This is a genomic window from Brevibacterium luteolum (assembly GCF_013004595.1).
GTDB lineage: Bacteria > Actinomycetota > Actinomycetes > Actinomycetales > Brevibacteriaceae > Brevibacterium > Brevibacterium luteolum.
The window spans coordinates 1-229,048 of sequence record NZ_JABEMC010000001.1; the positions used below are offsets into that span (position 1 = coordinate 1).

Sequence of the window (229,048 nt, forward strand, 5' to 3'; positions counted from 1 at the left end):
TCCAGTGAAGCCGAGCGGGAAGCCGCCTACGAGACGTTCCTCCACGACTACAATCAGCATCGAGCCCACACCGCTATCGGAGGCCTCACCCCAGCCGACCGCGTTCACAACCTCACGGGGAACTACAGCTAGGCCGAACGCGGCGACCATGCCGAGGAGGATCGGCACCACGGCTCCGGCGCGAGCGGTGGCAGACGGGACGAAGAACGCGAGCACGATCGAGATGACGATCGCACCGATGAGGATGCTGCTGGTCTTCTCGCCGGAGAACCGCAGCACCCACAGCGCCAGTCGTTTGTGCAGGCCGGTCGCCTGCATCGCCGCAGCGAGCGCGAGCGCGGCTGCCACCAGCGCGACGGCCGGGGAGGCGAAGCCGGCCAGGCCGAGTTTCAGCGCCTCAGTCGAGCCCATCGGCTCGGGGCCGGCGCCTTCTTCCAACGCAGGGGCGAAGCCGAGCAGGATCGCGGTCAGGCCGATGATGATGACGGAGGAGACCGGATAGGTCACGGCCTCGGAGACCCACAGGATGACGGCGAAGGCGAGGATCGCCAGCGCCCGCTGACCGGCCACGCCGAGCTCGGGATCGCCAGGCAGCAGCAGGACGACGATGAGGGCGATCCAGGCGGCGGCGAACCAGATCGGCTTGAGCCCGAGGTGGGCGAAGAATCCGTCGTGATGCTTGGAGCTTGCAGTGCTCGAGCCGCCATCGTGCTCGGCGACGGCGCGCTGATCTGCACGCGCTTCGGCCTGCTGCTTCGAGCGCTTCTCCGCTCGGGAGCGCAGGGCTGACCGGCGCTCTGCGGTCTTGTCAGAAGTGGGGCGATCATTCATGGGAAATGCTGCTCCTCAGCTGCACGTCGGGGATGGGCGTCACCGCAGGCTCTGCCTCCAGAGTATCGGCATCTGATCCTCAGGCGCGAGGATCGCGCCCGGTCACCTGGCGTGGAACACATCACCCCCGGTGGCCTGCGCCGCCGGGGGTGATGCGTTGTGATGACGGGCTCAGCTGCGGCGGCGGGTCAGCATGATGCCAGCCGTGCCGATCGCCAGCAGCGCCAGACCGGCGCCGGCAGCGGTGAACTCGGAGCCCGTGCGCGGCAGGCGGCTGCGATCATCGCGCTTGTCGTCGCCGTTCTTGCCGTTGTCATCCTTGCCCTTGTCGTCACCGCCGGACCCGTCATCGTCCGAGCCGTCGCCAGCGGTGACAGTGAAGGCACCGGTGAGGTCATCTCCACCGGGGCAGGCGACGACGACGTCATAGGCACCGATGTAAGACTCGGCGGCTTCGGGGTTGTCGCCGAAGACGGTGAAAGGGACCGTGCCGTCGGCATCGGCGGTCGCGGTGTCGACGTGAGTGCCGATGTTCTCGCTCTCCGGCGTGACGGTCAGCTCTGCGTCCTTGCCGGGCTCGCATCCGGTGGCGACGATCGTGACGGCGTCCGCCTTGACGAAGTCGGCCGCCGCGATCTTCTCGGGATCGACGATCAGTTCACGCTCGGCCGGGGTCGACGGGTCATCGGTCGGGTCAACCGTGGGATCGTCCGTCGGGTCGACCGTTGGATCGTCCGTCGGGTCCTCAGTGGGATCCTCGGTCGGCTCCTCGACGATGCGCACGGTGTGCCGGGTGACCGGCAGCGTGTCCGGCAGCCGGTTGGAGCCCTTGACCGTCTCTGCACTGACGGTGATCTCATCGCCGACAGCCACCGAATCCGGCGCGGTGACGGTGAACTCCTCTGCCGGTCCTACGCTCTCCGGTGCGACGTCTGTGATCGGCTCATCACCGAGTGCCGCGGCAGGGGAGTAGCTGTAGCCCTCTGCCGGGCCCTCCTGGACCGAGAATGCCAGGCCAGCCTGCGCCTCGGCGACGGTCGCCGTCTCCGGCCCAGCGATGTGTCCGGCATCGTAGGTCACGACTGTCGTCTTCGAGGTGCTCTTGCTGGCGCTGCTCACCTGCACGACGACGGCCTCATTGGGCTGCAGTTCGCCGACCGTGGCATTGCGCTCCGGTTTGAACGAGGAGACGAACGCGTCATCAGCGGCGAGGGTGAACGAGTACTCACCCGACTCATCGGCTGCGCCGTTGAACCGGTCGACGTCTTCGATCGGCAGGGTGTAACCGCCGTTGAACATGGCGTTGACCGAGCGCACGTCGACCTCGGCGCCGGGATCAGTGGTGACGGTGACGGGGATGCCGTCGGCGAGCTCGGAGACCGGGATCGGGTAGGGCATGTCGACGGTGACGTCGGCCGCCTGGGCGGGAGCCGCCACGGCGACACCGGCACCGGCGGCGAGCAGGGCTGCCGCACCGGCGGCAAGACCGCGCAGCGACAGGGCAGAGAGCAGAGTCTTCACAGGACACCTCGCAGAAGCAGGATCGATACACACCCAGCCAAGCGGATCGAAGCATCCGGGCACTGGCGGCCAGATGAATCCAGCGAGAACTCTGCGCCCGCAGCTTCAGCCGCGGCGGCGGGTGAAGACGACCGAGGCGGTGCCGACGGCCAGCAGGATCGCGCCTGCGGCTGCGGCCAGCAGGTCGCTGCCGGTGCGCGGCAGCCGGGCGCCGCGGCTGTCCTGCCCGCCGGGCTTGCCCTCCGGTTCGGCGCTCGGGGTCGGTGCGGCATCGGTGGTGACGGTGAAGCTGCCGGTGCGCTGGTCATCGCCGGCGCACGCGACCGTGACGGCGTACTCGCCGGCATAGGTCTGGGCCATCATGTCGTGCTGGCCGTGGACGCTGAACGCGACGACCCCATCGGCGTCGACGGTGGCGGTCTCGGAGTAGTTGCCGACGTTCATGCCCTGCGGGATGACGGTCATCGTCGCATCGGCGTCCGGCTGGCAGCCGGTGGCGGAGATGATGACGGCGTCCTCGCGCACGAAATCCGAGGCGCTCAGCTTGCCCGGCTCGATCGTGAGGGTCTTCTCCGCAGTCGCCTCTTCCGTGCCCGAGGTGCCGGTCGCGGTCTCGGTGGTGGGCGCCGGTTCCGTTGCGGTCGTGTCCCCGGTGGCGGCAGGCTGCGGGGTCTCCGCCTCGGGCGTCGCCGGTGACTGAGTGAAGCCGCCGGATTCGTCGGCTGAGTGCTCCTGCGTGCTGTCCGGTGCGGTCGCCGAAGTGTCGGGCACCGTCTGCTCCGGAGCTGGGCTCCGATCCTCAGCAGTGCTGCTGCCCGGACGCGGGCCGGTGGCCTGCATGGCGTCATCGGCGGGCTGCGCGAGGGCTGGGGTGGCACCGGCGGACATGGTGAAGGCGATGAGGACTGCTGCGCAGGTGCGGGAGAGTCTCATGGCGTGCCTTTCAAGCCGGGCGACCAGATACTCAGGATATACCCAGGTTCAGCTGAGCGGAAGAGGCTCAGGCGACGGGCAGCGGCCACCCCTCCTGACGGATGAGGCGGGTCTGCTCCCGGGTCGGGGTGCGCACGATGAGACCATGGTGTTCGACCTGCATGGCCAGGTAGTCCGTCTCGCCGAGCGGGTCGCCGTCGATCTGCATGTCGATCTTCTCTTCGCATTCGATGACGACGGACTCGCCGCGCAGAATTTGCGTGTGCAGGCCCTTGCGCTTCTGGCGGGAGAACACCGAGGCGGCCACACCGATCCATTGGAAGGCGTTCTTCGGGGCTACGACGAGGAGGTCGAGGATGCCGTCGGCGATGTCGGCCTCGGGCATGAGGACGATGCCGCCCTGGATCTTGCCGCAGTTGCCGCCCACCACCGAGCGGACTTTGGCCCGCACCGCCTGCACGCCGTCGACGGTGATCGTCACGCGGGTCGGGGAGCCGACGAGCTTGCGGGCACCGGCCTCGAAGTAGGCCAGCCAGCCGACCTTCGACTTGAGGTCGGAGTCGGTGTCGGCCATGACGGCGGCGTCGAAGCCGAGCCCGGCCATGACGAGGAAGGCGGAGTCCTCACCATCGGGGGCAGTCTGCGCGTGACCGATGTCGATCGGCTTGTCCTGGCCCCACAGGGCGATGCGCATCGCCCATTCCTGCCGGTCGAGCGGCAGGCCGATGTTGCGGGCCAGCAGATTGCCGGTGCCCATCGGGATGATGCCCATCGGGGTGTCGGTGCCGGCCAGCACCTCGGCGGCGGCGCGCACGGTGCCGTCACCGCCGGCGGCGACGACGAGGTCGACTCCGGCGTCAAGCGCCTTGCGGGCCATCGCCTCACCGGGATCGTCCTCGGTGGTCTCGATGATGAGCGGCGGCTGCCAGCCCTCCTGGCGGCACACCGCCGAGGCGACTGCGGCGAAGTCACCGGTCACATCCTTGATCGGGTTCATGATGACGGCCGCGCGCGGCTTCGGCGGGATATCGGCGCTCTGGCCCGACTGGCTGTCTGCGCTCGTGAGATCCTCAACATCGAGCTGCTGATCCCTGCCCGCAGCAGACTGCTGCGCTGCCCGGCGATCCGCGGCACGTGAGCGGGAACCGAGCCAGTAGCCTATGAACAGACCGACACATAGGATGACGACGGCGAGGGCCAGGAGGAAGAGCATTCCGGTTGAAGTTTCCATGACACCAATCTACTCCGCGAACCGGTCCAGCTGACTCAGCCTGAGCGGGCGAAATTCCGGTGAACGGGTGCTGGGAGACGTCCTGTCCTCGCAGCGATAGGCTAGGTGTGTGATCGATCTACAGCAGCTCAGAGAAACCCCCGAGGCGTTCAAGGCCTCCCAGCAGGCCCGTGAGGCGGATCCGGGACTCGTCGATGAGATCCTCGCCGCTGACGAGGCCCGGCGCGCAGCGCTGACGTCCTTCGAGGAGGCCCGCGCTGAGCAGAAGTCGTTCAGCAAGCAGGTCGCCAAGGAGAAGGACAAGGACGCCAAAGCCAGGCTCGTCGCCGAGGCCAAAGGCAAAGCGGAGAAGGTCAAGGCACTGCAGGCCGATGCCGACGAAGCCGGCTTCGCCTTCGACAAACTCGTGCGCAAGCTGCCCAACCTCGTCATCGACGGCGTGCCCGCCGGCGGGGAGGACGACTCCGTTGAGCTGCGCCGTGAGGGCACCCCGCGCGATTTCGCAGCCGAGGGCTTCGAACCCCAGGATCACCTCGCGATCGGTGAGGGCCTCGGCGCGATCGACACCGCCCGCGGCGCGAAGGTCTCCGGTGCCCGCTTCTACTACCTCACCGGCTTCGGCGCCCGTCTCGAGCTGGCGCTGCTGACGATGGGCCTCGACACTGCTGAGAAGCACGGCTTCAGTCCTGTCATCACCCCCACGCTGGTCAAGCCTGAGGTGATGGGAGGCACCGGTTTCCTCGGTGAGCACGCCGATGAGGTCTACCGCCTCGAAGCCGACGACCTGTTCCTCGTCGGCACCTCTGAGGTGCCGCTGGCCGGCTACCACATGGACGAGATCCTCGACCTCGACGCCGGGCCCAAGCGCTACGGCGGCTGGTCGCCGTGCTACCGCCGTGAGGCCGGTTCCTACGGCAAGGACACCCGCGGCATCCTGCGCGTCCACCAGTTCCAGAAGGTCGAGATGTTCTCCTACGTCAAGCAGGAGGATGCGCTGGCAGAGCACGAGCGGATGCTGTCGATCCAGGAGGAGATGCTGGCCAAGTGCGAGCTGCCATACCGGGTCGTCGACATCGCCGCCGGTGACCTCGGCGACTCGGCTGCCAGGAAGTACGACTGCGAGGCCTGGGTGCCGACGCAGGAGACGTACCGTGAGCTGACCTCGACATCGAACTGCACCACCTTCCAGGCTCGCCGCCTGAAGATCCGCGAACGCACCGACAAGGGCACCCGGCCGGTCGCCACCCTCAACGGCACCGTGGCCAACACCCGCTGGATCGTCGCTCTGCTGGAGAACCACCAGCAGGCCGACGGCTCGGTGCGCATCCCCACTGCGCTGCGCCCCTATCTCGGCGGCATGTCGGGCTACGGGCCGGACGGCGCACGCTACGAAGACTGAGGAGAAGATTGAAGCCCCACATCATTGCCCTCGACGTCGACGGCACGATCGTCGACTACGACGACATGATGACCGATCGGGTGCGCTCCGCCATCCAGGCAGCTGAGGCTGCCGGCCACCATGTCGTCATTGCAACCGGCCGTTCAGTCGGCGGCGCGCTCGAGGTGGCCAACCGTCTCGGACAGCGCGACGGGTACCTCATCGCCTCCAACGGTTCGGTGATCGTGCGGATCACCCCGGAGGCTGAGAAGGGCTGGGAAGTCCACCACGTGGAGACCTTCGACCCGGCGCCGATGCTCGCGCGGATGCGCGAGCATCTGCCGATGGCACTGTTCATGGTCGAGGACGCCGAGCTCATGCGCTGGGCGTCTGGAGAGTTCCCGGTCGGTGAGCTGGCGTCGAATGAGCAGCTCAATCTCGTGAGCTTCGATGAGCTTATGGACAAGGAAGCCACTCGTATCGTCATGCGCGAGCTCAACGGCAGCAATGAGGAGTTCCTCGACGCCGTCGAGCGGATCGGGCTGCACGGTGTGACCTACTCCGTCGGCTGGTCGAACTGGCTCGATATCGCCCCTGACGGAGTGTCGAAGGCCAGCGGCGTCGAATACGTCTGCCAGCGGCTGGGCGTCGCACGATCGGAGACCGTGTGCGCCGGCGACGGCATGAACGACATGGAGATGATGCAGTGGGTCGCCCACGGCATCGCCATGGGCCAGGCGAAGGACGAACTCAAGGCACAGGCCGACGTCGTCACCGGAACGGTGGAGGAGGACGGCCTGGCGACCGCACTCGAAGACTACTTCGGCCTGGACAGCTGAGGTAACTCAGCCGCCCAGGCCGTGTGGCGCTGGAAGAGCGGAGGGCTGCTGGGGAAGTCCTACTTCTCTCGGATGAGTGTGCCGATCTCCTTGCCGTCCTTGTCCTTGACGGTCATCTCATCGGCGTTCTCATTCGAATCTGTGATCTCGGCAGTGCTGGCACCGCTGAGCCAGGCGTCGATATCGGTGCAGCCTTTGGCGGTTGTCACCCATGGTTCGAAGTGAATCGTCGATCCCTCGATCGTGTAGGTGCTGTTGATGCCGTTGCACCCGTCGGTGCCGATGACCGTCTCATCGGTGTTGAATTCGAGGAATGGATCGCCCTTCTGGTCGGCGCCCCATTTGCCTTCAAGAGTTTCGGGTGTCAGATCGCCGGACGGGTCACCCGGATCTGCGGTGCTGGTTTCCTCGGAGGTCGCACCGGAGGTGTCTGTGGCGTTGGGGGATTCACTCGGGGAGACAGTGCCGTTGCCCTCGCCAGCTCCGCACGCGGAAAGCAGCAGCATCGAGATGCCGGCTGCGGCAAACGAGCCAGTTTTCAATGTTCTCATGTGTTTCAGGATACTTCGAAGGCTGATGCCCAGACGCGCAGCGTCGCCGATTGTCAGGGCTTTGTGACCTCTTCGGCAGATCGGAACAGGGTTCCGATGGCGTCGTCATTCCGGTTGCGAACGGTCATGGTGTCACCGTGGATTTCAGCGAAGCGGGCCATGCGCAGCCAGTCGTTGACGCCCAGGCATGCGCGAGCGGTGGCGATCCACGGTTCGATCGTGATCGTCGACCCGTCGAGCGTGTAGGAGGTGTTGATGCCGTTGCAGCCGTCGGTTCCCCATGCAGCGCCTTCGTCGTTGAATGTCAGGTACGGCTGACCGGGTTCGTCTGATCGCCAGGTGCCGGCCACGTCGTGCATCGTAAGCGAGTTGCCGTCATTTTCGCGGGGGTCGGAGTTCATGTTGTCAGGCTAGCCGTTCTGCTGCTGCCGTGTGAATGCGATTCGGGCTGTGAACCGTTGTGGTTCACAGCCCGAATCAGCTCGCGTTCCTGCTGTTAGGCAGTCACGGTGTCAGCGGCCTCAGTTCTTCCGGCGGCGAGCGAGGACGTAGAGTCCTGCACCACCGGCGATGAGGGCAGCTGCAGCTCCGAGGGAGCGGAGTGCCTCAGAACCGGTGCGCGGAAGGTCCTTGTTGTCATCCTTCTTGTCGTCGCCGCCCTTGCCGTCATCGTCCTTGCCACCGGCTTCGGTGACAGTGAAGGTGCCGGTCAGGTCGTCGCCGCCGTCGCAGGAGACGGTGACGTCGTAGTCGCCGATGTAGGCGTTCGGCATATCGGCGTTCTCTCCGTAGACGGAGAATCCGACATTGCCGTCTTCATCGACCGTGGCGGTGTCCGTGTGGCCGGTGACGTTCGAGCCGCGCGGCTTGACTTCGAGGTTGGCCTCGGTGCCCGGCGTGCAGCCGGAAGCTGCGATCGTCACTGCGTCCTTCTTGACGAAGTCGGTCGCCTTGATATTCTCCGGGTCGATCGACAGAGCGCGCTCTGCCGGGTCATCCGACGGATCCTCGGTCGGCGTTGCGGTCGGCTCATCAGTCGTAGTCGGCGACGGAGTCGACGTCGGATCGTCAGTCGGAGTCGACGTCGGGTCATCAGTCGGGGTCGGCGACGGCGACGTGCCGCCCTCAACGGTCACCTTGATAGTAGTGGGCTCGGACACGTTGAACTTACCCTTGCGAGCGATGAACGTGTACTCGTATTCGCCAGCTGCATTGGGAGCAGTGAACGAGAACTTTCCCGGCCCAGCCTTGAAGCCCTCCGGCTTATCCTTGCTCTCCTTAGCAACTTCGGCAGTAGCATTGGCCTCCGTCGTGCCCGATACGGTGGCGCCGGGTGCGACCGTAACGTTCTTAACCTCCGGGGCGTCAACGTGCAGACGAACTTCGGTTCCTGCTGGCATCTGCTTCAGACCGTGGTTGATGTCGGTGACAAACGACCAGTCTTCTTCTGAACAGTTTGTAACGTTAGGTGCGCAACTCTCAGCGCCGACAACGTAACCAGAGGAGATGCCGATAGCTTCACCCTTGTCGTTGTACCAAGCTCCACCGGAGTCACCGGGACGAAGGGTATTCGATGCGACGAAGCCAGTGGCGTAACGCACCTTGCTCGAGTCCACCGTGTCGGTGAGAGCGTAGACCATGTGGCCTTTGACTGTACCCTCGGTGAGCCCTGTCGTGCGACCCGACTTCTTGATGGCGTCGCCCTCAGCCGCTTTGCCGACGGACGTGATGACCTGGGTGGAGGCTGACAGGTCGTCGCTGGACTTCGTAGTCCAGTCAGTGACCTCAGGCTTCATCTTCAGCTTGTCATTGGTCTTCTCAATGAGCGCGATATCGGTGACCGTCTTGAAATCCTCGGACGGTTCCTGGCCCTCTTCTGGCGGCTCGACGTAGGGATCTTCCTTGCCACCCCACTGAGAGAACGTAAACTCACCGAAATCGTCCATGTATGTAGAGGTGTATTTGTTCTCCGGCATCTTGTCTTTCTCGTCGCCGGTGAACTCGACATCGGTGCTTGGGAGCGAGCGGGAAACCTGGTCTCCGACCGAACCGCAGTGTCCTGCAGAGAGTGCAGCCTCGTCGCCCTCTGGGGTCCAGGCCGAGAAGGCGAAGGAGCAGAGGCTGGCTTCGTTGATCCGATAGCCAGAGCCGCCGACGACATCGGTCTGTGCGGCGGGCTGGATCGGTCCGTTGAGCTTCATGACCTCGACATTGCTGTGGTCCTCGGCCAGTGCGAGAACTTCCTCAGCGTCATCGGCCGTCACATCAACAGCCAGGAGAACGTCCTGACCGGCAGCGCCGACGCCAGCTGCGCCAGCAGTGAAGGCGTCGTTCTGGAACTTCTTGAATGCAGCGCCTGCCGTCGGCAGGGCTTCCGGGGCTGCGAAAGCCGGAGAAGCAGCGAGAGAGCCGCCTGCTCCGACGATGATCGCAGCGCTCAGGCCCAGGGCCCGCAGCGAATTGCGTTTCGTCATGTGTCAGTACTCCAAAGGTGTGTTCAGTGTCAATGCTGGCTGCGGGCTCGGCGGGAGGAAGTCGTTACCATTCCGCAACACACGAGTCTCAGAGTAGCCTGAGTGATCCTGAAGTGAAAGCTGGGGCAGGTGAGTTTATGGCGAATTCACCTTGCGAATGACTGTCTGCGCAGGTGAAATGACCCCAGGGGTACCGAAAGAATTAGTCGGAGATTCGGACAATCCCGCCAGAACCCCCATCGGTGCGACGCTGTGCTGCCGCTGCGAAGGCCCGGATTGCTTCAGTGATCCCCCCATCATGCACTGCAGGAGCTACGGCGCGGGCGGCGGCGAGAGTGGTTGGGTGGCCGTCGGCCATCGCATACCCCCAGCCGGCCCAGGTCAGCATCTCAATGTCATTGGGCATATCGCCGAACGCGGCGACATCGTCGGCGTCGATCCCCCGGCGCTGACAGTACTCAGCCAGCGTATGCGCCTTCGTCACCCCGGCAGCAGCGAGCTCGATGAGCCCAGTGGTCGGATTCGAATGCGTGGCGTGCAGCGCATCGCCAATAAGCTCGCTGACGGCAGCGAGCATCGCATCGGAATCAGTCGAGGGCCCGCGCACCATGATCTTGGCGACTTCTCGGATGTCCCTGCTCTCAGCCGGGTCGATGATGACGGCCTCCTGCGGCCAGCGGGTGACGAAACCCGGCTCGATGCAGAAGGCATCGAGCGTTTCGAAGGCGAGCTTCGCCTCGGGCATGTGCGCCCGCACCCGGCTGATGAGCTCGTGCTGGACCTCGGTGCTGATGAGGTGGGCATGGACGACCTCGTCGCGCTGCAGGTTGTACACGATCGAGCCGTTGGCGCAGATGACATGACGCACGATCGGCAGGTCCCGCTGCAGGGGTGCGAGCCAGCGGACCGGCCGGCCGGTCACCGGCACGAAGTCGACACCGGCGGCCACGAGCGCATTGACCGCTTCGACGGTGGCTTGGGGGATCGGCTGGAAGCGCTGCAGCAGCGTGCCGTCGACATCGCTGGCCACGAGTCGGATGTTCTCCGGATGCTCATGCGGTGCCTGCGGTGTGCTCGTCTCGCTCACTGCTGACCCCCGTCTCGCCGATACCTATTGAAAACGTATACCTATCCAATGCATGCACCCATTGAATTGGTGCTGTTGCCGGCACCCCACATGCGGGGCGGCCTACCTCTATATCTATCAGCTCGCCGCGTCGAGGCGGGTGCACTCGTCGATGAGTGCGGTGACATCGCCGACGAACCGTGTCGCCGCCGCGGTCGGGGCGGCCGGGTCCTGACCCGTGCGCACGGCGATCCGGGCCATCGCAGCCGCCTGGCCCGCCTCGGCGGCTTTGGTCGCTGCTTGGGACAACCTCTCCGGCAGCGGCCCGCAGGCACTGCGCACACCGGCCGGGACGACAAGACCCTCGACCGGCCAGCGCGCATGCAGCCGGCGGGTGAGCTCCGTGACCTGCCCAGCAGCCTCATTCAGCGGTGCGGTGAGAGCCGCGATCTGCTCGCCGGCATCCTGGGCGGCTTCGGTGGAGTCCCCGGTCTCGCGGCCGAGTGCGACAGCGGTCTCGTAGAAGCGGTCGACGGCGCGCATGAACCGGTCGTGGTGCTGACGCCACACCCCGGTGCCGAACTCCCGGTCGGCTTCACGCGCGGCGTGCTCGGCCGGGGAGAACAGTCCCGTCAGCCGAGACAGGATGCCCATGCCGGTCTCAGAGGTAGTTGCCGGGTCGCTGCTCGGCCTCAGAGTCGCTGTCCCCACCGCCGTCCTCCTGGCCCATCACGACCACCCCGCGCGGCAGTGCACCGGCCTCCTGACCGGCCTGCGACTGTGCGAGCGCCTGCTGGCTCATGAGCGCGGTCTGGATACCGTGGAAGAGACCTTCGAGCCAGCCGACGAGCTGGGCCTGCGCGATCCGCAGCTCACCGATCGACGGGGTCTCCGACTCCCCGAAGGGCAGATCGAGGCGCTTGAGCTCGTCGATGAGCTCATCGGACATGCCAGCCGAGAGCTCTTCGATCGTGCGCCGGTGGATCTCGGCCAGCCGCCCGCGGCCGGCCTCATCGAGATCGGTCTTGCGGACCTCTTCGAGCAGCTGCTGGGCCATCGTGCCCACGCGCACGATCTTGCCGGGCTCGGAGATCTTCGCCGAGCGCTCCTGCCCACCCTGCTGGCGCGCCGACTGCTCGCCCGCCTCGGCGCCGGGGGCTCGCTGGCCACCACTGTCCCGCCTCGAGGTGTCCTGCCCCGAGGTGTCCCGGCGCTGCGCCGCCTGCTCACCCTGCTGGGTGGTCTCGTCAGCGCCCGAGGCGGGGTCCGCCTCGGGGCCGGGGGTGCTGTGCCCGCCGTTGAGGCGGGCGGCTGCCTGCGCGAGAGTCTCCAGGTGCGGGGCCTGCGGGGTGGTCTCGTCGGTCATATCGTCCTCGTCTCCTTCGTGGGGCGGTCAGGCGGGCTGGGCGTCATCGCCGACGCGCAGCAGCACCTTGCCGATGCTATCGCCATCTTCGAGCATCGCGTGCCCGCGTCCGGCCTCGGCCAGCGGCAGCGTGTCGTGGATGATCGGGCGGATGGTGCCGTCGAGCACGAGCGGCCAGATGTGCTGGCGGACCGTGGCGACGATGAGCGCCTTCTGCGCAGCCGGGCGGGCGCGCAGGGTTGTGCCGAGTATGTGCTTGCGGCCGGTGAGCAGGCGGGCGAGGTTGATCTCGGTCTTGACCCCGCCCTGCATGCCGATGATGACGAGCCGGCCGTCGTTCGCCAGCGCTTTGATGTTGCGCTCGAGGTATTTCGCGCCGATGAGGTCGAGGATGACGTTCGCGCCCGGGGTGCACGAGTCGCCGGCCGGGTCGGTGGCGGGATCGGATGCGGTGATCTCGCGGATCCGGTCGACGAAGTCCTCCTCGCGGTAGTTGATGACGGCATCAGCGCCGAGTTCGCGGCAGAACGCGGCTTTGCGCTCCGAGCCGACGGTGACGGCTACGCGGGCGCCGAGCGCCCGGGCGAGCTGAATGGCGCAGGTGCCGATGCCCGAGCCGCCGCCGTGGACGAGCAGCCACTGGTCAGCGCGCAGCCCGGCCTCCATGACGACATTCGAGTACACGGTGGAGACGACCTCCGGCAGGGCGGCTGCCGCGGTGAGGTCGACGTGATCGGGGACGGGCAGCAGCTGACCGGCCGGCACGTCGACGTACTCGGCATAGCCGCCGCCGGAGAGCAGGGCGGCGACGCGGTCGCCGGTCTTCCAGCCGGTCACTTCGGCACCGACCTCGGCGATGGTGCCTGAGACCTCCAGGCCGGGGATCTCGGTGGCGCCCTCGGGTGGGTCGTAATGGCCCTGCCGCTGCAGGATATCCGCTCGGTTGATGCCGGCGGCATGGACCTTGACCAACACGGAGCCGGGTTCGATTGCGGGAGTCTCGACGTCGTCGGAGAGCACCAGGGCCTCTGGGCCGCCGGGCTGAGGAATCGTCATAGCTCGCATGAGGCAAGCCTATCGCCCAGGGCTGGGTGTGCGGTCAGTATCGCCACACGATCACGCGAGCACCGCCTCGGGCGCGGGGCTCAGACGAACATGCGGAACAGCGGCGAGTCGTGCGAGACCTTCTCGATCTCGAGCGGTGAGGCGTCCATCCGGGCGAGCAGACCCGGCAGGCTCTGCGCCTGGCCGAGGGTGATGCCGACGAACGCCGGGCCGGTCTCGCGGTCGGAGCGCTTCATGTACTCGAACAGCGAGATGTCGTCATCTGGGCCGAGCACCTCGGACAGGAAGCGGCGCAGCGCACCGGGCTCCTGCGGGAAGTTGACGATGAAGTAGTGCTTGAGGTTCTCGTACACGAGCGAGCGCTCGATGACCTCCGAGTAGCGGGAGATGTCATTGTTGCCGCCGGAGACGATGCACACGACCGTCGAACCCGGCGGGATCGTGATCGGGGCGCGCGAGTGCTTGCCGCCGATTGCCGCCGAGGCCAGCGCGCCGGCCGGTTCGGCGATGATGCCGTCGACCTGGTAGAGCTCGAGCATCTCCGAGGCCACCCGGCCCTCGGGCACCGGGTCGATGCGCAGACCGAGGTCGGCGATCATCCGGTAGGTCAGGTCGCCGGCCCGGCGCACGGCGGCGCCGTCGGCAAACGAGTCGATGTTCTCCAAGGCGACCGGGCGGCCGGCGGCCAGGGCTGCGATCATCGAGTCCGCCCCGGCGGGCTCGGCGCCGATGACCTGGGTGTCGGGCATGTGCTCGGCGGCGTAGGCGGCGATGCCGGCGAGCAGACCGCCGCCGCCGACGGGCACGATGATGAAGTCGGGATCCTCGGACAGCTGCTCGTGGATCTCCGCGGCGATGGTGCCCTGCCCGGCGACGGTGCGCGGGTGGTCGAAGGCCGAGACGAGCAGCGCGCCGTGGGTCTCGGCGTAGTTCGCCGCCAGATCCGAGGCGTCGTCGTAGGTCGAGCCGTCGATGACGACGGTGACCTCATCGCCGCCGAAGTAGCGGATCCGGTCGATCTTCTGCCGCGGCGTCGTCTTCGGCACGAAGATGCGGCCCTTGACGCCGAGCTCCTTGCACGCCTTCGCGAAGCCCTGCGCGTGGTTGCCGGCCGAGGCGCACACAACGCCGTGGGCGCGCTCGTCAGCGGTCAGCTGCAGGAGGAAGTTGAAGGCGCCGCGGATCTTGTACGAGCGCACGAGCTGGAGATCTTCGCGCTTGAGGTAGATCGTCGAGCCGATCGCATCGGACAGGCGCTCGGAGATGTGCAGCGGAGAGGTGATGATGGAATCCGAAATGAGCGCAGCAGCGGCCTCGACGTCGCTGGCGGTCGGCAGGTTCCAGATCTTCTGTTCATGAATGAGCACCTCCCCATTGTGTGCCCGCCGCTGTGGTCGTGTCACGTCATGAGTCAGTTCGTGCCATATGGTGAGCAGTTTCGTGTCAGTCGGTGACGAACGACGCTTCGGCGGGCCCCGCCTCGGGACCGGACGCCGGTGCGGCGGGCACCGCCTCGGCGCTGGTCAGGCCGGGTATGCCGGGCGTGCCCTCCCGGCCGCACTGCGCGGTTTCGGTAGAGTGTGCCCTAGCGCATGATGCGAGCCCGCGCCGACGCAACGCCAAGGGGGAACACGGTGGCCATCAGCAGTGAACTCGAAGGTCTGCTCTCTGCCTGGCTGCCCCGGCAGAGCTGGTTCCCCAAACTGGAGACCGAGCTCGGCGCCGACCCCGACATCACGCCGATGTCCGTCACCCGCCTGTTCGAATGGGACTCCGGCGAGGGCACCGTGCGCGGCACTCAGGCGATCATCTCCGTCGGCGACGGACGCACGCTGCGCCGCATCAACGTCCCCTTAAGCTTCCGCACGAGCGAGAATTTCGCCCTGCGCGCCCACCTCATCGGCACCATCGATGACATCACGCTCGGCCCCTGCTGGGTATACGACGGGTGTGCTGACCCGGTCTTCGTCATCAACTGCGCCCACGCCGCGGCCACCGCCCGCCGGTTCGAGGGCGGCCAGGTCGCAGCACACGCAGTGAGCAACGCGATGACGAAGTTCCACCGCGTGCAGACCGAGCACCAGATGCTCGACTACGCCGCCTCGGTGCGCCTGGAGCTGCTGGAGGCCCGCGCACACGAGTCGACCGTCGTCATCGAAGACCCCGAGAACCCCTGCGTGCTCACCTTCTTCCGCGTCGTCCAGCCGGGACTCAGCCAGGCGGTGCGGATTCCCGTCGCCCTGACCGAGGCGGAGTCGCGCGCCGTGCCCGAGGTGATGGGGTGGGTGTCCGGCCGCTGGTTCGACGCCGAGGAGCTGGAGACCCGGTCGGCGCCGCTGGCGATGCTGTCGGTCCAGTATCCTGACTCGCAGCCGGCCTGGCGTGAGGCTGTCGACATCGCCTGTGCGGTGGACTCGGGGTCGATCGGCAGCTACAACAAGAAGGCCTCGGCGCTCGGCGCGCGGATCGGCGAGCTGCACCTGGATCTCGCTGCTGAGTTCGGTGTGGTGCGCGGGGCCGGGGAGCCGACCGAGGACTGGGTCGCCAAATGGCAGGAGCGCATCGACTGGGCGCTCGCCCGCGCGCCGCTGGCGCTCGGCGATCTGCAGGCCAAGCTCAAGGAGCACCGCACGAACCTCGGCCGCCTTGAGACAGTCGGTGCACTGCAGCGGATCCACGGCGAGCTGACGCTCAACCAGGTGCTCACCAGCCCGGTCGTCGGCTTCACCGTCGTCAACTTCTCTGCCGCCACCCAGGAGTTCCCGAAGCCTGCGGCGATCGACCTCGTCGCGCTGCTGCGCAGCATCGACTACGCCGCCGGCTATGCCCGGCTGCGCCGGACCGGCGCGCTCAAGTCCGATGCGCAGCCGACGTTCATCGGGCTGTCCGGGCTGTCGGACGGGCACGAATCGCTGCGCGAGGTTGTCGACTCGCCCGAGTACCTGTGGTCCTCACAGGCGCAGAACTCGCTGCTCACCGGCTACTCGCACGCCGTCGGCGCCTCGGTCGGACTGCACGACCCGGTGCTGCGGGCCGTGCTCATCGACCGGCTGCTCGTCGAGGTCGTCACCGAACTGCGCAACCGCCCCACCTGGCTCATCGTGCCGCTGGCGACCCTGACCCTGCTGCTCGGCGGCCGGCTGGAGCACGACTCCCAGCGGGAGGACGATGCTGAGGGTGATGGGGCCGGCGGTGGTGCCAGTGCCCGCGGCGCCGGCGGCGCGGCTGATGCGGATGGCGCGCCTGGTGCGAGTGGCGCGGCCGGTGCGGCCACTGCGTGGAACGCCGAGGAGACCGTCAGCGCCGAGGAGTTCGCCCAGAGCGCGGTCGAGGAGATCGCCCAGCCGGCTGACCCTGTGCCCGATGCTTATGACGGCCTCGACACCGAGGTCGCCCGTGCCGAGAAGAACGGCGGGGCACCCGGAGCGGCGGATCAGACTGCGGCTGCAGAGGCACCGGCTCGACCGGCCACCCCGCCGGCAGCACCGGAACAGGCGCCCGACCCGGCACCTGCCCGGCCGGAATCCGCGGCCGACGAGCCCACCGCCTCGGGAACGGACCAGGGCAGCGAGACCGCCTCGGGAACGGGCGCGGCAAGGGAGGGCGCCACCTCGGGCACGGACGCGAACGCCGACCCCGATGACGCGGTCATCGACGAGGACGCCGACGCCGAGGCGGCCGCAGCCACCCAGTTCCCGCCGATTCCAGCCCGCCCGACGACCCTGCCGCGGTTCCCCAACCGCGACTGAAGTGGTTTAAACCCTCACCGGAAGTGGTCTATGCTGTGATGTGGACTTTGCGCGGTTGAGCCGCGGAAATCCAAGGTGAGTTGACTGAGCGGCCGAAAGTGACGGTCTTGAAAACCGTTGAAGGGCAACCCCCTTCCGTGGGTTCGAATCCCACACTCACCGCCGAATCACTCGGCTTTGCGTCACTGCGTGTCATGGTGGGCACCGCAGGCGAATCGAGCACCGTCTTTCAGCTTAGGCGCGCCTGCAGGATGCCGAGGAACTCATCGGCGCGCTCGACCTGCCGAGCCAGCTTCTCCCGTCGCGCCTGCGCGTCGTCGAGCAGCTCCAGCAGCTGGGCGCGTGCCGCTGAACGCTCATCGTTCGTCGCGTCGCTCTCGACGATGTCGAGCAGCCTGAGCAACTGAGCCATCTCTGCGGTCGAGTAGCTCAGCGCCTTCATCCGCCGGATCGTCATGAGCCGCCGGAAGTCCTCGTCGGTGTAGACGCGGAAACCGCCCTCAGTGCGGCCGGTCGCCGGGATGAGTCCGATCTCCTCGTAATGACGGAGGGTGCGTGAGGAGAGCCCTGACTTCTCCGCCATCTCGCCGATGTGCATGATCATCTCCCTCAGAGCAGGCCCGGCGTCCGGCGGCCACTGACGATCGGCCGCTTGCCCATACTTTAACGCAGCGTTAAGGTTGATGCCGAACTCTGACGTGCCGTGAAGGTTTGCGGCAAGGGCCCTTTCATCGCTTCGAGGAGACCGCTGTGTCTGCACCGTCGTCTGCATCGCCGCAGCCTGCTGCCGCGACTGCTGATAATCCCACTCCCGAGGAGCGCCAGAGCGTGCGTCGGACGCTGCGCCGCCCGGGTTGGCTGAAAACCGAGGTGCTCGGCGGTCTTGTCGTCGCACTCGCGCTCATCCCTGAGGCGATCGCGTTTTCGATCATCGCCGGTGTCGACCCGCGCGTCGGTCTCTTCGCCTCCTTCACGATGGCGGTGACGACCGCGATCCTCGGCGGACGCCCGGCTATGATCTCCGCTGCCACCGGTGCGGTTGCGCTCGTCGTCGCGCCCTTAGTCGGGTCGCATGGTCTCGACTACCTCATTGCCGCCGTCATCCTCGCGGGAGCCTTCCAAGTGGTGCTGGCCCTGCTTGGTGCAGCGCGCCTCATGCGCTTCATTCCGCGCCAGGTGATGGTCGGCTTCGTCAATGCGCTGGCGATCCTGATCTTCGTATCGCAGGTGCCCGAGCTCATCGGCGTGCCGTGGCTGGTCTACCCGCTGTGCCTGCTCGCTCTCGCCATCGTCTTCGCGCTGCCGCGGCTGACGGCCGCGGTGCCCGCACCCCTGGTCGCGATCGTCGTGCTCACGCTGCTCGTCGTCGTCTTCGGCTGGGACGTTCCCGCCGTCGGCGACAAGGGCGAACTGCCTGAGGCGCTGCCGGCCATCTTCATCCCCGAGGTGCCGCTGAGCCTGGAGACGCTTCAGGTCATCGCCCCGTACTCGTTGGCGATGGCCGTTGTCGGGCTGCTCGAATCCCTTATGACGGCGAAGCTCGTCGACGATGTCACCGACACCCGGTCGAACAAGACCCGCGAATCCTGGGCGCAGGGTGCGGCCAACATCGTCTCCGGACTCTTCGGCGGCATGGGCGGCTGCGCGATGATCGGGCAGACGATGATCAATGTCAAGGCCGCCGCTGCCCGCACCCGGATCTCGACGTTCTGCGCCGGAGTGTTCCTCCTCATCCTTATCGTCGCCCTCGGGGACGTCGTCGCTCAGATCCCGATGGCCGCACTCGTCGCCGTCATGATCTTCGTCTCCTGGGCGACCTTCGACTGGCATTCCATCCGCCCGCACACACTGGCGCGGATGCCGAAGTCGGAGACAACCGTCATGCTCGTCACCGTCGTGGCGACTGTCTGGACCCACAATCTGGCGATCGGAGTGGTGCTCGGGGTGCTCGTGGCGATGGTCGCCTTCGCCAACCGGGTGGCGCACTTCGTGCGCGTCGACCGTGAACTGCGTGACGACGCCGGACTTTCGACCGCCTACTACACAGTCGAAGGCGAACTGTTCTTCGCCTCATCGAATGATCTGTACACGATGTTCGACTATGCCGGGGACCCCGAGCACGTCGTCATCGACATGCACCGCTCCCACCTGTGGGATGCCTCCACAGTGGCAGCGCTCGATTCGGTGACCGACAAATACGCGACCTACGGCAAATCCGTCGACATCGTCGGACTCAACACCGCCAGCAGGCGCATGCGCGTGCGCTTGGCGGGAATGAAGCGCTCCAGCGGCTGAGCCGTGGGGTGCCGCGCTCAGCCGGGCAGCAGTTCGGCGATGAGGGCGCGCACCCGCTGCTTGATCTCATCGCGGATCGGGCGCACCGCGTCGACTCCCAGCCCGGCTGGGTCGGCAAGCTGCCAGTCCTCGTACCGCTTGCCCGGGAAGATCGGGCACGTGTCCCCGCAGCCCATCGTGACGACGACATCGGAAGCCTCCACCGCCTTGGCCGTGAGGATCCGCGGCGACGCTGCGGTGATGTCGACGCCGTCCTCGGCCATCGCCTCGACGGCGGCCGGATTCAGCTGCGCAGCAGGCTCCGAACCGGCCGAGCGCACCTCGATGCGCCCGTCGCTCAGCGTCGCGAGATATCCGGCGGCCATCTGTGAGCGCCCGGCATTGTGCACGCATACGAACAGCACACTCGGCCTCTCGGGAGCGGACGGACAGGTGTCCGCGCTGGGAGCCGGGTTCTGGTCTGAGATGCTCATGAGTCTGCTCCTGTCACGACGCGCCCGCTGTGCCGGTCCGGCTCGCTGCGGCAGCCGCGCCCGAGGTGCCGGTCTGACCGGGGACGGTAGGGTCGCCTGGGAACATGCGCCGGCCGGCCCACAGGGCGACGTAGACGAGTGCGACGAGCACCGGCACCTCGATGAGCGGGCCGACGACGCCGGCCAGCGCCTGTCCGGAGGTGATGCCGAAGGTGCCGATCGCCACTGCGATGGCGAGCTCGAAGTTGTTGCCGGCGGCGGTGAAGGCGACCGTCGTCGACTGTGCGTAATTCAGCCCCGCCGAACGCGAGGCGAACAGACCGATGCCGAACATGACGACGAAGTACGCCAGCAGCGGCACTGCGATCCGCAGGACGTCGAGCGGCTGGGCGATGATCGCTTCGCCCTGGAGGGCGAAGAGCAGCACGATGGTGAACAGCAGGCCGTACAGCGCCCACGGGCCGATGCGCGGCAGGAATCTCTGCTCGTACCACTCGCGGCCCTTCGCCCGCTCGCCGACGACCCGCGAGAGGAACCCGGCGAGCAGCGGGATGCCGAGGAACACGAGGACTGAGGTGACGATGGTCATGAGGGAGAAGTCGGCAGCTGTCGTCGGCAGGCCGAGCCAACCGGGCAGCACCTGCAGGTAGAACCAGCCGAGCGCACCGAAGGCGAGCACCTGGAAGACGGAGTTGATGGCGACGAGGACGGCAGCGGCCTCACGATCGCCGCAGGCGAGGTCGTTCCAGATGAAGACCATCGCGATGCAGCGGGCGAGACCGACGATGATGAGGCCGGTGCGGTACTCCGGCAGATCGGGCAATAGCAGCCAGGCCAGTGCGAACATGAGCGCTGGGCCGACGAGCCAGTTGAGGATGAGCGACAGCAGCAGGAGCCGCCGATTGGCGGTGACGCGGCGGGTCTCGTCATACCGGACCTTCGCGAGCACCGGGTACATCATGACGAGCAGGCCGATGGCGATCGGCACCGAAACCTGCCCGATCGTCACCGCGTCGAGCGCCTCGTTGAGCCCAGGGACCAGAGCGCCGAGCAGCAGGCCTGCCCCCATCGCGAGCAGGATCCATGCTGGCAGCCAGCGGTCGAGGAAAGACATTTCCTCTAACACCGCGCCCGAGGTGGTGGCTGGGGCCGGTGCCGAGGTGGGGGTGTGGGGCGTTGTTTCGGGCACGTTCCTCCTCGCAGGCGACGTCATGTCTCAAGGGGAGAGTACGACCTCATATCGATGAATGTCAATGTATGATGGCGTCATGGATGACCGTCGGAATGCCGGCCCTGCCCGTCAGGCCGCAGCCGAGTGCTGCCCGCTCGCCCTCGGCCCGCTGGCTGATGCGGACGCTGACCGGATGGCGCACCGGCTCAAGGCGCTGGCAGATCCGACGCGGCTCCGGATCGTGTCCCTCATCGCCGCGCGCGGCTGCGAATCCGTGTGCGCCTGCGAACTGCTCGACGCCCTCGACGTGACCCAGCCGACGGTCAGCCACCATCTGAAGAAGCTCGTCGAGGCTGGGCTGCTGCAGCGTGAGCAGCGCGGCAAATGGGCTCACTACACCGTCGAGCGCAGTGCCTTCGCCGAACTCCAGGCCTTTCTCGCACTCGGGTGAGCATCGACGGCAGGCAGCCCACGCCTCGGGGCGGCCGAGACAGTATGCACGCCCGCGCCCAGGGGCTTCCCAGGAATGCCCCGCGGGGACTCTCAGGCGCGTCGCGTCGAGGCGCGGATTCACGGCCACTGCGGCGACCGCGGCGGCTCGCCGTTCTCACCGAGAAGCGGGTCGCCGGCCGGCAGTGCCCGCCAGATGCCGAATGCCAGCAGAATGCCGAGGCAGTCGGCGATCCAGTCGCCGAACTCGCCGGACCGGCCGGGCACCGCGAACGCTTGGATGAACTCGCTGATGGCTGCGTAGGCCGACATCGCCAGCATCGTCGCCAGCGGCCGGAACCCGAGCAGCAACAGGGGAGACGTGAGTGCGGTGAAGCCCACGGCGTGCATGAGCTTGTCGAACCCGGCGAACGGCGAGGCCACACCGAAGCTGGGGGAGTAGAGGAGGAAGAGGTGCACAAAGAACACGGCCGCGAAAGTGAACCAGGTCCACTTCCGCGCCCGTGTCGAAAGGATCAGGTGCGCGACAAATCGCATCTGACTGAGAAGAGACGCTCTTACTTCTTGAACGCGTCCTTGACCTTCTCTCCGGCCTGCTTGAGGTTCGCACCGGACTGCTGAGACTTGCCTTCGGCTTCCATGCTCTTGTCGTCGGTGGCCCTGCCGATGCCGGACTTGGCCTTGCCGAGCATTTCGTCAGCCTTGTTTCCGAACTTGTCATCTGCGCTCATAGGAGCCTCCTCGGGTTGGGTATCGCCTCGGGTGGAGGCGACGCACTTCCATCTTAGTGACAAGCATCCTTCCTGGAAAGAGTGTTCTGCGGCGTTGTCGCAGATCAGTGGCGCGAGCGCGGCCCGTGCCTCAGGCCGTGCCCGAGGTGGTGCTTGGGGTGGGGCGCGCACCGTGTGTGTGCTGTGGTTGCCGTTCCCGAGGTGGGGGTGCGTTTGCGGGGGTGGGTTGTCCGTGGCTGCTGGCAGACTGAAACCAGAACCACGGCAGGCACATGTTTATGTGAGTTACATGTGAACACAGTCGAAACTGTTGTGACGGCATATCGAACACACATAGACTTGAAACCAGAACGATCGCGGTAGATCACAAGGAGGTGACCGCGGTGCTCGTCGAAGACCAGGTCATCACACCCCGCCGCAACGACACGGTGGCCGATACGTCGGATTTCGCTGACTGTCTCTACCGGCTGGAATCTGCCAACCGGGACATCGATGAGCGCCGTATGACTGGGCTGGGGTTCCTCTTCGATGCCTTCCTTGCCCGTACGAGCGCTGATTCGCCTGAGGATGTCTGCCTGCAGGTGGAAGCGGTGCGTGAACTGGCAGCCGATCCCCGTGCGCTGGGCCACCCGGACCGTGACGGCACGGATTACCGGAACGAAGCCCAGCAGCGCCGGGATGCGTATGCCTGGCTGATCGAACGGACAGCATCGACGTCACTGATGCACATGGCAGACGCCCTCGACACCACCGTCAAACAGGTCCGGTCACGTGTACAGGCTGCTGCGGCAGGGCTTGTCGGGTTGCCGGCCTTCACGTCACAAGCCCGGGCCGGGGTGGTCGGCTATGACAGGTATCTTCACGGCGCGACACGTGCCACGACCCTGGAGCCTGAGCATTTGGCGGACTTCGATGCCGGGCTGGCACGGATCCGGGTATCGGATATGACCGCGTTCAAGCGCGCTGTCAGCCAACTGATTTCCACTCTTGTCACGCGTGAACAACGAACCAGGCAGGTCCGGGATCGTCGCACCGTGGAGACCTACTACGAACCCCACGGACTCGGGATCCTCATCGCTCGCGGACCATCTCATCAGATCGCTCTCTTAGAAGCCCGCCTGACCGGCATGGCACGGTCGGTGATCAAAGGACTCGGGCAGCCGCTCGGAGTACCTGAGAATCATGAGATCGTCGACCAGCGTGGGATGGGTGAGCTGATGTTCGACTTCCTCACCGGCAGCCAACCCGCAGGCACACTGACCACCAAGCCTGTCGACGGTGACTCCACCCCAGGCCGGGTCGGTGACTCCACCCCAGGCTGGCTCGATGGATGCATTGTAGAAGCGGCGAACCCCGCAGGCATCGATATCGATGCCACCGCTGAGAAGATCGCCGATACGCTTGCCGAAACAGGTGTGCAGTGCCCCGTCGATGGCCAGTGGCTCAAACGCCAAGCCCGCATCACCATCACCGTCCCAGCACTCACCCTCCTCGATGAGAACACCGGCGAAGACGATGACGCTCGTGTGCCGGGGATGGTCAACGGCCACCCCATCGCACCTGAGACCGCCCGGCAGCTCACCGGCACGGGCCATTCGACGCTCTACCGGATCCTGACCGACCCGACCGACGGCACCGTCCTCGATCACGCAGCTGAGACGTACACGATCCCGGAGAAGATGCGGATCGCACTCGTGGAGAAATGGCAGTACTGCACACTGCCTGGCTGTGACCGGTCAGCTGTCAAAGCAGAACTGGACCATATTGAGCCGTTCAACCACGAAAACCCCGGACGAGGCGGACCCACCAGCATGGGGAATCTTCACCCGCTGTGCCGGGAACACCACCAGATGAAAACCGACAACAGACTCAGAGTCACCCGCCACCCAGAGACCGGGATGCTGACCTGGATGCTGCCCGGCGGCCACCAACTGACAGCCAGACCACCTTCGAATCCCATCGGGCAGGCGCACGCCGAACAGCTGCTCAACCTCACGACCTAGACCGCACCGCCACCGACGACCTAACCGAAACAGACGACCTGCCCGAAGCGACTTCTCGTCGTTTCTCTACCAGCGCTGCCTGCAGCACCACCGCAGTGACAGAACGATGTTTGATAACCACATAGTGCCCGGGCCCTGCTTGCCAGAACCTCGGCTGCAGAAAGGTCGTTCAGAACAGTCATTCTGCGGACGCACCTGCATCGGCATCACTGTGCCCGATAGGCTTCGAGAAGGAGATACACTCCGGACAGGCGAAGGAGGCTGAGGGCGCATGGATGGACCGATCGACGTCTCGCGCCTGCGCGAGTGGGTCGGCCGCAGCCAGACCCTCGACGACATCGCCACTGAAGCGAAGTCGCGCACCCTGGCCGCTGCACTCGACTACGACGCAGACCCCTGGGGTGGCCAGCTCTTCCCGCTTGCGCACTGGGCCCACTTCAACCCAACCGAACCGCAGCACGCCCTCGACATCGGCGGGCACCCGCACCTCGGCGGCTTCCTGCCACCGGTGCCCCTGCCGCGACGCATGTGGGCCGGATCAGAACTGACCTTCCACCGGCCGATCGCCGTCGGCCAGGAGCTGCAGGACGTCCAGACCGTCACCGACGTCAGCGTCCGCACCGGCCGAACAGGTCAGCTCGTCTTCGTCACGGTCACCCATGAGATCTCGGCAGACGGCAGCCACGCCATCACCGACCGGCACACCATCGTCTACCGCGAAGCCGCCGCACCGCAGCAGTCCACAGCACAAACGCCAGCCGAACGCGCGGCACGAAAGCCAGCCGACACCTCGGCGTGGGACTACGGCAGGATCACCCGGCCTGACGAGACGCTGCTCTTCCGGTACTCCGCGCTGACCTTCAACGCCCACCGCATCCACTACGATCGCGACTTCTGCATCAACGAAGAGGGCTACCCCGGCCTTGTCGTCCATGGTCCGCTGCTCGCCACGCTCATGCTCGACGCTTTCCTGCGCCACCGCCCAGGTGAGCAGATCGACTCCTTCTCCTTCACCGCCCGCCGACCTCTCTTCGACGCGACCCCCGTCGCTGCCGTGGGCCGCCAGATCACCGCCTCGGCCACGGAAGTCGCCATCCTCGACCCCGCAGGACACGCCTGTCTGACCGGAACCATCGACCACTGAATCACCGGCGGGCACCGTCGCCCGCTGCCGAAAGGAGCCCCACATGTCTGAGCTGACCTGGCTGTCCACCCGCGAACTCGCCGCCGAGATCGCCGCCGGACGGATCTCCGCCCGCGAGGCCCTTGCCGACCACCTCGCCCGGATCGACGAAGTCAACCCCGCCATCAACGCCATCGTCACCCTCGACACCGAGGCCGCCGAAGCCTCCGCAGCAGCAGCCGACGACGCACACGCCCGCGGGGAGAGCCTCGGCCTGCTCCACGGGGTGCCGATGACGCACAAGGACACCCACGACACCGCCGGCATGCGCTCGACGCACGGCAGCCCGCTGTGGGCCGACCGCGTGCCGGCAGCCGACTCCGTCATCATCGCCCGGCTCAAAGCCGCCGGCGTTATCACCACCGGCAAGTCCAACGTCCCGGAGTTCGCTGCCGGCTCTCACACCTTCAACCCGGTATTCGGCACCACCGTCAATCCCTACGACACGACGAAATCCGCTTCCGGCTCCTCCGGTGGCGTCGGTGCGGCACTGGCCGCCGGCATACAGGCCTCCGGCGACGGCTCCGACATGGGCGGATCCCTGCGCACGCCGGGATCCTTCAACAACGTCGTCGGCTTCCGACCCTCCCACGGCCGGATTCCCAAGCTCGCCCCGGACAACCCACACGCCTGGCTCAGCCAGTCCGGTTTCATGGCCCGCACCGTCAGCGACATCGCCCTGCTTATGCAGGCCGGCTGCGGGCCGGCCACCGGAGCCCCCTGGGAGATCGGCGAACCCGGCTCGGTCTTCGACCTGCCCGAATTCCGCCTCGGTACCGTCTACCAGCCGGAGCTCTCCGGCATCCGCGTGGGCTTCAGCCCCGACTTCGGCGGCCAGATCCCAGTCGAAGCAGAGGTGGCAGAGATCGTCGCAGCCGCCGCCGACGTGTTCGCCGGCCTGGGTGCCGAGGTCACCGAGGACGTGCCGAACCTCGAGGACGCCGACGAGGTGTTCCGCACCCAGCGGGCCTACGACTTCGCGATGGTGTTCGAGGAGATGGTCGAAGCCGGCGGCCGGGCGCAGATGAAGAAGTCCCTGGTCGACAACATCGACGCCGGGCTCGCGCTCACCGCCGCTGATGTGCGCTCCAAGGATGCCGCCCGCGTGCGGCTCGGCGCCGAGCTGTGGAAGTACTTCGAGACCTGCGACGTGTTCGTCACCACGACCTCACAGGTCCTGCCCTTCGACGCGGAACTCGAGTATCCGACGGAGATCAACGGCGAGCCGATGGCCGACTACCTGTCATGGATGCGTGCGGCCACGCTCATCTCGGCCACCGGGTGCCCGGCAGTCTCCGTGCCAGCCGGGTTCTCGGAGTCAGGCCTGCCGGTGGGCATCCAGATCGTGGCGGCCCCTGGCCGTGACGTCGAGCTCATGCGCATCGCCCACGCTTTCGAAGCCGTCACTGAACACCATCTGCGCCACCCGCAGCTCTGAACCGCTCAGCTGAAGTCGATGAGCCCGAGAATCACCTGAACAATCGGCTCGGGATCGACCGCCAGCGGTTCGTCATCAGGTACGACCTCATCGCCGGTGCATCCGCGGAAGCGCTCGGCGACGGCCTTGTTGCCGGCCGCCAGCGAGACCGCTGCGAGGATGTCGACGAATTGCGTCAGCGGCAGCGTCAGTCGACCGCCGGCGCGCTCGATCGCCACACCGATGACCGTGCTCATGTTCTCGAAGTGAGCGGCGATGAGTTCGTCATAGCGGTAGCGCAGCTCCGGGTTGCGCAGGGTGTAGAGCTCGATCTCGCGCCCAGCGAGGATCCATGCCGAAGTATTGTCGTGAAGCGCATGGAACTGCGTGACGATCGCGCGGATGAGGTCTTCCTGCTCGTCAAGTGACTTCGCCGCCGTGTGCTGCAGATCCGCGTCCCGGTTCTCCACCAGCTCGGTGACGCTGCGCTGCGCGGTGTCGATCTCACGCTCCATGATCGCGAGCACGATCTCATCCCGGGAGGCGAAGTTCGAATAGAAGGCGCCGCGGGTGAAACCGCTCGCCTCGCAGATCTCCTCGATTGACGACGCCGCGACCCCGCGTGCGGCGAAGACCCGGCGGGCCCCATCGATGAGTGCCTCCCGGGTCTGTTTCCGGCGCCTGCTGACTGCCTCGCTCACAGGTTGAACTCCTTCTCTCACGCGCCACGGGTCTGCCGACTTGTACGAGCGCAGACTATACCACTACGATACACTTCCGTATCCGATACACTTGTGTATCCTAGACAGGTCGCGGTGCGCACGGCGTAGCATGGGCGCAGGGCCACCGATTGACTCTCTGATCCGCTCATCTTTCATCTGTGAAGGGTTGCCTGTGTCGTCCTTTCTCTACGAGCTCGGCCGCACCGCGTTCCGCCGCCGCAAGACAGTGGTCGCCGTCTGGCTGGCGATCCTTGCCGTCCTCGGTGGTTTCGTCGCCGCATTCGGCGACTCCTTCAATGACGAGTTCCGTCTGCCCGGCAGTGAATCGCAGGACGCTCTCGATGCGCTTGAACTGACCTTCCCCGAGGTGGCTGGCGGCTCGGCGACGATGCTCGTCGTCAGCGCAGACGGCCAGCCGGTGGATGCCGATCCGTATCGGGCTCAGATCGAGGACGCGGTCGAGAAGATCGACGACCTGCCCCACGTCGACGGCGCGACCTCCCCCTTCGACGAGATGATCGACGGCGTCATCAACGACGATGGCGACGCCGCTATCGTCAACGTCCAGTACGACCAGGCCTCGGACCTGCTGCCGGACTCGGCGAAGGACGATCTGCAGGCGGTCGCAGACGAGCTCCAGGCCGAGCTGCCCGATGGCAGCATCGTCAGCCCCGGTGGTGACCTCTACACGGTCACGAGCGTGCACATCTCGATCATCGAGGCGATCGGCGTCGTCATCGCCTTCATCGTCCTCATCTTCACCCTCGGCACGGCATGGGCGGCCGGTATGCCGCTTGTCACCGCGATCATCGGCGTGGGCATCGGTATGCTGCTCATCCTCGGCAGCACTGCGTTCGCCACCGTCAACTCGACGACCCCGATGCTCGCCCTCATGCTCGGCCTGGCCGTCGGCATCGACTACGCACTGTTCATCGTCTCCCGTGCCCGGCAGACGATGTTCGACGGCTATGACCCGGAGGAATCCGCCGCCCGCGCCGTCGCGACCGCCGGCTCGGCCGTCGTCTTCGCCGGCGTCACCGTCATCATCGCGCTCATCGGCCTGTCGGTGGCCGGCATTCCGTTCCTCACGGTCATGGGCATCGCCGCCGCCGCCACCGTCGCGATCGCCGTGGCAGTCGCGCTCACCATGACGCCGGCACTGCTCGGATTCCTCGGTTACCGGCTCGTGCCCAAGAAGCACCGGCCCGGCGGCAGCCGCCACGCGTCCACCGCCTCGGGCGCGGAAGGCGAGGAGACCGAGAGCCGTCCGCGCAAGCCAGGGTTCGTCACCCGTTTCTACGACGCCTGGGTGGCGGCAGCGACGAAGGTACCGCTGCTGACCGTCATCATCGTCATCGCCGGTCTGGGCGCACTCGCCCTGCCGGCCAAGAACCTGCAGCTCGCCCTGCCCGACAACGGCGGAGCCGAAGAGGGCACCGCCCCGCGCATCTCGTACGACCTCATCTCCGAGCACTTCGGCGAGGGCTTCAACTCCCCGCTGGTCGTCACAGCGAACATCATCAGTTCGACCGACCCGCTCGGCGACGTGGACGACATGAAGGCCGACATCGAGAAGATCGACGGGGTGCACAAGGTCATCATGGCCGTGCCCAACCCCTCCGCCGACACCGGCCTCATTCAGATCATCCCCGAATACGGGCCCAGCGATGAGCGCACGACCGAAGTCGTGAAGAAGCTGCGCGACCTCAAGCCGCACTTCCAGGACGAATACGGTTTCGACACCTCGGTCACCGGCTCGAACGCCGTCGCCATCGACGTCTCCGACCAGCTCGGCGGGGCGCTGCTGCCCTTCGGCATCTTCGTCGTCGGACTCTCCCTCATCCTGCTCATGATGGTGTTCCGATCCATCGCCGTGCCCATCAAAGCGACTCTGGGCTTCCTGCTCTCGGTCGGGGCGGCGTTCGGACTCGTCACCCTCGTGTTCGTACAGGGCCACGGAGCCGACATCTTCGGAGTCGAGAAGGTCGGCCCGGTCATCAGCTTCCTGCCGATCATCCTCATGGGCATCCTCTTCGGCCTGGCCATGGACTACGAGGTGTTCCTCGTCTCCGGCATGCGCGAGGCCTTCGCCCACGGCGCCTCGGCGAAGGACGCGATCCACCGCGGATTCCAGTCCTCAGCCCGCGTCGTCGTCGCAGCAGCGATCATCATGTTCGCCGTCTTCGCAGCCTTCGTCCCTGCCGGTGACGCGATCATCAAATCGATCGCCTTCGGCTTGGCCGTCGGCATCTTCATCGACGCGTTCGTCGTGCGCATGACCTTCGTGCCGGCTGTCATGGCGCTGCTGGGCGACAAGGCCTGGTGGCTGCCGCGCTGGCTGGAGCGGGCGCTGCCGCACTTCGACGTCGAAGGCGAAGGGCTGTACCACCAGGTGCAGTACAAGGACTGGCCCGGCGACGGCAAGGACTACGCCGTCTACGGCGAAGGCCTGGGACTTGACGGATCCGGCCAGCCGGTCTTCGACAAGGTCGACCTGGCCGTGCAGCCCGGCGAGGTTCTCGCCGTGTCCGGACAGGGTGCCACCGCGCTGCTGCTGACGATCGCAGGACGTGCAACCCCCGACCGCGGCGAACTCAAGGTGCTGAACCGGGTGCTGCCCGAAGAAGCGCCGAAGGTGCGCAGCGCTATCCCGTACATGGTGCTCAACTCGGCTGAAGACGCCCTCATCACGAGTCCCGGCTACCTGCGCCGCACACGGAAGCAGATGCCGGACATCGTCCTCATCGACCGGGCCGACCAGGCCCGCGACCGCGACACCGCAGAGGCGGCCCAGGAGCTCATCTCCGCCGCCATCGCCGCCGGGTCGAGCGTGCTGCTCGGTCTCGGCAACCGGGACGCAGACTGGATGCTCCCGCCACAGACCCATTACCGACTGCTAGATCTCGATACCCACAATCGGGGGAAGGACACGGCTCATGACCTGGTTCGAACGAGCTGATACCGGACGTACGGCAAAGTGGTACTCCGTCCTCGGGCTCATCCTCGTGCCGATCGTCATCGCCGCCGGATTCGTCTTTGCGATCTGGAAGGCCACCGACCGGCTCGACAATGTCCAGGCCGCCATCGTCAACCTTGACGAGGGCGCAGAAATCGACGGTCAGACGGTACCGCTGGGCCGCCAGCTGGCGGCCGGGCTCGTCGACAGCGACGACGAGAACTTCGACTGGGTGCTCTCGGACGAAGAGGACTCGGATGACGGCTTGCGCAACGGCACGTACGCCGCTGTCATCACCATCCCCAAGGGCTTCTCCGAAGCGGTCACTTCGTCGAGCGACGATGACCCGATGATGGCCCGGCAGGCCACGATCAGCGTCAAGACCTCCCACGTCACCCCGCTGGCCGACTCCGCGATCGGACAGTCGATCGCCGAGGCCGCCCGGGCGAGCTTCAACTCCGAGTTCGCCAAGAAGTACCTCGACGGCATCTACCTCGGCTTCAACGACATCAGCAAGCAGTTCAAGACGGTGTCCGATGCTGCCAACGAGATCAACGACGGCGCCGGACAGCTCGCCGACGGCACCGGCGACGCAGCCGATGGCGCCGGCAAGCTCTCCGACGGGCTCGGCGAGCTGTCGGCCAACAGCGGCCAGCTGCGCAGCGGTGCCGGCGACCTCGCCAGCGGCGCGCGTGACCTGTCAACAGGCGCCGGCGACCTCTCTGATGGTGCCGGGGAACTGGCCGACGGACTCGGCACGATGCGCGAGCAGACGAAGGACCTGCCCGACCAGACTCGGAAGCTCGCCGACGGTGCCGGCGACCTCTCCGACGGCGTTGACGAGTACACCCGCGGTGTCGACGACATGATCATCGGCCTGAGCGATTTCGCCGACGGGCTCGGTGACGGCAAAGACCTCGACTTCGAGGACAAGCTCGACGGGCTCGGGGAGGGTGCTCAAGACCTCAACGACGGCATCAACCGCATCAACGACGGTGTCGGCGACTATCAGGACAAGCTCAAGCAGCAGTCCGATGACCTGAAGAAGCTGCAGCAGACGAAGTCACTGACGCTGCAGGATCTGGTCAAGGCCGGGCTCATGGACGACGGCGAGGCGGATCAGCTCAAGCAGGTGCTGTGCCCCGACGGTGACGATGACCAGTGCAAACGCACCCAGGACGCCTACGCACGCGGAGTGCTCAAGGCCGCTCAGTCCGCTTTGGACCAGGCTGCCGAGGGACTCGATCAGAAGGACGAGAACGGCCGCTCGATCACCGGTGGGCTCCAGGATCTCACCGACGGGGCCGATGAGCTCAACGACGGCATCCAGGACATGGTGAAGAACCTCGGTGATAAGCTGCCGAAGCTGCTCGACGACCTCAAAGGACTCGGAGGCAAAGCCGACGAGCTGCTCGACGCCTCGAAGGAGCTGCGCAACGGCGCTGGCCAGGTGGCCGACGGCACTGACAAGCTCGCTGACGGCATGGGACCCCTTGCCGACGGCGTCAAGCAGTCCGCCGACGGAGCCAACCAGCTCTCCGACGGAGCCAACCAGCTCTCCGACGGCGCCGGCACCCTGGCCGACGGCGCAGACGAGTACTCAGCCGGTGTGAACAAGTACACCGAGGGCGTCGACCAGTCGGCCACGGGAGCCAGCACGCTCTCCGACGGCCTCACCGACCTCGACGACGGGGCCGAACAGCTCGCCGACGGCACCGGAGAACTCGCCGAAGGCCTCGACGAGGGCAAGGACAAGATCCCGTCCTACACCGCACCCGAACGCGACAAGCTCTCCAACACGGTCGTCGCACCGGTGGCCGAGAGTGGCAGCCTGCTCAACGACATCCCGCAGGCATCATCGATCGCGCTGCTGCTCATGATGGCGCTGTGGGTCGGGGCACTCGTGACCTACACGGTCGTGCGGGCCGTCTCGGCAACCGCCCTGACATCGCGCCGGTCATCCTTCTCAGTCATGCTCAAGGGAATGCTGCCCGGCCTCGTCATCGCCGTGATCCAGGCCGTGGTGCTGGCGATCATCGCGAACATCGTGTTGGAGCTCAACCTGTTCGACTTCGCTTCCGTGCTGCTGCTCGTGCTCTTCGCGGGGCTCGTGTTCATGACGCTGAACTATGCGCTCGTCGCGTGGTTCGGCGGCACCGGCCGGTTCATCTCAGTGGTGCTCATCGTGCTGGCCGTCGCCGGCAGAGCGATCGGGGCGGTGCCGGAGTTCTTCCATACGATCACCCCGTTCCTGCCGATGACCCCGGCGATGGACGGCATCACCGCCGCAGCAACCGGCATGCCCGGACTGGGAGGGGCATGGGCCGCCCTGTTCGGCTGGCTGGTCATCGGGGTGGCCGGCAGCTTCGCCGCGGTCGTGCGCAAGCGCACACTCGGGGCCGGCCAGGTCGCCCGGCTCGCCCACATCTGAGCGGGCGAACCGGCGCCCTAGCCGCCGAGGATCTGCTCGGCGATACGGTGAGCGTCGCGCAGAGTGCGCGCCGACTTGTGCGGATTGGCCGCGATCGCCAGCCCGAACTGCACAGCCGAGAGCTGGATCGACAGGCAGTACCGGTGCGGGTGGTCATAGCCGCGTGCATCGCGGGTGCGCAGCGTGTCCGGATCGACATCGAGACCGGACAGCGGCTGCGCAACACCCTCGCTGAGCGTGAGCTCAGCGACGGCGAGCTGTCCGCGGTCGAGCATCCCGGCCACCATCTCGTCCGCGGCATGCCGCACCTGGTTGGCAGGCGAGGCGGCGTCGACGAGTGCGCCAGCCTCGACAGGGTCGGGCACGGCGGGGGAGGAGGCGCGGAAGCAGGAGCGCTCACCAGCACGCGAGGTGGTGATGCGCACCTCGGGCCCGACGAACTCGACGAGCCCCGCCTCAGCCAGGGCGATGAGTTCGGCGAAGCGCTGCGGCGGCGGGCCGTCGCAGATGCCGGAGACGAAGCCCTCGAACCAGCCGCGCACCTCGGTGTGGAAGCTGATGTCATTGACCCGACCGTCAGCGATGAGCTCCTTGAGAAATGCCCGCGCCGCCCACAGCACCGCAAACAACGCCTTCTCCGGCGCACGCTCAGGCCCGCGATAAGCGGCGTCGAGGTCACGGCGCAGGAAGTCGAGCATCCACGCATTCAGCTCCGCCCGCGAGGCGAAGGTCCGGTCCTCCAGCGGCCGCAGCAGCGTATGGAGGTCGAGGATCCGCTCCGGGTTGCCGATGACACTCGTCTCGACATCGGACCACGCGCTGGACTCCTGCGTCTGGCGGCCCGGGCGGCCAGCGACCTCGCGGGTCTCGGCAGCCGCGCGGCGCGAGACATGCCGGTCCACCGCCTCGGCGAGGGCTTCGGTGAGCGCTGCCGGGTCGCTGACGAACGCCTCGGGTTCGGAAGCGTAGAGCGCCGCATACCAGGCATGGCGCAGGTCGGCGAGGATGAGCGGCCACAGCTGATCGTTGAACCGCAGGTCACCGCCGTCGGCCTCGGTGGCCAGCCGCTCCAGGGTGGCGGGGGTGAAGTAGCGCAGCGGGTAGTCCGACAGCGGATGGGAGGCAGTGATCGGCTTGCACCGATACGGCACGCCGCGCCGTGACGACGGAGCGAGCACCGGCTCCTGCCCGCTGGGCCGGTAGGCGAGCACCGGCGCCCCGGCATCCGTCGTGCCGGTCTGCGTGAACGCGCCCCCGCGGCCAGTGCTCAGCAGCGCCTGATGGTCGAAGTAGTTGAGGCCGAAACCGCGGAACACCACCGTCTCACCGGCTTGCAGCACATCGACATCGGCCTCAGCGGGCAGTCCCGGAGGCAGGTAGGTCAGGTGCGCCCCGGCGGCGAAGCGCTGCCAGGCCACCCGCTCCTCATTCAGCCGCGCGGGGATGTGCCCGACGCACAGCACGACGTCGTCGACCTCCAGGGTCGGGCCATCAGCTAAGCGGATGAGCTGGGCGACCCGCTGCCCGGCCGGGCTGTCGGCGGCACCGCGCGGCTCGATGACGGCCGTGGCGACCGTCGGGTGGTGGCGGATCGACACGCCTGCCGGGGCCGTAGCGCAGATGTGGTCATAGGCATCCCGCAGATACTGGCCGTAGAGCGCACGGGGGGCGAAGGTCGAGAGCACCTCGGCATCACTTGCCGCGTGCTCACGCCGGTACCAGGTCGCCATGTCCGGGCCGGTGGAGTGCGGCCTGATGCCGCAGCTGAGATCGGGGAAGATCGTCTGCTCGCCGATCGTCGTGTTCATGAGCAGATCCGGGTGCTGGTCCGTACGCCACACGATCCCGGCCCCGGGTGGGAACGGATCGATGAGATGGGCCTCGATCGACGCGTCACCGGCGAGGGCGCACAGCCGCTCGAGAACACTGAGACCACGCGGGCCAGCCCCGATGATCCCCACCCGGCGCGGCACTGCGGTGCCCAGCGCACCACTGTCCGATCCGTCTCGGCGGCGGCTCAATTCTGCTCTCCGTCGCCCTCAGGTCCGGGGTAGCCGGGCCAGCCGGAGCCCGGCTCGTAGTCTTTCGGGTAGCACTTGCCCTCGGTGTCCTCGATCCCCTCGGCGGGGGCACCCGTCTCCTCCGGCGGCGGTTCCTCGGTCTCGGCCGTGTCGGTGCCGGTCGCCTCTTCCTGCTGGCTCTTGGCCTTCGGGTTGATCTGTTCGTCGACCCAGGTGCGCAGCGCCTCATAGTCGGGGTTGAATGTGCTGGTGACATCGTTGTTGATCTGCGCGGACTTCACCTCGGTTCCCTGCATGAGCGCGGCGAGCTCGACGAAGGCGTTGAGCTCGCGCTGCGGGATGTCAGTGGCGACGTTGCGCTCAGCCGAGCCGGCGAGCTTCGGGTAGGCCAGCGCGATCTCGCGCGGATTCACCTGGTCGAGGGTGGTCTTGAGCATCCGCTGCTGGCGGCACATGCGATCGTAGTTGTCGGCACCCTCACGGGAGCGGACATACCACAGCGCTTTCTTGCCCGTCAGCACCTGCTCACCAGGGTCGATCCAGCCGAACACCCGGTTCTTCACACCGGTGTTCATGTTCGTGCCCCCGCCCATCGGGATCGGCCGCTCGACGTCGATCTTCACGCCGCCGATCGCGTCGACGACATCTTCGAAGCCCTGCATGTCGACCGAGGCCCAGTTGTCCATCTTGAGCCCGAGTGATCCCTCGACCGCCTGCATGGTGGCGTACATGCCGAGCTCCATGTCGCCGGGATCGCCGACCGCCTCGGGCTCGGATTCGGCCCACGTCCACACGGCGTTGATGAGGCTCTCCTCGGAGCCGAAGGCGTTGAAGCCCTGCGGGAACCGCTCGGCGAGCTTCGAGCCTTCCGGGAACTGCGGGAACGCGAGGTTGCGGGGCACCGAGATGAGTGTCGTCTTGCCCGACCTCGTGTCGATTGAGGCGACGAGCATGGTGTCCGGGCGGGTGCCCTCGCGGCCGTCGCCGTTGTCGCGGCCGATGAGGAAGACGTTGATGCGCGGCTTGTCCTTCCACAGCTCAGCGGAGTCGAGGACGGGCCCGCCGCCCTCGCCGAAGACCTTGCGCACCGTCTCGCCCTGCACGCGGGAGTAGGCCGCGCCGACGCCCAGCGGCACACCGGTGAGCACGATGAGGCTCATGACGAGCACCGAGCCGAGCGCGCGCTGCGAGCGTCGCAGACGGGTGCCGCTGCGCAGCATGACATAGGAGCGGATGATGACGAACGCCCAGATGAGCGCGCCGATGATAAGGAGGATCGCGATGACGTTGAGGATCGTCGGGCTGGAGACGACGCGCGCGCCGGCCTTGACCGGGCCGCGGTAGAGGACCCAGATGCCGATCGCGGCCAGGCCTGCCAGGAAGCCGAGCGTGAGGAACCAGCCGAGCCGCGAATTGCGACTCTTGATCATGCCGAGACCGGGGATGAGCGTGCCGAGACTCGTCCAGCCGACGATGCGGGGAAAGACGTCGTTGCGGCGCGAGTGCCGGGTCGCCTCCGGGATATCGTCGGTCTCAGCGGTGGCTGTATTCGTGCCCGAGGTGGTGGCCACGGGCTGGCGGCGGAGCCGGCGTCGGCGGGAGCGCTCTTCGGCTGCGCGGGCTTCCTGACGGGTGAGTGGCGCGTCTTCCGGAGTCGGGTCCGGGGCGGGCTCAGTGGCGGGTGTGAAGGTGCGGGGCTGTTCGCGCCGCGGTTGCTCGCGGCGCCTGGCGGCTGCGGCACCGGCGACAGCGCCGGCCCCGGCGGCTACTGCACCGGAGGCGGCACGCAGCCCGGTGAACCGGGGGCCGGTGGAAGCCCGGGCCTGCCGGCTGGCATGACGCGGGGTCGAGTTCTCGAATCCCTCGGGGGCCGGGGCAAGTGTGCCTGGGCGGGACGATGCGGTCGAACCGGAGCGCGGTGCCTGAGCCTGGCTGCTGTCGCCGGGGGCTGCCGGGCGGGAGCTGCGCAGGCGGGGGCGGCTGGAGGCCTTGAACGAGGAGTCGTGCGGGGATGAGCCGTTCGGTCCACGGCGTGGTGTGGGGGCACCATTGTCATCGTGGGACACTGCTCACTCCTTGGAAAACGGCACGATCGAGGGACAGGTGATAATCACAAGCTCTTAGTGTACGAGTTCAACCTCCGAGATTCGTGAGCTACGCGTTGGTGCCAGCTTCGCAACGCGCATCTGCGCGCCGGATTCCGGCTCGCGGCTCGGCTTTGCTCGGGTGCTGGCAGTTCGTTATCATTGGTGAGGTTACGCGCGCCTGCACACCGGGAGACCAGCCCGCTGCGGCGCGCATCGCACCAGGAGTCGTGGCTGAGCGGCCGAAAGCACCACCCTGCTAAGGTGGAGTCCCTTGAATTGGGGACCGTGGGTTCAAATCCCACCGGCTCCGCGTTTTTCCTCGCAGCCCCGTCTGCCCGTCATCACCGGGCAGGCGGGGCTTCGGCATTGCCGGATTCACCAGCTGTTCACCTCGCCGTCTCCCGCCACGGCCCGGCATTCCGTACAGTCGCAGGCCATGACTCGCATACGGCTCTTCCACTTCGATATTCCCACCTGGGGCAACTACGGCGACAAGGCCCTGTTCCCGGTGGTACGCGATCTCTTCACCGGTTTCGCCGGCGGACAGGCATTCGAGTTCATCGGTGCCGCGCCGCTGCGCCGCGAAGTCAGCGTCGAGCTCATCGAGCGGATCAACGTCAGTGCCGATGCCGTCGTCGTCGGCGGTGGGGGACTGTTCCTGCAGGACACGAACCCGAACGCGAACTCCGGCTGGCAGTGGAACATCTCCCGCGCCGCACTCGACCGGCTGGAGGTGCCGATCATCGTCTTCGCCGTGGGTGACAACCGGTTCCCCGGACAGCCGGCCTTCTCCGACCTCTTCGTCGACCACGTCAGCGCGGTGGCGGACAAAAGCGTGTTCTTCGGACTGCGCAACCACGGATCGATGGAGTCGATGGCCGACACTCTGCCAGACTCTGCGGCAGCGAAGATCGAATTCCAGCCCTGCCCGACCGCCCTCGGCAGGCTCATCTATTCCGGCAGTGCGACGCCTTCTAACGAGCGGCGGCTGGCGGTGCAGATGCTCGTCCAGCACCGGCAGCGGGCGGCCGGTTATGACGCCGAGGCGATCCACCGGGAGGTCATCACCGCTGTCAGGCAGCTCGCGGCTGACGGCTGGCAGATCGTCAGCACTCCCTTCCATCCCGACGACCGGGTGTTCGCGCAGGCGCTGGCAGAAGCCGTTCCCGAGGTGGCCGAGCACCGCCTGCACGGACCCGACGTCGACTACCGCGCGGGCTACGAGCTCTTCGCCGGCACTCCGGTCGTCCTCGGCGGGCGCGGTCACGCCCAGCTCATTCCCTTCGGCGCCGGATCGATCCCGATCTCCCTCGACCTGCACAACAAGCTGCGCTACTTCGCCGCAGATGTCGGCCACCCTGAGTTCACGCTTGCAGCTGAGCCGGAGCGTCTGGGGGAGCGGATCGTCGAATCGGTCGCGGCGGCGTGGGAGCAGCGAGATCAGCTGCAGGGGGACCTGGCGGCCGTGCAGCAGGAGTGGATGGAGATCTCGCAGCAGAACTTGGCGGGGATCTACGAAGCGGTGGCGGGCCGGTCGGTGCCGCAGGAGCCCTTCGCGCCCATCAGTGAGCAGGCCGCGCAGCGGGAGAGCTTTCATATCGCAGCGGCAGCCGAACTGGAGGAGCCGCGAATTCTCAGCGACCGTGCGCACAAGCGAACCCGGGAGGAGCTGCAGGAGACGGCCGCGGAGCTCCAGGAGACGCGGGAGCGGCTGGAGGAAGCAGAGAAGAAGTTGAGTGAGAGGGAGGCGGAGGCGCAGCGGCTGGGCGGTGAGCTGACGGACCTCCGCGCGGAGCTGGAGGCGCTGCGCTCGAGGTCATTTGCCGACGAGGCCGGGGCAGTCGCGCGGCGCGGGATCCACGGTGTGAGGTGGCGGGTCAGGCGGCTGGTGCGCCGGGTCCGGCGCTGAGCGCCGCCTCAAGGTCGGCGGCGAAGTCCTCGCGCACGGAGAAGACAAGGTCCGTGCCCGAGGAAGTCGTCGCCTGCAGGTACGGCCCGCCGACGAGGAACGAGGTCGTCGAGCCAGCCCGCTTGTAGCCGAGACCCACGAGCGCTCTCTCGACGCGGGCGACCTCGGTGATATTGGCGATGTCGACCTCGACGAGGTAGAACCAGTAGCGCAGTGCCAGCACCCCGTCGCTGACGGTGATGCGCAGGGCAGACGCTGAGAGCACGTAGCTGAGAATCGCCAGCACAACGGCGCAGGTGAGGATGATCCAGCTGAACCCGGTGAGCATGAGCAGCACGAGGAAGATCGGCAGCGCCCACAGCAGCGCCACGACGTAGAGGCGCGGGTAGACCCGCCAGCTCAGCTCAGACATCGTTCCATCCTACGGTCGGGCGACCACCGCCTCGGGTCCGGTGTGCGGGCGTGAAGATGACGGGCGGATGAACGCAGGGCGACTTTGCGGTTACACTCAGCATGGGTCGCGAAGACCGCTCCTCAGATCTCCTCACCCTGTTAGGTAGCGCGTGGAACTCCTCATTCTCGTCGTGCTCGTCATCGCACTGGCACTGTTCTTCGACTTCACCAACGGGTTCCACGACACCGCGAACGCGATGGCCACCCCGATCGCCACCGGTGCGATCAAGCCGAAGACCGCCGTCGCACTGGCTGCCGTGCTCAACCTCATCGGTGCGTTCCTCTCCACGGAGGTCGCCAAGACGATCTCCGGCGGTCTCATCAACGAAGGCGACGGCGGCGTCCACATCACGCCCCAGCTGATCCTGGCGGGACTCATCGGCGCGATCGTGTGGAATATGATCACCTGGATCTACGGGTTGCCGTCCTCATCATCACATGCGCTGTTCGGCGGACTCATCGGCGCGGCCGTCGTCGGTGCGGGACTGCACGCGGTGAACTTCTCCGTCGTGCTCTCCAAAGTCATCATCCCCGCCATCGCCGCCCCGCTCATCGCCGGGACTAGCGCCTACGTGTGCACCCGGCTGGCCTATTCGATCACCCGCCGGTACGCGAATGCCAACCGGCGCGGGGCCTTCAAATACGGGCAGATCTTCTCCTCCTCGCTCGTCGCACTCGCCCATGGCACCAACGACGCGCAGAAGACGATGGGCGTCATCACTCTGCTGCTCATCTCCGCGCAGATGCAGGAGCCCGGCACCGGCCCGCACTTCTGGGTCATCGCCACCTGCGCCTTCGCCATCGCCTTCGGCACCTACCTCGGCGGCTGGCGGATCATCGACACGCTCGGCACGAAGCTCACCGAGGTCCGGCCCGCCCAGGGGCTGTCGGCCGAGACCTCGACGGCTGCGGCGATCCTGGCCTCCTCGCACCTGGGCTTCGCGCTGTCGACAACGCAGGTGGCCTCCGGGTCCGTGCTCGGCTCCGGACTCGGCCGCAAGGGTGCTGACGTCAAGTGGTCGACTGCCGGCAAGATTGCCTCCGGCTGGCTGTTAACGCTGCCGGCCGCCGGTGCCGTCGGGGCGCTGGCGGCGATCGTGGCCAACCTCGGATTCTGGGGTGCGATGGCTGACGTCATTGTGGCGACGATCGTCGTGCTGTGGATCTACCTGCACTCACGCAAGACCGCCCACCTGGTCCAGCTCTCGAAGCTCGACACCGTCGGTGACGCCGTGGGCATCCGCGGCCGGCGCGCCAAGCGCAAGGCGAAGAAGCAGGCCAAGCAGATGAAAGGCGGGAACCGCTGATGATCGACTGGATGTCCCTTGTCATCGTCGCCGTCGCGACCCTGACGGCAGCGACCGTGACGATCACGCTGTTCTCGGTGGCTGTGCGACTGCGCGCCTACGCCATCGACCTGCGCTCAGCGGGGCGCAGCAATGCGCTCGTCTCGCTGGCCAGCCATGCGGTGTTCGGCGTCTGCGGAATTGTCGTGCTCATCGGCGTCTATCTCATCGTCCCCGCCCTGCACGGCTAGACCGGTTCAGCGCGGCCGGACGGTCAGCGACTGCACGAGCGAACCGAGCGGCCCGGCGGCGTCGTGGAGCACCGAGTGGGTCAGGCCCAGGCCAGTCTCACCGAAGGTCACGCGGGTGTCGAAGCCCAGCCAGTCGCCGGCGAGCTCCGAGCGCAGGAAATGCGCGGTGAGATCGACGTTGGGGAACATCACCTCAGCCGGATCCCGGCGCACCGTCATCCCGTTGGCGGCATCGAGGTGCGTGCATGCCTGGGCGAAGTCCGAGACCTCCTCGTCGTCGAGCAGCCGCTCGTCCGAACGCAGCCAGTACATTGCCCGACCCGGTGAGAACTGGCTGCGGCGGCCCTGCAGGGAGGCGATGTAGCCACCAGGCCACACGCTGCGCGGGTCGAACGGCGCCAGCTCTTCCGGCGGCGGGATCGGCTCGAAGGCGGTGCCGGCCACCGCCGAGGTGTCGGTGTCCGTCAGCAGCCAGGCGCGGGCTAACACGATGGTCCGCTCGCCGTAGGTCACCTCGGCTTCGAGTAGCTCGATGGTGCGGCCGGCCCGGCGCACGGAGACGGTGAGATCGAACTCGTCGATCGGGATGACGCCGTAGATGTCGGCCGACAGGCGCGCCATCTGCAGCGGCGCACCCTCGCGGCGGGCGGCGTGGTCGCGTTCGAAGCTGTGGATGAGCAGCCCGATGATCGGGGAGATGTGCTGCTCCGCTTCATTCCATGCACCCGCCGTCGCGGCGGTCGCGCGCAGGCGCGTGTCCGAGAGTGGTTCGAAATATGCCATGGCAACAGACTAGCGGCAGGTGCCCACCGCCTCGGGAGCGGGGATGAATGCGAACCGGGCCGCACCCTGGCTCATGGGTGCGGCCCGACTCAGTCAGGGGTGCGGCGTCACTGCACGCCGAGGCGCTGGCGGAGGTTGTCGACCTCGGCCTTGAGCTCGGCCGGGACGTGATCGCCGAGCGAGTCGTACCATTCCTCGATCGAGGCGAGCTCCTCAGCCCACTCCTCGGGCTTGATGGCAAGCGCCTTGCGCAGCTGCTCCTCGGTCACGTCGAGGCCGTCGATGTCGAGCGAGCCCTCGGCCGGGGTGTGGCCCAGCGGGGTTTCTACGGCCTCAGCGGTGCCGGCCACGCGCTCGAATACCCACTTGAGGACGCGGGAGTTCTCCGAGAAGCCCGGCCACAGGAACGAGCCGTCCTCGTCGCGGCGGAACCAGTTGACGTAGAAGATCTTCGGCAGCTTCGCACCCTCGGTGCGGCCGATCTCCAGCCAGTGGCGGAAGTAGTCGCCGACGTTGTAGCCGATGAACGGGCGCATCGCCATCGGATCGCGGCGCACGACACCGACCTGGCCCTTGGCCGCAGCGGTCGTCTCCGAGGACAGGGTGGATCCCATGAACACGCCGTGGGTCCAGTCCCTGGTCTCGGTCACCAGCGGCATCGTCGTCTTGCGGCGGCCGCCGAAGAGGATCGCCGAGATCGGCACGCCGTTGGGGTTTTCGTACTCATCGGCAAGCGTCGGGGTGTTGGTGATCGGGGTGCAGAAGCGCGAGTTCGGGTGCGCGGCCGGGGTGCCTGACTCCGGAGTCCAGTCGTTGCCCTTCCAGTCGGTCAGGTGCGCCGGGGTCTCCTCGGTCATGCCCTCCCACCAGACGTCGCCGTCATCGGTGAGCGCGACATTGGTGAAGACGTTGCCGCCGGCCTCGATCGCGCGCATCGCGGTCGGGTTGGTGGTGTAGCCGGTGCCAGGTGCCACGCCGAAGAGGCCGAACTCCGGGTTGACGGCGTAGAGCTGGCCGTCGGCGCCGAAGCGCATCCAGGCGATGTCGTCGCCGAGCGTTTCGGCCTTCCAGCCCTCGAGGGTCGGTTCGATCATCGCGAGGTTGGTCTTGCCGCAGGCGCTCGGGAAGGCCGCAGCGACGTACTTGACCTCGCCTTCCGGGCTGGTGAGCTTGAGGATGAGCATGTGCTCGGCCAGCCAGCCCTCTTCGCGGGCGATCGCCGAGGCGATGCGCAGCGAGTAGCACTTCTTGCCCAGCAGCGCGTTGCCGCCGTAGCCGGACCCAAACGACCAGATGGCGCGCTCTTCGGGGAAGTGGGTGATGTACTTCGTCGTGTTGCACGGCCACGCGACGTCCTCCTGGCCGGGCTCCAGCGGTGCGCCGACGGAGTGGACGCATTCGACGAACTCGCCGCCGTGTTCCTCGATGGCCTTGAGTTCGGCGGTGCCGCAGCGGGCCATGATCTGCATGGACAGGACGACGTAGGCGGAGTCGGTGACCTCGATGCCGAACATCGGCTGATCGGCATCCGCACGTCCCATGACGAACGGGATGACGTACATCGTCCGGCCCTTCATTGAGCCGTCGAAGAGGTCGTGGAGGATGGACTTCATCTCATCGGGAGCCATCCAGTTGTTCAGCGGGCCGGCGTCGGCCTCATCGCGCGAGCAGATGTAGGTGCGCTCTTCGACGCGGGCGACATCGTCCGGGTCGGAGGCGGCGTAGAACGAGTCCTTCTGCTTGGGCAGCGGCTTGAGGGTGCCGGCTTCGATAAGCTGGTTCTGCAGTGCACGCTTCTGATCGTCGTCTCCGGTGATCCACTCGATGCGGTCGGGAGTGGTGCGCTCGGCGATCGAGCGGACGAAGCTGAGGATCTTCTCGTTGCTGGTCGGTGCACCAGCAAGCAGGTCTTCGACTGAGCCACGGTCGAGGACGGTCATGAGGATCTCCTGATCTGTCGGGGTTTCGGAGTTCTGCTTGTGCGGACGTCGCCGCCAAGCGATGTCTCCACCGTACGAACCGTTCTTCGCAGGCACCGGGGATTCGCGGGCCTCGCGCCTGTGCATTGAGTCACAAGCTGGTGACTTATGGTCAATAGACGTCAGATGAGAGACGGATATTCCCAAGGAAATGACGACTTTTGTCAAAGGCTGGATTCGGCTGCAGATCGCTGCCCCCGTGGCGGTGGTTGGCGGATGTGGCAAAGAGCGCAGAGCGTGGATTTTGGCTCGCGGGCGATCGTGTGTATAGTTGTTCTGGTCATTGCGACAGTGCGCCACTAGCTCAACGGATAGAGCATCTGACTACGGATCAGAAGGTTGGGGGTTCGAATCCCTCGTGGCGCGCGAATCTCCACTAGAGCCGCCGTCCGGTCCATCCGGGCGGCGGTTTTTCAATTCACCGGTTTCGATCCACTCCAGCGGAACCTGCGTCCGCATCGCCCAGAGGATGAGCTCGGCGCGCCGCGGACTGGTCCGGTCGTTGAGCCAGTTCGAGATCGTGTTGCGCGACACGCCGAGGTGCTGCGCCATCTCCTGAGATGAAAGACCTGCAGCCGACAGCGACTTCGCCAGCCGGTCGCCGCGCGTGAACTGCAGCCGTGCCATCAGGGTCGATTCGGGGTTCTCAGACATACCTCTATTATGCCTAAGCTTGTGCAGATTCGCAAGGTAATGCAAAAACTCTGCGACTGGTAGTTGCACAAGATTGGGAAGTGGTGCAACCTTGTGACATGCACAAGTCGCAAGAACTCATCCGCAGCGCCGACGCAGCCGCAATGCTCGCGATCGACCGCTCCACCCTCTCCCGATGGGTAAAAGCCGGAAAGCTCACCCCAGCCGTCGAAGGCTCCGGCATCCGCGGCGAACGGTTCTTTGCCCGCGAAGACGTCGAAGCGCTCGCCGCGAAGCCCGCAGCGCTCGCCCAAGAGTCGAAGCCGGTGGCGTCATGACCGGACACATTAACTGGGCCGCCGCGCGGTCGCCCAAGAGGTGTGTGTACGTGAGCTGTGAGCGCTGCCTGGAGATCCGCCTGGATGACGAACTGGTGAAGCTGTGAGCCGGTCAAGATTCGGGGAGCAGCTGCTCCATCAGAACGCTTTCGCCGATCGCTACCGTAATAACGTTGCCGTCCACCCCGGTGACAACAGCGGTGTACGGCTCGCCTCTGTCGAGTCGCGGGGAAAGGCGTCGTGCGAAGCCACGGTTCACGTAACCCCAAGCTGCGGTGCCGACGGGCCCGCAGAGCGCGATCGCCTTGGGGTCGTGCTCGTTGTTGGGCTCTCTCTTGAGCATGATGATGCTGCCAATCTCGATCTCAGCGGATTGAAGAGCGGCACTGTAGTGCCTGGTTCCTCGGGCACGGAGGTAGAAGACGCCGGCGCGAGCGAGGGCGAGGTTGCCCGGCGCGGCTTGCAAACCACTGCTCTTGCTGACGAACCGCAGCTCGTCGCGCCAGATCAACTCGAAGGTCGGACGTCCATTGACGATGACGAGCTCACTGTCCGACTCGGCCTTGCTCAGCCAACGCCGCTCGGGCGCCGGTCTGCGCTCCACTTCCTGCGCCTCTCGATCGTGTGGTGCCTGCGTCTCCGCTTGGCTGCCGCTGAACAGCGTGCGGAAGAACTCTTGAGCTGCTCGAAAAACCATAGACCGTCTCCTTCGGCGAGTAGGCGTCGTCACAGGCGTCAGCTTACCGACGGAGACTGCACGGACATCGCTCCCGTCGAGTCAGCGGTTGAGCGTCCGTGCGGGTCGCCGGAGTCGACACGGGGATGCGACTCGGGCGGCTGAAGGGTGGGGCCGGGCGCGGGTGTAAGGGGAAACCCGCGTCCGGTCTCACCACAGGAAGTAGGCAAAAAGGAAACGCCCTCGGCGGTGGAGCGCCGAGGGCCACGGTCCAAGAAAGGACACGAGATGAAGAATCTCAGGATCTTCGACTACCAGGATACACCGGTGCGCACGGTCGAGTTGGATGGTGAGCCGTGGTTCGTGCTCGCCGACCTCTGCCGAGTGCTCGGACTGACCCGCGGTGCCGCACAGGTCTCCGAGCGTCTCGACGATGGGGTACGCCAGCCGTACCCCATCCAGGACAGCATGGGTCGCACGCAGCAGGCGACGATCGTTTCGGAGGCGGGCATGTACGAGGTCGTCATCCGATCGGACAAGCCGGAGGCGGTTGAGTTCCGCAGGTGGATCACCGCAGAGGTGTTGCCGGCGATCCGTAAGACGGGCCGGTACCAGGCGGATCAGCTGGCAGCTCCCGAGCTGGTCTCCCGCGCTGACCTTGCCCGCATGGTGCTAGAAGCCGAGGAGGAGAAGAAGGTGTTGGAGGCCGCGATCGAATCGCAGGCCCCGATCGTTGCCTATCACGAACGGTTCGTCGCTGAGTCCGATGACATCGTCACCGTCGACAACTTCGCCGGCCAGTACAACACGACCGGGCCACGAGTTCGTGAGCTCCTCCACGAGAAGCGCATCGCGGTCCGCCGCTGTATTGGCCGCCGTTGGTCGAAGACGAAGCAGCGGATGGTCGACGACTTCGAGTGGCGGCCCCGCGCCGGCGTGCCCTCCGCCGAGTGGTTCGAGCTGCGCCCGCAGCATAACGCGCCTCGCCTCCACAACGGTCAGGTGCGACAGACCATGTACGTCCGCCAGTTCTACGCCGCTGACCTCGCAGCACGGATCGGCCTGCAGCAGCCCACCTTGGAGGCGCAGTCATGACCACACCACAGAGGTCATTCCCGACAAACCTCGGACAGGAGAGGCTACTGCTTGCCGGCGTGCACGAAGGCATCGAGTGGGCCCTTTACGCGGCTCCGCTGTGGAACGCCGCCAATGGCTATGTTCGCCTGCCAGATAGCCACCCATGGCTGGCTGAGCCCTTGCTGTCGGGATACAACGTCATCGACATATCTGGCGGCATCACCTACGGCCCCGACAGCGAGGGATGGATCGGCTTCGACACCCTCCACGCCTGCGACTACTGGCCAGACTCCCCATTCGAGCCGCGCCCATACGACCGGCAGTGGACTCGCGCAGCCGTCCGCGAGGAGACCATCCGCCTCGCATCGCAAGCAGCTGTCGCGCTGAGAGCAGGTGACCGGTCATGACTCCGCGTGTCGTCTACCAGCGCCGCCGAGCCGCATGGCTGTGGCTGCCACTCATCGCGATCGGAGGCGTGGTCAACGCCTGGTCCTACACCCTCACCCTCACCCTCAACGGTGCGAGCCTCGCCGGCATGGCCCTCATCGCCGCCGGCACGCTTGCTCTCGCTCTGGATTTTGATCGGGGTGATGGTCGTGTCTGATCAGCGTCGTAGGGAGCTCGGAAATCTTGAGCGTAAGGGCGAGTTCATCATCGCTGATCTGGCGAAGCGGTGGCAGGAGGGCTCCCCGATTGATGGGCGCCTGGCTGAGCTGCAGAAGGTCAATGCCGACGCGCGTCGTCTCCGCGACGAGGTGACGGTCGCCTACATGCGGTCAAAGCAAGCGACGCAGACTCGGCCGGCGGGGCTGCGTGGCCGTCGTACCGCGGTCGTCCGCCCGTTGCCTGGAGGTGTGAAGCCATGAAGCGTGTCCGTCATCTATGGGTCCGGTTCGTGACGTGGATGGTGCGCCGGGAGCTTGCCCGTCAGCAGCGTCTGCGTGAGCGGCGCACGAACCTGCGCGCCGGCGTTGAAACGTCGTCGCCTCGGCCGAGGTGGGTGCGATGAGGCTCTCAGCGATCCCGATCATGGCTGAACCGCAGGTGCGGAAGCTCCCGCGAGCGTTTCAGGAGCGCGAGGCACTGCTCGTCCGCCTCAAGCGTGAAGCGACCCGGCAGGAACAGGCCAGGAAGCGTGCTGCAGTGCGTGCCGAGCAGCTGGCTGAGGTCCTCGACGCCGAGCGTGCTCGTGCCCGGCGTGAAGCCCGACGGCTTCGTAGGGAGGAGTGGCGCGAACGCTTGGCGACTCCTGACCCGGAGGGCTCTGCTCGGTTGCAGTCGCTCGTCGACGAGGAGCTGGAGTACATCAAGCGCAAGTCCCGCAGCACGAAGGAGGTCACGGCATGACGAAGAGGCTCCGGATCTATTCCCGGTTGGTGCCGGCGTTGCCGGTGGAGCAGCCGTGGCTTTACGGCATCGCGTTTCCACGACTCAACATCAAGTTCAAGCGCTGCTGGCTAGTCCAGGGTGACAACGGCACCTGTGCGCATGGCACGCATGCTGCGGCGATCGACTGCGCGTCGAGGCGGGCGTTCGCCGCGGCGATGGAAGAGGCGACATGCTGACCGCTGAGCCCGTCCAAGGCGATCTGCTCGACTACCTCGACCAGCTCGACAGCACCCGTCAGCTCGACACCACGCCCGGCTGGCAGTGCCCGCACTGCAGCGGACGGTTCGAGCGCAGCGAAGCTGAGGTCGCTCCGCGGCACCGGGAGCCGTGGCCGCCGTCACCGATCCCAGGCGCGTGTGCGTCACAAAAGATCAGCCTGGAGCTGCTCCTCATCCGCCTATCACCGGCGCACAAGACGGTCGCCTGGACGAAGCATCAGGACGCTCTGGCGATGATCCTCGCCGCGAAACAGGACGGCGTGTCCGACGCCCTGCTGGGTCGCGTCCTCGCAGACGAACAGCTGCAGGATTGGGTGCTCCTGCGCCAACTGCTGATGGGCGCACCAGGCGCCGGCGACATCCGAGACCCAGCGACACAGCGACAGCACGCCGAACGACGACTCGGCGGCATCCGAGACGGCGTGTCCTACCAATGCACCAAGACCGGCGTCGAGATCCGCATCAGAGACTCCATGCGGCTGATCCGCTGGCGTGACCTGCCTGCACCGGGAGGGACGACATGACCGCGATCATCGACGGGCAGCTTGATCTGCTCGACCTCATCGAGGCCGACAACGGTCTCACCGCCGTCGAGCAGCGCTACTACGACGCTCTGACATGCCTCCGAGACGCAGTCCCGGAAGCACTTGAAGTCGTCATCCGTCTCTGCGACTGGCAGTCCACCGACAAACGCGGATCCGGGGCGTCAGGGCGCTGGTGCTACACCGTCGCCAACCGAGGCGTCTACTTCGACACCAGAGACCGCTGGAATCCCGAAGCGCGCCCTGAACATCTCGTCACCTGGAACGAGCTCACCGACCTACTTGCCGACCATCCTCTGCGCCCCGGCGTCATCGCCTGGGCAGAAGCTCTGGCCGAGCTCGACTCGTGGAAGGACCGTTTCCGTCCCTACGAGCTATGGCCCGACCCTCACCGCTGGCACCCCTCCTACATCGAAAGTGACCGCAGCCGCCCAGGCTACGAAGCACGGATGCAGGCATGGGCCGACTGCTACCAGATCCTCACCGACACCCAGAACCACCTCACAGGAGACTCGTCATGACTCTCGTCTACGGAGCGGACTTCATCCGCGCGATCCAGGCGCTGCTACCCATGGCCGGGAAGCGCTCGACAGCGGAGGTACACGTCGCTGTCGCGGTCACACACGTCACGGTCTCTGCCGCCTCGGCCGGTCTCGGCGGCGTCTGCGCCCTCGGCACCAAGCACACCGCAGATACGGACGGGGAGGTCCACGACCTTGTCCTCACCGCCGACCAGGTCGCCCTGCTCGCCCGCGCATTCCCGGCCAAAGACCTCGACGAATCCGGCGAGTGGCTGCGCATCACCCGCCTCGATGACCGGCACGCCGAGGTCGCCCTCGCCGAGGCCAAGCTCGGCGACCGCATTGAGCTCTACCTCACCGACAGCCTGCGCTCACCAGGAGACCTCGCCACGGTCGTGCTCGACGACTACCGCAAGCAGGCCGAAGCCACCAATCCGACCGACCGGCTCTCATGCCTGCAGCTCGATCCCGACCGGGCCCGCGTCTTCCTCTCAGCCACGAAACACCTCCCCGGCGACGTCGACTTCCGCCAAGCCGAGGACGGCGCACCGATCATCGGCACCATCGGCACCCATCTAGCCGGCTACATGATGCCCGCCGGCTGGTTCCCCGACAAGACCGACGAAGACGAGCTCAACACCGGCGCCGGCATCGCCTCAATCTCGATCGGACAGACCACCATCTACGACCACCTGGAGACACCATGACCACCACCCCCACCACCCACACCCCGACTGCACTCGCCCGCCAGGCCGCCGAAGCTAAGCTACCGACCGCGTGGCGGCGCGTCCCGTGCTGCGGCGTCTGCGGCGACGAGCTCACCGACGAGACAGGCGAAGCGCTCGCCGGGGTCTGCGAACCGTGCGGCCTCCGCTTCACCCCCCAAGGGCACGCCTTCTACCTAGACCCGACTGCCGAACCCTGCGGTGCCGCCTGCGACTCCAAGTGGCACGCCCCGAACCGCATCTTGCCTGGCATCGCCTATGCCTGCGGCACCTGCATCCTCCCTGCCGGCCACCCCAGCACGTTCCACGAGCAGGCATGCCAGCAAGTCCCGAACCAAGAGAGCGCCCGATGAACCACACCCCGACATGGACTCTCACCGACATGGACAACCGCGACGAGACCGGCGCCCCGCACCAAATCACCGGCCCGCCAGATCACCTCATCCCATACCTCGACGGACCAGTCCGCAACGACCTCAGAACAGCCCAAGCCGCCACGCGCCTCGACCAGCTCATCACCGCCTACCGCAACCACGACATCGACTGCGCTCGCCACCTCGGACCGGTGCTCGCGATCTACACGGAGGTGATACGCGATGAGAACGCCTAAGTATGTCGGCAATCGGGACCGCGACCGCTGGCAGCGCTGCCACCACTGCAACACCAGCAGCATCTCCTGCCGCACCAACATCCGCGACCGCGCTCGCCCGTGCTGCGACTTCTGCTCACCGACCGCGCACGACCAGGAACTCAACGAGACGAAGGAGGAGCGACCATGAGCGAGTTCACGACCGGCGACACGACCGCCGTATGCGCTGTGAGGCACGCCGCCGTATGCGCCGTGAAGCGCACCGCCGTCGGCTGCGGGAGATCCATAAGTACGGATTTTCGGCGGGTGACCTTGGCGGCTGGGTGGGGTCAGAGGCGACCCCGACACACCCAGGTGCCGCTTGGGTGCTTGATGACGCGCAGGTGCCCGGCAGTTGCGAGCAGGGGAGGGAGTGAACCATGCCGGTGTTTGATGCATACCGGGACTTTACGCACGCCGTTTTAGCTGCTCTTGGCCTTGACCCGTCCTGCGTGATCGCCCACTCCGTCGATGTGGAAGGGAGTGTGGTGAGCGTGGAGGAGGTGCAGCGTGACGGTAAAGGCTGCGTCGTCCTTGATTGGGACGGTGAGGCCGTGAAGCGCCGCCGCTACTACCGCCTCACTGCTGAAGAACTGCACAGCCCACGAAAGGAAACACCATGACTGAGTTCAAGAAGGGCGACATTGTGCGCCTGACCAGAGGCGAGCCGGACATGCCGGGATACGGGTGCCAGGTGCGCGAGGTGACGTATGGCCGTGTCGCACGGGGGATGATCGAGCCGCACATCCTGCCCGTCTACGAGGAGAGGGGCTGGAAGATCGAGCTGATCGAGCGCCCGCTGCCGACGAAGCCGAACACTCTCGGCTGGGCGACCGTGGACGGCCGCAGGTACCTCGCCCGGCTGTCATACGACCAGTGGGAGCTGTACAACACGGACGGCGTGCTCGGGGCTACACCGCACCCGAGCGCTATCGAGGACTTCGCTGAGGCCGCACTCATCCCGAAGGAACTGGCCGACAAGGTCATGGAATGGGCTGGCGACGAGGGCGGGAAGTGGCGCGCGGGCGGTATCTTGCAGCAGATCGCAGACCACCTGAAAGGACAAGACGATGAGTGACCGACTGACCAACGCGGTTGAGGCCCTGACGTTCTGGTACGACAGCGAGCACTGGTTCCCCTTCGTGGAGTCAGAGACTGCCGACGTCACGGGGCCGGGTCATCAGGACAAGGCCGCTTTCGCTGAGATGGTGAACGCATACGACCAGCTGTGTGTCGGAGCGGACGACGTTGGCTGGGCGACCGGCGATGACGTGCAGTGGCGGTGGGCAGTGCTCGACGTGGAGGCGGAGAGGTTCGAGCTGGTAGCCGAGGGCGCGCCCGGCGCGGTGCCGGTGACCTGCATGTGGGGTGTTCGTTGAGGTGGCTTCCGTTGCGCATCCACGTTGGCCTGAACGTCGAGATCGCCGGCCCGGAACCGCCGCATTACGACTCTGAAACGTCGTCGGTCGCGGACCCCGCGGCTGAGACAACCTCGCCGGAGTTGCATATCGGGTTCCGGCCGAACCAGGAAGATCACGACGACGGCATGTTGGGAGACCGGAAATGAGCACCATGCAGCCAGGGCACGAGAGCTGCAGTTTCGCCACCATCGAGGAGCGCAGCCTCACGACCGGTGAGACCAGCGTCCAGGCCATCGTCTGCCGACACGACCACCGCGAAAAGCTCCACGCAGTCAACGCCCTCGGTGATCAGTCATTCGTCGGCTGGCGCTGCCACTGCTGTAACCGCATCATCCGACCTCAGGACATCTAATGACCATCCATACCACTGCCGGTGCTCTCGACCGTGAGGACCTCGACTCCACGGTCACAGTCGAGCTGCCAGGCAACAGCCGGTGGACCGGCAGGCTCACCGGCCTACACCACGGCCCGGACAACATGGTCCGCGTCGTCGTCGACCGCCGCCACCTCATCATCAACCGCTCAACCGACGTCACGATCCACTAGGAGGAATCATGCCCACCCCACCCGCGTCCCTGCCTGTCTTCGGCCCACACGCCCAGATCGTCACCCTCGACGAGGACGGCGACCTGTTCATCTGGGAAGTCGAGACCGACGGCAACCTCACCGCCCGCTCGATCCCGAACGTCCCCGTCGAGGAGTGACACATGGACGACGTGCTCTTCGTGATCATCACCGCTGTCACCTGGGCCGTGGCGGGCTGGACGCTGAACACGGCGATCCATGCTCGCCGCCGCCGGCGGCTCATCGCCCAGCAGGCAGCAGCCGAAGCGACCAGCACCATCATCGCCGCAATCGCCGCCCTGGAAGCCCGGCTCGGCGTGCGGATCGCAATGGCCAAATACGCCGCCATCAGCCCGGACGAGATCCGCAACGGCGACCGCATCCACTGGACCTCCAACGACGGCGAAGACGCCATCGATTACACCGCCGGCTACCACGGCGATACCGGCAACCAGACCGGCGGCCGCTTCTACCGCACCGAATGGGAGCGCGACGACCACGACTCCGACGACCGCTAACCCCTACATCACCTGACCACCCGATGACACCACGAGAGGCACACACCGCATGGCATGGCTCCGAGGCGGAGACACCGCACCCACACACCCGGTCGCGCTCGCCATTCTGGGACACCCAGACGCAGACGATCGGCTGCTCAATGAGCTGTTCGGGTTCGTCATGCGCTGCGCGATGGCCTCGACGGCGCACAACATCGAGTACCGGATCACGAGGGGCACAGCCGTGCTGATGGCAGGAGGGCATGCCCGGGCGGAGAAGCTCCTTGAGTATGCGGTGTGGGCTGGCTACCTCACGGAGGTCGACGGGTCGGCCGGCACGGAGTTCGAGCTCATCCGGGATGACGAGTTCATTCACCTCATCCCGTGGGATCAGCGCGAGTGGGCGAAACAGCAGAAACGCGACCGCAACAACTGGTCGATCGTCATCCCGGTCCGCCTGCGGGATGGCGACGGCTGCCGTTACTGCGGTCGCGTCGTGCAGTGGGAGAACAACAAGGCTGCCCTCGCTGGCACGTATGACCACTTGCACCCTGGCCAGACGGCCACGATCGACACCTACGTCGTCGCCTGCCGCGGCTGCAACACCCGGTACGGCGACATGCCCTACAGCGAGAAGAAGGACGATCTGCTGCCACCGCCGATCGACCCGTACTTCTCGGAGTTCACGGTCACGTGGATGCAAGGGAACAGGTGGGTCCGCGACAACGATGTCACGATCCCGAAGCCCTCCCGCCGCCGCTTGAGCCCAGGAGCGCTCGCGATGGCGAAGAAGAAGACTTCGGTCGGCAGCCAGCCGGCCAAGGCAGACGGTCCGCGGGGACACTCGACAGAGCACACCCCCGCGTCTGCGTCGGATGCTGGTCCGCTGGGTAGCGGCGAGGATAGGCCGTCCTCGTCTGACCCCGCAGCATCCGACACCCCACAGCCCGGTCCGAGGGACACTACCGACCGCCAGTCGGAGCAGGACCCCGCGGGCACCACGGCTCGGCCCGAGGGACTATCCGGCATCCAGCCGGAGCGAGACCCCGCGAGCCCTACCAGTTCGGGTCCGAGGGACACTACTGACCGCCAGTCGGAGCAGGACCCCGCCGAACACCGCCCCAGTGACCGTCCGCAAAGTGCAGATCCTGCACCGCTTGCGAGGCCGTCACCAGGGGAAACACCGTTTGGAGCAGATAACGAGCAGAAATCGAGCAGAAACTGCCCGTCTCTGCCCAAAACTGCTCCAAACGTCAACCACGTCGTTGGGCAGACTCGGGACGGGTCGGGACGGGACGGGCCTGGGTTGGGCCAGGGTCGTGCTGGGTCGGGTCGTGTCGAGTCTGGCCGGGCGTGGGCTGGGACTGGACGGGAGCGCGCCTCGTCCAGCCCTGATGCCAACGTGCCGAGAAAGAGAAGGCGGAGATGAAAGCCAAGGAATACCGCCAGCAGATCGGCGAGTCGATGTCTGAGAAGCAGCTGCAGGAGCACGTCGTTGCTCTGGCTCTTCGGCTCGGATGGCTGGTGTATCACACGTTTGATTCGCGGCGGTCGGCGCCGGGGTTCCCGGATCTGGTGCTCGCCCGTGGGGCCGTGCTCTACCGGGAGCTCAAGGCCGCCAACGGTGTGCTGTCGCCTGCGCAGAAGACGTGGTTGCAGGGGCTGCGTGTGGCGGGTGCTGATGCTGGCGTGTGGCGGCCGGCGCATCTGTTGGACGGGACGATCGAGAGGGAGTTGAGGGGACGATGATGGACGTCGATGCGGGTGCACGGGTGGACGAGTGGCGGGCGCTGCTGTCTCGGTTGCCGGCGCTGTGGCAGGAGCTGCATGTGACGAAGTGCCGGCAGGACGTGATAGCGAACCGCTCGGCATCGGCGGTGTCGTCGTCGCCGCTGGTGTTCCGTGTGGATGCCTCAGAGGTGCAGTGGCGGATCCGGGATCTGCTGCAGACGATCGCTTCGCGGTACGACATGCAGGCAGGGCAGGTGATTCGGTACCGGCAGCCCGGTGAGCTGATGGTGCTGCTGGCCCGGCATGTCACGTGGGTGGCCAAGCATGCTGATGCCGAGGTGTGGATGGATGAGCTCTCAGCCCTGGATCGTCAGGGCTGGCAGGTCGTCAACCGTCCACCGGACCTCATCCGCCTCGGCGTCTGCGGTGCCGCACTTGATGACGGCTTCACCTGTCAGGCTGAGCTGTGGCATGAGCCAGGACAGACCGCAGTCGAATGCCCGATGTGCTCGACGGTCACCGATGTAGCCCACCGCAAGGACCAGGACCTGGCGCGTGCCGCCCGGTACAGGGCGCCCCTGTCGGTGGTGGTGGAGGCACTGGCCGCCACCGGTGTGCCTGTCCGCCTGGAGCAGGCGCGCAAGTGGACGCAGCGCCGCGACCGTCACGGCCGCGCGCTGCTTGAGCCGGCGACAACGCGAGCTGATGGAACGAAGCTCTACGAAGTTGGTGAAGTTCTTCGCGTTGCCACTTCGAGACGTGCGAAACGCGCAGGAACGAGCGAACGTTGACCATTCCGACTTCTGTCCCATATCATCGAGGTAACGTCGCCAGAGTTGGCGCGAGACCTCGAAGCACACGCTTCGGGGTCGTTGTCATTCAGGAGCCGTCATGGTCATGAAACCGTGCAACGCTCCGGGTTGCCCCACGCTCGTCGCCGTCGGCACCGGCAGATGCCAAGCCCATCAAGCCGAAGCCGAGCAGCGCCGTGGGTCATCGACGGCCCGAGGCTATGGCCGAGCACACCGCCGCCGCTTCCGCCCCGCAGTCCTCGCCCGCAACCCGATATGCGTCATCTGCTTCCGCAGGCCCTCGACCGAAGCCGACCACTTCCCGCTCTCACGTGCCGAGCTCATCGACCGAGGCCTCGACCCGAACGATCCACAGCACGGCCGCGGCTTATGCAAGCCGTGCCACTCGGCCGAGACGGCCACCCATCAGCCGGGCGGATTCCACCGCGAACCCTGACCCCGGCCCGCCGCATCGACCACGACCCCGCCGCCCGCCGGCACCTCGCGACCACCCCGCACAGGGGTGGGGGTAGACCCCCGAACAGGGGCAAAGCCCGACCGCCGGTGAGGGGAAAAAAGTCCGCGACGGGTTCAAAAAAATCGGGTATCCGCCCTGGTCAGAACCACAATCGAGGCGCGCAACGCGCCCCGATTCGCAGTGCCGCAACGGCACGACTCGAAGGGAACGATCATGCCATCAGGAGGTGCACGAAACCGCTCCGGCCCGGCCGCAGACATCAACTCCTACCGCCAGCGCCGCGACGCCGACGGTTGGGTGAAGCTGCCGCCGCGTGTCGACCGCCGCCGCTCACCGAACTGGCCACTCCGTCCAGCCATGAACGACCGCGAACGCGAACTCTGGCGCCGCTTCTGGCGCATGGGCCAGTCCATCGTCTGGGAATCCCAGCACCAGCAGCTCGCGCTCGCCGTCTACGTCCGTCAGTTCGTGGCCGTGGAGGAGCTGAACTTTGATGTGCCGACGTCGAGGCTGAACTCCCTGCGCATCCAGGCTGATGATCTGGGGATCACGATGCCAGGCCTGAACCGGTACCGGTGGCGGTATACGACGACGGAGGAGCTGCAGAAGCAGGCCGACGACGTGGTGTCGAGGAAGGATCGCCGCCGGCGTTCGACGGCTGAGCAGATCGCTGAGCTGCTGCCGATGGTGGCGGACGATGAGCGATGAGCGTCCACCGCTGCCGAAGTACCACGTACCGCACCCGACCAAGACGCTCGGCTACTTCCTATCGGACTGGCTGGCACATCACGCGGTTGTACCCGAGGGTGACCTCGCCGGTGACCCGTTCGAGCCGACGATCGATCACAAGATCTTCCTCGCCAACCACTACCGCGTCCGCCCGGACGCCCTGCCCACACAGCGGGCGGCGGCGTTCGTCCACCGCCGTTCAGCGTGGATCGCCGCGCAGAAGGTCGGCAAGAGCCCCGGGATTGCCGGGCACGCACTGATCGAGTTCGTCGGGCCAGCGCTGTTCGCCGGCTGGGCGACCGGCAGTGAGACTCACCGGTGTGCCGAGTACGGCTGCCCGTGCGGGTGGGAGTACGACTACATGCCAGGTGAACCGATGGGCCGGCCATGGGCGACGCCGCGCATCCAGCTCGCCGCCGTCGTCGAGGACCAGGTGGAGAACACCTGGGGTGCACTCGTCCCGATGATCGACGACGGGCCGCTGGCCAATGTCATCCCGAAGACAGGTGAAGAGTTCATCCGCCACCCGAACGGGAACCGTGACTCGCTCATCGAGGTCGTGACCTCGAAGGCTGACTCGAAGCTCGGTGCTCGCATCTCGGCGGCGTTCCCGGACGAGACTGGCCTTTACACCGACTCGAACAAGATGAAGAAGTTCAACCGCACGCTCATGCGCGGCCTCGGAGGCATGGGCGGGCGGATGGTCGAGTCGTCCAACCCCTACGACCCGGCGGAGAGTTCCTGGTTGCAGGACACCGTCGAGGGCAACTATCCAGACGTCTACGTGCACTACTTCCCGCCGCCGAAGCACCTTAAGTTCGAGGACAAGGACGACAGACGCAAGATCTTCGCGTTCAACTACCAGTTCTCGCCGTGGGTGGACCTCCGCGACATCGAGTCGACCAGCGCCGAGCTGATGAAGCTCAGTCCTGCCGAGGCAGAGCGCTTCTACGGTAACCGGATCCGTGCCGGCAGTAGTGCGTGGCTCCGCCGTGAAGCGTGGGACCTCCGCGCAGCGGACCCGCCCATCGTGGTAAGGCCACGCACCCGCATCTGTCTGGGCTTTGACGGCTCGGACACCAACGACTGGACGGGATTCCGCGCCGAGACCCTCGACCAGCACCAGTTCACGCCGCGCTACCACGACGGGCAGCGCGAAACGATCTGGAACCCCCGCGATTGGGGAGGCTCCGTCCCCCGTCTCGAAGTCGATGCGGCGCTCGCCTGGATCATGAGCGAGTACGAGGTTGTTCGAGCCTACTTCGACGTCTCCGGTTGGAAGACCGAGATCGCGATGTGGGCGGCGAAGTACGGCGAGAAGAAGATCATCGAGTTCCGCACCGAGCGTCTGAACATCATGTGGGAGGAGCTCAAGCGGTTCAAGAACGACGTCCTCAATCCTGATTCCGAGCTCACCCATGACGGCTGTGAGACCACCGCGGTCCACATCAGGAACGCTGTAGAGCGGGCCATCGGACATCAGGGCAAGTACTACATCGTCAAGGCTTCAGAAGATCAGAAGATCGACCTCGGCATGTCCTCGGTGCTCGCTCACGCGGCGACCTCGGACGCGATCGCCGCCGGCGCCGCCCGCAAGGCTGATTCGACGATCTACACCGGCACCTCGACCGCTCGCGCATCCTATGGAAGGTGGTGACTGCGCATGCCCATGACACTCGAACAGGCGCAGAAGACCACCGCCCGGCTCTCAGACGCGCTGCTCGCTCGCCGCCCTCGCACTGCTAAGGAGCTGTCCTACTACCGCGGCGACCAGGGCGAGCTGCGCTTCGCCTCCCCGAAATTCTCCGAGAACTTCCGTAAGCAGTTCGAGGGCTTCTCCGACAACTGGTGTGCCCCGGTCGCTGACGCCTCACCGGAGCGGATGGTGCTGCTGGGCATCCGCCCGTATGGCACCATCCAGGCCGACAAGGAGACCAACCGCGCATGGGAAGCCGCCGACGCCGCTGCCGGCATGCAGACAGCCCTGCAGGTGCGCGCCGCAGCACGGCGGGCGTTCGCTCTCATCGCACCGGGCAAACGTCCTGATCGGCCTCGGATCACGTTCGAGAATCCTGAGCAGGTCTACGTCGACTCCGACCCGGCGACACGGGAGCGCCGCTCAGCTCTCGTCACCTGGGCAGACGACAAGAAGGAGTACGCAACCCTCTACCTGCCTGACGAAATCTGGAAGTTCGAGCGGGAAACCTCCGAGGAGCGCTGGCAGCGTCAAGGCCGGCCTGCCGACCTGTTCCAGGGCTGGGAGCCACGAGCCGGCGACACCCACTTCTGGGGCTCGAACCCGTTCGGCGAGGTGCCAGTCGTGGAGCTGCGCAATCGTGACCTCCTCGACGACGAGCCGATCTCAGACATCGCCGGGGTCATGGCGATGCAAGACGCGATCAACCTGATCTGGGCCTACCTCATCAACGCCCTCGATGCCGCATCGCTGCCACAGCGGATCGTCACCGGTGCCGAGCCGCCGAAGATCCCGATCCTCGACCAGCACGGCCAGCAGATCGGCGCTCGCCCGGTCGAGCTCGACAAGCTCCTCGGCGAGAAAGTCCTGTTCGTACCGGGGGAGAACGTCGGTGTCGCTGAGTGGTCGCGCTCGCAGCTCGGGCCGTTCTCCGAGGTCATCAACCAGGCGATCGAGCACATCGCCGCCCAGACCCGCACGCCACCGCACTATCTGATGACGAAGATGGTCAACACGGCCGCCGAGGCGCTGACCATCTCCGAGGCCGGCCTGGTCTCCAAGACCCGCCAGTCCGTCATGCACGTCAACTCCGCAGTCCGCGAGATCTACAAGCTCATGGCCATCGCCATGGACCGGCCCTCCGCCGAGGTCGACGCGCTCGCCGCCGGCCGGCCCATGTGGGCCGATATCCAGTATCGGTCGGAGGCGCAGCGTGCGGATGCGCTGGTGAAGAAGCGCCAGATGGGCTACCCGTTGCGCTGGATCTTCGAGCAGGATGGTGCCAGCCCGGAGGAGATCGAGCGCATCATGGAGATGATCCGCGAAGAGCGCGCACAGGATGCGCTGGCCGCTGACCACTTCGCCACCACCACGGCCATGAATCCAGCGCTCGACGCACCGTCCTCCCAGCTGATGGAGTGACCTCGTGTCCCGCCCGCTGACCATCGCCCGGAAGCACCGTCAGGTCACCACCGACCTGACCTCCGACACCTACAAGCGGCTGCTCGCGCAGTGGAACAGCGTCGACGAGAACGCGATCCTCGACTCCTGGAACGAACAGCTCCCGCACGCGGCAGCCACTGTCGGTCAAGCGCAGACGCTGGCCGCGATCGACTCGACAGCCTACGCCGAGACCGTGCTCGACGCCCAAGACCTCGACATCGACGGACCGACCATCGAAGCCCGCGCATTCGCCGGCACCATGCAGGCATCCGGCGCTCGCGTCGAGGCAGCGCTCGCCGGCGTCGCCTACCACTCCCTCGACCGGATCGGTGAGGGTATGCCTCCGGCGCAGGCCCTGACCGCCGGCCGCAGGGACCTGTCCCGCCTCATCCAGACGTCGATCATCCAGGTCGCCACAGCAGCCACCGGAGCGTTCGCGCTCACTCGCACGAAACCGACGACCGGCTACGTCCGTGTCGTTCATGCCAGCGGCTGTGACCGCTGCGCGATCCTCGCCGGCCGCTTCTACCGATGGAACGCCGGCTTCAACCGGCACCCGCACTGCCGGTGCGAGCACCTACCGACCACGCGGCCACGAAGCGACGAATTCACGACCGACCCCTACGACCACTTCAACAACCTCTCCGAGGACGACCAGGACCGCATCTACACGAAAGCGGGCGCGCAGGCGATCCGAGACGGCGCCGACATTTACCAGGTCGTCAATGCCCGCCGTCAAGGAGCTCTCACACCCTCGGGCAGGTTCACCCGCGAGGGCATGGGCAAACGCGGCTACTACCGCACCCACACCGGGTACGGACAGGCCGGACGCCGCAGGCTCTCCGTCGACGAGATCTACCGCCGAGCCAACGGCTCACCGGACAGGGCACGCAAACTGCTGGCCGACTACGGCTACCTCACCGACCAAGGCCAGATAGCCGGTGGCGTCATCAGAGGAAACGTCGAGGGCTACGGCCAGTTCGGCCGCGGCGGCACCCGCGTCGGTGCCACAGCCGAAGTGCTCCGCGCGCGCCGCACCGGCGTCCGCAACCCGAACTCGCAGTACACCATGACCGCTGCTGAGCTGCGCGAGCACCGCCGCAAGATCTACGCAGCAGCCTGACCCCACCCACAGTTCCAGCTCGCCGTGGCAATCGCGGCGGGCCCTCACCCATGCGCAACGCAGGAGGAAACCATGGCAGACACCACCGTGACCGTCACCGAGGACACTGACGAGCAGCAGCACGGCCCAGACGAGTCCCAGCAGCCAGACGATCAGCACGGCCCCGCGGGCGACGAGCAGAACCACGACGACAGCGAATCCGGCGGTGACGACGACGCTGACCCGGAGGGCGCCGACCAGCTCGGCGACCCCGGCAAGAAGGCGCTCGCCTCGATGAAGGCCGAACGAAACGCCGCGAAGAAGCAGGCCAAGGAGCTGCAGAAGCAGCTCGATCAGATCCGCGCCGAGCAGGAACGGGCGAACAAGTCACCAGACGAGCAGGCGATCGACGCCGCGAAGGCCGAGGCCCGGGCAGAAGCGCTCGAAAAGGCCAACGCCCGCATCCTGCGCTCCGAGCTCAAGGCCGCCGCCACCGGCAAGCTGCGCGACCCCTCCGACGCGCTGGCCTTCCTCGATCTGTCCGAGTTCGAGGTCGACGACGACGGCAATGTCGACGCCGACGAGCTCGCTGACGCCCTGGATGACCTCCTGACCCGAAAACCACACCTCGCCGCGCAAGGCGGCACTGCGAGCTTCGACTCTGCACGGGGCAAGCCCAAGCCCAGGAAGAAGCTCTCGAAAGCCGACCTCGAAAAGATGACGCCCGCGGAAGTGACGAAGGCGTATCGCGAAGGTCGCGTGGACACCTGACACCGACCCTGACCGGGGCCGGTCTACATCACGAAAGGAAACATCATGTCCATCGAGAAGTTCATTCCGAAGCTGTGGGCATCAGCGATGCTCACCGACTTCCGCAACCAGGCGGTCTGGGCTGGCCTCACGAACCGGGAGTACGAACGCGAGTTCACCTCCGGCGACCAGATCACGATCAACACCCCAGTGCCGATCGCGATCAAGGACTACAAGGCCAACTCGCGGACCACCGAGCCCGACGCAATCTCGACCACCGCGATCGAACTGGTCATCGACCAGGAGAAGAACTTCGACTTCTACGTCGACGACATCGACCGCGCACAGGCTGCCGGCGACCTCAACGTGTTCTCGCAGTCCGCCGCCGAGGGCCTCGTCGAGGACGCCGACAAGCACCTGGCCACCATGGCCGCAACGAACGCCACCCCGGTCACCCCGGGCGCACCTGCCACCGACGCAAAGTCGGCCTGGAACGTCGTCCGAGACCTGCGCAAGGCCCTCGACAAGGCCGCCGTGCCGAAGCAGGGCCGAGTGTTCGTCGCCAACGCCGAGTTCTCCTCCCTGTTCTTCGAACACGACTCGAAGATCACCAACGCCGACCAGCTCGGCGACACCCAGGGACTGCGCGAGGCATCCATGGGACGCATCCTCGGCTTCGACGGCTACGAGTCCGAGAACGGCCCAACGGTAGACAAGCCGCAGGTCATCGCCTTCCACCGCTCCGCGCTCGCCTTCGTCTCGCAGATCCAGAAGACCGAGGCTATGCGGGCGGAGAAGAAGTTCGCTGACCGTCTGCGCGGACTGCACGTGTACGGCTCGAAGGTCGTCCGCCCGAAGGCCATCGTCTCCTACACGGCAGAGTGAGGACGGGCAGAACCATGACCTACGTCAAGGGACCCAACGGGACCGTCTTTGACGTGGCTGAGCACGTGGCCTCCGGCCTCATCAACGGAGGCCACGTGAAGCCAGCCACGAAGGACGAGTTCCTGAACGCGAATCCCGGCGCCGAGCCCGCCAAAGACGGTCACCCGACCGACGCCTCGAAGGCTGTCCCGCCGCTGGGCCAGGTCGCCGGCGATCTGCCAAGCGACACGATCGACATCTGGCCACCGGACAAGCGGCGCACTGCCGCAGACCTGGATGCAGAGCGAGAAGCCGACACCGAGACCGACACCGGCGAAACCGACACCGGTGACACCGAGACGCCGGCCGGCAACGCCTCAAAGGACACCTGGCGCGAGCACGCGCTCACGCTCGGGTTCGCCGAGGAGCAGCTGGACGGTCTCGGCCGAGACGACATCAAGAAGCTCGTCTCCGGAGACGACTGAGAGAGGTGGCATCCGATGCTCATCACGATCGACGACGTGAAGGCCTGGGGCAACGACATCGATGACGACGAGCTCACGATGATCGAAACGCTCATCGCCGCCGCATCGGATGCCATCACCTCAGCTGCCGGCTGCCCAATCGCCTACCGAGAGTCCACCGTCCGTGTCATAGGCCTACCCGACCGGCTCCTGGAGCTGCCCGGCCTGCCGATCGACACCGTCCACGAAGTCCACGTCAACGACACCCTGCTCGACGCCCGCGCCTACGCGGTCGTCTCACAGGGCATCTACCGTAACGACGGCTGGTCATGCGGCCACCACCTGCCAGAAATCCACGTCCGCTACTCCCATGGCCTCAAACAAGTCCCAGCAGACGTCAAGGCGCTCGCCGTCGGCATGGTGACGGCTGGCCTGCATGAGGTGCGTGAGGGGTCATGGTCGATCCGCAACGGCGGCCTGTCGTCGGTGAGCATTGACGACTACCGGGAGTCCTACGCCACGACTGGTGAGTCCACGGAGATGGTCACACCGATGAGCCTGCCGTCCCGAACTCGTGCCTGGCTGCGTGCCCGGTTCGGAGGCGGGGCGACGGTCGTGGGGATGCTGTGAGCGCCCGTCGTGCGGCTGCAGCACTTATGCGCGGCCGGCGCGCTGCTAAGGCGCTGATGGTCGACCGCTGCACCATCTCCCGCGTCACCGGTGAGACCACCGACCGCACCACTGGCAAGGTCGTGCCGCTCACCGAGCAGATCTACCCGAACGAGGACTACCCGGTGGGCTGCTGCAAGCTCACCTCCTACGAGGGCTACGAGGCCGAGCAGGAGTCTGCTGGCGCAGATATGACCGAGCAGCGCATGTCCATCCACCTGCCGGTCGGATCGGTGCGCGTCAACGTCGGCGACATCGTCGAGATCACCTACGCCGACCTCGATCCGCTGCTCGTCGGCCGCACGTACCGCATCAGCCAGGAAGCGCCGTTCCGCACGTACAGCACCGCCTACCGCATCTTCGTCGACTACATCGCTGATTGAGAGAAGAGGGGACGCCTCATGGGTCTGCGCATCGACACCAGTGAAGTGGATCGCCTCGCCAGCGACCTCGACGCCCTCCCGCACATCGTCCGCGCCGAGGCAGAGCGCACCATGGACAAGGGCATCCAGAAGATGAAAGAGGCGCTGCAGGAAGATGCCAAGTCCTCCGAGCACTTCTCGCAGCTCGCCCCGACGATCACCTCCGACAAAGAGTACGGGTGGGGCGGCACCGCCTGGGAGATCGGACCCGACAAAGAGAAGACCACCCGCCGCGGCGTGCCTGGAGCGCTCGGCAACATCGCCTACTTCGGTGGAGCGAACGGCGGCGGTGCAAGCCTCGACTTCGTCACCCCGATCAACTCCGAGATCGCCGTGATCGAGGACCGGCTGGCGAAGATCCTCGGGGAGCAGCTATGAGCTCCGCCCTCGTCCTCGCCGACGCCATCGAGCAGATGCTGCCCGACGACCTGAACCTGTTCACCGCCGCAGTCAAGCTCGGAGAGCGCGGCCAGACCGCAGAGGCCGCCCTGCCGTGGGTGGTCGTCATCGCCCACCTGCCAGTCCCTGCCACCCGCAGCCTCGCAGGCCGCCGACACGCCTCCACAGCCACGGTCACGATGACGATCGCAGGCATGACCCCGAACTCGGTGCGGGTCATCTGCGACCGCGTCATCCCCGCCATCGAGCACCAGCGGCCAGCCGCCGCCGGATGGAACACCGGCCGGATGCGGCTCATCAACGCCCGACCCATCAGCGAGGACCCCGACATCACCCTGACCGGCACCAACCGGAAGGTCGTCTACACCGTCCTCGAATGGGAGCTCACCGTCGCCGAAGCCTAGGAAGGACCGTCATGCCCACCTATGTCCGCGTCAAGGACACCGACACCAAACACGAGTTCGACGTGCTGGAGACCCACCCGCAGATCGGGGACAACCTCCAGCTCATCAAGTCCGACCGATACCCACCGGCCCGCTCGCCGCGTGCTCCGAAGCACCACGTGAAGCGCGCCCGGTCTACCCAGCAGGAGTCACCCGAGAACGTCCCGAGTGCAGATGCCTCGGGCGAGAGCCCATCCCGTCCGGCTGGGCGCAACACGAAGAAGGAAGAAGGAGAAGAGTCCCATGACTGAAATCCCGTCAACGCCAGCCGACGGCAACATCAAGATCGTCTGGGTTCCGGCACTGGCAGACCCGTCTGCCCCTACCGTCGAGGAGCTGACTGCTGAGTCGGCACTCGACATCAGCTGCTACCTCACCGGTGACGGCTGGAACCCGACCAAGGAACAGGCCACGATCCCGGATCCCCGCGTGTGCTCGCGGCAGGAGTTCGGCAAGCCCGGCCGCAAGACCCCGGGACTGTCGATCACCGTGATCGACAACACCAACACCGAGGACCCGAACAAGGCGGTCGAGACGCTGAAGGAGCACGCCCGCGGCTACTTCGTTGAGCGCCGCGGCATCGCCTTCGAGGACGAGTTCGCGGCCGGTCAGGTCGTCTCTGTCTTCCCGGCAGTCTCGGGCGAGAAGCAGCCCCTGGCACCGGAAGCGAATTCCGTGATCCGCTCGACGATCCCGCAGTTCATGTTCGCCGAGGTCAAGACCGACGTCGCAGTGGCTGCCTGACCCATGATCCGCCCGGCCCCGCGCGTGACTCCTGTCGCGGGGCCGGGCTCTCACCGCTATCAGGAGTCAGAAACAGGAGCACATCATGTCCAAGCTGGGAATCAAGCGCGCCACAACGACTGTCGATCTGGTCACTGACCTCGACCTGCTCGCCGAGTACGAAGCCGCGGAGGAGCATCTCGAACGCCTCGGCAAAGAGGCGCGACCCGACCGCCTGAACTCCTCACCGGAGATCAAGAAGGCGGCTAAGGAGGTCCAGCGCCTCGAAAAGGCGATGGCAGACTCAGTCGTCTCGTTCAAGCTGCGCGCACTCAAGAAACCCGATTTCGCAAAGCTCGAAGAGGAGCACCCGCCCCGTGACGACAACGACATCGACAAGTCCTTCGGCGTCAACATCGACACGTTCCTCGACGCCGCGATGCCGTCCTCGGTCGTCGAGGCGACCTGGAAAGAATCCGGGAAGAAGGCCGAATTCACCGGCTCCGACTGGCCGGAGATCGCCGAGGACATCACCAACGGTCAGCACGCGGAGTTCACGGCCGCGATCCTGCGGATCAACCGCGGAGCCACCACCGTCCCTTTTTCACGAAGCGCCTCCATCGTGACCCGGGGCTGAGAGCCGACGTCGAGACCGCCCAACGTCTCGGCATCAGCCTCAAACGGTTCTACGGATGGGAGCCAACCACCCGCTACGAGTACGACGCGGATGGCAGGCTCCTCTCGTCCACACCCGAACAGGAGTGGGACGAGACGCAGCGAGCCTGGATGCTCTCCCTGGCCGAGTACCGGGCGAGCCTCTGCCCGATCTGCGGCTACAGCAAGGACATCTGCCACGCCGCCGAGAACGAAAACCGCTTCGACGTCCCACCCCCGGCACGCTGCCACGCCTCGACCGCGATCAGGCGCGCTCGCGAAAACGCCGAATACGAACACCCTGACTGCCTGACCTGGTCGACAGTCCTCAAACCCTAGAAAGGAGGTGAGCTATGGCTGACCGTACAGTGGCCTATCGCATGCTCCTCGACGCCACCGGCGTGGCAACAGGCGCGAAGGTCGCACGCAACGCCCTCCAGGGCATCCACCGCGACGGCATCGCACCGGTGCAGAAGCACCTCACAGCCCTGGAACGGTCAGCCAGAGCTCACCCCGAAGCCTGGCAGCACGCCGGCCGCGCCGCCACGATATTCGGCACCGGCGTCGCTGTCTCCCTCGGCATGGCGACCAAAGCCGCCATGTCGTGGCAGTCCGACTGGGCTGGCGTCACCAAGACCGTCGAGGGCACCACCGCGCAGATGGACGGCCTGCAGCAAGGCCTCCGCGACCTCGCCGCCACAACCCTGCCTGCCACACACACCGAGATCGCCGGCGTCGCCGAGGCAGCAGGCCAGCTCGGCATCAAGACCCAGAACGTCCTGCAGTTCACCAAGACGATCATCGACCTCGGGGAGGCCACCAACCTCACTGCCGAGCAGGGCGGCACCCAGCTCGCACGATTCATGAACATCATGGGCACCAGCCAGTCGAAGGTGAACAACCTCGGCAGCGCAGTCGTCGGCCTCGGCAACAACTTCGCCACCACCGAGTCCGAGATCATGGACATGTCGATGCGCATCGCCTCGGCAGGCCGCCAAGCCGGCATGACCGAAGGCGACGTCCTCGGCCTGGCCACCGCCCTCTCATCCGTCGGCATCGAAGCCGAAGCCGGCGGCACCGCCGCATCCATGGTCATCAAAAAGATGGGCCTGGAAGTCGACCGCGGCGGCGACAAACTCGACCTGTTCGCCAAGACCGCCGGCATGTCCACCACCGACTTCGCGAAAGCGTTCAAGGGAGACGCCGCCGGCGCGCTCGCCACCTTCGTTGAAGGCCTCGGCAAAGCCCAGGCCGAGGGCGAGAACGTCAACGTCACCCTCAGCGAGCTCGGCATCAAGGGGATCCGCGAATCAAACGCGATCCTCTCCCTGGCCGCCGCCTCCGATGTCATGAAGAACGCCTTGGCGACCGGCAACACCGAGTACATCAAGGCCTCCGCGCTCGCCGAGGAAGCCTCGCAGCGGTATGAGACCGCCGAGTCCCGGGCGAAGATCGCGTTGAACTCGATTAAGGACGCCAGCATTGATTTCGGGCAGGCTGTGCTGCCGGCGTTCGCTGCTGGCGCGGACGCTGTCACCGGTCTCATGACCAGGATCCGTGAGCTGCCGCAGCCGCTCAAGGAGGCCACGGTCGGTTTCGCCGGCATCGCAGGCGCGGCCAGCCTCGCTGCTGGCGGGTTCCTGACCATCGCGCCGAAGGTGTTCGACGTTGTCGACGGCTTCAAGACCCTCAACGCGACCCACCCGCGCCTCGCTGGTGGATTGACAACGCTCGGCAAAGCTGCAGGCCTGGCCACGGTCGGCCTGCTGACAGCCAGGGGAGCAGCTGCAGCACTGAACTCGGTCATCGACACCTCGTCACGGTCGACGTCGGAGATGACGTCTGCGATCGCTGAGCTGCAGAACAAGGCCTCCGGTGACGTCAAGAACACCGTCCTCGATCCCGCGTTGTGGGAGGAAGCGAACTCCTTCTGGAATCGCGGTATCGGCACGAAGGAGATCGAGGATTGGGGTGACGCACTCGACCGGGTGAACATGGCCGGCGCGGGCATGCAGCAGTGGCTCGACGGTGTGGCCGGCACTCGCTCAGATGTGACGATCATCGGCGAGACGATCGCCTCGACCGATGAGGCGTTGCGCGACCTCGCCTCTGGTGGTGCGATGGAATCTGCGGCTGACGGGTTCACCGCGATCCGCGACTCAGCCGAGGACATGACCGACGCTGAGGTCCTCGAACAGTTCCCGAAGTACAAGGACTATCTCCGCGAGATCGCTGGTGCTGCCGGCCTGGCGACGGATGACGCGGTGCTGCTTGCGATCGCGACTGGCCGGATCACCGAGGAGATGCTGGAGGCCAACCCCACCACCGCCGAGGGTGTCGACAAGCTCAAAGACCTCGGCGTCGAGGCGAAGACCACCGAGGAGAAGATCGCGGATCTCGCCGACGAAATCCGCACCTTCGGCCAGGCCACCCTCGACACCCGCGCCGCCTCCCGCGAGTGGGAGCAGTCCCTCGACGATGCCCGCGAGGCCCTGAAGAAGAACGGGAAGACTCTCGACGACACGACCCAGAAGGGCCGCGACAACGCCGAGGCGCTCGACCGGGTCGCCCGGGCCGGCGCCGACCGTGCCGCCTCGATTTACGAGGAGACGCAGTCCGAGGAGGAGCTGCAGAAAGCCCTCGACCAGTCGCGTGAAGACCTGATCAAGACCGCCCGCTCCTTCGGCATGAGTGAAGACGCGGCCAAGGACTACGCCGACCGCGTCCTGATGACACCTGACGAGGTCAAGACTGAGGTCAAGGTCCAGAAGGAGCAGGCGAAAAAGGATCTCGACTCGATCGTCAAGGACCTCAAGGACACCGACGGCGAGTCCGCGACGCTATGGGTGCGGATCAAGAAGTGGTTCCAGGGTGAAGCCGACGGGTCCAACGCCAAGAAGCGCCGCGCCCGAGCCGGCCGAGATGGCGCCGGCGTCGGCGGCCGCGCCTACGGCGGCATCGACGTCAAAGCCATGGCCGCCGGCGGCACACTCGACCCGATCGCGCAGGTCGTTCCACCGAACACGTGGAGGATCGTAGGCGACCGCCTCGACGTGCCCGAGGCGTTCATCCCGATCGACGGCTCTCGCCGCTCGTGGAAGATCCTCACCGAGACCATCTCCCGCATGCCCGGCGCCCTCCCCATGGCCTCCGGTGCCGTCGTCTCCGGCAGCAAGGACGACGAGCAGCGCCGCAAGGCCGAGCAGGAACGCAAACGCCGCGAAGACGAAGCCAAACGCCGCCGAGAGGAGGCGGCCGCCCGCCGCGCCCGCGTCGCTGACATGCGCCGCGAACTGCGCACAGACCTCCGCCGCGGCGACCTCCGCGACCAGACCACACGCGGCCTCTCCGGCGCCTACTCCACAGTCGACCGGATGCTCTCACTGTCCCGCAACGAGGACCTCAGCCGCGGCACCCGCGCTCGCCTCGCCCGCGACGCCTCCGGCTACGAGTCCTCACTGCGTCGCCTCTACGGGCAGCTGGAGAAGCTGGAGAAGCGCGCCGAGAACGCACAGAAGAAACTCGACGAGCTCAAACAGATCCAGGACTCCGTCGCATCCTCGATCGGCAGGTCGGCGTACTCGCTTGATGTGACGTCGCAGTGGTCACAGACCCGGGCGGGTGTGTGGGAGCAGACGCAGGGCGTCTCGGGTGTGCGGAAGAACGCAGCCCAGGCGGCAGCCCGGGTTCGGGACCTGTCCGGCAAGCTGAACCGGCTGCAGAAGATGGGCTACTCCGGTGCGATCTTGCAGGAAGTCGCCCAGGCCGGCTCGATCGACGAGTCCCTGCAGATGGCTGATGAACTGCTTAAGGGCACCAGCAGCGATGTGAAGTCGATCAACCGGTCATATGCCGACATCGACAAGCACGCGCGCCAGGCCGGCAAATACGTCACGCACGGCTTCTACAAGGGCGGCGTCGATGCCGCCGCCGGCCTCGTCAAGGGCCTGGAGTCACAGCAGAAGCAGGTCGAGAAGACCATCCTCAAGATCGCTAAGTCGATGGAGTCCTCGCTCAAACGCGCCCTCGGCATCCGCTCACCATCAAAGAAAACTGAGTGGATCGGAGAGCAGACAGCCGAGGGCTTCATCGGCGGCATCCTCGGCAAGCTCGACACCATCCGGGCCGCAGCCGAGATGATGGGCGCAGCAGCAATCCCACAGATCACCACGACCCCGAGCACAGCCCGTGACGCCTCAGACACCGCCCTGACCGCACCTCCTGCGCTCGCCTCAGCGGCGGCTTCGGTTCCGGCCGGTGCGTCCGGTGAGGTGCCAGGGGTGGATGAGCTCCCGGCGCTGACGTCTGAGGCGTATGCGGGTATGGATGCCACCGCTGAGGAGTCGCTGGTGTTCCGGCAGGAGATCACCGCGTCGTCCTATCAGGGGATGCAGGATTCGACGGCGTCGGCGCTTGCGTCGATGCGCTTGACACAGTTGGCTGAGCATGAGGCGATGACAGCCGATCAGCAGGCGACGATGCAGCTGCTCACGCGCATCTCTGCAGACGGATTCACCACGATCGACCGGCAGGGCCGGGAGAAGACCCACGAACTGCATAAGGGCGTGGGCCGGTCGATGCGCGATCTCCGCTCGGACTACGGCGAACAGCTGGGTCAGACACGCCGCTCCTCGCACGAGGGATTCACCAGTATCGACCGTCAGGGTCGGGAGAAGACCCACGAACTGCATAAGGGCGTGGGCCGGTCGATGCGTGATCTCCGCTCGGACTACGGCGAGCAGCTGGGTCAGACACGCCGCGCCTCGCACGAGGGATTCGAGACGATCCGCCGGGCCGGGGTTTCCTCGATTGCTGGCATGCGTGCCGGTGTCCGCGACGAGCTCGGGAAGATGCCCGGCCATGTCGCCTCCACGATGAATCGCTCGATCTCGGTGCTCAACGACTTCCGCCGTGAGGTCAACGATGCATTCGGTGACGTCGGCGTGAAACTGCCGGCAGTCAAACGGGTCAAGGGCTACGCCGGCGGTGGTGTCATTCCCGGCTACTCGACTCACCTGCAGGGTGACGATCAGCTGATCAAGGCTCGCGCCGGTGAGGGCATCTACGTCTCCGAGGCGATGCGTGACCCGTATGAGCGCAAGCGCTTGGAGACCGTGAACAAGGCCGCTTTGCGTGGCGAGAACCTCGCAAAGTTCCGTGATCTGCCGTTCGAGGCTTTCGCTACTGGCGGCATCGTGAAGAACACGCAGGGACTCATCCGGCTCGGTCACGTGCTGCGCAGCATTGGTGTCCGCGTCTCCGAGGGCCCGCCGCCGTTCGGACCGATCCACCGCGTGCACGCTAGGAACTCGTGGCACTACCGCAACGGCGCGCTCGACCTCAACACGGCCCCAGGTAAGTCGGCGAAGGAGATGCGCGACTTCGACCGCATCATGCCGATCCTCCACGCACTCGGTTGGGGCGTCATCTGGCGCTACCCGAACCACTACGGACACGCCCATGTCGACATCGGCAACCGGAGCCTCGGATCGTTCAACCGCAACGTCAAGCCCTCGGGTGATCTGTGGGAGAAGCTCAAGGGGCTTCGGGTCGGGCCACCGCAGGGCGGTGGCGAGGGCGGCACCTACGGCATGTCGCATCCGCTGCTCGATCGCGCCGGCATATCCCCGTCAGGCAATTTGGAGCGCGACTACGAGAAGGCTGCCCGGAAGATCATGGCCGGCATCGTGAAGAAGCACGCCGGGCGTCTATCCGACAACGAATTCGCTTCTGATCTTGTCGGCGGGATCATGCGCACCGCCGAGACCGGGATCGTTGCCAAGGCCAAGGCCCACGGCAAGGAGATGGGCACGTACACCGACCCTGGCGGTGCCGGTGTGGAGCGGTGGCGCGACACCGTCATCAAGGCCTTGCAGATCGCAGGTCTCCCCACCTCCGACGACTACGTCAACGCCTGGCTACGGCAGATCAAGACCGAGTCCGGCGGCAACCCCCGCGCGGTCCAGGGCAACATCGGCGACGTCAACAACCGCTCCGGCGACCTCGCCCACGGCCTCGTCCAGGTCATCGGCTCCACCTTCCGCGCCTTCCGCGACAAGAGTCTGCCCAACGACCGGTTCCACCCACTCGCCAACCTCGTTGCCGGCATGAACTGGGCAAAATTCAAGGCCTCCCGCCGCGGCCGCTCCATGCTCTCGTTCATCGGCCGCGGCCACGGCTACGCCGAGGGCACCGACTCCGCGCTGCCTGGCTGGAAGTGGGTCGGCGAAGAGGGACCCGAGCTCATGCGGTTCAAGGGTGGCGAGCAGGTCATCCCGTCCAAGGTCTCCCACCAGATCGAGAACCAGGTGCTGCGCGGCGGCAACGTCTCCATCGAGCAGTCCTCGATCGACAGCCTCAAGGCAGCCCTCGTCACCCAGATCACCGAGGCCGACATGGCCGCAGCCCTCGACGGCGTACAGCTCACCCTCATGGTCGACGGCCAACAGATGGCCGCACACATCACCGCCACCGTCGAAGGCGGCATCCGCACCGCCCGCTCTAACAACCGCACCGGCTCACGACTGACAGGAGCCACACTATGACCACCCCACACGGCACCTTCGCGCTCGCCGGCTACGAGTTCGGTGACGGCCACCAGGTCTACCCCTCAGCAGTGACCCGCGGTGGTATCGAGTGGCGCACCCAGGACGTCGAGAACCCACTCGCTGACGGGATCTTCTTCGGCCGTGACCTGCGCACCCCGAAACCGTGGGTGCTCACGATCACCGTCGCCGGCGACACACCTGCCCACGCCGCGAAGCTGGCAGCCGAGTTCGCCGCCGCCTGGGAGCATGCCCGCCGCCAGTGGAAACCCGCCCAAGAAGTGACTCTCGACTTCACTCAGCACGGCAACCACTACCGCCTCTACGGCCGTCCCCGCACCCTCGACATGGACGACAACGACGCCTGGGTGCTCGAAACCCTGACCGACATCAAAGCCGCGTTCCAGCCCTCCCACATCGGCCTCTACGCCGGTCACCCCAACACCGTCACCGTCGGCCTCCGCGCAGCAGCAGCAGGCGGCCTGATCTTCCCTGTCGTCTTCCCCTGGTCCACCCGCACCGGCGCGAAACGCTCCGGCATCGTCGAAACACCAGGCGGCCTCATCCCCACCGACGCCGTCACCATCACCATCACCGGACCCGTCAACAAGCCCACCGTCACCGGCCCCGGCTGGCAGATCGGCCTCAACACCGCGCTCGCCCACGATCACGTCGTCACCATCGACGCTCGCGCCCGCACGGTCCTGCGCAATGACGGTGTCTCCCTGGCCGGCAAACTCACCCGCACCTCTCGCCTCGACGAAATCACCATGCCCACCACGCACTGCGAAATCACCTACGCCGGCACCGACCCTGCCGGCATCTCCACAGCCACCGTCCAGTGGCACCCGATCACCAGCATGTGAGGAGCACACCATGCCACTCCAGCCAGTCCCATGGGCCACCGGAAACGGCGCCGATAACCCCGTCGAAGGCGCTCGCCTAGCATTGCATGCTGCGACCAGCGGTGCCCGCGGCGTGGCGGGCCCGGACGACATGCGCGTCACGGCCTTGCCGGTGCCCGGTGGGGCGGTGCGTGTACACACTGGTGCGGGAGTGACCCCGAACGACTACATTCCCGGTGGCGGAGCTCAAGCGTATGCAATGCGAGAGGAATCCCACACCGACGTCCCCATTCCCGCTACGGGTTCGGGCGGTGGCGCGACCCGCTATCTCATCGCTCGGGTCCAGGATCCCCAGTATGCTGGCGCGGAACCAGAAGACGTTGTCAACGGCCCGTACAACCACTATGCGATCGTCGGATCCAAGGACGGCCACAAATTCCCTTACGTCCCACTGGCGAAGATCGTGCAGCCCGCGAACACGGCCACGATCACGAACGAGATGATCACGGATGTCCGCGAAGTCGCCAACCCGCGCGAAAAGACTGTCCGGTTCCCCCGCCCGGTCGTTAACCAGCACATCGATGGCTATTCGCATGTGCTGCGCCATCGCCGCAACGGCACTGGGCATGGACGCGGTGAGCAGTTCCCGGACTCTGCCAATGGCGGCCGATTCGACCTTGACATCCCGGAATGGGCGACCCGCATGCATGTCGACGCCCGGTGGACGTCGGTGCGCTACAACGGCCAGTCGTCCTGGGGAGCGTTCTACCTGCAGTACGTCGGCAAGGACGGCGTGTGGCGCTCCACCCAGGACTTCGGGTGGGACGTCAACGAGGGCAACATCTACACCACGAACTGGCTGCTGTCAGATAATCTCTTCATCCCGTATGCGATGCGCGGCGGGAGGCTCAGCATTTACATGCGCGCATTCGTTGAAGACAACTCGAATGCGAAACAGGGAGCCGTCTCGCTGAATAAACGATCAGGTCTGCATCTCGACGTCACCTTCTACGAAGTTGCGGACTGGACGGGCTGGAATACCAGATGACCTGGAGGTATTTCGCGACCCGACTACGCGGGGACGGTCCCGAGCGTGACGACCGTGACGTGTTGGACTGGAACCTCCCGCTGACCGGTGCCGAGATCTCGAACGTGATCAATGGGTTCGGCGGGCTGCGCGGCACCCTCAAGCCAGAGCATCCGCGTCTCATCGGCATCCAAGGACTGCTGGAGCCAGGCTGCACCGCCATCTACGCCGAGCAGGATGGCCAGATCCGAGGCGGGGGCATCGTCGTCGAACCAGAGGAAGACTCACCCGACTTCAAGGTCGAAGCAATTGGCCACGCCGGCTACCTCGACCACATGCCATACACCGGCGAGAAAGCGATCGAACGCGGAGACCCGCTCGAGACGTCATGGCACATGTGGCAGCACACCCAGGCCCGCCCCGGTTTCAACCTCGGCATGACCCAGGCAGGAGACAAGAAGTCGAAACAGGTGTTCCTCGGAGACCCCGACGCCACCCCATCGAAGACTCCGAAGAAGGTCACCCCCTACGTGCTGTCCTGGTGGCAGACCCACGACCTCGCCCGCGAGTTCGACCAGATGGCCGAACTCGGAGGCTACGAATGGACCGTCCGCCACTCATGGGACAGCCACACAATCCGGCATGAGCTCGTTTACGGCCACCCGCGGTTAGGCCGCCGCCGCCACGACCTGCGCTTCGTCGTAGGCGAGAACGTCACCGAACAGCCCGTCCTCACCGCCGATATCGACACAGCAGCCACACACGTCCTCGTCCTCGGTGCCGGCGAAGGACGCACGATGATGCACCACACCGACATCAAACAATCGCCCGGCCGCCTCGCCCGCTACGCAATCGTCACCGACAAGTCACTGACCACCCCAGCTCAGGTCAAAGCCCGCGCCGCCGCAGAGCTCACAGCCCGCCAGCCCGGCCCAGACGTGACCGAACTCAAGATCCTCGACCACCCGAACGCGCCACTCGGAACCGTCGAACCCGGCGACGACATCAAGCTCACAACGAAACCCGGCTGGCACGACCGGCTCGACGTGTGGGTGAAGGTCCTCGCCGTCACCATCACACCCGAGCAGCCGACCACGACCCTGACCGTCCGACGAGCGGAGAAGATCTCATGAGCCAGCTAGCACGCCTCATCCGCGAGATCGACCAGCTCAAAGCCCAGCTCGCCGCCGCCACCTCAACCCCACAGCTCGCTCATTCTGCCATCGAGGGTGGCAGCATTGATTCCTACGACCACGCTGGGAACCTGCGCCTGCGCATCGGCGATCAGGGTGATGGCACGCAGACGATCCGGGTGGTGGATGGGCCGGTCCCGCCGGCACCCTCGGCACCGGTGGTCGCCGTTGACGGCCCGGTGCTCACGATCAAGTGGGACGGCCACCTCGCCGACCCGAACCTCCCGTTGCCGGCGGACTTCGCGCGCATCCACGTCCACCTCGCCCAAACACCTGATATGAGCTCGGCACCCGTCCGCGCCTCCATCGAAGCGAAAGCGGGCGCATCCACCGTCACCGCTGTCGAGACAGCCGGCACCTGGTGGGTCGCGCTCGCCGTCGAGGCACAGTCCGGGAAGCGCTCGCCCCTCTCAGCTCCGGTTGAGGCGGTGGTGTCGCTGGTGAACCTCGACGGCGCGCTCGAAGCTGTGCGGGAGTCCGCGGACGGGAAGAACCGCAACCACTACAACCCGATCGAGCCGAGTCCGACCGACCATGAGCTCGCCCAGGGTGACTTGTGGTTTGACACGTCGGAGGACGGCCAGAACCTCCCGCACCGGTGGGATGGCGAGTCGTGGGTGTCGGTCGGTGATCAGCGTGTCGAGGCTGTCCGGTCGGCGATGGAGTCGATGCGTGGCGAACTTGAGCAGGTGATCGTTGATTCTTCGGGTTCAAAGGTTTTCTACCAGCCGACCCGCCCGTCGGCAGCTGATGCGTCGGTCGACGATCTGTGGTTCGACACCTCGGCTGAGGGTAAGAACGTCCCCCACCGGTGGGACGGCACTAGATGGGTGTCGGTCGCCGATCAACGTGTCGAGGCCGTGCGCACGGCGATGGAGTCGATGCGTGGTGATCTGGAGGGCCAGATCGAGGGTGCTGCAGGGAACCGGATCACATGGTCGCCTGCGACCCCTCCGACGGGCGCCGCACCGGGCAAGTCGGGCGATACGTGGTTTCAGATTCAGGCGGGGCGTGTCACCGGTCAGTGGGCGCACGACGGCAGCTCGTGGGTGGCCCGGCCGATCTCGCATGAGGTCATCGCCTCCCTCGACCTTGGCAAGGCCACGGTCGGTGAACTCGACGGCGGCCGGATCCGGGCGGGTTCAGTCACCGCTGACAGGCTGCTGGTGGGGGCGGGGTCGAACATTCTGCCGCTATCAGGCCTTCCGAACGGTATACCACCCGGGCGCATCCTGAACAATGCTGAAGTAGCTGCGTTCTCAGGCAGGCAAGGAGCTTATGGGCAGGGTTTCCGGGTGCGACAGAACCCGGCAACGGCGTCGAGTGAGTGGACTGATGTCTTCACGTTTTGTCGCATGTCAAAGACCAATTCGTTCGCCGCTGGCGATTATTTTCCCGTCACACCCGGTGAGGAGTATGTATTCTCCGCCAAGTTCGGTCTCGGTGGCGCCTACGTTGGTCCAACACCTGAGGCGCGGATCGTCTTTTACGTCTACACGCATGACACGAAATATGTCATGGGAGCCAGTTCGCCGGTGGCGCAACCGGCCTGGAATGGTGTCCCAGTTGAGCATTCGTTCGTCGTGCCGGCGACGGCCGCGTGGATGCAGGTGTACGTGAGAACGAACCAGGCTGGATGGGTGGAGATCGCTGAACCGAGTCTGCAGCTCAAGGTCGGTGCGACACTCATATCCGACGGCGCTGTGACGACGGAGAAGATCGCTGCTGGTGCGATCACTGCCGAGTCCGGTGTGATCGGGTCTCTCGACCTCGGCAAGGCCACAGTCGGTGAGCTTGACGGGGCACGGATTAAGGCTGGGTCGGTGCTGGCTGACGCGGTGCTCGTGCCAGGGTCGGCAGGCTCCACGGTCATCGCCGATGGTGCGGTCACCACCGAGAAGCTTGCTGCTGGTGCGATCACTGCCGAATCCGGTGTGATCGGGTCTCTCGACCTCGGCAAGGCCACAGTCGGTGAGCTTGACGGGGCACGCATCAAGTTCGGCTCCGCCTCCGGTGACATCCTCAAAGCGGATGCTCTGGACGGCAAGGTCATCACCGGTGCGGTCGTCCAAACCTCACACGACCACCCGAAAACCCTGCTTGATCCGGCGGGCGTGCACGTCACCGACGAAGACGGGCAGGACGTCGTCTACCTGGGTCGGCAGATCGGTGTCCGCGGGCCCTCTGGTGAGACTCTCGCGCAGATCTCTGATGACGGCGAGATCTCAGGACGTGCGCTCAACATCGAAGAAGATCCCGTCTACGCGGGCCTGCCGCTGCTGGGTGCATATCAGGCGTATGAGCGTCCGTCACGTGACGGGTACACAGGCTGGCTCGACTCCCTCCCCCGTGGTGTTGTCGCACGTGGCCGACTCAACCCGGACATCAACGTCAATCGGGGCGTCAGCAATGGGGTGATCGGGCTGATGGAGCTGCAGTTCCAGCAGGAAGCCGGTCGCCAGTTCAAGATCACTGTCGAACCGATCACCGTGTTCGTGTTCGACGGTGGCAGTGCCCGGCTGGTCGTCCGCTACACGTGGGATGGTTCACAGCCGAACTCGACGAGTTCGAACTTGGCGGACTGGCAGGTGCGATCGTCTGGCGGGGCACCCAAATTCTCGCTTGGCGGCAGCTTCCCCTATGAGGGTGAAAGCACCACCATCATCAGACTTTTACTCTGCCTGGAGACGGATAAGACAGTGAAGCTCGACGACCGCTCGTGGTCTACACGCGGTCGGATGCTGGTCGAGGACATCGGCCCCATCGTCGAGGACACGACCGTCGACCGGCTGCTCAAAGTGGAAAACAGTGTCTCGTCGCCGGAGCCGCCGGCGCCGGAGAAACGTAACTACACCAAGCGATATTGGGCAACCGCAGGTAGGGCGTTCTACACCCGTGGAGGCTACCGCACCTCCAACACCGATCTGGTGTATCAAGGCGACCAGCCTGGCATGGGCGGGATGCGGTCAGCGATTCTGTTCCCGTCGATGACCGGCGACCTCTCCGGTGCAGAAATCACCTCCATGACCATGCGCATCGACTTCACCCACTGGTACTACTCCGCCGGTGGTGACGCGCAGATCCAGCTGCACGGACTGTCCTCACTACCGACATCGATGCCGTCGATGGAGCACGGCTGGACGGAGAAGAAAATCCCGAAACCGGGTCAGCGTGTCGTCAAAATCCCGTCCCGGTATTGGTCGCGGTTCAAGTCCGGGAACGTGCGAGGCATCGGTATTGGTGACACGTCGCCGTCGCGTTCCGAGTACGGGCACGGGCGGTGGGCCCGCTACTACATCGAAGTCAAATACAGGAAGTGAGGACCTGTTATGAGTGCACTGTTGGCGACTGCTAGGGCGATGGACGATCAGGAGTTCCGGTGGCGGGTGATGGGCGCCTGCATCCAGCACGCCGCCACCTACAAGAACATGGAGGAAGGGCCGGGGAAGGAATACGCGCTGCGGGTGCTCGCCCAGCCGCACGACGTGGACCAGATGATGCTGTGCATCGTCGCCTCCAACCCGGTCATCTCAGGGTCGATCACCGTCGACGAGAACGGCACCGTCAAGTCTGACGGGGTGAAGGACGCCGACATCCTCTACGTCGTCGTCGAGACCTGGCCCATCGTCGCCGCACGGTACGAGGCGGCGGGGTGATACCGGTGACTCCTTTCCATCAGATCATCGGCCTCACCCGCATAGGGAAGGTCGCTCAGGGTGTCGCGCACGTGGTCATCGGCCTCACCTGGCTGCTCACCGACTCCGCGTCCCGCACCGCAGGGATCGAGTGGGTTGAGTTCATCACGCCCCACATGATCGGGTGGGCGTGGCTGATCACTGGGGTGGTCGCCGCGACGATCGGCCTCCAACCCCGCCGCACCCGCCGCCTCTCCGAGACGGGGTTCGGTCTCCTCATGCTCACCCCCACAGTCGTGGCCTTGTATTTCCTCTTCGGGTGGGTCGGCCACCTGATCCCCTCCGTGGAGGGCGGGGCACCCACCGGCATCACCACGGCGGCATCCTATGCGGCCCTGGCAGTCAGCGCCGGTCTGATGTCGCGGGTCACGCTCATCTGCCACCGGGTGCTCAGCAAGTGGGGAGGAGACGAATGACTGCTGTCGGTACTGCTGTCATCGCTGGGGTCGTCACTCTGATCGGCGCGGTCCTCACCTGGCTCACCGCACGGGGCACTCGCCGCGACACGGCTCTGGATCGTGCGGCGTCCTGGTGGGAGAAAAGTGTCGCTCGTTTGGAGGCTGAGCACGCCGAGCACGAGGCACGAATCCGCAGCCTCGAAGAATCCAACACGCAGCTGCGGGACGAGAACAGGACATTCCGGTCCGCGATCCGTGAGGTCATCACCTGGCTGACCGCGAACTTGGAGCACGAGAAGCAGGGCAAGGGACCACCCCTCCCGTACAGCTTCGAGCTACTGCTCTCCCGGCTGCTCCGCGCCATCGACCGAGACGACTGAAAGGACACGATCATGGCCTATGCGCTCTACGACAGGCTGCTGCGGGCGGTGAAAGCCTCCGGCCTGCCGTACACGGTGGTCGGGGGTGCCGCCTCCCGTGGCCGGGGCACCATGCGCTCCATCCAGACCATTACGCTTCACCACACCGCCACGCCCCGCAGCTACCGGAAGGGCGTGGACTACCCGACGTTCAACGTCGTCAAGAACGGCAGGCCGGGACTCCCCGGCCCCCTCGCCCAGCTCGGCCTCGGTCGATCGGGACACGTCTATCTGTTCGCTGCCGGCATCGCCAATCACGCTGGTCGGTCGCGGGCAACGTCCATGACCAATAAGTACGCCATCGGTATTGAGGCGGAGGGCGCGAACGAAGCGTGGCCGGAGCAGCAGTACGACGCCTATGTCCGGCTCGTCCGCGCCCTGCTCGATGAGTGCGACCTGCCCGTGTCCCGTGCCCTGCGGCACGCTGAGACCTGCTCGCCGCCCGGTCGCAAGCCGGACGCGAGCTTCAGTGGTCCGGCGTTCCGCCGTGCTGTCGACAACCTTTCACTGAAGAAGTCACCTACACCCGCACCTGAGAAGAAGGGACTGTTCGGAATGAGCATCATCGCTACAGGAATAAACACGAGCAAGCGCACCATCAAGGCGGGGCAGAGCGCCCGCATCCCCGTCGGAAAATATTTCTCGCTCGCCACTGTGAAGAAGGGGCAGACTGTCCGCCCCACCGTCCGCCTCGCCCTCCATGGCGCCCATGAGGAGGACGTGCTCGCCGTGTCGGCCAAGATCGTGGACTACGCGCCGAAGAGTAACCCGCAGGACAAGATCGTCGGCAACTTCTTCACCTCCGACTTCACGGGCACCACCGGGGGAGGTTGGTCCGACCACGTGTACACCGGCCAGGCGTACAAGGTCAGCCAGACCCCGCGCAAGGGCGGGAGTCTGCGCCTGCAGCTCCTCGTCACCAACAAGAGCAAAAACCCCATCGACATCCGTGTTACTGATTTCGTGGTGGAGGGAGATTGAAATGCGCATCGTCACCATCGACAACGCCTCAGCGACTCAGACCGAACATCCCGCCCGCGCCGCGGTGCGGACGTTTATTCAGACGTTCATCCCGGCAGCGGCGCTGTTCGTCCTCGCCGTTCCGCCGGTCGTCGACGTCATCCTCGATGAGGTCGGAAAGGCCGGCCTGGAACTGCCTGGCTGGGCCTACGCGGCGTTGACTGGCCTGTCGGTCGGTACGGCGCTCATCGCCGCGATCGTCGCTCGCGTCATGGCTATCCCGGCCGTAGAGAAGGCGCTGCGGTCGATCGGCCTTGGTGCTGCGCCGACTGAGCCGGACTTCGGCACCTGGGACGGCGACGAGGTTGAGGCTGACGTGGACGACCTGGCACAGGAGCCCACCGACGAGCCGACCGACCTCGGCGTGATCGACACCATCGACCCCGACGACTACCGGGCAGAGCACTGACCCAGCCCGCGACAGCGAAGCGCCCCACACCGGAATGGTGTGGGGCGCTTCTTGCGATTCATCGGTTGGCTTCACCGAGGTGTCTGGCGATAGCTTCGCCTAGGGAGTGAAGGTGCCGTAGCTTAATCGGGCCATTCTGCGGCGTCGAACCGCTGGCGGGGATAGGCCACAACCCGGAGCGAAGGCACATGACCTCGAATGTATCGGTGAACTTCTCGGCTTTGTTGTCGCTGGTGTATTCCAACGTCAGGGTCGCGTCGACCGGCATCCCCAGCGGGCCGGTGACTTCGTCGCCATCGCTGTCCACGAAGGTCATGTCCGAATCGGGATCGTGCCTGATGTGCCAGATGATCCGTAGGGACGATCCGGGCAGCAGTGTTCGCGGCGTAGTAAACATCTCGACGACAGATTTGGTGACAACGTCGGTTCGATTAGTCTCGGGAACGTACTCAATTGTCAGGTCCCGTGCTGCTGAACGCCCGTAGTTGGTGATCCGAAGATCGAACACATCAGCACTGGCAAGACCGGGCACCACCTCAACACCGACGTAGGGTCGGTGCGCCCGATGCGAATCGAGCGCTGCTTGCCTGTTCGCTTCTTCGGCCGCCGCGCTCGCCCTCTGCGTGGCTCGGCTGGATTCCTGACTGGCTTTCATCGTGCGCGCACCGATAGCGGCAGCCCAGATTGCGGTGGCGAGGAGGCCGATCGAGGTGAAGGAGCTCACGAGTGACGTGATGAGGGACGTGGTGCCGCCGGCGCCCCACACGATGGCGACCGAGGCGACCGTGACCGCGAGGCCAGCGGCAGTCCCGAAGCTGAACCACAGCACGCGCGTAGGAACCAGATCAGTTGGCGTATCAGGCACAGGTGTCTGTTCGGGAAGGTCTGGTGTTTGACTCATAGGTAGGGTGACCATTCGGTGAGCTTGGTTTGCAGGTCTTTCATGGTGCTGGCGAGGCGGTGGACTTCACCGAGGCAGCCGTCGTCAGAGTCGCAGTCGACTTCTCCGAATGCTTCGCCGGCATCGGAAGCAGCCTTGGCGGTCTCGACAGTCTCCTCGTATAGCGCGGCGATCTCTTCTGGCGGCTCGCCGAGGTAGTTGGTGCTTTGTTCGGAGGTGAGCCCGTTGAGGCCGAGGTAGGCGGACTCCGCGGTGTATCCTCCGGCGACGGCGTAGGCGTGGCAGTCGGCCGCGCCTTGATCGACGGCGATGGAGGAACAGGTTGCCTCCTCCCAATCGGTGATCCAGTCGTCGATGTCGTGCTTGACGCCGGCAACTTTGCTAGCGAACTGCTGCACGCTCGCTTCGCCTCCTCCGCGCTCGTCTCCGCTTGCGCCGTTGTCGTCGGACTGCTCGTCGCTGCTGCAGCCTGTGAGCGCAATGAGGGCGGCGACGGTCAGGGCGGTGATGGTTTGTCGCATGAGGCGTCCTTGTCTCGTGGCGGCCGGGGTGCTGTCAGCCTATCGGAGTTCACGCGGCCAGACTGTCGATGGCCGAGCGCATCTGTGACTCGTCGATCTCGGTGTAGAGCGCCGTGGTTGAGAGCTGTGCGTGCCGCAGGAGCTCCTGGACGACGCGCAGGTTCGCGCCTCGGCGGAGCATCTGAGTGCCGTAGTAGCGTCGCAGGCTGTGTGCGGAGCCTTTGACGCCGGCCCGGCGCATGGCCTTGCCGATCGTGTCCGAGGCGGAGTTGGCCTTCATGTGCCCGTCGCCCGATGGAAACCAGTAGCCGGCCGCGGGCATTGTGCCGGCTAGTTCGCGGATGACGTCGGAGAGCGGGAGGCGTGCGATCACACCGCCCTTGCCTGCGACGGTGAGCGTGCCGAGGTCGAGGTCGACGTCCTCTGCTCGCACCTTGACGATCTCGTGGACGCGCAGGCCCTGGTAGGTGGCGAGCAGGATCATCGCCCGCGTCCGTCGCCGCATGGGCGCTCGGGCGAGACGCTGCACGTCGACGGTGCTGACCGTGTGCTGGCGGGAGCGGGGCACGCGCGGGTTCGGCAGCTTGTCGACGGGGTTGGTGTCGAGGTAGCCCATGTCGACGGCCCACGTGTAGAACGCTTTGACGTGGTTGCGGTAAGTGCGCCGGGATGAGTTCGACAGCTCGGGGCGGCCGAGCTCGGCCAGCAGCGCGGCACGTGAGGCAGTCAAGGGGTTGCCGAGTCGGCTGACGAAGGCGGAGCGCTCGACGATGGTCCGCTCTGAGAGCCCTTGTGCCGTCATCCAGTCGACCCACTCTGAGAGGACAGGGGAAGTCATGTGCAGAATTGTGCATGACCCGTCCGTGGAACGTGAGAGCTGGGTCACAGTTGTGGCCTATCTGTGACCGTGCCGTTACGCTCCCGTAGCTCCTCATCGCGCAACTGATCAGCCCACCTGTGCAGCTCTCCGACGCGCGCTTCTATCTCAATGGAGACCTCGCGGTAGACCGACACATCGTCCGGCAGCGCGGGCTCGTCGGCTGCGACCCGGTACGCGATCGACCGAGCGCATGAATCCTGGAGGCGGTGCAGCTGCTCAAGGCTGAGAGTGTCTAGATCGAGGGCCGCTCGGATTCCGCTGGCGCTGAACGTGGTCATGATCGACTGTCCTTTCGTCATGCCGCGCTGGGGTGCGGCAGGGCGGGTGATAGATGGCGGATCGCGGACAGAACCGCAACCTTCGGATCAGAAGGTTGGGGGTTCGAATCCCTCGTGGCGCGCCAACTGAAACCGCCGCCCGGAAGCCGGGCGGCGGTTTCGCTATTCTGCTCTGGCCTGCAGAGATGCTGAGTCGCTCAGTGTTCGACGGCCTTCTCTGCGCCGTAGCCGGTCATTGAGCGGACCTCCATTTCGGCTGCGAGCTTCGGATCCTCACCGCGCTTGCCGGTCAGTGATCCGATGAAGCCGAGCAGGAATCCGACAGGAATCGAGATGATGCCCGGGTTCTGCAGCGGGAAGATCGCGAAGTCGATGTTCGGCCCGAGCATCGCTGTCTCCGTGCCGGAGACCACCGGGGAGATCGCAATGAGGCCGACGGCGGTGATGAGCCCGCCGTAGATCGACCACACCGCACCGCGGGTGGTGAATCGGCGCCAGAACAGCGAGTACAGGATCGTCGGCAGGTTCGCGCTCGCCGCAACCGCGAAGGCCAGGGCGACGAGGAAGGCGATGTTCTGTCCCTGCACACCGATGCCGCCGAAGATCGCGACACCGCCGATCGCCAGCACGGTGATGCGGGCGACCTTCACCTCGGTCTGTTGTGTGACGGTGCCGCGCTTGATGACTGAGTTGTAGATGTCGTGCGAGAACGATGCTGCTGCGGTGATCGTCAGGCCGGCGACGACGGCGAGGATCGTCGCGAAGGCGACTGCCGAGATCGTGCCGAGCAGGATCGGCCCGCCGAGTTCGAGCGCGAGCAGCGGTGCTGCCGAGTTCACTCCGCCTGGGGCGTTCTCGATCGCCTCGGAGCCGACCATGGCGGCAGCGCCGTAGCCGAGCACCAGGGTGAAGAGGTAGAAGATGCCGATGAGCCAGATCGCCCAGACCACCGAGCGGCGGGCTTCAAGTGCGGTCGGGACGGTGTAGAAGCGCATGAGCACGTGCGGCAGCGCAGCGGTGCCGAGCACCAGAGCGATCGACAGGGACACGAAGTCGATCGGCAGCGCGCCGTACTTGAGTCCTGGGGCGAGCAGCGCCTCGGGCGGGTCAGCAGTCGCATTGGCAACGGCATCGCCAAGCAGCTGGGAGAAGTTGAACCCGTTGATCGCCAGCACCCAGACGGTCATGATGCCAGCGCCGCCGATGAGCAGGAACGCCTTGACGATCTGCACCCAGGTGGTGCCCTTCATGCCGCCGAACAAGACGTACATGATCATGAGCACGCCGACGACGGCGACGACGATCGACTGGCCGGTCTTGCTGTCGATGCCCAGCAGCAGGGACACGAGTCCACCGGCGCCGGCCATCTGGGCGAGCAGGTAGAAGAAGCACACCGCCAGTGTCGACATCGCCGCAGCCAGGCGCACGGGGCGCTGCTTGAGGCGGAAGGAGAGCACGTCGGCCATCGTGAATTTGCCGGTGTTGCGCAGGAGCTCGGCGACGAGCAGCAGTGCGACGAGCCAGGCGACGAGGAAGCCGATCGAGTAGAGGAAGCCGTCGTAGCCGGTCACCGCGATGGCACCGACGATGCCGAGGAAGGAGGCGGCTGAGAGGTAGTCCCCGGAGATCGCAAAGCCGTTCTGCGGGCCGGAGAACGATCGGCCACCGGCATAGAAGTCGGAAGCGCTCGCATTGCGCTTGGCGACACGGAAGACGATCGTCATCGTGATGGCGACGAAGACGAGGAAGATCGCGATGTTGAGGACGGGATTGTTCTCTGCGGTGGGATTGTCCTGGGCCACCGTGGTCAGTGCGGCTGCGAGCGTCATCGTTGGCCCTCCTCGTTCTCGGCGGGGGTCTCTGCAGCTTTGCCGACGGTATGGGCACCGGGGGTGTCTGCGGGGCGTTCGGCGAAGTCGGCGGCCTGCTTCTCCAGCATCAGGCGGATCTCGTTGGCTGCCGGGTCGATGCGCTGGTTGGCGAACCGAACGTAGACCATCGTGATGATGAAGGTTGTGGCGAACTGGCCGAGGCCGAGCAAGATGCCGAGGTTGATGTTGCCGATCACCGGGGTCGCCATGAAGTCATGGGCATAGGCGCCGAGCAGTACATAGGCGAAGTACCAGAGGAAGAAGAACGCGCTCAGCGGCAGCACCAGCGAGCGGTGCTTCTTCTTCAGCGCTTGGAACTCCGGTTGGGATTCGACTTTCTCGAAGTCGATAGCTGCGGTCGGTGGAGACACTGAGACACCATTCCTTTCGCTGCCGCAGGATTGGACGCGGCTCTGCGAAACAATACGCCGATGAAACTGTGACCGACGCCACATCATTCAGTCTGTTATCAAGATGTTGTGATCTTGCACACAGAAAACGCCGGCCGAGACCCTGCGGTCTGCAGCCGGCGTCTGCGTGGACAGGTATATGTCCTGGTCAGCCCTTGCGGCGGCGGGTCAGTGCGACCGCACCGGCACCGAGGCCGACGAGCACACCGGCCACGGCCAGGCTGCCGAGCTCCATGCCCGTGCGCGGCAGGCGGCGATCGTCAGCTGAGTGCTGGCGATCCGTGCGCGGATCCTTCGACGAGTCCGGCGAGCCCTTGCGGTCCCCGTCGTCCTGGCCCTGGTCATCATCGTTCTGACCCTGGTCGTCGTCGTTGTTGCCCTGATCGTCTCCGTTGTCATCGGAGGGGTCATCGCTTGGATCCACCGTCGGGTCGACCGTCGGATCCTGGCTCGGATCGTCGGTCGGCTCTTCACCGGCGTCCTCGTCGACGTTGAAGCCGACGATGAGCGGATCATGATCCGAGGAGCGGAAGACCGAATCGTCGTAGAGGTTGCGGACGTTGTTGTTGTAGCGGCTGTACTCTAGGCCGACCGACTCACCGGAGTTGATGTTCCACACATCGGCACCGGTGACATCGCCTGCGAGCTCTGCGCTGGCGAGGATGTGGTCGAGGCTGCCGACGCGGCCGCCGAACAGATAGGTCTGCTCGTCGGTGTGCTCCTCGCCGAGGTTGGTGTAACCGGCCTCGTAGAACACCTGCATCGGGTCCTCGAAGGTGTAGGAGTTGAAGTCGCCGAGCAGGAACGCCTTATCGGTTCCGGTGGCCTTCTTCTGCTCATCGGCGAACCCGACGAGCGCCTTCGCCTGCTTGACGCGGTCGGCGTTCGAGGCGCCCTGGCCGTCGCCGGAGTCCTCGTTGCCGTCACCGGAGCCGGAGCCCTTGGACTTGAAGTGGTTGACGATCGCGACGAACTCCGCCTCGGTGTCACCGGGCTTCGCGAAGGCCTGCGCGAGCGGGGCGCGGGCGTTCTTGTAGGCCGCGTTGTCGAGGATCGCCGGGGTGCCGACCGGCTCGGCCTTCGCGGTCTGGTAGATGAACGCGGTGCGGATGACATCCTCACCGACGGCCGGGACCTGTTCGGGGCTGGCCGCAGCCGCCCACTTCTCAGAACCGGCAGCGGCGTTGAGCGCGTCGACGAGCTGGTTGAGTGCGTCGTCGCGGTCCTTGCCGAAGGCCGCCGACTGCTCGATCTCCTCGAGCGCGACGATCGAGGCATCGAGGGTGTTGATGCCGTTGACGATCTTGGCCTGCTGGCGTTCGAAGTTCTCGGCGTTGGCCGCACCGCGGGCAGCGCAGCCGCTGCGCACGGTGATTGGGTTGCCCTCGCGGTCGGTGTAGTACTGGCAGCCTGAGAGCTCGTCACCGGTGGTCGGGAAGTAGTTGAGCACGTTGTAGCTGGCGATGCTCAGCTGCCCGCCCACCGCCTCGGGAGCGGCCGGACGGTTGTTGGCGAACGTCGCCGGAGCGGCCTCGTCCTCGTTGTCACCGGTGACGGTCGCGGTGGGCTGCAGGCGCCAGGTGTCGTGTCCGTAGCCGAGCACCGCCGCCGAGGTGAAGGTCGCCTCAGCGCCGACGCGCACCGGGTTGTCGAGGGAGACGTAGGGCACCGGCACGTCGCTGGCCTTGCCGGTGAAGTCGCGGGTCGCGCCGTCGTCGAGGAGGTAGAAGCGATCGTTGTTCTCCGCTTCGAGCTTCTTGGCCTCATCGGTGCCGGGGCGGTGGGCGTCGGTGTGGTGGCGCAGCGGCTTCGTGCCGTTGGTCAGGCCGACCTCGCCGTAGCGGTTGGCGGTGTAGGTGTCGGCCACGGTGATCGGGCCGGCTGGGTGGACGAGCATGCCCTCAAGCGATTCGCGGGCCTCATCGCCGTCCGGCAGTGCGCCGGTGAACGGCTTGGGGGCCTCAGCCGGCTCGCTCAGCTCGGTCAGGCCGCTGCCGGTCACGGTGATCTGGGTCTGGCCGTAGTATTCGCTGACCGTGCCGGTGACCTCGACGTGCACGCCGGGCTTGACGGTGCCGACGGTGTCCTTCGAGTACACGAACAAGCCCTCTGAGGCGCCGGGCACCTGGTGGGCGTCGCCGCCGCTGCCGGCGGTCTGGATGAAGTACCCGTCGAGGCCGCCCTCGGGGTAGGCGGCGGTGACGACACCGCGGGTGCTGACGGTCTTGCCGTCGAGCGGGCTGGTCTGACCGGTGCCCTGGATCTCGGAGATCGGGGTGAGGTTGGCCGGATCCGTCGGATCGTCGGTGAGGTCGTCTGTCGGGTCGGGGTTCGGTGCGTCGCCGGAGAGTTCGCCGGGAGTCGGTGTGCCGGCGCTCCAGCTGCTGCCGGACTTCTGGATCGACTGGCCCTTCGGGGCCGTCGCGCCGGTCGGGGTCGCCTGCGCGCCCTGGGCCGCCTCGGGCAGCTGGTCGCTGGAACCTGCGGTGACGCCGCGGCCGCCGGCGGTGCCGCCGACCTGTGCGAAGTCCTGCAGCTCGCCGTCGGCATCGACGACGAAGGCAGAGGAGCCGTATGCGCCATCGGCGGCGGTGCCGGACTTGACGGAGTTGGTGATCGGCACCATCACCGCGTGCGCGCCGGAGTCCGGGGCAGTGGTGCCAGCCGGCAGGGTCACGACGTGGGCGTCGGACTGCGGGTCGCCGCCACGGGTGACCGAGCCGACGGTCCAGCCGGAGAGGTCGGTGCCGGGATCAGCGGCGATCTCGATGAAGTCGGTGTCGTCGGCACCGGCGTAGGCGATCTCGGAGATCGTCGCCGTGCCGGCCGGTGCCGCAGCCGCCGGAATGGCGATGAGCGCACCGGAGGTGCCGGCTGCGATGAGCACGGAACCGGCCACAGCCGTTGCGCGCAGATGGAGGGAGTGCATGGAGGAATCCTTCAGTCGGAGTGCACCCCGGATGACCGGGAGTGCAGATGAGACTCTTCCACGGTACCCAGGATTCACTCAGAAATCGGGAGTCCGGTCCAAAGTTCTGCTGAACAACACGTAACCTGTCAGCGATCTCGGCAGGCTCAGCTGCCGGTGCGCTGCTTGAACTCGACCTCGACGAAGGCGCATTCGGTGTCGGACTTGTTGATGACGTTGTGCTCGCTGCCGACCGGGCGGGTGTAGCTGGCGCCGGGGACGAGCACGTTCTCGAACGTCTCCTCCGGTGTCACCACCGTCAGCGTGCCCGGTTCGGTCGGCACGACGACATAGTCCATCTCATGAACGTGCATCGTCGTCTCGGATCCGGGCGGGAAGCGCCATTCGGTCACGCGGGTGAACTCGTTGTCGATCTGGACGGTCGCAATCGCCTGGGTGTACTCGCTCATGCAAACAGCATAGCCGCGGGCGCATGCGATCATGCGTCCGCGGCCATGGCTGCGATCGGGCGGGACTCAGCCCATGAGGTCGTGTGCGAGCTCGTGGAAGTCGCTGCTCGGATTGCCGAACCGGTGCAGCGTCATCGAGATCGCCTGTTCGTGGACGTAGTAGCGCTGCTCGACGCGGGCTGAGCTCACGACGTCCTGGTCGATGAGCGCGACCTCGGGACGGTCGACGGTCGCCTCCCGCAGCTCCGGTTCGACCGAGCCGACGATCCGGATCCGGGCGCCGACGGTGTCGTCGTAGTTGCCATCCGCCACGGCGGAAGCGAACGCGTCGGCGGTCTCGACTGCCACCTCGGTCTCAGTGTCCGTCGCCGAGGTGGTGCTCGCCTGGAGTGCGTCGCGGGCGGCTTCGACGAGCTCGTCGGAGCAGTCGGGGTGGACCGAGACGAGCAGCGGGGCGCCGACGGTCCGGCCGGCATGGGCGGTGCGGCGCACATGGTCGCCCACGGCATCGGGAGTCACGCGGATGGTGACTGGACGGGGCAGGTGGCGGAAGATGTTGGCCTCAGCCTGCAGATCGGTCGGGTCGGCCGGCTTGCCGAAGAACTCCCGGTAGACCTTCTCATCATCGCCGTAGGCCTTCGCCAGCCAGTCCGAACCGGTGCCGGCGGTCGCGTGCGCGTCGCCGGGCAGCTCGGCATCGCGCCAGTCGCCGAAGAGCATGAGGTAGTTCGGTCCGCCGGCCTTCGAGCCGAGACCCACCGAGGACAGCTTCCAGCCGCCGAAGGGCTGACGGCGCACGATCGCGCCGGTGATGCCGCGGTTGACGTAGACGTTGCCGGCCTCGACCTCGTCGAGCCACTGGGCGACCTCGGAGGTGTCGAGTGAGTGGATGCCGGCGGTCAGGCCGAAGTCGACGGCGTTCTGCAGCTCAAGGGCCTCATCGAGGTCCTTCGCATGCATGAGGCCGAGCACCGGGCCGAAGCATTCGGTGAGGTGGAAGAACGAACCGGGCTTGACGCCGTCCTTGACGCCGGGGCTCCACAGCCGGCCGGAGTCATCGAGCATCTTCGGCTCGACCAGCCACGACTCACCCTCATCGAGCTGGGTGAGGGCACGTTCGAGCTTCTCGGAGGGCGCTTCGGTCAGCGGGCCCATCTCGGCGAAGAGGTTGGTCGGGTAGTCGACGACCATCGAGGAGGCGGCGTCGACGATCTGCCGGCGGTAGCGTTCGGAGTCGTACACCGAGCCGACGAGGATGCCCAGCGATGCCGCCGAGCACTTCTGCCCGGCGTGGCCGAACGCGGAGGCCACGAGGTCGGCGACGGCGAGATCGCGGTCGGCGGCCGGGGTGATGACCAGAGCGTTCTTGCCCGAGGTCTCGGCGTTGATCTCGAGTTCGGGGTTGAAGCTCTTGAACAGCGAGGCCGTCTCCGAGGCACCGGTGAGGATGACGCGGTCGACGTCGGGGTGGGCGAGCAGCGCCTTGCCGATGTCGCCCTCGCTCGGGGCGACGATCTGCAGCACCTCGCGCGGCACACCGGCCTGCCACAGGCAGTCGACGAGTAGGGCCGAGCAGTGCGGGGTCGGTGAGGACGGCTTGTGGATGACCGAGGCGCCGGCGGCCAGTGCGGCGACGGTCGAACCGGTCGGGATCGCGACCGGGAAGTTCCACGGCGGTGTCACGACGACGAGCTCATCGGGTTCGAACCGGGCGCCGGCGATCTGCTCGAGTTCGAGGGCCTGGCCGGCGTAGTAGCGGATGAAGTCGATCGCCTCGGAGACCTCCGGGTCGGACTGCGCGAAGGTCTTGCCGGCCTCGGCGGCCATTGTGGTGAGGAACTCCCCGCGGCGGTTGGCGAAGATGTCGGCGGCAGCCAGCAGGATCTGCCCGCGGCCGGCGGCACCGAGCTCCCGCCAGCCGCTCGCAGCGGCCTTGCCCGCAGCGATCCGGGACTCCATATCGGCAACCGACTCCACCGCCTCGGGAGCGGGGCGGCCCTGAAGCCAGTCACCGGCGCGCACCGGTTCGATGAGCTGCTCGGCCCAGCGCTGATTGGCCGGCAGTGCCGGGTCGGTGTCGGGTTCGTTGACGAACTCGCCGAGGCGGTGGTCGCCGGCGTACTCCTGGGTGCGGTCCTGCGTGCGGTTCGGGCGCGGGGCCGTCTCACCGTCAGCGGCGAGGATCTCCTTGAGATCGTCGACGGCGGCGCGGAAGCGCTCCTCTTCCTGGCGGAAGGCGGCGTTGCCGTTGCGCAGCTCGAAGATCGTCGACATGAAGTTCTCCGCAGACGAGTTCTCCTCCAGGCGGCGGACGAGGTAGGAGATCGCGACGTCGAACTCAGCCGGGTGGACGGCCGGTACGTAGAGCAGCAGCTGGCCGACATCGGCGCTGATCGCCGCCGACTGTTCGGTCGCCATGCCCTGCAGCATCTCGAACTCGACCCGGTCGGCGACCCCGCGCGACAGGGACAGCTCGTGGGCGAAGGCGATGTCGAAGAGGTTGTGGCCGGCCACGCCGATGCGCAGCCCGGTCATCCGCTCGCGCTGGAACAGCCAGTGCAGCACGCGCTTGTAGTTGGCGTCGGTGGCCTCCTTCGACGGGCAGGTCGTCAGCGGCCAGCCGGCGATCTCAGCATGCACCTGCTCCATCGGCAGGTTCGCGCCCTTGACGAGGCGGACCTTGATGCCGGCCCCGCCGTCGGCGACGCGCTCATCGGCGAAGGCGGCCAGGCGCTGCATGGCGGCCAGCGCATCGGGTAGGTAGGCCTGCAGCACGATGCCGGCTTCGAGGTGCTTGAGCTCCGGTTCGCTCAGCAGGCGGGTGAAGACCTCCAGGGTGATCTCCAGGTCGCCGTACTCCTCCATGTCGAGGTTGATGAACTTCGAACCGGCCGGGGCCTTGGCGGCCTCGCGGTAGAGCGGGCGCAGCCGGTCGAGGACGTACTCGACGGTGTCCTCGAAGGCCCACAGATTGATCTGCGAGGCGATCGAGGAGGCCTTGATGGAGACGTAGTCAACGTCATCGCGGGCGAGCAGCTCGTGGGTGCGCTCCAGGTGGCGGTCAGCCTCCTCATCACCGAGGACAGCCTCGCCGAGCAGGTTGATGTTGAGACGGTGCCCGTCAGCGGTGAGCGTGGCAACGGCCTTGCCGAGCTGCTCAGGCCGGGCGTCGACGATCATGTGCCCGACCATCGAGCGCAGGCGGGCCCGGGCGGCGGGCACGACGACCTGCGGAGCGATGGGGGCGAGTGCCGAACCGGCCTTGATCTGGGCGCGGTCGAGAGCCGAGATCGTCGCCGGTGCCATCGCTGCGACCTCGCGCAGCGCTTGGGCGGCGGAGTGGGAGTCCTCGGTGCGGATGACGCGGTCGACGAAGCCGACGGTGAAGTCCAGGCCCTTGGGGTCGGACAGGATCGCGGCGAGCCGTTCGGCGGCCGGGTCCTTGGCCGCAGGCGTGCCGGCCGAGATCCGCAGCCACCGGCGCACGCGGTCGACGGCGGCCTCGGTGATGGCCGTGAGATTGGTGTCCTCGATCATGGTGCCTCCTTGCCAGGCTGCCCCAGGCAGCCGAACCGAGCGATATGCCCTGCGGCGTCCTGCCGCGTGTGCGCCCAGTATGCGGTCGGCCCGCCGGCCACGTCATGCATCTCACATCGATCTGCCATACTGATGAGTCAGAAGTATTGACTGTTCCCGAGGAGGTGGTCGCTGTGGCAGGACGCGCGGTGCCCACCGAGGTGCGCCTGCACGCTGTCGAGCAGGTGCTGGCCGGGACGTCCGTCGCCGAGGCAGCTGCAGGCAGTGGAGTCTCGGCCGCCTCCGTGCGGCGCTGGGTGCGACGCTGGCAGGAATCCGATCCCTCACTGCCAGCAGACAAGCGGCTGGCCGACCGGCCGCGCAGCGGCCGGCCGGCCGTGCAGGCCACTGCTGATCAGGTGGTGGCCGCGATCCTCGCCGGTGCTGGAGCACGGATCGATGCCCGGGCCTATTCGACGCGCGGGATCGCGGAGATGACCGGGCTGAGCCAGCCGATCGTCAGCCGTGCCGTCTCCCGCTTCACACCCTTTGCACAGTCGCGCGCTGAGGAGTCCCGGTCTGTGCTGCGCCTGGAGGCCTGCGCTGTCGGGTTCCCGCTGGCCGTCATCACCGCCAGCCGGCTTTCGCGCTCAGCCCGCATCTCCACCCGCGGGCCCCGGGCTCGATCGCGGCGGGCGGCCAGTGTGACCGCCGGGATGCACGCGGCAGGGCTGGCCGCCTGGGCGCGGCGTCCAGCAGCCGAATCCCGGTTCGGGCCCGTCACCCGGGCGCTCACCGCCGCTGCCGAGGTGCCTGCCGACCGCGTTCTCATCTTCGACCCGCTCGCCGTTGTGGCGGGCGACGACAGCCGCCTCTCGCCAGCGGCATGGCGGGATGCCGAGATCGCACACATCACCGACCTGGAGGAGTTCAGCACCCGGCTGCGAGCACTGCTGGCCGACTGCGCCGACGTGCCCGGCGACCTGCTCGATGCCCTGGCCCAGCAGGTCACCCGCGGCCTGGAAGGTCTCGCCTGGATCGCCGGAACCAGGCCAGCAGATCACAAGAGTTCTGAATCGAAAGACCGGGGTTCTGGCGCTGGCGATGCTGCTGGTCTGCCGGCTCCGAATGTGTCGGCCTGGCTGCCGCGCGAACAGCCCTCCCTGACCGAGCAGCTCGCCCTCGCACTGCGCGAGGAGATCATCGACTCCGGTTACACCGTCGGTGACCGGATCCGCCCAGCCCAGCTGGCCTCCCGCCTCGGGATCGGCAGAGCGGCTGTCGACGTGCCGCTGCGGCGCATGGTCGATGACGTGCTGCTCGACGGCTCGCATGGTGATGTGCGCATCCCAGTCATCACCTCACGCGATGTGCTCGACGTCTACGCCAGCCGGCAGGCACTGGGCATCGTGCTGCTGCGCAATCTGGCCACCCGCCCGCGCCGCGACCTTGTGCCCGTCCGGCATGCCCTCGACCGGATCCCGGCCGTCGCCCGGCTCGGACTGCGCACCGGGCTCAGCGTCGGCGATGCCGATCTGCGCTTCCAGCAGGAATTCGCCCGCGCAGCAGGACTCGCCCAGACCGCCCGCACCTTCGAAGCGCTCATCCTCCGGCTGCGGCTCTACATCTCGGTGCTGCGCGTCGACTACTCGCCGGCCGCACGGCGCATCATCTACGACAACACCCGCATCGTCGAGGCCCTCGAACGCGGGGACGCAGACTCAGCGATCGACGCCTGGCGCGGCAAACTCGACAACGCCGTCAGACACATGGCCGGAATAGTCCAGCACCGCAGCTTCGACATCGGCCTGTGGGCGCGGCTGACCGGCTGACGGCTGATGAGACGCCGGCCACATTCGCTGGCACAATGGCTACGGTGATCGCCAGCGACCCGGCAGGCAAGCCGGAGGACGGAGCAGAGATGAGCCCAGAGACCAACGGCGGTGACGCTGTGCTGTGGACGCCGCCGCGTGAGCGGGTGGAAGCCAGCCGAATGTATGACTACCAGCGGTGGCTGGCACGCGCCCGCGGAGTCGAGACCCGCGGCTACCGGCAGCTGCACGACTGGTCGGTGCGTGAGCTCGACGCGTTCTGGGACAGCATCTGGGAGTACTTCGACGTCATCGGCGACCGCGGCGACGGCCCCGTGCGCACAGGGACGAAGATGCCCGACATCACCTGGTTCGCCGGAGCAACGTGCAACTACGCCGAGAACATCTTCCGCCGCGTGCACACCCGCCCGGACGTTGAGGCGCTGGTCGGGCTGCATGAGGATGAGCGCCGCGAGTCGTTGACCTGGCGCGAGCTCGCCGGACGCGTCGGGGCGCTGGCCGCCTGGCTGCGCGAACACGACGTGAAGCCAGGCGACACCGTGTGTGCGGTGCTGCCGAACATCCCGCAGGCCGTCGAGGCGATGCTCGCCTGCGCGACCGTCGGCGCTGTGTGGTCGGTCGTCGGCCCGGACTTCGGGCTCACCGGCATTGCCGATCGCTTCGCCCAGCTGGAGGCGAAGGTCCTCATCACCGTCGACGGATACCTCTTCAACGGCAAGCACCTCGACATGCGCTCGATCGTGCCCGATCTGCGTCAGGCGCTGCCGAGCATCGAACACCACATCCTCATCGACCAGCTCGGCGACGAGCTCGAAGCCCGTGAGCTGGCCGAGGGGACCACACTGCACTCGGCGATCGTCGCGGACCCGGTCGATCCGGTTTTCGAGCCCGTCGACTTCTCCCACCCACTGTGGGTGCTGTACTCCTCGGGCACGACGGGTAAGCCGAAGGGCATCGTCCACGGCCATGGCGGAGTGACGATCGAAGCGCTCAAGGCCAACGCGCTGCAGTACGACTTCACTTCAGATGATCGCTGCTATATGGCAGTGGCGACGACGTGGGTGGTGTGGAACCTGCTCGTCAACATCATGACCGTCGGAGCAACGATCATCACCTATGACGGGTCCCCCGTCGCCGGTGTGCCGGACAAGCAGTTCGAGATCCTCGAACGCGAACGCGCCACCTCATTCGGCACCGGGGCGGCGATCCTCACCCTCGTGCAGAAATCGGGGCTGTCACCGGCAGCCCGCTACAACCTCTCCGCTCTGCGCAAGATCCTCTCGACCGGATCTCCGCTGCCGGAGAGCACCTGGGACTGGATCTACCAGCACGTCCACGACGACATCCACCTGGGATCCGACTCCGGCGGCACCGACATAGCCTCCGGGTTCATCGGCTCGAACCCGTATGACCCGGTGGTCCGTGGGCACCTGCAAGGCGCCTACCTCGGCGTCGACGCGCAGGCCTTCGACTCCCATGGCCAGCCGGTCGTCGGTGAGCTCGGCGAGTTCGTCGTCACGCAGCCGATGCCTTCGATGCCGGTGTTCTTCTGGAACGACCCGGACGGCAGCCGTTACCGCGAGGCCTACTTCGACGCGTTCCCCGGAGTGTGGCGCCACGGTGACTGGGTCACCCACTTCGACGACGGCAGCTTCATCATCCACGGCCGTTCGGACTCGACGATCAACCGCGGTGGCATCCGGATGGGCTCAGCCGACATCTGCCAGGTCGTCGATGCCGTCGACGGCGTGCAGTCCTCGATGGTCATCGGTGCTGAGCTGGGTGACGGTGACTATTACATGCCGCTGTTCGTCGTCCCGGCGGTAGGACACACGCTGACCGATGAACTGCGTGCCACGATCGTGACAGCCATCCGCGAGCAGATCTCCCCGCGCTACGTGCCCGACGAGATCATCGAAGCCCCAGCCGTGCCGACAACCCGCACCGGCAAGGTGATGGAAGTGCCGATCAAGCGGATCTTCCAGGGCGCTGCTCCTGAGTCGATCAACCGGGCGACCGCGGCCGAACCGCAGGTGCTCGACTGGTATATCGAACGAGCCTCTGCCTTCGCCCGCGATCGCCGCTGAGATCAGTCCTCGCGTTTCAGCCCGCGAGCGACCGTGATCGCTGCGATGCCGCAGCCGAGCAGGAGCAGCGCCGAGCCGAGTGCTGCGCCGGTGCCGACCGGGCCGGTGCGCGGCAGCTCATCTGAGGTGGGCGCCTCTGCCTGCGGCCGCGTCGTCGGTGGCGGCGGGGGTGCCGCGGTGCGGTGTTCGGGACTGTCCTCAGGCGGCGTCGTCGGTGCCGGTGGGGGAGGAGTCGTGGAGCTCGGCGGCTGCGTTTCTGCCGGCTGCGTCTGCGTCGGCGGTGTCTGCGTCTCAGGAGGCTCCTGGGTTTCAGGTGGGGCGGTCGTCTCAGGTGCCGGCGTCGTCTCCTGCGGGGGTTCCTGCGTCGGAGGCGGTTCGGTGGCAGGCGGTGATTCGATCGGCGGGACGGTGACGATCGGCGGTGTCATGGGTGGAATCGGGGGAGCGGGTTCGATGGTGTGCTCGGCGCTGGCCGATGCCGTCGTCGGCTCACCGGCGGTCACGATGCTCTGCACGCGTGCAGCCGGTTCGCCTGTCTGCGGGTCGATCGGGTCGTAGACGATGACATCGGTGGCCGGCAGTCCGGTCGCGGTGACCGTGACGGCCACCGGTTCGGTGCTCCCGCGGTCGGGCCGGACACTGAAGATCAGTGGTTCGGCAGCCGAACGCAGCTCGGTCTCCTCGACTGCTCCGCCGGAGACCTCGACCGTCAGCGGAATGTCATCAAGCGTCTCGCCTGAGGCGGACACCACGCTGACCCGAGCCTGAAGCGGACGGTAGAAGGGACTGCTGCCGGCCTCGGCCGGTTCACCTGCCGGGTCGGTCGCCGGCTGCGGGGTCGCCGGTCCGTCGAGAGCCAGCTCATCGCCTTCCCCTAGGCTCAGCTCCACCCGGTAGGGTCCCGCCAGGTCAGCGGCGTCCTTCGTGATGTGCGCATACGCCTCGGCCGCCTCGGCGAACTCCGCGCCGAGCTCACCTGGTTCGGCGGGCGCGATCGCATGATCGTGCTCGAGGTTCTCATCGAGCCGGGCGATGGCCGCCAGCGCCGCCTGGATCCCCGCGTCATCAGCCGAGCTGTGCGCCGAAAGCGCCCACGCCGTCTCCGCAGACGCCAAAGTCTGCCCGTCGGCCTGTGTGAAGTACTGCGGATACGGCGACTTCAACCCGGCGTCGATGCAGTAGGCCGCCGCGTGGGACAGCGAACTGCCCGGCAGGGAGAAGTATGCGCCGTACCAGGTGCGCCCGGCAGGAGCGTGATGCCACAGACCAGGTCCATACATGCCGGCATTCGTGCTGCGGTAGCGCTTCGGCTGCGGGCCGCCGTCGAGTCCGACGTCCGGGCGCAGGTCCGGCGGACCTGACAGGGCAGGCGGCTCTTCACCTCCGGCCAGGCCGGCAGCCAGCACAGGTGGCGCGGCGGCCACCGGGCCGATGGCAGCCAGAACGGATACGGTCGTCACTGCGGCGGCCCGGCGCAGTTGCCGGGCGGGAATGCTCACTCGTCTCATGCGCCCAGTCCAGCGGTCGCCTGCCCACGACAGAACACCTCGGGCACGGCTGTGGACACACGCCCACCATCCACAGCCGCCGCAGCGCGCGAGAGCAGGGCCTCCCCGAGTTCGGAGGCAGCGTGGACGGGGAGTAAACTGCGTGATGATCCTCCAATTATCAGCGGCGTGCCCCACAGGGCGGCCTGACCTTACGATCCGAGGGATTTCATTGACTTATACGAAGGAAAGCGCCGACGTCGTCCTTATCGGCGGCGGCATCATGAGCGCCACGCTGGCGACGCTGCTGGCCGAGCTCCAGCCGGAGTGGGATGTCCGCGTCTTCGAGCGCCTCGACTACGTCGCCCGCGAAAGCTCGGACCCGTGGAACAACGCCGGCACCGGCCACGCCGCGCTGTGCGAGCTCAACTACTCGCCGGCCGATGCCAACGGCGACGTCGACATCACCAAAGCGATCAACATCAATGAGCAGTTCCACGTCTCACGCCAGTTCTGGTCGCACCTCGTCGACGAGGGCGTGCTCACCGATCCTTCGACCTTCATCAACCAGGTCCCGCACATCTCCTACGGCCGCGGCGAGAAGGGCCGGGACTACATCCGCGCCCGTTACGAGACGATGGTGCGCAACCCGCTGTTCAAGGAGATGGAGTACACCGACGACCCGGCCGTGCAGGCCGAGTGGCTGCCGCTAATGTTCGAGAACCGCGGGCCTGGCCAGGTCAACGGCCTGTCGAAGTTCGACACCGGCACCGACGTCGACTTCGGCTCGCTGTCGCGCCAGCTGCTCACCCACGCCGGCACCAAGAACGCCCAGATCCTCACCGGCCACGAGGTCTCCGACCTCAACCGCACCGCCGAGGGCTGGCGCGTGCACGTGAAGAACACGACCGCCGGTGAGACCTTCGCCGTCGACGCGAAGTTCGTCTTCATCGGCGCCGGCGGCGGTGCCCTGCACCTGCTGCAGCGCTCCGGCATCGCCGAGGGCCACGGCTACGGCGGCTTCCCGGTCTCCGGCCTGTTCCTGCGCACCTCGAACCCCGAGCTCGTCGCCCGCCACCACGCCAAGGTCTACGGCCAGGCCGCCTTCGGCGCCCCGCCGATGTCGGTTCCGCACCTCGACACCCGCGTCGTGCAGGGCAAGGAATACCTCATGTTCGGCCCATACGCCGGCTTCACCCCGAAGTTCCTCAAGAAGGGCCGGTTCACCGACCTGCCGTTCTCAGTGCGCGGCAACAACCTGCCGGTCATGCTCAACGTCGCTAAGGACAACTTCGACCTCGTCAGCTACCTGCTCGGCGAGCTCGCCTCGACGAAGAAGAAGCGCTACGAGGCGCTCGCCGACTTCACCCCCGAGGTCAACCCGGCCGACTGGGAGTTCATCACCGCCGGCCAGCGGGTTCAGGTCATGAAGAAGGACAAGGACAAGGGCGGCGTGCTCGGCTTCGGCACCGAGCTCATCTCCGCGGCAGACGGCTCGCTGGCTGCCCTGCTCGGTGCCTCACCGGGCGCCTCGACGGCCGCGCCGATCATGTTCAACCTGCTCAAGAAATGCTTCCCGCGCCAATACGACGGCTGGGAGGCACGCCTGAAGGACATGGTGCCCTCGCTCGGCCGCCAGCTGCACGAGGACGAGGCGCTGCTCGACGAACTGTCCGAGTACACCGCCCGCACCCTGCAGATCACCCCGCGCGAGAACCGCGACCTGGACTGAAGTTAGGGCTGATGGAGGCCGCCGGGCATCGTGTCCGGCGGCCTTCGCCGTGCCCGAGGCGGTGGTTCAGTTCCAGCACAGATCGCCTGTGGCTTCAGTTGAGGCGGATGTGGCAGAGTGTGCCGCATCTGCCACACGAGGTGACCGGCGGTGTCCGTGTGCGTGCGTAGACTGAGGTGACACCGCCACCATTGACCACTTGCGATACGGACTGAGAGGGCGCAGCACATGTCTGACCCGCGTTACCCCGGCCCCCAGGGTCAGCCTCACCAGCGACCCCCGCACGGCCAGCCCTTCCCGCAGCAGGGCCACCCCTACCCGCAGCAGGGGCCGCCGCAGCAGGGCCCGGCGCACGACCGGTTCCGCCCCCAGCCGCAGCCCGGCCCGCACGGGTCCGGTCCGGCACCTCAGCAGCCGGGACCGCACGGCCATCCGCACGGCCGGCCCTTCCCGCCCCAGCAGCCTGCGCCGCACGGCCAGCCGATCGGCCCCGGCGGCTACGGCCAGCCGGAGCAGCGCGCCTACGCGCAGCCGCGGTTCTCCCCGACGGTGACCCAGGAGATGCGCATGCGCGCGCAGCTCCAGCCGCGCATCGGCGGGCCTGCCGAACAGCCGTGGGTCACGCAGGCGATCCAGCGCCAGCCCCAGCTGGCCAACCCGACCGAGGGCGCTGATCTCGCCCGCACCATCGTGAGCATCGGGCTTGTCGTACTGCTCGGCATCGGGCTGCTCCTCATCCTCGGGTTCAGCGCCGTCCTGCTGCCGGCCGGACCGATCGTCATCCTGCTGGCGGCGATCCCGCTGCTGTTCATCATGCTCATGGTGTGGTGGTTCGACCGCTGGAAGCCGCAGCCCATCCTGCTGCTCGTCGCCTGCCTGCTGTGGGGTGCCGTCGCCTCGATCATCATGACGCTCGTCGCCCAGGTCATCGGCATCACCGCCCTGGCCCTGGCCGGCATCGACGCATCCGGCGACGTGCTCGGCGCAGTCGTCTTCGCGCCGTTGTTCGAGGAGTCGACGAAGGGCGTCTTCCTCGTCGTCATCGTCCTCGCCGCCCGCAAGTACTTCGAAGGACCCCTCGACGGCTGGGTCTACGGTTCCCTCATCGGTGCCGGCTTCGCCTTCACCGAGAACCTGCTCTACCTCTCCTCATCCTTCGAAGAGGCCGCCCTCGGAGGCCTCGCGATGACCTTCGTTATGCGCGGGGTGATGAGCCCGCTGCTGCACTCGACCTTCGTCGTCTGCCACGGCCTGTCCATCGGCTTCGCCGCCCGCCGCGGCCAGTGGTGGCTCGTCGTGCTCATGTGGTTCCCCGGCCTCATCGCCGGCATGTTCCTCCACGCATTGTGGAACGGCACCGCCACCATCGTCGGCTCGCTGGGCCTCCTCAGCCTCGTGATCATGGTCGGCCTCTCAGCCATCATGTCCGGCTTCTGGCTCGGCAGCGGACTGCTGCTGCGCCGCAACGAGTCGATCCACACCCGCCAGTCGCTCGGCGACTACGCCAACGCCGGCTGGCTGACCCACGGTGAGGTCGACATGCTCGGCACCTGGAAGGGCCGCCGCGCCGGCAAGCGCTGGGCCAACCAGTACCCCGGCGCCCTGCCGGAGATGCGCCGCCTCATCCGCAAGTCCGCCGACCTCGCCAGCATCCGCACCCGCGTGCTCGCCGGCATCGGCGGGGAGAAGGAGCGGGAGGTCGAGAAGTACGAGCTCGACCAGTTCGTCAAGATCCGCACGAACATGATGCGCCGCGTCCAGCAGCCCCAGGGCTTCAACCCGGCAATGCGCAGGTAACCCCACTCGTGGCCGCTGTCGACGTCGTCATCGTCCTGCTCGCCATCGGCGCGCTGCTGCTCGGCTGGAGCCGCGGTTTCCTCGTCGGTGCCTCGACGCTCGTCGGCTTCATCCTCGGTCTCGTGCTCGGCCGGCTGCTCGCCGGCCCAGTCGCCGAGCTGCTGGTAACCACGGACATCGTCCACGACCGCAATCATCCCGCCGCCGAGGTGCTGTTTCCGCTGCTCCTGGCCGTCACCTGCTCGGTCGGTCTCGGTCTGCTCGGTGCGTACCTGCGCACGAAGCTCACGAGCCCCAGCGGCCGCGGTCTCGACGCCACAGGCGGGGCGCTTTCGAGCATCATCGCCACCCTGCTCGTCATCTGGCTGGCCGCCGGCTGGATCCGCACCACCCCGTTCCTGCAGCCCAACCGGTGGGTCGCCGACTCGGCGATCGTCGCCGCGATGGACCGGATGCTGCCGATCACCTCGACCGAGGCGCTCGGCACACTCGGCACCGCCTTAGCCGACAACGGATTCCCGCAGGTCTTCGAAGGCCAGCGCGAACGCATCCGCGGGGTCGGCGAACCGAACCCGGCGATGGTCGACGTCGGCCGGCAAGTCGACGGATCCGTCGTCAAAGTCGTGACCTCACGCACCGAATGCGGCCGCCTGCAGGAGGGCACCGGCTGGGTCTACGACGACGGGCTCGTCGCCACGAACGCCCACGTCGTCGCCGGCGCACAGTCGCTGACCGTGCAGATCGCCGGCACTGGCGAACCGTACAACGCCGAAGTCGTCGCCTTCGACCCCGGCACCGATGCGGCAGTCCTGCGGGTGCCCGACCTGCCGGCACCGGCGCTGGAACTCGGCTCCGACCTCGGCGCCGGGGCAGACTCGGTGCTCGTCGGATTCCCGGAGAACGGGCCGTACACAATCTCGCCGGCGCGCGTGCGCGAGCAACTCTCGGCCCGCGGCCTCGACATCTACAACGAGGACAGCGTCACCCGCGACATCTACTCGGTGCGCGGGATCGTGCGCTCAGGCAACTCCGGCGGCCCGCTGCTCGACGCCGAGGGCCGGGTCGTGGGGATGGTGTTCGCCCGCTCGGCGACTGAGGCGGAGACCGGCTATGCGCTCACCCTCGATGAGATCGATGGGATCCTGCGCCGCGGCCAGCAGGCAACTGCCCCGGTGAGTACCGATCGGTGCGCCGAGCAGGTCCCGCAGCATCAGCAGCAGACGCAGACCGGCTGAGCGCTCAGCTCGCTGGGACGTCGAGGTAGCTGATGATCGCCCGGTGATCGCTCGTGCCGCGGTCGAGCACACGATCACCGACCGGGTCGAGACCGCGCACAAGCACATGATCCAGGCGCACGACCGGGAACACGCTCGGCCAGGTGAACCCGAACCCGCCGCCGACAGCCTCACGGGCGTCGACGAGTTCGGAGCTGAGCTCCTTGAAGTAGCGGTCGGAGTTCGCGGAGTTGAAGTCACCGGCGACGATGACCCGCTGGGCGTCATCGGACTTGATCCGCTCGGCCAGCTCGTTCAGCGCCGAATTGCGCAGGGACTCCTGGCCCGGGCGCACCGAGGGCATGTGCACCGAGTACAGGCGCACGTTGCCCTTGTCGGTCTTGAGGGTGGTGGCGATCGCGCGCGGCCACTGCATGCCGAGGTCGATCTCCTCGGGTTGCGTCATCGGCCAGCGCGACCAGAGCCCGATCGTGTCGGTCACCGCGGTGTGCTCGAAGGCGGAGTCGAGCTGCTTCTTGATGATCTTGCCCGACAGCGACTCGATCTCCTGGATGGCCACGACATCCGGGTCGTGGCTGATGAGGTTCTGTGCGGTGGCTGTGGGCTGCGGCATCCGCGCGCCGACGTTCTGGCTGGCGACGACGATATCGGCATCATCCGGGGTGTCGGCCGGGCGCAGGTACGGGTAGAACATACCGCCCCATACGAGCGCGGGGATGAGCACGCCGAGGATGCCGAAGACGGAGAACCGGATGAGTGCGGCGATGAGCAGCAGGACGAGCAGCACCCACGCCCACGGCAGCAGGGATTCGACGATGAGCGCGATCCCGCGGGTCGTCGGGATGAGGGTATGCATCGCGAGCAGGGCGGCCAGCAGCAGCCCCACCACGAAGACGACAATGCCCTTGCCGGGCGAAGACTGACGTTTCTGCATCGGTTGAACTATAGGGCGCAAAGCTGATTGAACGCTTAAGGACACCCTGGTGAGACGGCCCGGGCAGGGGACTCACAGCAAGGTCTCACAGCACCCTCGGCAAGGCCCGCATGCCGGGCCTTCTCACCGGCGCCGAGGCGGTGGTCACCGGGAGGCGGTCGCCTTCCAGACGGTGACGTCGGGGTGGGCATCGTAGCGGTAACCGGCCCCGCGGATCGTGCGCACGATCGAGGAGAAGGCGCCGAGCCGATTGCGCAGCCGGCGGATGTGCACGTCGACGGTGCGCTCGTCGGGCCGCTCGGGGCTCTCGCCCCACAGCGCGGTGATCAGATCGCCGCGTGAGAGCGTCGAACCGGCGGCCGAGACGAGCGTGGCGAGCAGGTCGAACTCCTTGGTCGTCACTGCCGCCAGCTGTCCGTCGACGGTGACTTCCCGTCGCGGGATGTCGATGCGTACCCGGGTCTTGGCATGCGGGGCGAGCTCCTCGCGCAGCTGGGGTGGCCGCACCCGGGCCGGCACGCGGGAGCGCACCGGTCCGTGCCGGCCGGCCGGGGTGCCGGTGGCTGCCGGGGAGCCGGTCGCCACTGCCCGCACGGCGTCGAGGTCGCGGTCCGGTCCGTCGGGGGCCAGGGCGATGACGGTCTGCGCTTCGGCCTGCGGGGAGAGCTCGCGGATGTGTTCCTGCAGCGACTGGGCGATGGCGGTGAGGTTGGTGCCGTCTTCGGCTGCCGTGTCCTCATCGAGGCCGATGTAGACGATGATGCCGCGGGCCGGCTTGTGAGCCGGGGCTTCGCTGGTCTGGCGGCTGCGGCCGTCCGGGCCGAAGACGCGGGGCGCGGTGGCGGGATCAACGGAGGTCAATCGGGCTCCCTGGCGGCGTGTGGCTGCGGCGCTGCGCGGGTGGAACGGAAGGGGTGAAACAGTCATGGTCGAAGTCCTTGGGCGTGAGCAGTGGAGTCAGGCGCATCGTGCTTCACGTCCGCGGCCCATGCCTGTCGTCACCGCAGGCCGCGGACGCAGCGCATCATGGCGATGGCGCTGCGCGCGAGGCGGTGACAGGGCGAACGGTGCATGGCTGTCATTATTCTTCACAGATTTCGCGCAACGCAATCGGCGGGTGCGGATCTGAGACTTTTATGACGTTTTATGACAATCTCTGGCCGGTTATGTGCCGACAGTGAGCCGCTGTCCTCGTGTTTCCGGCCGGCCTGCGGGCGGGCCAAGATCAGCGTGAGGCCACCTCAGGGGCGCAGCCCGCTGACCAGGATGAACGCGCCAATGAGCGTTTCGTGCTGAATCGACGCATCTGGATTCAGCACGAAACGCACATGATCAGCCCGGATCGTGTGCGTTTCGTGTAGAAACCACGCCTCCGGATTCAGCACTGAACGCGCATCGGAGCTGAAGAGGCCCCTCGCACCGGCTCAGACGACGCCGTACATGCGGTCGCCGGCATCGCCGAGACCGGGCACGATGTAGCCCTTCTCGTTGAGCTTCTCGTCCAGGGCCGCGGTGTGGACGGTGACATTTGCGATGCCCTCGTAGCGCTCCTCGATGTGGCGCACGCCTTCCGGGGCGCTGACGAGGCAGATCGCAGTGACGTCGGAGACGCCGCGCTCGAGCAGGAAGTCGATCGCCATCGCCAGGGTGCCGCCGGTGGCCAGCATCGGGTCGATGACGAAGACCTGCCGGTCGCGCAGGTCGCTGGGCAGCCGGTTGGCGTAGGCGTGGGCTTCGAGGGTCTCCTCATCGCGGACGAGCCCGAGGAACCCGACCTCAGCGGTCGGCAGCATCTTGAGCATCCCATCGAGCATGCCGAGACCGGCGCGCAGGATCGGCACGACCACGGGCCTGGGGGAGGAGAGCTTGGTGCCGGTCATCGGGCAGACGGGAGTGTTGATCTCCTTGTCGACGACCCGGATGTTGCGGGTGGCCTCGTAGGCCAGCAGTGCAACGAGCTCTTCGGTCAGTCCGCGGAAGCGACCGGGATCGGTGCGCTCGTCGCGCAGCACGGTGAGCTTATGGGCGATGAGCGGGTGATCTGCGATGTGGAGCTCCATGCCCCTGAATCTACCGGATCGTGACGGCCTGCGGTCACCCGGTGAGATGTGGATCTTCTGCATCCGGGCAGAGGCTGGTCTGCCGAGCCGGCATCGGACAGAATGGAGACATGGCTTATTTCACCGAGATCCTCGCCGAGGGCGCGGACGGATACCGGCCCCTCGACCTCGACATGCGTGATGCGGCAACGCTGGACGATCTCATCGACATGATGCGCAGCGCCGGTGAGGACGGCGAGGCGATCGCCGTCATTGAGCATGAAGACGAGTGGTTCGGACTCGTCCGGCTGCTCGCCGATGACGAGGTGCGGGTGTTCATCTCCGATATCGCTGCCGCTGAGGAGAGCCCGTACGCCGACATCTTCGCCGACTACCTCGATTCCGGCCCGTCGACACTCGATGACTCCGAGCATTTCGACGCCGGCCCCGAGCATGACGGCGATGACGATGATGCCGAGGACGAGGCCGAAGTCGGCATGTTCGAACCCGAAGCCGATGCCGTCTGGGGCGGAGACGCAGACATCTACGCAGATCGCGATGTCACCGCCGATGAGCTGATGGAGCAGGTCAGCCGCTATCAGTCCGACCCGGCGCGTGTCGTCGCCCACATCGGAGAGAAGGCCGGCTTCGCCGATGCCCTCGGCTCAGCCGGCTGACCGCGGCGGCATCGCCCACCCGGCGGTCTACCGGGAATGGATGGGCGCTGCCCTCGACGCCGCCGCCCGCACCGATGCCAGCGCCGATGTCCCGATCGGCGCCGTTGTCATCGACGCTGCCGGCACGATCATCGGCACCGGCTTCAACGAGCGCGAAGCGCTGCATGACCCGACTGCCCACGCTGAGGTGCAGGCGCTGCGCGAAGCCGGCCGGCACCTCGGGAGCTGGCGGCTGACCGGCGCCACCCTCGTCGTGACTTTGGAGCCGTGCGTCATGTGCGCCGGTGCCGCGGTGGCTGCCCGCGTCGAGCGGATCGTCTTCGGCGCCTATGACGACAAGGCCGGTGCCTGCGGTTCGGTGTGGGATGTCGCCCGGGACCGGGCGAGCCTGCACGTGCCCGAGGTGGTGGGCGGGGTGTGTGCCGATGAGTGCGCCGCCGGGCTGGTCGAGTTCTTCGCCTCCCGCCGCTGATTTGGTGACGCCCGGGCACCCGTTGTAGAGTATTCCGCGGTAGCGTGTCCGAGCGGCCGAAGGTGCAACACTCGAAATGTTGTGTACGGCAACCCCGTACCGTGGGTTCAAATCCCACCGCTACCGCGCATGACACATGAGCCCTGACCAGCGAGAACATCGCAGGTCAGGGCTCATGTCATTCCCGCCCGGGGCAGGCGGATCACCGTTCAGTTCGGGCGCATGATGAGGTGCTGGGCACCGGTGTCGAAGGTCTCATGCGAGACGATCGAGAAGCTCTGCCCATCAAGCCCATCGGTCCACTTCTGCTCACCTGACACGACGACCGGATCGATGAGCAGATTGAGCTCGTCGACCAGCCCGGCCGTCAGCAGCCCGCGCAGCGTCGCGAGGCTGCCGGACATCCCGATCCAGTTCGGCGTGCGCTCCTTGAGCGCCTTGACCTCAGCCATGCTGGAGAGCACCTGCGTGTTCTCCCACGGCGAGGACTCCAGCGTCGCCGAGAGCACGTACTTGGGGATCCGGTTGATGAACTCGGCGAAGGGGTCCTCGGCCTGCGGCCAGTACGCAGCCCACGCATCGTGGAGCACCCGGCCCATGAGGTAGCCGTCGCAGCGCATGATGTGCGCATCGACGGCCTTGCCCATCGCGGTGTCGAAGTACGGCCCATGCCAGCGGTCGGGGTGCTCGGCTGACCCGTCGAGTGTCGTGAAGAGATTGACGGCTAGCTGTCCCATCTGGGTCCTCTCTGCTCAGCCTGTTAACCGGCGGCTCTGCCGGTGGTGGCCTGCGGTGTTCAGTGTACGGGGATCTAGAGCCAGTCCTGCATCGGCCAGTATCCCCAGCGGGAGTGGAAGAGCGCGGCATTGGCGCGGATCGCCTCCCGGTTGCCTGCCGCAGCGTGGCTGGGCGGATGCCACTGGTGGAAGGCATCAGCGCCGCCGGTCCACAGCATCGGGATCCGGTGGGCACGCAGCTGCATGCCGAAGTCGGTGTCCTCCCCACCGTATCCGCGGTAGTCCTCACTGAACCCGCCGAAGGCCTCCCGGCAGTCCCGCCACAGCCGGGCGGTGAGGGCGAAGGACAGTGACCAGAACAGCTGGTACTCATCTTCAGCGGCCGCCTGCATGACCCCGTCCGCCGGGGCCGGCCGGCCCGGGTGCGGATTGCGGTATCCGGTGAGCGCGTCGAGCGTCTCCGCGGTGACCGGCTGGTCCTCACGCAGGTAGGTGACCGGCCCGCAGGCCACCGCGTCCGGGCGCTCGGCCAGTGCTGCGGTATAGCGGTCGATGAGACGTGGGCCGGGCAGGCAGTCGGCGTCGAGGAACACGATGACTTCAGCCCCGGCATCGGCTGCGTAGTCGCCTGCCATGTTGCGGGCGCGAGCGAGCTCCAGCCGGCCGGGCGCGGTGGCATCGAGCACCGTCGAGCCGTCCAGCTCGAAGAGACTCTCGCCGATCGCCACAGTCGTGTGGTCGGCCGCCGGTGCCCAGCGGGCAAGTGCCGCGCGCTGCAGGCGCACCCGCTCGGCCCGGTCGGCGGAGGCCAGGGTGACGACGTGGACGGCCGGCCTCACGGGGCGCCTTCCACCGGTGGATGGTGTGCCGCCCGGCTGCGGTCGGCGACCGCGAGGATCTCACGTGCCGCCCGGCCTGCCGCCCCGGCCGTCTGCCAGCGGCTCCACTCCGGCTGCCGGGACCCGGCGGCGGCCACGATCTCAGGCCACACCTCGGGCGCGGGCAGCTCCGTGACGACCTCGGCCAGCCCGGCATCGGCGAGCACAGCAGCGGTCGCGGCCTGCTCGTCATATGGCCGCTGCTGGGGCACGATGACCGCCGGGCGGTTCGCGCAGGCGATGTCGGCGATCGCGTTCTGCCCGCCGGCGGAGATGACGACCGAGGCACCGGCCAGGTCGGCATACGGGTCCTCGCGCCACGACTCGGGTCCCAGCAGCCGGCAGCCGGGTCCGAGGTGGTGCTGGACCTGCTGCCAGTAACCGGCCGGAGCATCGGCCCCGCCGCGGCCGAGCAGGATGACCGGCCCATGCTGATCCGCGGCCGGTCTGCGGCCGGCGAACCGGGAGATCCCGCCGACAGCGATGACCTTTCCGGCATGTGTGCGCAGGTGCTCGGGCAGCCTGACCCAGTCGGGCCAGGCGGCGATGATCGACTCGCACATCTGGTAGCCGAGTCGGTGGGCGGCATCATTCCGGACGCCGGGCATCGCCAGGGTGGTGACCGGCACACCGAGCAGCCTGAGGAACACGGCGACCTCGACGGACACGTCGACGTGGACGGCCCGCGGCTGGGCCTCTGCCACCCAGGCGGCCAGAGCCGCCATCCGCGCGCGCAGGCCCGGGTGGTCGCGCGGCACCCAGTGCAGCGCCCCGCCGGCGGTGACATCGGCCCCGCGCTCCTCGGCCGGGGCGTCGAGCGGCAGCCCGATGTCCGCGCGCGGATGCGAGGACAGGATGACCGTCTCCTCGGGGATCTCAGCGGCGATCGCCTGGCAGCGGAAGAGATGGCCGGTGCCGTGATGGTGAGCGTAGAAGCCGATCATGAGATGAGCTCGGCGGCGACGCGTCCGGTGCCGATGACCTCGCTGTACAGCCGCAGGTAGCCTGTGACCATGTGCCGGCAGTCGAACCGGGTGACCGCCATCCGGCGGGCGCGGGCGCGGTCGAAGCGTCGAGCCCGGCCGATTGCTGCGGCGAGATCGTCGACATCGCCGGGACGGGCGAGCAGTTCGGGGGCGTCGGCGAGCACCTCGGGAATCCCGCCGCGGGCGAACGCGGCCACCGGGGTGCCGCAGGACAGCGACTCGATCGTCACGAGCCCGAAAGGCTCATCCCAGCAGGGGGTGACGACCGTGACCGCAGCCGCCCCAACCTCGGCGGCGATCTGCGCGTCGTCGAGATGCCCGACCCACAGAGCGTCATCGCCTAGGCGCGGCTCGATTTCGGTGGTGAAGTAGCGCGGTTCGGCGCAGCGGCCGATGATGCGCAGCGGCACACCGGCAGCCCTGCAGGCATCGATGGCAAGGTGCAGGCCCTTCTCCGGGGTGATGCGGCCGAACCACACGGCATGATCCCCGCCCGGGCCAGCGGCGAAGGTGCGGGTGTCGACGCCGTTGTGGACGACGGTGGCCGGTTCGGGCAGCTGCCACTGCCCGGCGGTGAAGGCGCTGACCGCAGCGAACGAACCGGCGCTGCTGCCAGCCCGGCTGATCGCCTCATCCAGGGGCGCCCCCGGCGGCACGTGCAGGGTGGTGAGCATCGGCACCCGGCCGGAGGCACCGGAGAAGAACGCCGGGCTGACCGAGTTGTTGTGGATGAGGTCGTAGGGTCCGTCCTGCAGGCGCTCGAACAGCTGCCGGTAGGCGGTGTGCTCGATGTCCTGGGCGCCGGGCGGGTAGGCGTCGTCGCGGGCGATGTGCTCATGCCCCGTCCAGTCGATGCCCGGCAGCTCGAACTCCTGCCGGTGACCGCGTGAGCCAGCCGAGGCGTACAGGTCGACCTGCACGCCCGCCTCGCGCAGCCCGGTGGTCAGCCGGTCGCAGAACACCTCGAGTCCCCCGCCGAAGGGCGGGGTGATGGGCATGCGGGCAGGCCCGACGACGGCGACGCGCATCAGCTGCCGTCCTCGGTGAGGAACATCGCCGGTGTCGCCACCGCCGCAGCAGCACTCCTCGGGGCCATGGCCTGCGCATACGCGTCCGCGTAGGCCTGCTGGGCTGCCGGCGCCCGGTCAGCGACATCCCCGCGGGCGATGCGCCCGCGCCTGATCGCCCACACCGCGGCCTCGGCCGCTGCGGCACCGCTGCCGGTGCGATAGGTGCGCACCGCCTCGGGCGCGTCCGCCTGACCGGCATAGTGTCCGCAGTCGGGGGCGATGACGCTCAGACCCAGGTCGCGGCACATCTCCAGCCAACCCGAATGCGTCCCATGCGCATATGGCAGCACCGATACAGCGCACCCCGAGAGCGCCCGGTAGAGCACAGCATCCGGGAGTCGGGCTGTCAGATGCAGGTCGAGGCCCGGTGCGGCACCGGAGTCGGCGGCAGCCTGCAGGGCAGTCACCGTCGGGTGTGCGGCACTCGACCGGTGCGCCCACACCTCCAGCCATGCCCCGGACCGGTGCAGACCTGAAGCCAGCGACAGGTAGAACGCCGGGTCGGTGACGACGTTGGTGCGCAGATCCTTGAGGAACACGGCCGCCGAGCGCCCGCGCCGGCCGCTGGCGGTCATGATCTGGGCGGCTTGGGCGGCTGGGACGATCGGCGGGTGGGCGATGACGTCGGCGGAGACGTCGTAGTCGGCGGCCAGTTCGGCTGCCGCGCCCGAGGTGAGGGTGAAGACTGCAGCGGCAGCGGCGGTGAGTGCGCGCAGCCGGTCGCGATGCGCACGCTGATCTCTCAGGTGCGGGTTGGCCAGATCGTGGACGGTGACGACGAGCGCTGCGTGGGCATCAGCGCAGGCGCCGATGAAGTCGCGGATCTGTGCGAGACTGCGATGCTCGAACCCGAAGTGGACGTGGACGATGTCGAACTCGCCGGCGTGCGCCCGGATCCAGTCGGCCTCCAGCCCGGGGTGCGGATGCCAGCCTTCGCCGACAGGCAGCTGAGCGGGCCTGACGGGTTCGGCAGTCGGCGGCCAGGTGGCATCGACGAATGGGTGCTGGGCAGGGATGGAGAGAACTCGGGGGCGAGCGTCGAGCTCCGGAGTCTTCATCGCCGAACCGGCCTTTCCAATGGAGTCAGCTGCATGCGTGCAGCGCGGTCGCCGCAGCAAGCAACTCGTGCACCTGCGTAAGCGAGGACAAGAAAGCTTGTCGGTGCCGGTGCAGGGTAAGGTGACTTGATGGTATCACCGTGCGGCGCCGATCCGGTTCCGCATACATGATTCCGGGTCAGAGTCGAGGTGAACAGTGGACGCACATGCCGTTGAGCACATTCTCACCGGCCCGCCTGCCCACGGAGTGATCCGATTCGGGCGACATCTGCACCAGGCTTTGGGACAGGGGTTCGTTCGTGAGGCTCTCAACCCGGCGCAGCTGCCGGCCCCGGCTGCCGACGCCGAGCTCGTCCACATCAGCTTCACCGACCACCTCTGCGGCCCCGACCCGCAAACCGCTGTCGACACAGTGCTGCGCCTGGCCGCCGGTCGGCTGCTGAGCTTGACTCTGCACGACATCCCGCAGCCTGGCGAGGGTGCTGATCGCTGCGCCCGCCGGCAGGCGGCCTACCTCAGGCTCGTGCGCGCCGCTGACGTCGTGGTGACGAATTCTGAGTCTGAAGCCCGCCGGCTGGAATCCGCCGGGGCCATCCACGTCGTGCCCCTGCCGATCGAAGCACCGCGTCCGCTGGCTGCAGCTCCCGGCCCACCGACGGCCGGATCTTCAGACGGGGGTATCCCGGTCATCGGCATCTTCGGGTTCGTCTACCCCGGCAAGGGCTGCGAGGACGTCATCGACGCGGCTCCGGCCGGGACCCGCATCCTGCTGCTCGGAGACGTCGCTGACGGCCACGCCGGCTACCTTGCCGGGCTGCGCTCGCGGGCGGCAGAGCGCGGCATCGACCTGCAGTGCACCGGCTACATCCCCGACACCGAACTCCCAGCCGCCCTCGATGCGGTCACCGTGCCGGTCTGCGCCCACCGCCACGTCTCCGCCTCCGGCTCCCTCAACACCTGGATCGCCCATAACCGGGTGCCGCTGACCACCATCTCGGACTACACGACCGAAGTCGCCGCGCGCTGGCCGGGCCGGCTGCGCCTCTGCACGCCCAGCACCCTTGCCGAGGCACTCGCCGCCGCCTGCTGCACACCCGCGTCGACATGGGCTGACACACCCCCTCCGGATTGGGGCTGGGCTGAGGTCGCCGCCGCCTACCGCCGTATCTGGAGCACCGTATGACAGCCCCGTCCGTGTCCGTCATCATCCCCTACTACGAGAATCCGACAGGGCTGAGCGCGGTGCTCGCCGGGATCAGCGCGCAGGAATACACAGGCGACATCGAGATCATCGTCGCCGACGACGGCTCGGCCACCGCGCCCGAGGTGCCGGCCGGCGTGCGACTCGTCCGCCAGGACGACCGGGGCTTCCGTGCCGCAGCCGCCCGCAACCTCGGTGCCGCGCACGCCAGCGGGACGATCCTCGTCTTTCTCGACGGCGATACGATCCCGCAGCCTGGCTGCATCGCCGCCCTGGCAGAGGCGCTCGTCGAGGAGCCGTGGACGCTGGCCGTCGGCAGCCGCCGCATGCTCGACACCGACACTACTCCGCCGACCGACCTCGGCGAACCTGCCTGGCTCACCCGCGCCTGGACGGACACGTCGGACCTGCAGCGCATCGACGACACCGGCTTCCGGTTCATCATCTCCGCCGTCCTCGCCCTCACCCGCGAGCTGTTCGAGACGATCGGCGGGTTCGACGCAGGCTTCATCGGCTACGGCGGCGAGGACTGGGAACTCGCCTGGCAGGCCCGCCTGGCCGGCGCAGACTACCGGCACCTCCCGCACGCCCTTGCCCACCACCTCGGCGGCGACTGGGCCCACCGCTGGGGTGCAGACACCGCCGGCAAGCGCGCGGAGAAGAACGCCGAGTCGATGGCACTGGCCGCCAGCATCACGCATCCGATCATGCGCCCTGCCGGCATCGTCTTCGCAGTCCCCGACATCCTCGTCCACCTGCCGAGCAGCGGCGACACGGGCTGCGACGTCGCCGCGATCACCGCGCTGTTGGCCGCCGGCGACGTGCACGTCGTGGTCACCGCAGGCCAGGGCGCTGCTGCAACCGGCCCCGAGATGCCGGGCGTCTTCGCCGCCGACCCGCGGGTCCACGATGTGGTTCCGGAATGGAGCCGGGCCCGCCCACGCTTCGATGTCTGTGCACACCGGGCTTTCTGCCCCGGACCGGGCGAGCTGCAGGCAGTGTGCGAAGCAGCCGCCATGGCCGAGCGCTGCGCGACGGTGACCGATAGCACCGGTCAGCTCTACGCTGAGATCCGGCCGGCTCGCGCGGTGGCACTGGCGGCCCGCGGCCCGCGGCACAGGCGGGGGAACAAGCCGCAGCCCGGATCCGAACCCGGGCTGCGGCTCGTGCGGCAATGGGCCCTCCCTCCGGCCCTGCTGGCGCTCGAGGACACGTGGCGTCAGGCTGCCGAAGAGGAGCTGAAAGGGTGCCAGGCGGGAATCAGCGTGGGTGAGCCTGGGTCAGCTGACGGCTTCGTCGTAGGCGCTGACGAGGTCAGTGGTGAGGCCGACGGACTTCTCAGTCGTTGAGTCGTGCAGGGCGGAGCCGGTGACGAGCCCGTTCTTGACCACGGCTGAGACTGTGTGCTGCTCTGTGCCCGGAGCCATTGGGCTCGTGGCGACGGTCTCGACTGCCTGGCCGGCGCCGGGGATGTCGACGACGTCAACAGACATCTCCATCTCGATGCGCTCTCCAGCCACTGTCATCGTCATGTTCGAGCAGGTGGAGTTCGTGTCGATCATGTTCTGCAGTGCCGCAGCGGCATCATCGTCCGTCTCATATGAGGCGATCGCCGCCGTGTAGCCATTGTCGTCGCTCAGCGCCGACGTGTTCGGGACATCGGCAGAGGGCTTGGTCACGAGCTCGATGAGGACGTCTTGGCAGGCGGCTGGTTCGACGTCGGCCTGTTTGAACTGCTCGATTGCGCTCTGCACCTCCGGCGGCTCCGCATCGATGGTCGCAAAGCTCTTCCCGTCGTACGTCAGCCCGTTGAGCACTGTGGCAAGCTCGTCTTCGTTCAGCTGCTTGAGGGCATCGTCTGCGGGCGCGGAGGTCTCCTCAGCGGGCTGCGCAGTGCCGCCCCCGGCCTGTTCGGCGGACTTGTCCGCTGCGCCGGAACCGCCGGAGCATGCAGAGAGGACGAGGGCTATTCCGGCTGATGCAGCAAAACCGGCGGCCAGCCGAAAGGGGGATGGGTGTTCCATGCGGTGCTCCTGGCGTGAGGCGGGTGCTGTGATCCTCAGCTTAAAGGGCGGAACCGGGAGGGGACAACGAGGTTCTGTTGCAGTCCTGCGACAGCCGGTTTCTGCTGCTGCCTGCCATACACTGAAGGATATGATTTCCGAACTCAACCGCGAGAGCACCGCCCTGGTCCTCGTCGACATCCAGAACGACTTCTGCGAAGGCGGCGCCCTCGGGGTCGAGGGTGGGACGGAAGTGGCCCGCCGGGTCGCCGACTTCGTCACCGCGCATCGGGACGACTACGCCCGCATCGTCGCCACCGCTGACTGGCACATCGATCCCGGCGATCACTTCTCCGACCGCCCCGACTTCATCAGCACCTGGCCGGTCCACTGCGTGGCCGGCACCGACGGTGCTGCTTTCCACCCCGAGCTCAGACCGGCCATCGACAGCGTCGATGCGGTCTTCCGCAAAGGTGAGTACGCGGCGGCCTATTCGGGATTCGAAGGCCATCTCACCGATGACGACTCGGTCATGCTCGCCGACTGGCTGCGGGCAGAGGGGATCCGCTCGATCGTCGTGTGCGGCATCGCCACCGATCACTGCGTGCGCGCCACCGTGCTCGACGGCCGCGATGAGGGCTTCGCCGTCCGGGTGCTCGTCAATCTTGTCGCCGGCGTCGATGAGAACCGGTCTGCCGAAGCGCTGCAGGAGATGAACGCCGCCGGCGCCGAACTCTCCTGAGACGTCAGGTCCAGAAGCGGTCAGTCCCAGCAGGCGTCAGCCCGGGAGACCGCCAGCTGCAGAAAGGGTCAGCTCAGCCCCTCGCGCGCTCCAGCACACCGGCCAGCCGCCTGACGCCCTCGTCCATCCGCTCGGCCGGCGTACGCGAGAACGACAGCCGCAGATGGTCATCGGTGGTCCGGTCGACGAAGAACGGGGCTCCGGGCACATAGGCGACTCCCGCCTCGACGGCAGCCGGGGCGAGCGCCTTCGCATCGATGCCGGGCACCTCCACCCAGGTGAAAAACCCGCCAGCGGGCTGCGTCCACGTCGCTGCGCCGTCCAGGTGCGTGCCGAGTGCGGCCAGCAGGGCCGCACACCGCCGGGCGTAGGCGCGGCGGATAGCCGGCAGCCCGGCGGTGAAGTGGCCTTCGCGAATGTAGGCGTCGAGCATGCACTGCGCTAATGCGGAAGCGCACTGGTCGGTCGTCGTCTTGACCTCGGCCATCGCCGCGATGATCGTCTCCGGCCCACACGCCCAGCCCAGCCGGGTGCCGGGCGTGAAGGTCTTGGAGAACGTGCCGATCTGCACGGTGACATCCGGGCCGAGCTGATAGATCGAGGGCAGGTATGAGCCGTCGAAGGCGAGATCGCGGTACGCGACATCCTCAACGAGGAGGATGCCGGCCTCCCGGGCCGCAGCGACGAGCGAAGCACGGCGCGCAGTCGAGAGAAGCAGACCCGAAGGGTTCTGGAAATCGGGGATGACATAGGCGAACGCCGGTTCCGCGCCCTGCTTGCGGGCGGTCTCACACGCCTCGGCGAGGGATTCGGGAACAAGGCCCTCAGCGTCGCTGCGCATCGCCACCGGCACCGCCTCATTGGTGGTGAACACCGTGCAGGCCCCCAGATACGTCGGCGCCTCGACGAGGACGGCAGCGCCCGGATCGGCCAGCGCCTTCGTCACCAGGGTGAGCGCGTCGACCCCGCCGGAGGTGACGATGAGCTCGCCGTCGGCCGGTGTATGCTCCTGCGTCTGGCTGACGAGGGTGCGCAGGGACTCGCGCAGCGAGGCCAGTCCGCGGTTCGACGCGTACTGCAGCGCCACCTCGGGCGCGGTGGAGACGGCTTTGGCCGCCAGCTCGCTCAGCAGCTGTGCATCGAACAGGCCGGGGTCGGGGAACCCGCCGGTGAAGTCGATGAGATCCCCGCCCTGCGCTGCGAGCGCGAGGATCGCCGAGAGCTCACCGGGCCCGCCCTGGGCGCGACGGGCAAGAACATGGGACAGGTCACCGTGCTGTGTCATGCCGACACCCTAGAGCGGTGCCGCGCCGGTAGCGACGCCGTCCCATCTGGCGGGCAGGGCAGAGGACTGGCGGGCAGCTCCGCGGCCCGGTGCGCAGGCGCCAGGCAGCCGGCCGGCTCAGCCGAGGGTGCCGTACAGGAACCGGGCGATCCCGTCATAGGACTGACGGCGCGGGGCCTCGGCGGACATGAAGACGTCGTGCATGGCATCCGGGATCTTCTCGATCGTCACGGAGCGGCCCAGCGACAGCGCCCGGCGGGAGATGACATCGACGTCGAGGATGATGTCGGCGGCCGCCATCGACGGGGAGAACGAGGCGCCGCGCAGAGTCGCAGCCGAGATCTGCACAAGCGCTGGGATCGTGAGGTCGAGACCGGCGGCGACCTGCTCATGGCCGGCGAAGATCGCCCGCAGCCACGCCGGGTAGATCGGGAACCCGCCCGGCGGCTTGAGCCTGAGGTCATACGGCAGCCGGCCGAGGGAAGCGCTGGCGAGGGTGTAGAAGTTCGGCATCCGCACGTTCAGCGGCTTCGCCGACATCGAGCGCAGGCTCATCCACGCGTTCATGAGCTTGCGGGCGGCGGCATCGTACTGGAACTCCAGCCACGGTGAGTTCAGCAACAGCGCGCTCGGCTCCTCCGGATGCCGTGCCGCCCACAGCGACAGAATCAGCCCGCCGGTCGAATGGCCGTGCAGCAGGACCCTGCAGCCGGGATTCTCCTGTCGTGCCACTGCCAGTGCTGCGGCGATCTCCTCATCGTAGTCGCTGAGATCCTCGATATAGCCGGCATGGGTCTCATGCCCGGTGAGCACCCGGCCGGGCAGATCGTCCTCGACCTCCTGAACGGCCGCTGCCGCCAGCGCTTGAGCGGCCGCCTCGTCGTTCAGGGCGGCATCCGCGCCCGAGGTGTCGGGCGCCCAGTGTTCGGGACCGCCGGCTGCGTCGATGAGCAGGCTGCGGCCGTAGCGGCGCAGGTCGATGGCGTAGAAGGCGATGCCCAGCGACGCATAGTAGTCGGCCAGCCGGTGGTGGAAGAAATAGTCCGACCAGCCGTGCAGGTAGATCACCGCGGTGTCGGCGGGGATCGCCGGGTGCCCGGTGCCGGCGGGCTGCAGGGACGGCTGCGCCTTCCGCAGCGCGTCCGGAGCCGGGTCGGCAGCGGGTGCCGGGGCCGGATCGGGGAGCGTTGGGGCGATGATGACGGCGTTCTGCCCGTCACCGACCTCAATCGGCAGCATGCGGAACCGGGGTCCGAGGATGTCCTCACGCCACTGCCGCTGTGCTGCCATCTGCCCAGTGTCTCAGATCAGCCCGCATGTCCCACCCAGCCGGCTCCCACCTCGGCGGCGGTCGCGGAACCCGGGCAACGCCTCGGGCACGGGGCAGGATATGGCACCATGACGCTATGAGTGAAAAGTTCCGCCTGCGCCCTGCCCTCAAGACCACGCCGGCCTACGTGCCGGGCAAGCCGCCGAAGGCCACCGAGGGTCTCAAGACCTTCAAACTGTCCTCCAACGAGCACCACATGGATCCGCTGCCGGCCGTCGCCGAGGCGATCGCCGCCGGTGGCCGCGCCCCAGCCAGCTATGCAGACCCCTCGGTCGCTGAGCTCACCGCCGCGCTCGCCGACCACCTCGGCGTCAGCGCTGATGCCGTGCTGTTCTCCGCCGGGGCCTCCGAGATGCTCAAGGCCCTCTTCCACATCGCCGTCGACCCCGGTGACGAGGTCGTCTACCCATGGCCGTCCTTCGAGATGTACCCGCAGCTGGCCAACCTGTGCGGGGCGACCCACCAGCGCATCAGCGTCGATGCCGACGGCCGCCACGATCTGCCGGCGATGGCCGCTGCGATCTCCGAGCGCACCCGGCTCGTGATCCTGTGCACCCCGAACAACCCGACCGGCCCGGCGCTGCGCCAGGACGAGTTCGACGCCTTCATGGCCCAGGTGCCCTCCGATGTCATCGTCGTCCTCGACGAGGCCTACATCGACTTCTGCGACGCCGAAGACGCCGCAGACGGGCTGGCAGCGCTCGGCCAGCACCCGAACCTCGTGCTGCTGCGCACCTTCTCCAAGTCCTACGGACTGGCCGGGCTGCGGGTCGGTTATGCGGTGGCTGATCCCGAGCTCATCATGGAGCTGCGCAAGTCGATCCTGCCGTTCTCCGTCAGCGCCTCCGCCCAGCAGGCTGCGCTCGTCTCGCTCAAGCACAGCCAGGATATGGAGGTCCGCGCCAAGGAGGTCGCTCGGCTGCGTGATGACCTGGCTGCAGGGCTGCGCGGTCTCGGCTACGAGGTCTTCGAGGCCCACGGCAATTTCGTGTGGCTCAACCTCGCGGAGCGCTCCGACGACTTCGAGGCCGCCTGCCTGGAGGCCGGGCTGGCCGTGCGCAACCTCAAGGACGGGGTGCGGATCTCCGTGGGCCCGGCCGAGGCGATGCAGCGGGTGCTGCAGGTCGCCGGTGACTTCGCCGCCGACGGCGGCGCGGTCACCGACGCCGGTGCCCCGGACAAGGCAGAGGGAGCACCGAAGTGACCGCCGCCCACGAGACCGCTGAGCAGGCGGTGGACAAGACAGGCGCCGATGTGCCGCTCGATGAGCTGGCCGCCGAACTGAGCGCCGGCGCGCTCGTGACCGACCGCGACGTCATCGGCACCTACTCGAAGGACTGGGCGCTGTTCTCCCACGTCGGTGAGGCCGCAGCGCTCGTGCGCGCGGCCTCAGTCGAGGATGTGCAGGCGACCCTGCGGTTCGCCACCGCCCACCGCATCCCGGTCGTCCCGCAGGGTGCCCGCACCGGGCTGTCCGGCGGGGCGAACGCCGTCGAGGGCTGTCTGCTGCTGTCGGTGGCAAAGATGAACGAGATCGTCGAGATCAACACCGTCGAACAGACCTGCACCGTCCAGCCCGGCGTCATCAACCAGGACCTCAAGAAGGCCCTGACCCAGTACGGACTGTCCTACCCGCCGGATCCCGGCTCGGTGGCGATCTCCTCGATCGGCGGCAACGTCGCGACCAACGCCGGTGGCCTGTGCTGCGTGAAATACGGCGTCACCCGCGACTACGTCCGCAGCCTCACCGTCGTGCTCGCCGACGGGCAGGTCACCCGCGTCGGCCGGCCCACCCGGAAGGGCGTGGCCGGGCTCGAGCTCTCCCAGCTGTTCATCGGCTCCGAGGGCACGCTGGGGGTCATCGTCGAGATCACCCTCGACCTCATCCCCGCCCTGCCCGACCCGCTCACGGCGATCGCGCTGTTCCCCGAGGCAGCCGATGCCGCGAGCACAGTCTGCGATTTCATGGCCACCGGCGCCCGGCCCTCGATGCTCGAGTACCTCGACGGCACCTCGATCGACATGATCAACGACTACGGCGACTTCGGCCTGCCCTCAGGCATGGGTGCGATGCTGCTCGTGCAGTCCAACGGCGACGGCAGCTTAGAGCATGCGACCGAGGAGATGGAGACCTTCACCCGGGTCGCCAACGCCTGCAACGCCGCCGAGGTCGTCTTCAGCGAAGACCCGGCTGACTCCGAACTCCTCGTCGCCGCCCGGCGCGCGGTCGGCCCGGCCGGGGAGAAGTATGCCAACGCTCATGGTGGCGGCGAGCTCATCGACGACGTGTGCATCCCGCGCGGGAAGATGCGCGAGTTCTTCACCCGCCTCGACGGCATCCGCGCTGAGCACCCGCATGTGCTCATCTCCAATGCCGGGCACGCAGGCGACGGCAACATGCACCCGTGTGTGTTCTTCGACGCAGGTGTCGAAGAGGCCACCGAGCAGGCGCTTGCCGCGTTCGACGCGATCATGGCACTCGGCCTCGAGCTCGGCGGCACCATCACCGGTGAGCACGGGGTGGGCTATCTGAAGAAGGAGTGGCTGGCCCGCGAACTCGATCCGGTGACCCGCGCCATGCACCTGAAGATCAAGGATGCCCTCGACCCGCTCGGCATCCTCAACCCCGGCAAGATGCTCGGCGTACTGTGAGCTGAGGATGCAGGCGGTGACGCTGACGGCCGGCCTGGCCCTGGGATTCGCCTTCGGCCAGGCCGCCCGCCGCCTCGCCTGCCTGCCTGAGTCCTCCGCGTCCGAGGCGGTGCTGCCCGGTGATGACCTGCTGCCTGCCGCGCCGGTCCAGGTGGATCGGGTCGTGGCGATCGCTGCCGCTCCCGAGGCGGTGTGGCCGCGGATCGCTCAGCTCGGTCAGCACAGGGCCGGGTTCTACACACTGCCGGTGATCGACCAGGCGATCGGCTGCGATTCTGAGGCTGCTAAGCGCATCCACCCGGAATGGCAGGACGTGCACGCAGGCGACGCCTTCCCGGTGGCCCCATTCATCACCCTGCGGGTAGCGGCGGTGAGTCCGGGGGAGTGCCTCGTCGTCACCACCTGCGGTGGGACGATCGCCACGCTTGTCCGCGAGTTCTGCGCTGTCAATTCGTCGTGGGCGGTGGTGCTGCGCCCTGACGCAGTGGCCACCCGCCTGCACGTGCGCGCTCGCTGGCAGCCGCACGATACCCGCGCAGCCCGGCTGTTGCCGGTCATCCGTGTCGTCACAGCGGTGATGTCGGCATTGTCCCTGCGGCGCATCCGCGCGCTCGCCACCCAGAACGCCTGAGCCACCCACCGAGCGGCGCCCCAGCGCACCTTGATCTCAGATGAACTCGCCGGCGCCGATCCGGTTGCTGATTGCCCCAATCCCCGAGATCTCGACTGAAACCTCGTCGCCGGGTGCCAGCCACCGCTCATCGGCCATCCCGACACCTGCCGGGGTGCCGCTGAGGATGAGGTCGCCGGGTTCGAGCGTGATGATCGTCGACAGGTACGCCACGAGCTCCGCCGGTCCGAAGACGAGATCGCCGGTCGAATCCTGCTGCCGGACCTCCCCGTTCACCCGCGTCGTCAGCGTCGCAGCCGCCGGATCGAACTCATCGGCGGTCACCACCACCGGCCCGACAGCGGAGGAGGCCTCCCACATCTTGCCCTGCAGCCACTGCTGGGTGCGCAGCTGATATCCGCGCATCGAGAAGTCATTGGCCACCGTGTACCCCGCGATGTAGCAGCCGCCGCGGCAGTGCTCGCCCGCCGGACCTGCGTGCCGATGACGATCGCCAGCTCGCCTTCGAAATCGAGCTTCTCGTCCTCCTGCGGGGCGGTGATCTCCGCGCCGGGGTCGGTGAGCGAACGGGCGAACTTCGCAAACACCGTCGGAAACTCCGGGGTGTCCATCCCGACCTCGGCGATGTGATTGCGATAGTTCAGGCCGATGCACAGCACCTTCGCCGGATTCAGCACCGGCCGCAGCGTGGCCGCCTCGTCTGCGGGGATCGCCGGCGCCGAGGCGGTGCGCGCCTGCTCAAGACCATCCGCGGCGGCGAGCAGCTGGCCGACATCAGCGAAACCGTGCACGGGCACATATCCCTCATCGGTCAGCCGTGCCGCGGTCGTTCCGCCGGTTGCAGTCAGGGTGATCGTCGCCAGTCTCATGGTGTCCTCCGTCGCTCATGCCGCAGGGACTGCGGCGCCGGTGCCGATACTCGCACCATATATTCCATCGTTAGACTGTTGAGGTGACTTTTCAGCAACAGGACACTGGCGCCTCGGGCGCGGCAGGAACCGAGGCCGTGTGCCGGCGGGAGGACTTCGGATTCTCCGTGGGCACCCGGATGGAGGCCGGCGGGCGGGCCGGGACGATCCGCACCCCGCACGGCCAGATCCAGACCCCAGCGTTCATCCCGGTCGGCACGAAGGCGACCGTCAAGGCCGTCAAGCCCGACGACGTCGGAGCATTGGGCGCGCAGGCGGTGCTCGCCAACGCCTACCACCTCTATCTGCAGCCCGGTGCCGACCTGCTCGACGAGGCCGGCGGGCTGGGGAAGTTCATGAACTGGCCCGGCCCCACCTTCACCGACTCCGGCGGATTCCAGGTCATGAGCCTGGGTGTGGGCTTCAAGAAGGTCATCTCGATGGACATCCCCGACTCTCCGGACGACTCGGCGATGGCCGCCGACAAGGAGCGCCGGGCGATGGTCGACGACGATGGGGTGACGTTCAAGTCCCACATCGACGGCACCCTGCACCGCTTCACTCCTGAGGTGTCGATGCAGGTCCAGCATCAGCTCGGCGCTGACATCATGTTCGCCTTCGATGAGCTCACCACCCTCATGAACACCCGCGGCTACCAGGAGATGTCCTTAGAGCGCACCCGTCTGTGGGCCGAACGCTGCCTGGCCGAACACGAACGACTGACCGAAGCGCGTTCCCACCGGCCGTACCAGGCGCTGTTCGGGGTGCTGCAGGGCGCCCAGTACGAGGACCTGCGCCGCAAAGCCGCCCGCGATCTCGGGGCGATGGACTTCGACGGCTTCGGCATCGGCGGGGCGCTGGAGAAGGAGAACCTCGGCACGATCGTCGGCTGGATGTGCGAGGAGCTGCCGGAGGACAAGCCGCGCCACCTGCTCGGCATCTCCGAACCCGACGACCTGTTCACCGCCATCAAGGCCGGGGCCGACACCTTCGACTGTGTCTCACCCTCCCGCGTGGCCCGCAACGCCGCTGTCTACACCCGCGACGGCCGGTACAACATCACCGGCGCGAAGTACCGCCGCGACTTCGGCCCGATCGATCCGGAATGCACCTGCTACACCTGCCAGAACTACTCCCGCGCCTATCTGCGGCATCTGTTCAAGGCCAAGGAGATGCTCTTCTCCACTCTGTGCACCATCCACAACGAGCACTTCATCGTCACCCTCGTCGACGACATCCGCGCCTCCATCGAAGACGGCCGGTTCGACGAGCTCGAAGCCGAGGTGCTCGGCCGCTACTACGCCCCGAAGGCGACCATGCAGTGAGCGAGACGCACTCGCGCACCGGCACCGGTGCCCACACGGCTGCCAGGACTCCCGGCACGAAGACGAGTCCCGCCTCGGGCACGGGAGCTCGCCCCGCCCACGCCGACACCGGAACCGGACTCGCTACGCTGCTGACTCAGTGGCTGCCGTTGATCGGCACACTCACCGCCTTCGCGCTCTACACTGCACTGTCGATCGTCATGTGGCGGGCGAACTACGCGCCGAGCTGGGACCTGGGGATCTTCACGCAGCTGCTCGACCAGTACGCGCGCGGCCAGACGCCGATCGTCGACATCAAGGGCCCCGGCTTCCATCTGTGGGGCGATCACTTCCACCCGATCCTCATCCTGCTCACCCCGCTGTACTGGCTGGCACCCTCCGGGCTGACGCTCATGATCGCGCAGGCCGCGCTCTTCGCCGCCTCCGTGTGGCCGATCGCCTCGCTCGCCCGCGAACACCTCGGCACCCGCGGCGGCTGGCTCGTGACTGCCGCGTACGTGTTCTCGTGGGGACTGGTCAACGCCGTCATCGCACAGTTCCACGAGATCGCCTTCGCCGTGCCGCTGCTGGCCTTCGGGCTCGTGTGGTGGATACGCGGCAAGCGGCTGCCGGCCCTCATCGCGATCGCGCTGCTCGTCTTCGTCAAAGAGGACCTCGGCATCACCGTGGCGCTGTTCGGCCTCGTCATCTGGCTGCGCAACCGCGCCGAGACGCGCGCTGCGATCTTCCTCGCCGCCTGGGGCATCGCCTGGACGGTGTTCGCCGTGGCGATCTTCATCCCGGCCTTCAACGTCACCGGCGACTATGACTACTCCGGCCAGCTCACCCTCGCCGAGACCCTGACCGCAGGGCTGACGACGAAGCTCGGCACCGCCGGGTTCCTCGTGCTCGCCGCCGGCGGGATCGGGGTGCGCTCGCCGTTCATGCTGCTCATGCTGCCGACCCTGGCCTGGCGGTTCCTCGGCAGCGTCGAAGGCTACTGGGAGACCAACTTCCACTACTCGGCCGTTCTCATGCCGATCGCTGCTGTGTGCCTCATCGACGCAGCCGCCCGCCGGCACCGTGTGTTCGCGCCGTTCATCGCCGCGATCGCTGCTGCCGCGATGCTCTCGCAGACGCAGATCGAGCTCCTGTGGCGCTGGCAGGCCTTCGACCTCAATGCTGATCAGGCGATCGCTGAGGCGTGCAGATACGACTCCGTCGCTGCCGACGTCAGGTTGCTGGCCCACCTTGTGCCGTGCACGCAGACGTTCTGGATCGGCAGCCTCGGCGATGCCGTGCCCGAGGCGGTGCTGCGCAGGCCCGACGACGTCGGGCAGCCTGTCGAGACCTGGGCGGAGGAGCGATTCGGCGGCGACTGGACTGTCGTGTACTCAGGCGAAGGCTTCGAACTCGTCGAACGCGGCGCCCGCGGTGCCCGCGACGCCGCAGGCTGAGCGGCGACGCGGTGGAGCCAGCGCGAGTGGTGCACTGGCTTCAGCAGATCACCTGACCGCTCGGACCGTCACACCTCAGCTGTCCGCCCACTGGGTGGTCCGGCCACTGGGAACGTTAGAAAAGTTGTTCATGGTGTGAGGGCTCCAAGCCATGAATAACTTTTCCAACTTTCAGCCACCGGCACGCGGGACCGGTCTCGCCGGTGTGCAGGTATGGGGCCACCGTGTCGCTTGCCGGTCCGCTGTGACCAGCTCCGCCGCCGGCCCTAGAGCTTTGCGGCGTTGGCGCGCAGGTGCTCGGTCTCGTCGACGTTGCCGTAGCTGGGTTCGTGGCGCTTGAAGACCTTGATGACCTGGTACGTCAGCGGCAGGCACAGCACCTCGACCGCGACCTTGTAGACGAAGCCGACGATGATGTAGACGATGAAGTCGCTGCCGGGGATGACACCGGCGAAGGCGATCGTGCAGAACAGCAGTGTGTCGGCGAACTCGCCCACGCCGGTCGAGCACATCAGCCGCACCCACAGCCGTTTCTCGCCCATCGCCCGCTTGACGCGCACGAGCACATAGGAGTTCAGCAGCTGCCCGACCACATAGCCGACGAGTGAGGCGAGCACGATCCGCGGGTAGAAGCCGAGCACGGCTTCGAAAGCCGCCTGGTTCTCATAGCCGGGCCCAGGCGGTGAGATGAGGACGAGCCAGAAGACGAAGCTGGCGACGATTTGGAGCGCGAAGCCGGTGATGACGGCTTTGCGGGCGGCGGCGAAGCCGTAGACCTCGCTGATGACGTCGCCGAGGATGTAGGCGATCGGGAAGAGGAAGGCGCCGCCGTCGGTGACGATCGGCCCGAAGCCGATGACCTTGGTCGCGGAGATGTTCGAGACGATGAGGACGACGCAGAAGACGGCCAGCACGATCGCGTAATACCGGCCGCGGGAGGTGGCGAAGGCGGCCAGCCGGGTGCCGGCGCCGCTGGGTTCCGCTCCCGAGGCGGTGGCTGGGTGGGCCGTACCCGAGGCGGTGGCGGGGTTCGCAGGGGTGGGGGACTGGGTGTTTACCGCCGGGTGCTCGCTGTGCGGACCCGGCTGCCCAGATGCAGCAGGCTTGTTGATGTTCTCAGGGTTCAACGGTGATCTCCTGTCCATTCGTCAGAGTGATGAGCTGGTCATAGGTCATGGGCATCATCGAGTCGGCAGTGCCGCCGGCGGCCCACAGTTCGGGGTAGTCGCGCAGCGCGACGTCGATGTAGGTGCGCACGGGGGCAGGGTGGCCGCACGGGGCGACCCCGCCGATCACCTGGCCGGTCGCCGACTTCACCAGGTCCGCACTCGCCCGGCCGAGCTTCTTGGCACCGATGATGCCTGCGACATGGTCGGTGTCGACACGGTGGCGGCCCGAGGTCATGATGAGCACCGCCTCGCCGTCGGCGTCGAAGATGAGGCTGTTGGCGATCGCCCCGATCTCGACGCCGAGGTAGGCGGCAGCGGCCTTGGCAGTGTTCGTCTGCTCGGTTAAGAGCGTGATCTCCGCGTCGATGCCGGCGGCCTCAAGGTCCCGGGCGACGGCGGTGTTGCGTGCGTGCATGGTGTCCTTTCTCAGGTCGTGGCAGGGATGGCAGTGGTGTCAGTCAGCGGTCTCGTGGCGCGGGGCGAAGCCGCGGCGGCGCAGCAGCGGTTTGACGTCGGGTGCCTGGCCGAAGAAGTCGGTGAAGGTCTCCATCGGATCAGTCGAGAAGCCAGGTGCCAGCACTGCCCGGCGGAAGGCGTCACCGGCCTTGGGGTTGAGTCCGCCCTGTTCTTCGAACCATTCGGTGGCGAACGCGGCGAGCATCTCGGCCTGCATGTAGGCGTAGTAACCGGCGGCATAACCGCTGGTGAAGATGTGCGAGAAGTACGTTGTGCGGTAGCGCGGCGGCACGAGCGGGGAGAAGTGCGCCGCCTCCAGCACCGCGGTTTCGAAGGTCAGCACATCATCGACGCGCTCGCCGGCTTCGAGCAGGTGCCAGCTCTGGTCGAGCAGGGCCGCTGCGAGGTATTCGATCGTGTCGAACCCGGCACCGAAGTCATCGGCTTCCCGGATCCGCTCGACGAGCGCCTCGGGGATCGGCTCCCCGGTCTCGACGTGACGGGCGTAGTGCGGCAGCACCTGCGGGTGCAGCGCCCACATCTCGTTGAGCTGGGAGGGGAACTCGACGTAGTCGCGCGGGACTGCGGTGCCGGCCCGATCCGGGTAGGTGCTGTCGGAGAACAGGCCGTGGAAGACGTGGCCGAACTCGTGGAACAGGGTGCGCACCTCGTCCATGCTCAACAGGCACGGCTGCCCGGCAGCTGGCCGGGTGATGTTCATCGTCATCGAGATGATCGGCAGCTCACCGGTCAGCCGGCCCGGCGAGACGAGCTGGTCCATCCACGCTCCGCCGCGCTTGCCGTCGCGGGCGAACGGGTCGACGCAGATGAGGCCGATGACCCGGTCGTTCTCGACCGCCTCGTAGACGGTGACGTCCGGATGCCAGGCCTTGACCGGCTCCCCGCTCTCATCAGTGGCGGGCCGGAACTCGACGCCGTAGAGCCGGCCGGCGGCATAGAAGACACCGTCGTGCAGCACCCGGTTGAGCTCGAAGTAGGCGGCCACCTGCTGCGGGTCGAGGGAGTAGCGCTCGCTCTGCAGCCGCTGCAGCCAGTAGCGCACGTCGGCTGGGGCGATCTGCTCGGGTGCGAACTGCTCGTGGATCGCGGCGATCTCAGCCTCGAAGGTCTGGCGGGCCGGGTTGAGGACACCGGCGAGCAGGTCGCCGACGGCATCGGGGCTGTCGGCGGTCTCATCGTCGATGGTGTATTCGGCGAAGCTGCGGAAGCCCAGCAGCTGGGCGAGCTCGGCGCGCAGCGCGGTGATGTCGCTGACGATCTGCCGGGTGTCATGCTCCCCGCCGCGGCAGCCGCGGGCGATCGAATGCTCGAAGATCCGCTGCCGGGAGGCCGGCTCATGCAGCTGCGCCAGCTGCGGCTGCTGGGTGAAGTTCAGCAGCGGCAGCACATACCCGCCCTGCCCGTCACCGTCCGCACCGGCGCGTTCGGCAGCAGCCTGGACGGCCGCCTCGGGCAGCCCGGTGAGCTCTTCGGCGTTCTCGAAGTGCACGGCCAGCGCCGAGGTGTCAGCAGCCAGGTGCCGGGAGAAGGCCTTCTCCAACCGGTCGAGTTCGGCAGACAGTTCAGCGACCCGTTCCCGCTCCGCGTCATCAAGGCGCACGCCGGTGCGCACGAAGTCGCGGATGAGCAGCTCATGATGGCGTTTGTCCTCGGGGTTGAGATCACTGGTCGGCACGGCTTCGAGCCGGGCGAACAGAGAACCGTTGAGCAGCAGTTCCAGGCGTGAGCGCACGAGCTGCTGGGAGGCAGCGGCCAGGGCGGTGCCGAACTCCTCGGTCTGCAGGTTCGACTCGAACAGTCGCATGAGCGCCTGCAGCCGGAACGCCGGTTCCTTGGCCCGGTCGATGCGGATGGTCGTGTTCGTCAGCGACGGCTCCTCAGTCTGCGCGAGGATCGCGGCGACTGCCTGCCGCTGGGCGGCGACCACCGCCTCGGCGGCGGTCGTGAAGTGACCCGGCTCGATCGCGGCGACATCGGGCAGCCGCAGCCCGACCGGACCGTGGATGTAGTCGAGCACCGGATTCGACCCCGGCGCGGTCACCGGCGTTGAGGCCAGCGCCGTTCCGTCATTCGGCGGCGTGGGCTCGGACGCGGCGGGGTGACCGTCGGAATGCACTGCGGACTCCTTCTTCTGCGCGCTCAGCGCGCGCGTATGCTGGGACTGATGAGTGAGGACGACCGGGGCTTCGAGGGGTATCGGCGCGGGGAGCCGATGACGCGCAGGATCGAGATCGGCCTGCTCATGGCGGGCCTGGCGACCTTCACTCTGCTGTACAACACTCAGGCCATTCTGCCGTATTTCGTCCGCGACTACAGCATCTCCCCGACCAGCGCTGCGCTCTCCGTCTCCGCCGCCACCGCGGGCCTGGCCCTCGGGCTCATCGTGGCAGCACCGGTCAGCGAGCGGATCGGACGCGTGCGCCTCATCCGCTGGTCGCTGCTGCTGGCCTCCGTCCTCGGCATCGGTGTCGCCTTCGTCGACGACTGGTCGCTGTTCCTCGCCGCCCGCTTCGCCATGGGCGTGGTGCTCGCCGGCCTCCCGGCGACCGCAGCTGTCTACCTGCGCGAGGAGATCCACCCCTCCTATGCGACCTCGGCGACGGGTCTGTACATATTCGGCACGACGATCGGCGGGCTGTCGGCCCGGCTCGTGACCACCGGCACGATCGACATCCTCGACCGCCTCGGACTGACCGAGGCGATGCCGCTGAGCCCCGCGCACATGGCACTGGCGGCAACCGCCGTCGTGTCGATCATCTGCGCGGCCGCCTGCTGGGCGCTGCTGCCCGAATCCCGCGGCTTCGAACCGCGCCATGAGTCCCCGCGCGAACTCATCGGCAGCTTCGGCCGGGCCTTCCGCGACCCGGTGCTGCTGGGCCTGTACCTCACCGGCGGGCTCGGCATGGGCGTGTTCGTCGGCGCCTTCAACGTCCTCGGCTTCCGCCTGGAGGCCGAACCGTACCTGCTCTCAATCGGCGCGATCGGCCTGCTCTACCTCATCTACCCGGTCGCCGGCACCGTCAGCGCACTCGCCGGCCGGGCCGCCGACCGGTATTCGCTGCGCTCGATCATGCCGTTCGGCTCGCTCATCGCGCTCATCGGCATCGGCCTGCTCATCACCCGCCCGCTCGTCGTCATCATCGCCGGCATGGCGGTGCTGGCGATGGGCTTCTTCATCATGCACTCACTGGCCTCAGCCTGGGTGGCGGTGCGCGCGAAGGCCTCGGTCGGGGTGCCGGCGCAGGCGGCATCGATGTACATGCTCTTCTACTACGGTGGCTCCTCGATCAACGGCAACCTGGCACCTGCCGCGTGGGAGCTCGGCGGCTGGGCCGGGGTGACGATCCTCATCGGCGCGATGATGGCCGCAGCCTTCGTCATCGCGCTGCTGCTCGGCCGCTCCCGGCCAGTCGTCACCTGAGGTGCGCGGCGGGTTCTCCACCGCTCCCGAGGCGGTGGCTGGGTTGTGTGCGAATCCCCAGCTGATGCCTGTTGAGATCTGCATCACACGCTCATAGGGTGAGGGTACGCCGCGCCCCTGCGGCCTGTAGCGGTGCTGTCGCACCCCTCCAACCGTCTCAATGAGGAGCATCCATGACTGTCTATTCACAGCCGGGAACCGAGGGCGCCAAGGTCGCCTTCGAGTCGCGTTACGACAACTACATCGGCGGCGACTGGGTCAAGCCGGTCAAGGGGAACTACTTCGAGAACATCACACCGGTCACCGGCAAGGCCTTCACCGAGGTCGCACAGTCCACTGCCGAGGATGTCGAACTCGCCCTCGACGCCGCACACAAGGCCGCGCCGGCCTGGGGCAAGACCTCGGTGGCTGAGCGTGCGGTGATCCTGAATAAGATCGCCGACCGGATCGAGGAGAACCTCGAGATGCTCGCCGTCGCCGAGACGTGGGACAACGGCAAGGCGATCCGCGAGCCGCTCAACGCCGACCTGCCGCTGGCAGTCGACCACTTCCGCTACTTCGCCGGCGCCATCCGCGCCCAGGAGGGTGCGCTGTCCCAGATCGATGAGGACACCGTCGCCTACCACTTCAAGGAGCCGCTCGGCGTCGTCGGCCAGATCATCCCGTGGAACTTCCCCATCCTCATGGCTGTCTGGAAGCTCGCCCCGGCACTGGCTGCCGGCAACTGTGTCGTCCTCAAGCCCGCCGAGCAGACCCCGGCTTCGATCATGGTGCTCGTCAACCTCATCGGCGACCTGCTGCCGCCCGGCGTCCTCAACGTCGTCAACGGCTTCGGCGTCGAGACCGGCAAGCCGCTGGCCTCGAACAAGCGCATCGCCAAGGTCGCGTTCACCGGTGAGACCACCACTGGCCGGCTCATCATGCAGTACGCCTCCCAGAACCTCATCCCGGTGACCCTGGAGCTCGGCGGCAAGAGCCCGAACATCTTCTTCGAAGACGTCATGGCCTCCAAGGACTCCTTCTACGACAAGGCGCTTGAGGGCTTCGCGATGTTCGGCCTCAACCAAGGCGAAGTCTGCACGTGCCCGTCGCGTGCACTCGTGCAGGAGTCGATCTTCGACGAGTTCGTCGAGGCTGGGCTCGAGCGCGTCAGAGCGATCAAGCAGGGCAACCCGCTCGATGATTCGATGCAGGTCGGTGCGCAGGCCTCGAACGACCAGTTCGAGAAGATCAAGTCCTACCTCGACATCGGCAAGCAGGAGGGCGCTGAGGTGCTCATCGGCGGTGAGGTGCTCGAACTCGACGGCGACTTAGCCGGCGGCTTCTATATCCAGCCGACGGTGTTCAAGGGTCAGAACTCGATGCGCATCTTCCAGGAGGAGATCTTCGGGCCCGTCGTCGCACTGACCTCGTTCAGCGACTACGACGATGCGATGTCGATCGCCAATGACACGCTCTACGGCCTCGGTGCCGGCGTGTGGAGCCGCAGCGGCAACGTCGCCTACCGCGCCGGCCGTGAGATCCAGGCCGGACGCGTGTGGGTGAACAACTACCACAACTATCCGGCGCATGCGGCCTTCGGCGGCTACAAGTCCTCGGGCATCGGCCGGGAGAACCACCTCATGATGCTCGATCACTACCAGCAGACGAAGAACATGCTCGTCAGCTACTCAGAAGACGCCCTCGGCTTCTTCTGATCCTGCCATCTGCGACGGGCCGGGCTGGAACACAGCACCTGTGCCGGCCTGCGGTCAGACCGCTCGCCGACCCGCGGTCAGAACGCTCGCCGGCCCGGCTGCCGGCCCGTCGCAGCAGCACAGTGCACGCATGTGCACGGAGATGAGGTCCGATGTCCGATGACACCACCGTCGCCGATGGAGCCGCCGCAGCGTCAGCCGATCCGGCCGTGCTCGACTCCGCGCCGACGATCGAGGGGGAGACCCGTTCACGGGTCGCCCTGACAGAGGCGGCCGTCGAGCTGCTCCAGCAGCTCATCGACCAGCACGGGGACCTGATGTTCCACCAGTCCGGCGGCTGCTGTGACGGGTCGACGCCGATGTGCTTCCCGGCCGGAGAGTTCCTCACCTCGGATGCCGACGTGCTGCTGGGCCGGTTCGAGATCCCACGACCGGCTGGCACCACCTCGGAGCTGGAGTTCTGGATGTCAGCCGAGCAGTTCAGCTACTGGAAGCACACACATCTGACCGTCGATGTCGTGCCCGGGCGCGGCGCCGGATTCAGCGTCGAGACGCCGACCGGCAAGCGGTTCCTCATCCGCTCGACCCTGATGGACGCCGACGAGAGCTGACCGCACCGCCGGGACACGACTGGGGGCCAAGAGAGTGAATCTCCTGGCCCCCAGTCAGCTGCCCGCCTGTGCGCCTGCCGCCTGTGCGCCCGCCAGCCCGCGCGCCTGCCCGCCCGCTCGGTGCTGCGGAATTGCGGTGCTGCGCTCACGCTCAGTCGAGTGCGGAGAGCTCCTGCCACTCATCCCAGTCGTAGACCCAATCGGAGACGTCTGAGGACTCCTTCGACAGGGACACCGAGGAGCCTTTGACGATGACCGGGTCGCCGTAGATCGCGGAGTCGTAGTACTCCTTGGCCCGCTCATTGGTGAGGTTGATGCAGCCGTGCGAGACGTTCGCCGAGCCCTGTGAGCCGGCTGACCACGGTGCACCGTGGATGAACTCGCCGTTGTTGTGGATGCGCACCGCCCAGCGCACTGGCGTCGAGTACCCCCAGCGCTCCGAGGTCATCGTGTAGTTCGCCGCTTTCGACATGACGATGTGGGTGCCGTTGAACGAGGGTGAGCGTGCCGCGCCGAGCGAGGCGGGGTAGTCCGTGATCGTCTCATCTCCGCGGGTGACGATCATCCGGTGCGTCTTGGCATCGGCGGTCGTGGTCTGCTCACGGCCGATCGAGAAGTCCAGCGAGACGTCCTTCTCACCGAAGCGCGTCTGCGAGAACGGCACGTCCTCCAGGGCCATCGTCACCTTGACCTTCGAGTGCTCCGGCCAGAACTCCTTGGGCCGGTAGTGCACCCGCGAGATCCCGTCGGTGTCGTAGAGCCAGCCCCACGAGCCCTCGACCTCGCGCTCCTTGCCGTCCTCGTCGGTGACTTTCACGGACAGCCGGTGTTCGATGTCATCGCGGTAGGACTCGGGCACGGTCGCACCGATGTTCACGATGATCGGGGCGGCCACGCCGACCTCCTGGTCATCGCCGATGACGGTGAAGATCCGCGCCGAACGGCCCTGCGGTTCGGTCGTCGTGATCGTCCCGGAAGCCTCATGCGTGGCACCATCCGGGGCGACGGTCGTCGCCTTCCACTCGTACTCGGCGTTGCCGGCCAGCCCATAGCTGGAGACCCAGCGGGTGCCCTGAGGATCGGCATCGCCGCCGCTGTCAGTGCTGTTGTTGCGGTCAGTGCTGGCGCCGCTGGGCGTGCCGTCTTCGCTGGGAGTCGCGTCTGCGTCTGAAGCGCTGCCGCCGGCGTTGGCGCTCTCAGTCTCCGTCGCCGAGGCGGTGGCCGGCGCGCTCGGATCGCTTCCCTGGGCGCCGGAGTCGAAGGTGCCGTCGACGCTCACCTCGGGGTGGTCGGCGTCGGTGACGGTGACCTCGGTGAATTCGCCGCCGGACACGGTCAGTGCGAAATGCCCGCTGGGGTCGAGTTCGATGCTCTTACCATCAGCATCGGCTGCGCCGGTGGTGCTGTCTGCCTCGGGTGTGCCGCCGGCGCCCGTCGCCGAGGTGGGTGTGGGGGAGGCGTCGTCATCATCGACGACCGAGACCGTCACCTCGGGTGCGGGATGCGGGTCCGCGCTCGGAGCTGCCGCGGATCGGCGCTCGGCATCGGGTGTCGCAGTGCAGGCGGCGAGGGCGATGGCGAGTGAGGCGCTGAGGCCGGCAACGAGGGGGCGGCGGAGCATGAGGGACCTTTCTCATGGCAGGAAAGACGGTGCACAGTCGCAGAACTGCGAGGGCAGGAATGGGAAAGCGACAGCACAAATATAGGAAGCGCGATGTAACGGCTGTGGAACAATGCGCGCTCTCAGCCCGCCGATCGGCGAGCAGCTGGCATGTGACCAGCACAAACAATGCGGAGGGTTGTTGCGCAATTGTGACAGCGCATGAATGCGAGGACTCCCCGTGCACCCGCCAGAGCTCGCTTACCCTTGCTGCCTTCCGGCCCTGGGGGAGTTCACAAGATGACGCCACACGGGGAGCCGCATAACAGTCTAGACCAGGCAGGGACCGAACCAAAAACGCCTGAGCCGGCCACCGCCTCGGAAACGAAAGACGGGCGACAGCGGACGGGCTACAGTGAGGGTGTCGACAGGGGAGTGCCCGCGCGGGCACTGAGAGTGCGCAGACAGACCCTAGGAACCTGATCCGGGTGATACCGGCGGAGGGAGATCACATGACACAGATTCAGACGACCATTCACGTTGCGGCCGATTCCCCGGTCGGGCGGCTGCGGCTCGGCGACAGCGCCGGGCAGTGGGACGCCGCAGTCGGGCACCGATTCGTCGACGAGCTGTTCGCAGGCACCATCGACGATGCGGTGCTGGCGGGCTACCTCGTGCAGGACTATCAGTTCTTCGACGTGTTCCTCTCGATGCTCGGCGGGTGTGTGGCCTACGCCGACCGACTCGACTCCAAGCTGCGGTTCGCCGCCCAGCTTGGGATGCTCGCAGCCGATGAGGACGGATACTTCCAGCAGGCCTTCTCGCAGCTCGGGGTGACCGAGGACGACTGGCAGAACCCGCAGCTTTCGCGCGCGGCCGTCGGGTTCCAGGCCGAGATGTACGATGCGGTTGCACAGGCCGAGTACGCAGACCTGCTCGTCATGCTCGTCATCGCCGAGTGGCTCTACCTCGACTGGGGTGAGCGCGATGCTCCGCTGCCCGAACATTATGTGCACTCCGAATGGATCGAGCTGCATCGCGGGGAGGCGTTCAGCTCGTGGTGCCAGTTCCTCGTCGATGAGCTCAACCGCGTATGGCCGGCCGCCGAGGCCGCAGGTCGAGCCGCGGAGCTCACCGCCCGCTGGGAGCGCACGGTCGCCCTGGAACTCGACTTCTTCGACGTCACCTACGAGAGTCGCGACAGCTGACCGGCACGAGGGCCGCGTCGACTGAGCCGGTGACGTGTGTCGGGGAGGTCTCGCCGACCGTGCCAGCGAAGCGATCGGGCGGGCTGGGGGAGAACTTCCAGCCCGCCCGTTCGTGATCAGAGGTCGTTCAGCCTGCGCGGTTCAGGCGTTGCGGTCGGTGGCACCCGGCTGCAGACCGGCGTCCTCCTGCTTGTCCTTCTCCGGGGCCTTCTCTTCGCCCTTCTTCTTGTCCGTCTTCTCGTCCTTCTTCGGCGGGTCCTTCTTCACCGGTCCGCCGTTCTTCTGGATCTCGGCGATGTCCTTGCGCATCTGCGGCAGCTTCCCGTAGAGCGCATCGCCTGGGCAGTCGGTCTGACCGAGGTCCCGGTGACCGGAGACGACGTTGATCTTCGTTCCCTTGAGCGTGGTCTTGCCGCCGGCATCGACACCGGAGAGCGCGAGCTTCCAGGCGATCGCATGATCGACCGCATCCAGGGTGGCCTGCGGGGGCGCGGACGTGCCGTAGCTGCCGATGACCGAGATGCCGAAGCTGCCCTGGTTGTAGCCGACCACGTGTGCGCCGACCGGGTTCTTCTTCAGCCCGCCGCCGCGGCCCTCCCAAAGGCGGCCGTACTTATCGGCGAGCATGTTGTAGCCGATGTCATCCCAGCCGCGGCCCTGCTGGTGGTAGTGCTGGATGCCGCGCAGGATTGCCGGAACGTCCTCGGCCGTATAGTCATTCGACCCGCCGGTGTGGTGAACGACCGCGGCCTGCACTTTCGCAGTCGTATCCGGATCCGACTTCGGCTTCGCGGCACCCCACTCCTTGCGGTGCTCGATCTTCGGAGCCTTCACACCGCTGTCCTTGGCGATGGTCTGGGCCGCCGCGGCACCGGGTGCGTAGGCCATTGTCGCAGCCGTGCCAGAGGCGGCAGGCGCCTGGTCTGCGGCGCTGTCGGCAGCGCCCTCGGTCACCGGGGTGTTGAACTCAACGGCGGTCTCATCGCCGCTCCAGCGCTTCGGGTCGATGCTGAGGATCCGAGCGTCGTGCGGGGTGGCGTCGCCGAGGATGCGCAGCTGCGCGGCATCCATCCCGGCCAGCGAGTACGGTTCGGTGCCCGCGGCGCCGGGCTGCTCGGGGTCGTTGTCGGTGTCGAGACCCGACCAGGCGCTCCACTTACCGTGGGTGCGGGTGCGGATCTCCACCTCGGCGTCCTCTGCCCCGCGCCACACGACCCCGACGATGCCGGGAGCGTCATCGGCTGGCTCGACGACATCGGACAGGGCGGCGATCGTGCGGCCGTCCTCGGTGATGTCAGAGGCCGAACCGTGGATCGCATCCCTCGGTGAGTCGCCGTCCGGCGCCGAGGCACCGGTCGCGCTGGCAGGGTGGGCGAGCGGCTGTGCCAGGGCGGCGGTGCCGCTGGTCCCGGGTGCGGGTGCGCGCAGCAGGGAGGGCAGGAACGAGAAGTGATCCGCGCTCTGCTGGGCGGCTGCGGATTCGACTGCCGCTGAGCGGTCGCGGGCACCGGGGATCCCGATGCCGGCGTCGCTGATCTCGGCGAGATCGATTTCGTTCATCTCAGGCTGCGGGTCCGCGCCGAGGGCGGCGGACGGTGCGAGCCCGAGTCCGGTCAGCATGCTGGCGGCGACCGCAGTCGCAGTCGCAGAAGCTATGTAGCGCATGTATGCCTTTCGAGGAAGGGGAAGACAGGCATTTCGGCGGCGCCGACGCTGGATGCGCAGGACTCGCCGTGTGCCACTATGACACGCATTCGCCCAGATGTCTCGGGTAGGGGTGCGAGAGGTCGGCAGTCGTTGCCGAATCGAGTTCTTCGTGCTCTGCGACGGGAATCGCGCTGTGAGCCCCGGTGTCCGCGGCAGCAGCGCGGTAGGACAGGTGCGCCGCCGGTCGCGCGGGCTCGATTTCGCTTAACGTTCGGGTTCCGGTAAGATTTCCTGCGGAGGATTCGCCTAGCGGCCTATGGCGCACGCCTGGAACGCGTGTTGGGTTAACGCCCTCAGGGGTTCAAATCCCCTATCCTCCGCGCTGTGAAGTCTCGGGACATCGTTCACTCGATGTCCCGAGATTTCTTTTTGTTTTTGGGGCTGATGTCTCGCGTCATCGTTCCGGGTTTCGCTGTGGAAAACTGCGCGCGAACACGATCGCAAAGCGTCGGTCTGCGGCCCTCGCTGGTATCGGTCGTACTCCGCGGTTGCTCGCTCATAGCGGCTTGTCTGTGCTAGCTATTACTGGCTTTGCCACCGAATGGCCACAGGATCTGTGGGAATGGCAGGTCAAGGCTGCGGACATCTCCTCACCGTGTAATGCCATGGTTGAGTCGTGAACGATGACGTGCGACATGCCTGGAACGATCTCGTGAGACATGTGCAGTCGGGATCTAGGCGGTAGGGGTGAACGATGTCGTGAAACCACTCACCCTATCCTCCGCGCGATGGCGAAGGCTCCTGACCAGAGAAGACGTGGTCAGGGGCCTTCGTCTTGTGCTGGTGGAGCGTGTCAGTCCTGATGCTGGGCCGTACATCGGCTTCAGCGCTGCCAGTGTCATCTGATAAAGCGCGAATCGGCGGTCGCGGCCGAGCGCGAAGTCCCCTGACCAGCACGCTTCGGGGGACTTCAGCATCAGCACATCAGGGCTGGAAGTCATCGGGTCCGTGGAATGCGGCACCGAGCTTCGTCTCCAGGATATCCATGGTGTTCTGCTCAGCCAGGTGTGTGTACGCCGTCCACTTCTCGTCGTCATGGGTGAAGAAGGCCGCTTCGTAGTCACCCTGCACCGACGGCATCGTCTGGTGGAAGTCGGAGTCGACATCGGCGCTGTCGGTGAAGAAGCGCCGCAGTACGCGTTCCTTGCCGTCGGGATACATCTCTGTCGGGGCCGATCGAACGCAGTCGACGGCCACCAGCGCTCCCTCCAGCGGCCCGAACAGGCCATCATCCTGAGGTCCCTCGTCGAGTCGGCTCCACTCACTCAGCGGTGTGCCGGGAGTGAACTCTTCTCGCTCACTGCAGGCGCCGCGACCCATTACCGACTCCACTGCCGCACCGACCTTCTGCTCAACGGCGGACATGGGATCAGCCTTCGAACCCGTGCCTGCACCGTCCTTCTGCGCTGGGCCCGTGGCATCCTCGGCGACGGGTTGCTCGCCACCCTCAGGCGCATCCTCCCCGGCCGTGTCCTCGGGGGCAGAGCTTGGAGTGGAATCGGCTGGTGGCTGCGAACTGCTGCCGCAACCAGCCAGCACCATGAGCGATGTCAGGAGTGCGGCGGAGAGGACTGAGGGCGTGCCAGGGCGCATGAGCGGTGCCTTTCCGGTCTCAGAGTGCTGGTGACGGAGTTCACATCGATCCTATGGCACCCGGACTGGTCACGGCCGATCACCGCCGCATACCGCATCTGCCTGGCTACACTGTCCTCAGTGCCGAACCCGCGATCCGAGTGAGGGCAAGCCGTTGAAGACTTCGACCGATGTTGTCCGCTACTCCGTTTCGACCGCTGCGGCGACCCTCCTGACCCTGCTGATCGAAACGGCCGGAATCCTCCTGCTGCGCCCAGACTCGACGGACGGATCGCTGCGGACTGAGCTCGTCGTCCTCTTCTACCTGCTGTTCTGGAACCTTTTCGTCCTCATCTACGTCACGTGGACGATACGGAGCTACAAGCTTCTGCGCGGACCGGCGCTCATCGATCAGGTGCGTCGCGAAGTCCGGGTGCAGAGCCGCTGGTGGGCGCGGGCTTTCGGGTTCAGTGGTGCGACGAACTTCGCTGTCACCGCTGCCGCCTTCGCCATCTTCCTCACCGTCGTGCTCGCCCAGACTGAGGTGGTGCGCCAGTCGCTGCTCTACCTCGCACTCGGCGTCCTCGCCGTTGCCGCCTCCTGGGTGTTCATGGTCTTCGCCTTCGCCGCCGCCTACATGCACCTCAACGTGCCGGCCGTCGAGAGGCGCCACATCCGCTTCCACAGCGAACCGCCCGAGGAGTTCGACGACTACCTTACCCTGGCAGTGCTCGCCTCGACGATGGCCGCGGGCATCTCAGCACAGATCCGCACGAAGGCTGCCTGGAGGCAGGTGCGCACCAATGTCGTCGTCGCCTTCGGGTTCAACTCGCTCGTGCTCGCGATGATCGTCTCGGTCGTCATCTCCGCCCTGTCCCGGTGACGGCGCTGCCGCGTAAGGCACCGGGCCCGAGGCGGCAGCTGGGTCTCACTTCCTGCGCGGGGTGAACGACGTGGAGCACGTCCACTTCGTCTTGCCCTTCGTGGCGGTGACGGTGACCTTGACCTTGCGGTTCGGGGTGGCGCCGGAGATGTAGTAGTTGACGTTCGCCCGGCCCTTCGTCGAGGCGGTCGCCTTCTTCTTCGTCTTCGTCGTCTTGTAGTGCGCGACCGTCTGGATCTTGGCCTTCGAGCCGACCTTCGAGACCTGCACCGAGGTGTTCGAGTACTGGCGCGGCTTGCTGTTCGACATCTTCACCGCGCACGTCTTGTTCGCGGCTTCAGCAGGGGCCGGTGCGGCCAGTGCGGCGCCGGAGGCCAGCGCGATCGCGGTGAGCCCGGCAGCGAGCCGGCGGCGGAATGAAACGGCAGCAGTCATGCAAGAGTCCTTCACATGTGAGGTGGGGTGGCACTGCCTGCTCCGTCGTCATCGAATCAAGTCGTCATCTTCTGTCCGCAGTGCCGGTGAACAGGGAGGATCCTATCCTGCCGCCTCCACCGGCTCGGCACGCGGTTCGGCATTCGAGCCGGATCCGGCGGTAATCTGAGACGCAGGACAGCAATGCGCATCCGCTGAGCACGGATGCAGTGCCAGAAGCGGAAGGCGGCCACGATGAAGCACCCCTTGAGCGGCAGAACCGTCCTCATCACCGGTGCCGGCAGCGGCATCGGCCGGCTGCTCGCCGAAGGTGCTGCCGCCCGCGGCGCCCGGGTGGTGATCTGGGATCTCTCGCCCGCCTCGGGTGCGGAAGTCTGCGAGGCGATCCGGGCCCGAGGCGGTGAGGCGCTCTCGTTCGCCGTCGACGTCACCGACCGGGAGGCAGTCGCCGCCGCCGCCGATCAGACGGGCCCGGTCGATGTGCTCGTCAACAACGCTGGGATCGTCACCGGCAAACGTCTGCTCGACGCTGCCGACGAGGAGATCGAGCGGACCTTCGCCGTCAACACACTTGCCCTGTACTGGGTGACCAGGGCGTTCCTGCCCGGCATGATCGCCCGCCGGTCCGGGCTGGTGGTCACGATCGCGAGTGCGGCAGGACTCGTCGGGGTCGCCAAGCAGACCGACTACTCGGCCAGCAAGTTCGCCGCCGTCGGATTCGCCGAATCACTGCGCGTCGAACTGGCCAAGGACGACACCGGTGTCGACTCCTTCGTCGTGTGCCCGTACTACATCGACACCGGCATGTTCGCTGGCGTCAAGACGAAGTTCCCGCGGCTGCTGCCGATCCTCAGCCCGGACTATGCCGCCGGCCGGATCCTCGACGCGATCGAGTCCGGGCGCATCCAGCTCATCATGCCCCGGTTCGTGCGCACCCTGCCGCTCGTGCGGATGCTGCCGGTCGCCTGGTTCGACCAGATCATGAACGCCCTGGGCGTCAACAACACGATGGATGCCTTCACCGGCCGCCGGCAGCCGGCAGAACCCCAAACCGCAACGGTGGATCGGCAGGTCTGAGATGAGCTACCAGCCCTACCCGCCGCGCCCGCCGCGTCGGCCCGGACCACCGCGTCGGCCTGGACCGCCGCGTCGGCCCGGACCACCGCCTCCATCCGGAGCGGGACAGCCGCTGCCACCCGGAAACCGGCAGCCTCCGGGACACCGGCCACCCCACGGCGGCCCCGGCCACCCGCCCCAGCAGGCCGGGCCCGGGGCGCCGCCACCGCCTCGGCGCCGGACAACCGGACCGCGAGTCGCGCACCCGCGACCGGACATGAGACCAGGCTCAAAGCCTGCCGACCGGCGGCCGCCGCGCTGGACCTCCGACGTCGGCCGCTGCGTGGGGATGGCGATCGTGTGGCTCGTCATCGGCACTGCGTTCGTCATCGGCGTGCACTTCAGGCTCGTGCGCCACAACAACCTCACGACCATTGACAGCACGGAGGTCTTTGCGGCGATGTGGCTGGGACTGCTCGGCATGTTGGTGCCGTTGGCGTTCATCGGAGAGAAGCGCGTCGATCGCGGAGTGCGCTTCGACGGGCTCGTCTCGATGTTCACCATCAGCTCCATCCTCGTTGCGCTCATGGGACTCATCGCCACGGTCGCCTGGAAACCGATCATCGGCTCCGAAGCCGTGCCCGGCAGCGTGCTCGACGAGCTCTTCTCCACCCCAGCAGCTGCGCTCATCAGCTTCCTCTTCCTGCTCACGGCGACCGCCGTCGCGATCGCCGCAGCCATCCCGCTGGCGGCTGATGCGTTTCCGCGCTGGGTGAGCGCCGGGGTCGGTCTGCCGGTGTGGATCATCGCCGGCATCGCCAGCGGGTTCGCGGCGATCTTCGTCTTCGGCGGCCCGCCGACACTGCTGCGGCTGGTGCTGTGGTTCCTCGCCGCCGTCGTGAGCCTGACGGTCATGTGCCTCGTGCTCGTGCTGGTGCAGCGCTGGCGGGTTGCGCGCGGCATCTTCCCGCGTTGAGGCTCTCAGACTCTTCGGTCGCAGGCGCCAAGGCGCCGAGACTGCGGGGCGGAAGCCGCTGGCAGCCCCTATCGTGTGAGTATGACCCAAATAACAGACCGCTATCCCGCCGCTGAGCTTACCGACCTGCCCGCTGACATCCGCACCCGCATCGAGGAGGTCGCCGAACAGACCGGATTCGTGCCCAACGTCTTCATCCACCTCGCCCGCCGGCCAGCCGAGTTCCGTGCCTTCTTCGCGTACTACGACGCGCTCATGGAGAAGGAAACCGGCAACCTCACCAAGGCCGATAGGGAGATGATCGTGACCGTCACCTCGGCGGCCAACAGCTGCCTGTACTGTGTCGTCGCCCACGGGGCCGTGCTGCGGATCTTCGAGAAGGACCCCTACATCGCCGATCAGGTGGCGCTGGACTACCGGCATGCCGACATTCCCGCCCGGCAGATGGCGATGCTCGACTTCGCGATGAAGGTCCAGCAGACCCCGTGGCTCATCTGCGATGACGACTTCGCAGCACTGGCCGAACACGGCTTCGACGATGAAGACGCCTGGGACATCACCGCGATCACCGGGTTCTTCGGCCTGTCCAACCGGATGGCGACAGTCACTGGGATGGCACCGAACCCCGAGTTCTATCTCATGGGCCGGGTGCCCCGCGACAAACGGTGACACCTCAGTCGGCCGGTGGCACCTCAGTCGGCGCCGCCCCGGTCTGTGACGGCCCTGTCGGTGACATCCCAGCACCCGCCGAGTCCTGAACAGACATCGCGCACCCGTTCTTCACGCTCACGCAAGCAGCGCGGGGCGCGGCACATGCGGGTGGGCAGGGCCCAATCACGCAGAACGATTATGATGCCTCGCCGGCTGAGGGCCCTGCGCGTGGGGTGCCGCACCGGCTGCGGCAGCCGGTGCGACGAGCGTGCGGGCCTGCACCCAGGTGAAGGCGGCGAGCACACAGAACAGCACCGCATCGAGGGCGATGTAGACCAGATGCACGGCACTTCCCGGGGCGCCGGTGCCGTTCAAGACCGCTTCGGTGCGGGCGTTGAGCAGCGGGCGGACGATGGCGACCTTGATGAGCACGATGCCGGTGATCGTCGCGAGCAGCGTCCAGGCCGGGCGGACCTGCCGGGTCATGATGACGGCTGCGATGAGCATGATCGCGAGCACGCCTTCGACGATGTTCATCGCAGTGAACACGAGCCGCCCAATCCCCAGCCCCAGCGGGATCGTGATCCCCGGCGCCTGGAACTTCAGGGGTGCCTCGATGAGGTCGATGGCGATGATGAGGCCCAGCCAGATCGCAGGGATGATGAGCCGGGCGGTCAGGGCAGCAAAGCGCATGAGCGCAGTCTACGCCCGGCCTGCACCTCCGCCGTCAGCTGACCAGCATGCTCAACCGATGATCCCAAAACGGTAGCCGGCGTCCTGGTAGTGCTTGATGATCGCCGGCAGCGCCTGGGTCGTCAGCTGTTTGTTCTTCGCATCGTGCATGAGTACGACCTCGACGTTCGGGTTCTTCTCAGCGTCCCGGCGCTGGGTCAGGCGCTTGAGCTGACCGGCGACGTCGTGGGGTCTGCGGCTGGCCGGTTCGGCATCGCCGTTGACGGTTGACCAGTCGACCCACGTTGCGCCCCGGTCGGCGAGTGCCGCATCGGCGGCTTGCATGTTCTTCCACGACATGTGCCCGCCGGGATACCGGTAGGCCGTCGAAGCGTAGTCCTCACCGAGCACCCCGCGCACGGCCTTGACCGCACGGTCGTAGTCTCGGCCGATCTGCCCGGCGGCGGCCTGCTTGCCGGGGTACAGCCGCTTGTAGTCATGCGAGTGCGAATGGATCGCCACCGCGCTGCCCTGGTCGATGACCTCTCGCACGATCGGCGCTGTGGAGTTGTTGATCTGCTTGCCCACTTGGAAGAACGTCGCATGCACGTCGTGGTCGCTCATCACCTTCAGGTTCTTCGTCGTCTGCTCCGTCGGCCCGTCATCGAAGGTGAGGAACACGATCTTCTCATCCGGGTACCCCTTCGCCTCGCTGCCCTCGTGCAGCCACCGGCTGACGTCCGCAGCAGGGTAGGCGTAGTCCTCGGCGGCGGCCGCATAGGCCTTGCCCGGTGCCACGCCCGAGGCGGCAGGCGCCTTTTCGACCAGCTCGCCGGGCGGCCGGGTCGGGGTCTCCTGCGGGGCGGTGAGCTCAGGCTGTCGGCTCGTGTCCGGCTGCTTGTCACCGGCGTCGCCGAGGCGGGCCTCCGGTTCGGTCTCCGGCCTGGACTCGCGGCGTTCGGCAGTGGAGTGGGAGGCCGGCTCGGCTTGGTGGGTCTCGGCGTATCCGGCTGCGACGGTGCGTGCCGAGTGTGTGTCGTGCAGCAGGGTGTGGGCGGCGGCCGGGGCGACGGTCAGGGCGCCGAGCCCGACAGTGGTGCAGGCAGCCAGAGTCGCCAGTCGCTGACGCGAAGTCATGGGGGAAGTCCTTCCGCGGTTGCGTTCTTCTCCGCATTCAACTCCCGATTCGCCCCGAATGCGAGGACCCAGGCCGGTCATGCCGCGACTTTCTCATCTCGGCTCCAGCCGCGCGGCGGTGGGATGCCCTCCGATGTGCAGGGACCTGGGCGGGTTCATCGGGGTTTCACCGCGGTGTCACGAGATTGCCACACGGGTGCGCCGTTCGATCACCTGAGCGCGTGATGGGGCAGGGTACATTGGCTCCCAACTGCCCATCCTGTGCCCGCCCGGCATCGCCGCCGGCAGGCCACGACTGAGACGAAGGACATCCGATGAGATTGCCCACTCGCATCGCAGCCGCACTCGCCGCGTGCGCTCTGACGCTGAGCATCCCGACCGTCGGCTCCGCTGCCACCACCGTCGACCGCGCCGCGGACGCGACCGCTGCCGAGTCGGCCACCGCCTCGGGCGCGGACACTCCAGCGGCTGGTCCGCTTGCAGATCCCGCCACCGCCGGCGGTTCGACTGCAGGCAGCAGCGGCGGCAGTCAGCCGATCATGCTCATCATCGACGGTTCGGGCTCGATGAAGGCCGCCGACGTCGACGACAAAGGCACCACCCGGTTGGATGCTGCGAAGGATGCGGCCAAAGACGTCATCGACAACCTCAACGACAGCGCCCAGGTCGGCCTGACCGCCTACGGCATGAACACCGGCAGCTCTGATGCAGAGAAGGCCGCCGGCTGCAAGGACATCGAGGTGCTCTCCGCAGTCGAGCCGATCGACCGCGACGGGTTGAAGAAGCAGGTCGACTCGATCAAGGCCTCCGGCTACACACCGATCGGCGAAGCACTGAAAAAGGCCGCCGAAGAGCTGCCTGGCGAGGGCTCCGGCGGCATCGTGCTGCTGTCCGATGGTGAGGACACCTGCGCTCCACCGCCGCCGTGCGACGTGGCCAAGGAGCTCGTCGAAGACGGCGTCGACCTCAAGATCCACACTGTCGGCCTGCGCGTCGACGAGAACGCCCGCAAGGAACTCACCTGCATCGCCGATGAGACGCAGGGCACCTACGCTGATGCCGAGGACACCACCAGCCTGCAGGCCTCGATGCAGGCCGCTGCGCGGGCCGCACTGACCGGCTACGAGGCCCAGGGCACCCCGATCACCGGTGGTGAGGACCGCGCGTCCGCCGCCGACATCCAGCCCGGCCAGTACCTCGACAGCCTGCCCTCGGCCACCGGCAAGATCACCGAGTCGACCGGCATGCGCAGCTACAGGTTCCACCTCGACGAGGGCGAGCGCGGCCTGCTCTCAGCGACGATGGTCCAGCCGTGGTCGGATTCCGGACGGGTGGATCATGACGCGGTGAACCTGGTCGTCAGCGCTGCGGAGGAGGAGAGCTGCAGGCGCAGCGACACGACGCTGGCCAATGCGATGAACCTCGGCGATCTGCCGCCGAGCGCCTTCATCGACACCGGTGCGATCGGCCCGGACAACGCCCGCGTCGAAGGGTCCGATTGCTTCACCGAGGCCGGGGACTACATCGTCACCGTCGAGCGCACCGGCGGCAGCGACCAGACGAAGGACACGCCGTTCCCGCTTGAGCTCAACCTCGTCGTCCAGCCCGGAACCGATCCCGATGACTTCCCGGAGCCCGCGACCGGCCCGGAGCAGCTCGACTTCCTGCCCGCACCCGGTCATCAGGCGAGCCCGCTCGGCGGCGGCACCTCTTTCGGCACCGCCCCGGAGCTCACGGACCCAGTGGTGACCTCGAGCATCAACGTCGGCGAGGTGCAGTACTTCAAGGTGCCGGTCAAATACGGCCAGCAGATCCGCGTGCGCGCCGACTTCGAAGTCCCCGGCAAGGACAAGGCGGTGACGGGCAACCCGAACCTGTGGATCCTCAACCCGCTGCGCCAGGAGGTCACCTCGGTGCGTCCCGGCGAACCCGGTGCACACGACTTCGACAACCAGGAGGACATCTTCGGCGACGAGGGCCACGCCTATACCGGCAGCCGGCAGGCCACGGTACTGGCGCTCAACTCCGCGGTGCCGGTCAACCCGCGCAACCTCGACGGCGAAGACGACCCGAAGTTCAAGACCTCACCGGTGAGCTTCGACGGGTTCTACTACTTCGCCTTCAGCTACTCCGACCTCCACGGCGAGTCCTTCGGCACACCGGGGGAGTATACGCTGAGCTGGGATGTCGTCGGCGACCCGACCGACGGTCCGGGTGCTGAAGGCGCAGGGGATACCGATGATGACGGCGCCGATCAGGCTGCCAGCGGTGGCCAGTCGGTGTGGATGAGTGCACTCACGTGGGGCGGCATCGCCCTTGGAGCGATCGTGCTCATCGGTGCGGTGCTGGTGGCGATCCTGCTGCTGCGCACCCGCCGCGCACGCCTCGGCGGCTGACATGCACTGCGCCGAACCGCCTCGGGGCCGCAAGATCGGCGCCCGAGGCGGTTCCTGCGTTCCGCCCGCTGGTGCGGTGGCCGAGCTGTGTGGTGACTGGTTGGTAAGGCGGCCGGGCTGTCAGGTCATTGGGGGCCGCGGGTCATGCGGATCTCAGCCAGGTCATCAGCGGCCGCGTCGACGTTGCGGGTGCCGTCGGGTGTGAAGCCGTTGCGGGCGTAGAAGCTGCGGGCGCGCGGATTGTCCTCGGCCACCCACAGGGTGGCCGGCGCAGTGTCGATCGCCGCATCCAAAAGCGCCTGGCCGAGACCGGTTCCGTAGTGGCTGCTGAGGATGTACAGCGCCCACAGCTCCAAGCCGGTGCGGTCGTCGTCGCGGGCCCCACCGACGCTCGCGAACCCGATGACATCGGTGCTCGGCAACAGGCCCGGTGTCGTGACCGGGGTGCCGGCGTCTGTGCGAATGGCCAGGCGAGTGCGCGCACATGACTCTGGCTGCGTCAGCCACTGTGCCCACTGCTCGGTGCGGGTGGCCAACACCGCATCGTCGTAGAAGCGCTCATCCAGCAGGTGGCCGTAGGCTTCCCGCCATCCGGCGACGTGCACGCGCGCAATCGCGGCCCCGAGCTCAACGTCGGGCTGCGGACTGGCCTGTGGGGTGATGATGGCGAAGGGCATGACAGCACCCTAGAGGAGGGGTTCGGGCTCGTCTAGACTCGGAGTCATGTCCTTCTCGATCATCGACGTCGGCAGCGAGCTGCTCGAACGCGCCGCCGACGAGCCGACGAAGCTGGCGACCAAACGGATTCCCTCGGACAATGCCGCAATCGTGCGTATCCTCATCGCGATGCGCACTGGCGCGCAGCTGTCCGATCACCCCAACCCCGGTGAGGCAGTCATCACGATCCATCGCGGAGCTGCCACCCTGACCGGCGAATCTGGTGAAGCGATCGCCCTCGACTCCGGCGAGACCGCCGACATCCCGCAGGAAACCCATCGGCTTGATGCCGACCGTGACACGATCGCTGTGCTCACCCTTATCCACCGCAGCCGCCTGCAGTCCTGAACCATCGCCGGTCAGTACGCCGTCAGCCGGCAGACGTGCTGGCAGGCCGGTCAGCAGATCCTGGCAATCCGCTCCAGGTGACCGCCAGGTCCCTTGTCCTCCCTGGGCAATGTTGGCAGAGTTGCAGACATGACTGAGAACGCTACGAACATCACTGTCACCCGCACGATCGATGCCCCGGCCAAGGAGATCTTCGACCTGCTCAGCCTGCCGGAGCGCCATCACGAGTTCGATGGCTCGGGCATGGTGCGCTCAGATGACAAGTCGGATCGCATTCAGGCGGTCGGCGAAGTGTTCGTCATGAACATGCACGCCGAGCACATGGGTGGGGATTACCAGACGTACAACCACGTCACCGCCTTCGACCGCGACAAGATGATCGGCTGGCAGCCGGCTCCGGAGAAGAACAAAGACAACCCGGACGGCTGGGAGTGGCTGTACGAGCTGCGCCCGCTCAGCGCCGACTCGACCGAGGTGACGCTCACCTACGACTGGTCGAAGATCGACGATGAGAAGCTCGCCTCGATCTTCCCGCTGGTGAGCGAGGCCGAACTCGACGACTCCCTCAATCAGCTCGCCGCCGCCGTATCCGGAAGCTGAGCCACCGCCTCGGGAGCGGAACCCCCCGGCATCAGGAATCGCCCGGTCGCTGTCAGCGCAGCGACCGGGCGACCGTCATGCCGAGGGGCGGTCTCACGGCCGCACGGCAGCAGATCAGTCCTCGGTGACCTCACCGGTATCGGCGTCGACGGTGACCTCTTCTGAGTCGCCGTTCTGCGCGATGTCGAACTGGTACTTCAGGCGGTTGTCGTCCCAGCTGTAAGACCATTCCGTGATCCGGCCGTCACGCACCTCAAGGGCCTTGTCGCGGGCCTCGTCGAAGGTCATCGGATCATTGAGATCGATGGCCTCCTCCTTGTCGTTGGTGCTGTCCTCTTCGGTCTTGACGATCTCACCGGTGTCGGCGTTGATGTCGACCTCGTGGTCGGTGCCGTCGACGAGCGTCGCGACGGTCCAGACCCAAGCGCTGTGGTCGTCCTCCCAATCGATCTCGATGGAGTGGACGGTGCCCTCGCCGACCTCCTGGGTGGCGGCGTCGATGGCATCCTGGGCGCTGGTGGCGAACTCATGGGTGGCCAGGTCGGCGTCCTTGGGGGTGCCGTCACCGGAGTCCGCGCCCGAGGTGTCCCCACCGGTGTCCTCGGAGGTCGCCTCCGCGCCTGCGGGCTGGGTCGGGCTGTCATCAATGGCGTCGTCGCCTCCGCTGCAGCCGGCGAGGACTGCGGCGACGGACACTGCTGCGATACCTGCCAGAACTCTGCGCATAAGGTGCTCCTTCGTCGGCGGATTGATCAGCTTCAGGATACCAGCGTCGGATCAAGGCGCCTTGTGCAGCCGATGTCGGCGTGCGAGCGGTTCTGCGCTGCACATGACGGTGCCCGGGGCAGCAGAAGCGCTGCCCCGGGCACCGGAGTCACTGCTGCAGCCGGCGGACCGGTCAGCAGCTGAACGTCACTTCGAGAGGGCTTCGATGAGTGCCTTGTTGAAGACCTCCAGATCACCGGGGTTGCGAGAGGTGATGAGGTTTCCGTCGACGACGAGTTCGGAGTCCTCCCAGGTCGCCCCGGCGTTCTGCATATCGACCTTGAGTGACTCGTACGAGGTCAGCCTGCGCCCCTTGGCCAGACCGGTCTGGGCGAGGATCCAGGGAGCGTGGCAGATCGCAGCGACAGGCTTGCCGGCTGCGAAGAATGCCTCGACGAGTGCGCCGGCATCGGCATCAAGGCGCAGTGAGTCGGCGTTGAGCGTGCCGCCGGGCAGCACGAGCATGTCGTAGTCAGCGGCATCTGCATCGGCGACCGGGACGTCGACGTCGAAGACCTCGGCGTGCTCCCAGTCGCCCTCCATCGCCTGCAGAGTGCCCTGGCTGGGGGACACGATGAATGTCTGCGCGCCGGCCTCGTCAAGCGCCGTGCGCGGGCTGGTGAGTTCGACCTGCTCGACGCCGCGTGTGAGCAGGAATGCAACCTTCTTATCGGACAGGGCCATGGTGCTCCTTCCATCGGGTGTGTGATCCACATCTGCATAAACGCCGCAACCCGGGCGAGTATTCCATGCCCGAGGCGACGGTTCCCGTGCCCGAGGTGGTGGTGGGCTCGCATCGTCCGGCTCAGAGACCGCCGGTGCCCAGGGCGGTGCGCACCATCGTCTCGAAGTGGCTGACGTGCTCAGCGGCCAGGTCGGCGGCGCGCTCGCCGTCGCCGTCGAGGATCGCGGCCAGCAGCTCGGCGTGCTCGCCGACGTGCTGCGGGACCCCGCGCAGGCGCAGTGCGAGGACGCACCAGATGCGGGTGGCGAGGCTGTCGAGCCGGATGAGCGTCTCACTCAGGTGCGGATTGCCGGCGGCAGTGTAGATCGTCCGGTGCACACGGGTGTCGAACTCCAGCAGGCTCCGCGCATCGACCGCCGCGGCCGTGCTGATCGCACCAGACGTGTCGATCGCCGCGGCCTCGGCGGCGAGCGCTGCGAGCTGGCTGCGCAGCTGCGGATCCTGGCAAGCGGCAGCCCGCCGTGCGGCGACGGGCTCGAGGATGCTGCGCAGTTCGGAGATGTCGACGAGGTCGGCGATCTCGACCTGCGTGGCGAAGGTGCCGCGGCGCGGATACGAGACGACGAGGTGTTCGCTCTCCAGGCGCTTGAGCGCTTCGCGCAACGGGGTGCGGCCGATCCCGAACTCTGCTGCGAGGTTCGCCTCGCGGATCGGCTCACCTGGGGCGATGTCGAGCATCACGAGTGCATCGCGCAGGCGCACATAGGCCCGCTCGGCCAGTGAGCTCGCCTCCGGCATCAGCATCTCCCCTCATCGCGCCGCACTGCGGTGAACGAACCGCGGCGAAAGGACCTCTTGACGAGATCCTAGTCACATTCTACTGTGGTGTCACATTGATATATCAGTCGTCGATCAGTCGTCTCCTGCAGTGATGGGACGGTGTCTGAGCCCGGCACAGGCGCCGGTGCCGATGACTGCGTGCGAGAGGAGCACCATGCAGGATCAGCGCGTGCTGCCAGCGCATCCGGACTTCATGTGGCGCAGCCCGGAGCCCAAGCGCCGGTACGACGTCATCATCGTCGGCGGCGGAGGCCACGGCCTGGCCACCGCCTACTACCTGGCCAAGAACCACGGCGTCACCAACGTCGCCGTCCTCGAGCGCGGCTGGCTGGCCGGAGGCAACATGGCCCGCAACACCGCGATCATCCGCTCCAATTACCTGTGGGATGAGTCGGCGGCGATCTACGAGCACTCGATGCAGCTGTGGGAGGGCCTGGAAGACGAACTCGACTATGAGATCTTCTTCGACCAGCGCGGCGTGCTCAACCTCGCCCACACCCTGCAGGAGGTGCGCGACTCCGTCCGCCGCGTCGAAGCCAACCGGCTGGCCGGCATCGACGCCGAATGGGTCGAACCCGACCAGGTCAAAGAGCTCTGCCCCATCATCAACATCGACGACAACCTGCGCTATCCGGTCCTCGGCGCGACATACCAGGCTCGAGGCGGGATCGCCAAGCATGACTGGGTCGCCTGGGCATTCGCCCGCCGGGCCTCCGAGCTCGGCGTCGACATCATCCAGAACTGCGAGGTCACCGGCTTCGACATCGAACACGGCCAGGTCAAGGGCGTACAGACCAACCTCGGGCCGATCGGCGCTGAATCCGTCGCGCTGGCCGCGGCCGGCGCCTCCTCGACCCTGGCGGAGCTGGCCGGTTTCCGGCTGCCGATCCAGACCCGCCCGCTGCAGGCACTCGTGTCCGAACTCCACGAGATCGTCCACCCGAATGTCGTCATGAGCAACCACGTCCACGTCTACGTCTCCCAGGCGCAGAAAGGCGAACTCGTCATGGGGGCTGGCGTCGATGCGTACAACGGCTACGGCCAGCGGGGCTCATTCCACGTCATCGAACATCAGATGGCCGCCGCCGTCGAGCTCTTCCCGATCTTCGCCCGCGCCCACCTGCTGCGCGCCTGGGGCGGCAATGTCGACGTCACGATGGATGCCTCCCCGGTCGTCGGGCTCAGCCCGGTCGACAATCTCTACGTCAACTGCGGCTGGGGCACCGGCGGTTTCAAGGGCACCCCGGGCGCCGGGTACGTCTACGCCCACACGATCGCCACCGGCCAGCCGCATGAGCTCAACGCCCCGTTCAGCCTCGAGCGCTTCGACACCGGCGCCCTCGTCGACGAACACGGCGCAGCCGGCGTCGCCCACTGACCGGATCGCAGACCTCAGGAGACACCATGCTCATCATCGACTGCCCCCACTGCGGTCCCCGGATGGAGACCGAATTCCACTACGGCGGACAGGCCGACATCGCCTACCCGGCTGATGCAGCAGACCTGCCGGATACCGACTGGGCCCAGTTCCTCTTCTACCGCGACAACCCGCGCGGGGACTTCGCCGAACGCTGGGTCCACACCGCCGGTTGCCGCAGATGGCTCACCGTCACCCGCAACACCGTGACCAACGAGTTCACCTCCACTTCGCGGCCCGGCGCCCCGGCACCGCAGGCCAGCACCGACGCCCACGTCACCACCACCGCCGAGGCACCGCTCGCCTCGGGCGCGGACACCGCCCGGAAGGAGGGCCAGCCATGACCCGCACACCACACGCCAACAGCGGCCAGCCCGGCACCCGCCTGCCGGGAGCCGGCATCGATATCGACACCCCCATCAGCTTCGAGATCGACGGTGAGACGATCACCGGCCTCGCGGGTGACACGCTGGCCTCTGCGCTCATCGCCGCAGGCCGCACCCGCTGCGGTGACTCGCTGTACCGGTCGCGGCCGCGCGGCATCTTCACCGACGGCACTGCTGAGCCCAACGCCTACGTCGAGACCACCATCGACGGGGTCACCGAGACGATGCGCCAGGCCACCATCGTCGAACTCAGCCCAGGCATCACCGCCCGCACACTCACCGGCCTCGGCCGCCTCATGGACCCGCCCGCCCCAGGCGAATCCGCCGACCCGGGCAAGCGGACGATCGCCCGCTACGACAAGCGCAGCACCTTCGCCGACGTGCTCATCGTCGGCGCAGGCCCTGCCGGCCTGGCCGCCGCCCGGGCTGCCGCGCGCACCGGAGCACGGGTGATCCTGGCCGAACAGGACTTCCGCCTCGGCGGCCGCGCCCTTTCCTCCGACGAGACGATCGAAGGCCAGCCGGCCGCCGCCTGGATCGCAGGCGTCCGCGCCGAACTCGAGGCCTGCGAGGAATGCCGGATCCTCACCCGCACCGCCGTCGTCGGCGCCTTCGACTCGAACTACTTCGTCGCCGTCGAATCCCGCCGCGACCACCTCGACGGAGCACCGGCCGGCATGTCCCGGCAACGGCTGTGGCACATCACCGCCGACCAGGTGGTGCTCGCCACCGGCGCGCTCGAACGCCCCCTCGTCTTCGCCCACAACGACCGGCCCGGCATCATGCTCGCCTCGGCCGCGGCCAGTTGGCTGCACCGCTTCGGCATCCTGCCCGGCCGCCAGGTCACGATCGCCACGACGAACGACTCGCCCTACTCGCTCGCCTCCGCGCTCGCCGCCGCCGGCGCCGAGGTGACGGTCATCGACTCGCGCACGAACCCCGCCGCCGAGGCGGTCGAAACCACAGGTGTCACCGTCCACCGCGGGTGCGCGGTCACCGAATCGCTCAGCGACTGCGATGACGGGCACGTCACCGGCGTGCGCTTCGGTGCTTTCGACGGCACGCTTGTCGACGCAGCCAGCCAGCAGGAGACCGACTGCGATCTGCTGCTGCTCGCCGGCGGCTGGACGCCGACGGTGCACCTGCACTCACAGCGCCGCGGGGACCTGCACTGGGACGAGACCCTCAGCGGCTTCGTCCCGAGCACACCCGTGCGGGATCAGCACCTGGCCGGCGCCGTCTGCGGCACCTACACCACCGAGCTGTGCCTGACCGAAGGCACGACTGCCGGAGCGGCTGCTGCTGCGACGACCGCATGGGTGCGCGAACACGGCGACCCGGCCACCGCCTCGGGCACGGAGCCGGCCACCGCCTCGGGAACGGGCGTCACCGACAGCCAGCGCCGCGAGGCCTGCGGGGAGATCCGGCCGGTGTGGCTGGGCGCAGCCCGCCTGCCCGGTGGCGACCGGGCCGATGAGAACGTCGAGTTCGACACCTGCTTCCTCGACCTGCAGCGCGACGAGTCCGTGCGCAACGCCGTGCGCGCGATCAACGCCGGGATGCGCAATGTCGAGCACATCAAGCGCTACACCTCGATCGCCACCGGTGCCGAGCAGGGCCGGCTATCCTCGGTCGTGACGAACGGGATCATCGCCCAGGCACTCGGCGCCGACATTGGCGAACTGGGGGTCACGACCTTCCGCGCACCCTACTCGCCGGTGTCTTTCGCCGCCCTGGCCGGACGCTCCCACGGAGAGCTCTACGACCCAGCCCGGCTCACCCCAACCCACTTCTGGGCACTGGAGCGCGGGGTGGTGTTCGAAGACGTCGGACAGTGGAAGCGCGCCCGTTTTTTCGCCCGCGACGGTGAGGACATGGACGCTGCCGTCGCACGTGAATGCGCGGCCGTGCGTGAGCGGGTCGGCTTCCAGGACGCCTCGACACTCGGCAAGATCGAGATCCGAGGCGCCGACGCCCCGGAGTTCCTCAACCGAATGTACACCAACGGGTTCCTCAAGCTCGCCGTCGGCAAGGGCCGCTACGGGCTCATGTGCGGCCCCGACGGGATGGTCATCGACGACGGCGTCTCACTGCGCTTGGCCGAGGACCGGTACTTCATGTCGACGACGACCGGCAATGCCGCCCACATCCTCGAACACCTCGAAGAGTACGCGCAGACCGAATGGCCCGAACTCGACGTGACGATCACCTCGGTGACCGAGCAGTGGGCGACGATCGCCGTGGCCGGGCCGCTGTCGCGCAAGGTCATCGCCAAGCTCTTCCCGGACCTCGACGTCAGCCAGGACGCCTTCGGCTTCATGGAGTTCCGCACCGCCGACCTCCAGGCACCCGGCGGCGGCGAGCCGGTCCAGGCGCGGGTCTGCCGGATCACCTTCTCCGGTGAGCTCGCCTTCGAGATCAACGTGCCGGCCTGGTACGGTCGCGCGGTCGCTGAACTCGTCGAAGCCGCCGGTGAGGAGTTCGGCATCACCCCCTACGGCACCGAGACGATGCACGTGCTGCGCGCCGAGAAGGCCTTCCCGATCGTCGGGCAGGACACCGACGGCACCGTCAGCCCGCACGACCTCGGCATGGGCTGGGCAGTCTCGACGCGCAAGGAGTTCGTCGGCAGCCGCTCCTTCGCCCGCGCCTTCAACCACGACCCCAACCGCAAGCACCTCGTTGCGCTGCTGCCGGTGGACCGCGAGCTCGTGCTCCCGGAGGGCGCGCAGATCATCGCCGAGGACGACGCGCCGGCCGCCGAGGCGATCATCACCTCCCAGGGCCGGGCTGACTCAAAATCGCCGATCCCGATGATCGGGCAGGTGACGTCGAGCTACATGTCCCAGGCGCTCGGCCGCAGCTTCGCGCTCGCCCTCGTCAAGGGCGGCCGCGACCGCATCGGCCAGACCGTCGTGGCGAGCTTCGGCGGCCGCTTCGTCCCCGCGACCATCGCAGACACGGTCGTCTTCGACCCCGAGAACACGCGCCGCGACGGCGTGGAAGGAGTGAGCTGAGATGACGACGACAGCCCAGACCGGCAGCCGGGCACCGCAGCTGCGGCCGATCAGCCCAGCCGGGCACCGCCATGCCGACATGGACGCCGGCTCGAGTGCGGCAGTGCGCCTGCGCGAGATCCCGTTCGCGCAGATGCTCGCGATCCGCGCCGAACCCGGCTCGCCGATGGCCGCTGCCGTCGAGGCCGAGGTCGGCCGCCTGCCGGCTGCGGTCAAGCAGGTGACGGTCAGTCAGCAGGCCACGACCTGCTGGCTGAGCCCTGATGAGTTCCTCGCCGTGCTCACAGATGAGTCGCTCACTGCCGCCGCCGAGGTGGCGGAGACGATCATGGCCCATGCCGGTTCTGCTTCCGGTCACGTCCTCGATGTCTCAGCCAACCGCACGACCCTCGAACTGGCCGGCCCTGCCGCCCGGGACATCCTCGAATCGTCAGCGACGATCGACCTGCACCCGCGGATGTTCCCGGTCGGCACCGCCGTGGCGACGAATTTCGCTCAGACCCAGGTGATCCTGCACAAGATAGGGGAGGAGACGTGGCGGATCCTGCTGCGCTCCTCGTTCGCCGACTACGTCGTCACCTGGCTGCTCGACGCGATGGAGGAGTACCGGGACTGAGGACGACGCAGCCAGGTCACCTTCCAGTGATCATGATTGCGTGACTCGCTGGCGAACCCCATGTCCCATGCGATGCCAAAAAAGAACCGGCCCATACACAGATAGTGGCCAGAGCCTGCATCTGCGAGAGGGGCGCGGTGTTTATGGCTCGAGGATACGGCATTGGATGAAGGGCGGTCACGTTGCTTGCCGACTTCTCACATGCCTGCCCGTGGCGGGGGCTTCGAACAGGTCGAGTGCAGGGCAGGTAGCATCAGCCGCAGGGAACCCCGCCCCAACAGCGGGCTCCCTGCGGCTTGTGCATGCAGCGCTGGCCGGAACGCCGATGCCTGATGAGAGGGCTGCCATGGCTGACATCACGACCCCAGAGATCATCGACTTCCCCGGCAGCCCCACCGCTGTCGTCCGCGCCGAAGGGCTGGAGGTCGCCGAGATCGCCGCCTACATGGATGAGACCTTCGCCGCCTTGACCCTGGCGATCGAGAACGGCGACATCACTCCGGCAGGCCCGGCCTTCTGCCGCTACGACACCGCGATGGTCCCCGACGAGACCGGCCAGCTGCCGCCGCTCGACCTCGAAGCCGGATTCCCACTCGCATCCGCACTCGACGCTGCACTCACCATCGGCGAAGTCCGCATCGACCCATCCGAGCTTCCGGCCTGCCAACTGGCGGTCACGAAGCACACCGGCCCCTATGACGGTCTCGGCGAGGCATGGGAACAGTGCACGCAGGCACTCGTCGATGACGGATACTCACTCGGCATGCCCTACTGGGAGGCCTACGACACCGAACCGACCCCGGACACCGACCCGGCCACGCTCGTGACCGGACTCGCCGTCCCCGTCACCCGCGACTGAGCCCAATCCGCTCTGCCGGTCGCCTGAACCCTGCCGGCCACGTGCGCCCTGCCAGCACGGACGGCCGCCCAGACACGAACATGCCCCGCACAGCCGGAGGAACTGTGCGGGGCATGCCGCGTCGATCGCGCAGGTCAGCTCACGGAGCTCACCGTTCGTCGGGCAGGCGAGTGCTGGCCTCACCGGCCCGGCGGGCGACGTCGGACTGCTCCCGGTCGCTTCGGCTGCGGGTGAAGAGGTTCTTCGTGGCCGAGAGCCGGTAGTCGATGCGGTTGTCGACGCGGTGATCGACCTTGTCGCCGAGCACATCGTCGAACTCGTCGGAGAGGTACTCCGACATCTGCTTGCTCTCAATGACGCGCTTGATCGCGACCTGCCGGGCGTCTTCCTTGCGGAACGCCTGCACTGAGGCGACCGCGATGAGGATGAGCACGATCGAGAACGGAAGCGCTGTGGCAAGGGATGCCGCTTGCAGCGCTTCCAGACCGCCTGCCAGCAGCAGGCCGATGGCGATAGCGCCTTCGAGTGCGCAGAAGAGGATGCGCGACCACATCGGCGGGTTCGGGTGTCCGCCGGATGCGAGCATGTCGACGACGAGCGACCCGGAGTCCGATGAGGTGATGAAGAAGACCGTCACGAGGATGATCGCCAGGACGGACATGATCGCACCCATCGGCAGACCGGAGAGCACGTCGAACAGCGCCTTCTCAGCGACCACGCCCTCCTGCGGGTCGACGAGCCCGCCGGAGCCGAACAGCTCCTGGTGGATACCGGCGCCACCGAGCACGGAGAACCAGAAGAAGCCGACGAGCGAGGGCACGACGAGCACACCGGCGATGAATTCGCGCACGGTGCGCCCGCGCGAGATCCGGGCGATGAACACGCCGACGAAGGGCGCCCAGGAGATCCACCAGCCCCAGTAGAAGATGGTCCAGGCCGAGTTCCATTCTGCGCCCTCAGCGCCGGTGAAGGCACCGGCATCGAAGGTGAGGTTGAAGAAGTTCGCCAGGTACACACCGAGGGACTCGATGAAGTTCTCGAATAGGAACAGCGTCGGCCCGAGCATGAGCACGGCGATGAGCAGCAGGCCGGCGACGGACAGGTTGATGTTCGACAGCCACTTGATGCCTGCGCCCACACCTGAGACCACCGACAGGGTGGCCAGGAAGGTGATGCCGGTGATGAGGATGATGAGGAAGGTGTTGTCGACGGTGTCGACGACGCCGATCTCCTGCAGACCCGAGGAGATCTGCTGGACGCCCAGGCCCAGCGAGGTGGCGATGCCGAAGACGGTGCCGAACACGGCGAGGATGTCGATGAGGTCACCGACCCAGCCGCGCACGCGGTCGCCGAGGAGGGGCTCGAGTGCCCAGCGGATCGAGACCGGGCGGCCCCGCCGGTGGATGGCGTAGGCCAGTGCAAGGCCGATGACGGCATAGATCGACCACGGGTGCAGTCCCCAGTGGATGAACGTCTGCGCCATCGCCAGATGCTGCTGCTCGACTCCGTCGGTCGGCCAGCCCGGTTTGGGCGTGGTCGTCGCATAGGTCAGCGGCTCGCCGACACCGTAGAACACCAGGCCGATGCCCATACCGGCAGCGAACAGCATCGCAAACCACGACAGCAGCCCGAACTCCGGCTCTTCACCGTCGTCGCCAAGCCGGATCTTGCCGAACTTCGAGACCCCGATGCCGATCGAGAAGAACACGAACCCGCCGATGACGAGCATGTAGTACCAGCCGAGGTTGTGCACGATCCAGCTGTTCATGCTGGTGAGCACCTTGCCGGTGGTGTCCTGGAACAGGATCGCCAGCACCGCGATGAGGCCGATGAGCAGGATCGAGGGCCAGAACACGGCCGGTGCGATGAGGCCGCTCTTATTCAGCCGCACGCCCTGGGCCATGAGCTTGGCCGCGATCCGCGAGTCGGCGTCGTCCTCCTCGATCTGCAGGTAGTCCGGCAGCCGCAGCTCCTCGGCGTCGCGGACGTCCTCGCGCAGGTGCGCAGGAGCCGCTTCGACGGCGGTCGTCGTCTTCCCGCCTGACACCGTGCCCGAGGCGGTGGCCCCGGTGCTGCCCGAGGTGCCGTTGCCTGAGGTTTCGTTGCCCGAGGTGCCGGTCGAGTCGGTGGAATCGGGTCGCCTATCGGAGTGATCCGGTTCGTTGTCGCGTCTTGTATGGTCAGTATTCACTGTCATTCTTTCCGTATTGTCAGCGGATCTGCGTATCGAACTCCGTCACATACCATTTCGGAATGTCTGCCTGGCGGCAAATTGCAGCGGGGTCCCGGTGAGGCGCCTCACATGCGTCGTCACCCTTCTACAGTAACCGCGTTGGCGGCTCAGTGGCCGGAACCGGCTTTCGCGACCGCTATTGAACACTGTTCGTTGCGGTTCTGTGACCAGCAGTGACATGCAATCGCAACACTCCTGTCATACGCCCTCCTTAGACTCGTGCTCACGCTGCGCGCCCACGCGCGCAGCGCAGTCGATCCCCGAGGTGCTCCCCATGCATGTCTTCCGCCGTGTCGTCCTTCCCGTCAGCTACCTGGTGGTGCTGCTTATCATCGCCGTGGCTCTGGCATGGCTGGCATTCCGCCCGCAGACCTCCGAGACCGTCGGCGGTGAGCCGACCGGGGAGACGCTGGCCGAGGAGGCGATCGTCGAACGCGGCGACGTGTCGAACAAGCTCACCTTCGACGGCAAGATCGAAGTCGAACCGGCCAAGGACGCCAAGGCCAGTGAGACCGGCACCCTCGTCCACGTCTTTGAGGAATCCGGCCGCCAGGTCAAGCAGGGCGCCCAGCTCTACCAGATCAAGGTCGAAGGCGAAGCCCCCGAACCGGCCCCAGAGCCCGGTGACGGCGATGACCTCGGCGATGACGCCCCGGCCCCCGCCGCCCCACCGGCCCCGCGCCCGCGCTACATCAACGTCGTCGCGCCGGCTGACGGCGTCGTCGGTGAGTACAGCGTCGAGAAGGGCGAAGACGTCTCCAAGGGCCAGGCGGTCACGAGCATCGAACAGGACTCCTTCCGCGCCGTCGCCTCGATCGAACCCGCCCAGCTTTACCGCATCCCGAAGATGCCCGGCGCCGGCACCGTCACGATCACCGACGGACCGCAGCCCTTCGAATGCACGAGCCTGCGCCTCAACCAGGTCTCCGGCAGCCGCGGGTCCGGCGGAACCGACACCTCGGGTGCGGACGAGGAGCCCAGCGACGACTCCTCCGAGGATGCGGCTCCAGCCCTGGGTGCCGGATCCGGGCCCTCGCTCAGCTGCGAGGTGCCCGATGAGGTCACCGTCTACAACGGCCTGGACATGAAACTCGAACTCGACGCCGGCACCGCCACCGATGTGCTCGTCGTGCCGACCACCGCCGTGCGCGGGGCGATCGGCGAGGGCAGCGTGTGGGTCATCGGCGAGACCGGCGAACCGGTCGAGACGAAGGTCAAGCTCGGCCTCAACGACGGCGAGCACGTCGAGATCACCGAGGGCCTCGAAGAGGGCCAGACGATCGCCGCCTACGTCCCCGGCGCCCAGCCGGAGGCCGACGAGGAGTACAACGACCTCGGCGAGTTCGACGCGGGGGACATGTGAGCGCCCCGATCCTGCAGCTGCGCGACGTCACCCGCTCCGTCCGGCTGCCCAACGACAGCATCCTCGACATCCTCACCGGCATCGACGTCGACGTCTACCCGCGCGACCACGTCGGCATCGTCGGCCGCTCGGGAACCGGCAAATCGACCCTGCTCAACATCCTCGGCCTGCTCGACCGGCCTACCAGCGGGGGCATGTGGTTCGCCGGGACCGAGGTGTCGCGCATCGCCCAGCGCAAGGCCGCCGTGATCCGCGGCCGGGACATCGGGTTCGTGTTCCAGCAGTTCAACCTGCTGCCCGGCCGCACCGCCCTGGAGAATGTCGAAGCCCCGCTGCTCTACGGCACCCCATCGGAGTTCTGGCAGCGCCGCAAGCTCGCCACCCGCGCACTCGAGCGCCTCGGACTCGGCCACCGCCTGAACCAGCTGCCGATCGCACTCTCCGGAGGCGAGCAGCAGCGGGTCGCGATCGCGAGGGCGATCGTGCGCTCCCCGCGCGTGCTGCTCGCCGATGAGCCCACCGGCGCCCTCGACGTCGACACCGGACTGTCGGTCATGCGGCTGTTGGAGAAGATCACCTCTGAAGGCGACTGCTCGCTCATCACCATCACCCACGACCCGAACATCGCCGCGATGGCCGGCCGCCGCTTCCAGCTCAAGGACGGCCACCTGCACCTGCTCGAAACCGCCACCGCAGCCGAAGTCGCCTCCCACCTCGGCGGAGGTGCGGCATGACGACGATCGTGTCCCTGCTCGCCGAGGCCTGGCAGGAGCTGCGCATCCACAAGCTGCGCGTGCTGCTGTCCCTCATCGGCGTCGGTGTCGCCGTGTGCGCGCTTACCCTCGTCGTCGCGCTCGGTGCGATCACCGAACGCGTCCAGCAGGAGTCGATGGAGCGCCTCGGCGGCCGGCCGGTGACCCTGAGCCTGGGCGCACCCTCACTGCGCAGCGCGGCTGAATACGAGGTGTTCCGCGACAAGCTCGACGCCGAGGCCGAGCGGTTCGGCATCAGCCACATCTCCGCGGTCTCCGAGGAGTTCGGCTCGGTCGCCGTCCACGACACCCCCTATGAGGTCGGCCTCAACGCCGTCGACCCCGACTACCGCATCATGCGCCACCAGATCGTCGCCGCCGGCCGTTGGTTCGAACCCGGCGACGAGCGCAACATGTCCCCGCCGGTGGTGGTGACGACGAACTTCTTCGACGAGACCGGCATCAGCGCAGCCGACCTGCCGATGACGATCACCGCCCCGAGCGGGGCGAGCGCCACCATCATCGGTGCGGTGCAGGGCGGCGGCGTATTCGAGTCCGCCTCCCTGTACTTCCTGCCCGAGCACATGCCGGTCATGAGCCCCGAGTCCGGATTCGACTCGCTGCGCTTCGAGCTGTGGGTGCCTGAGCACAACCACAAGGCCCTGACCAAGCAGCTGAACGCAGCAGTCAAGTCCAGCCTCGGTGTTGAGAGCATCGAGCGCAGCGACTATGCCGAGGACGGCGACATGGGCCTGGCCCTGGTGAAGATGATCCTGCTCGCCATCGCCGGCATCATCATGGCCATGGGCGTACTCGGCATGATCAACATCGCCGTCGTGACGATCCAGCAGCGGATCCGCGAGATCGGCATCCGGCGCAGCTTCGGCGCCTCCTCGGGACGGGTGTTCTTCGCCGTCATGATGGAAAGCGTCGTCGGCACCTTCGTCGCAGGTCTCATCGGGGTCGGCACGGCGATCCTGCTGCTGCGCAACCCATTCGTGGCCGACAAGCTCTTCGGCGGACTGGCCGAACCGCCCCCGTTCCCGCTCTCAGCCGCGGTCGTCGGAATGCTCGTCGCGCTCGCCGTCGGCGGACTGGCCGGTCTCATCCCAGCCCTCGTCGCCACCCGTATCCGGATCATCGACGCGATCCGCACCTGACCCGGCCGCCGCCTCGGGTGCGGACCCGACCACCGCCTCGGGCACGGACCCGGTGCCCCTCACATCACGGTCGCGGCGACCGTGGCGGCCATCTCGGTGACCTGTGCGAGGTGCTCCTCGCCGACCTCGCCGGTGAAGGTGACCGGCTCGAAGGCCTTCTCCCACCCGAATCCGGTGGTGATCGCCTCCATCGCCTTCTCGGCCCCCGTTGTGTCGTAGCCGCCGTGGATCCAGTAGGAGAACGGCCGCCCGGCGGTCTGCTCGCGGGTGTCGTAGTAGGTGGTGTCGAAGAAATGCTTGAGGGCACCGGAGATGTAGCCGAAGTTCGCCGTCGTGCCGAGCACGTATGCGTCAGCTGCGAGCACATCGTCTGCTGTCGCCTCGAGTGCGGCCCGCTCGATGACCTCGACGCCGTCGAGTTCGGGCATATTCAGTCCCTCCCGCGCAGCCGCAGCGAGCTCTTCAGTCGCTGGCGAGGGCGAATGGTGGACGAGCAGCACACGTGCCATATCTCCACTGTAGCGAGCGCCGCGCCCGAGGTGAATGCCCGGTTTGCGCGGATCGATAGACTGCCGTGCATGGCAGTCATCCGCGATCCGCTGCGCGGTGCGCGCACCCCGCAGCCGAGTCACAGCGACGAGCAGATCGCCGCAGTCATCGCCGAGCTGGCAGACTCTGCGCCGGCTGGCGAGCACCCGTGGACGGTGCTCACCGGGGCCGGAATGAGCACCGATTCCGGCATTCCCGACTATCGCGGTCCCGGCTCCCCGCGCCGGAACCCGATGACCTACCAGACCTTTCTGTCGCATCCGCGGCAGCGCGCCCGCTATTGGGCGCGCAGCTGGGTCGGCTACCCCCGGACGCGCCTGGCCGAACCGAACCGCGGGCACGAACTCCTCGCCTGCCTCAGGCTCGGACCTCTCATCACGCAGAACGTCGACGGACTGCACATCGCCGCCGGTTCCGATCCGGTCATCGAGCTGCACGGCAGCCTCGCCAGGGTGGTGTGCCTGCAGTGCCGGCGGATCTTCGACCGCAGCTGGCTGCAGGAGGAGATGACGGCGCTGAATCCCGGCTTCGGCGAACGGCTCGAGGTCGACCTGGCTGATATCGAGACCGCTCCCGACGGCGACGTCGAACTCGATGAGACCGCCGGGTTCCGCTACCCGGACTGCCCGATCTGCGGCGGCATCCTCAAACCCGATGTCGTGTACTTCGGCGAATCCGTCCCGCGTGAGCGCGTTGAGGCCGCCACCGCCGCCGTCGATGCCGGGTCAGGGCTGCTTGTGGCCGGCAGTTCGCTGGCGGTGCACTCGGGACTGCGGTTCGTCCGCCGGGCGGCCAAGGCCGGCAAGCCGATCGTCATCGTCACCGACGGCCCGACGCGCGGCGATGACCTGGCCGATTATCGCTCCACCAGCCGGATTGCGGACTTTCTGCAGACACTCAGCGAGAAATGTGGACGCCTTCGCACAGCAGACGGCAGACTGAGTGTATGAGGAAGAACTACGCACGCGACGAACGGCTCAGCCTAGCGGCGCTGATGTTCGATGTCGGCCCCGATGCACCCACCCTGTGTGAGGGATGGACGGTGCGGGATCTGGCAGTTCACCTCGTCATCCGCGACCGCCGGCCCTTCGCGCTGCCGGGCAACGCCTCTCCGCAGCTGGCCGAACGCTTCCCGTCGCTGGACCGGTACAAGACCTCGGTCGAGACCGAGTTCACCGAGATGCCGTTCGAGCAGCTCGTCGGGCTCATGGCCGAGGGCGCGCCGATCTGGTCACCGGCGAAGCTGTCGTCAGTCGACCGGGTGATGAACACCGCGGAGTTCCTCGTCCACCACGAGGACGTCCGCCGGGCTGCCGATGACTGGCAGCCGCGCAGCCTGTCATGGGACATGCAGATGAGTGTGTGGCCGCTGCTGAAGATGCTCGTGCTGCCCCAGGCTCTCTCCCTCGGCAAGCACCTGATCTTCGACGCTCCCGGATTCGCCGGCACCACCGCCGGGCCCAAGTCCAAAGGCATCATGAAGGTCACCGGCAAGCCGCTGGAGATCCTGCTGTGGGTCTACGGCCGCAAGGACCATGCGATCGTCGAGGTCGAGGAGTTCGACCCGCCTGAGGGAACCGACCCCGAGGCGGGAGACGATGTGCAGACCGGCACCCTTCCCATCGTGGAGCCGTGCCCAGGCGACGTGAGCGCCGACGACCGTGGCGACAGCGAGCACGGTGACGCTGCCGGGCGCGGCGATGCAGCTGGGCGCGATGACGCCGCCGGGCACTGATCAGCGCTCCGGCGACTGATCCTCCGGGCCGCGCGGGCCCCGCACGTCGCGTGGGTTCATCGCCTCGTGTTCGCCTGTCGGGCTGGCTGGACCGGTCTGGCCTGCAACCGGCGCCGCGCCTCCCGCGCTGTCGCGCTCCTGCTGAAGCCGGCGCTGCTCCTCAGCGTGCATGCGGGCGCCGATATAGGAGTTCGGCCGGTTCATCGTCCGGTAGATGAGGTAGCCGCCGCCGAAGAGCGTGATGAAGAAGAACGCGATGACAATGAGCACCGCCAGAAGCTGCGGCTCATCCATCTTTCGGCCTCCTGATCTGGGGAGAAGGAAACGCGGTTCGGCAGTATGCACTCTGCGGTGCACGGGTGCCGTTCCGCCACCATGGTGCCACACCTCGTCCTCCGCGCAGCATCCGACCCAGCCACCGCCTCGGGAGCGGGGATCCACAGCGTCAGCTGAGCGATGTCATCGGTTCGCAGTAGGGTAGGGGATGTGTCTACTGCACTGTACCGCCGCTACCGCCCGGAGACTTTCGATGAGGTCATCGGCCAGGACCATGTGGTCACCCCGCTCATGGCCGCGATCGCCAATGACCGCATCAACCATGCCTATCTGTTCTCCGGCCCCCGCGGCTGCGGCAAGACCACCTCAGCGCGCATCCTCGCCCGCTGCCTCAACTGCGTCGAGGGCCCGACCGCGCAGCCGTGCGGGCAGTGCCCCAGCTGCCGCGACCTCGCCAACGACGGTCCCGGCTCACTCGACGTCGTCGAGATCGACGCAGCCAGCCACAACGGTGTCGATGACGCCCGTGACCTGCGCGAACGTGCGGTCTACGCGCCTGCCCGTGACCGGTTCAAGGTCTTCATCCTCGATGAGGCGCATATGGTCACGCCGCAGGGCTTCAACGCCCTGCTCAAGCTCGTCGAGGAGCCGCCGGCGCATGTGAAGTTCGTCTTCGCGACCACCGAGCCGGAGAAGGTCATCGGCACCATCCGCTCGCGTACGCACCACTACCCCTTCCGGCTCGTCCCGCCCGAGGTGCTCACCGGCTATCTCGAGGAGCTGTGCACGCGGGAGAACGTGCCGGTCTCTAAGGGCGTGCTGCCGCTGGTCGTGCGCGCCGGCGGCGGATCGGTGCGCGATTCGCTCTCCGTGCTCGACCAGCTCATGGCCGGCGCCGGAGCTGACGGCGTCGACTACCACACCGCGATCGCGCTGCTGGGCTACACGCCCGATTCGCTGCTCGGTGACATCGTCGACGCATTCTCCGCCGGTGACGGGGCGGCGGTGTTCCGGGTCGTCGACCGGGTCATCGAGTCCGGCCAGGATCCGCGCCGGTTCGTTGAGGATCTGCTCGAGAGGTTCCGCGACCTGGTGGTCGTCGGTGCCGCGCCCGAGGCGGCGGCCTCGTTCCTGCCTGAGGTCCCCTCCGATCGCCTGGAGCGACTCGTCCAGCAGGCCCGGTCGTTCGGCCAGGCCGAGCTGTCCCGGGCTGCGGATCTTTTCAATACGGGGCTGTCGGAGATGTCCGGCGCGACCTCGCCGCGACTGCAGCTCGAGCTCATCTGTGCGCGCGTGCTGCTGCCGGCTGCCGAGAAGTCCCGCCGGTCAACGCTCAGCCGTGTAGAGCGGATCGAACGCCGCATCGGCATGGGTGCCACCGGCACTCTGCCGCCTGGAGCAGTTCCGGCTGCCGTACCCGAGGGCACCGATAACGGTCCTGGTGCTGCCGAGGCCGGTAGCACCGCTGGTGTTGCCGCGCAGACTGAGTCTGCCCAGCCTGCGAAGCCTGCGCCAGCTCCTGCGCGCAGCGTCGACGACGACCTCAACGAGTTCGCAGCTGCTGCCGCTGCAGCAGAATCCATGCTCAGTGATGAACCAGACGCCGGGCAGTCCGCAGAATCCGCCCCGGCGGCTGACCCGTCATCGCCCGAACCGACATCTGCAGCGCCCGAGGCGACTGCGCCTGAGCCGACCGCGTCAGCCGTGCCCGAAGCCGCTGCCACCGCTGCGCGGCGTGCCGCAGACTCTTCTGCTCCCGCAGCCGCAGACGCCGGCCAGCAGACTGGTGCGCAGCAGCCGACGGAATCGCAGCAGCCAGCTCAGCCTCAACCGTCTGCTCGGCCCGAACAGGCCCGGCCGCAGTCGGCCCCGGCAGCCCAGACTTCTCCTCAGCCCGGGCAGGTCTCGCAGCCCAGCCAGACGCAGGGCATGCAACAGCCGTCCCAGCCTCAGCCTGCCTCCGAGCCTGCGCAGCCGCCGACCCCCGCCTCGGGACCGGGACAGCCAGGAGCGGAGATCGATGCGATCCGCCGCGCTTGGCCCGACATCCTCGACGCGCTCGGCCGCACAGCGAAGCTCGCTCGCGCGATCGTGAGCAACAGTGCGGTGCCCTATGGATTCACCGACGGTGTCTTCTACCTCGGGTTCGACAACCCTGGTGCGCTCAACTCCTTCAATCGCGGAAACAACGCGCAGAAGCTGAGCGAAGCGCTCAATGACGTGCTCGGCATCCAAGCCCGTGTCGAAGTCGGCCCGGCGAGCGGAAACGTGCCCGGAGTCAACAGCGGCGGCGCGCCCGCAGCCAACCCGGGCAACCCCGGTGGGGGAGCTGGCGGGCCGCAGAGTTCCCGTGGACCGGAGCAGCAGAACACGATCAACCGCCCGCGGCCCACGCAGGAGGAGATCGACTCCGTCGTCGGCCCCCGCGAGGCCGACCGCGAGCCGATCGACCATGAGCGCTTCTGGCAGAGCCCCGGCGATACAGCAGTTGCCGAATCCGCCGCCGACGATGCGGAGGAAGGGCAAGGCCTAGACCACCCCGCAGCCGAGACGCCTGACACGGCAGGGGAGAAGCCGAACGCAGAGCAGTCCGAACCGGAACCGCAGGCAAACCCCGGCAGCCAGCCGACAAGGGAAGAGTCGACCGCGGACGAGTCGACTGAGGAACGGTCGGCAGCGAACCAGCCAGCTGCCGAAGAACCGGCGGCTCCTCAGCAGCACCCCGCACGCCAGGCACCTATCGCCGATGACGTCGAAGAGCCTGACGACGGACCCGAACGACCACCGGAGGACGACTACTACGCAGGTGCTGACTTCGGCGACCCGTATGAGGCAGATACGAGCGCAGGCTCCGGCGCGGTCGATATGCCAGCCGTCGTCGTACCACCGCCAGCAGCCATCGACGACGAGCCCGATTCATTCGGTGCCGATTCAGGCGACCCCGGAACGACTGACGCGGCAGACTCCGACGCGGCAACGACTGACGCTGGTGCCCCGGACGCCTCGGCGCCCTCGGCGAGCGGCAGTGCGTCGGACAGCGACGATGACCTCGACTTCCTCGGCGCCTATGCCGACCCGAACATCGCCTTCACCACCAACGACGGACCGGAAGCCCCGCTGCCGAAGGGCGAGGAGCCGGTAGAATCGGCCAACCCGTACGCCAGCTTCGCGCAGCGCGCCCAGCAGAACGGCAATGGCAGCACCCCTGGCCACGACGCGAACCCAGGTGCTGCCGAACAGGCAGCCCACACCTCGGGCCCGGCCGACGCCGCAGACCCGGGGCCTGCGGCAGGCAGCGGACCGGCAATGGCTGGTGCCGCCAACGGCGACGGGCCGGAAGCCCAGCGCCAGCAGACCGGCGCCGGTCGGCCCGATGACGGATACGAGGACTTCGATCCCGATACGGATATGGACATCACCGAGGCCCCTGACGTCGGCGTGCCCGTCGTCGAACGAATCCTCGGCGGTGTCGTGATCGAGGAGACGGACGCATGAGCATGCTCTACGAAGGCGCCCTGCAGGACCTGGTCGACGAATTCGGCAAGCTGCCGGGAATCGGCCCCAAGTCCGCTCAGCGCCTGGCCTTCCACATCCTGCAGAGTCCCAGCGAGGACGTCTCCGGACTCGCCCGCGCCCTGACCGAGGTGAAGAAGCGGGTGAAGTTCTGCGAGACCTGCGGCAACGTCGCAGAGGACACCGAATGCGTCATCTGCAAGGACACCCGCCGCGACCAGAGCGTCATCTGTGTGGTCGAAGAGCCCAAGGACGTCATCGCCATCGAACGCACCCGCGAGTTCCGCGGGCTCTACCACGTCCTCGGCGGTGCGATCGACCCGATGGCCGGCATCGGCCCCGATGAGCTGCGCATCAAGAGCCTGCTGCCGCGGCTGCAGAGCGGCGAGGTCACCGAATGCGTCATCGCCACCGACCCGAACCTCGAAGGCGAGGCGACCGCCACCTACCTCGTGCGGCTGCTCTCCAGCCTCGGCATCACCGTCAGCCGGCTGGCCTCCGGCCTGCCGGTCGGCGGCGACCTCGAATACGCCGATGAGGTCACCCTCGGCCGCGCCTTCGAAGGCCGTCGGCCCGTTGCCCAGTGACAGCCGAAGCCCTGTAACGGAGGCCCCGTGACAGGAGCCCAGCGGCCCTGCACACACAGCCCAGCCCGGCCGGAACCCCGGCCGGGCTGAATTTTTTTTCTGGGGCCTCACCAGGCACAACGCAGTTTATCGACTATCGATATGCCGCAGGCCCTTCACTCCTTTATCGAAACTCGAGAAGTATATTGATTGTCGATATATCGAGAATCGATATACGACGATGACAACCCTCGATTAAGATGGCAACCCTCGATTAAGGAGAAGCCCATGAACACCCCGGGCAACACAGCACCTGCAACCGCCGCCGGCCGTCGCAAGAGCCGCGGAGGCCTGGAACTCTTCAGCCTCATGGCCCTGGCTGTCATCCTCGTCAACGCCGTCACCAGCATCGTGCGGGCGATCGTCAACCGCGAACTCACCGTCTCGCTCGAGCTGCCGGACGAAACCGAAGGCCTCATCTCCGGAGTCCCGGCCCGCGCCGACGGGCTCATGAGCTTCATCATCCCCTTCGATGAGCTCAGCGCATGGGCGATCACCCACGTGCTCATCGCACAGATCATCCTCGTCGCCGGAACCCTCGTCGCAGGCTGGTACCTCAGCCGGGTCATCAGCATCATCGCCGAAGGCAAGCCGCTGTCGCAGCGGGCCTCGCGCTTCCTGAGCATCGCCTTCTGGGTCGCCTTCGGCACGGGACTGGCCGTCGGACTCAACCTCATGCTCGGCGGCAACCTCGTCACCCGCGACCTCGGCATCGCCGAAGCCGGCTTCACCAACGGAGTCACCACCATGGGCAGCTTCGTCTGGCTCGGCGTCCTCGGCCTCATCCAGGTCTTCCGCCTGGCCCTGCAGCGCGGCCAGCGCGCAGAGGACGAGCTCGAAGGAGTCATCTGATGAGCACCGAGAACACCACCCGCGCGGTCCGCTGCCACCTCGACGAGCTGCTCACCGCCCGCGGCAAGACCCTGACCGAACTGGCGAACGAGGTGGGCATGACACTGGCCAACCTCTCGGTGCTGAAGAACAACCGCGCCAAGGCCATCCGCTACACCACACTCGTGGCCCTGTGCGACGCACTGGACTGCCAGCCCGGTGACCTCTTCACCGTGGTCGAGGTGCCGGTCCCGGCCGGCTGACCCCGCACCTCCCGAGAACTCAGCCCCCACCTCGGGACCGGCGCACCCCTCAGAGACCGAGCCCCCACCTCGGGACTGGAAAGGCCCGTCATCGTCCAGATGGCGGGGCCTTCTGATGCCCGCGCGGGCCGGTGTTTACAATGGGCCGTGGCGTTGCGAGCAACGCGACTGTACCCGGACGAAAGTGATTGCTGTGAGCCTAGTTGTGCAGAAGTTCGGCGGATCCTCCGTGGCCGATGCCGACTCCGTCAAGCGCGTGGCCAAGCGGATCGTCGAATACCGCCAGGCCGGCCATGATGTCGTCGTCGTGGTCTCGGCGATGGGCGACAGCACCGACGATCTCATCGACCTGGCCAAAGAGATCTCCCCGGTCCCACCGGCCCGCGAACTCGACATGCTGCTGACCGCCGGCGAGCGGATCTCGATGGCCGTGCTCGCCATGGCGATCGCCAACCTCGGCTACCACGCACAGTCCTTCACCGGCTCGCAGGCTGGCGTCATCACCGATGAGTCCTTCGGCAAGGCCCGCATCATCGACGTCACCCCCGGCCGCATCCGCTCCGCCCTCGACGACGGCAACGTCGCGATCGTCGCCGGGTTCCAGGGAGTGTCCCAGACGACGAAGAACATCACCACCCTCGGCCGCGGCGGCTCCGACACGACCGCCGTCGCACTGGCCGCGGCACTGAACGCCGACGTCTGCGAGATCTACTCCGACGTCGACGGCGTCTTCACCGCCGACCCGCGGATCGTGCCGAGTGCGCACAAGATCTCGCTCATCAGCTACGAGGAGATGCTCGAGATGGCAGCCTCCGGCGCGAAGATCCTCATGCTGCGCTGCGTGGAATACGCCCGCCGCTACGGCGTGCCCGTCCACGTCCGCTCCTCGTTCTCCCAGCACCAGGGCACCTGGGTGACCGACGCCCCCATCCCCGAGGCGTTCCGCACCGCACAGACAGAAGAAACGGAAGAGAAAATGGAACAGGCAATCATCTCCGGTGTCGCCCACGACCGTTCGGAGGCCAAGCTCACGATCGTCGGCGTGCCCGACATCCCCGGCAAGGCCGCCGAGATCTTCCGCACCGTCGGGCACCAGGAGATCGACATCGACATGATCGTCCAGAACATCTCCACCCGCGACCCCGGCCGCACCGACATCTCCTTCACCCTGCCGAAGGACGACGGTGTCAAGGCCATCGAAGCGCTCGAGTCCGCCAAGGGCAGCATCGGCTTCGACCACATCCAGTACGACGACCAGATCGGCAAGCTCTCGGTCATCGGCGCCGGCATGCGCTCCCACCCGGGCGTGACCGCCACGCTGTTCGACGCGCTCGCCGACGCCCACATCAACATCGACATGATCTCCACCTCGGAGATCCGCATCAGCGTCGTCACCAACGCCGAGCTGCTCGACGACGCCGTGCGCGCGGCCCACACCGCCTACGGGCTCGATGCCGATGACACCGAAGCGATCGTGTACGGAGGTACCGGACGATGAAGGCACTGAACATCGGCGTCGTCGGCGCCACCGGCCAGGTCGGCGAGGTCATGCGCGACCTGCTGGCAGATGATCCCGGCTTCGAGATCGCCTCGATCCGGTTCTTCGCCTCGGCGCGATCGGCCGGCCGCGAACTCGACTTCGCCGGGCAGACCGTCGTCGTCGAAGACGCCGCGACCGCAGACCCCACCGGCCTCGACGTCGCTCTGTTCTCCGCCGGCGGGGCCACCTCCCGGGCGCAGGCCGCGCGCTTCGCCGAAGCCGGCGTGACGGTCATCGACAACTCCTCGGCCTTCCGCTCCGACCCTCAGGTGCCGCTCGTCGTCAGCGAGGTCAACCCCGAGGCCATCAACGACACACCCAAGGGGATCATCGCCAACCCCAACTGCACGACGATGGCCGCGATGCCGGTCCTCAAGGCCCTGCACGACGCCGCCGGTCTGGAGCGCATGACGGTGGCGACCTACCAGGCGGTCTCCGGCTCCGGGCTGGCTGGCGTCGAGGAGCTTGCCGGGCAGGCGCGCGCGGTCATCGACGATGCCGAGCAGCTTGTGCGCGACGGCGCTGCCGTCGGCTTCCCCGCTCCCGAGGTGTACACGGCTCCCATCGCGTTCAACGTTCTGCCGATGGCCGGGTCGATCGTCGACGACGGCGAAGGTGAGACGGACGAGGAGAAGAAGCTGCGCAACGAGAGCCGCAAGATCCTCGGGCTGCCTGAGCTGCGGGTGGCTGGGACGTGTGTTCGCGTGCCGGTGTTCTCCGGTCACAGCCTCGCTGTGCATGCCGAGTTCGCCCGCGAGATCACCCCGGCGGCCGCTCGCGAGGTGCTCGCTGACGCACCCGGCGTCGAGCTGGCGGATGTGCCGACTCCGCTGGGGGCTGCCGGCCGCAATGCCAGCTTCGTCGGCCGCATCCGCGCCGACCAGTCGGTACCTGAAGGACGCGGTCTCGTGCTGTTCATCTCGAATGACAACCTGCGCAAGGGCGCAGCGCTCAACACCGTGCAGATCGCCCGCCTCATCGCCGAACGCAGCTGAGGTGACAGACAGCCGCAGTGAGTGGTAGCTGTCGGTGCGGGGGGTGGGTTGCGCCGGGCTGCCGGCGCGGCGACTGTTCAAACGGCGGCTGTCTGTACCGCGGGTCCGATCCTCGCGGCTGCTGCGGTTAGGAGCTCCTGCCCGCAGCAGCCGCATGCGGTGGGCACAGCCATCTGCATGCAGTGCATGCGCGCGTGCGGCGTCCGCACACGACGCTGATCTGCTCGCCGGAGCGCGCAGATGAACGGGCATCCCAGAAGCATAAAGGAATTGCAATAGATCCATTAGCGCATGATTGATGTGTAGGAGTAACGTTCGACGAGATCGACAATCTTCGCCTGGAAAGGTGTCCTATGCGCTCGCTTCGCACCCCTGTACTCGCGGCTCTCGCCGCTGGTTCCCTCGTCGCGCTGGCCGGCTGCGGTGGTTCCGACAGCTCCACTGAGGCCAACAAGGACTTCACCGTTGTGACCTCCACCAACGTGTACGCCGACATCGTCAAGAACGTCGCCGGCGATGCAGCTGAGGTGACGCCGGTCATCGACGATCCGACGCAGGATCCCCACGACTACGAGGCCACCGCCCAGGACCAGCTCAAGCTGTCGAAGGCCGACATGGTCGTCGTCAACGGCGGCTATGACGCCTTCATGACGACGATGCTCGAGGCTGCAGATCACAAACCGACCGTCGTCGACACCGTGGCCATCTCGGGCCTGCCGGGCTCGGAGGGCGTGGCCAACGAACCTCACGACCATGATCACGGTGACGAAGACGGCCACGACCACGGTGAAGAAGGCCATGACCACGGCACCGAGGATGCCCACGACCATGGTGAAGAAGGCCACGAGGACCACGATCACGGTACTGAAGACGCCCATGACCACGGCGAAGACGCCCATGACCACGGCGAAGAGGGCCACGATCACGACCATGACCACGGCGCCTTCAATGAACACGTCTGGTACTCCGTGCCGACGATGACGAAACTCGTCGACGAGGTCTCCTCGAAGCTGAGCGACGAGCTGCCCGACAGCGCTGACGACATCAAGAAGAACGCTGAGGACTACAAGGCCGAACTCGGCAAGCTGCAGTCCCAGCTCGACGAGGCGAAGTCCCAGCACGAGGGTGAGAAGGCCGCGGCCACCGAGCCGATCGCCCTGTGGCTCTTCCACGACATGGGCATCGAGAACATCACCTCCCAGGACTTCCTCTCCGCCGTCGAACACGGCGACGATGTGCCGCCGCTGGTGCTGAAGAAGGCCAAGGAGCAGATCGAGAACAAGGAAGTCGTCGTCCTCGCCTACAATTCGCAGAACGCCGGCCCGCAGGCCGACGAACTGAAGAAGACCGCCGAAAGCGCCGGTGTGCCGGTCGTGAATCTGGCGGAGACCATGGACAATGACGAGAAGTACATCGACTGGATGGGCGACTACATCAAGGACGTCCAGGAAGCGCTGGCAGGTCACGATCACTGATTCGGCTCCACACAGCACCAACCCGGTCCTCGAGCTCAGCGACGCACAGCTGCGTTTCGGGGACCGGGTGCTGTGGCACAACCTCAACATCGACGTCGAGCCCGGCGAGTTCATCGCCATCCTCGGCCCCAACGGCTGCGGCAAGACCTCCCTGCTCAAGGTCCTCCTCGGACAGTATCAACTGTATTCCGGTACGGCCCGCGTCAACGGCCACCGCGCCCGACGCGGAGACCCGGACATCGGCTACATCCCCCAGCAGCGCGGCATCGACGACGACACCCCGATGCGCGGCCGCGACCTCGTGCGCATGGGACTCGACGGCCACCGCTGGGGACCGGGCTGGTTCTCCCGCTCGCGCAGCCAGAAGGTCGAAGCGCTGCTCGAAGAGGTCGGTGCCCAGACCTACGCCGACTCCCCGGTCGGCATGCTCTCCGGTGGCGAACTGCAGCGCCTGCGCGTCGCCCAGGCTCTCAGCTCGGACCCGCACCTGCTGCTGTGCGATGAGCCGCTGCTGCACCTGGACATGACCCATCAGCGGCTCGTGGCCCGCCTGCTGCACGAGAAGCGCCGGGCCCGCCAGACCGCGATCCTCTTCGTCACCCATGAGATCAACCCGATCCTGCCCTACGTCGACCGGGTCCTCTACATCGCCGGCGGACATTTCCTCGTCGGCACCCCAGACGAAGTCATCAACTCCGCGGCGCTCAGCGAACTCTACGGCTCACCGATCGACGTCGTGCGCGCCGGCGGGCGCATCGTCATCGTCGGCAGCGACTCCGACCATCACCCGATCCATCACCCCGAGCCCTCGGCCGGGGCGATCTGAGGAGCGCAGGCACCATGACTCACCTGGCATCGAACATCCTCACCGAGTACTTCACGTTCGAAAACTACGGCGAGCTCATCGTGCTGCTGCAGAACTCCTTGTTCGCAGCCGCACTGCTCGGCGTGGTCGGCGGCCTCATCAGCGTCTTCGTCATGGCCCGCGACATTCCGTTCGCCGTCCACGGCGTCGCCGAACTCTCCTTCGCCGGAGCCTCCTTCGCGCTACTCATCAGCTTCGACGTCGTCTACGGCTCGATCATCGGCTCACTCGCTGCGGCTCTGCTCATCGGCATCGGCGGTGCGCGCAGCAGTGAGAAGAACACCATCACCGGCGTCCTCATGCCCTTCGGCCTAGGCCTCGGCATCCTGTTCCTGGCCCTCTACGACGGCCGCGCGGCGAACAAGTTCGGACTGCTCACCGGTCAGATCGTGGCGATCAACTCGGGCCAGATCCGCACGCTCGTCATCTGCGCGGTCATCGTCCTCGTCGTCCTCCTCATCATTTGGCGCCCACTCGTCTTCGCCAGCATCGACCCGGCCGTCGCTCGCGCGAAGGGCGTTCCGGTCACCGCGCTCACGATCATCTTCATGCTCGCCCTCGGGCTGGCCGTCGCGCTGTCCGTCCAGGTCGTCGGCGTGCTCCTCGTCCTCGCCCTGCTCGTCACCCCGGCGGCGGCCGCCACCCAGATCTCAGCCTCTCCGGTTCTCGTGCCGGTCCTGTCGATGCTGTTCGCCGTCATCTCGTCCGTGGGCGGCATCCTCATCGCGCTCGGCTCACCGGTCGTGCCGATCAGCCCCTTCGTCACCACCATCAGCTTCCTCATCTACCTCATCTGCCGCCTCATCGGCCACCGCCGCAAATCCCGCCACACCCGCGCCCGGATCCGTCGTGAAGCCGATGTCCATCGCCACCCCTCGCTGGTGAGCACCGCTGACGAGGCGGGGGACGCCTCGGGCACGGACGCTCGCTGACCTGTCCCCGGTTGCCGCTAGGATGGGGCAGATGAATCGAACGCTCGCCACCACTCTCGCCGGAGCCGGGGCCGTGTCCGCGGCTGGGCTTGCCGGTGCCGTCTGGGCTGCCGGCATCGAACCGGCGCTGTTCCGCATCCGCCGCAGCACTGTGCCCGTGCTGCCGCCGGGTGCCGAGGACCTGCGCATCCTCCACATCTCCGACCTGCACCTGTGCGCGTGGCAGAAGAGGAAGATGGCATTCGTCTCGCAGCTGGCCGAGCTCGAGCCCGACCTCATCGTCAACACCGGTGACAACCTCGCCGCCCCGATGCTCGAGCGGCTGCTGGAGGTCTACGACGAGCTCCTCGACGTTCCCGGGGTGTTCGTTCTGGGATCGAACGACTTCTTCGCCCCGCAGATGAAGAACCCGCTGCGCTATCTCGGCGCACCCTCAGAGGTGAAGCATTCGAAGAAGAATGCGACCCTGCCGACCATGGAGCTCGTCGACGCCTTCGCTGAGCGCGGCTGGGCCTTCCTCGACAACCGCGGCTCAGAGATCGAGCTGCGCGGCACCCGTCTGGCTTTCGCCGGCATCGGAGATGCGCACATGAACCGCGACCGGCTCGACGAGGAGTGGCCGCGCTTCGACGAACCGGCCGCCGATGTGCGCATCGGTGTCACCCATGCGCCGTACCTGCGCGTGCTCGATGCCTTCGCCGCCGCCGAAGCGGACCTCGCCTTCGCTGGTCACACGCACGGCGGGCAGGTGTGCATGCCCTTCTACGGAGCGCTGGTGACGAACTGCGACCTGCCGGCCCGGTATGCCAAGGGCACCTTCGACTACAGCGGCATGACGGTCAATGTCTCGGCCGGGCTCGGGTTCTCGCCGTTCGCCCCAGTGCGTTTCGCGTGCCCACCGGAGGTCTCCCTCATCACCCTGACTGCCCGCAGCTGAGGCCCATTTGGACCTTCCGTGTCCGACCCTGCGGGCCCGGTGGGGCGTTAGCCGCCCCACCGGGACTTTCGTGATTGTCAGGTTCATTGGGCGAATGCTGAGGGAATCGACTTGCGCTGTTCGTTAAAATGATCCGCATGGTGTCATCTGTCTCAGAATCCTCCAACAAGGTCGCGGCGCTGTTCCAGTTCATCGCCGTCAGCGTCATCGCCGGCGTTGTCGGTGCAGGACTGGCGATCCCCTCCGTCGGCGTCGCATCGATGGGAGCCGATGCCGGTGTCGAGCTGTTCAGCGCACTGCCGGCCGAACTCGACGAGCGCCCGCTCGCCGAGCAGTCCCGCATGCTCGCCTCCGACGGCTCGGAGATCGCGACCTTCTACTGGCAGAACCGCAAGGAAGTCGCCCTCGATGACATCTCCGAGCAGATGCAGCAGGCGACTGTGGCCGTTGAGGATGAGCGCTTCTTCGAACACGGCGGCGTCGACCTGCAGGGCATCGCCCGCGCAGTGGTCTACAACCTGCTCTCCGATGACACCCAGGGCGGTTCGACACTGACGCAGCAGTACGTCAAGAACGTGCTGAGCGAGAACGCCAACGCTGAGGACGAGAGCAACCGCGCAGCGATTGAAGAGGCCACCGAGAGCTCCGGTGCAGCCGGATACGCCCGCAAGCTCCGCGAGGCGAAGCTGGCTGCGGCCGTGGAGAACAAGTACAGCAAGCATGAGATCCTCAACCGCTACCTCAACATCAACAACTACTCCGGCACCCCGCGCGTCTACGGCGTTGAGGCCGCGGCTCAGCGCTACTGGGGCATTTCGGCGAAGGACCTGAATATCCAGCAGTCGGCCACCCTGGCCGGCATTGTGAAGAACCCGGCTGCCTTCAATCCGCAGACCAAGCCGGAGAACGCCATCGAACGCCGCAACACCGTGCTCGGACTCATGCACAAGCAGGGCAAGATCACGCAGGAGGAGTACGACGAAGCGCGCAACTCCGACCTCGAACTCGACATTCACGAGACCCCCAACGGATGCGCGGCTGCCGGCAACAAGGGCTACTTCTGCGATTACGTCCAGCGTGTCGTGGAGAACGACCCGATCTTCGGTGAGACGAAGGAGGAGCGCCGCAACCTGCTGCAGCGCGGCGGCCTGACGATCAAGACGACGCTCGACCCGAAGATGCAGAACGAAGCCGACAAGGCCGTGAAGAAGCGGGTTCCGGTCGGCGATCCCTCCGGTGCCGGTCACACCATCGTCTCCGTCGAGCCTGGTTCCGGCAAGGTGCTCTCGATGGCACAGAACCGCAACTACACGGCGTCTGAGGGCAAGAAGGGCTCTGACACCCAGATCAACTTCAACGTCGACAACTCCCACAACGGCGCCAACGGCTTCCAGGTGGGTTCGACGTGGAAGCCGTTCGTGCTGACCGAATGGCTCAAGGAGGGCAAGACCCTCGGCTCGACGGTCAACGCGACCAAGCGCGAGTACGCTGCCGGGTCATGGAAGTACCGTGGCTGCGACAACAACGGGGCGAAGTGGAATCCGAACAACGCCGGCGACGGCGGTGGCAACTCCGCGATGACCGCACTCGACGCCACCCGCAAGTCCGTCAACACCGGTTATGCGGCCATGGCCAACCAGCTTGACATGTGCGGGATCATGAAGACCGCCACCGACCTGGGCATCAAGTACGGAAACGGCTCGCCGCTGGACACGAAGCTCCAGGATGGTACGACTGACGCCCTCAAGCCCGCCTCGGTGCTGGGCATCGTGCAGGTCGCGCCGATCGACATGGCCAGCGCATACGCAGTGTATGCCTCAGGCGGCACCTACTGCCGCCCGACCCCCATCACCGAGATCACCGATTCGGAAGGTGAGAAGGTCGACGTGCCGAAGGCCGACTGCAAGAAGGTGCTCGATAAGAAGGTCGCCGATTCGGTTGCCTGGGCGCTTTCGCAGACGTTCAACGGCGGCACCACCTCCTCACTGCGGATCGGCGCGCCGGCTGGTGCGAAGACCGGTACGACGAACTTCGAAGTCGGTTCGACCTGGCTCGTCGGCTTCACCCGGAAGATCTCGACTGCGGTGTGGACCGGCCATCCGGACAAAAACATGGACTGGCGAAAGAACAGCAAGGGCAAGGTCCGCGGCCGGATCTACGGTGCGACCATCTCCGGCCAGACCTGGCAGTCCTACATGAGCAAGGCCATCAAGGAGACGAAGGGCAACACCGGATTCTCCCGCCCATCTGGCACCCAGCCCGAAAGCAGCACCAAGTCCGGTGGCAGCCGCAGCGGTAACAACGGCGGCGGCAACCGCGGCGGCGGCAGCAGCAACAACAACGGCGGCGGTGGCGGCGGCAACAACGGCGGCGGTGGCGGCGGCAACAACGGCGGCGGTGGCGGCGGCAACAACGGCGACGATGGTGGCGATGACGAGCCGCCGTCGCTCGGCGGCTGACGTCTGATGCTGACTGAGGCGGTGCAGGAACACGTTTCCTGCACCGCCTCTCGGCTGTCCGGAATGAGCCGTTGTTCGCGGCGCGCCGCTGCGAGGGGCCCAGCACCTCGCCAGCGACTCTCGCCTCGGAAGGGGGGTGCCCACACCTCGGAAGCGGTAGCCCACACCTCGGAAGCGGTAGCCGCGTGTGAGGCGGCTGAACTAGGCTGAGGGCAGTCGAACAGAAAGGGCTCGCACATGCAGAAGTGGGAGTACGTCACCGTACCGCTCATCGTCCACGCAACGAAGCAGATCCTCGATCAGTGGGGCGAAGACGGGTATGAGCTCGTCCAGGTCATCCCCGGCCCCGACGGCAACGGTCTCGTGGCCTACCTCAAGCGCCCGAAGGCATAAGGAGACGACAGATGGCACGCATTGAACAGCAGCTGGACAAGCTCGGAGTCGAACTTCCCGAGGTGGCGAAGCCTGCGGGTGTGTATGTCCCGGCCGTGCGGTCAGGCGACTATGTGTACACCTCCGGACAGCTTCCGTTCGTCGACGGTGAGCTCAAGGTCACCGGCAAGCTCGGTGGCGGGGTAAGCATCGAGGACGGCTATGAGGCCGCCAAGCTCGCTGCCGTCAACGGACTGGCCGCGGTCAAGTCCGTCATCGGCGATCTCGATGAGGTCGAGCAGATCGTCAAGGTCACCGGTTTCGTCAACTCGGCAGCCGACTTCGCCGACCACCCGAAGGTCGTCAACGGCGCCTCCGAGTTCCTCGGCGAGGTATTCGGTGCCCGTGGCGAGCACGCACGCAGCGCCGTGGGCGTGGCCGCACTGCCGATGGACACGCCAGTCGAGGTGGAGATGATCGTCAAGGTCCGGCCGTCCGAGGCGAAGCCGGGTCTGTGACCGCCTGGCTACCGGAGACTCGATGAGTCCCCATCGTCTGACACGGCATCGCCCGGCGCGAGAGCTACCGGTTTCGCAGCAGCTGTCCCATCTGCTCAACCTCTTCGCGTCGGGCGAGACCGTGCCCACCCCCTCGGTGCCGATTCCTGCTGCAGCCGTCATCTGCGTGCGCGACACCCCTGGAGGCATCCAGGTGTTCGTCACGCGGCAGGCCGATGCGCCGGGGCTGATCGATAAGAACCGGTGGGCGTTCCCGTCTGCCGAACTGCACCCTGAGGACATCCATCACCTGCCTCTGGCTGTGTGGGATGCAGCCAAGTGCGCCCGGCTGCTGCGGAAGGACAACACCACGAAGGCGCTCAACTACTTCGCCACGGCGGCACGTGCGGCACTGGAGCTGCTCGGCGTGCTGCTTGCTGAGGACGTCGATGGGCGGATCATCTCATCGACGGACACCCCGTTGTGGGAGGACAGCCGGCAGAAGCTGGTGACCGGCCGGGCACGGCTCGGGCAGCTGGTTGCCGAGCGCGACCTCAAAATGCGCCTGGACCTGCTCTCACCGTGGATGCGGTGGGTGAACACACCGTGGCAGCTGCGCCGCCACGACACGATCTTCTTCATCTGCGCTGTGCCGCACGGGCAGACCGTCTCCTTCCGGTCGGTCAATGAATCGTGGGGCGGGTGGATGGCCCCGGCGAAGGTGCTGGAGAACGCTGACCCCGAGCACGCCGAATACATCTCCGCTGCCACGAGGCTGGTGTGTGAGAGCCTCGCCCGGACGCCGACCGTCGGTTCGGCGATGGCGCGGGTGCGCGATGTCTCGCCGATCCTGCCGGAGATCGTCCGGCACGATGACCAGTGGTGGGTGTCGCTGTCTGATCGGGCTGATCCCTCGGAGCGCGGCCGCATCCGCGACGTCGGCAAGGTCGTGACGGAATCCGATCTGGAGAAGAGCTCGGGACTGTTCGGCGCAGAGAGCTGACACCGGTGCAGCAGGCGGCTCGGGTAGCAGGTGGTTCCGGCGCTTGTGTTGCCGTCGCGGCCCGAACGTGCGGGGCCGCACGTCATTCGGGGAAGAGTGTGACTGGGTCGGCTAGTTCGGCTTGGAATCGGGAGTGGAAGAGCGGGCGCTGGGTTCGGTCGAGTGTCTGGGGTGGTATCCAGGCGGGTAGTCCGTTGAGGAGTGTGGATCGCCAGCCGTGGCGTTCGTGCCAGGCGTGGTGGAATCGGCAGAGCAGTGTGAGGTTGTTCAGATCGGTGGGTCCGCCGTGGTGGTGGGCGTGCATGTGGTGGGCTTCGCACCAGCCGACGGGGATATCGCAGTCGGGGAAGCTGCAGCCGCGGTCGCGTGCTTTGAGCAGTGTCATTTGGGTTGCGGTGGCGAAGCGGCCTTCTGTGCGGACCTTGACGTCGCGGGTGCCTGGTCTGGTGGAGGAGTAGTAGAACTTGCCTCCAGGGGAGAGCTGCAGGATGTCTTCGAGTCGTGTGTGGCCGCCTGCGGCTTCGACTTCGCCTTCACCGCGTGCGAGCTGTTCAGCTGTGGCGGTGACGACGAGAGCGTAGGAGCCGGCACCGGTGGGTTCGCAGGCGCCGCGGGTGATGAGGACTGAGAACCGGTCGTGGCGGCGTGCTCCGTCGGGACGGGTGTCGTCGAAGACCGGTGCGATGGTCGGGCTGCCATCGGTTGTGGCTGCGTTCGGTTGGCAGCCGGCGTCCTCCCAGGAGTCCGCGAACGGATCCATGGCGGGTGGGCCGAACGATGAGCCAGCGGCATCGAGGTGCCCGGCACCGGCCACAGTGGAGTCATCTTCTTCAGGGGACGCGGAGCCACCTTGTGGATTGTCTGCTGCAGTGCGGACTGTCTCAACGATATCGGCAGGGCCTTGTTGGCGGTTGGTCAGCAGTGCGTTGAGGGTCAGCCCGGTTGTCGAGTCGAGAAGACCGCGCAGGATCCAGTCGCCATTGGTCTTCTGGTTGACGGTGACGAAATAGTCATCCGGGTGGCTGGGTTCGGTTTCGAGTTTCCCGTCTGGGTCGAGGTAGCCGAGGATGCGCTTGCCGAGCACCCGGAATTCCTCCACCCGCAGGCCTGGGGCATTTTCAACCAGCACACGCTCGACGGCGGGTTCGTGCTCGGCGCGCACGCGAGGTGGCAGCGCATCGATCTGTTTGATGATCGCTTGGGCCTGATCGACCGAGATGGTGCCTGCCTGCAGGCAGGCAGCAACTTCCGGCAGCTGGGCCGGGATCGGCTGACCGGTCGTGCTGTGATGCTCCGTTAAGCAGCGAGCCATCGACAGCCGGCGACGGGCCTCGTACGTGGTGATGCGCATCTTCTGCTTCAGCAGTGCCGGCAGCTTCCGCACACCGTAGTGGCTGGGCTCGATCTGCTGGGACATGAGGCGCGTGCTCTGAGCGGTGGCCGATTCGAGTTTCCGGCGGACGAGCTCAAGTCCCTTGCCGATCGCGATCGCCGCGGCGCTGTCCAGGGCGGCATTGTGCTGGATCGTGGCGCCGGTGTCCTCTAGTGCCGTGACCGCAGCCAACAGTTCGGGGCAGTGCGCCTTCAGCTGTGCGATGTCGGCAGCATCGAGGAACTCCGGATGGGCCTCAGCGGGCTGGGCTCCCTCGGCGGGAACAGGTTCGGCGGTCATGGCAGATCACCTCCTTCGGTGTATCTGCCTCCAACCTAGATTGAGGCACTGACATCACTACCACAGAACGCCCCTGAATTGGCGCCTTCCCGCCTAAAGAATCGAGAGAATCCACTATCATCCCTGGTCAGAGCGCTGAGAGAAAAATTCTGAGAAATTTTCCGGAGGTGGCGCCCGGTTCGAGATCTGACCGCTGGCAGCCGTGTCCGGGGGTGCCGATAGACTGTCGAGCACACCGGATCCCAGCAGCTATCGGGATCCCAGACAGATCAGCAGGCCAAAGCCGCACACTGTTCGGCAAGGGAGGCAACGATGCCCACGCGCACGCTGCGGATCACCGCAGACAATCCTTCGGCGATGACGCTGGAGGGAACGAATACCTACCTGCTCACCAGCGCTGACGACGCCTCGGCCCTGCTCATCGACCCCGGCCCAGAACTCGCTGAGCACCGGGCGAACATCCTCGACGCGATCGCCGGCCGGTGCCTGTCTGCCGTCGTCTTCACCCACCGGCACGCCGACCACACCGAGATGTTCCACACCGTGAGCGAATGGGCCCCGGACACCGCCTGCCACGCCGTGCTGCCCGAGTTCTGCCGGGGCGCCGATCCGCTCATAGACGGCCAGCAGCTGTCCTTCGGATCCGACCACGCAGACGCCGTGACGATCCTCGCCACCCCAGGGCACACCTCGGATTCGGTGAGCCTGCTCTTCGGCTCCTCGCTCTTCACCGGCGACACAGTGCTCGGCGAGGGCACGACGATGATCGCCCACCCGGAGGGCTCGCTGGGGGACTACATGGCCAGTCTCGCGCGCCTGCGCGGGCTCGTCAGCGATGGGGTCGTCGACCGCATCGAACCGGCCCACGGGCCGGCGCGCACGGATGCCGCGGCGGTGCTCGACTACTACATCAGCCACCGCCACGAGCGCATCGAACAGGTGCGCGGACTGCTGGAGGACGGCCACTCCTCGGCGGAGGAGATCTGCGACGCCGTCTACGCCCAGGTGCCGGACTCGGTGCGCCCGGCGGCCCTGCAGATCGTGCGGGCGCAGCTGGCCTACATCGACGAGCTCGACGGCTGAACCGCAGCACCAACAGCAGAACGCCCGGACATCGTGTCCGGGCGTTCGCGGCTGCGTTCAGGTGCTCAGCAGCTCAGATCAGTGGGCGCGGTTGCTCAGGCGCTCCTGGTCGAGGATGACGACGGCGCGCGCCTCCAGACGTAGCCAGCCGCGAGCGGCGAAGTCAGCCAGGGCCTTATTGACGGTCTCACGCGAGGCGCCGACCAGCTGGGCGAGCTCTTCCTGCGTGAGGTCGTGGGCGACGAGCGTGCCGTCCGGACCCTGCTTGCCGAAGCGCTCGGCCAGGTCGAGCAGCGCCTTGGCCACGCGGCCGGGCACGTCGGAGAACACGAGGTCGCCGACGGTGTCATTGGTGCGGCGCAGGCGCTGAGCCAGGGCGCGCAAGAGGTTCATCGCGGCCTGCGGGCGCTCCTCGAGCCAGGTCATGAGGTCGTTGTGCTCCAGGCTCAGCAGCTCGGTCTGCGACACGGCGGTCACCGTCGTCGAGCGGGTGCCCGGGTCGAACAGCGTCAGCTCGCCGATCATCTCACCAGGGCCGACGACCGACAGCAGGTTCTCGCGGCCGTCCGGCGACTCGCGGCCGACCTTGAGCTTGCCGGTGGAGACGATGTAGAGCTCGTTGCCGGAATCGCCCTCGCGGAACAGCACGGTGCCCCGGCGCAGGCTGCGCGGCTTCATGAACTTCAGCAGCGCGCTCGTCGATTCATCATCAAGACCCGCAAACAGCGTGGCATTCCGGACTACTTCGATATCCACAGTTCCTCCTGAGGTCTTCCCTCACATACGTTTGTCGCCGATGTGTCCCACCGCACACTCTACTTGATGCCGGTGCCGGCGTCATGCCTGTTACCCGGCCGTAGAGCATGTGCGATCCTAACAGGCGCCCGGCCTGCGATCGCGGGTTTGGCCGCACTGCGGAACAGAGTTCTCCACGAGCTGAAACGCACCGTTCCCGAGGCGGTTCCCACCTCCGCTCCGGAGGTGGTGGACACTCCGCTCCGCAGGTGGTGGATACCCCGTGCCCGAGGCGGTTGGCACCCCGTGCCCGAGGCAGGGGTGACCTCCCAGCGGTGGGTGACCGGCGCCTCGGGCGCGGGGATCGATAAGGTGGGAGACATGCTGAGTGTCGCGGAGAAGAGTGCGCGCCGATTCGCCAAGGAGACGCCGCTGGGGCGGACGAGGCGGGCGCGGAAGATCCACCGGATTCTGGCCGAGGTGTACCCGAACGCCCGCTGCGAGCTGGACTTCGAGACCCCGTTCCAGCTGCTCGTCGCCACTGTGCTGTCGGCGCAGACGACCGATATCCGGGTGAATTCGGTGACCCCGGGCCTGTTCGCGGCGTTCCCCGACGCTGAGGCGCTGGCGGCTGCCCGGATCGAGGATGTCGAGCAGCTCATCCGCTCGACCGGGTTCTACCGGTCGAAGGCGAAGAACATCGTGCGGCTCGCAGGCGAGCTCGTCGACCGGTTCGGCGGCGAGGTCCCGGCGAACCAGAAGGACCTCGTGAGCCTGCCGGGCACAGGAGTGAAGACGGCCAATGTGGTGCTCGGCAACGCCTTCGACATTCCCGGGCTGACCGTCGATACGCACCTTGGGCGCCTCGCCCGCCGGATGGGGTTCACCACGCAGGAGGACCCGGCGAAGGTCGAGGCCGATGTCGTCGCACTGTTTCCGAAGAAGGATCTGACACTGCTGTCGCACCGGATGATCTTCCACGGCCGCCGGATCTGCCATTCACGCCGGCCGGCCTGCGGCGCATGCCCGATCGCCAAACTGTGCCCGAGCTTCGGGATCGGCGAGCTCGACCCGGCCAAGGCAGAGAAGATGCTGCGCTACGAGATGGCCCCGAAAGCCGAGCCGGAGCAGCCGACCCCGGAGGCCCAGGCGTGAGTCTGTGGGTGCCGAGCCCCGGTGACCCGGTCAAGTCCGCGCTTGCGCGGCTGGCCGAATCCGGCGGCAATGAGGAGTGGATGCGCCGGGTCCACAAGAAGGACGATGCGCCGGTGCGCGATGCCTCTGTGCTCATGCTCTTCGGCCGCGGGCAGGCCCCGCGCACACTCGCCGGCCGCCGCGAGCAGGACCGGCTCGAACGCCTCGGGGTGGCCGATGTCGACGTGCTGCTGCTGCAGCGCTCGGCGAAGCTGCGCCACCACCCCAACCAGGTCGCCTTCCCCGGCGGCGGGCGCGATCCCGAGGACGCCGATGAGATCGCCGCAGCCCTGCGCGAGGCCGAAGAGGAGACCGGACTCGATCCCGACGGCGTCGAAGTCGTCGGCACCCTCGACCCGCTCTACATCCCGGTCAGCTCCTTCGAGGTGACCCCGGTGCTCGCCTGGTGGCAGAACCCTTCGAACGTGTGGGTCGTCGACCACGGCGAGTCCTCGCGCGTCTACCGGGTGCCGGTCGCCGACCTCGTGGCTCCGGAGAACCGCGGCACCTTCACCGCCCCGGACCGCTCGTACCGCACCCCGGCCTTCGACGTCGGCGTGCTGCGCGTATGGGGCTTCACCGCAGCCCTTCTGGAGTTCGCGCTGGAGGAGATGGGCTGGGCCCGCGACTGGGATCGCGCAGCCCAGATCGACATCGAACTCTGAGGCGCCCCGAGCCGCCCAGACACGACTGAAGCCTGCATCCGCACAGGATGCAGGCTTCAATCAGTGGCTCTCATGGGCTCCCAGCAGGTGAGCCGGACTCAGCACGGGAACGTGACCAAGTCCGGGAACCGGCGCCCACTGCGGCACCGAACCTCCGCCTCGGGAGCGGAACCGGCACCTCGGAACCGGAACTCAGACGCGCGGGCCCGAGGGGTTGCTCAGGGCGCGCTTGAACGCGTTGAGTGCCGACTTGCCGGAGCTGATCGCCGACTGCGGGGTCGGGTTGCCCTTCTTGAGGAACGGCACCGCAATGCCGACGAGGATGAGCGCGAGCACGAGCAGGATGCCGAAGACGATGAGGGCGCTCAGCCACCACGACAGCCCGACGCCCTCGTGGAAGACGGCTACGAGCAGGAAGGTGACGACAAGCGAGCCGAGGAACAGCAGGAATAGTCCGGCGACCGCCAGGCCGGCACCGATGCCGAGCTTCTTGACACCCTCGGTGACCTCGGCCTTCGCGAGGGCCGACTCCTCCTGGACGAGTGCTTGGCCATCAGCTTGGATGTCTTTGATGAGCTGGGAGATCGACCGCTCGGACATGCTGGCTCCTTCATAGATGAGGAATGGGTAACGCTGCTTGCTTCCTAGCCTAATGCGTTCTGCCCGCCTGACAAACGCCAGGGCGCGCGAAAATCTGCGAAACCACCGGTCAGCGGCCCGCGCCCAAGGGCTTCGGGGCCGGCGTGCCGCCAGTCGGGCGCGGGCCGGGACCCGCTGTCGCGGCCCCGTTTCCGTGCCCGAGGCGGCGGCTGGCCGGGCAGATCTCAGCCCTCGGCGACGCGGCTGGCGATGACGTCCATGACCGAGGCGTCAGCCAGGGTCGTCGTGTTGCCGATGCCGCGGTTCTCCGCGACGTCCTTGAGCAGGCGGCGCATGATCTTGCCCGAGCGGGTCTTGGGCAGCTCCTCGACGATGAACACCTGCTTGGGCTTGGCGATCGGCCCGATCTCGCGGCGCACGTGGTTCTGCAGCGCCTCGGCGGTGTGCTCGTCCTCGGTGGCCTTGCCGCGCAGCACGACGAAAGCGATGACGGCCTGGCCGGAGGTCTCGTCGGCAGCGCCGACGACCGCGGACTCGGCGACATCGGGATGGGAGACGAGCGCGGACTCGATCTCGGCGGTCGACAGGCGGTGGCCGGAGACATTCATGACGTCGTCGATGCGGCCGAGGAACCAGATGTCGCCGTCGGAGTCGAAGCGCGCGCCGTCGCCGGCGAAGTACTGGCCCTCGACCTGCGACCAGTAGGTCTCCTTGAACCGCTCGGGGTCCTTGTAGATGCCGCGCAGCATCGCCGGCCACGGCTCGGTGATGGTGAGGAATCCGGCGGCGTTCGCCTCACACGGGTGGCCTGCGTCGTCGACGACCTGGGCGCTGATGCCCGGTAGTGGCCGCTGGGCTGAGCCCGGCTTGAGGTCGACGGCCCCGGGCAGCGGGACGATCATGTGCGCGCCGGTCTCGGTCTGCCACCACGTGTCGACGATCGGGCAGCGCCCGCCGCCGATGACCTCGTGGTACCACAGCCACGCCTCGGGGTTGATCGGCTCGCCGACCGAGCCGAGCAGGCGCAGCGAAGACAGGTCGAACTTCTGCGCGTGCTCCCGGCCCCACTTCATGCACGCGCGGATCGCGGTCGGTGCGGCGTAGAAGATCGAGACCTTGTACTTCTCGACGACCTCCCACCAGCGGCCGCGGTGCGGGGAGTCCGGGGTGCCTTCGTAGATGACCTGGGTGGCACCTGCGGCCAGCGGGCCGTAGGCGACATACGAGTGACCGGTGATCCAGCCGACGTCGGCGGTGCACCAGAAGACGTCGGTCTCCGGTTTGATGTCGAAGCTCGCCTGCATCGAATACAGCACCTGGGTGAGGTAGCCGCCCGAGGTGTGCAGGATGCCCTTGGGCTTGCCGGTGGTTCCCGAGGTGTAGAGGATGAACAGCGGATGCTCGGAGTCGAAGAACTCCGGCGTGTGCGCATCCGACTGCTGGTCCATCAGATCGTGCCAGTACTGGTCGCGGCCGGAGACCATCTCGATGTCGTTCTTTGCGCGCTCGACGACGACGACGTGCTTGACAGGGGTGTCACCCTTGCTGAGCGCCTCGTCGACGGCCGGCTTGAGCGAGGACGGCTTGCCACGCCGGTATCCGCCGTCGGCGGTGATGACGACCTCCGCTTCGGCGTCCATGATCCGCGAGTGCAGGGCATCGGAGGAGAACCCGCCGAAGACGACTGAATGGGCGGCGCCGAGGCGGGCGCAGGCGAGCATCGCGATCGTCGCCTCCGGCACCATCGGCATGTAGATGGCGACCCGGTCGCCGGACTTCACACCGAGACCGGTGAGCATGTTCGCGGCCTTGCACACTTCGGCGGTGAGCTCGGCATAGGTGTAGGTGCGTGAGTCGCCGGGCTCGCCCTCGAAGTGGATGGCGACGCGGTCGCCGTTGCCGGCTTCGACGTGGCGGTCGAGGCAGTTGTAGGCGACGTTGAGGCGGCCGCCGACGAACCACTTGGCGAAGGGCGGGTCAGACCAGTCGAGCGTTTCGGAGAAGTCGGTCTCCCAGTCGAGCAGCTCACGTGACTTCTCCGCCCAGAAGGCGAGTGGGTCAGCTGCAGCTCTGTCGTACTCGTCTGCTGTGACGTTGGCGTTGCGCTTGAACTCCTCCGGTGGCGGGAAGGTCTGGTCTGCGTGCAGCTGGTTCTGGTCTGTCATGTGTACCTCCGACAACATGGGGAGCTGGAACAAATGCCTCCGTGATGCACCTTACATCGAATTCTCTCACCGGTTAAGACTGCTCATCTCATTCGGCCACAGTGTGGGAAACGTCAGCAGGCTGGCGCCGACAAGGGGTGATGTCGGTAAGCTAGCCCTCGACATGCTTACGTCCAGCGAAGGACCGCGGGGCGCCGGGGCCGGGCAGGCCGCCTGCGGGCCGCGGGACTGAGACTCGGCCACCGTGCCAGGTCACAACGACTTGAGGAGAACTTCCGATCATGAGCACCCCCTACCAGCCTGGCGGACAGCAGCAGGACCCGCATCAGTCGGCGTCTGCCTACGGCAGCCAGCCCGGCGCCGGATACGACGCCGGTTACGGCGGACAGGAGCCCGCAGCCTACGGCAGCCAGAATCCGGGCGCCTACGGCAGCCAGGGTCAGACCTACGGCCAGCCGCAGGGCCAGGCGCCGCAGTCCGCGCAGTGGGATCAGCAGCAGGCCGGCTACGGCAGCCAGATGCCGGCCGCCTACGGCAGCCAGCCCGGCGCCGGATACGGCCCTGGTGGCTACCCGCAGCAGAGCGCGGCCCCGCGTCGGCCCGGTGGCGGACTGCTCGGGCCGCTGACGCTGCGCGACATCCTGCTTCTCATCGGTGCGCTCTTCGGGCTCATCTCGCTCATCACTCCGTTCTGGCGCGACATGTACGGTTTCGGCTACGGGTTTGAGAACACCTTCCTCATGACGAGCAGGTACGGCTGGCAGATCGTTCTCATGTGGCCGCTGCTGCTCATCATCGCCGGGGTCATCACGCTGCTGAATAAGACGGTGCGCGGCTTCCCGCAGCGCATAGGCTCGCTCAGTCCCGATCAGCTCATCTCAGTGCTGACATCGGTGGCTTTCGCCACCTGCGCCCTCGAGATCGCGCTGACGGTGTTCTCGATGTCTGCCTGGCACGTCGGAGCCTACTTCGCCTTCGTCGGAGCGCTTGTGTCCTTCTTCGCCGGCGTCTTCACGATGCTGCCGTTCTTCGCCGCTGAGTTCACCCAGCGGCCGGACAGTCAGGCACATCCGAAGGCCCGCCCGGTCTCGCGTGATGCCGCCTCGACCGCCCCGGGACTCAGCCAGCAGGCCCAGCCGCACGTTCCGCACGGTCAGTACGACCAGTACGGTGTCCAGTCCCAGATGGGCCAGTTCGGCCAGCAGGACCAGTCCGCCGCTCAGCCGGGCTACGCGGCTGCCGACCTGCAGGCCTACGGTTCGCAGCAGCAGGCGTACGGATCGCAGCCGACTGGCTACGCCGCACAGCAGCAGGCTTACGGTTCGCAGCCGACCGGTTATGACGCGCAGCAGCACGCCTATGGCTCCCAGCCGGCAGCCGGTGAGACCCCGGCCGCTGATTCCGGCAGCCAGGGCGCAGGTTCAGTCGCCGGTGCCGTCGGTGCCGGTGCGGCCGGAGCCGCAGCCACCGGCATCGGCATGAACGCCGATGACAACGACGCGCAGGCCGGTGACTTTGCCGCCGGTGAGGAGCCCCGTCAGCAGCAGATCTCCGACGATGGCCAGGCGTACCTCGGCAGCCACACCGCTGACGCTCCCGAGCACGCGCAGAGTGAGCCGACCCAGGCGTTCATGGCCGGCGGCCGGACGCACAGCGCAGACTTCAGCGATAATGCAGCTGCTGAACCGGCAGCCGAGCGCAGCAGCGACGACGCAGCTGCAGACGGCCTTGCAGGTGCCGACGTCCACGATGCTGATCGCACCGTCGTCGCCGACACCGTCAGCGACGCCCCTGCTGAGGCGGTCAGCGAGGAACCGGCCGAGTCCGTAAGTGACGCACCTGCTGAGACCGCAGATCCGACCGAGACCGAGCGCACTGCAGCAGACGATGCCGACAGCCAGTTGGCCGAGGCCAGCGGCTTCGGCGCCAAGGCTGCCGACACCTCGGGTGCGGACACGGTCGCCGAGACCTCGGCACCGGCGGCAAGCGAACCGGCAGCCGATCAGCCGGCCACCCGCCGGGAGGCGCGCGTGCGCGGTGAACAGCAGGCCAGCGATGACCCGAACGAGCCGACCCAGTGGTTCCGGGCCTACGAGCGCGACAGCTCGGGCGCGGCAGCGCCGACCAGTTCCGGCAGCACGGCCGCCAGCGAGCTCGCCGACAGCGACCAGACGGTGGCTGCAGGTGAGCCAGTCGCCAGCGATCCGTCGCTCGATCAGCCGACTCAGGCCTGGACCCCCGGCGCCGACGCGCAGGCACCCGGCGCCGATGCGACGCTCGACCAGCCGACCCAGGCGTGGAGCCCGGCGACAGAGTCGACGACCGACACCGGCGAATCGGCCGAAGCCGTGCCCTCGGGCCAGGCCCAGCCGTTCTGGTTCGCCGTCCCGGAGCCGCGCGAGGCGATCGACCCGAGCACCGGCCGGCCGCTGTTCACCGTCACCCCCGGTGAATGGTTCCTGGCGCTGTCGGACAACGGCACCACCTTCACCGTCCGGGACGCCACCGGGCAGGAGGGACTGCTGCGCAACCTGGAGGGCATCCAGCGCGGCTGACCCGCCGGAACCCTGAAGAACACTGCGCGCCCTGATCCGCATCACCGATGTGGACCAGGGCGCGCAGTCGTGTGTGCAAGGCGGTGAGTGCACCGCGACGCGTGCGCAGAAGCTGTGGATGGGTGGGAAGTGAGCGGTGCAGAAGTGGGCGTCGCAGCAGGGATTCTCGCAGGCGAGGTCCGCGGACGGGCGCGCTGACCAGCAGCAACGCTGACAGGTGTGGACGCAGGTGACCTGCGGTCACAAGCGGCAGGCGCAGCCGCTGCTATCCACAGCCGAGGCGGCCCCCGCCTAGGGGAGAGTGGATTCGGGTGAGCCTGAGGACATGTCCCGCATCGCGCTCGTCACCCAGCTGACCAGCCTCGCCGAACAGTGCGCCGCACTCGCCGACGGCATCGGCATCCGTCTCGACGTGCTGGCCCCGCACTCCGGCGGCTGGCAGGACGCCGTGCTCGTCCTCCTCGGCGAAGACGTCACCGACCCGCTGCCAGCACTGTCCGCCCCAACGGTGCTCATCGCCGTCGACCACGCCGCCGAGGTGTGGCAGCAGGCCGCCCGGCTCGGCACCGACACCGTCGCCGTGCTGCCAGCAGCCGCCGAATGGCTCACCCAGCGGATGATCCACGCCGTCGAACCGCCCGGCAGCCCAGCCACCACGATCGGTGTCGTCGCAGGTTCCGGAGGAGCCGGCGCCTCGGTGCTGGCGTGTGCGCTCGCCCGCCATGCCGCGACCGAGGCGGTCGAGACGGTGCTGCTCGACGCCGACCCGCTCGGCGGGGGCGTCGACCTTGTGCTCGGCTACGAGAACATCGACGGGCTCAGGTGGCCTGCGCTGACGACCTCGCGCGGGCGGCTGAGGCCCTCGACTCTGCCGCAGGCGCTGCCCCGCAGTGAGGGACTCTCCGTGCTGTCCTGGGATCGCGAGACCCACGCCGATCTCTCCGGCGACGTCTTCGACGCCGTCATCACCGCAGCCCAGCAGGCATTCAACCTCGTCATCGTCGACCTGCCCCGGCATGCCCCAGTCGAATGGGCCTCCAGCTGCCACCACCTCGTACTCGTCACTCCCGCCCGGGTGCGCGCAGTCATCGCCGCCTCGTGCGTGGCCAGCCGACTGCGCGCCGTCCACCCGGCCGTCGGCCTAGCAGTCCGCGCAGTCGATCGGCAGGGTCTCGACCCTGCCCTCGTAGCCGAGAGCATCGGACTCGAACTGCTCGGCAGCTACCGCGACGACCCGCCCCTGGCCGCCCAAGTCGACCGCGGCGAGGGCATCCCGTACGCGCGCACGCGCCTCAAACGATTCGCCGCAGGCGTGCTCGACGGGATCCTGACAGACTCACCGCACTACGCCAGCGCAGGTGGCCGATGAGCGAGTGGATCGAACCCGGGCTCATCAATGATGTGCGCACCCACCTGCTCGAACATCCCGGCCCGATCACCTCCTCGGCGGTGGCAACGGCAGTCCAGCGCACCGGCCGAGTGCTCGGCTCGGCGGCACTGCTGGAACTCGTCGCCCGGATCTCCGCCCAGCTGGCGGGGGCCGGTCCGCTGCAGCCGCTGCTCGACGAACCCGGGGTCACCGACGTGTTCGTCAACGGCCCGCGCGACATCTGGGTCGACCGGGGCGCGGGTCTGACGCGGGTGCGTCTCTCACTTGGCGGGGAACCCGATGTGCGCACCCTGGCCGTGAGGCTGGCTGCTCTCGGCGGCAGGCGGTTGGACGACTCGACTCCGCTCGTCGATGTGCAGTTGCCTGACGGGGTGCGGCTCAACGCCGTCATCCCACCGTTGTCGGGGGATCACACGATCATGTCGTTCCGCATCCCACGCCCGCGCGCATTCACCCTCGCCGAACTCATCGACACCGGCGCGGTGCCAGCCGCCATCGCCGAACTACTGCACCAGATACTCACCCGCCGGGCCAACTTCCTCATCTCCGGCGGCACCGGATCGGGCAAGACCGCACTGCTTGGGGCGCTGCTGGCCGAATCGGCAGACGACCAGCGGCTCGTCATCGTCGAGGACTCCCGCGAGCTCAGCCTCGACCACCCGCACGTCGTGCAGCTCTCGGCCCGCCAGTCCAATGTCGAAGGGGCCGGGACCGTTTCGCTGACGGACCTGGTGCGCAACGCGCTGCGAATGCGCCCGGACCGCCTCGTGGTCGGAGAGTGCCGTGGGGCTGAAGTCCGTGACATGCTCACCGCGCTCAACACCGGACACGAAGGCGGGTGCGCGACGATCCACGCCAACACCGGCGATGCGGTCCCGGCCCGGCTGGAGGCGCTCGGTGCGCTGGCCGGCATGACCCCGGCAGCCGTGCGCTCCCAGGTCGCCAGCGCCATCGACGTCATCATCCACATCCGCCGGCTGCGCCCCGGCGAAGCGGAGGAGCCAGGAACAGGTGCGGGGGCATCGCGGCAGGTGAGCGAGCTGAGCGTGCCGCGCGCCGAACCGGACGGGCGGATCGTCATGCACCCGGTCTGGCATGCCGGCACCGGTTTTGACACCACCGGCCTCGACATGCTCACCACCCTGCTCGCCGAACGCAGCGGCATCACCGGACCGCACCGATGACCGCCGTCGTCATCGCACTCATCGGAGCGTTGGCAGCCGCCGGCTGGTGGCTGCTGAGCGCTGACACGGCAGCCAGCCGGCTCACCCAGCTGCTGCCAACCCGGGTGGGAGCCGACCAGTCGCCAAGCCGACCGCGGCTGTTCGCCCGCTGGCGCCGGCAGGCGGCCACCGCCTCGGGCCCGGACGATGAGTCCGCAGCGATCGCGATGATCGATCGGGCCGCTGAACTGCTGCGCGTGGGCATGCCGCCGGAGGCGATCATGAGCCAGCTCGGTGAGCTCAGCGACGACCCGCACAGCGCCGAGGTGCTCGGCCGCATGTCGCGTTCGCTGCGGCTGGGGGAGCGCCCGCACGAGGCGATCCGCCGGCATGCCGGACAGCTGCCGACTGCCCAGCACGACATCTTCGACGGGATGGCCGCCGTCTGGTTCGTCGCCGAGACCGCTGGTGCACCGGCTGCCGACATGCTCGCCCGCTACGCCACCTCCTGCCGTGAGAAGGCCGACGCCGCCCGCGAACGCGCCGTCGCGCTAGCTGGCCCGCAGTCGACGGTGCGCGTGCTCACCTGGCTGCCGGTGTTCTCCCTCGGCCTCGGCGCGTTCATCGGCGCCAACCCGCTGCGGCTGGCGCTCACCGTGCCTGGAGCGCTCAGCCTCGGCGGCGGCATCGCACTGCTGCTGGCCGGTCGCGCCTGGATGCGCGCGATGCTGAGGAGAGCGCAGTGAGCGGGCTCGTCATCGCCGTCATCGGTGTGCTCGTCGCGGCCGCCTTCGTGCTCTTCGACCCGGGAACAGCCGGCCGGCTCACCCGGCTGAGTGGCAGCCGTGCACATCCCCGCGCCCGAGGCGGTGGTTCCGACGATCGGGAAGCGGCCTCGAGTGCCGGGCGGGGTGTGAGTGACTCGCCGGTTGACCGGCTGGCCTTCGACCTGGAGCTGGTGGCGATCTGCCTGCAGAGCGGCCTGACCCCGGAGCGGGCGCTCATCCTGGCCGCGCAAGCCGCCGGCGACCGCAGCGGGCTCGGCCGGCTCGGCCACGCGATCGCCCTCGGGCAGTCGACCGAAAGCAGACAGGCCGGACACGCGCATTCTGCAACGCACGGGGCGGACGGAGTGACGGGTGACGGTGCGCCCGGGCCGGTCGTCTCACAGCTGCCCGACATCGATGAGCGTCTGCGCCCGGTGGTCTCTCTCATCGACTTCAGCCGCCGCACCGGCGTTGCGCTCGCCCCGCTGCTGCGCGGGCTGTCGGCCGATCTGCGCCGCAGCGAGCAGCGCCGCCGCCAGCTGGCGGCTGCACGACTGGGCGTCACCCTCGTCATTCCGCTGGGTGTGTGCATCCTGCCGGCCTTCATCCTGCTCGGCATCGTCCCAGTCGTCATCACATTGGTCTCCGATATGGCTGGGGTGTTCCAGTGAAAACGGCTGTGGATCACGGTCTTGCGTGTGTGCACCCGGATGTGGACGCACCTCGGGCATCCACACCTGCGGTGCCGTGTCTGGAGGCAGCCGGCCGGTCACCGGAGGCTGGGATCAGCTCGCCGCCCCAGGCATCCAGCCCGTGGGCAGTGCAGCTGGAGTCCGCAATGGCACACAGTGAGGAGACACCATGGACACGACACAAGACCGCACAACACCGGCACGCAGTCCGAACCAGCAGAAGGCAGGCGCTGCACAGACCCGCCTGCTGGCCCAGCACATCAGCTCCGATGAAGGCGCCACGACTGCCGAATACGCGATCACCACACTGGCAGCCTGCGGGCTGGCGGCACTGCTCGTGACACTGCTCAAGAGCGACACGCTGCTCGAGCTCGTCACAGGCGTCATCAGCTCGGCGTTCGGGCTCGGCGGCTGACATGACCAGGCCAGTCTGCGAAGAGCGCCGTCGGCGGATCACCTGTGACCGGGGAGCGGCAACCGCGGAGTTCGCCATGGTGCTGCCGGCCCTGGTCCTGCTGCTGGCGCTCTTCGCAGGCGCGGCCACCGTCGGGATGACCCAGCTGCGCGCCTACGACGCCGCCCGGGCCGCCGCTCGCGAGGCAGCGCGTGGGGAACCGCAGCACACCGTCGTCGCCGAAGCCGAGAAACGCGCCGGTGCTGGATCGAAGGCAACGATCAGGACCGAGGGCGGATACACCGAGGTCGCCGTCGTCATCGGCCTGCCGCAACCGGTGAGCATGATCCTCAAACAGGTCGAGTCGTCAGCAACCGCCAGGACGGAAGGCAGCTGATGAGCCGGTCAGCCACAACCCTGCTCCGCTCTGATGCCGGGTCGACGAGTGTTGCGGCGATGATGATCACAGCGGCAGCCTTCGCACTCGTGGCAGGACTCGGGCTGGGCGGCAAAGCCTTCCTCATCCACGCCCAGACCGCTGGAACCGCTGACCTGGCAGCACTCGCCGCCGCTGATGCCGCCCGCGGCATCGCACCGGGTGATCCATGCGAGGTCGCTGCTGCCACAGCGGCGAAAGCCGACCTCAAGGTCACCGAGTGCATCGCCCGCTCCGATCTCGGTGCGGCGACCGTCACCGTGAGCGCACCCCTGCCGGCCCCGTTACCGGCCATCAAAGTCAAGGCCGTCGCCGGCAGCTCCGGAGGTCCGTGAGAGCGCTCCGTGAGAACGCTAGATCCCGCGCAGCAGGGCAGTGAGGATCCGCGCGGCAGCGTCCTTGTCGAGCGGGTTGTTGCCGTTGCCGCACTTCGGCGACTGCACGCATGACGGGCAGCCGGTGAGGCACTCGCATGCTTCGATCGCCTCCAGTGTTGCGGTCTGCCATTCATCGAAGGCGCGGAAGCCGCGTTCGGCGAATCCGGCACCGCCGGGCTGTCCGTCGTAGACGAACACCGTCGTCTTCCCGGTATCAGCGTGGCGGTCGGTTGAGACACCGCCAATGTCCCACCGGTCGCAGCCGGCAAACAGCGGCAGCAGGCCGATCGAGGCGTGTTCGGCGGCATGGACGGCACCGGGCAGATCCGGTGTCACGATCTCGGCATCCTCGACCAGCGACTCGGACACCGTCCACCACACAGCCGAGGTGCGCAGGGTCCGTTCGGGCAGGTCGAGGGCGTGCTCGGAAAGCACGACGCCGGTGCCGTTCTGCCGGATCTGATACCCGGTGACCTGGTCGAGGACCTCGACCATGCCCAGGTGCACGTGCCCGCCTGAAGGCAGTGGGCGAGAGTCGGTGACCGATTCGATGCTGATCTCGGTGACGGACTTCGGCTGGGTCGTGTAGTCGACGGTGCGCGGTTCGACGAGAGCAACCCGCTCGTCAAGATCCAGGTCGGTGACGACGAACGTCTGACCCTGGTGGACATACACAGCCCCGGGGTGGGACTGGCGCAGCGCTCCGGCATCGTCGACGGTGCCGAGCACCGTGCCGGTGGCGGCGTCGACGAAGCGGACGATGCCGCCGCCTCCGCCGCGGATGTCGGTCAGCGCTGCCGCCGGTTCGCGCTTCGTCCAGTACCAGCCGGTCGGCCTGCGGCGCAGCAGGTTCGCCGCCGCCAGCTGCGCGACCGTCTTCTCCGCAGTCTCGCCGAAGAGTGCGAAGTCGTCCTCGGTCAGGGGTCGTTCGGCAGCAGCGGCACACAGGTGCCCGCCGAGCACGTACGGGTTCGACGGGTCGATGACTCCGCCGTCGACCGGTGAGCCGAACACCGACTCCGGATGGTTGACGACATAGGTGTCGAGCGGGTCGTCGCGGGCGATGAGCACGGCCAGCCATTCCGAACCGGCGCGCCCGGCGCGTCCGGCCTGCTGCCACAGCGAGGCCAGGGTGCCCGGCCAGCCGGCCATGACGACGAGATCGAGGCCGGCGATGTCGATGCCGAGCTCGAGGGCATTCGTCGAGGCCACCGCTCGCAGCCGGCCGTTGCGCAGCCCGGTCTCCAGTAGCCTGCGCTCCTCGGGAAGGTAGCCGCCGCGGTAGGCCGCGACTGCTCGGGTGAGCTCCGGGAACGACCGTGAGACCGCCGAGCGGGTCGCCTCGGCCAGGGCTTCGGTGCCGCGGCGGGAGGCGATGAAGGCGATGGCGGAGAAGTCTGAGCACACCGCATCGGCGAGCAGATCAGCCGACTCGGCGATCGTCGACCGGCGCTGCGGACCATCGGTGAGCATCCCGAGCGGATCCCCGGCCTCAGCCCCGAGCCCGAGCGGATCATCCCCATCCGAGCCGACACCGATGCCGAGCGGATCATCGACGCCGAGGGCATCGAAGACATCGGCATCCGGATCCCCGGTGGCGTTCGGGATGAGCGGCGGCTCCCACAGCACGAAGTGACCGGCCGCCCGCGGCGACCCGTCCTCGGTGACGGCCGTGCATTCCCGGCCGGTGAGCCGGGTGAAGGCGGTGGCCGGGTCGGCCATCGTCGCTGACGCCCCGATCACCACAGGCGCCGCCCCATAGTGGGCGGCGACGCGCAGCAGCCGGCGCAGCACGAGCGCGACATGCGAGCCGAACACTCCGCGGTACCGGTGGGCCTCATCGACGATGATGAACCGCAGATTCCGCAGCCAGCGGGCGAACCGGGCATGCTGCGGCAGGACCGTGCGATGCAGCATGTCCGGATTCGTGTAGATGAGGTTGGCGTGGGCGCGGGCCCAGTCCTTCTGCGCCTGTGAGACATCCCCGTCATAGGCCGCCGGCCGCAGCCCGGCCAGCACAAGCTGGCTGACCTTCTCCATCTGATCGTGGGCCAGTGCCTTCGTCGGCGACAGATAGATTGCCGTCGCCTGCTGACGCGGCACCGCATCCTTCGTCGCAGCGAACGCCTCCAGCACCGGCAGCAGGAACCCGAGCGACTTGCCTGAAGCCGTCCCCGTCGAGATGACCGTGTCCTCACCGGCATGGGCCGCCTCGGCAGCGGCCGCCTGATGCGTCCACGGACGCTCGACCCCGAGTGACTGCCAGGCCGCAACCACCTCGGCGGGCACCCAGTCCGGCCAATCGGCGAACTCCGCCTCCCGGGCTTGCAGGGTCTCGACATGGCGGATCCGGTCCTCACGCTGACCGAACCCGCTGACGAGATCGAGCAGCCGCCGACGAGGCGCCGCATCCTGCCGCTGAGCCATAGGCACCCATTGTCCCACCTGGCCAGGACACCACCGCACCCCACCGGTTTCGTACAGTGGGACACGTGAACACCTCGCCCACCACCGCCTCGGTCCCGGTTCCGACCGCCGACGAGACCACCCTGCGCCCGCTCGCCGACCTGCTCAAGCGCTCCTTCCCGTTCAGCCCGGAAGCCGCGCCGCTGTGGGACACCCACGCGCAGGCGGCCATCGAGCGCTCGAACGCCGCGCCTGCGATTGTGCAGACCTGGGCCCGCGTGGCGGCCGGTGAGATCCCCGCGCCCGAGGCGGCGCTCGCTTTGCTCTTCGTCCTCGACCAGGCCGTGGACGCCGGTTCCGTCGCCGAGGCGTGCGGGCCTGAGCTGTTCGCCGCGCTGCGGGCAGACGGCTGGCTCATCGACGCCGGCGAGACAACCGGCAGCGACGGCGCAGGTGACGGAACCGAGGACCAGGTGCGTGCGGCGCTGACGATCGCAACCTTCGACGGGCTGCTCATCGCCGCCGACTGGGGCACCCTGACCCGCGACGAACCGCTGGCAGGCGACCACGTCCTCGGGCTCGGGGGAGCAGGCCGGACGCTGGCGGCGGTCACCCCGCGCATGCCCGTCGAGCTGGCCTGCGACATCGGCACCGGCTGCGGCATCCAGGCGCTGCTGCTCGCCGCCCACAGCGCCCGCGTCATCGCCACCGACATCTCCACCCGGGCGCTCGCCATCGCCGAGCTCAACGCCGGGCTCAACGGCATCGAGTCGATCGAATTCCGGGCAGGCGACATGCTCACGCCGATCGACGAACCGGTCGACCTGCTCGTGGCCAACCCGCCGTTCGTCATCACCCCGCAGGGCGAGACCCAGACCTTCGAATACCGCGACGGCGGCCAGCCGGGTGATGCGATCATGGCCGGGCTCATCGCTGGGATCCCCGGACGGCTGCGCCCGGACGGCAATGCGGTGCTGCTGGGCAACTGGGAGTACCACGCCGCCGGCAAGCACAGCGCACCCGGCAAGCCGTCCGGCGGGCTCACCGCGCCCGAGGCGGTGGTGACCGAGGTGCCGGCACCGATCCGCTGGTGCGAGGAGCTGAGCACGCCCGGCAGCCCGGCAGCAGAGACCTCGATGCTGCTCATCGAACGCGAGCACCTCGACCCGGTCGCCTACGCCGAAACGTGGATCCGTGACGGCGGGGTGGCCCGGATGAGCGGCCGGTGGCAGGCCGACACCACCGCCTGGCTCAACGACTTCGGCACCCGCGGGGTCGCACGCATCGGATTCGGGTGGATCCGCATGCACCGGGCACCCACACCTTCGCAGCGGGCGCTGCACCATCTCCGGGAGACCGGGCCGCTCGCCGGTGACACCGCCACTCTGGCCGCTGTGCTCGACACCCGGCTGGCCGTCCTCGAATGGCTCGCCGGCACCGACGACGCGGGCCTGGAGCGCACTGCGTTCATCCGCGGCCAGGATCTCGTCGAGCACCGCCACCACACCCCCGGTGAGGACGAACCGCACACCATCACCTATGAGCAGGGCACCGGATTCGGGCGCACCATCACTGCCGACACCGCCCTGGCTGGGCTGCTGGGCGTCAGCGACGGCAGCCTGAGCCTCGGTGCGATCAGCGATGCGCTCGCCCAGCTGCTTGAGGCCGACCCGGCCGCCCTGCGCGCCCAGCTGACCGGGCAGGTCCGCCAGCTGCTGGCCGACGGATTCCTCTTCCCCGTCCTCGATTCCGGCGCTGGAGAGTTGAACACGCGCTGAGGGTCGCCGTGAGCGGCGGATGCTAAGTTCTGTAAGGTGTAAGCCACCGTGCGGCCAGTCAGGATCGTCCGGCCGCTGCGGTGCCGCCCGTCGCTCCGCGCACATTCCGTCGAAAGGGAACCTCGTGGCACAAACGGCTGCTCAGCCGCGCCGGCTCGTCATCGTCGAGTCTCCGACCAAAGCCCGCACCATCGTGGGCTACCTCGGGGACGGCTACGACGTCGAAGCCTCGGTGGGCCATATCCGAGACCTGCCGCAGCCCTCGGAGCTGCCTGCGGATATGAAGAAGGGCCCCGTCGGCAAGTTCGCCGTCGATGTCGACTCCGACTTCGAGCCGTACTACCGGGTCGCCCCGGACAAGAAGAAGAAGGTCACCGAGCTCAAGCGCCTGCTCAAGGACGCCGACGAACTCTACCTGGCAACAGATGAGGACCGGGAGGGCGAGGCGATCGCCTGGCATCTCCTTGAAGTGCTCAAGCCCACGATCCCGGTCAAGCGGATGGTCTTCCACGAGATCACCCCCGAGGCGATCGCGCGTGCCCTGGAGAACACCCGCGAACTCGACTACTCACTGGTCGACGCGCAGGAGACCCGCCGGATCCTCGACCGCCTCTACGGCTACGAGGTCTCCCCGGTGCTGTGGCGCAAGGTCCGCGCTGGGCTCTCAGCCGGCCGTGTGCAGTCGGTGGCCACCCGCCTCGTCGTCGAACGCGAACGCGAGCGGATGGCCTTCGTGCCTGCCCACTACTGGGACCTCGACATCGACCTGGCTGTGCCCGGCTCGGGTGCCGAGTTCGCTGCCCGGCTGGCGACGTATCACGGCCAGCGGGTCGCCGGCGGCCGCGACTTCGACGACGCTGGACAGCTGAAGAGGAAAGCCGCCTCCGAGGTCGTCGTGCTGACTGAGGACATGGCGACCGAACTCGCCGGCCAGCTCACCACCTCGGCGAAGGACAGCCTGAGCGTCACCGCGCTGGAGACCAAGCCGTACTCGCGCCGCCCGGCCGCGCCGTTCACCACTTCGACCCTGCAGCAGGAGGCTGGCCGCAAGCTGCGGATGACCGCCCGCCAGGCGATGCGCACCGCCCAGTCGCTGTACGAGAACGGCTACATCACGTACATGCGAACCGACTCCTCGGCGCTCTCAACCCAGGCGGTGACCGCGGCACGCAACCAGATCGCCGAACTCTACGGCCCCGAATACGTGCCCGAGTCGGCCCGGGTGTACGCGCAGAAGCAGAAGTCCGCGCAGGAGGCTCATGAGGCGATCCGGCCGGCCGGTGACTCCTTCCGCACCCCGGCCCAGGTCTCCGGGAAGCTGTCGGGTGATGAGTTCCGGCTCTACGACCTCATCTGGAAGCGCACCGTCGCCAGCCAGATGGCCGATGCCAAGGGCAAGACCGCGACCATGCGGATCACCGCTGACCTCGGTGAGGACAGGACGGCGGGCTTCACCGCCTCGGGCACGGTCATCACGTTCCGCGGCTTCCTCGCCGCCTACGAGGAGGGCCGTGACGCCGAACGCTACGCCGCCAAGGAGGGCGGCCGGCTGCCGGAGGTCACCGAAGGCCAGGCGATCTCCGTCGCCCGCGCCGAGGCCGACGGCCACACGACCGCACCGCCGCCGCGCTACACCGAGGCCAGCCTCGTCAAGCAGCTTGAAGAGCTCGGCATCGGCCGGCCGTCGACGTACGCGGCGATCATCTCAACGATCCAGGATCGCGGCTACGTCACCGAACGCGGCAGTGCGCTGGTGCCCAGCTGGCTGGCGTTCTCCGTCGTCCGGCTGCTCGAAGAGCACTTCGGAGGGCTTGTTGACTACCAGTTCACTGCAGCTCTCGAAGCCGACCTCGACGCGATCGCCGGAGGTGCGAAGGAGCGCAGCCAGTGGCTCAGCGAGTTCTACTTCGGCACCGGGGCTGACCACAACGGTCTCAAGCCGACAGTCGACGATTTAGGCGACATCGATGCGCGGGCGATCAACTCGATCGACATCGCCGAGGGCATCGTGCTCAGGGTCGGCCGGTACGGACCGTATCTGGAGGTCTCGCCGGAGGCGGCTGCAGGGGCTGGGGCGAAGGCTGCATCCGAGCAGGCCGGTGCGAAGGCTGCTGCCAAGGGTGAGGGGGAGTCTGGGGAGCCGGCGCCGATCCGCGTCTCCGTGCCCGATGACCTGGCCCCCGATGAGCTGACTGCTGAGAAGGCCCGTGAGCTCATCGCCGAACAGGGACAGGGCGACCGCGAGCTCGGCGTCGATCCGGAGACCGGCCACACGATCGTGGCGAAGTCCGGCCGGTTCGGCCCGTATGTCACCGAGATCCTGTCTGAACCGGAGGAGAAGCCAAAGCGCGGGGCCAAGAAGCCCAAACCGCGCACGGCCTCGCTGTTCAAGTCGATGGACCCGGCCACTGTTGACCTGGCAACGGCACTGAAGCTGCTGAGCCTGCCGCGCGAGGTGGGAGCCGACGCCGAGGGCGAGGTCATCACCGCGCAGAACGGCCGATACGGTCCCTACCTGAAGAAGGGCAGCGATTCGCGTTCGCTGGAGACAGAGGAGCAGATCTTCTCCATCACCCTCGAGGAGGCGCTGGCGATCTACGCCCAGCCCAAGCAGCGCGGCCGTCGGGCTGCGGCCGCCCCGCTCAAGGAGTTCGGCGAGGACCCCGAGTCGAAGAAACCGGTCGTGCTCAAGGACGGCCGCTTCGGCCCCTACGTCACCGACGGGACGACGAATGCGACCCTGCGCAAGGACGATGCCGTCGACTCGATCACCGCCGAGCGGGCCTTCCAGCTGCTTGCGGAGAAGCGGGCGAAGGGACCGGCGAAGAAGCGCACGACCGCCAAGAAGACGCCGGCCAAGAAGACGACTGCGAAGAAGTCGACGACCGCGCGCACGACCGCTGCGAAGAAGACCACGGCTGCGAAGAAGACGTCTACTGCCACGCCGAAGACGCCGTGATCTGAGCGAGCGCAGAGCCCCGTCAGCCGCACCGGCTGGCGGGGCTCAGCCGTTGCCGCGGCGCTTCAGCGGTGTCGCTGCTGCGGCGCTTCAGCTGCTTACAGCTCGTGTTTGCCCCGGTACTCAGCAGCTGCGGCCAGCGTCGTGACATCGATCTGTCCGGCCACTACCTCGTAGGCGGTGCCATAGGCGGCGTCGAAGGCTTCGGCGACCGCCTCGACCGTCACCTCGGGATGCACCTCGCTGATCGACCCGCCGGTCGCCGGATCCCACTCGATACCAAGGGCCGCCTCGACATCGGTGAGCACCGCTCGGATCGGATCCGGGTCGGTCACGACGATCGATGACGAGAACAGCCAGCCGGCTGCCGTCACCCGCTGTGCCGTGCCGATCGCCTTGATCCTCCCTGCGACATTGACGCTGTGCTCACCAGGGCAGTACTCACCCGGGACCTCGCCGAGGCGCGCGTCGATGCCGAGCGAGCGCAGCACCTGGGCGTACATCGCCCCGAAGTCCGTGAACCGGCCCTGCGTGCCTGACAGCAGCGTCGAGGCCGGTTCGATGTGATCGATGACGAGGCTGCCGCGGTGATACGGGGCCACGCGCCCGCCCAAGGAGCGCAGCACCGGCGTGAACCCGTGGGCGCGCGCGGCTTCGACCGCAGCGGGAAACCCGGGCAGGAACCGGTCGCGGGCACCGAAGGCAACGGTCGGCTCCGGTCGGTAGATCCGCAGCACACCCGGCCGCTGCCCGGCCCGCACCTCATCGAGCAGCACGCGGGCCAGGGAGAGCGCATCGACCGGGTCATCGGTCCCGCGCCCGAGGCGGTGCAGCCGGATGCGGGCAGGCGCAGGCTGGCCATCGGTCAGGGGAGAGGCTCCGGTTGACTCAGCAGCCGGGGCAGAGGCATCAGCCGGCTGGGCGGAATCAGCGGCCCGGGCGGCTGCGTCACGGGAGTCGGTGTCGGTCACCTAGACAGGATAACCGCGGCCGCGCCCGCCCCGGCCCGCCGCTGCATCCGGCCCCGCCGCCTCGTCCGGCGCCTGCCGCCTCGTCCAGCAAGCGGACAGGTGGGCCTCGTAGGCTGACATCGTCGATGTCCGAGCCGATGAGTATCGTGGAGATGTGATGACAACTCCGAATCCCCCGAGCGGCGCGTCCGCAGCCGCATCAGCGGCGCCCAGGCGGCACCCGCTCGCCTCGCTCGTCCCGCTTGGACTCGAAGTCGGCGCCTGGCTGCTGCTGCTGACCACCGGTGCGATCGCCTTCGGTCTCGCCGGCATCATGGGGTTCTTCGACACCGGCCTGCCGGCCGACCTGCACAGCGTCCAGCCCGTCTGGGAGGTCGGCGAATTCAGTGTCCGCCATGGCGCGATCGCCCTCACCGTCCTCCTCGTCGTCGCCGCAGCCGGCCTGTTCCTGCCGACCTCGCTGCTCGGCTCACGCCTGTCGACCACCGGCGGCCGGGTGCTGTCCTCCTCCGCCGCAGCTGCCGGAGTCTCGGGCCTGTTCCTCTTCTTCTTCCCCTCCGTCTGGCTCGCCTGGCTCACCGGCCTGCTGCTGGCGGTCATGGTCGCCCTGCTCGTCCGCCAGGCCCCAGGCGTGCACCGCAAACCGTGGCGCTCGGTCGGCGTCGCCGCGGGCCTCGGTCTGTTCGTCACCTACATCGCCCAGATCGCCTCGGGTGTCTCCGCCGGCGTGCCCGCCCAGCGCTGGCTGCTGCTGCTGGCCGCCCTCGTCATGCTCGCCGCGGCGATCGCCTCCTTCCTGCTGCCGGTCTCCGCCGACTCCGTCGACCAGACCACCGGTGCGTTCCCCGCTCAGCACCGCGGCCGCGGCGAGGCCGAGATCGCCCGCCCGTGGGCCTGCTACGTCCTCTTCGGGGCGCTTGGCGTCATCGTCGCGCTGCCCCAGATCGTCGTCGCCGACCTCAACTTCGGCCAAGCCGGCACCTACGCGATCCTGTGCGCCGCCCTCGTCGGCTGGGCCGCCGGCTTCGAAGCCGGCCCGACCTTCGCACCCGGCATGACCCGCCCGCGCCTGACCTCCTTCGCCGTGCTCATCGCCGGTGTGCTCCTCGTCCTCATCGGCGCACTCAAGGAGCTCTCGGGCATGGCGATCCTCTCCGGTGCCGCGGCCTTCGTCGTCGGCATCGGCGTGCGCGCCCAGCCGTACGCGTTCTCCCGCCGCATCGGCTTCGGCATCGGCGCCTTCGTCGCCCTGCTGCTCACCTGGCTCGGCACCGCGCTCAACGTGCCGGTCACCGACTTCATGGTCTGGGAGATCACCACCACCGAGGTCGCCTACATCATCCCCGGCCTGCTCACCATCGCCGCCGGCATCATCGCGATCATGGCGTTCTCCCCGCTCGGCGTCCGCGGCCTCGGCGTCGACCTCGTCCACGCCTTCCGCGCACCCGTCACCCGCTCCGCTCCCGAGGAGCCGGTCGCCGGGCCCGAGGCGGTGGCCGGCTCCCAGCCGGGTGCCGTCGATGCCGCGCGCAGGCTGCCCGAGCGCGGCCTGTTCATCGCTTTCGAAGGCGGCGACGGGGTCGGTAAGACCACTCAGATCCGCAAGCTCGGCGAGCATCTGGCAGCCCGCGGCTTCGCCGACATCCACACCACCCGCGAACCCGGCGGCACCGAGGCCGGCCAGCGCATCCGCGAGGTGCTGCTGGGCGGCAGGGGAGTGGCCCAACGCGCCGAAGCACTGCTCTTCGCAGCCGATCGTGCCCACCACATCGCCGACCGCGTCGACCCGTGGCTCGCCGACGCCGGCGTCGTCATGACCGACCGCTACATCGACTCCTCACTGGCCTACCAGTCAGCTGGCCGGCAGCTCTCGGTCGCTGAGGTCGGGGCGATCTCACGCTGGGCGACGACCGGGCTCATCCCGCACCTGACGATCATCCTCGACATGGAACCGGCGACAGCGAATGCCCGCACCGAATCCCGCGGCGGCGCCAACCATCTCGACCAGGCCGGTCTTGAGTTCCACTCGCGCGTCCGGCAGGCCTTCCTCGACATGGCCGCCCGCGAACCGCAGCGCTACGTCGTCATCGACGCCGACCGTGACCGCGACGCCGTCGCCGCCGACATCGCCGCAGCCGTCGACCGCACGCTGACAGCCCAGGGCATCCGCCCCCAGCCCCCGGCGGTCAGTCAGTCCCCAGCGGTCATTCAGCCCCCAGCGGTCAGTCAGCCCCCGGCTGGCGGCGAGCAGCAGGCAGCCAACCGGCCCGCAGCCGCAGCCGGGCCGGAAGCTGAGTCGCTAGCTGCCGACGAGGACGCCACCACGGTCCTGCCCTCAGCCAGCAGCGGAAACGGCAGCCACGCGGCCGGCGAAGACGACGATGACTCGGCCACGACCGTGCTGACACCCCAGGCGGGAGCCGAGCCGGATCCCGGTGACGCCGAGACGACCGTGATGCCGCGCCAACAGCTGCACAACTCCTCGCGGCAGAAGCTGCAGGCCCAAGCTGAGATCGAACGCCAGGCTCGTGAGCGCCTGCGCGAAGCCCGCATGCGCGGCATACGCCGAGGAGACCCGCAGTGACCGGCGTGTGGAGTGAGCTCGTCGGCCAGGACGCGGCGATCGAACAGCTGCGCCGCGCCGCCCATGCCGCTGGCCGCATCGCCGCCGGCGACACCTCGGGCGCCGCCTCGATGACCCATGCCTGGCTCATCACCGGCCCGCCGGGCTCGGGCCGGTCGAATGCCGCACGAGCCCTCGCCGCAGCGCTCTTCAGCCCGTCCCACGGTGATGAGCTCGACGCCGAATCGCACCGCGCGCTGGCCGGCACTCATGAGTCGATGACCGTCATGTCGACGCAGAAGTCGCTCATCTCCATCGACGAGGTCCGCGACCTCGTCTCCCAGGCCCACTCCGCCCCGGTCAACGCCCCCTGGCGGGTGATGATTATCGAAGACGCCGACCGGATGGCCGAACGCACCTCCAACGTCCTGCTCAAGGCGATCGAGGAACCACCGCCTGCCACCGTGTGGATCCTCTGCGCGCCCAGCACCCAGGACGTGCTCACGACGATCCGCTCACGCTGCCGCAACGTCAACCTGCGCATCCCGCCGACCGAAGCGATCGCCGAGCTGCTCATCACCCGCGACGGCGTCGACCCGGACAAGGCCGCCTGGGCCGCTGCAGCCGCACAGAACCACATCGGCCGGGCCAAGCGCTTCGCACTCAATGAGGCGGCCGCTGCCGAACGGCAGCGCACGCTGGACATCCCGTCCCGGCTCACCTCCCTGGGCACCACCGTGCGGCTGGCCGGCCGTGTCGTCGACAGCGCTGCCGAACGTGCCAAAGAGCGCACTGCTGAACGCAATGCCGCCGAACGCGAGGAGCTGCTCAGCACCCTCGGTGTCGAACCCGGCAAAGCCCCGCCGCCAGCCGTGCGCGCCCAGGTGCGCCGCCTCGAAGAGGAACAGAAGCGCAAGAACGTCCGCGCCCGCAACGACGAGATCGACTCGATGTTCTTAGAGCTACTCTCGCTGTACCGCGATGTGCTGCTGTGCCAGCTCGGGCTCTCCGACGGCTGGATCAACAAGGGCGAGGACGAGCGCATCCGCGCACTGGCTGAGGGCAGCACGGCCACGAGCACGCTGCGCCGCATCGACATCCTCACTCAGGCTCGCCAGCGACTGGCGACGAACATGGCTCCGCTGCTCATCGTCGAAGCTGCGTTCATCGGGCTCGTGAACCCCTGGCTGCTCGCCGAGTGAGCCTGCCGGCAGGCTGAGTGTGCTCAGTCGTCGAGCAGGCTGCCGACGAGGTCGCGGACGAGTTCGACCCGCCTGGGAATCCACGCCGCCACCGCGTGCTCGCTGTCGGCATGCGACCCGCCGCCGATCGTGCCGAGCCCATCGAGGGTCGGCACACCGATGCCGGCGGTGAAGTTCCCATCCGAACCGCCGCCCACAGCGATCGACCGCAGCGGCGGGTGCCCGAGCCTGCCGGCGATCCGCTGGGCACGGGCGTAGAGGTTCATCGAGTGCTTCGTCTCGAACGGCGGCCGGTTGATGCCCCCGCGCAGCAGCAGCTTCGCACCCGGGTGCTTCGGTTTGAGCATGCGCAGCGCGGCGTCGACGCGACGCTGCTCCTCAATCTGCACCGCACGGGAGTCGATGCCGACCTTCGCGGCAGCCGGCACCGTGTTCGTCGTCGTACCCGAGGTCATGACGGTCGGCACCACCGAGGTGCCGGCTGAACGATCGCCGATCGTGAGGATATCGAGCACCTGGGCTGAGACCTCGGCGGTGGCATTGATGCCCTTCTCCGGCTCGACACCGGCATGCGAGGCACGGCCGCGCACTTCGAGCTCATAGATCGCCACACCCTTGCGCGCGATCTTGACTGCCCCGTCGGTGCCGCCGGATTCGAAGACGAGCGCGGCCTTCGCCCCGCGCGCCTCCTCCTCGATGAGTGAGCGCGAGGTGATCGAACCGAGCTCCTCATCACCGGTGATAAGCACCGAGACACCGTCGAGGCTGCCGCGGCGGGCCAGCAGCTGGCCTAGGGCGTGGAAGATGATGAGATCTCCGCCCTTCATGTCATCGGCACCCGGGCCGCGGATGATCCCGTCGATGAAGGAGAACGGCAACCGGCGGATCGTGCCCAGCGGCCACACCGTGTCGTGGTGGCCGATGAGCACCACCTCGCGCGGGCCCGAGCCGAAGCGCCAGAGTGCATGGGTGGCCTTGTCGATGCGGATGAGCCGGGCGGCGCTGCCGAGGTGGGAGGCGCCGATCTTCGAGACGAGACGGGCGCTGCGGGCCACCGCATCAGGATCCGCGGACGGGGATTCGCATTCGATGAGCTCCTCGAACTCGCGCAGGAAGCGATCCATATCCACGGCCACGTTCTCTCCAGGTCCTTTCGTCTCTCGGTGGGGCGGTATGCGATGGCAGGCGGGGCTGCCGGGCAGCGGTGTGCGCTGCGCGCCGCCAGCTTCACTGTATCGCGCCGGCAGGTGCAGGCGCCGGATTGTCCTTTTGACGCTCGACTGAGTGAGCCGCTATCCTTGTCCAGGTTGCCTCCTTAGCTCAGTCGGCAGAGCGTCTTACTCGTAATAAGAAGGTCGCCGGTTCGATTCCGGCAGGAGGCTCTCTGATTGTCAGGAAACGCGCGGATGTCACCAGAAGACATGGGCGCGTTTCTGCTTTCTCACGTTGGGCCCGCAACGTGCGGCTTGATGCTCGAAAAGGCGGCGACGGCTGTAGAGACGGCTACTGCTGATCCGGTCCGTTCACTGAAGGGCTTTGTCGCCGAGCATCCCGTGGACCGGGAGCGCGTCGACGTGCACAAGGAGCGGATGCTCGCCGAGGTGCGTGTGTACCGGCTCCGCGAGCTGCGCGAGCAAGCTGGCCTAACACAGGCTCAGCTCGCGGAGCGCATCGGCGTAGGGCAGCGCCAGGTCTCCAAGATCGAGCGTGGCGACCTTGATAACGCAAAGGTTGGAACGATCCGCAGCTACCTTGAAGCAATCGGCGGTGGCCTGGCTATCGAGTACGTGCTGGGAGACCAGCGTATCCAAGTGGCCTGATCGAAGCCGACGCCGAACGCGTCTGGATCGCGTGAGTCGGCCTCATGCTCGAGCCATGTCCAGGGCTTTCAGCGCGACTGCAGCAGTTGCCGATCGGTCCAACTGATGTGGATGCAAAAGCAGCCGACCCCGTTCGGCCATCACGCCCGCATCGCAGCCGGGGCTGCTCAACTGCGCGCCGGTGCGGTTGTCGGTGAGCCGATGTCATATGTGACACAGTCATGACACTTCGGCAATCGGTTCTGCTATGGTCGTCACCGTCCGCATCGAGCGGATCCTTGCAGACGGTGCGGATCACCTGCACCACAGCGTGCGGCGAACGTCCGCACTTTTTCTCGGATGAAGGGAGAGCCAGCGCGATGTTCCGCCTGCACCTGTTCTCCCGCCGCGTCATCGATCTGATGTACGTGTGCACCTGCGGTTGTTGCTCCTGATATCTCCACGCCGCCCCGGCATGACGAGCATTCCTATGCCCTGATCGGGCAGGAACCCCTGCCGCCTGTGCCGCCTGCGGCTGTCTGTCGCACGCCTGATGTGCGCTGTCTGCGGCGCCATCCAGTGCCTGCGACGCGAATCCTCTCTCACCACTGCCGAACCGCCGCCCGGACACATCCGGCCAGCCTGTGATGCCAGGCCAGCCGGCGCCTCGGCTCTGCACAAAGGACTTCCATGATCATCACTGGACTTCTCGTCGGCCTCGTTCTGGGCTTCGTCTTCCAGCGTGGCCGTTTCTGCGTCACCGGAGCCTTCCGCGACATCTTCATCGCCGGCAGCACCCGCTGGTTCTCCGCGTTCATCCTGCTCATCGCCGTCCACGCCGTCGGCCTCATGGCACTCAACACGCTGGGCCTCATCACCCTGGAGACCGACCCCTTCCCGTGGCTGGCCTCGATCGTCGGCGGCTTCATCTTCGGGTTCGCCATCATCCTCGCCGGCGGCTGCGCCACCGGCACCTACTACCGCTCCGGCGAAGGACTCATCGGAAGCTGGTTCGCCCTCATCTTCTACGCTCTCTTCTCCGCGTTCATGAAGGCAGGACCGGCCGCCGGGTTCACCGAATGGATCCGCGGCATCACCCTCGAGCAGGGGTCCCTGCCGGCTACCTTCGGCCTCTCCCCATGGGTGTTCGCCGTTGTGCTGGCAGCTATCGCCGCAGCACTCGTCGTCCACCACCAGCGGAAAGCGAAGACCCCGCTGGCTGCCCTGCCGCCGCGCAAGTCCGGACTGGCCCACCTGCTGACCGAGAAGCGCTGGAACCCGTTCGCCACTGCTGCGGTCATCGGCATCATCGCCACGATCGCCTGGCCGCTCTCAGCCGCCACCGGCCGCAACGCAGGTCTGGGCATCACCACCCCGTCATCGAACCTCGCGCAGTACCTCACCACCGGTGACGTCGACCTCATCGACTGGGGTGTCATGCTCATCCTCGGCATCCTCACCGGCTCGTTCATCGCCGCCAAGGCCTCAGGCGAGTTCCGGCTGCGGGTGCCCGACGCACCCACCGTGGTCAAGTCGATCGGCGGCGGTGCGCTCATGGGCGTCGGTGCTGCGATCGCCGGAGGCTGCACTGTCGGCAACGCGATGGTCGAAACCGCCCAGTTCAGCTACCAGGGATGGGTCTCGCTCATCTTCATGATGCTCGGCACCGGGCTGGCAGCCAAGCTCACCATCAAACCCGCCACCGCCTCGGCGCCGGCCGCCCGCGTCAGCGCCTGACAGCCACCACATATCGAACCGGACAGCCACCACATATCGAAAAAGGAGACCACCATGCAGCATGTGCTTGAGACCAACGGACTCGTCTGCCCATTCCCGCTCGTCGAGGCCAAAGACGCGATGAACGGCCTGCCGGCCGGTGACGAACTCGTCATCAACTTCGACTGCACGCAGGCAACCGAGTCGATCCCACAGTGGGCAGCCGACAACGGCTACCCGGTGACCCACTTCGACCGAACCGGCGAGGCCTCCTGGACCATCACCGTGCAGAAGGCCTGAGGGCCTCGGCGCCGGTTCCGTCTGTCGGACACGCAGCGAGACCCGGTAGGGTACGCAGTGAGGGTTTGAACCGAGGCAGGTGCGATGCAGATCAACGGCGACATCATTGTCGGAATCGACGGCTCCGAGGCGTCATGCGAAGCCGCAGCCTGGGCGCTGAAGGAATCCCGGCGCTCCGGCCAGCCGCTCAGGCTCGTCTCCGTCGCGGCCGCCGCCCACCCGAAGTTCGCTGACCTCACCGAAGCCCGGCAGGCCGCCGAGACCGCACTCGCCGAGGTGGGCCGCAGGCTCACCGAGCTCATGGAAGGCCAGGAGACCCCGGCTGAGTTCACCACCGAAGTCCACGACGGCGACCCTGCTGAGGTGATGGCCGAGCTGAGCGAGGACGCCGGTCTGCTCGTCATCGGCCACCACGGCTCCGACCAGCCGCCGACCGGCCGGATCGGCACCGTCAGCTCCGGACTGCCCGGCCACGCGCTCAGCCCCGTGCTCATCCACCGGGCCACCCGCGGCAGCGAATTCGACTCCATCGATGTGCACCCGCGCGGTGAGGCCGGCGTCGTCATCGGCCTCGACACCTCCGACTACTCCGGAGTCGCTGCCCTCAACGCCGCCGGTTACGCGGCTGCGACGAACGCGACCCTGCACATCGTCGTCGGCACCGCCCCGCTTGATGGCGACGAGAAGGCCCGCGCCCAGACCGAACTCGACATGACCTGGCTGCGCTCGCACTTCCCGGGCCTGCGTGTCGACGCCGCCTACCACGACGCCGACCCCGTCGACCTGCTCATCGAACAGTCGAAGGATGCTGACCTGCTCGTCATGGGCAAGCGCGGCATCGGCCGGTTCGCCAGCATGCTCGCCCAGCTCGGCCGTACCACCTCGCAGGTCATGCCGCGTGCCGAATGCTCGCTGCTCGTCGTGCCCTTCCGCGACGATCCGAAGCTCGACGACCGCCGCCTGGCTGACTGAACAGGCTGCAGTTGCCCAGCCGCAGGTCCGCAGACGGGTGGGCGGTTCCCGGTAACCTGAGTTCATGCTCACCCGCCTGCGTCTGCCCAGCTCACTGACACCTCGGCGCCGGGAACCCGCCCCCGGCCCGCTCGCCGCGCGCCTGCACGAGGCCTACGCGAAACTCGCCGCCGACCTGCCCGACGAGTATCCGGCCGACGCTCTGGCCGACGCCGAGGCGGCTGTCGCCGAACTCGGCGGCGACCCCTTCGCGCTCGGCCGGGACGGTATCGAGACCGAGCGGGTCGACCTGCGCGAGATCCCGTTCGTCACCATCGACCCCGAGGGTGCGACGGACCTCGATCAGGCGATGCACCTCGAAACCCTCAACGCGGCTGAAGGCCAGGCCGCGTTCCGGGTCCGCTACGCGATCGCCGATGTCGGCCGGTTCATCACCCCTGATGGGCCGCTCGATGCCGAGACCCACGCCCGCGGGCAGACGATCTACCTGCCCGATCGGCGCATCCCGCTGCACCCGGAGGTCATCTCCGAAGGCGCGGCCTCCCTGCTGCCCGGCGAGGACCGGGCCGCCTACGTCTTCACCGCCGAGCTCGCAGCCGACGGCACGATCGTCAGCCAGGACCTCGTGCGCGCGGTCGTGCGCTCGCGCGCCCAGCTCGACTACGACACCATCCAAGCCGGCTTCGACGCCGGCCGGCCGCTGCCCGAGGCGATCGCCGCGCTGCCGACGATCGGCGCGGCCCTGCAAGCCGATGAAATCGCCCGCGGCGGCATCGACTTAGCGATCCCGGACCAGGACGTCACCGAAACCAACGGCGACTACACCCTGACCTACCGGCCCCGGCAGGGCATCGAAGACGCCAACGCCCAGATCAGCCTGCTCGCCGGCCGAGTCGCAGCCGACCTCATGCTGCGTGCCGGCCACGGAGTGCTGCGCACGATGCCGCGCCCGGATGAGGAGACGATTGCCGAATTCCTCGCCATCGTCGCAGGCCTCGGTTTTGACGCGGGTGCGCCGTACCAGGATGTCATCCGCAGCATCGGCCACCAGGAGCGCAACCCGCGTGCGCTCGCAGTCCACTACGCCTCACCCTCGCTGTTCCGGGGTGCCGGCTACACCCTCATCGGCGAGAAGGAAAGTGATGATGAGCTGCTGCAGGCCGCGGTTGGCGCACCTTATGCGCACACGACTGCACCGCTGCGCCGGCTCGTCGACCGCTATGTGCTGCCAATTGCTGAAGCCGCCTGCCGGGATGCCGACGCTCCGGCATGGGCGCTCGACGGGCTGGCCGAGCTGCCCGAGGCGATGAAGGAGACCGGCCGGCTGGCCAGCCAGATCGACAAACAGGTCATCGAATACACCGAGGCGATCCTGCTCGCCGAGCGGACCGGCGAGGTCTTCGACGGGGTGGTCGTCGGCTCGCGGACGACGAAGGACGGCACGGCGCTTGTCGAGGTGCATGTGCCGGAACCTGCCGTTGTCGTGTGGGCCGCTGGCGAGGCGCCGGTCGGTGAGCCGGTGCAGATCCGGCTGCGCTCAGCTGAACCAGAGACAGGCACGCTGCTCTTCGACGTCGTCGCCTGAGCCGCAGCTCCAGCCCGGGCTCAACAGGGTCAGTCGCCGCTTCAGCCTCGGGTCGGCAGGCCGAGTGAGGCGCGCGCCCCGGTGAGCAGCTGGACGCGCACGATGTCGCGGTCGATGCGCCGGGCGACATAGGGCGTCGAGTTGATCATGCCGAACACGGCATGAACCCGCACTGTCGCCTCATCGAGGCTGAGTGCCGGGTCGAGGTCGGTGAGCTGCTCGGCCCACAGTGTCACGTACTGCCGCTGCAGCTGCCGCACCCGGCGGCGGGCCTCATCGGGCAGCGCGGTGAAGTCACGATCCTGAATCCGGATGAGCTGCGGCTCGCGCAGAGCGAAGTCGACATGGAAGTCGACGAGCCGGCCGATGAGCACGTCCGCGCCCGAGGCGCCGGTCGCCTCGGCCAGCAGCTCGCGTCCTCCGGTGTGCAGGTACTCGGAGATCCCGACGAGCAGCTCGATGAGGATCGCTTCCTTCGACGCGAAGTGCCGGTAGACCGCAGGCCCGGAGATCCCGGCCCCGGTGCCGATGTCCTCGATGCCGACAGCGTGGAAGCCGCGCCGGGCGAACAGCCCTTTGGCCGCCTGCAGGATCGCCTCGCGGCGCTGAGCCTTCGCAGCAGCGCGCACACCACCGCTGGGGGAGTGGACGGCAGCCGGGAGGGCAGAGGCGTTCATGGCTGACAGCCTAACTCAGTGAGTCACCGCTAACCGAATCATCTCAGTGCCGATCACCGGGCTGCTTCCGCATCTCGGAGCTCGGATGCGACAGTGCGACGATGAGCTCGGAGACGCGCTCGAGTCGGCGCTCCATGCGCTTGAGGAGGCGCATGATGCCCACTCCGCAGGCGATGAGCGGAGCACCGGCGACAAGGATGCTGACGATGCCGGCGTAGACCGCCCCGGCGGTGAACGGCAGCATCGATACGAAGGCTCCGACGGCCATGCACAGAAGGCCGCCTCCGAAGTAGAGACGCCAATCGTTGGGACCCAATTCACCGGGGAAGCTCGGCAGGCCGTCGACACCTCGGCCCAGGCGGTCCGGCTGTCGGCTGGACCATTCGAGGACTGTCTCGATGACCTTGGTGCGGTAACGGTCAGCTGCCCGCACCACGATGCCGCGGATGATGATCGCCGGGATGAGTGTGCAGATACCGACGAACCCGGCCAGCCCAACAATGGTGGCACCGGCGCCTGGGAAGTGCTGATAGAGCCAGGCCGCGAGTGCGATCAGCACCAAAGAGGCGCCCCACACCCAGAGCAGTCTCATCATCACGCGCTCGAGAACCTGGCAGCGCCGACTGTCCCTGCCGGTGATCGCGGCGAGCACAGCCTGCAGCTGGCGCGCCTCCTCCTCGCGCACGGCATCCGGACTGGGTGCGGCTGCCTCGGCGCGACGCGCTTGTGCCAGCTCGGCGGCAGCCCGGTCCCGGTTGGTGTGCCTGAACGCACGGGTGAGCTGGTCGTCGCTGAGCGCGCACACGAGGATCTCGGCGTCGTGCGCGGCGGAATCTGCGCGGATCAGCGCGCTCCTTTCGATCTTGGCCGGGTGGCTCGTGAGGCGCCCCGGTAGGTGATGCCGGGTTCGGCGGAGGAGAAGAAGCGCAGATCTCCCAGCGGCCTACGCGCCCCGGGGCTCGGATGCGACAGCGCGGCGATCATCTCGCAGGCGCGGTCGAATCTGCGCGTCATGCGTGTGAAGCTCAGAATGACGCCCACTCCGCAGGCGATGAGCGGAATGGTGACGACGGCGATGCTGATGATGCCCGCGACGATCTGCCCGCCGCCGAAGAAGATCGGCGGCGCGGCGACAGCTGGGACGATGCACAGGGTACTGGTGGCGGCGCAGATCTTCCAGTCATCGGGTTGGTATCCGCCGTGGAGGTTCGGCAGGCCGTCAACGCCGCGGGCCAACCGTCCAGGCTGGCTGCTGGCCCATTCGAGCACTGTCTCGATGACCCTCGCCTGGTATCGGTCAACTGCCCGCATTTCGACGCTGCGACTGACGGCTGCCGCGATGAGGATGCAGAAGCCGGCGAGCACCGTCGCCCCGCCGATGGTGCTGCCGGAGCCGGGGGAGCGGTGATCGAGCCAGAACGCGAGTGCGATCACTGCCCAGGAGGCGACCCACAGCCAGATCAGCGTCATCGTCACGCGCCTGAGGAGTCGGCCCCGCCGCCAGGCGCGTCCGCAGGCGGCAGCGAGGACGGCCTGCAGCTGGCGGGCGTCCGCCTCGCGCACGGTATCCGGGCTGGGTGCGGCAGCTTCGGCGCGACGCGCCTGCGCCAGCTCGGCGACAGCCCGGCCTCGGTCGGTGATTCCCAGGGCGCGGGACAGCTGGGCGTCGCTGAGCGCGGCGACCATCAGCTGTGCATCGGCGTGGGAGGTGTCCATGACTCCACACTAATGCCCTGCTGCCGTGCCGACCGGTGCACGGATGTGGCAGGACTGCCACTGCCGGAGAGCCGGGCAGCCGCGGGTGTCAGCCGGCAGCAGCGCGCGCTGTCAGAAGTGCTGGCCGGCAGCTGTGTTGTCCCTCACGTGAATCGTTCGCTACCATAAGACTCGGTTAACGATCATTAACTGAACTGTCGGGAGATCCCATATGCCAGTCATCGGCTCACCGGTCAATCCCGCCACTGCAGAGGCCAACGCATCCGCCCACGCCGAGCTCATCGCCGAGCTGCGCCAGCGGATCGAAGCCACTGCCCGCGGCGGCTCTGAGAAGTCACGCGAGAAGCACCTCGCGCGCGGCAAGCTGCTGCCGCGTGACCGCGTCGAGAACCTCCTTGACCCCGGCTCGCCGTTCCTGGAGCTCTCCCCACTGGCCGCCGGCGGCATGTACGACGACGCCAGCCTGGGGGCGGGCATCATCACCGGCATCGGCCGGGTCGCCGGACGCGAATGCGTCATCGTCGCTAACGACGCCACCGTCAAGGGCGGCACCTACTACCCGATGACGGTCAAGAAGCACCTGCGCGCCCAGGAAGTCGCCCGCGAGAACCGCCTGCCCTGCATCTACCTCGTCGACTCCGGCGGGGCGAACCTGCCCAACCAGGACGACGTGTTCCCCGACCGCGAGCACTTCGGCCGCATCTTCTACAACCAGGCGACCCTCTCAGCGGCCGGCATCCCGCAGCTGGCCGCCGTCATGGGCTCCTGCACTGCTGGTGGGGCCTACGTCCCGGCAATGGCCGATGAGTCGATCATCGTCCACGAACAGGGCACGATCTTCCTCGGCGGCCCGCCCCTGGTCAAAGCCGCCACCGGCGAGGTCGTCACCGCCGAAGAGCTCGGCGGCGGCGCCCTGCATTCCCGCACCTCCGGTGTCACCGACCACCTGGCCGCCAATGACTCCCACGCCCTGGAGATCATGCGCGACATCGTCTCCACCCTTGGGCCCAAGGACGCCCCGGCCTGGCAGCGCACCGAACCCGAGGCGCCGGCCCACGACCCGGCCGAACTCACCTCCATCGTCCCGACCGACTCGAAGGTCCCCTACGACGTCCACGAGGTCATCGCCCGGATCGTCGACGGCTCGAAGTTCCACGAATTCAAAGCCGAATACGGCACCACGCTCATCACCGGCTTCGCCCGCATCGACGGCCACCCCGTGGGCATCATCGCCAACAACGGCGTGCTGTTCGGCGAATCGGCGATGAAGGGTGCCCACTTCATCGAACTGTGCGATCAGCGCGACACCCCGCTGCTGTTCCTGCAGAACATCTCCGGCTTCATGGTCGGCCGCGACTACGAAGCCGCCGGCATCGCCAAGCACGGCGCCAAGATGGTCAACGCCGTGGCCACCGCCCGGGTGCCGAAGTTCACCGTCGTCATCGGCGGCTCCTATGGTGCTGGCAACTATTCGATGTGCGGGCGCGCCTACAGCCCGCGCTTCCTGTGGATGTGGCCCAACGCCCGCATCTCCGTCATGGGCGGTGAGCAGGCCGCCAGCGTGCTGGCCACCGTGCGCCGCGATGCCATCGAGGCCCGCGGCGAGGACTGGCCGGCTGAGGCGGAAGCCGAATTCAAGGCCCCGATCCTTAACCAGTACGAAGCCCAGGGCAACCCGTACTACTCGACCGCCCGCCTGTGGGACGACGGCATCATCGAACCCGCCGACACCCGCCAGGTGCTCGCGCTCGCCCTCGAGGCCTGCCGGTACGCGCCCCTTGCCCGCCCGCTCGACGCGCCAGGCTATGGCGTCTTCAGGATGTGATGACCGTGAAGCTCTTCGACACAATCCTCATCGCCAACCGAGGCGAGATCGCCCTGCGCGTCATCCGCACGTGCCGGCGCCTGGGCATCCGCACTGTCGCCGTGTACTCCGATGCCGACGCCGAGGCCGCCCACACCCGGGCAGCCGATGTCGCCGTGCACCTCGGCCCGGCTGCCGCGTCCGAGTCCTACCTCGCCATCGACAAGGTCATCGCCGCAGCCCAGGCCACCGGCGCGCAGGCGATCCATCCCGGCTACGGCTTCCTGTCTGAGAATCCCACGTTCGCCCGCGCATGCGAAGAGGCCGGCATCGTGTTCCTCGGCCCGAGTGCAGCTGCGATCGAGACGATGGGGGATAAGATCACCGCCAAGCAGGCGGTCGCCAGCCACAACGTGCCGCTCGTGCCCGGCGTGTCCGAAGGCGGGCTGAGCAATGAGCAGCTCGCCGCCGAGGCGGTGAAGATCGGCTTCCCGGTCCTCATCAAGCCCTCGGCCGGAGGCGGCGGCAAGGGCATGCACGCCGTGTTCGAGGAATCCGAGCTCGCAGACAGGCTCGCAGCAGCCCGCCGTGAGGCGGCCAGCTCGTTCGGCGATGACACCCTGTTCCTCGAGCGCCTCGTCGCCACCCCGCGCCACATCGAGGTGCAGGTGCTCGCCGATGAGCACGGCAACGTCATCCACTTAGGCGAACGCGAATGCTCTCTGCAGCGCCGGCACCAGAAGGTCATCGAAGAGGCCCCGTCGGCGCTGCTCGATGAGGAGACCCGCGCCCGCATCGGCGAGGCGGCCTGCAGCACCGCCCGTTCGGTCGGCTACCGCGGCGCCGGCACAGTCGAGTTCATCGTCGCCGCCGATCAGCCCGATGAGTTCTTCTTCATGGAGATGAACACCCGCCTGCAGGTCGAGCACCCGGTGACCGAAGAGGTCACTGGCATCGACCTCGTCGAATGGCAGATCCGGATCGGCGCCGGTGAGGAGCTGAGCCTCACCCAGGAGGACATCACGCTGACCGGTCATGCGATCGAGGCTCGCATCTACGCTGAGGATCCCTCCCGCGGGTTCCTGCCCACCGGCGGCCAGGCCATTGACGTCATCACCCCGGCAGGGGAGGGCATCCGCGTCGATGCCGGATTGGCCGCCGGGCAGTTCATCGCCTCGGACTACGACCCGATGATCGCCAAGCTCATCGTCCACGCCCCTAACCGGGCCAGTGCGGTGCAGAAGCTCTACGACGCGCTCGGCCGCACCGCAGTGCCCGGCATCGTGACGAACATCGACTTCCTGCGCACCCTTATGAGCCGCGAGGACGTCAAGGCTGGCGAGCTCGACACCGGGCTCATCGACCGGATGAGCGAGGACGAACTCGCCCACGCCCTCGCAGAGCTCGACCTGCTCTTCGCGGCTGTGGCGATCATCGACCGGCAGCAGCGGGCGGCCACCGCCGCCGGTGCGGTGACCGTCGACGGCGCCGACCCAGCCGGCGCCTCGGCGTGGGACCGGCCCACCGGCTGGCGCACCTCGCGCCCGGTCGAGGTCACGGTGCCGCTCGTGCACGCCGGAACCGACTACGAGGCGATCTGGCGCGGCGAGCAGGTGCGCTGGTCTGCAGACGGCCAGTGCCGCCTTGTCAGCGGTGGGCAGACCCACCGCGCGCGGGTCGCCGTCAGTGGCGAGAGCGTCTGGGTGATGAGCGAACGCGGCATCTTCGCCTTCACCCGCCCGCAGGCCGACACCGCCCTTGACCCCGGTGCCGCCGGGGCCGACATCACCGCCCCGATGCCCGGTGCAGTCATCGACGTGCGCGCCGCAGACGGCGCCGAGGTGACCGCCGGCACGCCGGTCGTCGTCGTCGAGGCGATGAAGATGGAGCACGTGCTCACCGCCCCCGCCGACGGGATCGTGCACCTCAAGACCCAGATCGGCACTCAGGTCGCACTCGACGAGGTGCTCGCCACCATCGTCGATACGGAGTCCGACGCTGAGGCCGATGTCGACGCCGACGAAACCACTGACAACGCTGAGAACCAGGCTGACAGTAAGGAAGAATCATGACGCAGACATTCACCCCCGGCATGCTGCCCGAGGAGTACGAGGACCTGCGCCTGCAGGTCGCGAAGTTCACCGACACCGAGGTCGCGCCGGTCAGTGCCGAGCTCGATGCCAAGCGCGAGTTCCCCTATGCGCTGGTGAAGAAGATGGGCCAGATGGGCCTGTTCGGCCTGCCGTTCGACGAGGAGTACGGCGGCATGGGCGGGGACTACTTCGCCCTGTGCCTGGCGATCGAGGAGATCGCCCGGGAGAACCAGTCGCTGGCCATCACCCTGGAAGCGGCCGTATCGCTCGGTGCGATGCCGATCTACCGCTTCGGCACCGAGGAGCAGAAGCGCGAATGGCTCCCGCAGCTCACCGACGGCTCCGGCCTGGCCGCCTTCGGCCTGACCGAGCCGGAGGCCGGATCCGATGCCGGCGGGACGAAGACGAAGGCGACGCTGGCTGACGGAGAGTGGACGATCAACGGCGGCAAGTGCTTCATCACCAACTCCGGCACAGACATCACCCGGCTGGTGACCGCCACCGCGGTCACCGGTACCCGCACCGGCCGCGACGGTGCGCAGAAGCCGGAGATCTCGACGATCATGATCCCGGCAGGCACCCCGGGCTTCACCGTCGAGCCGAAGTACGACAAGGTCGGCTGGAACTCCTCGGACACCCACCCGCTGACCTTCGAAGACGTCAAAGTCCCGGAGGAGAACCTGCTCGGCGAACGCGGCCGCGGCTACGCGAACTTCCTGCGCATCCTCGATGAGGGCCGCATCGCTGTCGCTGCGCTGTCGACCGGCGCCGCACAGGGCTGTGTCGATGAGTCAGTCAGGTACGCCAAGGAGCGCACGTCCTTCGGCAAGCCGATCTCGGAATACCAGGGCATCTCGTTCAAGATCGCCCGCATGGAGGCCCGTGTTGTGGCCGCGCGTGCGGCCTACTACCTGGCCGCCTCGCGGATGATCGCAGGCCTGCCGTTCAAGAAGGAAGCAGCTGTGGCGAAGATGATCGCCGGTGAGGCCGCGATGGACAACGCTCGCGACGCCACGCAGATCCACGGCGGCTACGGCTTCATGAACGAGTACCTCGTCGCCCGCCACTACCGCGACTCGAAGATCCTCGAAGTCGGCGAAGGCACCACCGAGGTCCAGCTCATGCTCATCGCCCGCGACCTGGGGCTGTGATATGAGCGCCGCATTCACTCAGGTCAGTGGAACGGCCTGAACTAATGGAAACGGGGTCGCAACAAATTACCGCGGCCCCGTTTCTTTAGATCAAATGTGAATCTAGCTGAACGCGGAACTCACGAGAGTAGAAAAGGACTGAGTTCGTCAATCACGAAGTCGGTTAACTGCGCCAGCTTGTCCTCATTTAGGCTGCCGCGGACTCCAACTGTTAGAAGACCAGCGTCCCTTGCGGCTCTTATGCCAGTGCTTGAGTCTTCGAAAGCTAGCGCATCGGACGCGTCAACTCCAATTCTCTCTAGAGCGAGCAAGTAACATGCTGGATCGGGTTTGGAGTGGATCACATCCTCCAGCGCAACTATGTGGTCAATGAACGAGCCTAGTCCGGCTTTATCAATCGTGGGTGCGACGATCTCACGGCTTGCGGCGGTAACTACTGCAACACGCTTGCCAAATCTATTGGCACGTTCAACGAAGGTGCGAGCATCTTCAGAAATTGTAGCGGCGTCGTGGTTTCGCTCCATGTAGGCTGAATTAAACTGGCGCAGAAGATAGTCTGTGTCGATTCCAGAGTTACCCGACTCTTTCGCAATCTCACCAAACATGCGTGCTTCCGTGAACCCTGCGAAGTCGCGGAAGTACCTATCTCTGCTGACCGCGACTCCGAGCTCATCCGCAGAAATATCACGAACAACTGAAGCTAGAAGCTCTTCATCATCTGATAGAGTCCCATTGAAGTCAAGAAGTATCGCTTTAGTAGTCTCCAGTTGAGACTTGAGTTGGGCTGTCGCATCGAGCCAGGATCGATCCTCAGTCATATTTCAGTTCCCATCATGTAAGGTTGATTGCGTTTAGTCTTTGGTTATCGCGGTAGGGTATTTTAGATCGAGATTCAATAGCGCTTCAATGCTCTCCGCTAAGTCGAGAATCTGGAGATCAGAGAACCGCGGTCCGACAATTTGTATACCAATTGGCATGCCGATCTTGGACAGGCCTGCCGGAATCGCCACCGCAGGCTGTCCGGTCTGGTTGAACCAGGCTGTGAAGTTCGTGTGATACAACAGCGGTTGCGATTCGTCTGGACCAAACGACTCAGCAGGGAAAGCGTGGGCTCCAATCACAGGAGCTAACAGAAAGTCGTAGCACGAAAAGAGTGCATTCAACCTCGATGCGACACTCGAAAGATGCTCGAAATCGGTGTAGTAGTCTGAGGCAGACAAAGCGTAACCATCTTGCGCCCAGTATTCGACTTGCGGCAAAAGTAGCTGAGATAGGTGAGGCGGAGATTGTTTCAGTTCGGAAATACAACGTGCTTTGAGGCATCGGTCAAGGGCAGAGAAATCGGCCTCAGTGAGGCCAGGTTCAACTAAGGAAAGTCTCGCGCCTTCTTGTTCTAAAATCCGCAATGTTGAGCTAAATACTCGAGAAGTGTCCTCGTCCATTTGGTCGCCGTAACCGGGCCACTCTAACACGCCGACGTTTGCCTGGCGTAGGGAAAAAAGCTCGGCTCCGGTACTGGTGTTGACCGACAGATGGTCGTATGGGTCGCTGTTGCAGATCACTTTGAAAAGATTGCGGAGCTCGCCGACGGTTTTCGCCATGGGCCCGGCAGATCGCCACGTGCTCGCTGGCGTATACGGCACTGTCCCCTGGGTCGGCTTCATTGCAGAAATGCCGCAATGTGCAGCGGGTAGCCGAACGCTGCCAGCTATGTCAGTGCCAAGAGCTAACGGCGTGACTCCCGTTGCTACAGCCACTCCAGCTCCTGAACTGGATCCACCGGGCGAGAACGCCGTGTTCCATGGGTTACGGATGATTCCATACTGTGAGCTGAGCCCCGAAGCGAGCAGCCCGAAATCAGGCATCGAAGTTTTCGCGATGATTGTCGCGCCTGCCGCCAGCAACCTCCGAACCGGTATTGAGTGATCGCCTGAAGCATCACCGGAATGCGTAGCACTGCCGTGCCACCTGCGCATGCCCGCGACATGAAAACTGTCTTTGACCGACACTAAAGCTCCCATTAAAGGACTATCTGGGCAGACCAGAAGTGAATCTCCAGATTCGTCTGGATCCGGGATGCCCTGCGTGATCTGCGAGAAGGCATTAGTGCGGGTGTTGACGAGCTGTGCAGAAGCTTGCGCATTCTCCACCAGTTCACTATTTACCGAGGTCAGCCAGCTATGGGCAGGGGGTTCGCTGCAGTTCACATCAACCACTTTTGATCAGCTCCAGATCGGTCGGTAGGAAAATCGGTCGTAGATTACTCTAGACAAGTGTGGCAATCGTCACTATATACTGAACGCCATGGTCATCGACAGAGGTGTCGGAGAACATATTAGGTATAGCTGACTAGACCAAATAAAGGGGGTTGGCGCTGTGCTGCGGGATGACTTGGTCTATCTAATTGAGCGCAACCGCGCAGAAGGCGTACTAAAACTACCGCCTGAACGGGAGCTTGCGCAGCAGCTAGGAGTAGCGCGCGAAACGCTGAGAAAACAGCTTGCGGAGCTGGTTCGATCCGGGCACCTCGTGAAACGGCTAGGGCGTGGTGGAGGCACCTTTATTCAAGACGAAGTTGACGGGCCCTACACACAGCCCGATTCCTCGGAAAAAAATCCGCCGTTGGTCATTCGTCGTTCCTTGAATTCCGTAGAAGGAGTTCCTACGTTCCTGACTGATCAGGGATTCAAGGCCACAACCGCGATTCTCAAGACGGAGGAACGTTTTGCTTGGCCTCGCGAACGAGAGAGTCTAAAGCTGGACCGCGGCGACCGCGTGCTCACAATCAAAAGATTGCGGTCTGCGAACGGTACGCCCCTTTCGCTCGAGCAAATGACGTTGCCTGCCGACATATTCCCAGATCTCCTTAAGCGCGACCTGAGGTCTATATATGCGTTAATGTACAGCGATTATGGTATGAAAGTTGACACTGCGAAAGAGACGATAACGGTCGCTCGGGCCTCATCCGCTGCAGCATATCAGCTAACGATTAGTTTAGGTGATCCCTTGTTCGACATTTCTCGAATAGCTTACGCCAAGGACGGGCGACCTATCGAACAGTCCCGAGACCTGTTCAGAGCCGATATTACTAAACTTACCGTGACAAGTAACCATAAAACGGACCCGACGTGCAAGTGCCGCGTTACCGCAGATCGGACGATAAAATGAATAGAGTGAAGCAAGACTGGCGGGATACGTATTCTGGCACGTTTGACCTGACTAGGAACGTGCAAGACAAGAGTAGCGTTCTGGGCGTGCTGGACAGCACGCTACGAGGAATTGGTCAGATTTTTTTGATCAACAACCCTATCACGGGCTTCTTATTAGTTATAGCTGTAGCTACCAATTCAATTTGGGCAGCGGTTCTGGTGCTGGCAGGGTCTGCGGTATCGGTTCTTACGGCAATGCTGCTTGGATATGACGAAAGTGTAGTACGGTTAGGCTTCTATTCTTTTAACGGAGCCTTATTTGGCGTACTTGGCGCCGTGTTTTTGATTGGCCCCTGGGTCTTGACCTCAGCACTGCTCTCTCTTCTTGCGGCTTCGGTTTCGGTACCAATTATGAAGATAACAATCGAAGTGCTAGTCGTAAAGTTCGAAGTGCCTGCTCTTTCGCTAACATTTGGCGTACTCGGCGTACTCATGCTTCTACTTCTTCCAGCCACGATATATGGCGGTGCTAACGTCGCGTTGTTGCAGCCGGTAGAGCGTTACGCAAAAGCACCGGATCCACACCTTAGGGAAGCTGTAGCCGGGGGTGAGGTCGGGATACTAGAAGGCATGTTCAATGCGACTTTCCGTGGTATAGGTCAAGTAGTGTTGATGGACTCTGCCCTAGTTGGCATCCTTATCGTGGTTGCAATCGCCGCAGCTACTCGTATCGGGGCTGTGATGGTGATACTTGGTTCTTGCCTTGGGGCGATTTCTGGGTTGGCAATAGGTGCTGACGGGTATGAGATCTTTCATGGGCTATGGGGCTACAACGCTGCGGTCGTCGGTGTTGGTCTTTTTGGAATAGTGCTCGAAGTCGGATGGAAGTCATTTATTGCCACTGGAGTAGCTTGTTTATCCTCTGGTTTGCTTTACGGCGCTTTGAGTCAACTCCTGGCCCCTTGGGGCGTAATACCGCTGAGTTTGCCTTTGGTAATGATCATCATAGGAACGACATTTGCGCTCAAAGATAGCCGCGTTTCAGTGCTAAGCATACCGGATTATTCCAACGCTGAGAAACGAATACGAATCAGAAAATCTATGAAGGGATCAGTATGAGTACGTGGTACGAAGATATCGATGAATGGGCATCGGGTTTCGGCCATTCCGAGATTGAGTGGAAGGCACAGGTGCCTCAGGTGCCATCCCCAAGCTGGTGGGCGTCGGACAGTCTGTTGTATAAGGGGCAGAGCGCGGATCATGGAACTGTACTCCTGAAGCGGCTGACACGGCATGCATGGTCCTGGCGGAATCGCGATAACTTGATGGCCGCAGCGACAAAAGCCGGTGAAATTGGGGTAGGGCCGCGCGTGCTCGCTGCGGACTCGGAACTAGGATTGTTGCTCATGGAGGATCTTGGGCCTCGTTGGAAGGTGGGACGCCTCGACGTGTTCCAAGATGAAACTATCCGTCAGAGTATACGAGCAGCGCGCGAAGCATTCGCGGATTCTGGTCAAGTTCTGTCCCAGCGGAGCCCCCTGATCGAGCTTAACCACCTCGTAGATGAATGCCGCGATTACGGCGTTAGCCTGGACAAACGAATTATCAATCTATTGGAACTTGTGAACGAGTTCAAGGCGCCTCTTCTCGAATACCGTTCTCAGCGTAGATTTTATCCGTCGCAAGGCGAGGGTACTGTTTCTAACTTTATGATCGGCCCCGGGGGTCAAGTAAAGCTAGTCGGGTGGAGCTCGGCTGCCATGCTATCAAAGGTTCACGACAGTGCCACGTTGGTTGCTGAGGCTTGCCCAGGGGCACTCGAACTCGATGATTATGTACGCGAGCTATTGCCCGATGCTGATGCGACAGATCGTGCTGTGCTTAAGCTTGTAGCTGGAATCGAGCATCTCCGCTGGGCGGTGTTGACTCATCTTAGAGCCGTGCTTGACCCAGATGTCAATCTAGACTCAATTAAGTACGGCCTTTGGCGTAT

At 66.9% G+C, this 229,048-nt stretch carries 213 protein-coding genes, 6 tRNA genes, 1 other RNA gene, 2 pseudogenes and 1 riboswitch (1 of these 223 cut by a window edge); of the genes and pseudogenes, 145 read left to right on the forward strand and 77 right to left on the reverse strand.

The annotated features are described in order from the left end of the window. Window positions 1–132 (forward strand): annotated as a pseudogene (locus HLA91_RS00005) (integrase core domain-containing protein); the annotation flags it as partial. Between the two features lie 3 nt (window positions 133–135). Here the strand turns inward: HLA91_RS00005 and HLA91_RS00010 are convergent. The 4 genes and pseudogenes from HLA91_RS00010 to HLA91_RS00025 form a co-directional block, all read right to left on the reverse strand. Beyond that, window positions 136–831 (reverse strand): annotated as a pseudogene (locus HLA91_RS00010) (SLC13 family permease); the annotation flags it as partial. Window positions 832–1,002: 171 nt separating this feature from the next. Beyond that, the gene (locus HLA91_RS00015) at window positions 1,003–2,352 is read right to left on the reverse strand and encodes an LPXTG cell wall anchor domain-containing protein (RefSeq protein WP_102160927.1); all 1,350 of its coding nucleotides are present in this window, start codon (window positions 2,350–2,352) and stop codon (window positions 1,003–1,005) included. 105 nt (window positions 2,353–2,457) lie between these two features. After that, window positions 2,458–3,285, reverse strand: coding sequence for an LPXTG cell wall anchor domain-containing protein (locus tag HLA91_RS00020; RefSeq protein WP_170273027.1), 828 nt, complete (start codon window positions 3,283–3,285; stop codon window positions 2,458–2,460). Between the two features lie 67 nt (window positions 3,286–3,352). After that, a complete protein-coding gene (locus HLA91_RS00025) occupies window positions 3,353–4,516 on the reverse strand; it encodes a diacylglycerol/lipid kinase family protein (protein ID WP_239557117.1) in 1,164 nt (387 codons plus the stop codon). A 109-nt stretch (window positions 4,517–4,625) separates the two neighbouring features. Here HLA91_RS00025 and serS point away from each other — a divergent pair, with 109 nt between their 5' ends. Continuing rightward, a complete protein-coding gene (gene serS, locus HLA91_RS00030; RefSeq protein WP_102160933.1) occupies window positions 4,626–5,915 on the forward strand; it encodes a serine--tRNA ligase in 1,290 nt (429 codons plus the stop codon). An 8-nt stretch (window positions 5,916–5,923) separates the two neighbouring features. Beyond that, window positions 5,924–6,733 (forward strand): HAD family hydrolase, encoded by an 810-nt coding sequence (locus tag HLA91_RS00035; protein ID WP_102160935.1) that lies wholly within the window; start codon window positions 5,924–5,926, stop codon window positions 6,731–6,733. A 59-nt stretch (window positions 6,734–6,792) separates the two neighbouring features. Here HLA91_RS00035 and HLA91_RS00040 read toward each other — a convergent pair whose 3' ends face one another. The 8 genes from HLA91_RS00040 to ilvA form a co-directional block, all read right to left on the reverse strand. After that, window positions 6,793–7,284, reverse strand: coding sequence for an META domain-containing protein (locus HLA91_RS00040; protein WP_102160937.1), 492 nt, complete (start codon window positions 7,282–7,284; stop codon window positions 6,793–6,795). A gap of 53 nt (window positions 7,285–7,337) precedes the next feature. Next, entirely contained in the window at window positions 7,338–7,685 is a 348-nt protein-coding gene (locus HLA91_RS00045; protein WP_102160940.1) for an META domain-containing protein, read from the reverse strand. 120 nt (window positions 7,686–7,805) lie between these two features. Continuing rightward, a complete protein-coding gene (locus tag HLA91_RS00050) occupies window positions 7,806–9,758 on the reverse strand; it encodes a S1 family peptidase (RefSeq protein WP_102160942.1) in 1,953 nt (650 codons plus the stop codon). 202 nt (window positions 9,759–9,960) lie between these two features. Then, complete coding sequence (locus HLA91_RS00055) at window positions 9,961–10,845, reverse strand: HAD family hydrolase (protein ID WP_102160944.1); 885 nt, start codon at window positions 10,843–10,845, stop codon at window positions 9,961–9,963. Between the two features lie 117 nt (window positions 10,846–10,962). Continuing rightward, window positions 10,963–11,478: a hypothetical protein gene (locus HLA91_RS00060; protein WP_102160946.1), complete on the reverse strand. Its 516-nt coding sequence runs from the start codon at window positions 11,476–11,478 to the stop codon at window positions 10,963–10,965. A 7-nt stretch (window positions 11,479–11,485) separates the two neighbouring features. Further along, a complete protein-coding gene (locus HLA91_RS00065; protein WP_170273028.1) occupies window positions 11,486–12,190 on the reverse strand; it encodes a proteasome activator in 705 nt (234 codons plus the stop codon). 27 nt (window positions 12,191–12,217) lie between these two features. Beyond that, window positions 12,218–13,255: an NAD(P)H-quinone oxidoreductase gene (locus HLA91_RS00070; protein ID WP_170273029.1), complete on the reverse strand. Its 1,038-nt coding sequence runs from the start codon at window positions 13,253–13,255 to the stop codon at window positions 12,218–12,220. An 80-nt stretch (window positions 13,256–13,335) separates the two neighbouring features. After that, entirely contained in the window at window positions 13,336–14,622 is a 1,287-nt protein-coding gene (ilvA, locus tag HLA91_RS00075; RefSeq protein ID WP_170273030.1) for a threonine ammonia-lyase IlvA, read from the reverse strand. 267 nt (window positions 14,623–14,889) lie between these two features. On the opposite strand from ilvA, the gene HLA91_RS00080 reads away from it, so the two are divergent. Further along, window positions 14,890–17,004: a maltokinase N-terminal cap-like domain-containing protein gene (locus tag HLA91_RS00080; RefSeq protein ID WP_170273031.1), complete on the forward strand. Its 2,115-nt coding sequence runs from the start codon at window positions 14,890–14,892 to the stop codon at window positions 17,002–17,004. A 74-nt stretch (window positions 17,005–17,078) separates the two neighbouring features. Then, window positions 17,079–17,166, forward strand: a tRNA-Ser gene (locus HLA91_RS00085). A gap of 67 nt (window positions 17,167–17,233) precedes the next feature. Here the strand turns inward: HLA91_RS00085 and HLA91_RS00090 are convergent. Continuing rightward, a complete protein-coding gene (locus tag HLA91_RS00090) occupies window positions 17,234–17,602 on the reverse strand; it encodes a MerR family transcriptional regulator (RefSeq protein WP_170273032.1) in 369 nt (122 codons plus the stop codon). 152 nt (window positions 17,603–17,754) lie between these two features. Between HLA91_RS00090 and HLA91_RS00095 the strand changes: the two genes are divergently transcribed. After that, window positions 17,755–19,299, forward strand: a complete 1,545-nt coding sequence (locus tag HLA91_RS00095; RefSeq protein ID WP_170273033.1) for a SulP family inorganic anion transporter — start codon at window positions 17,755–17,757, stop codon at window positions 19,297–19,299. 17 nt (window positions 19,300–19,316) lie between these two features. Here the strand turns inward: HLA91_RS00095 and HLA91_RS00100 are convergent, their stop codons facing one another. Together HLA91_RS00100 and arsB are read right to left on the reverse strand one after the other, a co-directional pair. Further along, window positions 19,317–19,772: an arsenate reductase ArsC gene (locus HLA91_RS00100; RefSeq protein ID WP_170273034.1), complete on the reverse strand. Its 456-nt coding sequence runs from the start codon at window positions 19,770–19,772 to the stop codon at window positions 19,317–19,319. Between the two features lie 13 nt (window positions 19,773–19,785). Then, the gene (gene arsB, locus HLA91_RS00105) at window positions 19,786–20,886 is read right to left on the reverse strand and encodes an ACR3 family arsenite efflux transporter (RefSeq protein ID WP_239557329.1); all 1,101 of its coding nucleotides are present in this window, start codon (window positions 20,884–20,886) and stop codon (window positions 19,786–19,788) included. Window positions 20,887–21,040: 154 nt separating this feature from the next. On the opposite strand from arsB, the gene HLA91_RS00110 reads away from it, so the two are divergent. Then, the gene (locus tag HLA91_RS00110) at window positions 21,041–21,394 is read left to right on the forward strand and encodes an ArsR/SmtB family transcription factor (RefSeq protein ID WP_170273036.1); all 354 of its coding nucleotides are present in this window, start codon (window positions 21,041–21,043) and stop codon (window positions 21,392–21,394) included. Window positions 21,395–21,513: 119 nt separating this feature from the next. Here the strand turns inward: HLA91_RS00110 and HLA91_RS14000 are convergent, their stop codons facing one another. After that, window positions 21,514–21,861: a VanZ family protein gene (locus HLA91_RS14000; protein WP_170273037.1), complete on the reverse strand. Its 348-nt coding sequence runs from the start codon at window positions 21,859–21,861 to the stop codon at window positions 21,514–21,516. Between the two features lie 89 nt (window positions 21,862–21,950). After that, window positions 21,951–22,124: a CsbD family protein gene (locus HLA91_RS00120; RefSeq protein ID WP_170273038.1), complete on the reverse strand. Its 174-nt coding sequence runs from the start codon at window positions 22,122–22,124 to the stop codon at window positions 21,951–21,953. 374 nt (window positions 22,125–22,498) lie between these two features. On the opposite strand from HLA91_RS00120, the gene HLA91_RS14135 reads away from it, so the two are divergent. The 3 genes from HLA91_RS14135 to HLA91_RS00135 all read left to right on the forward strand — a co-directional run bounded on the left by HLA91_RS14135 (window position 22,499) and on the right by HLA91_RS00135 (window position 26,748). Continuing rightward, window positions 22,499–24,127, forward strand: coding sequence for an HNH endonuclease (locus HLA91_RS14135; RefSeq protein ID WP_170273039.1), 1,629 nt, complete (start codon window positions 22,499–22,501; stop codon window positions 24,125–24,127). A gap of 271 nt (window positions 24,128–24,398) precedes the next feature. Continuing rightward, complete coding sequence (locus HLA91_RS00130) at window positions 24,399–25,271, forward strand: HTD2 family dehydratase (protein ID WP_170273040.1); 873 nt, start codon at window positions 24,399–24,401, stop codon at window positions 25,269–25,271. Between the two features lie 43 nt (window positions 25,272–25,314). Next, window positions 25,315–26,748 (forward strand): amidase, encoded by a 1,434-nt coding sequence (locus HLA91_RS00135; protein ID WP_170273041.1) that lies wholly within the window; start codon window positions 25,315–25,317, stop codon window positions 26,746–26,748. Window positions 26,749–26,753: 5 nt separating this feature from the next. Here HLA91_RS00135 and HLA91_RS00140 read toward each other — a convergent pair whose 3' ends face one another. Continuing rightward, window positions 26,754–27,428, reverse strand: coding sequence for a TetR family transcriptional regulator (locus tag HLA91_RS00140; protein WP_170273042.1), 675 nt, complete (start codon window positions 27,426–27,428; stop codon window positions 26,754–26,756). 193 nt (window positions 27,429–27,621) lie between these two features. Between HLA91_RS00140 and HLA91_RS00145 the strand changes: the two genes are divergently transcribed. Further along, on the forward strand, window positions 27,622–30,408 hold the full coding sequence (locus HLA91_RS00145; protein WP_170273043.1) for an MMPL family transporter: 2,787 nt from the start codon (window positions 27,622–27,624) through the stop codon (window positions 30,406–30,408). Next, window positions 30,386–32,836 (forward strand): YhgE/Pip domain-containing protein, encoded by a 2,451-nt coding sequence (locus HLA91_RS00150; protein WP_170273044.1) that lies wholly within the window; start codon window positions 30,386–30,388, stop codon window positions 32,834–32,836. The genes HLA91_RS00145 and HLA91_RS00150 overlap by 23 nt, the downstream gene beginning before the upstream one ends. 17 nt (window positions 32,837–32,853) lie before the next feature. On the opposite strand, the gene HLA91_RS00155 is transcribed toward HLA91_RS00150, so the two are convergent. Together HLA91_RS00155 and HLA91_RS00160 are read right to left on the reverse strand one after the other, a co-directional pair. After that, the gene (locus tag HLA91_RS00155) at window positions 32,854–34,857 is read right to left on the reverse strand and encodes an FAD/NAD(P)-binding protein (RefSeq protein ID WP_239557118.1); all 2,004 of its coding nucleotides are present in this window, start codon (window positions 34,855–34,857) and stop codon (window positions 32,854–32,856) included. Beyond that, entirely contained in the window at window positions 34,854–36,923 is a 2,070-nt protein-coding gene (locus tag HLA91_RS00160; protein WP_338076795.1) for an LCP family glycopolymer transferase, read from the reverse strand. The genes HLA91_RS00155 and HLA91_RS00160 overlap by 4 nt, the downstream gene beginning before the upstream one ends. 242 nt (window positions 36,924–37,165) lie before the next feature. On the opposite strand from HLA91_RS00160, the gene HLA91_RS00165 reads away from it, so the two are divergent. Both HLA91_RS00165 and HLA91_RS00170 read left to right on the forward strand, forming a co-directional pair. Further along, a tRNA-Ser gene (locus HLA91_RS00165) sits at window positions 37,166–37,254 on the forward strand. A gap of 126 nt (window positions 37,255–37,380) precedes the next feature. Next, on the forward strand, window positions 37,381–38,853 hold the full coding sequence (locus HLA91_RS00170; RefSeq protein WP_170273045.1) for a polysaccharide pyruvyl transferase family protein: 1,473 nt from the start codon (window positions 37,381–37,383) through the stop codon (window positions 38,851–38,853). Here the strand turns inward: HLA91_RS00170 and HLA91_RS00175 are convergent. Continuing rightward, window positions 38,822–39,265, reverse strand: coding sequence for a hypothetical protein (locus HLA91_RS00175; RefSeq protein WP_170273046.1), 444 nt, complete (start codon window positions 39,263–39,265; stop codon window positions 38,822–38,824). The genes HLA91_RS00170 and HLA91_RS00175 overlap by 32 nt on opposite strands. A gap of 151 nt (window positions 39,266–39,416) precedes the next feature. Between HLA91_RS00175 and HLA91_RS00180 the strand changes: the two genes are divergently transcribed. Then, window positions 39,417–40,613 (forward strand): inorganic phosphate transporter, encoded by a 1,197-nt coding sequence (locus tag HLA91_RS00180; protein WP_170273047.1) that lies wholly within the window; start codon window positions 39,417–39,419, stop codon window positions 40,611–40,613. After that, window positions 40,613–40,843, forward strand: coding sequence for a hypothetical protein (locus HLA91_RS00185; protein WP_170273048.1), 231 nt, complete (start codon window positions 40,613–40,615; stop codon window positions 40,841–40,843). Before HLA91_RS00180 ends, HLA91_RS00185 begins: the two co-directional genes overlap by 1 nt. Window positions 40,844–40,849: 6 nt before the next feature. On the opposite strand, the gene HLA91_RS00190 is transcribed toward HLA91_RS00185, so the two are convergent. Both HLA91_RS00190 and HLA91_RS00195 read right to left on the reverse strand, forming a co-directional pair. Next, on the reverse strand, window positions 40,850–41,626 hold the full coding sequence (locus HLA91_RS00190; RefSeq protein WP_170273049.1) for a thioesterase family protein: 777 nt from the start codon (window positions 41,624–41,626) through the stop codon (window positions 40,850–40,852). A 107-nt stretch (window positions 41,627–41,733) separates the two neighbouring features. Then, a complete protein-coding gene (locus tag HLA91_RS00195) occupies window positions 41,734–43,566 on the reverse strand; it encodes a phosphoenolpyruvate carboxykinase (GTP) (RefSeq protein WP_170273511.1) in 1,833 nt (610 codons plus the stop codon). A gap of 332 nt (window positions 43,567–43,898) precedes the next feature. Here HLA91_RS00195 and HLA91_RS00200 point away from each other — a divergent pair. Next, window positions 43,899–43,971: transfer RNA gene (locus tag HLA91_RS00200), tRNA-Arg, on the forward strand. On the opposite strand, the gene HLA91_RS14250 is transcribed toward HLA91_RS00200, so the two are convergent. Continuing rightward, window positions 43,930–44,259, reverse strand: a complete 330-nt coding sequence (locus HLA91_RS14250) for a helix-turn-helix domain-containing protein (protein WP_204514280.1) — start codon at window positions 44,257–44,259, stop codon at window positions 43,930–43,932. The two genes, HLA91_RS00200 and HLA91_RS14250, sit on opposite strands and share 42 nt — an antisense overlap. A 98-nt stretch (window positions 44,260–44,357) precedes the next feature. Between HLA91_RS14250 and HLA91_RS00210 the strand changes: the two genes are divergently transcribed. Continuing rightward, window positions 44,358–44,576, forward strand: coding sequence for a helix-turn-helix domain-containing protein (locus HLA91_RS00210; RefSeq protein ID WP_170273050.1), 219 nt, complete (start codon window positions 44,358–44,360; stop codon window positions 44,574–44,576). A 112-nt stretch (window positions 44,577–44,688) separates the two neighbouring features. Here HLA91_RS00210 and HLA91_RS00215 read toward each other — a convergent pair whose 3' ends face one another. Further along, entirely contained in the window at window positions 44,689–45,273 is a 585-nt protein-coding gene (locus tag HLA91_RS00215) for an HIRAN domain-containing protein (RefSeq protein ID WP_102160990.1), read from the reverse strand. Between the two features lie 267 nt (window positions 45,274–45,540). Between HLA91_RS00215 and HLA91_RS00220 the strand changes: the two genes are divergently transcribed. The 48 genes from HLA91_RS00220 (at window position 45,541) to HLA91_RS00450 (ending at window position 81,743) form a co-directional block, all read left to right on the forward strand. Further along, window positions 45,541–46,347, forward strand: coding sequence for a BRO family protein (locus HLA91_RS00220; RefSeq protein WP_170273051.1), 807 nt, complete (start codon window positions 45,541–45,543; stop codon window positions 46,345–46,347). Then, window positions 46,344–46,736 (forward strand): hypothetical protein, encoded by a 393-nt coding sequence (locus tag HLA91_RS00225; protein WP_170273052.1) that lies wholly within the window; start codon window positions 46,344–46,346, stop codon window positions 46,734–46,736. Before HLA91_RS00220 ends, HLA91_RS00225 begins: the two co-directional genes overlap by 4 nt. Continuing rightward, window positions 46,733–46,933, forward strand: coding sequence for a hypothetical protein (locus HLA91_RS00230; protein ID WP_170273053.1), 201 nt, complete (start codon window positions 46,733–46,735; stop codon window positions 46,931–46,933). The genes HLA91_RS00225 and HLA91_RS00230 overlap by 4 nt, the downstream gene beginning before the upstream one ends. A 401-nt stretch (window positions 46,934–47,334) precedes the next feature. Beyond that, window positions 47,335–47,676, forward strand: coding sequence for a hypothetical protein (locus tag HLA91_RS00235; RefSeq protein ID WP_170273054.1), 342 nt, complete (start codon window positions 47,335–47,337; stop codon window positions 47,674–47,676). Next, a complete protein-coding gene (locus HLA91_RS00240) occupies window positions 47,673–47,894 on the forward strand; it encodes a hypothetical protein (RefSeq protein WP_170273055.1) in 222 nt (73 codons plus the stop codon). Before HLA91_RS00235 ends, HLA91_RS00240 begins: the two co-directional genes overlap by 4 nt. Continuing rightward, entirely contained in the window at window positions 47,888–48,460 is a 573-nt protein-coding gene (locus tag HLA91_RS00245; RefSeq protein ID WP_170273056.1) for a hypothetical protein, read from the forward strand. Before HLA91_RS00240 ends, HLA91_RS00245 begins: the two co-directional genes overlap by 7 nt. Then, on the forward strand, window positions 48,457–48,999 hold the full coding sequence (locus HLA91_RS00250; protein WP_170273057.1) for a hypothetical protein: 543 nt from the start codon (window positions 48,457–48,459) through the stop codon (window positions 48,997–48,999). Before HLA91_RS00245 ends, HLA91_RS00250 begins: the two co-directional genes overlap by 4 nt. Continuing rightward, window positions 48,996–49,706: a hypothetical protein gene (locus tag HLA91_RS00255; RefSeq protein ID WP_170273058.1), complete on the forward strand. Its 711-nt coding sequence runs from the start codon at window positions 48,996–48,998 to the stop codon at window positions 49,704–49,706. Before HLA91_RS00250 ends, HLA91_RS00255 begins: the two co-directional genes overlap by 4 nt. After that, the gene (locus HLA91_RS00260) at window positions 49,703–50,077 is read left to right on the forward strand and encodes a hypothetical protein (RefSeq protein ID WP_170273059.1); all 375 of its coding nucleotides are present in this window, start codon (window positions 49,703–49,705) and stop codon (window positions 50,075–50,077) included. Before HLA91_RS00255 ends, HLA91_RS00260 begins: the two co-directional genes overlap by 4 nt. Continuing rightward, a complete protein-coding gene (locus HLA91_RS00265) occupies window positions 50,074–50,334 on the forward strand; it encodes a hypothetical protein (RefSeq protein ID WP_170273060.1) in 261 nt (86 codons plus the stop codon). The genes HLA91_RS00260 and HLA91_RS00265 overlap by 4 nt, the downstream gene beginning before the upstream one ends. After that, on the forward strand, window positions 50,321–50,503 hold the full coding sequence (locus tag HLA91_RS00270) for a hypothetical protein (RefSeq protein ID WP_170273061.1): 183 nt from the start codon (window positions 50,321–50,323) through the stop codon (window positions 50,501–50,503). Before HLA91_RS00265 ends, HLA91_RS00270 begins: the two co-directional genes overlap by 14 nt. A 229-nt stretch (window positions 50,504–50,732) precedes the next feature. Further along, on the forward strand, window positions 50,733–50,975 hold the full coding sequence (locus tag HLA91_RS00275) for a hypothetical protein (RefSeq protein WP_170273062.1): 243 nt from the start codon (window positions 50,733–50,735) through the stop codon (window positions 50,973–50,975). Beyond that, window positions 50,972–51,430, forward strand: coding sequence for a hypothetical protein (locus tag HLA91_RS00280; RefSeq protein WP_170273063.1), 459 nt, complete (start codon window positions 50,972–50,974; stop codon window positions 51,428–51,430). Before HLA91_RS00275 ends, HLA91_RS00280 begins: the two co-directional genes overlap by 4 nt. Continuing rightward, window positions 51,423–51,731, forward strand: coding sequence for a hypothetical protein (locus HLA91_RS00285; RefSeq protein WP_170273064.1), 309 nt, complete (start codon window positions 51,423–51,425; stop codon window positions 51,729–51,731). Before HLA91_RS00280 ends, HLA91_RS00285 begins: the two co-directional genes overlap by 8 nt. Before the next feature lie 11 nt (window positions 51,732–51,742). Next, window positions 51,743–51,919, forward strand: a complete 177-nt coding sequence (locus HLA91_RS00290) for a hypothetical protein (RefSeq protein WP_170273065.1) — start codon at window positions 51,743–51,745, stop codon at window positions 51,917–51,919. Beyond that, complete coding sequence (locus HLA91_RS13640; protein ID WP_212753870.1) at window positions 51,916–52,125, forward strand: hypothetical protein; 210 nt, start codon at window positions 51,916–51,918, stop codon at window positions 52,123–52,125. Before HLA91_RS00290 ends, HLA91_RS13640 begins: the two co-directional genes overlap by 4 nt. Beyond that, window positions 52,125–52,319 (forward strand): hypothetical protein, encoded by a 195-nt coding sequence (locus tag HLA91_RS00295; RefSeq protein ID WP_170273066.1) that lies wholly within the window; start codon window positions 52,125–52,127, stop codon window positions 52,317–52,319. Before HLA91_RS13640 ends, HLA91_RS00295 begins: the two co-directional genes overlap by 1 nt. Window positions 52,320–52,327: 8 nt before the next feature. Further along, window positions 52,328–52,477: a hypothetical protein gene (locus tag HLA91_RS00300; protein WP_170273067.1), complete on the forward strand. Its 150-nt coding sequence runs from the start codon at window positions 52,328–52,330 to the stop codon at window positions 52,475–52,477. 3 nt (window positions 52,478–52,480) lie between these two features. Next, window positions 52,481–52,855 (forward strand): hypothetical protein, encoded by a 375-nt coding sequence (locus tag HLA91_RS00305; RefSeq protein WP_170273068.1) that lies wholly within the window; start codon window positions 52,481–52,483, stop codon window positions 52,853–52,855. 49 nt (window positions 52,856–52,904) lie between these two features. Then, on the forward strand, window positions 52,905–54,263 hold the full coding sequence (locus tag HLA91_RS00310) for an HNH endonuclease (protein ID WP_170273069.1): 1,359 nt from the start codon (window positions 52,905–52,907) through the stop codon (window positions 54,261–54,263). Continuing rightward, window positions 54,260–54,583, forward strand: a complete 324-nt coding sequence (locus HLA91_RS00315; RefSeq protein WP_102161022.1) for a VRR-NUC domain-containing protein — start codon at window positions 54,260–54,262, stop codon at window positions 54,581–54,583. Before HLA91_RS00310 ends, HLA91_RS00315 begins: the two co-directional genes overlap by 4 nt. Before the next feature lie 155 nt (window positions 54,584–54,738). Continuing rightward, window positions 54,739–55,356, forward strand: a complete 618-nt coding sequence (locus tag HLA91_RS00320; RefSeq protein ID WP_146004304.1) for a hypothetical protein — start codon at window positions 54,739–54,741, stop codon at window positions 55,354–55,356. A gap of 100 nt (window positions 55,357–55,456) precedes the next feature. Further along, complete coding sequence (locus HLA91_RS00325) at window positions 55,457–55,813, forward strand: hypothetical protein (protein ID WP_204514245.1); 357 nt, start codon at window positions 55,457–55,459, stop codon at window positions 55,811–55,813. 234 nt (window positions 55,814–56,047) lie between these two features. Continuing rightward, the gene (locus HLA91_RS00330) at window positions 56,048–56,542 is read left to right on the forward strand and encodes a hypothetical protein (protein ID WP_170273070.1); all 495 of its coding nucleotides are present in this window, start codon (window positions 56,048–56,050) and stop codon (window positions 56,540–56,542) included. Beyond that, on the forward strand, window positions 56,532–58,220 hold the full coding sequence (locus HLA91_RS00335; protein WP_204514246.1) for a hypothetical protein: 1,689 nt from the start codon (window positions 56,532–56,534) through the stop codon (window positions 58,218–58,220). The genes HLA91_RS00330 and HLA91_RS00335 overlap by 11 nt, the downstream gene beginning before the upstream one ends. A 6-nt stretch (window positions 58,221–58,226) precedes the next feature. Further along, complete coding sequence (locus tag HLA91_RS00340; protein WP_102161026.1) at window positions 58,227–59,681, forward strand: phage portal protein; 1,455 nt, start codon at window positions 58,227–58,229, stop codon at window positions 59,679–59,681. Window positions 59,682–59,685: 4 nt separating this feature from the next. After that, a complete protein-coding gene (locus HLA91_RS00345) occupies window positions 59,686–60,825 on the forward strand; it encodes a VG15 protein (RefSeq protein WP_170273071.1) in 1,140 nt (379 codons plus the stop codon). 72 nt (window positions 60,826–60,897) lie between these two features. Continuing rightward, entirely contained in the window at window positions 60,898–61,575 is a 678-nt protein-coding gene (locus tag HLA91_RS00350; protein ID WP_170273026.1) for a phage scaffolding protein, read from the forward strand. Window positions 61,576–61,620: 45 nt separating this feature from the next. Continuing rightward, complete coding sequence (locus HLA91_RS00355; RefSeq protein WP_170273072.1) at window positions 61,621–62,439, forward strand: major capsid protein; 819 nt, start codon at window positions 61,621–61,623, stop codon at window positions 62,437–62,439. A gap of 14 nt (window positions 62,440–62,453) precedes the next feature. Continuing rightward, entirely contained in the window at window positions 62,454–62,903 is a 450-nt protein-coding gene (locus HLA91_RS00360; RefSeq protein WP_170273073.1) for a hypothetical protein, read from the forward strand. A gap of 15 nt (window positions 62,904–62,918) precedes the next feature. Next, window positions 62,919–63,512 carry a hypothetical protein gene (locus HLA91_RS00365; RefSeq protein ID WP_170273074.1) on the forward strand — a complete coding sequence of 198 codons (594 nt, stop codon included), beginning with the start codon at window positions 62,919–62,921 and terminating at the stop codon, window positions 63,510–63,512. Further along, entirely contained in the window at window positions 63,509–63,934 is a 426-nt protein-coding gene (locus HLA91_RS00370; protein ID WP_170273075.1) for a DUF6093 family protein, read from the forward strand. The genes HLA91_RS00365 and HLA91_RS00370 overlap by 4 nt, the downstream gene beginning before the upstream one ends. A gap of 18 nt (window positions 63,935–63,952) precedes the next feature. Then, window positions 63,953–64,351 (forward strand): hypothetical protein, encoded by a 399-nt coding sequence (locus HLA91_RS00375; RefSeq protein ID WP_170273076.1) that lies wholly within the window; start codon window positions 63,953–63,955, stop codon window positions 64,349–64,351. Next, the gene (locus HLA91_RS00380) at window positions 64,348–64,776 is read left to right on the forward strand and encodes a hypothetical protein (RefSeq protein WP_170273077.1); all 429 of its coding nucleotides are present in this window, start codon (window positions 64,348–64,350) and stop codon (window positions 64,774–64,776) included. The genes HLA91_RS00375 and HLA91_RS00380 overlap by 4 nt, the downstream gene beginning before the upstream one ends. 11 nt (window positions 64,777–64,787) lie before the next feature. Further along, window positions 64,788–65,066: a hypothetical protein gene (locus HLA91_RS00385; RefSeq protein WP_170273078.1), complete on the forward strand. Its 279-nt coding sequence runs from the start codon at window positions 64,788–64,790 to the stop codon at window positions 65,064–65,066. Further along, complete coding sequence (locus HLA91_RS00390) at window positions 65,059–65,559, forward strand: phage tail tube protein (RefSeq protein ID WP_102161040.1); 501 nt, start codon at window positions 65,059–65,061, stop codon at window positions 65,557–65,559. The genes HLA91_RS00385 and HLA91_RS00390 overlap by 8 nt, the downstream gene beginning before the upstream one ends. 85 nt (window positions 65,560–65,644) lie before the next feature. Continuing rightward, window positions 65,645–66,175, forward strand: a complete 531-nt coding sequence (locus HLA91_RS00395) for a hypothetical protein (protein ID WP_170273079.1) — start codon at window positions 65,645–65,647, stop codon at window positions 66,173–66,175. Between the two features lie 149 nt (window positions 66,176–66,324). Next, complete coding sequence (locus tag HLA91_RS00400; protein WP_170273080.1) at window positions 66,325–66,531, forward strand: hypothetical protein; 207 nt, start codon at window positions 66,325–66,327, stop codon at window positions 66,529–66,531. A 14-nt stretch (window positions 66,532–66,545) separates the two neighbouring features. Beyond that, the gene (locus tag HLA91_RS00405) at window positions 66,546–72,737 is read left to right on the forward strand and encodes a phage tail tape measure protein (protein ID WP_170273081.1); all 6,192 of its coding nucleotides are present in this window, start codon (window positions 66,546–66,548) and stop codon (window positions 72,735–72,737) included. Further along, the gene (locus HLA91_RS00410) at window positions 72,734–73,603 is read left to right on the forward strand and encodes a hypothetical protein (protein ID WP_102161047.1); all 870 of its coding nucleotides are present in this window, start codon (window positions 72,734–72,736) and stop codon (window positions 73,601–73,603) included. The genes HLA91_RS00405 and HLA91_RS00410 overlap by 4 nt, the downstream gene beginning before the upstream one ends. A 10-nt stretch (window positions 73,604–73,613) precedes the next feature. Beyond that, window positions 73,614–74,630 carry a hypothetical protein gene (locus tag HLA91_RS00415; RefSeq protein ID WP_146004306.1) on the forward strand — a complete coding sequence of 339 codons (1,017 nt, stop codon included), beginning with the start codon at window positions 73,614–73,616 and terminating at the stop codon, window positions 74,628–74,630. Between the two features lie 62 nt (window positions 74,631–74,692). Next, complete coding sequence (locus tag HLA91_RS00420; RefSeq protein ID WP_170273082.1) at window positions 74,693–75,742, forward strand: hypothetical protein; 1,050 nt, start codon at window positions 74,693–74,695, stop codon at window positions 75,740–75,742. Continuing rightward, a complete protein-coding gene (locus tag HLA91_RS00425) occupies window positions 75,739–79,122 on the forward strand; it encodes a hypothetical protein (RefSeq protein WP_170273083.1) in 3,384 nt (1,127 codons plus the stop codon). Before HLA91_RS00420 ends, HLA91_RS00425 begins: the two co-directional genes overlap by 4 nt. Window positions 79,123–79,131: 9 nt before the next feature. Beyond that, window positions 79,132–79,458 carry a hypothetical protein gene (locus HLA91_RS00430; RefSeq protein WP_170273084.1) on the forward strand — a complete coding sequence of 109 codons (327 nt, stop codon included), beginning with the start codon at window positions 79,132–79,134 and terminating at the stop codon, window positions 79,456–79,458. 5 nt (window positions 79,459–79,463) lie between these two features. After that, on the forward strand, window positions 79,464–79,913 hold the full coding sequence (locus HLA91_RS00435; protein WP_170273085.1) for a hypothetical protein: 450 nt from the start codon (window positions 79,464–79,466) through the stop codon (window positions 79,911–79,913). Next, complete coding sequence (locus HLA91_RS00440; RefSeq protein WP_170273086.1) at window positions 79,910–80,275, forward strand: hypothetical protein; 366 nt, start codon at window positions 79,910–79,912, stop codon at window positions 80,273–80,275. The genes HLA91_RS00435 and HLA91_RS00440 overlap by 4 nt, the downstream gene beginning before the upstream one ends. A gap of 12 nt (window positions 80,276–80,287) precedes the next feature. After that, window positions 80,288–81,295, forward strand: a complete 1,008-nt coding sequence (locus HLA91_RS00445; protein WP_170273087.1) for a peptidoglycan recognition protein family protein — start codon at window positions 80,288–80,290, stop codon at window positions 81,293–81,295. Window position 81,296: 1 nt separating this feature from the next. Next, window positions 81,297–81,743, forward strand: a complete 447-nt coding sequence (locus HLA91_RS00450) for a hypothetical protein (RefSeq protein WP_170273088.1) — start codon at window positions 81,297–81,299, stop codon at window positions 81,741–81,743. A 58-nt stretch (window positions 81,744–81,801) separates the two neighbouring features. Here HLA91_RS00450 and HLA91_RS00455 read toward each other — a convergent pair whose 3' ends face one another. The 9 genes from HLA91_RS00455 to HLA91_RS00495 form a co-directional block, all read right to left on the reverse strand. Continuing rightward, window positions 81,802–82,644, reverse strand: a complete 843-nt coding sequence (locus tag HLA91_RS00455) for a hypothetical protein (protein WP_170273089.1) — start codon at window positions 82,642–82,644, stop codon at window positions 81,802–81,804. Beyond that, window positions 82,641–83,165: a hypothetical protein gene (locus tag HLA91_RS00460; RefSeq protein ID WP_170273090.1), complete on the reverse strand. Its 525-nt coding sequence runs from the start codon at window positions 83,163–83,165 to the stop codon at window positions 82,641–82,643. The genes HLA91_RS00455 and HLA91_RS00460 overlap by 4 nt, the downstream gene beginning before the upstream one ends. Before the next feature lie 49 nt (window positions 83,166–83,214). Beyond that, a complete protein-coding gene (locus HLA91_RS00465) occupies window positions 83,215–84,003 on the reverse strand; it encodes a tyrosine-type recombinase/integrase (protein ID WP_170273091.1) in 789 nt (262 codons plus the stop codon). 44 nt (window positions 84,004–84,047) lie between these two features. Further along, complete coding sequence (locus tag HLA91_RS00470) at window positions 84,048–84,323, reverse strand: hypothetical protein (protein WP_170273092.1); 276 nt, start codon at window positions 84,321–84,323, stop codon at window positions 84,048–84,050. A gap of 197 nt (window positions 84,324–84,520) precedes the next feature. Continuing rightward, window positions 84,521–86,152: a solute symporter family protein gene (locus tag HLA91_RS00475; protein ID WP_170273093.1), complete on the reverse strand. Its 1,632-nt coding sequence runs from the start codon at window positions 86,150–86,152 to the stop codon at window positions 84,521–84,523. Further along, window positions 86,149–86,565, reverse strand: a complete 417-nt coding sequence (locus HLA91_RS00480) for a DUF485 domain-containing protein (protein ID WP_259797911.1) — start codon at window positions 86,563–86,565, stop codon at window positions 86,149–86,151. The genes HLA91_RS00475 and HLA91_RS00480 overlap by 4 nt, the downstream gene beginning before the upstream one ends. Window positions 86,566–86,752: 187 nt before the next feature. After that, a complete protein-coding gene (locus tag HLA91_RS00485; RefSeq protein ID WP_170273095.1) occupies window positions 86,753–89,533 on the reverse strand; it encodes an ExeM/NucH family extracellular endonuclease in 2,781 nt (926 codons plus the stop codon). A 146-nt stretch (window positions 89,534–89,679) separates the two neighbouring features. Further along, on the reverse strand, window positions 89,680–89,982 hold the full coding sequence (locus HLA91_RS00490; RefSeq protein ID WP_102161076.1) for a cupin domain-containing protein: 303 nt from the start codon (window positions 89,980–89,982) through the stop codon (window positions 89,680–89,682). A gap of 66 nt (window positions 89,983–90,048) precedes the next feature. Then, window positions 90,049–93,519, reverse strand: coding sequence for a proline dehydrogenase family protein (locus HLA91_RS00495; RefSeq protein WP_170273096.1), 3,471 nt, complete (start codon window positions 93,517–93,519; stop codon window positions 90,049–90,051). A gap of 146 nt (window positions 93,520–93,665) precedes the next feature. Here HLA91_RS00495 and HLA91_RS00500 point away from each other — a divergent pair, with 146 nt between their 5' ends. Next, window positions 93,666–95,330, forward strand: coding sequence for a GntR family transcriptional regulator (locus HLA91_RS00500; protein WP_239557119.1), 1,665 nt, complete (start codon window positions 93,666–93,668; stop codon window positions 95,328–95,330). A gap of 35 nt (window positions 95,331–95,365) precedes the next feature. Next, the gene (locus tag HLA91_RS00505) at window positions 95,366–97,417 is read left to right on the forward strand and encodes an acetoacetate--CoA ligase (protein WP_239557120.1); all 2,052 of its coding nucleotides are present in this window, start codon (window positions 95,366–95,368) and stop codon (window positions 97,415–97,417) included. A 2-nt stretch (window positions 97,418–97,419) separates the two neighbouring features. Here HLA91_RS00505 and HLA91_RS00510 read toward each other — a convergent pair whose 3' ends face one another. Beyond that, window positions 97,420–98,925 carry a hypothetical protein gene (locus HLA91_RS00510; RefSeq protein WP_204514247.1) on the reverse strand — a complete coding sequence of 502 codons (1,506 nt, stop codon included), beginning with the start codon at window positions 98,923–98,925 and terminating at the stop codon, window positions 97,420–97,422. 211 nt (window positions 98,926–99,136) lie between these two features. On the opposite strand from HLA91_RS00510, the gene HLA91_RS00515 reads away from it, so the two are divergent. The 3 genes from HLA91_RS00515 (at window position 99,137) to HLA91_RS00525 (ending at window position 103,668) form a co-directional block, all read left to right on the forward strand. Continuing rightward, window positions 99,137–100,636, forward strand: a complete 1,500-nt coding sequence (locus tag HLA91_RS00515; protein WP_204514248.1) for a malate:quinone oxidoreductase — start codon at window positions 99,137–99,139, stop codon at window positions 100,634–100,636. Between the two features lie 228 nt (window positions 100,637–100,864). Beyond that, entirely contained in the window at window positions 100,865–102,433 is a 1,569-nt protein-coding gene (locus HLA91_RS00520; RefSeq protein ID WP_239557121.1) for a PrsW family intramembrane metalloprotease, read from the forward strand. Window positions 102,434–102,441: 8 nt separating this feature from the next. Further along, window positions 102,442–103,668 carry a MarP family serine protease gene (locus HLA91_RS00525; protein WP_170273100.1) on the forward strand — a complete coding sequence of 409 codons (1,227 nt, stop codon included), beginning with the start codon at window positions 102,442–102,444 and terminating at the stop codon, window positions 103,666–103,668. A gap of 4 nt (window positions 103,669–103,672) precedes the next feature. Here HLA91_RS00525 and HLA91_RS00530 read toward each other — a convergent pair whose 3' ends face one another. The 3 genes from HLA91_RS00530 to upp all read right to left on the reverse strand — a co-directional run bounded on the left by HLA91_RS00530 (window position 103,673) and on the right by upp (window position 106,662). Continuing rightward, window positions 103,673–104,602 (reverse strand): endonuclease/exonuclease/phosphatase family protein, encoded by a 930-nt coding sequence (locus tag HLA91_RS00530; protein ID WP_170273101.1) that lies wholly within the window; start codon window positions 104,600–104,602, stop codon window positions 103,673–103,675. 144 nt (window positions 104,603–104,746) lie between these two features. Next, entirely contained in the window at window positions 104,747–105,529 is a 783-nt protein-coding gene (locus HLA91_RS00535; RefSeq protein ID WP_170273102.1) for a winged helix family transcriptional regulator, read from the reverse strand. 497 nt (window positions 105,530–106,026) lie between these two features. Beyond that, entirely contained in the window at window positions 106,027–106,662 is a 636-nt protein-coding gene (gene upp, locus HLA91_RS00540) for a uracil phosphoribosyltransferase (protein WP_102161094.1), read from the reverse strand. Window positions 106,663–106,772: 110 nt separating this feature from the next. Here upp and HLA91_RS00545 point away from each other — a divergent pair, with 110 nt between their 5' ends. From HLA91_RS00545 to HLA91_RS00555, 3 genes are all read left to right on the forward strand, one after another. Continuing rightward, complete coding sequence (locus HLA91_RS00545; protein ID WP_102161095.1) at window positions 106,773–107,318, forward strand: tRNA adenosine deaminase-associated protein; 546 nt, start codon at window positions 106,773–106,775, stop codon at window positions 107,316–107,318. 40 nt (window positions 107,319–107,358) lie between these two features. Then, window positions 107,359–107,790 (forward strand): tRNA adenosine(34) deaminase TadA, encoded by a 432-nt coding sequence (gene tadA, locus HLA91_RS00550; protein WP_170273515.1) that lies wholly within the window; start codon window positions 107,359–107,361, stop codon window positions 107,788–107,790. A 38-nt stretch (window positions 107,791–107,828) separates the two neighbouring features. Beyond that, window positions 107,829–107,916 (forward strand) — tRNA-Ser (locus HLA91_RS00555). Window positions 107,917–107,999: 83 nt separating this feature from the next. On the opposite strand, the gene HLA91_RS00560 is transcribed toward HLA91_RS00555, so the two are convergent. From HLA91_RS00560 to HLA91_RS00580, 5 genes are all read right to left on the reverse strand, one after another. After that, window positions 108,000–108,527, reverse strand: coding sequence for a dihydrofolate reductase family protein (locus HLA91_RS00560; protein WP_170273103.1), 528 nt, complete (start codon window positions 108,525–108,527; stop codon window positions 108,000–108,002). A 74-nt stretch (window positions 108,528–108,601) separates the two neighbouring features. Further along, window positions 108,602–109,366, reverse strand: a complete 765-nt coding sequence (locus HLA91_RS00565) for a glycosyltransferase family 2 protein (protein WP_102161097.1) — start codon at window positions 109,364–109,366, stop codon at window positions 108,602–108,604. Beyond that, window positions 109,363–110,349, reverse strand: a complete 987-nt coding sequence (locus HLA91_RS00570) for a glycosyltransferase (protein ID WP_170273104.1) — start codon at window positions 110,347–110,349, stop codon at window positions 109,363–109,365. Before HLA91_RS00570 ends, HLA91_RS00565 begins: the two co-directional genes overlap by 4 nt. Then, complete coding sequence (locus tag HLA91_RS00575) at window positions 110,346–111,419, reverse strand: glycosyltransferase (RefSeq protein WP_170273105.1); 1,074 nt, start codon at window positions 111,417–111,419, stop codon at window positions 110,346–110,348. Before HLA91_RS00575 ends, HLA91_RS00570 begins: the two co-directional genes overlap by 4 nt. Beyond that, on the reverse strand, window positions 111,419–112,519 hold the full coding sequence (locus HLA91_RS00580; protein ID WP_170273106.1) for a glycosyltransferase: 1,101 nt from the start codon (window positions 112,517–112,519) through the stop codon (window positions 111,419–111,421). Before HLA91_RS00580 ends, HLA91_RS00575 begins: the two co-directional genes overlap by 1 nt. A gap of 196 nt (window positions 112,520–112,715) precedes the next feature. Here HLA91_RS00580 and HLA91_RS00585 point away from each other — a divergent pair, with 196 nt between their 5' ends. Continuing rightward, a complete protein-coding gene (locus tag HLA91_RS00585; RefSeq protein WP_170273107.1) occupies window positions 112,716–113,702 on the forward strand; it encodes a glycosyltransferase family protein in 987 nt (328 codons plus the stop codon). Further along, on the forward strand, window positions 113,699–115,069 hold the full coding sequence (locus tag HLA91_RS00590; RefSeq protein WP_170273108.1) for a glycosyltransferase family 2 protein: 1,371 nt from the start codon (window positions 113,699–113,701) through the stop codon (window positions 115,067–115,069). The genes HLA91_RS00585 and HLA91_RS00590 overlap by 4 nt, the downstream gene beginning before the upstream one ends. Here the strand turns inward: HLA91_RS00590 and HLA91_RS00595 are convergent. After that, entirely contained in the window at window positions 115,001–115,744 is a 744-nt protein-coding gene (locus tag HLA91_RS00595; protein WP_170273109.1) for a hypothetical protein, read from the reverse strand. The genes HLA91_RS00590 and HLA91_RS00595 overlap by 69 nt on opposite strands. A 130-nt stretch (window positions 115,745–115,874) precedes the next feature. Here HLA91_RS00595 and HLA91_RS00600 point away from each other — a divergent pair, with 130 nt between their 5' ends. After that, complete coding sequence (locus HLA91_RS00600; protein ID WP_170273110.1) at window positions 115,875–116,465, forward strand: isochorismatase family protein; 591 nt, start codon at window positions 115,875–115,877, stop codon at window positions 116,463–116,465. Between the two features lie 73 nt (window positions 116,466–116,538). On the opposite strand, the gene HLA91_RS00605 is transcribed toward HLA91_RS00600, so the two are convergent. Continuing rightward, entirely contained in the window at window positions 116,539–117,750 is a 1,212-nt protein-coding gene (locus HLA91_RS00605; RefSeq protein WP_170273111.1) for an aminotransferase-like domain-containing protein, read from the reverse strand. Window positions 117,751–117,867: 117 nt separating this feature from the next. Continuing rightward, window positions 117,868–119,040: an alpha/beta hydrolase gene (locus HLA91_RS00610; RefSeq protein WP_170273112.1), complete on the reverse strand. Its 1,173-nt coding sequence runs from the start codon at window positions 119,038–119,040 to the stop codon at window positions 117,868–117,870. A 116-nt stretch (window positions 119,041–119,156) separates the two neighbouring features. Between HLA91_RS00610 and hisC the strand changes: the two genes are divergently transcribed. From hisC to HLA91_RS00625, 3 genes are read left to right on the forward strand one after another with little or no spacing between them, the layout of a single operon-like run. Further along, window positions 119,157–120,284, forward strand: coding sequence for a histidinol-phosphate transaminase (hisC, locus tag HLA91_RS00615; protein WP_170273113.1), 1,128 nt, complete (start codon window positions 119,157–119,159; stop codon window positions 120,282–120,284). Further along, window positions 120,281–121,732, forward strand: a complete 1,452-nt coding sequence (locus tag HLA91_RS00620; RefSeq protein ID WP_338076797.1) for an FAD-binding oxidoreductase — start codon at window positions 120,281–120,283, stop codon at window positions 121,730–121,732. The genes hisC and HLA91_RS00620 overlap by 4 nt, the downstream gene beginning before the upstream one ends. Window positions 121,733–121,748: 16 nt before the next feature. Further along, entirely contained in the window at window positions 121,749–122,363 is a 615-nt protein-coding gene (locus HLA91_RS00625) for a hypothetical protein (protein ID WP_170273114.1), read from the forward strand. A 36-nt stretch (window positions 122,364–122,399) separates the two neighbouring features. Here HLA91_RS00625 and HLA91_RS14005 read toward each other — a convergent pair whose 3' ends face one another. Next, a complete protein-coding gene (locus HLA91_RS14005; RefSeq protein WP_275587859.1) occupies window positions 122,400–122,768 on the reverse strand; it encodes a fumarylacetoacetate hydrolase family protein in 369 nt (122 codons plus the stop codon). Further along, window positions 122,684–123,232, reverse strand: coding sequence for a fumarylacetoacetate hydrolase family protein (locus HLA91_RS14010; protein WP_275587860.1), 549 nt, complete (start codon window positions 123,230–123,232; stop codon window positions 122,684–122,686). The genes HLA91_RS14005 and HLA91_RS14010 overlap by 85 nt, the downstream gene beginning before the upstream one ends. 179 nt (window positions 123,233–123,411) lie before the next feature. On the opposite strand from HLA91_RS14010, the gene tgt reads away from it, so the two are divergent. Beyond that, window positions 123,412–124,596 (forward strand): tRNA guanosine(34) transglycosylase Tgt, encoded by a 1,185-nt coding sequence (gene tgt, locus HLA91_RS00635; protein WP_170273518.1) that lies wholly within the window; start codon window positions 123,412–123,414, stop codon window positions 124,594–124,596. Continuing rightward, window positions 124,593–126,032 carry a DUF2079 domain-containing protein gene (locus tag HLA91_RS00640; protein ID WP_338076798.1) on the forward strand — a complete coding sequence of 480 codons (1,440 nt, stop codon included), beginning with the start codon at window positions 124,593–124,595 and terminating at the stop codon, window positions 126,030–126,032. Before tgt ends, HLA91_RS00640 begins: the two co-directional genes overlap by 4 nt. A gap of 266 nt (window positions 126,033–126,298) precedes the next feature. On the opposite strand, the gene HLA91_RS00645 is transcribed toward HLA91_RS00640, so the two are convergent. The 3 genes from HLA91_RS00645 to HLA91_RS00655 are packed head-to-tail and all read right to left on the reverse strand — an operon-like array spanning window position 126,299 to window position 129,794. Beyond that, window positions 126,299–127,159: a queuosine precursor transporter gene (locus HLA91_RS00645; protein ID WP_420867900.1), complete on the reverse strand. Its 861-nt coding sequence runs from the start codon at window positions 127,157–127,159 to the stop codon at window positions 126,299–126,301. Then, window positions 127,149–127,616, reverse strand: a complete 468-nt coding sequence (locus tag HLA91_RS00650) for a YbaK/EbsC family protein (protein WP_165884483.1) — start codon at window positions 127,614–127,616, stop codon at window positions 127,149–127,151. Before HLA91_RS00650 ends, HLA91_RS00645 begins: the two co-directional genes overlap by 11 nt. A 39-nt stretch (window positions 127,617–127,655) precedes the next feature. Then, window positions 127,656–129,794 (reverse strand): M3 family metallopeptidase, encoded by a 2,139-nt coding sequence (locus tag HLA91_RS00655; RefSeq protein WP_170273115.1) that lies wholly within the window; start codon window positions 129,792–129,794, stop codon window positions 127,656–127,658. A 48-nt stretch (window positions 129,795–129,842) separates the two neighbouring features. On the opposite strand from HLA91_RS00655, the gene HLA91_RS00660 reads away from it, so the two are divergent. The 3 genes from HLA91_RS00660 to HLA91_RS00670 all read left to right on the forward strand — a co-directional run bounded on the left by HLA91_RS00660 (window position 129,843) and on the right by HLA91_RS00670 (window position 133,407). Further along, entirely contained in the window at window positions 129,843–131,099 is a 1,257-nt protein-coding gene (locus HLA91_RS00660; RefSeq protein WP_170273116.1) for an MFS transporter, read from the forward strand. Between the two features lie 173 nt (window positions 131,100–131,272). After that, on the forward strand, window positions 131,273–132,796 hold the full coding sequence (gene exaC / locus HLA91_RS00665; protein WP_170273117.1) for an acetaldehyde dehydrogenase ExaC: 1,524 nt from the start codon (window positions 131,273–131,275) through the stop codon (window positions 132,794–132,796). Between the two features lie 152 nt (window positions 132,797–132,948). After that, entirely contained in the window at window positions 132,949–133,407 is a 459-nt protein-coding gene (locus HLA91_RS00670; RefSeq protein ID WP_102161127.1) for a DUF779 domain-containing protein, read from the forward strand. A gap of 151 nt (window positions 133,408–133,558) precedes the next feature. Here the strand turns inward: HLA91_RS00670 and HLA91_RS00675 are convergent, their stop codons facing one another. Next, window positions 133,559–135,028, reverse strand: a complete 1,470-nt coding sequence (locus tag HLA91_RS00675; RefSeq protein ID WP_170273118.1) for a L,D-transpeptidase — start codon at window positions 135,026–135,028, stop codon at window positions 133,559–133,561. A gap of 206 nt (window positions 135,029–135,234) precedes the next feature. Beyond that, an RNA gene (gene ffs / locus HLA91_RS00680) (signal recognition particle sRNA small type) lies at window positions 135,235–135,330 on the reverse strand. 96 nt (window positions 135,331–135,426) lie between these two features. Then, window positions 135,427–135,531, forward strand: a riboswitch (TPP riboswitch). Between ffs and HLA91_RS00685 the strand changes: the two genes are divergently transcribed. Continuing rightward, complete coding sequence (locus HLA91_RS00685; RefSeq protein ID WP_170273119.1) at window positions 135,520–136,215, forward strand: TenA family protein; 696 nt, start codon at window positions 135,520–135,522, stop codon at window positions 136,213–136,215. It overlaps the preceding riboswitch by 12 nt. A 141-nt stretch (window positions 136,216–136,356) precedes the next feature. Here the strand turns inward: HLA91_RS00685 and HLA91_RS00690 are convergent, their stop codons facing one another. Beyond that, complete coding sequence (locus HLA91_RS00690) at window positions 136,357–137,880, reverse strand: peptidoglycan recognition protein family protein (protein WP_170273120.1); 1,524 nt, start codon at window positions 137,878–137,880, stop codon at window positions 136,357–136,359. Window positions 137,881–138,157: 277 nt separating this feature from the next. Here HLA91_RS00690 and HLA91_RS00695 point away from each other — a divergent pair. Beyond that, window positions 138,158–138,242 (forward strand) — tRNA-Ser (locus HLA91_RS00695). A gap of 604 nt (window positions 138,243–138,846) precedes the next feature. Here the strand turns inward: HLA91_RS00695 and HLA91_RS00700 are convergent. Continuing rightward, window positions 138,847–139,287, reverse strand: coding sequence for a hypothetical protein (locus HLA91_RS00700; RefSeq protein WP_170273121.1), 441 nt, complete (start codon window positions 139,285–139,287; stop codon window positions 138,847–138,849). Window positions 139,288–139,669: 382 nt separating this feature from the next. Here HLA91_RS00700 and HLA91_RS00705 point away from each other — a divergent pair, with 382 nt between their 5' ends. Further along, a complete protein-coding gene (locus HLA91_RS00705) occupies window positions 139,670–140,377 on the forward strand; it encodes a DUF1345 domain-containing protein (protein ID WP_170273122.1) in 708 nt (235 codons plus the stop codon). Window positions 140,378–140,422: 45 nt separating this feature from the next. Here the strand turns inward: HLA91_RS00705 and HLA91_RS00710 are convergent, their stop codons facing one another. Further along, window positions 140,423–140,812 carry a hypothetical protein gene (locus tag HLA91_RS00710; protein ID WP_170273123.1) on the reverse strand — a complete coding sequence of 130 codons (390 nt, stop codon included), beginning with the start codon at window positions 140,810–140,812 and terminating at the stop codon, window positions 140,423–140,425. Window positions 140,813–141,046: 234 nt separating this feature from the next. Between HLA91_RS00710 and HLA91_RS00715 the strand changes: the two genes are divergently transcribed. The 3 genes from HLA91_RS00715 to HLA91_RS00725 all read left to right on the forward strand — a co-directional run bounded on the left by HLA91_RS00715 (window position 141,047) and on the right by HLA91_RS00725 (window position 143,513). Further along, the gene (locus HLA91_RS00715; RefSeq protein ID WP_170273124.1) at window positions 141,047–141,889 is read left to right on the forward strand and encodes an SDR family oxidoreductase; all 843 of its coding nucleotides are present in this window, start codon (window positions 141,047–141,049) and stop codon (window positions 141,887–141,889) included. A gap of 256 nt (window positions 141,890–142,145) precedes the next feature. Beyond that, window positions 142,146–142,844: a hypothetical protein gene (locus tag HLA91_RS00720; protein ID WP_170273125.1), complete on the forward strand. Its 699-nt coding sequence runs from the start codon at window positions 142,146–142,148 to the stop codon at window positions 142,842–142,844. An 81-nt stretch (window positions 142,845–142,925) separates the two neighbouring features. Beyond that, the gene (locus tag HLA91_RS00725; protein WP_170273126.1) at window positions 142,926–143,513 is read left to right on the forward strand and encodes a peroxidase-related enzyme; all 588 of its coding nucleotides are present in this window, start codon (window positions 142,926–142,928) and stop codon (window positions 143,511–143,513) included. A gap of 165 nt (window positions 143,514–143,678) precedes the next feature. On the opposite strand, the gene HLA91_RS00730 is transcribed toward HLA91_RS00725, so the two are convergent. Together HLA91_RS00730 and HLA91_RS00735 are read right to left on the reverse strand one after the other, a co-directional pair. Next, entirely contained in the window at window positions 143,679–144,188 is a 510-nt protein-coding gene (locus tag HLA91_RS00730) for a hypothetical protein (protein WP_170273127.1), read from the reverse strand. 51 nt (window positions 144,189–144,239) lie between these two features. Then, complete coding sequence (locus HLA91_RS00735) at window positions 144,240–145,304, reverse strand: polysaccharide deacetylase family protein (protein WP_170273128.1); 1,065 nt, start codon at window positions 145,302–145,304, stop codon at window positions 144,240–144,242. Between the two features lie 314 nt (window positions 145,305–145,618). On the opposite strand from HLA91_RS00735, the gene HLA91_RS00740 reads away from it, so the two are divergent. Further along, window positions 145,619–147,700 (forward strand): vWA domain-containing protein, encoded by a 2,082-nt coding sequence (locus tag HLA91_RS00740; RefSeq protein WP_170273129.1) that lies wholly within the window; start codon window positions 145,619–145,621, stop codon window positions 147,698–147,700. 125 nt (window positions 147,701–147,825) lie between these two features. On the opposite strand, the gene HLA91_RS00745 is transcribed toward HLA91_RS00740, so the two are convergent. Beyond that, the gene (locus tag HLA91_RS00745) at window positions 147,826–148,377 is read right to left on the reverse strand and encodes a GNAT family N-acetyltransferase (RefSeq protein WP_170273130.1); all 552 of its coding nucleotides are present in this window, start codon (window positions 148,375–148,377) and stop codon (window positions 147,826–147,828) included. 46 nt (window positions 148,378–148,423) lie between these two features. Between HLA91_RS00745 and HLA91_RS00750 the strand changes: the two genes are divergently transcribed. After that, window positions 148,424–148,765 carry a cupin domain-containing protein gene (locus HLA91_RS00750; protein ID WP_102161149.1) on the forward strand — a complete coding sequence of 114 codons (342 nt, stop codon included), beginning with the start codon at window positions 148,424–148,426 and terminating at the stop codon, window positions 148,763–148,765. Between the two features lie 129 nt (window positions 148,766–148,894). Next, on the forward strand, window positions 148,895–149,365 hold the full coding sequence (locus HLA91_RS00755; RefSeq protein WP_170273131.1) for an SRPBCC family protein: 471 nt from the start codon (window positions 148,895–148,897) through the stop codon (window positions 149,363–149,365). Between the two features lie 114 nt (window positions 149,366–149,479). On the opposite strand, the gene HLA91_RS00760 is transcribed toward HLA91_RS00755, so the two are convergent. From HLA91_RS00760 to HLA91_RS00770, 3 genes are all read right to left on the reverse strand, one after another. Continuing rightward, window positions 149,480–150,091, reverse strand: a complete 612-nt coding sequence (locus HLA91_RS00760) for a PepSY domain-containing protein (RefSeq protein WP_170273132.1) — start codon at window positions 150,089–150,091, stop codon at window positions 149,480–149,482. Window positions 150,092–150,277: 186 nt separating this feature from the next. Next, entirely contained in the window at window positions 150,278–150,814 is a 537-nt protein-coding gene (locus HLA91_RS00765) for a type 1 glutamine amidotransferase domain-containing protein (protein ID WP_170273133.1), read from the reverse strand. A gap of 121 nt (window positions 150,815–150,935) precedes the next feature. Then, complete coding sequence (locus HLA91_RS00770; RefSeq protein ID WP_170273134.1) at window positions 150,936–151,619, reverse strand: GntR family transcriptional regulator; 684 nt, start codon at window positions 151,617–151,619, stop codon at window positions 150,936–150,938. A 190-nt stretch (window positions 151,620–151,809) separates the two neighbouring features. Between HLA91_RS00770 and HLA91_RS00775 the strand changes: the two genes are divergently transcribed. The 5 genes from HLA91_RS00775 to HLA91_RS00795 all read left to right on the forward strand — a co-directional run bounded on the left by HLA91_RS00775 (window position 151,810) and on the right by HLA91_RS00795 (window position 157,950). Further along, window positions 151,810–153,033 carry a sarcosine oxidase subunit beta family protein gene (locus tag HLA91_RS00775; RefSeq protein ID WP_170273135.1) on the forward strand — a complete coding sequence of 408 codons (1,224 nt, stop codon included), beginning with the start codon at window positions 151,810–151,812 and terminating at the stop codon, window positions 153,031–153,033. A gap of 26 nt (window positions 153,034–153,059) precedes the next feature. Beyond that, on the forward strand, window positions 153,060–153,416 hold the full coding sequence (locus HLA91_RS00780; RefSeq protein ID WP_170273136.1) for a sarcosine oxidase subunit delta: 357 nt from the start codon (window positions 153,060–153,062) through the stop codon (window positions 153,414–153,416). Further along, window positions 153,413–156,475, forward strand: a complete 3,063-nt coding sequence (locus HLA91_RS00785; RefSeq protein WP_170273137.1) for a 2Fe-2S iron-sulfur cluster-binding protein — start codon at window positions 153,413–153,415, stop codon at window positions 156,473–156,475. Before HLA91_RS00780 ends, HLA91_RS00785 begins: the two co-directional genes overlap by 4 nt. Before the next feature lies 1 nt (window position 156,476). Next, on the forward strand, window positions 156,477–157,091 hold the full coding sequence (locus tag HLA91_RS00790; protein WP_170273138.1) for a sarcosine oxidase subunit gamma: 615 nt from the start codon (window positions 156,477–156,479) through the stop codon (window positions 157,089–157,091). Window positions 157,092–157,437: 346 nt separating this feature from the next. Further along, the gene (locus tag HLA91_RS00795; protein WP_170273139.1) at window positions 157,438–157,950 is read left to right on the forward strand and encodes a GyrI-like domain-containing protein; all 513 of its coding nucleotides are present in this window, start codon (window positions 157,438–157,440) and stop codon (window positions 157,948–157,950) included. A 148-nt stretch (window positions 157,951–158,098) separates the two neighbouring features. On the opposite strand, the gene HLA91_RS00800 is transcribed toward HLA91_RS00795, so the two are convergent. Next, complete coding sequence (locus HLA91_RS00800) at window positions 158,099–160,147, reverse strand: BCCT family transporter (RefSeq protein ID WP_170273140.1); 2,049 nt, start codon at window positions 160,145–160,147, stop codon at window positions 158,099–158,101. Window positions 160,148–160,457: 310 nt separating this feature from the next. Between HLA91_RS00800 and HLA91_RS00805 the strand changes: the two genes are divergently transcribed. Genes HLA91_RS00805 through HLA91_RS00815 form a run of 3 tightly spaced genes read left to right on the forward strand, consistent with a single transcriptional unit; the run spans window position 160,458 to window position 163,458 of the window. Continuing rightward, window positions 160,458–161,546, forward strand: coding sequence for a permuted SH3 domain-containing protein (locus tag HLA91_RS00805; protein WP_102161169.1), 1,089 nt, complete (start codon window positions 160,458–160,460; stop codon window positions 161,544–161,546). Further along, the gene (locus HLA91_RS00810) at window positions 161,543–162,280 is read left to right on the forward strand and encodes an ABC transporter ATP-binding protein (RefSeq protein WP_338076799.1); all 738 of its coding nucleotides are present in this window, start codon (window positions 161,543–161,545) and stop codon (window positions 162,278–162,280) included. Before HLA91_RS00805 ends, HLA91_RS00810 begins: the two co-directional genes overlap by 4 nt. Then, window positions 162,277–163,458 (forward strand): ABC transporter permease, encoded by a 1,182-nt coding sequence (locus tag HLA91_RS00815; protein WP_170273141.1) that lies wholly within the window; start codon window positions 162,277–162,279, stop codon window positions 163,456–163,458. The genes HLA91_RS00810 and HLA91_RS00815 overlap by 4 nt, the downstream gene beginning before the upstream one ends. Window positions 163,459–163,517: 59 nt before the next feature. Here HLA91_RS00815 and HLA91_RS00820 read toward each other — a convergent pair whose 3' ends face one another. Beyond that, window positions 163,518–163,967, reverse strand: coding sequence for a flavodoxin family protein (locus HLA91_RS00820; RefSeq protein WP_170273142.1), 450 nt, complete (start codon window positions 163,965–163,967; stop codon window positions 163,518–163,520). A 69-nt stretch (window positions 163,968–164,036) separates the two neighbouring features. Between HLA91_RS00820 and HLA91_RS00825 the strand changes: the two genes are divergently transcribed. Next, the gene (locus tag HLA91_RS00825; protein ID WP_170273143.1) at window positions 164,037–164,957 is read left to right on the forward strand and encodes a Sir2 family NAD-dependent protein deacetylase; all 921 of its coding nucleotides are present in this window, start codon (window positions 164,037–164,039) and stop codon (window positions 164,955–164,957) included. After that, a complete protein-coding gene (locus HLA91_RS00830; RefSeq protein ID WP_170273144.1) occupies window positions 164,954–165,742 on the forward strand; it encodes a TIGR03085 family metal-binding protein in 789 nt (262 codons plus the stop codon). The genes HLA91_RS00825 and HLA91_RS00830 overlap by 4 nt, the downstream gene beginning before the upstream one ends. Here the strand turns inward: HLA91_RS00830 and HLA91_RS00835 are convergent, their stop codons facing one another. Beyond that, window positions 165,743–166,036, reverse strand: a complete 294-nt coding sequence (locus tag HLA91_RS00835; RefSeq protein ID WP_170273145.1) for a hypothetical protein — start codon at window positions 166,034–166,036, stop codon at window positions 165,743–165,745. It lies immediately after the preceding gene. Window positions 166,037–166,228: 192 nt separating this feature from the next. Here HLA91_RS00835 and HLA91_RS00840 point away from each other — a divergent pair, with 192 nt between their 5' ends. The 14 genes from HLA91_RS00840 (at window position 166,229) to HLA91_RS00905 (ending at window position 182,326) form a co-directional block, all read left to right on the forward strand. After that, window positions 166,229–169,513, forward strand: coding sequence for a DNA polymerase III subunit gamma and tau (locus tag HLA91_RS00840; RefSeq protein ID WP_170273146.1), 3,285 nt, complete (start codon window positions 166,229–166,231; stop codon window positions 169,511–169,513). Then, window positions 169,510–170,118, forward strand: a complete 609-nt coding sequence (gene recR, locus HLA91_RS00845) for a recombination mediator RecR (protein ID WP_165884517.1) — start codon at window positions 169,510–169,512, stop codon at window positions 170,116–170,118. The genes HLA91_RS00840 and recR overlap by 4 nt, the downstream gene beginning before the upstream one ends. A gap of 267 nt (window positions 170,119–170,385) precedes the next feature. Continuing rightward, window positions 170,386–171,009: a hypothetical protein gene (locus HLA91_RS00850; RefSeq protein WP_170273147.1), complete on the forward strand. Its 624-nt coding sequence runs from the start codon at window positions 170,386–170,388 to the stop codon at window positions 171,007–171,009. Then, complete coding sequence (locus HLA91_RS00855; protein WP_170273148.1) at window positions 171,009–171,251, forward strand: helix-turn-helix domain-containing protein; 243 nt, start codon at window positions 171,009–171,011, stop codon at window positions 171,249–171,251. Before HLA91_RS00850 ends, HLA91_RS00855 begins: the two co-directional genes overlap by 1 nt. 193 nt (window positions 171,252–171,444) lie before the next feature. Next, the gene (locus HLA91_RS00860) at window positions 171,445–172,749 is read left to right on the forward strand and encodes an aspartate kinase (RefSeq protein WP_102161189.1); all 1,305 of its coding nucleotides are present in this window, start codon (window positions 171,445–171,447) and stop codon (window positions 172,747–172,749) included. Next, on the forward strand, window positions 172,746–173,786 hold the full coding sequence (locus tag HLA91_RS00865; protein WP_170273149.1) for an aspartate-semialdehyde dehydrogenase: 1,041 nt from the start codon (window positions 172,746–172,748) through the stop codon (window positions 173,784–173,786). The genes HLA91_RS00860 and HLA91_RS00865 overlap by 4 nt, the downstream gene beginning before the upstream one ends. Before the next feature lie 353 nt (window positions 173,787–174,139). After that, on the forward strand, window positions 174,140–175,261 hold the full coding sequence (locus HLA91_RS00870; protein WP_170273150.1) for a metal ABC transporter solute-binding protein, Zn/Mn family: 1,122 nt from the start codon (window positions 174,140–174,142) through the stop codon (window positions 175,259–175,261). A gap of 67 nt (window positions 175,262–175,328) precedes the next feature. After that, window positions 175,329–176,087 (forward strand): metal ABC transporter ATP-binding protein, encoded by a 759-nt coding sequence (locus tag HLA91_RS00875; RefSeq protein ID WP_259793837.1) that lies wholly within the window; start codon window positions 175,329–175,331, stop codon window positions 176,085–176,087. 14 nt (window positions 176,088–176,101) lie between these two features. After that, complete coding sequence (locus HLA91_RS00880) at window positions 176,102–177,058, forward strand: metal ABC transporter permease (RefSeq protein WP_170273152.1); 957 nt, start codon at window positions 176,102–176,104, stop codon at window positions 177,056–177,058. A 31-nt stretch (window positions 177,059–177,089) separates the two neighbouring features. Beyond that, a complete protein-coding gene (locus HLA91_RS00885; protein ID WP_170273153.1) occupies window positions 177,090–177,995 on the forward strand; it encodes a metallophosphoesterase in 906 nt (301 codons plus the stop codon). A gap of 137 nt (window positions 177,996–178,132) precedes the next feature. Then, window positions 178,133–180,454: a transglycosylase domain-containing protein gene (locus tag HLA91_RS00890; protein WP_170273154.1), complete on the forward strand. Its 2,322-nt coding sequence runs from the start codon at window positions 178,133–178,135 to the stop codon at window positions 180,452–180,454. A 237-nt stretch (window positions 180,455–180,691) separates the two neighbouring features. Further along, entirely contained in the window at window positions 180,692–180,847 is a 156-nt protein-coding gene (sp36, locus tag HLA91_RS00895) for a Sp36 family protein (RefSeq protein WP_165884527.1), read from the forward strand. Window positions 180,848–180,858: 11 nt separating this feature from the next. After that, the gene (locus tag HLA91_RS00900) at window positions 180,859–181,344 is read left to right on the forward strand and encodes a RidA family protein (RefSeq protein ID WP_170273155.1); all 486 of its coding nucleotides are present in this window, start codon (window positions 180,859–180,861) and stop codon (window positions 181,342–181,344) included. A gap of 22 nt (window positions 181,345–181,366) precedes the next feature. After that, window positions 181,367–182,326 carry an NUDIX hydrolase gene (locus HLA91_RS00905; protein WP_170273156.1) on the forward strand — a complete coding sequence of 320 codons (960 nt, stop codon included), beginning with the start codon at window positions 181,367–181,369 and terminating at the stop codon, window positions 182,324–182,326. A gap of 82 nt (window positions 182,327–182,408) precedes the next feature. Here HLA91_RS00905 and HLA91_RS00910 read toward each other — a convergent pair whose 3' ends face one another. Continuing rightward, on the reverse strand, window positions 182,409–183,998 hold the full coding sequence (locus HLA91_RS00910; protein WP_170273157.1) for an HNH endonuclease signature motif containing protein: 1,590 nt from the start codon (window positions 183,996–183,998) through the stop codon (window positions 182,409–182,411). Window positions 183,999–184,310: 312 nt separating this feature from the next. On the opposite strand from HLA91_RS00910, the gene HLA91_RS00915 reads away from it, so the two are divergent. Next, a complete protein-coding gene (locus HLA91_RS00915; RefSeq protein ID WP_239557122.1) occupies window positions 184,311–185,081 on the forward strand; it encodes an MBL fold metallo-hydrolase in 771 nt (256 codons plus the stop codon). A gap of 78 nt (window positions 185,082–185,159) precedes the next feature. On the opposite strand, the gene HLA91_RS00920 is transcribed toward HLA91_RS00915, so the two are convergent. Next, on the reverse strand, window positions 185,160–185,837 hold the full coding sequence (locus HLA91_RS00920; RefSeq protein WP_102161205.1) for a Crp/Fnr family transcriptional regulator: 678 nt from the start codon (window positions 185,835–185,837) through the stop codon (window positions 185,160–185,162). Between the two features lie 360 nt (window positions 185,838–186,197). Between HLA91_RS00920 and nth the strand changes: the two genes are divergently transcribed. Both nth and HLA91_RS00930 read left to right on the forward strand, forming a co-directional pair. Beyond that, window positions 186,198–186,971 carry an endonuclease III gene (nth, locus tag HLA91_RS00925; RefSeq protein WP_102161207.1) on the forward strand — a complete coding sequence of 258 codons (774 nt, stop codon included), beginning with the start codon at window positions 186,198–186,200 and terminating at the stop codon, window positions 186,969–186,971. Beyond that, a complete protein-coding gene (locus HLA91_RS00930; protein ID WP_257995042.1) occupies window positions 186,968–187,675 on the forward strand; it encodes an NUDIX hydrolase in 708 nt (235 codons plus the stop codon). The genes nth and HLA91_RS00930 overlap by 4 nt, the downstream gene beginning before the upstream one ends. 192 nt (window positions 187,676–187,867) lie before the next feature. Here the strand turns inward: HLA91_RS00930 and HLA91_RS00935 are convergent, their stop codons facing one another. After that, a complete protein-coding gene (locus tag HLA91_RS00935) occupies window positions 187,868–188,275 on the reverse strand; it encodes a phage holin family protein (RefSeq protein ID WP_102161209.1) in 408 nt (135 codons plus the stop codon). Between the two features lie 224 nt (window positions 188,276–188,499). Beyond that, complete coding sequence (acs, locus tag HLA91_RS00940) at window positions 188,500–190,440, reverse strand: acetate--CoA ligase (protein ID WP_170273158.1); 1,941 nt, start codon at window positions 190,438–190,440, stop codon at window positions 188,500–188,502. A 281-nt stretch (window positions 190,441–190,721) separates the two neighbouring features. Between acs and HLA91_RS00945 the strand changes: the two genes are divergently transcribed. The 8 genes from HLA91_RS00945 to HLA91_RS00980 all read left to right on the forward strand — a co-directional run bounded on the left by HLA91_RS00945 (window position 190,722) and on the right by HLA91_RS00980 (window position 198,172). Further along, window positions 190,722–192,995, forward strand: coding sequence for a hypothetical protein (locus tag HLA91_RS00945; protein WP_170273159.1), 2,274 nt, complete (start codon window positions 190,722–190,724; stop codon window positions 192,993–192,995). A gap of 325 nt (window positions 192,996–193,320) precedes the next feature. Next, on the forward strand, window positions 193,321–194,364 hold the full coding sequence (gene ssd / locus HLA91_RS00950) for a septum site-determining protein Ssd (protein WP_170273160.1): 1,044 nt from the start codon (window positions 193,321–193,323) through the stop codon (window positions 194,362–194,364). Next, complete coding sequence (locus tag HLA91_RS00955) at window positions 194,361–195,569, forward strand: TadA family conjugal transfer-associated ATPase (RefSeq protein WP_170273161.1); 1,209 nt, start codon at window positions 194,361–194,363, stop codon at window positions 195,567–195,569. The genes ssd and HLA91_RS00955 overlap by 4 nt, the downstream gene beginning before the upstream one ends. Beyond that, window positions 195,566–196,294, forward strand: coding sequence for a type II secretion system F family protein (locus HLA91_RS00960; protein ID WP_170273162.1), 729 nt, complete (start codon window positions 195,566–195,568; stop codon window positions 196,292–196,294). The genes HLA91_RS00955 and HLA91_RS00960 overlap by 4 nt, the downstream gene beginning before the upstream one ends. Beyond that, window positions 196,291–196,986 carry a type II secretion system F family protein gene (locus HLA91_RS13715; RefSeq protein WP_170273163.1) on the forward strand — a complete coding sequence of 232 codons (696 nt, stop codon included), beginning with the start codon at window positions 196,291–196,293 and terminating at the stop codon, window positions 196,984–196,986. Before HLA91_RS00960 ends, HLA91_RS13715 begins: the two co-directional genes overlap by 4 nt. A 190-nt stretch (window positions 196,987–197,176) precedes the next feature. Beyond that, window positions 197,177–197,422 (forward strand): DUF4244 domain-containing protein, encoded by a 246-nt coding sequence (locus HLA91_RS00970; protein WP_170273164.1) that lies wholly within the window; start codon window positions 197,177–197,179, stop codon window positions 197,420–197,422. 1 nt (window position 197,423) lies between these two features. Then, a complete protein-coding gene (locus HLA91_RS00975) occupies window positions 197,424–197,798 on the forward strand; it encodes a TadE family type IV pilus minor pilin (protein WP_165884540.1) in 375 nt (124 codons plus the stop codon). Continuing rightward, on the forward strand, window positions 197,798–198,172 hold the full coding sequence (locus tag HLA91_RS00980) for a hypothetical protein (RefSeq protein ID WP_239557123.1): 375 nt from the start codon (window positions 197,798–197,800) through the stop codon (window positions 198,170–198,172). Before HLA91_RS00975 ends, HLA91_RS00980 begins: the two co-directional genes overlap by 1 nt. An 18-nt stretch (window positions 198,173–198,190) precedes the next feature. Here the strand turns inward: HLA91_RS00980 and HLA91_RS00985 are convergent, their stop codons facing one another. Continuing rightward, the gene (locus HLA91_RS00985) at window positions 198,191–200,641 is read right to left on the reverse strand and encodes a DEAD/DEAH box helicase (protein ID WP_170273165.1); all 2,451 of its coding nucleotides are present in this window, start codon (window positions 200,639–200,641) and stop codon (window positions 198,191–198,193) included. 65 nt (window positions 200,642–200,706) lie between these two features. Between HLA91_RS00985 and HLA91_RS00990 the strand changes: the two genes are divergently transcribed. Then, the gene (locus HLA91_RS00990) at window positions 200,707–202,398 is read left to right on the forward strand and encodes a methyltransferase (RefSeq protein WP_170273166.1); all 1,692 of its coding nucleotides are present in this window, start codon (window positions 200,707–200,709) and stop codon (window positions 202,396–202,398) included. A gap of 124 nt (window positions 202,399–202,522) precedes the next feature. Next, window positions 202,523–205,357 (forward strand): type I DNA topoisomerase, encoded by a 2,835-nt coding sequence (gene topA / locus HLA91_RS00995; RefSeq protein ID WP_338076800.1) that lies wholly within the window; start codon window positions 202,523–202,525, stop codon window positions 205,355–205,357. Window positions 205,358–205,455: 98 nt separating this feature from the next. Here the strand turns inward: topA and HLA91_RS01000 are convergent, their stop codons facing one another. Further along, window positions 205,456–206,196 carry a lipoate--protein ligase family protein gene (locus HLA91_RS01000; protein WP_420867905.1) on the reverse strand — a complete coding sequence of 247 codons (741 nt, stop codon included), beginning with the start codon at window positions 206,194–206,196 and terminating at the stop codon, window positions 205,456–205,458. A gap of 289 nt (window positions 206,197–206,485) precedes the next feature. Here HLA91_RS01000 and tmk point away from each other — a divergent pair, with 289 nt between their 5' ends. Both tmk and HLA91_RS01010 read left to right on the forward strand, forming a co-directional pair. Further along, window positions 206,486–208,912, forward strand: a complete 2,427-nt coding sequence (tmk, locus tag HLA91_RS13720; RefSeq protein ID WP_170273168.1) for a dTMP kinase — start codon at window positions 206,486–206,488, stop codon at window positions 208,910–208,912. Next, on the forward strand, window positions 208,909–210,093 hold the full coding sequence (locus tag HLA91_RS01010; protein WP_170273169.1) for a DNA polymerase III subunit delta': 1,185 nt from the start codon (window positions 208,909–208,911) through the stop codon (window positions 210,091–210,093). Before tmk ends, HLA91_RS01010 begins: the two co-directional genes overlap by 4 nt. Window positions 210,094–210,116: 23 nt before the next feature. Here the strand turns inward: HLA91_RS01010 and HLA91_RS01015 are convergent, their stop codons facing one another. Then, window positions 210,117–211,217 (reverse strand): M20/M25/M40 family metallo-hydrolase, encoded by a 1,101-nt coding sequence (locus HLA91_RS01015; protein WP_170273524.1) that lies wholly within the window; start codon window positions 211,215–211,217, stop codon window positions 210,117–210,119. A 185-nt stretch (window positions 211,218–211,402) separates the two neighbouring features. Here HLA91_RS01015 and HLA91_RS01020 point away from each other — a divergent pair. From HLA91_RS01020 to HLA91_RS01045, 6 genes are all read left to right on the forward strand, one after another. After that, a tRNA-Thr gene (locus HLA91_RS01020) sits at window positions 211,403–211,475 on the forward strand. Between the two features lie 24 nt (window positions 211,476–211,499). After that, on the forward strand, window positions 211,500–211,913 hold the full coding sequence (locus tag HLA91_RS01025; RefSeq protein ID WP_239557124.1) for a helix-turn-helix domain-containing protein: 414 nt from the start codon (window positions 211,500–211,502) through the stop codon (window positions 211,911–211,913). A 669-nt stretch (window positions 211,914–212,582) separates the two neighbouring features. Beyond that, window positions 212,583–213,629, forward strand: a complete 1,047-nt coding sequence (locus HLA91_RS01030) for a YeeE/YedE family protein (protein WP_170273170.1) — start codon at window positions 212,583–212,585, stop codon at window positions 213,627–213,629. Window positions 213,630–213,683: 54 nt separating this feature from the next. Further along, window positions 213,684–213,908, forward strand: coding sequence for a sulfurtransferase TusA family protein (locus tag HLA91_RS01035; protein ID WP_102161239.1), 225 nt, complete (start codon window positions 213,684–213,686; stop codon window positions 213,906–213,908). 84 nt (window positions 213,909–213,992) lie between these two features. Then, complete coding sequence (locus tag HLA91_RS01040; RefSeq protein WP_170273171.1) at window positions 213,993–214,880, forward strand: universal stress protein; 888 nt, start codon at window positions 213,993–213,995, stop codon at window positions 214,878–214,880. Between the two features lie 64 nt (window positions 214,881–214,944). Continuing rightward, the gene (locus HLA91_RS01045; RefSeq protein WP_170273172.1) at window positions 214,945–216,465 is read left to right on the forward strand and encodes an RNB domain-containing ribonuclease; all 1,521 of its coding nucleotides are present in this window, start codon (window positions 214,945–214,947) and stop codon (window positions 216,463–216,465) included. Between the two features lie 41 nt (window positions 216,466–216,506). On the opposite strand, the gene HLA91_RS01050 is transcribed toward HLA91_RS01045, so the two are convergent. The 3 genes from HLA91_RS01050 to HLA91_RS01060 are packed head-to-tail and all read right to left on the reverse strand — an operon-like array spanning window position 216,507 to window position 218,858. Continuing rightward, complete coding sequence (locus HLA91_RS01050) at window positions 216,507–217,142, reverse strand: TetR/AcrR family transcriptional regulator (RefSeq protein ID WP_170273173.1); 636 nt, start codon at window positions 217,140–217,142, stop codon at window positions 216,507–216,509. Between the two features lie 43 nt (window positions 217,143–217,185). Continuing rightward, on the reverse strand, window positions 217,186–217,947 hold the full coding sequence (locus tag HLA91_RS01055) for a hypothetical protein (protein WP_165884552.1): 762 nt from the start codon (window positions 217,945–217,947) through the stop codon (window positions 217,186–217,188). 38 nt (window positions 217,948–217,985) lie between these two features. Next, window positions 217,986–218,858, reverse strand: coding sequence for a hypothetical protein (locus HLA91_RS01060; RefSeq protein WP_170273174.1), 873 nt, complete (start codon window positions 218,856–218,858; stop codon window positions 217,986–217,988). Window positions 218,859–219,069: 211 nt separating this feature from the next. Here HLA91_RS01060 and HLA91_RS01065 point away from each other — a divergent pair, with 211 nt between their 5' ends. From HLA91_RS01065 to HLA91_RS01075, 3 genes are read left to right on the forward strand one after another with little or no spacing between them, the layout of a single operon-like run. After that, entirely contained in the window at window positions 219,070–220,683 is a 1,614-nt protein-coding gene (locus HLA91_RS01065) for a carboxyl transferase domain-containing protein (protein ID WP_170273175.1), read from the forward strand. Then, on the forward strand, window positions 220,683–222,734 hold the full coding sequence (locus HLA91_RS01070) for an acetyl-CoA carboxylase biotin carboxylase subunit (RefSeq protein WP_170273176.1): 2,052 nt from the start codon (window positions 220,683–220,685) through the stop codon (window positions 222,732–222,734). The genes HLA91_RS01065 and HLA91_RS01070 overlap by 1 nt, the downstream gene beginning before the upstream one ends. Continuing rightward, window positions 222,731–223,906 (forward strand): acyl-CoA dehydrogenase family protein, encoded by a 1,176-nt coding sequence (locus tag HLA91_RS01075; protein WP_170273177.1) that lies wholly within the window; start codon window positions 222,731–222,733, stop codon window positions 223,904–223,906. The genes HLA91_RS01070 and HLA91_RS01075 overlap by 4 nt, the downstream gene beginning before the upstream one ends. Before the next feature lie 119 nt (window positions 223,907–224,025). Here HLA91_RS01075 and HLA91_RS01080 read toward each other — a convergent pair whose 3' ends face one another. Both HLA91_RS01080 and HLA91_RS01085 read right to left on the reverse strand, forming a co-directional pair. Further along, on the reverse strand, window positions 224,026–224,724 hold the full coding sequence (locus tag HLA91_RS01080; protein WP_170273178.1) for an HAD family hydrolase: 699 nt from the start codon (window positions 224,722–224,724) through the stop codon (window positions 224,026–224,028). Between the two features lie 33 nt (window positions 224,725–224,757). Beyond that, window positions 224,758–226,122: an amidase family protein gene (locus tag HLA91_RS01085; protein WP_170273179.1), complete on the reverse strand. Its 1,365-nt coding sequence runs from the start codon at window positions 226,120–226,122 to the stop codon at window positions 224,758–224,760. 160 nt (window positions 226,123–226,282) lie between these two features. Between HLA91_RS01085 and HLA91_RS14255 the strand changes: the two genes are divergently transcribed. The 3 genes from HLA91_RS14255 to HLA91_RS01100 form a co-directional block, all read left to right on the forward strand. Further along, the gene (locus HLA91_RS14255; protein WP_170273180.1) at window positions 226,283–227,074 is read left to right on the forward strand and encodes a GntR family transcriptional regulator; all 792 of its coding nucleotides are present in this window, start codon (window positions 226,283–226,285) and stop codon (window positions 227,072–227,074) included. Window positions 227,075–227,160: 86 nt separating this feature from the next. Then, window positions 227,161–228,174, forward strand: coding sequence for an urea transporter (locus HLA91_RS01095; protein WP_212753874.1), 1,014 nt, complete (start codon window positions 227,161–227,163; stop codon window positions 228,172–228,174). After that, window positions 228,171–229,048, forward strand: the 5' portion of a protein-coding gene (locus tag HLA91_RS01100; protein WP_170273182.1) for a hypothetical protein. The gene runs 67 nt beyond the window's last position; 878 of the gene's 945 nt are visible here — the first part of the coding sequence; the start codon lies at window positions 228,171–228,173; its stop codon lies beyond the right edge, outside the window. Before HLA91_RS01095 ends, HLA91_RS01100 begins: the two co-directional genes overlap by 4 nt.

Bases quoted from the DNA above. Each gene is read 5' to 3' on its own strand.
- tadA (WP_170273515.1), top strand. From the start codon at position 107,359: ATGGGCGCTGCCCTCGACGCCGCCGCCCGCACCGATGCCAGCGCCGAT.
- ssd (WP_170273160.1), top strand. From the start codon at position 193,321: ATGTCCCGCATCGCGCTCGTCACCCAGCTGACCAGCCTCGCCGAACAG.
- HLA91_RS14005 (WP_275587859.1), bottom strand. From the start codon at position 122,768: ATGCGCGGATATCAGCTGCGCACCCAGCAGTGGCTGCAGGGCAAGATG.
- HLA91_RS00850 (WP_170273147.1), top strand. From the start codon at position 170,386: ATGAACACCCCGGGCAACACAGCACCTGCAACCGCCGCCGGCCGTCGC.
- HLA91_RS00900 (WP_170273155.1), top strand. From the start codon at position 180,859: ATGGCACGCATTGAACAGCAGCTGGACAAGCTCGGAGTCGAACTTCCC.
- HLA91_RS00505 (WP_239557120.1), top strand. From the start codon at position 95,366: ATGGCTACGGTGATCGCCAGCGACCCGGCAGGCAAGCCGGAGGACGGA.
- HLA91_RS00315 (WP_102161022.1), top strand. From the start codon at position 54,260: ATGAAAGCCAAGGAATACCGCCAGCAGATCGGCGAGTCGATGTCTGAG.
- HLA91_RS00130 (WP_170273040.1), top strand. From the start codon at position 24,399: ATGGATGGACCGATCGACGTCTCGCGCCTGCGCGAGTGGGTCGGCCGC.
- HLA91_RS00390 (WP_102161040.1), top strand. From the start codon at position 65,059: ATGACTGAAATCCCGTCAACGCCAGCCGACGGCAACATCAAGATCGTC.
- HLA91_RS00915 (WP_239557122.1), top strand. From the start codon at position 184,311: ATGCCCACGCGCACGCTGCGGATCACCGCAGACAATCCTTCGGCGATG.
- HLA91_RS00830 (WP_170273144.1), top strand. From the start codon at position 164,954: ATGAGGAAGAACTACGCACGCGACGAACGGCTCAGCCTAGCGGCGCTG.
- HLA91_RS00305 (WP_170273068.1), top strand. From the start codon at position 52,481: ATGGACGACGTGCTCTTCGTGATCATCACCGCTGTCACCTGGGCCGTG.
- HLA91_RS00350 (WP_170273026.1), top strand. From the start codon at position 60,898: ATGGCAGACACCACCGTGACCGTCACCGAGGACACTGACGAGCAGCAG.
- HLA91_RS00380 (WP_170273077.1), top strand. From the start codon at position 64,348: ATGAGCTCCGCCCTCGTCCTCGCCGACGCCATCGAGCAGATGCTGCCC.
- HLA91_RS00785 (WP_170273137.1), top strand. From the start codon at position 153,413: ATGACCCGCACACCACACGCCAACAGCGGCCAGCCCGGCACCCGCCTG.
- HLA91_RS00340 (WP_102161026.1), top strand. From the start codon at position 58,227: ATGCCCATGACACTCGAACAGGCGCAGAAGACCACCGCCCGGCTCTCA.
- HLA91_RS00905 (WP_170273156.1), top strand. From the start codon at position 181,367: ATGAGTCCCCATCGTCTGACACGGCATCGCCCGGCGCGAGAGCTACCG.
- HLA91_RS00270 (WP_170273061.1), top strand. From the start codon at position 50,321: ATGAGAACGCCTAAGTATGTCGGCAATCGGGACCGCGACCGCTGGCAG.
- HLA91_RS01070 (WP_170273176.1), top strand. From the start codon at position 220,683: ATGACCGTGAAGCTCTTCGACACAATCCTCATCGCCAACCGAGGCGAG.
- HLA91_RS00790 (WP_170273138.1), top strand. From the start codon at position 156,477: ATGACGACGACAGCCCAGACCGGCAGCCGGGCACCGCAGCTGCGGCCG.
- HLA91_RS00255 (WP_170273058.1), top strand. From the start codon at position 48,996: ATGACTCTCGTCTACGGAGCGGACTTCATCCGCGCGATCCAGGCGCTG.
- HLA91_RS00100 (WP_170273034.1), bottom strand. From the start codon at position 19,772: ATGAGCATCTCAGACCAGAACCCGGCTCCCAGCGCGGACACCTGTCCG.
- HLA91_RS01065 (WP_170273175.1), top strand. From the start codon at position 219,070: ATGCCAGTCATCGGCTCACCGGTCAATCCCGCCACTGCAGAGGCCAAC.
- HLA91_RS01045 (WP_170273172.1), top strand. From the start codon at position 214,945: ATGCTCACCCGCCTGCGTCTGCCCAGCTCACTGACACCTCGGCGCCGG.
- HLA91_RS00460 (WP_170273090.1), bottom strand. From the start codon at position 83,165: ATGCGACAAACCATCACCGCCCTGACCGTCGCCGCCCTCATTGCGCTC.
- HLA91_RS00760 (WP_170273132.1), bottom strand. From the start codon at position 150,091: ATGCGCAGAGTTCTGGCAGGTATCGCAGCAGTGTCCGTCGCCGCAGTC.
- HLA91_RS00065 (WP_170273028.1), bottom strand. From the start codon at position 12,190: ATGACCGACGAGACCACCCCGCAGGCCCCGCACCTGGAGACTCTCGCG.
- HLA91_RS00590 (WP_170273108.1), top strand. From the start codon at position 113,699: ATGACAGCCCCGTCCGTGTCCGTCATCATCCCCTACTACGAGAATCCG.
- HLA91_RS00910 (WP_170273157.1), bottom strand. From the start codon at position 183,998: ATGACCGCCGAACCTGTTCCCGCCGAGGGAGCCCAGCCCGCTGAGGCC.
- HLA91_RS00430 (WP_170273084.1), top strand. From the start codon at position 79,132: ATGAGTGCACTGTTGGCGACTGCTAGGGCGATGGACGATCAGGAGTTC.
- HLA91_RS00955 (WP_170273161.1), top strand. From the start codon at position 194,361: ATGAGCGAGTGGATCGAACCCGGGCTCATCAATGATGTGCGCACCCAC.
- HLA91_RS00605 (WP_170273111.1), bottom strand. From the start codon at position 117,750: ATGACACAGCACGGTGACCTGTCCCATGTTCTTGCCCGTCGCGCCCAG.
- HLA91_RS00385 (WP_170273078.1), top strand. From the start codon at position 64,788: ATGCCCACCTATGTCCGCGTCAAGGACACCGACACCAAACACGAGTTC.
- HLA91_RS01060 (WP_170273174.1), bottom strand. From the start codon at position 218,858: ATGGACACCTCCCACGCCGATGCACAGCTGATGGTCGCCGCGCTCAGC.
- HLA91_RS00970 (WP_170273164.1), top strand. From the start codon at position 197,177: ATGGACACGACACAAGACCGCACAACACCGGCACGCAGTCCGAACCAG.
- HLA91_RS00975 (WP_165884540.1), top strand. From the start codon at position 197,424: ATGACCAGGCCAGTCTGCGAAGAGCGCCGTCGGCGGATCACCTGTGAC.
- HLA91_RS00490 (WP_102161076.1), bottom strand. From the start codon at position 89,982: ATGAGCGAGTACACCCAGGCGATTGCGACCGTCCAGATCGACAACGAG.
- HLA91_RS00135 (WP_170273041.1), top strand. From the start codon at position 25,315: ATGTCTGAGCTGACCTGGCTGTCCACCCGCGAACTCGCCGCCGAGATC.
- HLA91_RS00330 (WP_170273070.1), top strand. From the start codon at position 56,048: ATGCCATCAGGAGGTGCACGAAACCGCTCCGGCCCGGCCGCAGACATC.
- HLA91_RS00195 (WP_170273511.1), bottom strand. From the start codon at position 43,566: ATGACCGTCCTCGACCGTGGCTCAGTCGAAGACCTGCTTGCTGGTGCA.
- HLA91_RS00190 (WP_170273049.1), bottom strand. From the start codon at position 41,626: ATGGCATATTTCGAACCACTCTCGGACACGCGCCTGCGCGCGACCGCC.
- HLA91_RS00685 (WP_170273119.1), top strand. From the start codon at position 135,520: ATGACACAGATTCAGACGACCATTCACGTTGCGGCCGATTCCCCGGTC.
- HLA91_RS00960 (WP_170273162.1), top strand. From the start codon at position 195,566: ATGACCGCCGTCGTCATCGCACTCATCGGAGCGTTGGCAGCCGCCGGC.
- HLA91_RS00240 (WP_170273055.1), top strand. From the start codon at position 47,673: ATGACGAAGAGGCTCCGGATCTATTCCCGGTTGGTGCCGGCGTTGCCG.
- tmk (WP_170273168.1), top strand. From the start codon at position 206,486: ATGACAACTCCGAATCCCCCGAGCGGCGCGTCCGCAGCCGCATCAGCG.
- HLA91_RS00800 (WP_170273140.1), bottom strand. From the start codon at position 160,147: ATGACAGTGAATACTGACCATACAAGACGCGACAACGAACCGGATCAC.
- HLA91_RS00215 (WP_102160990.1), bottom strand. From the start codon at position 45,273: ATGGTTTTTCGAGCAGCTCAAGAGTTCTTCCGCACGCTGTTCAGCGGC.
- HLA91_RS00410 (WP_102161047.1), top strand. From the start codon at position 72,734: ATGACCACCCCACACGGCACCTTCGCGCTCGCCGGCTACGAGTTCGGT.
- HLA91_RS00745 (WP_170273130.1), bottom strand. From the start codon at position 148,377: ATGCCCTTCGCCATCATCACCCCACAGGCCAGTCCGCAGCCCGACGTT.
- HLA91_RS00520 (WP_239557121.1), top strand. From the start codon at position 100,865: ATGTCTGACCCGCGTTACCCCGGCCCCCAGGGTCAGCCTCACCAGCGA.
- HLA91_RS00755 (WP_170273131.1), top strand. From the start codon at position 148,895: ATGACTGAGAACGCTACGAACATCACTGTCACCCGCACGATCGATGCC.
- HLA91_RS00805 (WP_102161169.1), top strand. From the start codon at position 160,458: ATGCATGTCTTCCGCCGTGTCGTCCTTCCCGTCAGCTACCTGGTGGTG.
- HLA91_RS01025 (WP_239557124.1), top strand. From the start codon at position 211,500: ATGTCACCAGAAGACATGGGCGCGTTTCTGCTTTCTCACGTTGGGCCC.
- HLA91_RS00855 (WP_170273148.1), top strand. From the start codon at position 171,009: ATGAGCACCGAGAACACCACCCGCGCGGTCCGCTGCCACCTCGACGAG.
- HLA91_RS00715 (WP_170273124.1), top strand. From the start codon at position 141,047: ATGAAGCACCCCTTGAGCGGCAGAACCGTCCTCATCACCGGTGCCGGC.
- HLA91_RS00120 (WP_170273038.1), bottom strand. From the start codon at position 22,124: ATGAGCGCAGATGACAAGTTCGGAAACAAGGCTGACGAAATGCTCGGC.
- HLA91_RS00185 (WP_170273048.1), top strand. From the start codon at position 40,613: ATGATCGACTGGATGTCCCTTGTCATCGTCGCCGTCGCGACCCTGACG.
- HLA91_RS00890 (WP_170273154.1), top strand. From the start codon at position 178,133: ATGGTGTCATCTGTCTCAGAATCCTCCAACAAGGTCGCGGCGCTGTTC.
- hisC (WP_170273113.1), top strand. From the start codon at position 119,157: ATGAGTGAAAAGTTCCGCCTGCGCCCTGCCCTCAAGACCACGCCGGCC.
- HLA91_RS13640 (WP_212753870.1), top strand. From the start codon at position 51,916: ATGAGCACCATGCAGCCAGGGCACGAGAGCTGCAGTTTCGCCACCATC.
- HLA91_RS00650 (WP_165884483.1), bottom strand. From the start codon at position 127,616: ATGCACGCACGCAACACCGCCGTCGCCCGGGACCTTGAGGCCGCCGGC.
- HLA91_RS00600 (WP_170273110.1), top strand. From the start codon at position 115,875: ATGATTTCCGAACTCAACCGCGAGAGCACCGCCCTGGTCCTCGTCGAC.
- HLA91_RS00400 (WP_170273080.1), top strand. From the start codon at position 66,325: ATGCTCTCCCTGGCCGAGTACCGGGCGAGCCTCTGCCCGATCTGCGGC.
- HLA91_RS00260 (WP_170273059.1), top strand. From the start codon at position 49,703: ATGACCACCACCCCCACCACCCACACCCCGACTGCACTCGCCCGCCAG.
- HLA91_RS00765 (WP_170273133.1), bottom strand. From the start codon at position 150,814: ATGGCCCTGTCCGATAAGAAGGTTGCATTCCTGCTCACACGCGGCGTC.
- HLA91_RS00815 (WP_170273141.1), top strand. From the start codon at position 162,277: ATGACGACGATCGTGTCCCTGCTCGCCGAGGCCTGGCAGGAGCTGCGC.
- HLA91_RS00470 (WP_170273092.1), bottom strand. From the start codon at position 84,323: ATGACCACGTTCAGCGCCAGCGGAATCCGAGCGGCCCTCGATCTAGAC.
- HLA91_RS00050 (WP_102160942.1), bottom strand. From the start codon at position 9,758: ATGACGAAACGCAATTCGCTGCGGGCCCTGGGCCTGAGCGCTGCGATC.
- HLA91_RS00415 (WP_146004306.1), top strand. From the start codon at position 73,614: ATGCCACTCCAGCCAGTCCCATGGGCCACCGGAAACGGCGCCGATAAC.
- tgt (WP_170273518.1), top strand. From the start codon at position 123,412: ATGGAGGCCGGCGGGCGGGCCGGGACGATCCGCACCCCGCACGGCCAG.
- HLA91_RS00880 (WP_170273152.1), top strand. From the start codon at position 176,102: ATGACTCACCTGGCATCGAACATCCTCACCGAGTACTTCACGTTCGAA.
- HLA91_RS01035 (WP_102161239.1), top strand. From the start codon at position 213,684: ATGCAGCATGTGCTTGAGACCAACGGACTCGTCTGCCCATTCCCGCTC.
- HLA91_RS00170 (WP_170273045.1), top strand. From the start codon at position 37,381: ATGACTCGCATACGGCTCTTCCACTTCGATATTCCCACCTGGGGCAAC.
- HLA91_RS00660 (WP_170273116.1), top strand. From the start codon at position 129,843: ATGAGTGAGGACGACCGGGGCTTCGAGGGGTATCGGCGCGGGGAGCCG.
- HLA91_RS00870 (WP_170273150.1), top strand. From the start codon at position 174,140: ATGCGCTCGCTTCGCACCCCTGTACTCGCGGCTCTCGCCGCTGGTTCC.
- HLA91_RS00300 (WP_170273067.1), top strand. From the start codon at position 52,328: ATGCCCACCCCACCCGCGTCCCTGCCTGTCTTCGGCCCACACGCCCAG.
- HLA91_RS00735 (WP_170273128.1), bottom strand. From the start codon at position 145,304: ATGACTTCGCGTCAGCGACTGGCGACTCTGGCTGCCTGCACCACTGTC.
- HLA91_RS00310 (WP_170273069.1), top strand. From the start codon at position 52,905: ATGGCATGGCTCCGAGGCGGAGACACCGCACCCACACACCCGGTCGCG.
- HLA91_RS00450 (WP_170273088.1), top strand. From the start codon at position 81,297: ATGCGCATCGTCACCATCGACAACGCCTCAGCGACTCAGACCGAACAT.
- HLA91_RS00700 (WP_170273121.1), bottom strand. From the start codon at position 139,287: ATGTCCGCCGTTGAGCAGAAGGTCGGTGCGGCAGTGGAGTCGGTAATG.
- HLA91_RS00560 (WP_170273103.1), bottom strand. From the start codon at position 108,527: ATGGGACAGCTAGCCGTCAATCTCTTCACGACACTCGACGGGTCAGCC.
- HLA91_RS00985 (WP_170273165.1), bottom strand. From the start codon at position 200,641: ATGGCTCAGCGGCAGGATGCGGCGCCTCGTCGGCGGCTGCTCGATCTC.
- HLA91_RS14250 (WP_204514280.1), bottom strand. From the start codon at position 44,259: ATGTCTGAGAACCCCGAATCGACCCTGATGGCACGGCTGCAGTTCACG.
- recR (WP_165884517.1), top strand. From the start codon at position 169,510: ATGAGCATGCTCTACGAAGGCGCCCTGCAGGACCTGGTCGACGAATTC.
- HLA91_RS00775 (WP_170273135.1), top strand. From the start codon at position 151,810: ATGCAGGATCAGCGCGTGCTGCCAGCGCATCCGGACTTCATGTGGCGC.
- HLA91_RS00285 (WP_170273064.1), top strand. From the start codon at position 51,423: ATGAGTGACCGACTGACCAACGCGGTTGAGGCCCTGACGTTCTGGTAC.
- HLA91_RS00885 (WP_170273153.1), top strand. From the start codon at position 177,090: ATGAATCGAACGCTCGCCACCACTCTCGCCGGAGCCGGGGCCGTGTCC.
- HLA91_RS00040 (WP_102160937.1), bottom strand. From the start codon at position 7,284: ATGAGAACATTGAAAACTGGCTCGTTTGCCGCAGCCGGCATCTCGATG.
- HLA91_RS00690 (WP_170273120.1), bottom strand. From the start codon at position 137,880: ATGCGCTACATAGCTTCTGCGACTGCGACTGCGGTCGCCGCCAGCATG.
- HLA91_RS01080 (WP_170273178.1), bottom strand. From the start codon at position 224,724: ATGACTGAGGATCGATCCTGGCTCGATGCGACAGCCCAACTCAAGTCT.
- HLA91_RS00820 (WP_170273142.1), bottom strand. From the start codon at position 163,967: ATGGCACGTGTGCTGCTCGTCCACCATTCGCCCTCGCCAGCGACTGAA.
- HLA91_RS00580 (WP_170273106.1), bottom strand. From the start codon at position 112,519: ATGAAGACTCCGGAGCTCGACGCTCGCCCCCGAGTTCTCTCCATCCCT.
- HLA91_RS00945 (WP_170273159.1), top strand. From the start codon at position 190,722: ATGAGCACCCCCTACCAGCCTGGCGGACAGCAGCAGGACCCGCATCAG.
- HLA91_RS00090 (WP_170273032.1), bottom strand. From the start codon at position 17,602: ATGCACATCGGCGAGATGGCGGAGAAGTCAGGGCTCTCCTCACGCACC.
- HLA91_RS00445 (WP_170273087.1), top strand. From the start codon at position 80,288: ATGGCCTATGCGCTCTACGACAGGCTGCTGCGGGCGGTGAAAGCCTCC.
- nth (WP_102161207.1), top strand. From the start codon at position 186,198: ATGCTGAGTGTCGCGGAGAAGAGTGCGCGCCGATTCGCCAAGGAGACG.
- HLA91_RS00405 (WP_170273081.1), top strand. From the start codon at position 66,546: ATGGCTGACCGTACAGTGGCCTATCGCATGCTCCTCGACGCCACCGGC.
- HLA91_RS00265 (WP_170273060.1), top strand. From the start codon at position 50,074: ATGAACCACACCCCGACATGGACTCTCACCGACATGGACAACCGCGAC.
- HLA91_RS00455 (WP_170273089.1), bottom strand. From the start codon at position 82,644: ATGAGTCAAACACCAGACCTTCCCGAACAGACACCTGTGCCTGATACG.
- HLA91_RS00235 (WP_170273054.1), top strand. From the start codon at position 47,335: ATGAGGCTCTCAGCGATCCCGATCATGGCTGAACCGCAGGTGCGGAAG.
- HLA91_RS00365 (WP_170273074.1), top strand. From the start codon at position 62,919: ATGCTCATCACGATCGACGACGTGAAGGCCTGGGGCAACGACATCGAT.
- HLA91_RS00225 (WP_170273052.1), top strand. From the start codon at position 46,344: ATGACCACACCACAGAGGTCATTCCCGACAAACCTCGGACAGGAGAGG.
- HLA91_RS00295 (WP_170273066.1), top strand. From the start codon at position 52,125: ATGACCATCCATACCACTGCCGGTGCTCTCGACCGTGAGGACCTCGAC.
- HLA91_RS01075 (WP_170273177.1), top strand. From the start codon at position 222,731: ATGACGCAGACATTCACCCCCGGCATGCTGCCCGAGGAGTACGAGGAC.
- sp36 (WP_165884527.1), top strand. From the start codon at position 180,692: ATGCAGAAGTGGGAGTACGTCACCGTACCGCTCATCGTCCACGCAACG.
- HLA91_RS00545 (WP_102161095.1), top strand. From the start codon at position 106,773: ATGGCTTATTTCACCGAGATCCTCGCCGAGGGCGCGGACGGATACCGG.
- HLA91_RS00710 (WP_170273123.1), bottom strand. From the start codon at position 140,812: ATGACTGCTGCCGTTTCATTCCGCCGCCGGCTCGCTGCCGGGCTCACC.
- HLA91_RS00730 (WP_170273127.1), bottom strand. From the start codon at position 144,188: ATGCGCTTTGCTGCCCTGACCGCCCGGCTCATCATCCCTGCGATCTGG.
- HLA91_RS00355 (WP_170273072.1), top strand. From the start codon at position 61,621: ATGTCCATCGAGAAGTTCATTCCGAAGCTGTGGGCATCAGCGATGCTC.
- HLA91_RS00230 (WP_170273053.1), top strand. From the start codon at position 46,733: ATGACTCCGCGTGTCGTCTACCAGCGCCGCCGAGCCGCATGGCTGTGG.
- HLA91_RS00020 (WP_170273027.1), bottom strand. From the start codon at position 3,285: ATGAGACTCTCCCGCACCTGCGCAGCAGTCCTCATCGCCTTCACCATG.
- HLA91_RS00025 (WP_239557117.1), bottom strand. From the start codon at position 4,516: ATGGAAACTTCAACCGGAATGCTCTTCCTCCTGGCCCTCGCCGTCGTC.
- HLA91_RS00325 (WP_204514245.1), top strand. From the start codon at position 55,457: ATGGTCATGAAACCGTGCAACGCTCCGGGTTGCCCCACGCTCGTCGCC.
- HLA91_RS00495 (WP_170273096.1), bottom strand. From the start codon at position 93,519: ATGATCGAGGACACCAATCTCACGGCCATCACCGAGGCCGCCGTCGAC.
- upp (WP_102161094.1), bottom strand. From the start codon at position 106,662: ATGGAGCTCCACATCGCAGATCACCCGCTCATCGCCCATAAGCTCACC.
- HLA91_RS00980 (WP_239557123.1), top strand. From the start codon at position 197,798: ATGAGCCGGTCAGCCACAACCCTGCTCCGCTCTGATGCCGGGTCGACG.
- HLA91_RS00610 (WP_170273112.1), bottom strand. From the start codon at position 119,040: ATGGCAGCACAGCGGCAGTGGCGTGAGGACATCCTCGGACCCCGGTTC.
- HLA91_RS00795 (WP_170273139.1), top strand. From the start codon at position 157,438: ATGGCTGACATCACGACCCCAGAGATCATCGACTTCCCCGGCAGCCCC.
- HLA91_RS00375 (WP_170273076.1), top strand. From the start codon at position 63,953: ATGGGTCTGCGCATCGACACCAGTGAAGTGGATCGCCTCGCCAGCGAC.
- HLA91_RS01030 (WP_170273170.1), top strand. From the start codon at position 212,583: ATGATCATCACTGGACTTCTCGTCGGCCTCGTTCTGGGCTTCGTCTTC.
- arsB (WP_239557329.1), bottom strand. From the start codon at position 20,886: ATGTCTTTCCTCGACCGCTGGCTGCCAGCATGGATCCTGCTCGCGATG.
- HLA91_RS00675 (WP_170273118.1), bottom strand. From the start codon at position 135,028: ATGCTCCGCCGCCCCCTCGTTGCCGGCCTCAGCGCCTCACTCGCCATC.
- HLA91_RS00780 (WP_170273136.1), top strand. From the start codon at position 153,060: ATGCTCATCATCGACTGCCCCCACTGCGGTCCCCGGATGGAGACCGAA.
- HLA91_RS00280 (WP_170273063.1), top strand. From the start codon at position 50,972: ATGACTGAGTTCAAGAAGGGCGACATTGTGCGCCTGACCAGAGGCGAG.
- HLA91_RS00670 (WP_102161127.1), top strand. From the start codon at position 132,949: ATGTCCGATGACACCACCGTCGCCGATGGAGCCGCCGCAGCGTCAGCC.
- HLA91_RS00210 (WP_170273050.1), top strand. From the start codon at position 44,358: ATGCACAAGTCGCAAGAACTCATCCGCAGCGCCGACGCAGCCGCAATG.
- HLA91_RS01040 (WP_170273171.1), top strand. From the start codon at position 213,993: ATGCAGATCAACGGCGACATCATTGTCGGAATCGACGGCTCCGAGGCG.
- HLA91_RS00245 (WP_170273056.1), top strand. From the start codon at position 47,888: ATGCTGACCGCTGAGCCCGTCCAAGGCGATCTGCTCGACTACCTCGAC.
- HLA91_RS00275 (WP_170273062.1), top strand. From the start codon at position 50,733: ATGCCGGTGTTTGATGCATACCGGGACTTTACGCACGCCGTTTTAGCT.
- HLA91_RS01015 (WP_170273524.1), bottom strand. From the start codon at position 211,217: ATGGATCGCTTCCTGCGCGAGTTCGAGGAGCTCATCGAATGCGAATCC.
- HLA91_RS00535 (WP_170273102.1), bottom strand. From the start codon at position 105,529: ATGACTGTTTCACCCCTTCCGTTCCACCCGCGCAGCGCCGCAGCCACA.
- HLA91_RS00150 (WP_170273044.1), top strand. From the start codon at position 30,386: ATGACCTGGTTCGAACGAGCTGATACCGGACGTACGGCAAAGTGGTAC.
- HLA91_RS00440 (WP_170273086.1), top strand. From the start codon at position 79,910: ATGACTGCTGTCGGTACTGCTGTCATCGCTGGGGTCGTCACTCTGATC.
- HLA91_RS00175 (WP_170273046.1), bottom strand. From the start codon at position 39,265: ATGTCTGAGCTGAGCTGGCGGGTCTACCCGCGCCTCTACGTCGTGGCG.
- HLA91_RS00465 (WP_170273091.1), bottom strand. From the start codon at position 84,003: ATGACTTCCCCTGTCCTCTCAGAGTGGGTCGACTGGATGACGGCACAA.
- HLA91_RS00725 (WP_170273126.1), top strand. From the start codon at position 142,926: ATGACCCAAATAACAGACCGCTATCCCGCCGCTGAGCTTACCGACCTG.
- HLA91_RS00720 (WP_170273125.1), top strand. From the start codon at position 142,146: ATGAGACCAGGCTCAAAGCCTGCCGACCGGCGGCCGCCGCGCTGGACC.
- HLA91_RS00250 (WP_170273057.1), top strand. From the start codon at position 48,457: ATGACCGCGATCATCGACGGGCAGCTTGATCTGCTCGACCTCATCGAG.
- HLA91_RS00595 (WP_170273109.1), bottom strand. From the start codon at position 115,744: ATGGAACACCCATCCCCCTTTCGGCTGGCCGCCGGTTTTGCTGCATCA.
- HLA91_RS00740 (WP_170273129.1), top strand. From the start codon at position 145,619: ATGAGATTGCCCACTCGCATCGCAGCCGCACTCGCCGCGTGCGCTCTG.
- HLA91_RS00835 (WP_170273145.1), bottom strand. From the start codon at position 166,036: ATGGATGAGCCGCAGCTTCTGGCGGTGCTCATTGTCATCGCGTTCTTC.
- HLA91_RS00750 (WP_102161149.1), top strand. From the start codon at position 148,424: ATGTCCTTCTCGATCATCGACGTCGGCAGCGAGCTGCTCGAACGCGCC.
- HLA91_RS01050 (WP_170273173.1), bottom strand. From the start codon at position 217,142: ATGAACGCCTCTGCCCTCCCGGCTGCCGTCCACTCCCCCAGCGGTGGT.
- HLA91_RS00865 (WP_170273149.1), top strand. From the start codon at position 172,746: ATGAAGGCACTGAACATCGGCGTCGTCGGCGCCACCGGCCAGGTCGGC.
- HLA91_RS00510 (WP_204514247.1), bottom strand. From the start codon at position 98,925: ATGAGACGAGTGAGCATTCCCGCCCGGCAACTGCGCCGGGCCGCCGCA.
- acs (WP_170273158.1), bottom strand. From the start codon at position 190,440: ATGACAGACCAGAACCAGCTGCACGCAGACCAGACCTTCCCGCCACCG.
- HLA91_RS00575 (WP_170273105.1), bottom strand. From the start codon at position 111,419: ATGCGCGTCGCCGTCGTCGGGCCTGCCCGCATGCCCATCACCCCGCCC.
- HLA91_RS00045 (WP_102160940.1), bottom strand. From the start codon at position 7,685: ATGAACTCCGACCCCCGCGAAAATGACGGCAACTCGCTTACGATGCAC.
- HLA91_RS00395 (WP_170273079.1), top strand. From the start codon at position 65,645: ATGTCCAAGCTGGGAATCAAGCGCGCCACAACGACTGTCGATCTGGTC.
- HLA91_RS00360 (WP_170273073.1), top strand. From the start codon at position 62,454: ATGACCTACGTCAAGGGACCCAACGGGACCGTCTTTGACGTGGCTGAG.
- HLA91_RS00475 (WP_170273093.1), bottom strand. From the start codon at position 86,152: ATGACGCTCGCAGCCGCACTGACCACGGTGGCCCAGGACAATCCCACC.
- HLA91_RS00110 (WP_170273036.1), top strand. From the start codon at position 21,041: ATGGATGACCGTCGGAATGCCGGCCCTGCCCGTCAGGCCGCAGCCGAG.
- HLA91_RS00570 (WP_170273104.1), bottom strand. From the start codon at position 110,349: ATGATCGGCTTCTACGCTCACCATCACGGCACCGGCCATCTCTTCCGC.
- HLA91_RS00770 (WP_170273134.1), bottom strand. From the start codon at position 151,619: ATGCTGATGCCGGAGGCGAGCTCACTGGCCGAGCGGGCCTATGTGCGC.
- HLA91_RS00060 (WP_102160946.1), bottom strand. From the start codon at position 11,478: ATGGGCATCCTGTCTCGGCTGACGGGACTGTTCTCCCCGGCCGAGCAC.
- HLA91_RS00335 (WP_204514246.1), top strand. From the start codon at position 56,532: ATGAGCGATGAGCGTCCACCGCTGCCGAAGTACCACGTACCGCACCCG.
- HLA91_RS14010 (WP_275587860.1), bottom strand. From the start codon at position 123,232: ATGAGACTGGCGACGATCACCCTGACTGCAACCGGCGGAACGACCGCG.
- HLA91_RS00825 (WP_170273143.1), top strand. From the start codon at position 164,037: ATGGCAGTCATCCGCGATCCGCTGCGCGGTGCGCGCACCCCGCAGCCG.
- HLA91_RS00935 (WP_102161209.1), bottom strand. From the start codon at position 188,275: ATGTCCGAGCGGTCGATCTCCCAGCTCATCAAAGACATCCAAGCTGAT.
- HLA91_RS00530 (WP_170273101.1), bottom strand. From the start codon at position 104,602: ATGCAGAAACGTCAGTCTTCGCCCGGCAAGGGCATTGTCGTCTTCGTG.
- HLA91_RS00485 (WP_170273095.1), bottom strand. From the start codon at position 89,533: ATGCACTCCCTCCATCTGCGCGCAACGGCTGTGGCCGGTTCCGTGCTC.
- HLA91_RS00220 (WP_170273051.1), top strand. From the start codon at position 45,541: ATGAAGAATCTCAGGATCTTCGACTACCAGGATACACCGGTGCGCACG.
- HLA91_RS00425 (WP_170273083.1), top strand. From the start codon at position 75,739: ATGAGCCAGCTAGCACGCCTCATCCGCGAGATCGACCAGCTCAAAGCC.
- HLA91_RS00070 (WP_170273029.1), bottom strand. From the start codon at position 13,255: ATGCGAGCTATGACGATTCCTCAGCCCGGCGGCCCAGAGGCCCTGGTG.
- exaC (WP_170273117.1), top strand. From the start codon at position 131,273: ATGACTGTCTATTCACAGCCGGGAACCGAGGGCGCCAAGGTCGCCTTC.